We start from the raw sequence: 224,554 nt of genomic DNA on the forward strand, positions 1-224,554 counted from the left end.
TCATCGTCCTTGAGGTCGGCCGCAGCCGACAGGTGCAACAGTGCTGCGTGGTGCGCGCGGGTGACCTCGCGCAGGGCTTCATTCCGCTCTCGGTACATGCGCCCGAAGTCGCGCACAAAACTCTCCATCTGAGCTGCAGCAGCCTCATCAAAGCAACGTGCATCGATGGGCTGCGCCAGCAGTTCGTGCCCGGGTCGAGGCACGGAGGTCACAGCGCTGCCTCCATGCGGTAGATGGTTTCCAGAACCTGCAGAGTGCTGAAGGGCTTCATCAGGTAGTCGTCGGCTCCCGCCGCGAAGCCTGCCGCCCTGTCGTCCGACTGCACCCGGGCGGTCAACATGATCACCTTGGTGTGGCGCATGCCCGGGTCGGACTTGATGCGGCGGCAAACATCCAGGCCGTTAAGGGTGCCCGGCATCATGACATCCAGCAGCACGATGTCCGGCTGCAACTCACTGGCCAGCAGCCAGCCCGCATCGCCCGTAGCAGCTTCGTGGATCTCGAAGTCATCAAACTCCAGCGTCATCTTGAGCAGTTTGCGGATATCGATGTGGTCTTCGACGATCAGGATCTTTTTCATGGCGGTAGCTCTTGTGGGGGCCGGGAATCGGCTTGGAATACAAAAAAACACGATTTAAGGTGATTTTTTGCCATTGATTGAATCATATCAATCATTTTTATCAACTGCAAGTCGAGTAAAAATTAAAATTAGGAGAAAATGTGCGATCTATGCAATCTGACAATTCCCTCGCGGAGCACGCCATGGCCGACCACTACACCACGCTGGAAGTCGCCAAGATGCTGGGCATGGCCGTGCGGTCGGTCCAGCTGATGGTGGACCGCAACGAACTTGAGGCCTGGAAGACCCCTGGCGGGCACCGCCGCATCTCGCGTGCATCGGTGGAACGCTGGATGACCGCCCATGGCGCCGGTGGCGCTGCCCAGGCACCCGCCGTCGGCGCTCCGGTCGCCGGCCGCGCGCCCCTGGCCGCACCGGTGGGACCAGCCAAAGGGCGTGCACCACAAATCCTGCTGATCGAGGACTCCATCCATTTCCAGAACCTCGTGGGCCTCATCGTGCAGCAGCACCTGCCAGGAGTGCAGCTGCAGGTGGCGAACGATGGCATCACCGGCCTTGCGTTATACGGGCAGATTCAGCCCGAGGTGCTGATCGTGGACATCCTGCTGCCAGGCATCGACGGCGCCACCCTGATCACCACGCTGCGCTCGCACCCCCAATTTGCGCGCAGCCACCTCATCGTGGTCACCTCGCTCGACGAGCAACAGCGCGAGCCGTATGCATTTGCCTTGCAGGGTGTGAAGGTGATCCACAAGCCCCGGCTGGTGGCCGAGTTACCTAGCGCTCTGGCCGCGTGCATTCCACAGGCCCAGGTATCCGCATGAGCGCGCCCAAGGTCCTGCTCGTGGAAGACGACAGCTCCATCGCACGCTTTGTGCAGATGGCGCTCGAGGAACTTCCCATCGAGCTGGTGACCTGCGCCAACGTGCCTGACGCCATGCAGGCGCTGCATGCGGGAGGCGTGGAACTCATCATCACGGACCTTATGCTGCCGGGCGAGTCCGGCATTGACCTGGTACAGCGGCTGCTGCAAGAGCCTGTGCACGAACGCCGAATTCCGGTGGCGGTATTCAGCGCGGGCCTGACGCCGCCAGTGCGCGAGCAACTCCAGGCCATGAAGGTGTGGCGCATGCTGTCCAAACCTGCATCGGTGGCAGAGCTGGAGGCCTGTGTAACCGATGCGCTGGCGCTGGTGGCGGATACCCCTGCCAATGCGCCAGCCACAACAGCCACGCCTGCCGATGAAGCGGCCGACGATGAGGCTAAGGCCATTGCCACCCACTTTGCGGGCGACGAGTTTCTGTTCAAGGCCTACTGCGCGAGTTGCCTGCAGCAGTTCCCTACCGACGTGCGGCAAGGTGACGCGGCCTGCGCAGCGCAAGACTGGCCGGCGCTGCGGCGCCTGGCACACAGCCTGGCCACCGTGCTGCTCACCCTGGGCCATCCGACGCAGAGCGTGCGCGCCCGCCAGCTGGAAAACGCAGCCGCCCAGTCTGCCGCAGAGGCATGCCAGGAACATTGGCGCATGCTGCGCGCTTTCCTGCTGCAACTCTGATCCCACGCCAGCAGCCCGGCTGGCCACCAACCGCCCTGGCCTTGAAGAGGCCCGATGACGGGCGATTCACCCACCCCATCGCCGTCTCCGGAAGGCGAACGTGAAGACCCATGAGCAAGCCGGGGTGGACCCTTTTTTCTGAAAAATAACCATTCAGAGCAAAAAATAACCAATTGGTCTAATATTTAAACAATTGGTTTCAATCGCCTCAAATGCGGTGTGAAGCTCTCCTCCCCCCCGTCTCAGGCAGCGCTCCATGGACCCCACCGTCGTTTCCGAATACCGCCCCCACCTTGTCGCCATCTCGTTCGCATTGGCGTTCATTGGTTCACTGATCGCGCTGATGGTCACGCGCCGCATCCGCCACAAGGACGGCTCGCTCAACCGCGCAGCCACGTTGACGGCCGGTGTGGCGCTGGGCGGCATCGGGGTGTGGTCCATGCACTTTGTGGGTATGGTGGCTCTGCGGCTGGACGTGGCCAGCAGCTACGGCATCGTTGAAAGCGCGGTGTCTCTGCTGGCGGCCGTGGCCTGCACCTCGGCTGCACTCATCGTGGTGTCCAAGGCACCCCGGGAACTGACACGGATTCTGGGCGCAGGACTGCTGCTGGGCCTGGGTGTGGCGGGCATGCACTACCTGGGCATGTACGGCATGAAGATTGGCGGCTACATCCACTGGGACCTGCGCACCGTCGCGCTGTCGGTGCTGATTGCGGTGGCAGCAGGCACGGCTGCCCTGTGGCTGGCCTTCAACACCCGCCGCCTGGGCAGCCGCGTGGGGGCCGCCCTGCTAATGGCCGCCGCCGTGTGCGCCATGCACTACACCGGCATGGGTGCTGCCGAATTCGTCTGCACCACCCCCAACCGCTTTGCCACCGTGCAGGGCGTCGGGCTGGTCAGCTCGCTGGGCCTCGGCCCCATCGTGGCCGCCTGCGCATTTGCCATGGCCGTGCTGATTTCGGTGGATCTGTATGTGCAATGGATGCAACGCTCCATCGGCCAGCAGCGCGGCCGTGCGGCCTGAACCAGACAGCAACCGCAAAACAAGGGCTGCACCAGGGTGCATTCGGCCCACTCTTCAATAAGATGGCGACCATGATCACCCTGCACCACCTCGAAACCTCGCGCTCGCAACGCATTCTCTGGCTGCTGGAAGAGCTGGGTGTGCCCTACGAGCTCAAGATCTACCCACGCGACAAGGCCACCAAGCTGGCCCCGCCTGCGCTCAAGGCCATTCACCCCCTGGGCAAGTCGCCAGTCATCACCGATGGTGAGGAAGTGATTGCCGAGTCGGGCGCCATCATCGAATACCTGGTGGACACCTATGGCGAACAGGCCCGTGGCGACCTGGCCCACCTGCAGCCAGCAGCCCGCACCGCCGAGCACCGCCAGTGCCGCTTCTGGATGCACTACGCCGAGGGCTCGCTGATGAACTGGCTGGTGATGAAGCTGGTGTTCAAGACCATCCCCACGCAGCCCATGCCGTTCTTTGTGAAGCCCATTGCGCGCGCCCTGTGCGGCACGGTGCAGCAAAAGCTCATCGACCCCAACGTGGACACGGCGCTGGCGTTCATTGAAGAGCACCTGGGCACCCACCGCTGGTTTGCGGGGGAGCACCTGACCATGGCGGACTTTCAGATGAGCTTTGCGGTGGAGGCGCTGATGTCACGCGCCAACGACGCAAGCCGCTGCCCGCACCTGCAGGCCTACCTGGAGCGCATGCACGCACGCCCGGCCTACCAACGGGGCATCGCCAAGGGCGGCCCGGTGGTGATCGAGGCCTGAACGCACACGACCATCACCATGTCCCGCTACGCCATCCTGTTTGTGTGCATGGGCAACATCTGCCGCAGCCCCACAGCCCACGGTGTGTTCCGCCACAAGATCACCCACAGCGGCCTGGCGCGCAGCGTGGTGGTGGACTCGGCAGGCACGCACAACTACCACCCCGGCGAGCCTCCCGACACCCGCACCCAGCGCCACGCGGCGCAGCGCGGTTATGACCTGTCAGACCTGCGGGCCCGGCAACTCATTGATGCGGACTTTGCCCGCTACGACCTGATCCTGGCCATGGACTGGGACAACCTGGCCCTGGCGCAGGACCTGTGCCCGCCGGTACACGCACACAAGTTGCGGCGCATGACGGAGTTCTGCCTGCAATTCGACAGCCCGGTGGTGCCTGACCCGTACTACGGCGGCAGCCAGGGGTTTGAGGAGGTGCTGGACCTGGTGGAAGACGCCTGCGAAGGGCTGCTCAGGCACGTGCAGCGGCAACTGCAGGCGCAGGCGCAGGAACCCAAAGCCCGGCACTGACCTGACAGCGTGGCTACCGCACTCCGCACACCAGAGCGCCGGGGTCGTTGTGCGCCTGCTCGCGGTCGTTCTTGGCCTGGGCCACTTCCATGTCGCGCGGCAGGGTCACGCCGTTCTTGACGGCCAGGATCTCGGCCATCACGCTCACTGCAATCTCGGGCGGTGTCTTGCTGCCGATGTAGATGCCAATGGGCCCGCGCAGGCGCTGCAGGCTGGCTTCGGTCTGGTCAAAGTGCTCGATCATGCGGGCGCGCCGCGCCTCGTTGTTGCGGCGCGAGCCGATACCGCCCACGTAGAACGCCTCGGTGCTCAAAGCCTCCAGCAGCGCCAGGTCGTCCAGCTTGGGGTCGTGCGTGAGGGCCACCACGCAGGTGCGGCGGTCGGGCTTGAAGGCCAGCACCACATCGTCGGGCATGTCGCTCACCACCGTGGCACCCGGCACGCTCCAGCTGCCCCGATACTCCTCGCGCGGGTCGCACACCGTCACGGCAAAGCCGTTGAACAAGGCCATGGTGGCCAGGTACTCGGTGAGCTGCCCCGCCCCGATCAGCAGCATGCGGTACTCAGGCCCGAAGGTGTTGGTGAGCTGCTGTGCATCCACCTTCAGATCCTCGGGTGCCTGCGTGTGCGCCAGGGTCACGGCGCCATCGGACAGGCGCACGGTGCGCTGCACCAGGCGCCCGGCGGCCAGCTGGGCAATCAAATCGGCCAGCCGCGCGGGATCAGGGTCGTACTCCAGCAGCAGCTCCAGCGTGCCGCCACAGGGCAGGCCAAAGCGGTGGGCCTCGTCGGCGCTGATACCGTATTTGACAAACGATGGCGGCCCGCTGGGGATGCGGTGCTCGGCACCGTCTACCGCAGCGCCCGCCTGGGCATAGGCGCGGGTGTGGCGGTCGATCAGGTCGTCCTCAATGCACCCGCCCGACACCGAACCCACCACCGCGCCGTCTTCGCACAGCGCCATGATCGAGCCCACCGGCCGGGGCGACGAGCCCCAGGTGCGCACCACCGTGGCCAGCAGCGCACGGCGCCCTGCGGCACGCCAGCCCTGCAGCGTGCGCAGCACGACGACGTCCAAATTTTCCATGACTCACTTCCTTCCGGTACCCATAGCACTCAGCCCCGATTGAACCACCAGGCCAGCAGTACGAGGGCCGCCACGCCAACACCCCACATCCACGCAGGGATACCGCCGCCCTGGGTGGTACTCCCCCCTTCCACGGTGCCTGGCTGAGTGACGGCATCGGCACTGGCTGCTGCATCTTCCGGGGGGGCTTCAGCACGCGGAAAGCGGCGCTGCATCTCGTCGTCAAACCGCTTGAAGAAGTCTTCGGCCATGCTCTTGGCGGCGCCGTCGATGAGGCGCTGGCCCAGCTGCGCGATCTTGCCGCCCACCGAGGCATGCACGGTGTAATGCAGCTCGCAGCTGGCCTGCCCCGCCGCATCGGCGGGCAACGGCACCAACTTGACCTGGGCATTGCCCTTGCCAAAGCCCGCCACGCCGCCAGAGCCGTCGAAGGCGATGTTGTAGCTCTCGGGCGGCACGATGTCGGACAGCGTGATCTTGCCGGCGAACTTGGCCGACACGGGCCCGATCTTGAGCGCCATGGCCACCGAATACTGGTTCTCGGCCGTGGGCTCGACCTTGTCGCAGCCGGGAATGCACAGCTTGAGCACCTCAGGGTCGTTGAGCGCCTCCCAAGCCTGTTGCTGGCTGACGGCAAGGGTTCGGCTGGCTTGCATTTCCATGGTGGGTCCTCTCGGTCTTCAATGGGTGTGGATGTTGTGGGAATTCAATCGGTCCGCTGCATGGCTGGGCTCGATGCGGTGCGGTGCCGCGCCCTCATTGCCGCAACACGCTTGCCAGGCTGGCGGCCAGGTCCTTCAGGTGGCTCAGGTTGTGCACGGCCACCATGCCGTGGGCCTGGCGGTGCAGGGCCGACGCACCGCGCGCCGTGGGGGCATACCCCTCGTAGCGCAGCAACGGGTTGAGCCACAGCAGGCGGCCACAGTGGCGACGCAGCCAGGCCAGCTCGCGCTCCAGCACCTCGGGGGCGCCCGTGTCCAGCCCATCGCTGATCAGCAGCACCAGCGTGCGCCGCCCCACCAGGCGCCGCGCATGCTGCAGGCGCAATTGGCCCAGGCTGTCGCCCATGCGGGTGCCGCCCGCAAAGTCGGTGATGGCATGGCTGGACGTCTCCAGCATGGCGTCGGTGTCGGCGAGGCGGAAGGCGGGCGTGAGGTCGGTCAAGCCAGTGCCAAAGGCAAACACGTCCCGGCGCACGGTGGCACCGGTGTGGCGCGGCGCGGTGGCGGCGTGCAAGAAGGCTAGCAACAAACGCGCGTAGCGCTCCATCGAGCCCGACACGTCCACCAGCACCAGCAGCGGCAGCGGTTGCTGGCGGCGCTGCAGTAAGGGGATGTGCAGCACCTCGCCCCCACTGCGCGCCGCATGGTGCATGGCGCCGGGCCAGTGCGGGCGGCTGCCGCGCACACCCGGCCGGGTGCGGCGGGCCGCAAAGCGCGGCAAAGGCAAAGGCACGTCGCGTGCCAGGCGCTCCACCAGGATGTATTCGCTGGCCGAGAGCTGGTTGAAGTCCGCCTGCCGCAGGCGCTGCAGGTCACTGGCCGTCATGGCGGCATCGAATTCGATCTTGTCCTCTTCGCGTGCGGGCGGTGCGTTGCGCGCGGCACGCACGGGCGCCAGTGCCTCGCTCACGCGCGGGCGGCGTTTGACGGGCTCGGCCTTGGATTCTGCGCTGGGCAGCATCTGCGCCAGCAGCTTTTGTGCGACGTTGGGATTGCGAAAGTAGGCATCGAACAGCTCGCGGAACACCATGCGGTCTTGCTCGCGGCTGACCAGCACGGCCTCCAGCGCAGCACCGAAGTCCTCGCGCTGCAGACCCACCAGCATCACCGCCTGCTGGGCCAGCGCCATGCGGGCCGCATCCACCCGCACGCCAGCGCGGCGCAGCGTGCGGCCAAAGCCGCTCAGGTTGTCGGCCAGCTTGCCGGTGCGGGCATCGCCGAGTTGGGAGAACATCGCGCCCTCGGCCATCGGGCGGTTCTCATGCATCGGCATCGGCGGGCTGCAGCAACTGCACCGCCATGTCGCGGGTGAGCGCCGCCACATCCTCGCGCTGCTTGAACAGGATGCCTGCGGTATCGGACACCACCTCGGGGTCCACCACGATGGTGTCGAGCGCCACCAGCGCCTTGGCCCATTCCACGCTCTCGGCAATGCCTGGTGCGCGCTGGAAGGCGTTGGCAAACGGCTGGCCGCGCAGCCGCCCCACAAACTCTGCCACCTGCACGGCCAGCGCCTCGCTGGCACCGGGCACCTGCGCGCGGACGATGGCCAGCTCGCGCTCGCGCTCGGGATAGTCCAGCCAGTGGTACAGGCAGCGGCGCTTGACGGCGTCGTGCAGATCGCGCGTGCGGTTGCTGGTGAGGAGCGTGACCGGTGTGGCCGTGGCGCGCACCGTGCCGATCTCGGGGATGCTGACCTGGTACTCGCCCAGGTACTCCAGCAAGAAGGCCTCGAACGGTTCGTCGGCGCGGTCCACCTCGTCGATCAGCAGCACTGCGCCGGGCGCTGGCGCCTGCAGTGCCTGCAGCAAGGGGCGGCGGATGAGATAGCGGTCTTGGTAGACCTCCGCTTCGATATCGCGCGCGGCAGTGGCCATGGGCGCTACCGAGCCGCCGCCGGGCCGCCCCAAGGCGGCGAGCGCCCCCTCGGGGGGCAGCGACGACACGTCAGTGCGGAGCGTGGGGGTCAACATTTCCGCTGCGCGCATGTGCAGCAGCTGGGCCGCGTAGTTCCACTCATACAACGCCTCGCGCTGCTCCAGGCCGTCGTAACACTGCAGGCGAATGAGGCTGCGCGACAGCACTTCCGAGAGGGCTTTGGCCAGCGCCGTCTTGCCCACGCCGGGCTCGCCCTCCAGCAGCAAAGGCCGCTGCAGCTTGAGCGCCAGAAACACCGCCGTGGCCAGACGACGGTCGGCAAAATAGCCCACGCTCTGCAGGGCCTGCACCAGGGCGTCGATGGAAGCCGGAACCGGCGCGGCGTTCAACGAGTTCATTGCTATCCAATTCATAGCCGCCAGCGCATATTCCTCTAGCGCTTGCAGCCAATTTCAATCAAAAACCCGCCACCGGGTGCCGTACCACGGTGGCGGGTTTGCCTTCGCGTCATCCCAGCATCTGCTGCACAGCGCGCTGCGTTTGCACGCTGATGAGGTTGGCGCGGTAGGCGGCACTGGCGTGGATGTCAGCGTTCAGATCGCTCGCGTCGATCTTCACGCTGGCAGCCGACTGCGGGGTGAAGCTCTGGTTGAGCGCCGCCTCCAGCCCCGCATGGCGGAACACGCTGCTGGCCGCACCGGTCACCGCAACACGCACGCCGCTGTCGGTCTGCGCCACAAACACCCCCACCAGCGAGAAGCGCGAAGCCGCCTGCTTGAACTTCATGTACGCAGCGCGTTTCGGGATCGGGAAGCGGATGGCGGTGATGATCTCGCCCTCATCCAGCGCCGTGGTGTACATGCCCACAAAGAAATCGTCGGCCTGGATCTCGCGGCGGTTGGTGATGACCGTGGCGCCCAGGCCCAGCACCGCACTGGGGTAGCAGGCGGCAGGGTCGTTGTTGGCCACCGAGCCGCCCAGCGTGCCGCGTGCACGCACCTGGCGGTCGCCAATGTGGGCGGCCAGGTCGGCCAGCGCAGGGATGGCGGATTTCACATCCGCACTGGCTGCGACGTCGGCATGGCGCGTCATGGCGCCGATGACCAGCGCGTTGCCCTCGCGGCGGATGCCCGCCAGTTCGGCAATGCTGTTCAGGTCCACGATCTTTTCAGGGTTGGCAAGGCGCAGCCGCATGGACGGCAGCAGGCTTTGCCCGCCCGCGAGCAGTTTGCCGCCCTGGGCGATGAGCTGCGCGGCAGCGGCGGTGGAGGAAGGCGCTTCAAAAGTGAATGCGTACATGGTGGATCTCCTTATGCCTTGGCGTGTTGAATCGCTTCCCAGACGCGGTGCGGCGACGCGGGCATGTCGAAGTCCTTCACACCCAGGTGTCGCAGCGCATCCAGCACGGCGTTGATCACCGCCGGTGGCGAGCCAATGGCACCGGCCTCGCCGCAGCCCTTGGTGCCCAGCGGGTTATGCGTGCAGGGGGTGCACACATGGCCCAGTTTGAACTCGGGGAAGTCATCGGCACGCGGCATGGCGTAGTCCATGAAACTGCCGGTGAGCAGCTGGCCCGTTTCGCGGTCGTACACGCAGTTCTCCAGCAGCGCCTGGCCAATGCCCTGCACCAGTCCGCCATGCACCTGCCCTTCCACGATCATGGGGTTGATGATGGTGCCGAAGTCGTCCACCGCCGTGAACTTGTCCACCCGTGTGTGGCCGGTGGCGGGGTCCACCTCGACCTCGCAGATGTAAGTGCCTGCCGGGAAGGTGAAGTTGGTCGGGTCGTAGAACGCGGTTTCGTTCAGGCCCGGCTCCAGCACGTCCAGCGGGTAGTTGTGCGGCACATAGGCTGCCAGCGACACCTGGCCGAACGGGATCTTCTTGTCGGTGCCACGCACCGTGAATTCGCCATTCGCAAAGTCGATGTCGGCATCGCTCGCTTCCATCAGGTGCGCAGCAATCTTTTTGGCCTTGGCCTCGATCTTGTCCAGCGCCTTCATGATGGCCGCGCCGCCCACGCTGATGGAGCGTGAGCCATACGTGCCCATGCCGAACGGCACGCGGCCCGTATCGCCGTGCACGATGTCCACGTTCTCCACCGGGATGCCCAGGCGCGCGGCCACCACCTGCGCAAAGGTGGTCTCATGCCCCTGACCGTGGCTGTGCGAGCCGGTGAACACCGTCACGCTGCCGGTGGGGTGCACACGCACCTCGCCGCATTCGAACAGCCCTGCGCGTGCGCCCAGGGCGCCGGCGATGTTGGACGGCGCGATGCCGCAGGCCTCGATGTACGACGAATACCCAATGCCCCGCAGCAGCCCCTTGGCCGCGCTGGCGGCCTTGCGCTGCTCGAAGCCCGCCACGTCGGCCAGCTTGTTCGCCCCATCCATGCAGGCCTGGAAGTCGCCGGTGTCGTACTGCAGCGCCACCGGCGTCTGGTACGGAAAGGCCTTGATGAAGTTGCGGCGGCGGATCTCGTCCTGCGGCAGTCCCATCTCCCACGCGCAGCGGGTGACCAGGCGCTCCAGCAGGTAGGTGGCCTCAGGGCGGCCTGCGCCCCGGTAGGCGTCCACCGGTGCGGTGTTGGTGAACCACGAGTCCACCTCCACATACACCTGCGGCGTGCTGTACTGCCCCGCCAGCAGCGTGGCGTACAGGATGGTGGGCACCGCGCTGGCAAAGGTGCTGAGGTAGGCGCCCAGGTTGGCGTGGGTGTGCACACGCAGCGCCAGGAACTTGCCGTCCTTGTCCAACGCCATCTCGGCGTGGCTCACGTGGTCGCGACCGTGGGCGTCGCTCAAGAACGCCTCGCTGCGGTCGGCCACCCACTTGATGTTGCGGTTGAGCTTTTTGGACGCCCAGGTCAGGCACACGTCTTCGGCGTACAGATAGATCTTGGAGCCAAAGCCGCCACCCACATCGGGCGCAATCACGCGCACCTTGTGCTCGGGCAGGCCCATCACAAAGGCCGTCATCAGCAAGCGCTCGACGTGCGGGTTCTGGTTGCTGACGTACAGCGTGTATTCGTCGCTCGCCCGGTTGTAGCTACCGATGGCCGCACGGGGCTCCATGGCGTTGGGGATCAGGCGGTTGTTGATCAGATCGAGCTGGGTGACATGCGCTGCGTTGGCAAACGCGGCGTCCACGGCGCCCTTGTCGCCGATGGCCCACTTGAAGCAGTGGTTGTCAGGCGCGATGTCGTGCAGCGCCGCACCGGCCACGGCGCCCGATGCGGCGTCGGCCACATTCACCACGGCGGGCAGCACGTCGTAGTCCACCTCCACCAGCTCGGCCGCATCGCGTGCCTGCTGCTGGGTCAGCGCCACCACCATGGCCACGTGGTCGCCCACATAGCGCACCTTGCCCTGCGCCAGGATGGGGTGTGGCGGCTCCTTCATGGGCTGGCCGTCAGTGCTGGTGATGAGCCAGCCGCAGGGCAGGCCGTTGATGTTGTCGGCGGCCACGTCGGCACCGGTGAACACGCCCAGCACGCCGGGCGCGGCCTTGGCGGCAGTCACGTTGATGCTGTTGATCTTGGCGTGGGCGTGCGGTGAGCGCACGAACACCGCATGGCTCTGCGCGGCCAGCACCACGTCGTCGGTGTACTGGCCCGCGCCGGTCAGGAAGCGGTAGTCTTCCTTGCGCTTGAGCGATTCGCCGATGTGCGGCAGCTTGGAAAAGTCGGATGCACCCATGGTCTTGTCTCCTTGGATTGTTCTGGCGTGGGGACGGCGGGCGCGCTCAGGCGCCGGCCATGGCCTTCTGGCCGACCTGCACCGCGCGCACGATGTTCTGGTAGCCGGTGCAGCGGCAGATATTGCCTTCGAGCAGTTCGCGGATCTCGCCTTCGCTGGCGTTGGGGTGGTTCTTGCACAGGTCCACCGCACTCATCACCATGCCGGGTGTGCAAAAGCCGCACTGCAGGCCATGGCACTCCTTGAACGCAGCCTGCATGGGGTGCATGGTGCCGTCAGGGGTGGCCATGCCTTCAATGGTGGTCACCTCGGCCCCCTGGGCCTGGACCGCCAGCATCGCGCAGGATTTGACGGCCCGGCCATTCACGTGCACCGTACACGCCCCGCACTGGCTGGTGTCGCAACCCACGTGGGTGCCAGTGAGCAGCAGGTGCTCTCGCAGCGCATGGACAAGCAGGGTATTGGGGGGGACGTCAACACTGGCAGCGCGCCCGTTGACCGTGAACTGGACTTGCATCTGGCTGTCTCCTGGAGTGGTTTTGGCTGGATAGGAGCGCGCTCACGATCTCGCGGAGGGGATCAGGATCACGCTCATCGCTCGCGCATCTTCTGCCGCGCCCCACGCCCCATCCCTAGGGACAACCCTAGATTTCCGGGGCCCCTGGCTGGATATTCTCAAAATGAAACATGCTGCAATGCACACTAGTCCACTGAATCCGGGAAATCGGGGGTGCGCCAGGGTGAGGGTCTGGCAAGGCCGCACTCGTTGTTGCCGTGCTCGCCGGGTGTACAACACGGCTGCGCCCGGCGCCTAGATTGCGGCCTTGCCAGACCCTCACGCACCCCCGATTTCCCGGATTCAGTGGACTACCGCATCATGCGGACCTCCAGGAGCCTGTTCACCATGCTGATCTCCGCGCCCCACCCCGCTGCTGACCGCCACGCGCTGATTGCGCAGGCGCGCCAGAGCCTGCTGTCCGACGGTGCAGCGCCCGTGCGCGCCGAGGTGGAGCCGTGGATTGCACGGTCCTGGCAACGCTGCCTGGCGCGGGGCCTGGAGCCCACACGGCGCGTGGCGTTTGACGCCGTCAGCGCGACGGCGCTGCGCCACAGCCAGGAGCAGCACCACCACCTGCTGCGCGCGGCCCGGCCGGTGCTGGAGCAGTTGACCCGGGCCATTGCGGGCATGCGCTACTTCGCCATGCTGACCGACGCACGCGGCATCGTGGTCGATGTGCAAGGCCATTGCGACCGGAGCGACCCGCGCGCCAGCGCCATTGGCCGCGTGGGCATTGATTTATCGGAAGCAGCCGTGGGCACCACCGCCATCGGCGCCGCGCTGGAAGAGCTGCAGCCTGTGTGGCTGCACCGGGGCGAGCATTTTTTTGACGACAACGCCAGCTACAGCTGCGCCGGAGCGCCGCTGTTCGACCCCCAGGGCCGCTGCATGGGCATGCTGGACCTGACGGGTGTGGATGTGCCCGAACGGCCCGAGCTGCGCCACCTGGTGGCCCGGTCGGCCCGCGCCATGGAAGACGCACTGCTGCTGCAACTGCCCCATGCCCTGCTGCTGCGTGTGAACTGGCCAGGCTGCCCGCTGGGCGGCGAAGGCGACGGCCTGCTGACGCTGGACGCCGATGGCTGCGTGGTGGGTGCCAACAGCATGGCCCGCCAGCTGGTGCCGCAGCCCCTGCGCGCCCCCGGCCTGCCCGGTGCCCGCACCCACTGCAGCGACCTGCTGGCCATGCCCTGGACCATGCTGTTCGACGCGGCCCGCCAAAAGCGTAGGGAGCCGCTGGATTTGCCGCTGTGGTCGGGCCTGCGGCTGCACGCGCTGGCGCAGCTGCCCGCACACGCCCGCACCGTGGGCGACACCCACACGGCGGCGGTGCCAGGCATTGCATCCGCGCCCGCCCCGCTGCGCGAGGCCGAAGTGGCCATGATCCGCCGCGCGGTGCAGGAAGCGCGCGGCAACGTGGCCGAGGCAGCGCGCGCGCTGGGCATCAGCCGCGCCACGGTGTACCGCAAGCTGGGCGCCCCCAAAGGCGGGTGACGGGCCCGCGCCGCCGCCCACACCGCCGTGTAGGCGTCCGGTGACTTCACTTCAAGCCTTCTGAGCCGATAGCGCTAGTGCAATATTCCTGATTAGCTATCAAATAGGTAGCAACTCAATCACCCAATCAACTGAGGCGCCTCGGGCAGCTCAGGCACGCGGCCGGTGCAGCCCCACCACCGACTGCGCGCTGCGCCGCTGCTGACGCTCCAACGCTCCGTCAGCGGCGGCTTTCAGCAGCCGCTGGAAGGACGGGCACTGGGCATGGCTCTCGGCCGGGCAGGCGGCTGCGTGCCGCAGGCCGTTGCTCATGGCCTTGAGGCGCTTGACCATGGTGTCGAGTTCGTCGGCCTTGGCTGATAGCAGCTGCCGGTCGATGTTCGGCTCGCCGCTAGGCAAAAACATCGACCGGATGTCGTCCAGCGAGAACCCGGCCGATTGCCCCAGCGCAATCAGCGCCAGCTGGTCCATCACGCCGGGCGCAAACCGGCGGCGCTCGCCGGGTTGCCCCACCGACTGGATCAAGCCCTTCTCTTCGTAATACCGCAGCGTGGACGCCCGCAGACCGGAGCGTTTGGCCACTTCAGCAATGTCCATGAAAAAACCTCTTGACCTCAAGTTGACTTGAACTTCTATATTCCGTTCAAAACCTTCTCCCGTCAACTTTCCGAGGTGTTTTGATGACTCTCTCACTGCAAGACATTCCCCTCGCCATGCTTCTGGGCATCGGCGCCACCGCCGTCATGGATGCCTGGCTGTTGCTGCTCAAAAGGCTGGGGGTGCCCACGCTCAACTTCGCTTTCATCGGCCGCTGGGTAGGCCACCTGGTGCGCGGCCAGATCGCCCACGCCGCAATCGCCAAGGCGGCCCCGGTCCGGGGCGAACTGGCCTGGGGCTGGCTCACGCACTACGCCGTGGGCGTGGCCTTTGCCGGGGTGCTGCTGTCCCTGCAGGGCGCTGCCTGGGTCCACAGCCCCACCCTGTGGCCCGCGCTGGCCGTGGGCATGGGCACCGTGGTGGCACCGCTGCTGGTGATGCAGCCCGCCATGGGCTCGGGCTTTGCGGCATCGCGCACGCCCACCCCTCTCAAGAACTGCCTGCGCAGCCTCGCCAACCACACCGTGTTTGGCCTGGGTCTGTATCTCTCCGCGCTGGTCATCGCACTGATTTCACGCTGACCTGCCCCGCGCCTTCTCCCCCGAAATCACTCCCAAGGAACCCACACCATGCAACACATTGCCATCGTTTATCACAGCGCCCACGGCCACACCGCACACATTGCCCACCACGTGCTGGACGGCGCGCGCGCCGTGCCGGGCGTCCTCGCTGAACTGGTCCGGGCCGAAGACCTGGCGCAGGCACCCGACCGCCTGCTGCGCTACGACGGCGTCATCCTGGGTTCGCCCACCTACCTGGGCGGGGTGTCCGGGCCGTTCAAGACCTTCATGGATGCCACGGGCCGCCTGTGGAAAACGCAGCAGCTCAAGAACAGGCTGGCGGCGGGCTTTACCGTGTCGTCGCTGCCGGCGGGCGACAAGCAGTCCACGCTGATGTCGATGTGGGTGTTTGCCATGCAGCACGGCATGGTGTGGGTGGGCAACCCCATCCTGCCCGAGCAACACGCCGGGGTGCCGTACGACGAGGCGGCCAACCGCCTCGGCTCCTGGTCGGGCCTGATGGCGCAGGCGGGCCACGGGGCGGCCGCCGATGCGTTTGTCCCCGGCGACACCAAGACCGCCCGCATGTTCGGCCAGCATTTCGCAGAGACACTGCAGCGCCTGGGCGGTGCGGGCGGTGCAGACGCACGCCAGACTGGCGAAGAGGTGGCGGCATGATCCCCGCGCGCTACGGCCCGGTGCTGTTCAGCCTGATCTTGTCGGGTGCGATGTCGCTGCTGGTGTCGGGCATCTCCACCTTTCGCGCGCTGCAGCCGCAGCAGGACTTTGTGAGCCTCTGGGCGGGCGCGTGGCTGACCGGGTGGCTGTTCGCCTTCCCGGCGGTGATGCTGGCAGCGCCGCTGGCCCGCAAGGCGGTGGCGTTGCTCACCACCGCCAAGGGCTGAGCACCTGCGAGCGGCTGACAAAACTCAGCGAAGCGGCTCTGGCTAGGCGTTTCGCCGCAGGCAGTACAAGCAGTACGACAAGGTGAGACAACGACGCCAGGGGAGTTTTGTCAGTCGCTCACGCCCGCTCGTACCAGCCCTTGCTGCGGTTGACGATGTGCACCACCAGCAGCATCACCGGCACCTCGATCAGCACGCCCACCACGGTGGCCAGCGCGGCACCGGAGTGAAAGCCGAACAGGCTGATGGCGGCGGCCACCGCCAGCTCGAAAAAGTTGGAGGCGCCGATCAGTGCCGATGGGCAGGCCACGCTGTGCTTCTCCCCCACCGCGCGGTTGAGCCAGTAGGCCAGCCCCGCGTTGAAAAACACCTGGATCAGGATGGGCACGGCCAGCAGCGCAATCACCAGTGGCTGCTGCAGGATGGCTTGGCCCTGGAACGCAAACAGCAGCACCAGCGTGGCCAGCAATGCGGCGATGGACCAGGGCCCCATGCGCGCCATGAAGGCATCGAACACCGCCTGCCCCTTGGCCAGCAGCGACCGGCGCAGCCACTGGGCCAGCACCACCGGGATCACGATGTAGAGCAACACCGAGGTCAGCAAGGTGTCCCACGGCACAGTGATGGCCGAGATGCCCAGCAAGAACGCCACCAGCGGCGCAAACGCAACCACCATGATGCTGTCGTTCAGCGCCACCTGCGACAGCGTGAACAGCGGGTCGCCGCCCGTGAGGCGGCTCCACACGAACACCATGGCCGTGCAAGGCGCAGCCGCCAGCAGGATGAGGCCAGCAATGTAGCTGTCCAGCTGGTCCGCAGGCAGATAGGGCGCAAACCAGTGGCGAATGAACAGCCAGCCCAGCAACGCCATCGAAAACGGCTTGACCAGCCAGTTCACCACCAGCGTCACGCCAATGCCCCGGGCGTGCTTGCGCACTTCGCCCAGCGCACCGAAGTCCACCTTCACCAGCATGGGGATGACCATCACCCAGATCAGCAGGCCCACGGGCAGGTTGACCTTGGCGATCTCCATGCGGCCCACCGCCTGAAACACTGAGGGGAAGAATTGCCCGAGCGCAATGCCCACCACGATGCACAACAGCACCCACACGGAGAGGTAGCGCTCGAACACGCTCATGGGGGCCGGGAAGGCGGCTCCGGCCGGGTTGCACTGCACCGTCATGGCGTGGCGGCGGCACGCGACAGCTCGCGCGCGGTGTGCTGCAGCAGGGTCTTTTCGAGCTTGTCAGCAGGCAGGTTGATGAGCAGCTCCAGCCGCTGGTGGATGGCGTGCAAGGTCTTGCGGAAAGCCTCGCGCTTTTCATCGTCCGTGCCTCCCCCTGCGGACGGGTCGGCGTAGCCCCAGTGCGCAGTGGCGGGGTGGCCGGGCCAGATGGGGCAGACTTCGCCGGCCGCGTTGTCGCAGACGGTGATGATGAGGTCCATCACGGGTGCTCCCTGGGCGGCAAACTCGTCCCAGCTTTTGCTGCGCAGGCCTTCGGTCGAGATGCCCGCGGCACGCAGCACCTCCAGGCCCAGCGGGTTGGGTTGCTGGTTGTCGCGCGGGCTGCTGCCCGCCGAGTACGCGTGGAACCGGCCCGGTGCCATGTCGTTGAGCAAGGCCTCGGCCAGGATGCTGCGGGCCGAGTTGTGGGTGCAAAGAAAAAGAACGTTCAAAGCGGTCATGCGGCGCTCTCAGCAGCAGCTGGTTTTGGCGGTTGTGGCCGTGGTCGGGCCGCAGCACGCCGCCCGAGGGGCCGCAGGTGCAGGGGCTGCCACCGCCGCTGGCGCGCAGCAGGCGCCCGCAGATGAAGACGGTGTGGCTTCGTTGAAGACGGGGATGTCGCCCAGGGTGTGAAAGTGCTCCCAGGCAATGCCCTGCGGGTCGGTCACCCAGTGCTTTTCGCTGCGGGCGTAGCAGCAGGTGGTGTTGCCCTCGTCGAGCAAGGCCATGTCGGCGGCCTCGGCGCGCGCCTTCAGTTCGGCCAGCTCCTGAGCGTCGTCGGTCTGCATGCCAAAGTGGTCCAGACCTGGCTTGGCGCCGCGCGTGGAGATGGCGAAATTGACGCGCGGGTCCTCCAGCATCCATTTGGCATAGTCCGCCTCCACCCGCGCGGGGGCGGCAGCAAACAGCTTGGAATAGAAGGCGATGCTTTGGGCCAGATCATCGACATGCACATGGGCGTGGAAGCGTTTCATGGGGTTCTCCTTGGGGCAACGGTGAGGAACGGTCAGCAATGGCAGGAAGCAGCCGCGCCGCCAGGGGTACAGGCCTGGCCTTCGCAGCAGTTTTCGGTGAGGTAGGCCAGCAGCGCGTTCATGGTGTCGAACGCGGCGCGGTAGATGAGGTTGCGGCCCTGCCGCTCCTGGCTGATGAGCCCTGCGTGCGACAGCTCCTTGAGGTGAAAGGACAAGGTGTTGGGCGCCACCTCCAGCTGGGCGGCCAGATCACCGGGGGTCAGCCCCGCAGGGCCCGCCACCACCAGCGCACGAAAGACCCGCAGGCGGACCTCCTGGGCCAGGGCTGCGAGGGCACGGACAACATCGGTTTCTTGCATGAATCGATAATACAACGATTGTTGAATTATTGTAAATGACATCTAAAAAATCACTGGAAACCCACGCCCTTCCCGGATGGCAGCCAATCGCCCGGGAGCACGCACCCGCCACAGGCTGTTACGCGTTGGCCCCGCCCCACGGTCGTATGATGACCCGCATACAAAAAAGGGCGGGAGCACGTGGACGATTTGGTTTCAATCTGGCAGGGCGCCATGCAGGTGTTTGTGGTGGGGTTTCCGCCACTGCTGCAGAGCCTGCTGTTCTGGGTGTTTGCGGCACTCGTCGTGCACGTGTGCCAGCAGTTGGTGGAGCACACCGCGTATTCCGTGGACCCGTCCAGCCGCCGCATCAGTGCATCGCACGCAGCCCTGTGCATTGGCTCCATCGTGTGGGCGCTGGATGTGGTGGGCCTGTTCCTGTACAACGAGCTGTCGCACCATGTGCTGGAGCTGGTGCCCGCGCTCAGCGGCCTGGTCATCATGGTGGTGAGTGCGCGGCTCACCATCCCCACCCTCAGCACCGGCGCCAGTAAGCGCCGCATTGCGCTGGCCAGCTTGTGGCTGGCGATGGGCACGCTGGCAGGGCACTTCACTATCACCAGCAGCCACGTGCAGAGTTTCGGGCAGATCAACCTGCCAGCCACTGTGCTGTCGCTGGGCATCGCCACCGGCATTTCTTGCTACTGCGCCATCCGCCACCGCGCCGCCAAGCTCAGTGTGCTCACCCCCCGCTACCGGGCCCAGAACTGGGCGGACAAGCTGCTGTGCGGCGGCGCGATCCTGGTGCTGCACTGGCTGTTGGTCAACACCTTTGCCATGCACCTGGGCGACCCTGAGGGTGCGTCCGATGGCGCCGCGCTGCTCTTCGTGATGCTGGTGTTTGCGATGGCGGTGGCCATGGAGCATCTGAGCAACCTGCGCTCGGACGCGGGACGCCAGCAGTTGCTGCGGCGGGGGTTGTCGATGATGCGCACCTCGGCATTGGCCCACAACGCCCACAGCGATATTCAGCAGTCGCTGATTGCCGACCACCTGGACCGCCTGCTGCATCCCGACAACCTGGCCCTGCATTTCCAGCCCATCATCCACACCCAGCGCAGCGGGGTACAGCTGGAGGCGCTGCTGCGCCTGACCGATACCACCCTGGGCCGCATCAACCCCGAAACCTTCTTGCTGGTGTGCGAGCTGCAGGGCAAGACGGCGGAGGTGGATCGCATGATTGTGTGCAACGCACTCGACCATCTGTGCCACTGGCGAGCGCAGGGGATGGACGCAGTGTCCATCAGCGTCAATGTGGCGCCAGTCACGCTGATGCACGAAAGCTTCGCGCCGTGGCTGGGCCTGCAGTTGGCCCAGCGCGCCCTGCCCCCGCGCACCCTGAAGCTCGAAATGACCGAGCATGCCGTGATTGCGCTGGGCCCCCAGATGGTGGCGGCCATCAGCGCGCTGAGCGCCCTGGGTGTGGCCGTTTTGATGGACGACTTTGGCGCCGGGTATTCATCGCTGGGCATGCTGGCCGAGCTGCCGATTGCGGGCATCAAATGCGACCGCCTGTTCGTACGCCAGCTGCCGCAGGACCGCCGCCGCCAGAAGCTGCTGCGGCACATCAGCTCCCTGGCGCGGGACCTTGGCCTGTCGGTGGTGGTTGAAGGCGTGGAGACGCCCGAAGAGCTGCGGGCCCTCGCCGCCGCCGGGCTGCACCACATCCAGGGCTACCTGTTCAGCCGCCCCATTGCAGCGCCTGACGTACCCAATTGGCACCGAACGCAACTGCAGTCGCAGCGTGCCGCATTGCAAGCACTGCTGCACGCGCCGGGCAGTGGCCGGGACAGCGATACCTCTTTTGTGCCCACGCAACCCAGCACGCCCTGGGCCCCGGGGGCATGACCCCCATGGCTGCACTGAAAACCCTGGTCCTGGGCGGCTACGGCAATTTTGGGGCGCGCATCTGTCGCGCCCTGGTGGGCGATGAGGCCACACGCCACCACATGGCCCTGCTGGTGGCGGGCCGGGATGCCTCGCAAGCGAGCGCCCTGGCCGCCACGCTGGGCCACGGTGCACAGGGCGTGGCGCTGGACCACCAGGCGCCAGGCCTGGCCGCCACATTGCGCGAGTGGGGCGTGGGTCTGGTGATCCACACGGCAGGCCCTTTTCAGGCACAGGCCTACAACGTGGCCCAGGCGGCAGCCGAGGCGGGGGCGCACTACATCGACCTGGCCGACGGTCGCCGGTTTGTGTGCGACTTTCCGGCCGCGATGCAGGCTGCATTCACTGCCGCCGGGCGCACGGCCATCGCTGGCGCCAGCACGGTGCCCGCGCTGTCCTCGGCCGTCATCGACCACCTGTGCGCGGGGTGGCAACACATCCACAGCATCGACATCTGCATTGCCCCTGCGCAACGGGCGCCCCGGGGCCAGGCCACGCTGGCGGCCGTGCTGAGCTACTGCGGCCTTCCCATCGACGTGTGGGACGGTGGCCGGTGGCAGCCGCACAGCGGCTGGGCTCGGCCCAGCCCCGTCCAGTTCCAGCGGCTGCGCCCTCGCCTCGGGGCGGTCTGCGACATCCCTGATCTGGAGATCTTTCCCGCCCATTACCAGGCCCGCGACCGTGTCACCTTTCGCGCGGCCCTGGAGGTCGGCCTGGCGCAAAGAGCCTTCGCCACCCTGGCAACGTTGCGCCGTTGGGGCGTGCTGCCCCACCCCGAAAAGCTGGCCTGGCTGATGCACCATGCGGGCGGTGCGCTGGACTTTCTGGGCACGCCGCTGGGCGGCATGGTGGTGTGTGTGGCGGGTGCGGATGCGCAAGGCCAGCCCCGGCGCCGCGCATGGCACATTGCGGCAGACCACGACCATGGCCCAGAGATCCCCTGCATGGCCGCCATTCTGCTGGCCCGCCAGCTGGCTGTTGGTCAACCCTTGCCCGCAGGCGCACACACCAGCACCAGTCTGCTGCCCCTGGAGGCCTTTGCCCCCGAGTTTGAGAAGTGGGGCATGGTGACGGATGTGGTGGAGGAATGAGCCCATGGCCCACCGGAAATTGACCTTCCCCATGCCAGCGCGGGCCGATGTTGTGTTCGATGCCTTCCACTATCACGAGTGGCGGTGTCAGTGGGACTCGCTGGTGCGCCGCACCAGCGTGGAAAGCGGTGCGCCCTGCCCCAGTGTGGGCGCCACCACCGAGAACCTGGGCGCCGGTGCATTGCGGGCGCTGTCCATGCGCACGCAGTTCGTCAGCTATGACCGCCCTGTGGTCGCGGCTGCGGCCATGGTGGGCCGGTCGTTTCCCTTCACCCAGTGGGCCGCCTCCATGCGCCACCAGGAGCAAGGCCCCCACCAGTCCCTGCTGATCTACACCTACACCTTTCAAGTCGGCCCTGCAGCCTTGCGGACGGTGATGGAGCCTGTGGTGGACTGGGTCTTTGTCCGCAAGACGCGCCAGCGGTTCCAGCGCCTGGCGCAGTTCCTGGCGATCCGTGCTGCGGACATTGCAGACTGGCAACAGACGCAGAGCGTCGCGAAATCCGCAGCGCAGAAGGTCACCCCATGAACCGCGCGTCGGTTCAGCTGCTGCGCGCCAGCCTCGTGGTCGTCTGGTTGGCCACCGCCGTGGTCAGCGTGTGGGAGCTGCACGGCCAAAGCCGCGAGTTGCTGGCAGGGCTGCCCACAGCCTGGGCCGGGGGCCACGCCCCCTGGCTGCCCACCGCCATCATCCTGGCCGGGGCGGCTGCCGATGCGGTGCTGGGGCTGTGGCTGGCGCTCCGCCCCGGCCGCAAGGCGTATGGAGCGGCCCTGATGGTGATGCTGGCCATGACACTGCTGGCCACAGCCATACACCCTGCATGGTGGCTGCACCCCTTCGGACCTCTGACCAAAAACCTGCCGATTGCCGCCATCCTGTGGGTGCTGCTGCAAGACGAGGCCACTTCATTGCAAAAGCCATGAGCCTGTACCTCACCCTCAAATGGCTGCACATCATCTCCAGCGTGCTGCTGGTGGGCACCGGGCTGGGCTCGGCGTTCTACATGTTCTTTACCAACCGCAGCGGCAATGTGCAGGCGCAGGCGGTGGTCACCCGCCTGGTGGTGCGGGCGGACTGGTGGTTCACCACGCCCACGGTGTTCCTCCAGCCCGCCACGGGGCTCGCCATGGCTGCGATGGCAGGCCTGCCCTGGAGCACACCGTGGCTCGCGGTGTCTATGGCGCTGTACCTGGTGGCCGGTGCCTGCTGGCTGCCCGTGGTGTGGCTGCAGTTGCGCATGCGCGACATGGCGATAAAGGCGGCAGATGCGGCGCAGTCCGCACAAGGCGATGGCGTGCTGCCGCCCTTGTACTGGCGCTACGCCCGGTGGTGGGAGGCGCTGGGCTACCCGGCCTTTGTGGCCATGGCCGTGGTGTTCTACCTGATGGTGAACAAACCCGCCCTGAACTTCTGAACCTATCATCGCCCCATGCTGATCGAGACGCTGGACACCGCCCGCGACCTGGGGCGCCTGAAGGAAATTCTGGGCGTGATGGTGCGCCACGGGTTTGGCGACACCGTGCGCCGCCTGGGCCTGGCCGACCGGCTGGAGCGCGCGGGCCAGGCGCTGAACTGGACCCACGCCGCCGACCTGGCCCGCGTGGAGCCCCCCGTGCAGGTGCGGCTGGCACTCGAAGAGCTGGGCCCCGCGTTCGTCAAGTTTGGTCAGATCCTTGCGGGCCGGGCTGACCTGTTTGGCCCGGAGTGGATTGCAGAATTCGAGAAGCTGCACAGCCAGGTGCCCGCCGTGCCCATCGATGCCTTGCGCCCGCAACTGCGCGAAGACCTGGGCGCCGATCCCGAAGCCGTCTTTGCCTGGTTTGACACGACACCGCTGGCAGCCGCATCGATTGCGCAAGTGCACCGCGCGCGTCTGCAGGACGGCAGCGAAGTCATCGTCAAGATCCGCCGCCCCGGCATTGCGGACACCATCCAGGCCGACCTGCGCCTGCTGCAGCGCCTGGCCGCGCTGGCCGAGGCAGAGCTGCCCGCGCTCAAGCCCTACCGGCCCCAGCAACTGGTGCGCGAGTTCGCGCGCTCATTGCGCCGCGAGCTGGACCTGGCCGGCGAATGCCGCCAGGCCGAACGCATTGCCACCAACATGGCCGCACTACCCCACATCGTGATCCCGCGCGTGCACTGGGCCTACACCCGCGAGCGCATCAACGTGCAGGACTTCATCGACGGCACACCCGGCGGCGCGCTGGCCGCGCTGACGCCCGAGGCAGGCTTTGACCGCACGGTGCTGGCGCAGCGCGGCGCGCAGGCGGTGCTGCAGATGATCGTCAAGGACGGCGTTTTCCACGCCGACCCGCACCCGGGCAACGTGTTCTACCTGCCGGGCAACCGCATTGCCTTCATCGACTTTGGCATGGTGGGCCGCCTGTCGCAGCGCCGGCGCGACGAGCTGCTGCAGCTGCTGCTGGGCCTGGTGGAGCACCAGCCCCAGGCCGTGGCCGATGTGCTGCTGGACTGGACGGGCGACGCGCAGGGCCTGAACCTGGGCCAGCTCGAAACCGAGATCGAGGCCTTTGTGGACCAGTACCACGGCGTGCCCCTGGCGCAGCTGAGCCTGGGACAGATGCTGGCCGACGTGACGGCCATCCTGCGTGAACACCACCTGGGCCTGCCGTCCGATCTGGCGCTGCTGATCAAGGCCTTCATCTCGCTCGAAGGCATGGGCCGCAACCTCGACCCGGACTTCCACATGGCGACCGAAGCCTTGCCGCTGCTCAAGCAGGTGGTGCGAGCACGCTACGAGCCCAAGGTGCTGGCCGGGCGGGCCTGGAGCACCCTGCGGCGCGCGCTGGCCACGGTGGAGCAGCTACCGGACGACATCGGGCGACTGCTGCGCAACGCGCGGCGTGGGCACCTGCAGGTGGGCATCGAGCTGGCCCACCTCAAGCGTGTGGGCGACCAGATCGACCGGTCGGCCAACCGGCTGGCGATGGCGCTGGTGATTGCCGCGCTGATCATTGGCTCGTCCATCGTGATGACCGTGAAGGGTGGCCCCACGCTGTTCGGGTTGCCTGCGTTTGGCTTCCTGGGGTTCTTTGGCGCCGTGGTGTGTGGCCTGTGGCTGGTGCGCGCCATCTGGCGCAGCAGCCACCACCGCGATGATGACTGAGCGCTGCATACAACTGGTTTAAAAAGCACACGCCGCGCTACCCCACCAGGCAGACAGACGCGGCGTGTGCACACACTCGCAGCCAGACGGCCGCCCGCGTTCAGGGCAGCCCAAACCCCAAGCGTTGCAACACCGCCTGGGCAGGCGGTTGGCGCAGCGCACTGGCAAACGCCTGCGCCGCAGCGGGCACATCGGCCCGCACGGTCACGCCATACCCAGCGCCCACCTGCAGCGCGGCCGGCAGCTGCACCACATGCAGGCGCGGCACCTCGGCCTGGGCGGCCACTGCGTTGGTGCAGTAGGTCAGAAACACGTCGGCCTGGCGCTGGTCCATCACCCAGGCATAGGTGCCCCGGCCCGCAGGCGGCTTGGGCGAATCCGCACCGCCGGTGAGCTTCAGGGCCTTGGCGTCCAGCTGGGCATACGCACCCGGCTGAACCTTGTCGGCCTGGCGGAACAGAGCCCACGCGTAGTCGCCCGACGGGTCGGCCTTGGGTGTGGAGGTGCCCATACGCACGTCACTGCGCAGCAAGGTGGCCAGCAAGGTGTCGGGGGTGGCGCTGATCTGTTCGCTGGTCAGCGCACACAGCGCGTTGCGCGTGAACACCACGGGCGCCTGCCAGCCGCCCCGGGCCGCCAGGTGCTGCGGGTGGTCGGTGTCGGCCGAGGCAAAGACCTGTGCGGGCTCGCCCTTTTCGATACGCTCGCGCAGCAGGCCCGAGGCGCCAAAGGTCAGCGCCACCTTCTGGCCGGTGCTGGCCTCGTGGTCGCGCGCGATCTCGGTGAACGCTTCGCGCAGGCTGCCAGCGGCATACACCTGCACGGAGGCAACGTCAGCCATGGGCGCCTGGGCGGGCGCGGTCGCACAACCGGCCAGGGCCCAGGCCAGCCCGGTGGCTGCAGCGGCCACCGCTGCGGGTGAACGGTTTGCCATGGGGAGTGCTCACTGCGCCGCGTTCGGGAAGAACAGCTGCTCGCCACCAATCTTGTAGCCCGCAATCGCCTGCTGGCCGGCGGGAGACACCACCCAGTCCACAAACTTCTGCGCGTCCTGCGACTTCACATGCGGGTGCTTGGCGGGGTTCACGACCATCACGCCGTACTGGTTGAAGAGCTTGGTGTCGCCCTCGACCAGAACGGCCAGGTCCGCGCGGTTCTTGAAGTTGAGCCAGGTGCCACGGTCGGCCAGCACATAGGCGCCGCTCGATGCTGCGATGTTCAGCGCGGGCCCCATGCCGCAGCCGCATTCCTTGTAGCCGCTGCCCTTGGCGGCCTCGGCACCGGCCAGCTTCCAGTAGCGCAGCTCGGCCGCGTGGGTGCCGCTCTTGTCGCCGCGCGAGATGAAGTTGCCGTGGGTGGCCGCCAACTTCTGCAGCGCCTGCACGATGTCCTTGCCTTTGGTGCCGGCCGGGTCGTTCTTGGGGCCGATGAGGATGAAGTCGTTGTACATCACGGGGTAGCGCTTCACGCCCCAGCCATCGGCCACAAACTTTTCTTCGGCCACCTGGTCGTGCACGAACAGCACGTCCGCGTCGCCCCGGCGTGCCATATCGAGCGCCTGCCCCGTGCCCAGCGCCACCACCTTGATGTCCAGGCTGCTGGCCTTCTTGAACTCGGGCAGCAGGTAGCCAAACAGGCCCGACTGCTCAGTGGAGGTAGTAGAGGCCATGGTGATGCTCTGCGCAAACGCAGAACCCGACGCTACTAAAACAATAGCTGCCAGCGCTTTGGACACTAGCGCCCCCGCGCGAAAAGGCTTGAAATTTTTCATCGCCGGGCCGCCCCAAGATGAAAAGCCCCCCTTAGGGGGCAGCGACCACACGAAGTGGGAAGCGTGGGGGTCAATTCGCGTCATACCAGCTCTCCTTTGACAAACAATCGGGCGGCCTCCGGCAAGGGGCCATTGAAAAAGTCATGCACCGGCAAGTCCGCCACCAGACGGCCGTGCTCCATGTAGATCACGCGGCTGGCCAGGCGCTTGACCTGGCCCAGGTTGTGGCTGCTGAACACCATGGTCACGGGGTGCGCCGGACCGGCAGCGCCATGGCTGGCCGCAAAGTCGGCCATCAGGGCCTCGACCTCGCGCTTGGCATGGGGGTCGAGGCTGGCGGTGGGCTCATCGAGCAGCAGCACGTCGGGCCGCAGAGCCCACGCGCGGGCCAGCGCCACCCGCTGCTGCTGGCCGCCCGACAGGGTGCGCGCGTTCTGCGCTGCAATGCCCTGCAGGCCCACCCGCTGCAAGGCCGTCAGGGCCAGCGGGCGCGCATCGCGCCAGCGGGTGCCGCGCAGCCAAAGGGCCAGGGCCACGTTGTTCTGGGCACTGGTGCGCAGCATGTGCGGGCGCTGGAACAGCATGGCCTGGCGCAGCGACGCATCGCATTGCAGGCCGCCCCCATGCGTGTCGGCCAGGCCATGCAGCACGCGCAGCAAGGTGCTCTTGCCACTGCCGTTGGCGCCCACCAGCGCCACGCGCTCGCCGGGTGCGATGCGCAGCGTGACCTGGTCCAGCGCCTGCACGCGGCCGTAGCGCACAGTCACCTGCCGCAGGTCCACCCAGGGGGTTGGCAAAGGCCCGCTCATGCAGCCACTCCCACCGGCGTGCTGGAGGCCGAGCCATCCACCCGCTCGCGCCAGCGCCTCAGCAACGCAATCAGCACATTGAGCGCCAGCACCACGGCCAGCAGGATCATGCCCAGCGCCAGTGCCAGCGGCAGGTCGCCCTTGCTGGTCTCCAGCGCGATGGCGGTGGTCATCACGCGCGTGAAGCCGTCGATGTTGCCACCCACGATCATCACGGCGCCGACCTCGGAGATCGCGCGGCCAAACGATGCCAGCAGCACGGTGAGCAGCGCATACCGCTCGTCCCACGCCAGCAGCAGGCTGCGCAGCAGCGGGCCGGCGCCCATGGAGCGCAGCTGCTCGCCATGCGCGCGCTCGGCGTCTTCCACCGTCTGGCGCGTGAGCGCGGTGACCACCGGCAGCACCAAGATAGCCTGCGCCAGCACCATGGCCTTGAAGCTGAACAGCCAGCCCAGCGACCCCAGCGGCCCGCTGCGCGAGAGCACCAGGTACACCACCAGCCCCACCACCACCGAAGGCACGGCCAGCAAGGTGTTGAGCACCGCCAGTACGGCGCCACGGCCAGTGAAGCGGGCCACGCCTAGCCAGGCGCCCAGCACCAGGCCCACCCCGCAGGCCATCAGACAGGCGGTGGCGCTGACAGACAAGGAGCGGCCCACGATGGTCCAGAGGACAGGGTCGGACGAGAGGGTGAGTTCAAGCGCTGTGCTCGCGCTTTCGGTGAGGGTGGACATGGGCCAGGGGATCGGTTTGGGCTATCGTAGGCACCCATCCAATATCCAGCGATATGAACTCCCGTGCATAGGGTCCAACTTCACTACACACTCAGCCGCGACGCGGGCACTGCGCTCATCCGCAATCCGTTGCCCGAGCTGTTGCAGGCCGTGGCCGAGCGTGGCTCCATCTCGGGCGCTGCGCGCGCGCTGGACCTGTCCTACCGCCATGTCTGGGGCGCCCTCAAACGCTGGGAAGACCAGCTGGGCGGCGAATTGATCATCTGGGGCAAGGGCCAGTCAGCGCAACTCAGCGAGTTTGGCAGCAAGCTGCTATGGGCCGAACGCCAAGCCCAGGCCCGCCTGGCGCCCCAGATTGCCGCGCTGCACGCCGACCTGGAGCGCGCGTTTGCCGTGGCCTTCGACCCCAACGCCCATGTGCTCACCCTCTACGCCAGCCATGACGATGCATTGGCGGCGCTGCGTGCCCATGCCGCAACGCAAACCGATGCAGGCGCGCTGCACCTCGACATCCGGTTCACCGGCAGCGTGGACGCCATCCGTGCGCTGAACGAGGGGCGTTGCACCCTGGCGGGCTTTCACACCGTGGCTGACGCAGCCGCACAGTCGCTCACCGCGCGCACCTACCAGCCACTGCTACAGCCCGGGCTGCACAAGATCATTGGATTCGCACAGCGCACCCAAGGGCTCATCGTGGCCCCCGGCAATCCGCTGGGTCTGCACAGCCTGGCCGATGTGGCCCGCACCGGCGCCCGCTTCGTCAACCGGCCGCTGGGCTCGGGCACGCGGGTGCTGCTGGACGACCTGCTGGCCCAGGCCAGCATGGACCCAGAGAGCATCGTGGGCTACGCGCTCAACGAACCCTCCCACACCGCCATCGCCCAGGCCGTGGCTGCAGGGGCTGCCGATGTGGGCATGGGCATCGAGCTGGCGGCCCGCGCGCGCGGGCTGGAGTTTGTCCCCCTGGTGCACGAGCGCTACCACCTGGCATGCCTGAAAGCCAGCCTGGATCAGCCCGCCACGCTGGCACTGCGCACCCTCTTGCAAACACCTGAATGGCTGGCACACATGACCACGCTGCCGGGTTACACCGCCTGGCACTGCGGCGAGGTGCAGGCCATGAGCACGGTGTTGCCGTGGTGGCAATTTGCGCGGAAAAAGCGTGCTTCCACGCCTAGGAAGAAACCCTAATTGCTGCAGTTTTGATAGCTGAAGAATGAGCAGCTGCTGCGGGATAACACCGTCACGCTGCTGTCAGACTCCGCCTACAGTGCTCCGTAGAATCGCGCCGTCGTCAAAGTGTGCCCTGCCTCAGCGCCTACCCGCGCGGGGCCCGGGCATCTCGCACACACAGCCTTTTTATTGGAGACACCATGCAGGCTCTATTGAAGTTATCAAGAGGGATCGACTGGATTAACACCCAGGTCGGCAAGTACGTGGTCTGGCTGATCCTGGCCTCCACGGTCATCAGCGGCGTGAACGCCGTGGTGCGCAAGGCGTTCAACATCAGCTCCAACGCATTCCTGGAAGTGCAGTGGTACCTGTTTGCTGCATCGTTCCTGCTGGCAGCTGGCTACACGCTGCTGCAGGGCGAGCACGTGAAGGTCGATGTGATCTCGAGCCGCTTTTCCAAGCGCACGCAGATCTGGATCGACGTGTTCGGCTACATCGTCTTTCTCACCCCCATGTGCCTGGCCGTGCTCTGGTATGGGGTTCCGTTCTTCACGCGCGCACTGGCATCGGGCGAAATGTCCAACAACGCAGGTGGCCTGATCCGCTGGCCCGTGTACCTGATGATGCCCCTGGGCTTCACGCTGCTGTGGCTGCAAGGCATTTCTGAACTCATCAAGCGCCTGGGCTTCCTGCAAGGCCTGATCGAAGATCCGACGGTCAAGAAGGTCGAAAAGACGGCCGAGGAAGAACTGGCTGAATCCATCCGCAACCTGGCCGAAGCCGCCAAGGGCAACGGCAAGAACAAGGCCGAGGCTCACTGAGCGGCCCTACCAAGCGGAGCACACACCATGGAATTTTTGACCCATAACCTCGCCCCCATCATGTTCGCGGGGCTCATCTGCTTCTTGCTGGTGGGCTTCCCGGTCGCATTCAGTCTGGGCGCCTGTGGACTTTTCTTCGCCTTCATCGGCATTGAATTGAACGTACTTCCCGAAGCGCTGCTGCAAGCCGTGCCGCTGCGCATCTTCGGCATCATGCAGAACGACACCCTGCTGGCCATTCCGTTCTTCACGCTCATGGGGCTCATATTGGAGCGAAGCGGGATGGCGGAAGACCTGCTGGACACCATTGGCCAGCTGTTTGGCCCCATCCGGGGTGGCTTGGCGCTGGCCGTGATCTTTGTTGGAGCGCTGCTGGCAGCCACCACGGGCGTGGTGGCCGCGTCGGTGATCTCGATGGGCCTGATCTCGCTGCCCATCATGCTGCGCTATGGCTATGACCGCCGACTGGCTGCGGGCGTGATTGCCGCGTCCGGAACCCTGGCACAGATCATTCCGCCGTCGCTGGTGCTGATCATCATTGCCGACCAGATGGGCCGCAGCGTGGGCGACATGTACAAGGGCGCCTTCCTGCCCGGCCTGATGCTCACCGGCTTCTATGCGCTGTACGTCATCCTGCTGGCAATCTTCAAGCCCCAATGGGTGCCTGCGATCCCGCCCGAAGCCCGTACGCTGCGCGACGACAACGGCAAGAGCGGTGTGACCTCCCTGCTGGTGCTGACCGGCATCTGCGTGGCAGCCTCGATGTATGTGGCCAAGAACATGGCCGCCCTGCACACCTGGTGGTCAGGCGAGGCTGTGGAACGCGTGGCGCTGGACGAAACCATCGTGGTGGCCATGTGCTTTGGCGTGGCCCTGGCCTTCGTGGTTGCCAGCGTCAACAAGATCACCCGCCTGGGCCTGCTGTCCAAGGCTGCGGAACGCGTGACGTTCGTGCTGATTCCCCCGCTGTTGCTGATCTTCCTGGTGCTGGGCACCATCTTCCTGGGTGTTGCAACCCCCACCGAAGGCGGCGCCATGGGCGCGCTGGGCGCAGGCATCATGGCCATCATCCGTGGTCGCCTGAGCCTTTCGCTGCTCAAGCAGGCCGTGACCACCACCACCAAGCTGTCGTGTTTTGTGGTGTTCATCCTGGTGGGCGCGACCATGTTCGGCCTGACCTTCCAGGGCGTGGACGGCCCGCTGTGGGTGGAACACCTGCTGACCGGCCTGCCCGGTGGCCAGCTGGGCTTCCTGATCGTCGTGAACATCATGGTGTTCTTCCTGGCGTTCTTCCTGGACTTCTTCGAGCTGTCCTTCATCGTGGTGCCCCTGCTGGCCCCGGTGGCCAACAAGCTGGGCATTGACCTGATCTGGTTCGGGGTGCTGCTGGCCGTGAACATGCAGACCTCGTTCATGCACCCACCGTTCGGCTTCGCGCTGTTCTACCTGCGCAGCGTGGCCCCGGCGAAGGAGTACCTTGACAAGGTCACCAAGAAGATGATTGCGCCGGTGACCACGCCGCAGATCTACTGGGGTGCCATCCCATTCCTGATCATCCAGTTGATGATGGTGGGCCTGATCATCGCCTTCCCAGGCATCGTCTCCAGCGGCCTGGACAAGGCCGAGGTGTATGACCTGGACAAGGTCCGTATGGAAATGGAAGCCACCATGCCCGACGCTGCCGGAGCCCCCGAGGCAACCGACCCCACGGCTGGCATGGAAGGCGCTGGAGCTGCCCCTGGCGATACTGCGGCCCCCGCTGCAGACGACCCACTCAAGGCCCTGCAGGATTCGCTGGCCAACGAGAAGAAGTGATCCGAACCGCACAGGGCTGTTGACCAGCCCCTGAAGCAACCAGAGCCCCGGCAGATGTCATCTGCCGGGGCTTTTTTCATGGGCCTATGGCGTGCAGAGCGTGCTCAAAGACAGGACCGTCAACGAACGGCTCGATGTCGCCATCCCCAAAACCTAAGGACCTACAGCAAAACGACCGCCACGCGTTGAGACGTTGGCTTCTTCGCGCCACTTAACCCGCTGGCAAGCGTCTGCCTGTGGCGCTAAACGGACTTTGCACACCACGGGAAGCGATGGCCTCAACCACCCCTGGTATCCCATCAGAAACGTTTGCGCCGAGGGATCACGTAGACCTGCCGATCACAGCAACAAGGGCGACACCTTGCGCGCCAGCCGACCGAACATCGCCGGGCATCCCGGCGGCATCATCTACCCCGCAGTACGGCGGGACCGAGCACCCCACCCCATACCCCCCACCAGACGCAAAAAAACCCGCCAGGCGAACCAGGCGGGTTTTCTGATCGACATGCCCTGCGGCTTGCACCGCAGCCGGGCTATCAGATCTTCTGTGCGGACATGAAGGTGTCGTAGCGAGCTTCGGCAAAGCGGAACCAGAGGATCTGGTCGCGCTGGAAGGCACGCATGTCGGCGTAAATCTTCTTCCACTCGGGGCTCTTGGCGTCGTTCTCGGCGAACACTTCCATCGAAGCCTTGAACGAAGCGTCCATCACAGCTTGCGAGAAAGGCAGCACCTTGGTCTTGGCAGCCACGAGTTGCTTCAGGGCCGTGGGGTTCAGCGCGTCGTACTTGGCCAGCATGTCCACGTGGGCCACGTTGGTTGCGGCTTCGATGATGGCCTTGTTCTCAGCCGACAGGCCGTCGAACGCCTTCTGGTTGACGAAGAAGTCCACTTCAGGACCGCCTTCCCACCAGCCGGGGTAGTAGTAGAACGGAGCGACCTTGTTGAAGCCCAGCTTCTGGTCGTCGTACGGACCCACCCACTCGGCGGCATCCAGCGTGCCCTTTTCGAGGGCTTGGTAAATTTCGCCGCCAGGGATGCTCTGAGGCACAGCACCCAGCTTCTGCATCACTTCACCGATCAGGCCGCCACCCAGGCGCATCTTCATGCCCTTGAAGTCGGCAGGCGACTTGATTTCCTTGCGGAACCAGCCACCCATCTGCGTGCCAGTGTTGCCGCCTGCAAAGCTGATCATGTTGAAGCCGCCGTAGAACTCGTTCATGAGCTTGCGGCCATTGCCATGCAACATCCAGGCGTTCATCTGGCGGGCATTGAAGCCGAAAGGCACTGCCGAGCCCAGCGCGAAGGCGGGGTTCTTGCCATAGAAGTAGTAAGGCACGGTGTGTGCCATTTCCACGGTGCCTTGTTGCACGCCATCCACCACGCCAAAGGGAGGCATCAGCTCGCCACCAGCGTGCACGGAGATTTCAAACTTGCCGCCCGACATGGCCTTGACGGCCTTGGAGAACACATCAGCGCCGCCATAGATGGTGTCCAGCGACTTGGGGAAGCTGGAGGCCAGACGCCAGCGAATGGCAGCCTGGGCGTGGACGGCGGGCGCAGCGCCTGCAGCCAGCACACCGGCAATGCCAGCATGCTTGATGATTGAACGACGATCCATGAGGTTCTCTCCGATATATTGATTGCAAAACTTGGTGCGCACGCGTTGTGCACGGCCGACCAAGGACATGTTTCAGCCGGGACCATTGTAGGAACATGCCCCCCAGGACTTTTGCGGGTTTTCCCGCGAAATTCCGGCGCCAACACACACCTTCAGGGTTCTGCAAGCATCTGCGCGACAGCGGTGCAAAGCCCCTCCCAGCAACCAAGAGCCAACGCGCTGCGCTGACCGCAGCCCTCCGCCTTTTTAGCCCGCGCTGCCTGGCAAAAACCGCGCTGCAATCGATGCGCGAATGCCGGCTGCATCCAGTCCCTGCAACGCCAGCAACTTGGCCGGGTCACCATGCTCAATGAAGACATCGGCCAGCCCGAGCTGCAACACGGGGCGCACGATGCCCATGGCGTTGAGTGCCTCGGTCACTGCGCTGCCCGCCCCACCCATGATGGCGCCCTCTTCGACCGTCACGAGGGCGTCGTGCCGCTCGGCCACCTCGCGCAGCAAGGCCTCATCGATGGGCTTGGCCCAGCGCATGTTGACCACGGTGGCATCGATCGCCTCGCCCACTTCGAGCGCGGGATACAGCAAGTTGCCAAACGCCAGGATGGCAATGCGGGGTGCCTTGCCGTCCGCATCACCCTTGCGCTCGCGGCGGATCTCGCCTTTGCCGAACGGCAGGCCATCGAGCGCAGCCAGCGGCGCCACACCCGCGCCGCTACCACGCGGGTAACGCACGGCCACGGGGTGGTCCTGTTCAAACGCACTGCTGAGCAACTGGCGGCATTCGCGCTCGTCGGCGGGGCAGGCCATGCTCATGTTCGGAATGCAGCGCACGAACGGGATGTCATAGGCGCCTGCATGCGTGGCACCGTCGGCGCCCACCAGGCCCGCACGGTCCAGGGCAAACACCACGGGCAGGTTCTGCAAGGCCACGTCGTGGATCAACTGGTCGTAGCCACGCTGCAAAAACGTGGAGTAGATGGCCACCACGGGCTTCACACCCTCGCAGGCCATGCCCGCAGCGAACGTGACAGCGTGCTGTTCAGCAATGCCCACGTCGTAGTAGCGGTCCGGAAAGCGCTTTTCGAACTCGACCATGCCCGAGCCCTCGCGCATGGCGGGCGTGATGCCCACCAGGCGGGGGTCCTGCGCCGCCATGTCACACAGCCACTGGCCGAACACCTGGGTGAAGGTCTGCTTGGGTGGCGTGGCAGGCTTGGTCAGGCCCACGGAGGGATCGAACTTTCCGGGGCCGTGGTAGGCCACGGGGTCGGCCTCGGCCAGCTTGTAGCCCTGGCCCTTTTTGGTGACCACGTGCAGGAACTGCGGGCCCTTGAGGCTCTTGATGTTCTCCAGGGTGGGGATCAGCGAATCGAGGTCGTGCCCGTCGATGGGGCCGATGTAGTTGAAGCCGAATTTCTCGAACAGCGTGGCGGGCACCACCATGCCCTTGGCCTGTTGCTCAAAGCGCTTGGCAAATTCGAGCAGGGGCGGCACGGGGCGCAAAACGGTCTTGCCCACGTTCTTGGCGGCGGCGTAGAACTGCCCGCTCATCAGCTGAGCGAGATAGCGGTTGAGCGCGCCCACCGGCGGGCTGATGCTCATGTCGTTGTCGTTCAGCACCACCAGCAGGTTGCAGTCGGCCACACCCGCGTTGTTGAGCGCCTCGAACGCCATGCCGGCACTCATCGCGCCATCTCCAATGATGGCCACGGCATGGCGGTTGTCGCCCTTGCGCTTGGCAGCCAGTGCCATGCCCAAGGCTGCCGAGATGCTGGTGCTGGAATGCGCTGTGCCAAACGTGTCGTAAATGCTCTCCGCCCGTTGCGGAAAGCCCGAGATACCGCCCATCTGGCGCAGCGTGTGCATGCGGTCGCGGCGGCCGGTCAGGATCTTGTGCGGGTAGGTCTGGTGGCCCACATCCCACACCAGGCGGTCTTCCGGGGTGTTGAAGACATGGTGCAAAGCCACGGTCAGCTCCACCGTGCCCAGGTTGGAGCTGAGGTGGCCACCGGTCTGCGACACGCTCTGCAGCACGAACTCGCGCAACTCGGTCGCCAGCACCTTGAGGTCCGCGCGCGAGAGCCGGCGCAGGTCTGCCGGGTCATTGATGGTCTGCAGCAAGGGGAAGGGTGTCGTGGACATTGACTATTCTTTTGATAGCTACGAGCGCAAGAGATTCAAGCACCAGAAGGCATTTGGACATTGAGAGAGTCGCCAGGGACCAGGGCCGGGCTCAGTGGGAGCGGCGCACGACCATGTCCGCCAGGGCTGCCAGGGCACGGGTGTCGGGCAAGCCACTGCGACCCAGGGCCGCATGGGCCTCGGCCAGCAGCTCCTGCGCGTAGGCCTGCGCACGCTCCAGACCGAGCAACGATACGTAGGTGGGTTTGTCTGCGGCCGCGTCCTTGCCCGCCGTTTTCCCCAGGGTGGCCGAGTCCGCCACCACATCCAGGATGTCGTCCACCACCTGGAACGCCAGCCCCATGGCAGCGCCATAGTCTGACAGGGCCTGGTAGGCGGTGGGCGCCGCGTGGCCACACAGGGCCCCCATGAGCACGCTGCCCTGGAGCAAGGCGCCCGTCTTGAGGCGGTGCATCTGGCGCAGTTGCGCTTCGGTCAGCGCCACGCCGACGCTGGCCAGGTCAATCGCCTGACCGCCCGCCATGCCGGCCGAGCCCGCAGCCCGCGCCAGCAGCCGGCACAAAGCCGCCTGCGTGGCAGCGGGGATCAGGGTGTTGTCGGGGGTCAGCAGTTCAAACGCAAAGGCCTGCAGCGCGTCTCCCGCCAGCAGGGCCTGGGCTTCGCCAAACTGCACATGCACCGTGGGTTTGCCACGGCGCAGCACGTCGTTGTCCATGCAGGGCATGTCGTCGTGGACCAGTGAATACGCGTGGATCAGCTCCACCGCGCACGCGGCCCGCAGGGCAGCTTCGTTCAGAGCTGCCTGAACCGCCGCGCCCTCGGGTGCCACGGAGTCCGAAGTGCCGCTGCGCGCCGCCTCGTAGGCAGCCAACACCAGCAAGGGTCGCAGGCGCTTTCCGCCGTCCAGGACGGCGTAACGCATGGCGTCGCCCAGCCCTGCCGGAGCGCCGTCGCCCACCCACAAGGACAGCGCCTGCTCCACACGAGCGAGGTGATTCTGGCTCCAGAGATTCGTATCCAGGGGCGGGGTCAACGCCGTCGAGGAAGTCATCGGCAATGCGCTCATTCCTGGTTCCATGGTTGCAGTTGGCCGTCGTCCAGCACCTTGATCTGGTCCTGCACGGCATCGAGCCGGTGGCGGCAAAAAGCCAGCAAGGCGGCGCCGCGCTGGTAGCCAGCCAGCATCTGGTCCAGCGGCAACTGGCCCGATTCAATGCGGGCCACGAGTTGCTCCAGCTCCTCCAGGGCCGCCTCGTAGCTGGCAGGTTCGGCGGGAGGAGCAGGGGTTACGGGGGCCTTGGGCATGGAGGGGGCGGCAGTGCGCGGGTGAAAAACCAGTGATTTTAGGCGCAGCGCTGTGGCGCCCGTGTCAGACAGTGGCCGATCCGTGGGAGGTCTCTATTTTTCCGGAAACGGTGTTTTCTATTCACGTAGCGGGGGTGCGGGAATAACCCCACCGCCTATAATCCCATTCCCGTCGAGCCGGCTACCCACCCTAGCCGGTTTTCTTTTTCCAGATGCGCCTTCACGGGCGCACCTCCCGCACTCTCTCTGTGGGGAGTCTTTAGGTCAGGTCACCCATGTCTGATTTAAGTCTTCAACTGCAGCAGGCCGCAAGCCAACTACCAGTTTCGAGCTACTTTGATGATGCGCTGTTCCAGCGCGAGCTGGAGACCATCTTCCAGCGCGGGCCCCGCTATGTGGGGCATCAATTGGCTGTGCCCAACGCGGGCGACTACTACGCACTGCCCCAGGAGGGCGAGGGCCGCGCGCTGGTGCGTAACGCCCAGGGCGGTATCGAGCTGGTCTCCAACGTCTGCCGCCACCGGCAGGCGGTCATGCTCAAGGGCAAAGGCTCGCTGAACACCCAGCAAAAGGGCAGCGCGGGCGGCAACATCGTGTGCCCATTGCACCGCTGGACGTACAACCCCCAGGGCGAACTGCTGGGCGCACCTCACTTTGCGCATGACCCGTGCCTGAACCTCAACAACTACAAGCTGCGCGAGTGGAACGGCCTGCTGTTTGAAGACAACGGCTACGACGTGGCCGCCGACCTGGCCCAGATGGGCCCGCGTGCCGACCTGGACTTTGACGGCTACGTGCTCGACCATGTGGAGCTGCACGAGTGCAACTACAACTGGAAGACCTTCATCGAGGTCTATCTGGAGGACTACCACGTGGGCCCATTCCACCCGGGCCTGGGCAGTTTTGTCACCTGCGACGACCTGCGCTGGGAGTTCGGCAAGAACTACTCGGTGCAGACCGTGGGTGTAGCCAACCGCCTTGGCAAGGCCGGCAGCCCCGTGTACGAACGCTGGCACGAAGCCTTGCTCGCCTACCGCGAGGGCAAGCCGCCCAAGCATGGTGCCATCTGGCTCACGCTGTACCCGCACATCATGGTGGAGTGGTATCCGCATGTGCTCACCGTGTCCACGCTGCACCCCATCAGCCCGACCAAGACGCTGAACATGGTGGAGTTCTACTACCCCGAAGAAATCGCTGCGTTCGAGCGCGAGTTTGTCGAGGCGCAGAAGGCCGCCTACATGGAGACCTGCATCGAGGACGACGAAATCGGCGAGCGCATGGACGCGGGCCGCAAGGCCCTGATGGCACGCGGCGACAACGAGGTGGGCCCCTACCAAAGCCCCATGGAAGATGGCATGCAGCACTTCCACGAGTGGTACCGAGAGGCGATGGGCTCGGACACCATCGACCCGGCCACGCCAAAACGCTGAATACGGCGGCAAAACCCTGCCAATCTGCAGGCCCGCCGTGGTCTGCTCTCATTACAATAGCTGCCAGTGCTTAAAAAATAAGCGCTGACAGCTATTTTCATTTTTGCGCCCCACGGCGCGCTTCAAGAGATCACAACCCGATGCAAGCCCTCTGGATGGTGTTGGCCGCGTTCCTGTTTGCCAGCATGGGCGTGTGCGTCAAGATCGCCTCGGACTTCTTCAACTCCGCCGAGCTGGTGTGTTACCGGGGCCTCATCGGCATGTTGATTCTCTGGCTGCTGTCACGCTCGCAAAAAGTGACGCTGTCCACGCGGTACCCCGGCATGCACGCCTGGCGCAGCCTCGTGGGGGTGGCGTCGCTGGGCGCATGGTTCTACGCCATTGCGCACCTGCCGCTGGCCACCGCCATGACGCTCAACTACATGAGCAGCGTGTGGATCGCGGCCTTCCTGGTCGGCGGCACGCTGCTGGCCTGGCGACCCTCCGCCGCCACGCCCCGGCCTGCCCTGCAAGGCCCGCTGGTGCTGACGGTGCTCACCGGGTTCGTGGGCGTGGTGCTGATGCTGCGCCCCAGCCTGGACCAGAACCAGGCGTTCGCCGGGATGATTGGCCTCATGTCCGGCTTGTCAGCCGCATTTGCCTACATGCAGGTGGTGGCGCTGTCGCGCCTGGGCGAGCCTGAGTCGCGCACCGTCTTCTACTTTGCGGTGGGCTCCGCGGTGGCGGGCGGCTTTGCCATGCTGTTCACCGGCATGTCGGACTGGCCGGGCTGGCAAGCGCTGTGGCTGCTGCCCATCGGGGTGCTGGCGGCTGGCGGGCAACTGTGCATGACCAAGGCTTACGCCAGCGCCAAGACCCAGCGCGGCACGCTGGTGGTGGCCAATCTGCAGTATTCGGGCATCGTGTTTGCCGCCGTCTACAGCGTGCTGTTGTTTGGCGACAAGATCCCGCCCATCGGCTGGATCGGCATGGCCCTCATCGTGGGCAGCGGCATTGTGGCCACCATCTTGCGGGCCCGGGCCGCGCCCGGCGCACCGGCCGAAGAACACTGACCGATACAAAAACCAATGCGCGCAGGCGAGGACAGTCCCCATCGGGATGGCCACAATGGAGGCCTCCCCGCCCAACCGGTTGCTTTGCACCTGATCTGCCGATGACCACCTACACCACGCTCATCTCCGCCCCCGACCTGCAAGCCCTCATCGCCAGCGGTGCGCCGCTGATGGTGTTTGATTGCAGCTTCGAACTCATGCAACCGACGGCCGGCGCGCAGCAATATGCGCAAGCCCATATCCCCGGCGCCGTGTATGCCAACCTGGACAACGACCTGAGCGCCAAGCACGGCGCGCCCGGCGCCACCGGCACTGTGACGGCGCAGGAGGCTGACCAGCCCGCATCCGGCGGCCGCCACCCGCTGCCCAGCCGCGAACGTTTTGCCATGTGGCTGTCCAGCGTGGGTTTTGCCAACAACATGCAGGCCGTGGTGTACGACCGCCAGGGCGCCAACTACTGCGGCCGCCTGTGGTGGATGCTCAAATGGGCGGGCCATGACGCCGTGGCCGTGCTCGACGGCGGGCTGCAGGCCTGGCAGGCCGCAGGGGGTGCGGTGAACAGCGGTGAAGAGCCCTCGCACTTCCAGTCCCACTTTGCACTGAACGAGCCCTTACGCCAACTGGCCACGGCCAGAGATGTCCTGGCACGCCTGCAACGCCCCAATGACCAGACCGTGATCGATGCCCGCGCCGGCGCCCGCTACCGGGGCGAGGTGGAGCCGCTGGACCCGGTGGCCGGCCACATTCCGGGCGCACTCAACCGACCGTTTGCCGAAAACATCGGCGCCGACGGCCGCTTCAAACCCGCAGCCACACTGCGCGTAGAGTTCGACGCCTTGTTGGCAGGCCGCAATCCTGCAACCGTGGTGCACCAGTGCGGCAGCGGCGTGAGCGCCGTGCCCAATCTGCTGGCCATGGAGATTGCCGGCCTGGGGCACACCGCACTGTTTGCGGGCAGCTGGAGCGAATGGTGTTCAGACCCAACTCGCCCCGTCGAAAAAGGCTGAACAGCGCTGACTGCGGCGCCTAACGAACGCCGCCGGTTGCAAAAGCGCAAAAAAGATGGTTTTGCAGGCGCTATCAAAACCATGAGCAGAATTCGGGGACCGGTGCCTGCCAACGCAGCAGATGCACCCCTCTTGAAAGCCAGCAGACGCCTGATCTGCTTGTAGGGCAAATTCCTACACAGCCCACCGCGAAACCAGACACGCGGCACAGCCAAACCCCGACTTAATTTCTGATTGGGGCGGTTTCACAATCCATTTCAACGGATCACGCAAAACCTGCAGTCAGCAGGCCACGCAAGACCCGGTACTGGAAAAAAGGAAGCCGCCATGACCAACGAACAAATCCTCGCTGAAATCCGCGAAGCCAACCTCACCTACCTGATGCTGGCCCAAACCCTGATCCGTCAGGACAAGGCCGAAGCGGTTTTCCGTCTGGGCATGAACGAAGAGTCTGCCGATATTCTCGCTTCGCTGTCGGCTGCGCAAGTGATGAAACTGGCCTCCCGCAACACGCTACTTTGCAGCTTCCGCGTGGACGACAACCTGGTGTGGAGCTTGCTGACCAACCACTCGGCCAAGAAGGTGGGCAACGACGCCACCAACACCCTGCACGCCAACATCCTGATGGCCAGCCGCGTGTCGGAAGTGCTCTGAAGCACTAGCCCGCAGCGTTGTCCAGTTCTCACCGAAAGCCCGCCATGTCCTCCACCACCACCGCCGCCGCCAAAGCCCCTGTCAAAAGCGTTCTGAATGAATCCAAGCAGATCGAACGCGCAGCCATGCTGATCCAGATGGGCGCCCGCATGCAGGTGCTGGAGTCCGAGACCACGCTGTCGTATGAACGCCTGATCCGCCTGTACAAGGAGATCGCGGGCAAGTCGCCCTCCAAAGGCCAGCTGCCCTTCTCCACCGACTGGTTCCTGACCTGGCAAGAGAACATCCACAGCTCGCTGTTTTTGAACATCTACGAGTACCTGTCCAAGGGCGTGGACCTGGATTCGGTGGAGCTGCTGACCAAGGCCTACCGCCTGTACAACGAACAAGTCGCCACAGCCGAGATCGAACCCCTGCTGTCCTTCACCCGCGCCTGGCGCCTGGTGAAATTCGTGGACGCCGGCATGTTGACCCGCACCAAGTGCAGCCAGTGCAGCGGCCAGTTCGTGACCGAGCTGTACGAAAACCGCCATTTCACCTGCGGCCTGTGCAACCCACCCGCCCGTGCCGGCAAGAGCAAGACCGCCGGTGCGCTGATGTTGCATTGACACGTTGGCGTGTTTTTTGAGCCAAAAGCGCCCGATGCGCTAGTGCATGTTGCCGCTCTAGCTATTGATTAGATAGCAAACAAATAAGGCCCTATTCGGGGCCTTTTTGCTGTCTGCTGTCTGCCGATGGAATGTGGTGCAAGGCAGAACGCCGATCCACCCATCAACGCCCCGCAAGCAAGGTGCGCACGTTCTCGTCCACGGGCACCGCGTAGTTGTGCGCCGCAATCACATGGTTGCCCACCGGGTTCACCAGCTTAAGGCTGATGTACACCACCGAGGCCGACACCGCGTACGTGCCCACGACCACGGCCTGCGCGTTCTGCGCCTGGCTGACCTCCCGCACCTCGCGCGACAGCAGCAACTCGCCCTGTTCGCGGTGCAAAACCAGGTTGTCGCGCAGCTTCACCTCCGTCACGCGCAGCCCGCGCTGCACCATGCGCCCCGCGATCTGCTCCGAAAAGATGCGCCCCAGCCGCGACGACTCGTTGAGCCGGTCCACATTGACCAGGGTGGCCACCAACAGCGGCTGGCTCGCGTCCAGCGGCGCGTTGAGCAGCAAGGCATCCGTTGCCCGGTCGTTCACCTCGATCAGGTCGGTGCGCGACACGCCACCCGCACTATTGCCGTAGTAGTAGCTGTGGACCGGGTTGGTCGAGCAGCCCTGCAGCGCCAGGGCCGACACCACCACCATGCCCAAGCACCACGCGGACCTGAGCTTGCCGGGATGGAAACGGCGCATCATGGTGCCACCACCCGCCAAGTTTTAACGGGGGTGGGTGGGGGGGGCGGTGGTGGCGGAGGCGGTGGTAACTGCGTTTTGTACAGCGGCGAATCATCGGGCTCAACGTAGTACACGTCTGCCGTGCTCGCCAGATAGCGGTCACCGCTTTCGAGTGACGTCGTGATGAGCACCTCTGTGCGCGTCGGCCCGCCTGCGGCAGATCCGTCGATGGCGTATTGCGTGAGGTCCGTCACCGCGCCAAGGGTGGCAACGCCCGCCAGCATCGACCCGACCCCCTGGCGGAACAGATACCAGTCTCGCGCCACGCCCACGCCCAGCGCCAGACGCGTCCACGGCATGGGTCCCCAGGTTTGCACGCGCGCGTTGTGCTGGACCACCTGAGTTTCGAATGTGAGCGTGACTGCCGTGGGTTGCGTGGACAACACCACGCCACGATCCAGCAGGCGCGTGATCAGCAGCTTGCGAAAGCCGTTGTTGAAACTAGTGTCGCCAGGGCTCGGCGCCAGGTAGATAGGGTACTCGCCGGCTGGCCAGGCACCGATCTTGCCCGCGATGCGGCCCGCCACGTCGTCGGCCAACACATCCCAGTGGTGCACGGCGCGCGCTTTCTTCTGGTCGGTGGCTGGATAGTTGTCGGCACGCGGAACATCCAGCGACGAGCATCCGCCCAGCAACACCGCCAGTGCTGCCATCGCGAACACGCGCCCACGGAGGGAGTGTTGAGGATTCATGCGCACACGCCCCTTGTCATGTTGTGATGCCGTCCAATTGCATCGCATCATCCTAATGGCCTCAGCAAAGCACCATCGCGGGAACAAACCCCGTTTTCCGTCGCACTTTGCCAACGCCGCCGGCGTTGGGATGGCCACCTACAAAGCCCGTACCCGGCCTGCCGCACAATCCGCGCATGACCGCGCCCTCTGCTGCTCCTTCCGCACCCACCAGCCCAACGACAGCCGCCGTTGACGATGGCAGCCCCGACCAAGCGGTGACCAGCCAGGTCGCAGCAGATGCCAGCCACACTCCAATCGCCGACGCGCACGCGGACGCACCCACAGTCCCTGCGCCTCCGGTTTCAGCACCAGCGCCTCACGCGCCCCTCATGCTCCACATGCCTGTGGACGTGCGCAACCTCTCCCTCGCGTTGCTGGCACTGTTCGCCAGCGTCGCGCTGCTGCACTGGGCCAGTGCGGTGTTCATCCCGATCATGCTGAGCCTGCTGCTGACCATTGCGCTGCGGCCAGCGGTGGAGATGATGGCCCGGTGGCATGTGCCGCGGGCGCTGGGGGCGGGCTTGTTGCTGGTGGCCATCGTTGCCGGGCTGGCCAGCACGGCCTGGTCGCTGAGTGACGGGGCGGCCCAACTGGTGGACTCGGTCCCTGTCGCCGCCAAGAAGGTCCGCGACAACCTCAAGGCACGCGCGGGTGGCAGCAGTCCGCTGGACACCGTGCAGAAGGCGGCCACCCAGATCGAGCAGGCCGCCAACGAAAACAGCGCCAGCAGCGCAGCGCCCCGCCGGGGCGTGCAGCGGGTGATCGTGGAGCGCCCGCCCTTCAACATCCGCGACTACCTCTGGAGCGGCACCATGGGCCTGATGTCGGCGCTGGGGCAGCTGATGGTGGTGGTGTTCCTGACCTACTTCGCTCTCGCCTCGGGCAACCTGTTCCGAGACAAGCTGCTGCGCATTGCGGGCACCAGCCTGGAGCGGCGCAAGGTCACCATCCATGTGCTGCAGGACATCACCCAGCAGATACAGCGTTATCTGCTGCTGCAGGTGTTCACCAGCGTGCTGGTCGGCCTGGCCACCGGCGCGGCCTATTGGGCTTTGGGGCTCGAAAACGCCGCCGTATGGGGCGTGGTGGCCGCCGTGCTCAACCTCGCGCCGTACATCGGCTCGGCGCTGGTCACAGGGGCCTCGGCCCTGGTGGCTTTCTTGCAGTTTGGCACGCTCGACATGGCCATGGCCATTGGCGGTGCCTCGCTGGTCATCCACACGCTGATCGGCAACCTGCTGACCCCCTGGCTCACCAGCCGCACCAGCAGCATGAGCCCCGTGGCCGTGTTCATCAGCGTGCTGGCCTGGGGCTGGCTGTGGGGCCTGTGGGGACTGCTGCTGGGCATCCCGGTGATGATGGCCGTGAAGGCCGTGTGCGACCGGGTGGAAGACCTGAAGGCCGTGGGCGAGTTGCTGGGCGACTGAGCGACTTGGCCACCGAGCGACGCGGCGTCTGCCACTGACGCCGTCACTGCGGCTCGGGCGGTCCGGATCTCTGCACCTGTTCCACACGTGGACTCTGGCATCGCACCAGAGATGCAGCTCCCCGAATTACCGAACACCAGGGCGCAACTGCGCCACCCAACTGTCGTTGGTGATTGTTTCCAATACTGGAACAGTTAGTTTGCGACTGGGTGGTTTTTCCCTGAACACCATCGGCGTACAGTTCAACCCATCGATGAGCCGAACCCGCAAGGCGACTCACCGAACCCGGTTCAGGAATGATTTTTGACCCGGCTTTTTTGAGACGCTTTTTAACTTTCAAGGATTTTCATCATGAACAAGACCGCCCGTTTCCTCTCCGTCGCTGCTGTTGCTGCTTTCGCCGCTTTTGGTGCCCATGCAGATGAAGCCGATGGCTCGCAATTTGCCCTGAAGTTCGACACGAACCGCACCCGCGCTGAAGTGGCTACCGAAGCTGCCACCGTGGCTCAAACACGCAGCATCGAGCCAGCAGGTTCGCGTGTGGTGACCTATAAATCCACCGCTGACCGTGCTGCCGTGCGTGCCCAGGCTGCCGAAGCTCTGCGCACCGGCCAGATCCCTTCGGGCGAATTCAGCGCCATGTAATCGCATGACCGATTGACGCAGTTGCGGGACTTCCCATGGTGGCGGCACTTCGCGCGGTGCGGATGCTGCTGCCATGGGAGGTGTTTTAGACACACAGTTCCACACTGGCCAAACAAACTGGGCTCCCATTGGGAGCCCTTTTTGTTGTGGGTGCCCGCGATAGCAGCAGGCTGGAAAGTGCGTTTTCGGACCGCTGTGCCCGCAGATCAACCCGTATTGCGCAGCCCCGCTGCAATCCCGTTGATGGAGATGTGGATCCCGGTCTGCACCCGCTCGTCGCCCTGCCCTGCGCGCCAGCGGCGCACCAGCTCGACCTGCAAGTGGTGCAGCGGATCGATGTACGGGAAGCGGTGCTTGATGGACCGCGCCAGCGCCGTGTTGTGCGTCAGGCGCTGCTTGTCGCCCGTGATGCGGGTGAGTGCATCGGCCGTGCGGTGCCACTCGGCCTCGATGCTGGTGAACACCTTTTTGCGTAGACGCGCGTCGGTCACGAGTTCGCTGTAGCGCGACGCCAGGGCCAGGTCGCTCTTGGCCAGCACCATGTCCATGTTGGACAGCAGCGTGCGGAAGAACGGCCACTGGCGGTACATCTTCTGCAGCAGCGCCAGCTGGGCCTTGGGGTCCTTGCCTTCGGTGTTGATGAAGGCTTCCACCGCCGAGCCAAAACCGAACCAGCCGGGCAGCGTGAGGCGGCACTGGCCCCAGCTGAAGCCCCAGGGGATGGCGCGCAAGTCTTCGATCTTCTGGCTGGCCTTGCGGCTGGCAGGGCGCGAGCCAATGTTCAGCTCGGCGATCTCGCGGATGGGCGTGGAGTTGAAGAAGTAGTCGGTAAAGCCCGGGGTCTCGTACACCAGCGCACGGTAGCTGCCCATGCTGGCCAGCGAGAGCTGCGCAGCAGCATCCAGAAACGCCTTGGTGGCGGGCTTGGTGGGCTGCAGCAGGGTGGCTTCGAGCGTGGCGGCGACCAGAGTTTCCAGGTTGCGGCGGCCGATTTCGGGGTTGGCGTATTTGGAGGCAATGACCTCGCCCTGCTCCGTCAGACGGATCTGGCCGCGCACGGTGCCAGGGGGCTGCGCCAGAATGGCCTGGTAGCTCGGGCCGCCGCCCCGGCCCACGGTGCCGCCCCGGCCATGGAACATGCGCAGCTGGATGCCGTGGGTGGTGGCGAGTTCATCGAAGAGTTCGACGAGAGCGATCTCGGCGCGGTACAGCTCCCAGTTGCTGGTGAAGATACCGCCATCCTTGTTGCTGTCGCTGTAGCCGAGCATGATGTCTTGCTCGCCGCCGCTGCGTTGCACCAGGGCTGCCACGCCGGGCAGGCTGTAGAACTCGCGCATGATGGGCGCGGCGTTGCGCAGGTCTTCGATGGTCTCGAACAGGGGCACCACGATGAGGTGGTTCTTCGACTCGGCATCCAGCGTGCCGTTCATCAGGCCCACTTCCTTTTGCAGCAGCAGCACTTCGAGCAGGTCGCTCACCGTTTCGGTGTGGCTGATGATGTAGTGGCGGATGGCTTCGTGGCCGAAGCGCTCGCGCATGACGCGGGCGGTTTCAAAGATGGCCAGCTCGCCCTGGGTGTGGGCCGAGTATTCGGCGCCCACCACGCGCAGGGGGCGGGCGTCGTTGAGCAGCTTGATGAGCAGGGCGCGCTTGGCGGCCTCTTGCAGGCTGGCGTATTTGGGCTCGATACGGGCCTTGGCCAGCAGCTCGGCCACCACTTCTTCATGTTTGTCGGAGCTTTGGCGCAGGTCTACCGTGGCCAGGTGAAAGCCGAACACCTGCACGGCGCGGATCAGCGGATGCAGCCGCTCTGCGGCCAGGGCTTCGCCATGGTGCGACTTGAGGGACGCTTCGATCACCCGCAGGTCGGCCAGGAACTCTTCGGCGCTGGCGTAGGCGTTTTGCGGGGCCACGGCATGGCGCGCGGCTTCGCCACCAGTCAGGTCCTTGAGCGATGCGGCAAGGCGCGCATAGATGCCAGTCAGCGCACGGCGGTAGGGTTCGTCCTGCCGGTGCTCATTGGTATCGGGCGAACGTTGGGCCAGCGCCTCCATCTCGGCGGACACCTGCACCAGGCGGGCCGACAGCGACAGCTCGCCGCCCAGGTAGTGCACTTCCGTAAGGTAGTGGCGCAACGCCACCTCGGCCTGGCGGCCCAGGGCGTATTGCAAGGTCTGCGCGGTCACATTGGGGTTGCCATCGCGGTCGCCGCCAATCCACTGGCCCATGCGCAAGAAGCTGTGCACGGGGTACTGACCGAGTTCGCTTTCGAGGTCGGCGTAGATCTTGGGGATCTCGCGCAGGAAGGTCGCTTCGTAATACGACAGCGCGTTCTCGATCTCGTCGGCCACGGTGAGCTTGCTGTAGCGCAGCAGGCGCGTCTGCCACAACTGCGCCACACGGGCCCGCAGCAGGGCTTCGTTGGCAGCCAGCTCGCGCGGGGTGAGCGCGTCCTTGGCACTGTTGTAGAGCTGGGCGCGCACCTGGATGTCGTCGCGCGTGGCCAGCAACTGGGCGATGTCTCGCTCGGCGTCCAGAATGCTCTTGCGCTGCACCTCGGTGGGATGGGCCGTGAGCACGGGGGCCACGTAGCTGCCCGCCAGCGTCTGCGAAATCGTCTTGGGCGCAATGCCAGCCCAGCGCAGGCGCGACAGGGCGACCTCGATGCTACCCTCTTGCGTGTCGCCTGCGCGCTCGTGCACAGCGCGGCGGCGGATGTGGTGGCGGTCTTCGGCCAGGTTGGCCAGGTGGCTGAAATAGGTGAAGGCGCGGATCACGCTCACCGTCTGGTCGCCCGACAGGGACTTGAGCAGCTTCTTGAGCGCGCGGTCGGCCTCCTGGTCGGCGTCGCGGCGGAAGGCCACGGAGAGCTTGCGGACCTGCTCGACCAGCTCATAAGCCTCCACCCCCTCCTGCTCCCGGATCACGTCGCCCAGAATGCGGCCCAGCAGGCGGATGTCATCAATCAGGGGCTGGTCCTTGTCGGATCGTTTCATGCAGGAGTCTCCGGGATGGGTGGGATGGCCTGGCGCGTTGAGCTGAGCCCGCATGGCCGCAGGCCGCACCAGCCCCAGTGCGGGCGCATGCTAGCATCCTGCGCCGCTGAATAATTACAAACAGGTTACGAACTTGAGCCCCTCGCCAACGCCCCCCATCGTCATCGCCACCCGCGAAAGTCGCCTTGCGCTGTGGCAGGCCGAGCATGTCAAAGCGCTGCTCGAAGCCCGTGGCCACAGCGTGCAACTGCTGGGCATGACCACCAAGGGCGACCAGATTCTGGACAAGTCCCTCAGCAAGGTGGGCGGCAAGGGCCTGTTTGTGAAAGAGCTGGAAGTGGCGCTGGAAGAAGGCCGCGCCCACATTGCCGTGCATTCGCTCAAGGACGTGCCCATGGAGCTGCCCGAGGGCTTTGCCCTGGCCTGCGTGATGGAGCGCGAAGACCCGCGCGATGCCTTTGTCTCCCCCCGCTACGAGAACCTGGACGCCCTGCCGCAGGGTGCCGTGGTGGGCACGTCGAGCCTGCGCCGCCAGGTGCTGCTGCAGGCTCTGCGGCCTGACCTGAAGATCGAGCCCCTGCGCGGCAACCTCGACACCCGCCTGCGCAAACTGGACGAAGGCCAGTACGACGCCATCGTGCTGGCCGCCGCAGGCCTCAAGCGCCTGGGGCTGGAAGCCCGCATCCGCACCACGTTCGAGCCCAGCGCCATGCTGCCTGCTGCAGGCCAGGGCGCGCTGGGCATCGAGGTGCGCAGCGACCGGCAAGACCTGATCGACGCGCTGGCACCGCTGGCCCACCAGACCACCTGGCTGACCGTGGCCGCCGAGCGCGCCGTGAGCCGCGCCATGGGGGGCAGCTGCTCGATGCCCTTGGCAGCGCACGGCACTTTCACCCAGGGCGTACTGCAGCTGGACGCCGCCTGGGGCGACCCCGAGGACAAAGCCCCGCTGGTGCGCGCTCAGGCCTCTGCCCCGGTCACCACACTGGCGCAGGCGGAAGCACTGGGCGACGCGATCGCGCAGCGCCTGCGTGCTGAGGGTGCGCGCGGCGTCACCCCGGCCTAAGAGCCTGAGATGGGCACCTCAGCGCCCCGGGTCATCGTCACACGCCCTGCCCGCGAAGCGGCGCATTGGGTAACGCAACTGGGCGCACACGGCATACAGGCTGTGGCGCTGCCCCTGATTGCGATTGGCCCCTGCACGGACGCTGCACTGCGACAGGCGCTGGACGCGGCCCGCGCCAACGTCGGCAACTACCGCGCCCTGATGTTTGTCAGCGGCAACGCCGTGGCGCACTTCTTTGAGTCAAATCACCCTGTAGCGCTAGATATTCATGCCCTGGCAGCTACAAAAACAAGAGCATGGGCACCTGGCCCAGGTACCGCTCGCGCGCTGGAGCAGGCGGGCGTGCCGCGCAGCGCCATCGACGGGCCCGCGCCCGACGCGCCGCAGTTCGACTCGGAAGCGCTGTGGCGCCAGGTGGCCCCCCAGGTGCGGCCTGGCGACCGCGTGCTGATCGTTCGCGGTCGCTCGGCCACGCAGCAGGGCGCACACGAATCGCCCCAGGGCAATGGCCGCGAGTGGCTGGCCCAGCAGATCGAGGCGCGGGACGGTCAGGTGGAGTTTGTGGTGGCCTACCAACGCGGCGCGCCCCGCTTCACGGCCCAGGAGGTGGCGCTGGCGCGACAGGCGGCGCACGATGGCTCCGTCTGGCTGCTGAGCAGTTCCGAGGCGGTGGCCCACCTGGCCGAGGCCCTGCCCGGCCAATACTGGGGCGCTGCACAGGCGCTGGCCACCCACCCGCGCATCGCCGAAGCGGCCCGCGCAGCGGGCTTTGGCACCCTGCGGGAATGCCGTCCGGCGCTGGAAGATGTGGTGGCCTCGATAGAATCGGCCGCATGAGTTCTGCGCCCCCCGACGATCTGCCCTCCACGCCCCCTGCAGCCCCTGTGGCCGCCGCTGTGGGCGCGCCAGCAGTGAGCCCGGCCTCCTCGGCCGCTGCGCCAGCCGCTGCCACCGGCCGCAGTGGCGCCATGACCTTGCTGTTGGGCACCGTGGCGGTGGCCGCATTGGTGAGCAGCGGCCTGCTGTGGCAAAAGCTCAGCGCCATCCAGGAACAACTGGCCCGGCAGTCCGCCGACTCGGGCGCCCTGGCCATCGAGGCCCGCACCATGGCCCGCCAGGCCGAAGAGCTGGTGCGCGACACGGCGGCACGCCTGTCGGTGGCGGAAGCCCGCGTGAGCGAGGTCGCCCTGCAGCGCAGCCAGCTCGAAGAACTCATGCAAAGCCTGTCGCGTTCGCGCGATGAAAACCTGGTGGTGGACATTGAGTCGGCCATCCGCCTGGCGCAGCAACAGGCCCAGCTCACCGGCAGCCTGGAGCCGCTTGTGGCAGCGCTCAAAAGCGCAAACCAACGCATCGAGCGCTCTGCCCAGCCCCGCCTGGCCCCCGTGCAGCGCGCCATCGGCCGCGACCTGGACCGCCTGACCCGCGCCACCGTGACCGACACCGCCGGCCTGCTGGCCCGCCTGGACGACCTGGTGCGCCAGGTGGACGACCTGCCCGTGCTCAATGCCGTGGCCCAGGCCGCCTCGACCAAGCGCCTGTCCGCCGGCCCCGCAGCCCCTGGCAGTGCCCCCGCCCCCACCGAGGGCCTGGCCTGGTGGCAAGCGGCCCTGCAGCGCAGCTGGGAGGTGGTGCGCGACGAGGCCCGCAGCCTGGTGCGCGTGAGCCGCATCGACCAGCCCGAAGCCATCTTGCTGGCACCGGAGCAGACCTTCTTTTTGCGCGAGAACCTCAAGTTCAAGCTGCTCAATGCACGCCTGGGCATCCTGGCACGCCAGTTCGAGTCGGCCCGTGCCGACCTGACCGCGGCCACCGCAGCGCTCAATAAGTATTTCGACCCCGCATCGCGCCGCACCCAGAACGTGGCCTCCACCCTGCAGCAGGCCCAGGCCAGCATGAAGGCGGCCGAGCTGCCGCGCCTGGACGAAACCCTGTCGGCCCTGGCCACCGCCGCGGCGGGACGTTGACGATATGCGTGCTGCACTTTGGCTTTTGGCGTTGTTTGGCGTGGCGGTGGCGGCCGCGCTGTTTGCGGGCAACAACCAGGGCACCGTCACCCTGTACTGGCCGCCTTATCGCATCGACCTGTCGCTCAACATGGTGGTGTTGCTGCTGGTGGGCGGCTTTGTCACCGTTTATGCGGCGCTGCGGGCCCTGGCGGCGCTGCTGGCGCTGCCACACCAGGCACGCCGCTGGCGCGTGCAGCAAAAAGAGCGTGCCATGCACGGCGCACTGCTCGACGCCTTGACCCACATGCTGGGCGGCCGGTTCATCCGCTCGCGCAAGGCCGCTGTGGCCGCGCTGTCGCAAGAACACGCGCTGGAGGCCAGCGGCGAGGCCGTGCCCCACGGCAAGCAGCTGCGTGCCCTGGCCCACATGATTGCGGCAGAAGCGTCTCACGCACTGCAAGACCGCGCCACGCGCGAAAGCCACTTGCAGGATGCACTGCAGGAAGCCCCCATGCGCGGCTCCATCAACGAGCAGGAAATGCACGAAGGCGCCCAGATGCGCGCCGCCCGCTGGTCGCTGGACGACCGCGATGCCAACGCGGCGCTCGACCGCCTGGCAGCGCTGCCCCAGGGAGCCGCGCGGCGCACCCTGGCGCTGCGCATCAAGCTCAAGGCCACCCGTCTGGCGCGCCAGACGCAAGAAGCACTGGACACCGCACGCCTGCTGGGCAAGCACCGTGCGTTCTCACCCAATGCCGCACAGAGCATCGTGCGCGGCCTGGCCACCGAACTCATCAACAGCGCGCACGATGTCGCTCAGTTGCAGCAGATCTGGCTGTCTCTGGAGACCAGCGAGCGCAGCATGCCCGAGCTGGCCATCCATGCCGCGCAGCGGCTGGCCGCACTGGGTGGCGATGCCACGCAGGTGCGTGCCTGGTTGCTGCCCGTTTGGGAACGCATGGTGGAGCTGCCCGATGCCTTGGCCGAGCAACACGCCCTCAAACTGGTGCGTGCGCTGGAGGCGGGGCTGGATGCGCTCGACGGGCCCTGGCTGGCCCGCATCGAGTCCGCCCTGCAAGCCAACCCACGCGACGCCCGCCTGCAATACCTGGCGGGCATGGCCTGCCTCAAGCGCCAGCTGTGGGGCAAAGCCCAGCAGTTGCTGACCCAGGCAGCCCAACAGCTCAACGACGCGCCAATGCGCGCCAGTGCCTGGCGCCACGTGGCGGAACTGGCCGAGCAACGCGGCGACGACAGCGCCGCCGTCAGCGCCTGGAAACAGGCCGCGCTGGCCCGATAACCGGGGCATTGCGGGGTGCTCTGGCGCCCCGCCCCCGTACCGCCCGCCATCGCTGCACTTGATGCGGCCACCTCCCCCATTCGCCAAGGTGTCTCCACAGGGGCACCGGCGCACCAGCAAGGTTCAGGCAGGCGCCACGCCGGTGCCCTGCGGATGCCAGCAAACAGCCGCTCCGCAGAAATTGCACAGCATTGGGGAACTTTGAGCGCTCAAGGCATATCGATTCAATAAATTTGAATCAAGGCATCAATCTGCCTGAAGCTGATCACAGCCAGCGCTTCCTACACTGCGCCATCGCCCAGCGCGTTGTGCCGCCAAGTCCGGCGGCCCTTGCAGCCTTCGCTCACCTCCTTTGTGCACCGACCTCCAGATTCGCTGATGACAGCCACTTACACGACGACCCCCGACACCCCGCGCCGGTACACGCGCACTGCCATGCTGTTGCACTGGGTGCTGGGCCTGGCGCTGATCGCTCTGTTTGGCGTCGGCGTCTACATGGCCGACCTGCCCTTTTCGCCCCAACGGCTGAAGCTGTACAACTGGCACAAATGGGCCGGTGTGACCATCCTGGTGCTATCGGCGCTGCGCCTGCTGTGGCGCGCCACGCACCGCCCACCGGCGCTGCCCAAGGCGGTCGAGAAGACCATGCCCGGCTGGCAGAAGCTGGCACACCACGGCACCCAACACCTGCTGTACGTGCTCTTCTTTGCCGTGCCCCTGATTGGCTGGGCCTACAGCTCGGCGGCGGGGTTCCCCATCGTGTTCCTGGGCTTGTGGCAGCTGCCCGACTTTGTGCCGGTGAGCAAGGACCTGGCCGAGGCCATCAAGCCCTGGCACCAGTACACCGCGTTTGCATTGGCCGCGCTGGCGCTGCTGCACATCGCCGCAGCGCTCAAGCACCAGCTGGTCGACCGTGATGGCCTGCTGAACCGCATGCTCCCCGGGAAATAACCAGCCTCCACCTGCGGGGCGCCATGGCAACCCCTGGTGGGTGCCTTGCCCACCTCAAAGGTCGCTCGCCCCCCTGCGACCACCGCGTCCACCTTTTGTGAATTGAACGGAGTTTCTGCATGCATCTGTCTTCTACCTTGTCCCGCATCGTGATCGGCGCTGCCCTCGTTGCGGGCGCGCAAGCCGCCCTGGCCCAGCAGCAGCTGGTGCCCGCGCAGAGCGAGGTGCAGTTCATCGCCCGCCAGATGGGCGTGCCACTGGAAGGCCAGTTCAAGAAGTTCAGCGCCCAGGTAGCGTTTGACCCGGCCAAACTGGCCACCAGCAAGATCGCCTTCACGGTGGACACTGGCAGCGCCACGCTGGGTTCGCGCGAGACCGATGCAGAGCTGCCCAAGCCCGCGTGGTTCAACGTGCCCAAGTTCCCACAGGCCCAATTCGTGTCGTCCAGCATCAAGGCCCTGGGCGGCGGCAAGTTTGAAGTGGCGGGCGCGCTCACCATCAAGGGCAACAGCCAGAACGTGGTGGTGCCCGTGACGCTGACCCAAAGCGGCCCCACCACCACAGCCACAGGCGCGCTGCCCATCAAGCGGCTGGCCTTCAAGATCGGCGAAAACGAGTGGGCCGACACCTCCATGGTGGCCGACGACGTCCAGGTCAAGTTCAAGCTCGCGCTGACCGGCGTCGGCAAGCTCTGAGCGTCACCCCTCTGCCCGGGCCCTACCGGCCTCAGCCTGCCGTCCGGGCACAGACCCGGCGGGTGGCGCCTTCCCCTTTTCCCTTGTCCTTTCCTTTTTGATCTATCAGGAGTTTCCATGCGCAAGTCCCTCTTCGCCCTGGCCGCCGCTGCCACCCTGTTCGCCGGTGCTGCCCAAGCCCAATCGGCCAACTACGCCATCGACCCGACGCACACCTTTGCCTCGTTCGAGATCAGCCACTTTGGCGCCGCCGTGAACCGCGGGCGCTTCGACAAGAAGGAAGGCACCGTCCAGCTCGACAAGGCTGGCAAGTCGGGCAAGGCCGAGATCACGTTCGACGTGACCTCGGTGAACACGGGCACCCCCGCGTTTGACAAGCACCTGCAAAGCGCCGACCTGTTCGACGCTGCCAAGCACCCCACGATGAAGTTTGTCTCCAGCAAGTTCGTCTTCAACGGCGACAAGGTCGCCAGCGTCGAAGGCCAGCTCACACTGCTGGGCAAGACCGCCCCCTTGACCCTCAAGGCCAACCAGTTCAACTGCTACGACAGCCCCATGCTCAAGCGCGAAGTGTGCGGCGGCGACTTTGAAGCCACCATCGACCGCACCCAGTGGGGCATGAACTACGGCGTGGAATGGGGCTTCCCCAAGAACGTGCGCCTGGTGGTGCAGATTGAAGCCGTGAAGCAGTAAACCAGGCCGAGCGGACCTGGGGTGCAGCGGGCTGACTTGCTCCGCCCCGCCTCCGGCTGCTTGCGACCAGCCACCCGTGCGCCTTGCGCCGGGTGGCTTTTTTTTGGGGCAAGCCCGTCCTCATCTGCCAGCCCTCTGGGTATAAAAATTAACTTAACGTAAATCAATTACGAATAGTAGAATTGCGTTCACCGATTTGAGGAGACTCTGCATGAACGCCGTTCTGAACCCGACCGACCTGGCCAACCTGCCGGCCCCCGCCGCCATCCAGCAGTTGCACCACTACGCCTACAAGGCCCGCGACGCCGAGGAAACGCGCCAGTTCTATGAAGACATCCTGGGCTTGCCGCTGTACCACATCATCCAGAGCGACTATGTGCCCAGCACCGGCGAGTACTGCCCCTACACCCACTTCTTCTTCCGCCTGCAGGACGGCTCGTTCATCGCCTTTTTCGACCTGGGCGACGACGTGAAGGCCGAGCCCTCGCCCAACACGCCCCTGTGGGTCAACCACATCGCGTTCCGCGTGAACACCGTGCAGGAGCTGGAGAACACCAAGCAGCGCCTGGAGGCGCATGGTGTGGAAGTGTTGGGCGTGACGGACCACCACATCTTCAAGAGCATCTATTTCTTCGACCCCAACGGCATTCGCCTGGAGCTGTCGGCCCAGCTGGCCAATGACGAGCAGATGGAAAAAGACAGCACCGTGGCCCACGCCCGCCTGCGCGAGTGGACGGCGCGCAAGGAGCAATGGCGCAAGGAACGCGCCGAAGGCAAGGTGGATGCGCCGCTCAAGCCCCAGCAAAACGACCGGCCGGAGTTTGTGCGCAAGTAAGCCGGCCTGACCACACGCCCCCACGCACCGCCCCACGGTCCACGGGGCTGGCTGCGCTGGATGGGGTGCGCAGCCCCGTCCAACGGCCCTCCCCCCGCTTTGCGATGGGATTTTTAGCCCTACAGCGCTGAAGCGCTACATCCTATTGCCTCAGTAGCTATACAAAATATAGCAATCATCCCGCTGCCTGTTGCTGCGCACGCATGATCTGGTGGCGCTGCCAGTAGTGGCTGACCACGGCGTTGAACTGGTCCTTGTCCTTCTTGAGACCGGGCAGCTTGATCTTGCTGGTCTTGGCGCCCAGGCCCAGGGCGTTCTTTTCGGGGTGGGTCACGATCAGCGCGTTGCCAAAGCTGCTTTCCTTGAATTCCAGCCCCTTGATGGCGTCCCAGAACACCGTGGTCTCATCGGCCGAGGTACGGATACCGTCAATGCTCACCTCCACCGTCGCGTCGCCCTTGAGGGCAAACACCACGGGCGGGAAGTACTGCAGCACCAGGGCCCGCTCCTCGTCGTTCGCAGGCTCGTAGCGGTAGGCCAGGCTGCGCTCGTGGTCTTGCGCAAACTGCTGCTCGTAGGCGCTCCACAGCCGCTGCTCGATCGCCTCGGCGGTCAATATCTCCTGCACCCAGGTGGTGGCGGGCACCCGCAGGGCAATCGCGCCGTAGTCGCGCTCTTTCAGGGCCATGCCCACGTTGCGCAGGCGCTCGGGCATGGCGGGGTGCGAGTCGAACGGGTGCGGCACATTGGCCGTCTTCATTGCATCCACAAAGTCGGGCGACGCCGCGTAGGGCGCCAGCCCCTGGGCCACAAAACTGGCGATGCCGAGCGTGCTGTTGTCGTGCCGCTCGTTGCGGCCAAACAGTTCATCCTCGATGCGGTAGCGGTACTGGGCGTAGGCCGCGATCTTGACCAGCGACTGCGCAATCGCTGCAGGGCTCACCAGTTTGGCAGCCAGGCGGTCGGCCTTGAACTCGCGCTCCCGGCTGTCACTGGCCAGGGCGATCTCGAAGATGGTGCGGTACAGGTCCAGCAGCGGCGACGCTATGGCCGACAGCCCGCCCGTGCGGACGGCATGGCGGTAGTGGTCAAACTGCACCAGCTTGGGCCCCAGCTGCGCGCTGCGCCGCGTGTCGCCCCCGCGCAGGTGGGCCAGTTCATGGCCCAGCACGGCATCGGCCTCGGTCTGGTCCAGGATGCGCAGCAGCGGCAGGCTCACAAACAGCGTGCGGCCCGTGAGGGTCTGTTGGCCCACGGTGATCGGGGCCTCCGTCACGAAGAAGTTGGCATCAATGCCCGCCACGATGTGCCGGGGCGGCTCTGTCTTCAGGCGCTGCGCCAGGTGGCGGATGCGCTGCCACAGCAGCGGCGCATCGGCCTCGGCCACCAGCTCGCCCACCACCTGGTTGCTGGACTGCACCCGCTTGAAGATGCCCGCCACCGCCACCAGCACCCCCGCCGCCACGGCAAACCCCACAAACAGCACCAGCTTGGGCGAGTACTTGTGGAAGAAAAACGCCGTGACCCAGAACGACAGCCACACGGCCATCGCCCCTTGCACCACCAGCGCCGTGGCGCTGGCCCAGGAGGTCAGGCGCCAGCCCGCCACAAAGCTCGCGTACTGCAGCGTACGGTCGGCAAACGCCAGCGCCCCCAGCCCCAGCACCGCCAGCAGCAGCGCCGCACTGGCCACCAGCGTCCACAGCGACAGCTTGCGCGCCATGTGGAACTGCCAGACATCGGAGAAGGTGTCGCACAGCGCCTCGCGGTATTCGCGGGCCTCAGGGTCTGCATTGCTGCAGATGGTGGACGGCGGGTTGCTGCGGTAGTAGTCCTTGCGCGCCTGTTTCTCGTCGGCGGGCAGGCCCTTTTCGGCATCGATGCGCTGGCTGATGCCTGCCACAAAACGGGTGTCCTGGTCGGTCTGGACATGGCGGGTGAACACGTAGGTCACCGCAGGCACCAGAAGCAGCGCCAGCAGCGCATAGGCAAAGACCTTGACCAGGCCCAGGCGCCAGGCAGATTGAAACGTCATAGGTTCGGATGGTTGTGACGGCCCGGCACCGTGGCACCGGAAGGCTGAACGCCCCCCGCAAGCCACCGCACCAGTCCTTGTTGTAAATCGTGATCCGTAGAACTTGGTCCGCGTTGCCGCGCCCTCCTCGCTCTATCGGGCGGGATTATCAGGACGCATTCACCCGCGCACCCAGGCTCAAGGTAACCATTGGAAAGAATCGGCCGACAGACGGCGCGCGATTGCCAAACGGCCCAAGCCCCCGCGGGGCCAGCGCCGGGGTGGCGGTCCCTTAAAATGTGCGGTTCACCCTCTTGTTCGTCGGAGCGCTCCCTGCGGCCGCTCCGTCCCACTGCCCCCACTGCGACACCCCATGAGCACGCCCCAACCACAACCCGGCCTCGAAAGCCTGTCCAAGTCGTTTGAACCTGCCGCGCTGGAAGCCCACTGGGGCCCCGAATGGGAAAAGCGCGGGTATGGCACCGCAGGCCACCGTGGCACGGGCCAGCCCCAGGCGGGCGAACCCGCCTTTTCCATCCAGCTGCCGCCCCCCAACGTGACGGGCACGCTGCACATGGGCCATGCGTTCAACCAGACGATCATGGACAGCCTCACGCGCTACCACCGCATGCGCGGCTTCAACACGGTGTGGGTGCCGGGCACCGACCACGCGGGCATCGCCACGCAGATCGTGGTGGAGCGCCAGCTGCAGGAGCAAGGCATCAGCCGCTACGACATGGGCCCCACCCCGCCCGAGGCGCGCAAGAATTTTGTGAGCAAGGTGTGGGAGTGGAAGGAAAAGTCCGGCAACACCATCACCACGCAGATGCGCCGCATGGGCGACAGCGTGGACTGGAGCCGTGAATACTTCACCATGGACGACAAGCTCTCCAAGGTGGTCACCGACACCTTCGTGAAGCTCTACGAACAGGGCCTGATCTACCGCGGCAAGCGCCTGGTGAACTGGGACCCGAAGCTGCAGTCCGCCGTGTCCGACCTGGAAGTCGAGAGCGAAGAAAAAGACGGCTCGCTGTGGCACATCGCTTACCCGCTGGCCGATGGATCGGGCAGCCTGACGGTGGCCACCACCCGGCCTGAAACCATGCTGGGCGACGCGGCGCTGATGGTGCACCCCGAGGATGCCCGCTACACGCACCTCATCGGCAAGATGGTCAACCTGCCGCTGTGCGACCGCCAGATCCCGGTGATCGCCGACGAGTACGTCGACAAGGAATTTGGCACGGGCGTGGTGAAGGTGACGCCAGCGCACGACCAAAACGACTACGCCGTGGGCCAGCGCCACAAGCTGCCCATGATCGTGGTGCTGACCCTGCAGGCCACCATCAACGAGAACGCCCCCGCCAAGTACCAGGGCATGGACCGCTTCGTGGCCCGCAAGGCCGTGGTGGCCGACCTCGAAGCCATCGGTGCGCTGGTCGAGGTGAAGAAGCACAAGCTCATGGTGCCGATCTGCACCCGCACCGGCCAAGTGATCGAGCCCATGCTGACCGACCAATGGTTCGTGGCCATGAGCAAGGTGAGCGACCAGGACCCCACGGGCAAGAGCATCGCGCAAAAGGCCATCGACGCCGTGGCCAGCGGCGAGGTGACGTTTGTGCCCGAGAACTGGGTGAACACCTACAACCAGTGGATGAACAACATCCAGGACTGGTGCATCAGCCGCCAGCTGTGGTGGGGCCACCAGATTCCGGCCTGGTACGACGAAGACGGCAACGTGATCGTGGCACGCGACGAAGCCGAGGCCCAGGCCAAGGCGCCCGGCAAAAAGCTGCGTCGCGACGAGGATGTGCTGGACACCTGGTACTCGTCCGCCCTCGTGCCCTTCAGCACCATGGGCTGGCCCAACCAGGGCGACAGCGCCACCGACGACTTCAACCTGTACCTGCCCAGCACCGTGCTGGTCACGGGCTACGACATCATCTTCTTCTGGGTCGCCCGGATGATCATGATGACCACGCACTTCACGGGCCGCGTGCCGTTCAAGCATGTGTACATCCACGGCCTGGTGCGCGACGCGCAGGGCAAGAAGATGAGCAAGTCCGAAGGCAACGTGCTCGACCCGGTGGACCTGATCGACGGCATCGCGCTGGAGCCCCTGCTGGACAAGCGCACCACCGGCCTGCGCAAGCCCGAGACCGCGCCCACGGTGCGCAAGAACACGCAAAAGGAATTCCCCGAGGGCATTCCCGCCTACGGCGCCGATGCGCTGCGCTTCACGTTTGCCGCATTGGCATCGCTGGGCCGCAGCATCAACTTCGACAGCAAGCGCTGCGAGGGCTACCGCAACTTCTGCAACAAGCTCTGGAACGCCAGCCGCTTCGTGCTGATGAACTGCGAGGGCCAGGACTGTGGCCTGAAGGAGCACACCAAGGAAGAGTGCCAGCCCGGCGGCCCGGCCCACGGCTACATGCAGTTCAGCCAGGCCGACCGCTGGATCAGCTCGCTGCTGCAAAAGACCGAGGCCGAAGTCGCCAAGGGCTTTGAGGAATACCGCCTGGACAACGTGGCCAACACGATCTACGACTTCGTCTGGAACGAGTACTGCGACTGGTACCTGGAGATCGCCAAGGTGCAGATCCAGAACGGTACCGAAGCGCAGCAACGCGCCACGCGCCGCACGCTGATCCGCACGCTGGAAGCCATCCTGCGCCTGGCCCACCCCATCATCCCGTTCATCACCGAGGCCCTGTGGCAGGTGGTGGCACCTGTGGCCGGCATCCCGGGCGAATCGGTCAGCATTGCGCGCTACCCCCAGGCCCAGCCCGAGAAGATCGACGAGGCCGCGATTGCCCACATGGGCCGCGTGAAGGGCCTGGTGGACGCATGCCGCGCGCTGCGGGGCGAGATGAACGTGTCTCCCTCCACCCGCCTGCCCCTGTACGTGGTGGGCGACACCGAGTTCATGCGTGGCGTGGGCCCGGTGCTGCAAGCGCTGGCCAAGCTCAGCGAGGTGAAGGTGTTTGACGACGAGTCCGCCTGGGCCGCCGCCGCACAGGCCGCGCCTGTGGCCGTGGTGGGTGACGCCCGCATGTGCCTGTACATGGAGATCGACGTGGCGGCCGAGAAGGCGCGCCTGTCCAAGGAAATCGCCCGCATCGACGGCGAGATCACCAAGGCGAACAACAAGCTGTCCAAAGAAGCCTTTGTGGCCAAGGCCCCTGCGGCAGTGATCGAGCAGGAGAAAAAGCGCATTGCCGACTTCGGCGCCACGCTGGGCAGATTGCGCGATCAGCTGACACGGCTGGGCTAAAACCCGGGCCATACTGCGCCATGGCAGCCCGTCCCGTAGGGGCTGCCCGCCCCGTTTTCATGTTTTGCCGGTGTGGGTTGCGGGCTGCAGTGCAGCCCGTGCACACCGCCACCCATCCGTCCAGAGGAGCCCCATGACTGTTGCCACGACCGTTCGCAAAGCCGTTTTCCCCGTTGCCGGACTGGGCACGCGTTTTCTGCCCGCCACCAAGGCCAGCCCCAAGGAGATGCTGCCCGTGGTGGACAAGCCACTGATCCAGTACGCAGTGGAAGAGGCCTACGCCGCCGGCATCCGCCACATGATTTTTGTGACTGGCCGCAGCAAGCGCGCCATTGAAGACCACTTCGACACCGCCTACGAGCTGGAGGCCGAGCTGGAGGCAGCCGGCAAGAAGGAACTGCTGGAGCTGGTGCGCTCCATCCAGCCCAGCGACATGGACTGCGCCTTTGTGCGCCAGCCGCGCTCGCTGGGCCTGGGCCACGCGGTGTTGTGCGCGGAGCCCCTGGTGGGCAAGGAGCCCTTTGCCGTGCTGCTGGCCGACGATTTGATGGTGGGCCCCCAGGGTGGTCAGCCCGTGCTGGCGCAGATGGCGACCGCGTTCCGCCAGCAAGGCCGCTCGGTGATCGCCGTGCAAGAGGTGCCCGAGGACCAGGTGCACAAGTACGGCATTGTGGCGGGCGAGCCTGCCGGTGGCCCGTTGATCCGCATCCAGCGCATTGTCGAAAAGCCCAAGGCGGCCGATGCCCCCTCGCGCATGGGCGTGGCGGGCCGCTACATCCTCACGCCCGGCGTGTTTGACGAGATCCGCAACCAGCCGCGCGGCGTGGGCGGCGAGATCCAACTCACCGACGGCATTGCGCGCCTGATGAACAATGAAGCCGTCTACGCCTTCCAGTACGAAGGCAAACGCTACGACTGCGGCAGCAAGGAAGGGTTTCTGGAAGCGACGGTGGAACTGGCCCTGCAGCACCCGCAGGTGGGGGCGCACTTCCGAGACTACTTAAAGAACCTGGCGCTGTAAACGCAGCCAGCCAAGTCCTCTGAAACTTCATAATCGATAGCTGCCCGTGCTTATTGGATAAGCGCTGGCAGCTATTTTCACGTTCAACGGCGGCGCAGGATGTGGATGAACTCCTCGCCCACGGTCTGTTGCTCCACCAGTTCGTTGCCAGTCTGCTTGGCAAACGCCTGAAAGTCGCGCAGCGATCCGTTGTCGGTGGCCACCACCTTGAGCAACTGGCCGCTAGCCATGTCCGACAGCGCCTTCTTGGCCTTGAGGATGGGCAGGGGGCAGTTCAGGCCCCGGGTGTCGATTTCTTTGTGAATGTCCATGGTCATCAATCCTTTGGCGGCGTCGCGGCCGGGGCTTGTTCGTCCAGCCCACGGCGGCGTTCTGCATTTTCTTCGGCCGTGAAAAACACGGGCTCGTGGCCCCGTGTGCGCAGCCAGTCGGCCAGCGCGTAGCCCGTGCCCGCAGGCCAGCATTTGAGGTCTGGCAGATCGTACAACCGGTAGTCCACCAGCTCCGGCGACAGTTGCACCTGCCCGGTGGCCACCACGTGGTAGGCAATGATGACCTGGTTCATGCGCAAAAACTCGTAGGCACCCACCAGGGTGGTGGACTGCACATCGAGGTTGGTCTCCTCCTTGACCTCGCGCGCAATGCCCTCCTGGGGCGACTCGCCCGCCTCCATGAAGCCGGTGATCAGCGCAAACATCTTGCCCGGCCATGCCGCATTGCGCGCCAGCAGCACCTTGCCGTCGATCTCCACAATGGCAGCCAGCACGGGCGTGGGGTTGTTCCAGTGCGTCCAGCCGCAGGCGGGGCAGCGCAGCCGCTCCTTGTCGCCGCCGTCTTCGGCCAGCGTGATGGGCTGCAACTCGGTGGCACAGTGGGGGCAAAAACGGACTTCGTAGGGCATATGCTATCTTTTATGTAGCTGCTGAGGCATGTTCAACTAGCACAAGCAGCCATTCTGATTCAAAAACCTGCGAAGAGGCACCCGGCAATGCCCCTGGAGCCCACTGCGCAGGCCGTTTCACAGGTCACGCAGGAAACACCCCGGTCGACAAATACCGGTCGCCCCGATCGCACACGATGAAGACGATGGTGGCATTGCTGTCGCGCGCAGCGATCTGCTGCGCCACCCAGCACGCGCCTGCAGCCGAGATGCCGGCAAAAATGCCCTCTTCGCGCGCGAGGCGGCGGCACATGTCTTCGGCGCTGTCCTGGCTCACATACACCAGCTCATCGACCGTGCTGGCGTCATAAATCTTGGGCAGGTACTCCTGCGGCCACTTGCGGATGCCCGGGATGCGCGAGCCTTCTTCGGGCTGTGCACCGATGATCTGGATGGCAGGGTTCTTCTCCTTGAGGAACCGCGACACGCCCGTGATGGTGCCCGTGGTGCCCATCGCGCTCACAAAGTGGGTGATGCGCCCGCCGGTCTGCTCCCAGATCTCGGGGCCCGTGGTTTCGTAGTGAATGCGGGGGTTGTCGGGGTTGCCAAACTGGTCCAGCACCTTGCCCTCACCACGCTTTTGCATGGCCTCGGCCAGGTCGCGGGCGTGCTCCATACCGCCGCTCTTGGGTGTGAGCACCAGCTCGGCACCAAAGGCCTTCATGGTCTGCGCACGCTCGATGGACAAATCCTCGGGCATCACCAGCACCATGCGGTAGCCCTTGATGGCCGCGGCCATCGCCAAAGCGATGCCGGTATTGCCCGACGTGGCCTCGATCAGCGTGTCGCCAGGGCGGATATCGCCACGCTCTTCGGCGCGGCGGATCATCGACAGTGCAGGCCGGTCCTTGACGGACCCCGCCGGGTTGTTGCCTTCCAGCTTGCCGAGCACCACATTGCCCCGCGCGGCGTTGTCCTGGGCCCCAATGCGCTGCAGCGCCACCAGCGGCGTGTTGCCTACCGCGTCTTCAATCGTCGGATATTTCATACGCCCTACTGTGCCATAATTCAGGGCTTCACATATTCCGCCCGGGTGGTGAAATTGGTAGACGCAGGGGACTCAAAATCCCCCGCCGCAAGGCGTGCCGGTTCGATTCCGGCCCCGGGCACCACAGTCAACAAGGCCGGTAGCTTCCACGAGCTATCGGCCTTTTTGCTGGGCCAGCCGCTGTGGCGGCGGCATGTGATTTCTGCACACCTCCACACCCAGCCACCGCCATGACCGCCCAGGATCTGATCGCGCACGCCACCGTGCTGGCCTACCGGCTGGCGGGTTATGCCCTGCAGAACATGGCCGAGGATGCGGCCCTGCTGGCGATGATGTTCTGCTGACCTTCGCGTCGCGGCAGCAGCCTTTGCGCTTCGCCCCACCCTCGCGCTGCACCTCAGCGCGCAGCCAGCAACAGGAAGTCCTGCTCATAACCCTTGAGCGATTGCGCCGCACGCAGCCGGTGCGCAGGCGTCATGGCGTTGTGCAGGCGCGCAAACCCCTCGCAGCCCTCGGCCACCAGCGCTTGTGCGTAGCGCTGGTAGGCGACGTCCGGTGACGTCACCACGCGGTCCAGAAAGCCGAGCATCAGCGTGCGGGCCTGGGCGGTGTTGCCACGGTCGGCCTGGATGTTGCGCAGCACCTGCACCAGGTCTTTTTGCCGGCGTACACGCTCAGCATAGGTGCGCTGCGGGTCAAAAGCCGACTGGGCGATAAAGGCGCGCAGCACGGCCTTCTGGGGCTCGTCCAGCGCGCCGTAAAAGGTTTCGAGCCGCGACGAGAGGTCCTTGAAGCGGCGCTCGCGCATCTTGTCGGGCGATGGGTCCAGCCATTCGGATTTCCAGTCAGCGTTGCTGTCGGCCTGCTTGCGCTCCAGATTGCGGATCTGCGCCTCGGTCAGCTGCGAGGCCAGCCACACCACCTTGGGCTCGGCCTGGGCCAGCACCTTGTCCAGCTGTGTACGTGCCTCATCATAGATGCGGCAGGCCTGCTCGGGGGTGATGGTGGCTGGCAACTGCTGCTGCACCTTTTGCAACAGCTCGGCATGCTGGGGCAGCATGGTGTCGCGGTGCCAGCGGTGCAGGTCGCCCAGGTCGCCCCGCACACGCTCCGTCTGCGCGTCCGACAGGTCAAGGTAACGGTTCAGCTGCCAGTACGCCAGGTGGGGCACCTGGTTGTACGCCAGCCGCACTGTGCTGCAACCCGCCAGCAGCACACCGGCAACGGCCAGCGCGGCGATGCACAGGGTGGTGCGCAAACGGGACAAAGCGGGCACGGCGGCTCCAGACAAAGGGAATTGCACAGGATAGGCCCAACGCTGCACATGGCGGGCACAGGGCCCGGATACCCCAGCCCGCGCACCAGGATTTAGCCAAAGGCACCCACCCGCACGGAGGTCCCACGCCACACCCTGCGACGGATGCGCACAAGGGGCCGGCTGACGCGCGGGGTCAGTTGTCCTGTCGCCGGATCAACTGGCGGCCACTGGCAGTGATGGCCAGTTCACCCCCCGTCCCCTTGGTGATGAAGCCCCATTCGAGCAGTCGCCCCGACACATGGTCCTTTAGCGCGTGGGGCAGCGTGATGACTTCGCCCATCTCCAGTTGCTTGAGGGTCTCGATCTCGTCCACGGTGGGGTCGAAATGCGGAGCGTGGTAAGTGGTCATGGTGGTCGCTCTCCAACAAGGTTGCTGAATGAAAGACAGACTTCCGCGCGGCCAGATTAGTTCACAGCCCCCGTGGGCGCAAGCGCGTCATCCCGCAACCGGCGGGCTACCCACCTCGGCCATGTGCTGGAGCCAGCGCGCAAACGTGGCCAGCACCGGGGGCTGGGCCTGTGCGGGGCTGATAAGGTAGTACGCCCGCTCGCCGCGCAGCGGGCGGTTGCAGGCCACCACCAGCTCGCCGCTGGCGAGTTCGGCCTCGATGAGCAGCGGCGGGATCAGCGCCACGCCCATGCCATGCGTGGCGGCCACGGCCAGCATGGAGAACAGCTCGTAGCGCGGGCCATCCAGCGCGTGCGGAGCCTCCACCCCCATGGCATCGAACCACTGGCGCCAGCCGTAGGGGCGTGTGCTTTGCTGCAGCAGCGGCAGCTCGGCCAGCGCCTCGGCGGCCACGGGCTGGTGGGCGCGGCCCCGGCCCCGGGGCGCGGCGGATTCGAGCAGGCGCGGGCTGCACACGGGCACCACGTCTTCGTGCATCAGCAGTTGCGCCTGTACGCCGGGCCAGTTGGCCACCTGCTCGGGCGTGCCGGCATACAAGGCGGCATCGAAGGTGGTGTCGGCAAACAAGAAGGGGCGTGTCTGCGTGTCGATGTGCACCACGATGTCGGGATGCGCCTGCGCCAGTTGCGGCAGGCGGGGGATGAGCCACCGCGTGGCAAAGGTGGGCACTGCCGCCAGCGTGAGGGTGCCGCCCTCGCCCTGGTGGGCCATCACGTCCAGCGTATCGCGCTCCAGCCCCTGCAGCCAGCGAGCCACCTGGCGGCCATAGTGCGCACCCGCAGGCGTCAGCACCACGCCGTGGCGCGTGCGGCGAAACAGTGCCACGCCCAAAAACTCTTCCAGCGCCTGGATCTGGCGCGAGACGGCGCTTTGGGTGAGCGACAACTCCTGCGCGGCGCGGGTGTAGCTCTCGTGGCGGGCGGCCACTTCAAAACAAGCCAGGGCCTGGGTCGATGGAATGTTGCGGCGCATGATGAAGAGGAATTTTTAAGTGACCAGCCACGCCTTGGCTTAGCTGGCCGCCAGTATTCCATACATTCCATAAACGCATGTCTGGATGAAAAGAACTCGCTTGCGGGCCACCACCCCAAGGCCTACGATGCGTCCCATATTCGTTTTTTTCTTCCCCCACTTTCCGACCTGGAGACACACATGGCCCACGCCGCTTTTCAATGGGATGACCCTTTCCTCCTGAGCCAGCAACTGACCGACGACGAGCGTGCCATCCGCGACGCCGCTGCAGCGTATTGCCAGGACAAGCTGGCACCCCGCGTGCTGGACGCCTTCCGCCACGAAAAGATGGACGTGAGCATCTTCCGCGAGATGGGCGAAGTGGGCCTCTTGGGCCCCACCATCCCCGAGCAATACGGTGGCCCCGGCCTGAGCTATGTGGCCTACGGCCTGATCGCCCGCGAAGTGGAGCGTGTGGACTCGGGCTACCGCTCGATGGCCAGCGTGCAGTCGTCGCTGGTGATGGTGCCCATTTATGAATTCGGCAGCGAAGCCCAGCGCCAGAAGTACCTGCCCAAGCTCGCCAGCGGCGAGTGGATCGGCTGCTTTGGCCTGACGGAACCCGACCACGGCTCCGACCCCGGCAGCATGGCCACACGTGCCTACAAGGTGGCGGGCGGCTACAAGCTCAAGGGCAGCAAGATGTGGATCACCAACAGCCCCGTGGCGGATGTGTTCGTGGTGTGGGCCAAGGAAGTGAGCGAAGGCGGCGCCGTGGGTCCCATCCGCGGCTTTGTGCTGGAAAAGGGCATGAAGGGCCTGACAGCCCCCGCCATCCACGGCAAGGTGGGCCTGCGCGCCTCCATCACCGGCGAGATCGTGATGGACGACGTGTTCGTGCCCGAAGAAAACGCGTTCCCTGAAGTGCAAGGCCTCAAGGGCCCCTTCACCTGCCTGAACAGCGCGCGCTACGGCATCGCCTGGGGCGCCCTGGGTGCGGCCGAGTTCTGCTGGCACACCGCGCGCCAGTACACGCTGGACCGCAAGCAGTTTGGCCGCCCCCTGGCCGCCAACCAGCTCATCCAGAAGAAGCTGGCCGACATGCAGACCGAAATCGCCATCGGCCTGCAGGCCTGCCTGCAGTTCGGCCGCATGAAGGACGCGGGTACGGCCAGCGTGGAAGGCACCTCCATCATCAAGCGCAACAGCTGCGGCAAGGCGCTGGACATTGCCCGCCTGGCGCGCGACATGATGGGCGGCAACGGCATCAGCGACGAGTTTGGCGTGGCCCGCCACCTGGTGAACCTGGAAGTGGTGAACACCTACGAAGGCACGCACGATGTGCACGCGCTGATCCTGGGCCGCGCCCAGACGGGCATCGCCGCGTTCGCCAACTGATCGGCCTGCGCCCCGAGAACCGGCAAAAACACCGCCTTTGCGGTGTTTTTGCCTTGTAGCGCTAGTCAATCATGCGCTGACAGCTATCAATTTCATAGTACACCACACCATGACCTCCCCCTCTACCTCCCCCGGCGCCCTCGCAGGCATCAAGGTGCTCGACCTCTCCCGCGTGCTGGCCGGGCCGTGGTGCACGCAGGTTCTGGCCGACCTGGGCGCGGACGTGGTCAAGGTGGAGCGCCCCGGCGTGGGCGACGACACGCGCCAGTGGGGCCCGCCCTTCTTGAAGGACGCAGACGGCAACGACACCAACCAGGCCAGCTACTACACCGCCTGCAACCGCAACAAGCGCTCCGTCACCATCGACATGGCCTCGCCCGAGGGCCAGGCGCTCATCAAGCAGATGGCGCAAGAGGCGGACATCGTGGTGGAGAACTTCAAGGTCGGCGGCCTCAAGCAATACGGCCTGGACCGCGAGAGCCTGCGCGCGCTCAACCCCCGCCTCATCTACTGCTCCGTCACCGGCTTTGGGCAAGACGGCCCGTATGCCGAGCGCGCAGGCTACGACCTGATGGTGCAGGCCATGACGGGCCTGATGAGCATCACCGGCCAGGCCGACAGCCAGCCCGGCGGCGGCCCCATGCGCGTGGGCGTGGCCGTGATCGACCTGTTCACCGGCCTGTATGCCAGCAACGCCATCCTGGCCGCGCTGCACGTGCGCGACAACGCCACCAATGGCACCGGCCAGGGCCAGCACATCGACATGGCGCTGCTGGACGTGGGCATGGCCGTGCTGGCCAACCAGGCCTCGGGGTTCCTGGCCACTGGCAAGGCGCCTGGCCGCATGGGCAACAGCCACCCCAGCCTCGCGCCCTACCAGGACTTCCCCACGCAGGACGGCAACATGCTGCTGGCCATTGGCAACGACGGCCAGTTCCAGCGCTTTTGCGCCGCCTCCGAGCAGCCCCAGTGGGCCAGCGACCCGCGCTTTGCGACCAACACCCTGCGCGTGCAAAACCGCACCGCGCTGATCCCCGCCATGGAGGCCGTGACCCGCACGCGCACCACGGCCGACTGGATCGCGCTGCTGGAAGACAAAGCCGTACCCTGCGGCCCCATCAACACCATCGCCCAGGCGTTTGACGACGCGCAGGTGCAGGCCCGTGGCCTGGCCGTGACGCTGCCGCGCTGGAAGGACGGCGAGGCCGCCACCGACAACGTGTTGCAGATCACCGGCGTGGCCAGCCCGCTGCGCCTGTCGGCCACCCCACCCGTGCTGCGCAATGCGCCGCCGTCACTGGGCCAGCACACCGACGAGGTGTTGCGCGAGATGGGGCTGGACCCAGCGCGCATCGCGGCACTGCGGGCCAGCGGGGTTTTGTAGCCAGACCCTCGCGGCATCGGCCTGCGCCATGCCCTGACCACTGCACGGCCTTGCCCTCACCGGCAAGGCCGTTTTGTTTGTGCTGTCTGCATTGCGCCGGCCCCTGGCGCTTATCTGGCTCGCGCTATCCGCTATCCGCTATCCATCGGATGACAAAGCGAGGGACTGAAGGAGCCTGCTTGCCTCGGCCCCACGGCAAAAAAGACATGTACAAAAAATTACATCCGTCTCCATAATCCCAGAGACATCCTGTCTGCGGCCCCGCGCACGGCGCGCCGCTGGATCAGGGTGCTGGGCCCATGGCCCAGCACTGCGGCGTTTCTGGACCCTCAAGGAGTTCCTCATGAAGCTCAGCCTCAAGCTCCCCCTGGCCTTCACCGTGTCGCTGCTCTTGCTGTTTGCAGCGGCCCTGTTTGGCATCAGCCGCCTGAACCAGGCGCTCGACACCTACCAGACCACCGTGGCCCAGAGCTTCGAGCACGAGCGCATGGCGGCGGGCATGCTCAACAACTTCAAGGTGCAGGTGCAGGAGTGGAAAAACGTGCTGCTGCGTGGCAAGGACCCGGCCCAGCTCACGCGCTACTGGGCCGCGTTTGAAAAGCAGGAACAGGCCATCAAGGACGAGGCGCAAAAGCTCGTGGCCGCACTGCCCCCGGGGGAGGGTCGCGAACGCGTGTTGCAGTTTGCCCAGGCCCACGAACGCATGGGCACCGCCTACCGCAAGGGGTTTGAAGCCTTCAAGGCGGCCGACCACGACCCGCAAGCGGGCGACAAGGCCGTGGCGGGCATGGACCGCGAGCCCTCGCAGCTGCTGGACCAGGCGGGCGACCTGATCGCCAAGGCCAGCAGCGCCGTGGCCGAACGTGCCGCCGCCACTGCGCAGCGGGCCACCACCATCAGCCTGGTGGTGATGCTGGTGGTGTGCGCGCTGGGCATAGCAGGCGCCATTGCCTTCAGCCGCACCGTGGTGAACCCGCTGGACAACGCGGTGCGCGTGTCGCAGGCCGTGGCCAGCGGCGACCTGACGGTGGCGCGGCACGTGCAGGGCAAGGACGAGATCGCACTGCTGCTCAATGCCTTGCACGACATGCAGATCAGCCTGTCGCACGTGGTGAGCAATGTGCGCAACAACGCCGACAGCGTGGCCGCCGCCAGCACCGAGATCGCGCAGGGCAACAACGACCTGAGCGCCCGCACCGAACAGCAGGCCAGCGCGCTGGAGCAAACATCGGCATCCATGGAAGAACTCAGCTCCACCGTGCAGGCCAACGCCGAAAACGCGCGCACCGCCAACCAGCTGGCCGTGAGCGCCAGCACCGTGGCCGTGCAGGGCGGTGATGTGGTGGCCGAGGTGGTGACGACCATGAAGGGCATCAACGACAGCAGCCGCAAGATCGCCGACATCATCAGCGTGATCGATGGCATCGCCTTCCAGACCAACATCCTGGCGCTGAACGCCGCCGTGGAAGCGGCCCGTGCCGGTGAACAAGGCCGGGGCTTTGCGGTAGTGGCCGGTGAGGTGCGCAGCCTCGCGCAGCGCAGTGCCGAGGCCGCCAAGGAGATCAAGACCCTGATCCACGCCAGCGTGGAGCGCGTGGAACTGGGCACCACGCTGGTGGACAAGGCGGGCGCCACGATGAACCAGGTGGTGAGCGCCATCCGCCGCGTGACCGACATCGTGGGCGAGATCAGCGCCGCGAGCAGCGAGCAAAGCGCAGGTGTCGCCCAGGTAGGGGACGCCATCACCGAAATGGACCAGGCCACGCAGCAGAACGCAGCGCTGGTCGAACAGAGCGCCGCCGCCGCTGACAGCCTCAAGGTGCAGGCGCAGCAGCTGGTGCAGGCAGTGGCGGTGTTCCGGCTGGCAGACACCGACGCCAACACCCCCAGGCAGGCCAGCATGCCCGCGCCGGGCCACCACCAGCCCCGGTTGGCCGCAGGCTGAAGCGGCGCAGCCATTTCAAGCCTAATCGGCTTGAAGCGCTAGTGCATCATGTGCCAACAGCTACATAAATAGTAGCAAACGGCGCCTTCTCAGGCTTCAGCCAGCGCAGGGGTTGCCTGCTGCACGGTGGCCAGCGTGGGCGAGGCCAGCTTGCGCAGGTAGGCCATGGTCTGCAGGCAGGCTTGGGCCACCTCGGTGCCCTTCTTCACAAAATGCTCGCGGAAGAAGCGCACATGGTCCTCGTGGTCGTGGAAATCGCGCGGCGTGAGCACGGCCGACATCACAGGCACCTCGGTGTCGAGCTGCACGCGCATCAGCCCGTCGATGACGGCGGTGGTGACGAACTCGTGGCGGTAGATGCCGCCGTTGACCACCAGCGCACAGGCCACGATGGCGTCGTAGCGCCCGCTGCGCGCGAGCTTGCGTGCCAGCAGCGGAATCTCGAACGCGCCGGGCACATCGAACAGCGCCACCTGCGCGGGGGGCAGGCCGTGGCGGTCAAACTCGGCCAGGGCCGCGTCACGCGCCTGGTGCACGATGTCCTGGTGCCAGCTGGCACTGATGATGGCCACGCGGGCGCCACGGTGGGCGGCGACGGGAGCCAGGGGGGAAACGGAAGGTGAAGAAGACTGATTCATGGGTTCCTCAGAACAGGGTTGGCCAGAATCAGGGCGCGCGCGAACACGGCACCTGCACAGGGCGGCGCAGGCCCTGCGCCATCCCAGCGCGCAACAAAGCACGCAGGCAAACGCCGAGGGCCCAGCCACCCATGGCGGGAGCTGTGGGTTTCGCGATCTCTTTCATCCGGACTGTGACCGTCGGCTCTGGTTTCGCACCAGATCTGCTGACCCTGCAGGCCGATCCGAAGAACGGCACCGCAGGCGCTCGCGGGCTCTTGCGGGCATTTCAGCCAACAAATACCGCCGGTGGGGAATTCCGCCCCGCCCTGAGAACGCTGTCGGCCCCGAAGGTCATCCGGGGCCGACGGGTGGGATTTTAGGCGGCGGGCACGCAGTACGCCGTCGCGCAGGCGATTGCCTGCACTGGCAGTGCCGGTTTCTGCGGCTGTGGGCTGTATTGAATGCCGAAGTCTGCTCAGCGCACGCGCTGAAACCCATCTTCGGCCCAGGCCGCTGCGCTGGCGGGCGTGAGCTTGAAGGTGGGCGGCGCGGACGCACGGGCTACCTCTTCACCCAGCTCGTCCTGCGCGCTCAGCGTGGCCGTGGCGCCTTCCTCATCGGGCACGATGGCCAGCGCCACGCGCAGGCGCTGGCCGTCTGCGGTGGTGATGTGCACGCTCTTGTTCAGCTGCGCGTGCAGTTGCTGCTCATGGCGGCGCACCACTTCGCTGGCGGTCTTGACCAGGGTGTGGAAGGCCGACACATCGAGCGGCTTGGGGTTCTTCTTGTCGCGGCCCATGGTCCAGGGGCCCACCAGCGCGGGTTCGGCCTCGCCCTTCAGCGTCATGGACACGGCCCAGCCATCGTCGTCTTCGTTATTGATGACCTGCGCCGTCCAGCGCCCATCGCTCCAGCAGCGGGGTTCCTGGATGGTGTCGGGCGTGTCGGGTGCGTCGGTCATGGAGAAAAAGGCCTGGGTTGCGGGAAAGGGCGCAGAGCATAACGGCAGGGCCTGGCCGCCCCAATTTCCAATAACCATTGGTTATCGAAAGAGGCTATGCATAGCGCGGGCCTTGCTACTCCCCCAAAGCGTCCGGCGCCACATCCGCCGCGTCGCGCAGCACGTCGATAAAGGCCTGTGCCGAGGGTGTGGGCGGCTCGCCCAGGCGGGTGATGAGGCCATAGCTGGGCATGCGGTTGGGCAGCTCGACGGGGATGCGCGAGAGCAGGCCCCGGTCCACATATTTCTGGATCAGCGCGGCGGGCTGCAGCGACATCATGTGGGTGGTGTTCATCAGCTCCAGCGCAAACAAGAAGGACGGCGTCTCCACCACCCCCGCCGTGAGCGCCAGGCCCGCGCCGCCGAACAAGTCGTCCGACACCTTGCGCACCGCCGTGGAGGCGGGGTACAGAATCCAAGGCCAGTGCGCCAGCTCGGTCAGCGACAGGTCGGTGGCGCCGCGCAGCGGGTGGTGCTGTCCGCCCACCACATGCAGCGGCTCGGCGGACAGGTGCTCGTAGTGGAATTGGCTGCGCTGGTCCTCGGTGGTGAAGCGGCCGATCATCAGATCGATCTTGCGCTCGGCCAGCCAGGCGATGAGCTGGTCGCTGCTCTGCTCCAAGATCTTGATGACCAAGAGGGGCCGCAGGCGCTGGATCTCCACCACCGAGGCCACCAGCACATGCGCGGCCGAGCCGGTGATGGCGCCCACCGTCACATGGCCATGGCCGCCCTGCTTGAGGGCGTTGAACTCGTCCACAAACTTGCGCTGCCCATCGAGCGCCGCGCTGGCGTAGCGCAGCGTAAAAAGCCCCAGCTCGTTGGGCCGCATGCCGCGCGAAAGGCGGTCGAACAAGCGCGCCTCCAGGATCTCCTCGATGTCCATGAGGATCTTGGTGGCCGCAGGCTGCGTGACATGCATCTGCTCGGCCGTGAGCCGCAGGTTGCGCGTGCGGCCCAGGATGTCCAGAAACTGCAAATGCCGAAAGCGCAGCCGCGCGCAGGCCTGCGCCAAAGACAAGGGTTTACCCGGAAATTCGTCTGGACTCATAAGCGTTTGGAATGGATTGTCGCAAAACATTCAGTGGACCCGGCAGGGCGCGAAACCTAACCTTCGCCTTGCGTTCATGACGGCTTGCCCAAAAAAGCTGCACACGCCGACGGCCTCGCCAGCGGGGTCCCGCCATTCCAACGGAGACAAGACACCATGCAATTCCATTCCCTCGCCAAATCCTTGGCACTTGCCACCACGCTGCTGGCCGCCTTCGCCGCCCCCGTCTCGGCCCAAGTCAAGGAACACACCTTCAAGGTCGGCATTGGCCTGAGCGACGACCACCCACAGGCCCAGGCCGTGCGCCACTTTGCCGAGCGCCTGCAGGCCAAGAGCGGCGGCAAGATGAACGCCAAGCTGTTCGCCAGCGGCGCCCTGGGCAACGACGTGAGCATGACCTCGGCCCTGCGCGGCGGCACGCTGGAGATGACGATTCCCGATTCGTCCACGCTGATGTCGCTGATCAAGCCCTTTGGCGTGCTGAACCTGCCGCTCACCTTCAACACCGAGGCAGAAGCCGACGCCTTGCTCGACGGCCCCTTCGGCCAGAAGCTGCTGGCCATGCTGCCCGACAAGGGCCTGATCGGCCTGGGCTTCTGGGAAAACGGCTTCCGCCATGTGACCAACTCGCGCCGACCCATCAACACGGCCGACGATCTGGCGGGCCTGAAGCTGCGCGTGATCCAGAGCCCCCTGTTCCTGGACACCTTCAACGCGCTGGGCACCAACGCCACGCCCATGCCGTTCACCGAGCTGTACACGGCCATGGAACAAAAGGCCGTGGACGGCCAGGAAAACCCACCCGCCACCATCCTGGCCAGCAAGTTCTATGAAGTGCAAAAGCACCTGGTGCTGTCGCGCCACATGTACAGCGCCTGGGTGCTGCTCATTTCCAAGAAAACCTGGGACGGCCTCTCGGCCGACGAAAGGAAGATCGTGCAGGAGGCCGCCCGCGAGGCCACGCTGTTCGAGCGCAAGACCATCCGCGCCTTCAGCGAAACCGCCCTGGGCGAGCTGAAGAAGGCCGGCATGCAGATCACCGAGCTGCCCGCCGCCGAGCAGGCCAAGCTGCGCACCAAGCTGCAGCCCGTGCTGGCCAAGTACGGCAAGGAGTTTGGTGAAGAGACCACCAGCGAAATGATGGGCGAGCTGGCGAAGGCGCGGGGCAGCAAGTAAGCGCTTGGTTCGTTCCTCAGGGCGCAGCTTCTGGCTGCGCCCAGCCCCTCTTTTGCGACGCCCCGACCCCATGACCCAAACACCCCGCCGCCCCTTCCGCTCCCGCGAATGGTTTGCCGCACCCGAGCGCTCGGACATGACCGCGCTGTATCTGGAGCGGTTCATGAACTACGGGCTCACGCCCGAAGAGCTGCGCTCGGGCCGGCCCATCATCGGCATTGCGCAGACGGGCAGTGACCTGTCGCCCTGCAACCGCATCCACCTGGACCTGGCGCGCCGCGTGCGCGACGGCATCCGCGATGCGGGTGGAATTCCGATGGAGTTCCCCGTGCACCCCATCTTTGAAAACTGCCGGCGCCCCACGGCCGCTCTGGACCGCAACCTGGCCTATCTGGGGCTAGTGGAGATCCTGTACGGCTACCCCATCGATGCCGTGGTGCTGACCACGGGCTGCGACAAGACAACGCCCGCGGGCATCATGGCGGCATCCACGGTGGACATCCCGGCCATCGTGCTCTCGGGCGGGCCGATGCTGGACGGCTGGCACGAAGGGCAGCTGGTGGGCTCGGGCACCGTGATCTGGCGCAGCCGCCGCCAGCTCGCGGCGGGCGAGATTGACGAGGAAGAATTCTTGCAGCGCGCCTGCAACAGCGCGCCCTCGGCCGGGCACTGCAACACCATGGGCACGGCATCGACCATGAACGCCGTGGCAGAGGCGCTGGGCCTGTCGCTGCCGGGCTGCGCGGCCATTCCAGCACCCTACCGCGAGCGCGGCCAGATGGCCTACGAGACCGGGCGTCGCATCGTGGAAATGGCGTATGAAGACCTGCGCCCATCGCGAATCCTGACGCGGGAAAGTTTCTTGAACGCGCTGTCAGTGGTGAGCGTGGCGGGCGGCAGCAGCAACGCGCAGGTGCACATCATGGCGATGGCGCGCCACGCGGGCGTGCAGCTGGAAGCGCAAGACTGGACCGACCACGCCTACGACCTGCCCCTGCTGCTGAACATGCAGCCTGCGGGGCAGTTTCTGGGTGAACGCTTCTTCCGCGCAGGCGGCGTGCCCGCGCTGATGTGGGAGCTGCAGCAGGCCGGCAAACTGCATGCCGACTGCGCCAGCGTGACCGGCAAGACGGTGGGCGAGAACCTGCAAGGCCGCGAGACCCACGACCGTGAGGTGATCCGCCCCTTCAGCAACCCGCTCATGCACAAGGCGGGGTTAATGGTGCTCAGCGGCAACCTGTTCGACTTCGGGATCATGAAGACCTCGGTGATCTCCGAAGCCTTTCGCCAGCGCTACCTCAGCCAGCCGGGCGCGGAAGGCATCTTTGAAGCCCGCGCCGTGGTGTTTGAAGGTGCGGACGACTACCACGCGCGCATCAACGACCCGGCACTGAACATCGACGAAGGCTGCATCCTGGTGATGCGCGGCGCGGGCCCCATCGGCTGGCCGGGCTCGGCCGAAGTGGTGAACATGCAGCCGCCCGATGCGCTGATCCGGCGCGGCATCAACACGTTGCCCACGCTGGGCGACGGACGCCAGTCGGGCACGGCAGACAGCCCTTCCATCCTCAACGCATCGCCCGAGAGCGCCGTGGGCGGGGGCCTGTCCTGGCTGCAAAGCGGCGACACCATCCGCATCGACCTGAACACCGGTCGCTGCGATGCGCTGGTCGCCCCCGAGGAAATCGCGCGCCGACAACGCGACCTGCCCGCCCCACCCGTGCCCGCGAGCCAGTCGCCCTGGGAGGCGCTGTACCGCGAGAAAACAGGGCAATTGGCCGATGGCGCCACGCTGGACTTTGCGCTGGAATTTCAGCGCATCTCCGAAAAGACGCCACGCCACAACCACTGACAACGAACGGGTAGGCCTCTGGCGCCTTCCCGGACTTTTTCGAAGGACTCTCCATGAACAACATGACGGCAGCGGCAGTTGCCGAACGGGCCCGTGCGCCCCAGGCCGCATTGCAAGTGCTTCCCGACGACGGCCTGCAAGGCAAGCTGGTGGGCCGGGTGTGGGTGCCCAATGGTGTCGTGCCCGGCCCGGCCGTGGTGGCACTGCGGCCCGACGGTGTGTTTGACCTCAGCGCGCACTACCCCACCATGAGCACGCTGCTCGACACCCTGGCACCGGCAGAGGCTGCGCGCAGCGCCACCGGCCAGTACCTGTGCAGCGTGGAAGACCTGCTGGCCAACAGCCTGCCCGGCGCACGTGACACCAGCCGCCCCTGGCTGCTGGCCCCGTGCGACTTGCAGGTGGTGAAGGCCGCAGGCGTGACATTTGCGGCCAGCCTCATCGAGCGCGTGATCGAAGAGCAGGCGCGCGGCGACGCCATCCGCGCGCAGGGCCTGCGCAGCCAGGTCATCGGCCTCATCGGCCAGAACCTGGCGGACATCCGCCCGGGCTCGCCCGAGGCCATGCGCCTGAAGGCGCTGTTGCAAGACAAAGGCCTGTGGTCGCAGTACCTGGAGGTGGGCATTGGCCCCGATGCCGAGGTGTTCACCAAGGCGCCGGTGCTGGCCTCCGTGGGCTGTGGCGACGACATCGGGATCCGCTCCGATTCGGCCTGGAACAACCCCGAGCCCGAGGTGGTACTGGCCGTGAACAGCCGGGGCCAGATCGTGGGCGCCACGCTGGGCAACGATGTGAACCTGCGTGACATCGAGGGCCGCAGCGCCCTCCTGCTGGGCAAGGCCAAGGACAACAACGCGTCGTGCGCCCTGGGCCCGTTCCTCCGCCTGTTTGACGGCAGCTTCGGGCTGGAGCAGGTGCGCAATGAAACCGTGCACCTGCGTGTGGCTGGCGCGGACGGCTTTGAGCTGCGCGGCATCAACACCATGGCCAGCATCAGCCGCGACCCCACCGACCTGGTGGCGCAGACGCTGGCCGCGCACCAGTACCCGGACGGGTTCATGCTGTTCCTGGGCACGCTGTTTGCCCCCATCGAAGACCGCGGCCAGCCAGGCGGCGGCTTCACCCACCACCTGGGCGATCTGGTGTCCATCCAGAGCGCCTGGCTGGGCGGACTGCACAACCGCGTGGCGCACAGCGAGGCCGCGCCGCCCTGGCGCTTTGGCCTGCGCGCCTTCATGGCCAACCTGGCGCAGCGCGGGCTGCTGCAGGGCACAGCGCTTTGAGTCAAAAGAAAACAGGAGACAACCCCATGCTCAATGCCTTCATCGACCGCTGCTGCCGCTGGATCAACCTGCTCATTGCCCTGGCGCTGGCCGTGATGGTGGTGATGGTGTTTGGCAACGTGGTGCTGCGCTACGCGTTCAACTCCGGCATCGCCATCAGCGAGGAGGTCTCGCGCTGGCTGTTCGTGTGGATCACCTTCCTGGGCGCCATCGTGGCGGTGCGCGAGCGGGGCCACCTGGGCACGGACTTTCTGCTGGCGCGCCTGCCGCCGCTGGGCCAGCGCATCTGCCTCGCCATCAGCTACGCGCTGATGATCTGGTGCACCTGGCTGCTCTTCAGCGGCGCGCTGGCGCAGGCGCGCATCAACTGGGATGTGGATGCGCCTGTCACCGGTGCATCCATGGCCATCTTCTATGCGTCGGGCGTGGTGTTTGCCGTGGCGGCGGGGCTGCTGCTGGCGCTGGATCTGTGGCGCATCGTGTCGGGGCAGATGCCCGACAACGAGCTGCTGCACATCGCCGAATCCGAAGAACTGGCCGCCGTGGGCAGCCAGTTGCCGCACACAGCCCCAGCGCTCACGGCCTCACGCCAGTGAGCCCCACACCGCAATGACCTGGAGCGCTCTCCCATGACCGTTTTTATCTTCCTCGGCTCCCTGCTGGCCGCCATGGCCATCGGCGTGCCGATTGCGTACGCGCTGCTCGTGTCCGGCGCGGCCCTGATGTGGCACCTGGACCTGTTTGACGCGCAGATCCTGGCGCAGAACGTGATCAACGGGGCCGACAGCTTTCCGCTGCTGGCCGTGCCCTTCTTCATGCTGGCGGGCGAGATCATGAACGTGGGTGGGCTGTCGCAGCGCATCGTCAAGCTCGCGCTCACGCTGGTGGGGCACAAGCGGGGCGGGCTGGGGTTCGTGGCCATCCTGGCGGCCTGCATGCTGGCGGCGCTGTCGGGCTCGGCCGTGGCCGACACGGCGGCACTGGCGGCCCTGCTGCTGCCCATGATGGTGAAGGCCGGGCACGACAAGGCACGAGCGGGCGGGCTCATCGCTTCAGCGGGCATCATCGCGCCGGTCATTCCGCCCTCCATCGGCTTCGTGGTGTTTGGCGTGGCGGCCAACGTGTCGATCAGCAAGCTGTTCCTGGCCGGCATCGTGCCGGGGCTGCTGATGGGAGTGGCGATTGCCATCACCTGGTACTGGGTCTCCCAGCGCGAAAACGTCACGCCACCGCCCAAGGCATCCACCGCCGAAAAGCTGCAGGCGCTCAGGGAATCGACCTGGGCACTGTTCCTGCCGGTGATCGTGATCGTGGGCTTGAAGATGGGCGTGTTCACCCCCACCGAGGCGGCGGCCGTCGCTGCCGTGTACGCCCTGCTGGTGGCCACGCTGGTCTACCGCGAGCTGCACTGGCGCCAGCTGACCGATGTATTCATCAGTGCCGCCAAGACCACCGCCGTGATCATGTTCCTGGTGGCGGCCGCCATGGTCAGCGCCTGGCTCATCACCGTGGCGGATATCCCGCGTCAGCTGGTGAGCCTGCTCAAGCCCTTGATGGAACACCCCACGCTGCTGCTCATCGCCATCATGGTGCTGGTGATGGCCGTGGGCACCGCCATGGACATGACGCCCACCATCCTCATCCTCACGCCCGTGCTGATGCCGGTGGTGAAGGCCGCAGGCATCGACCCGGTCTACTTCGGCGTGCTGTTCATCATCAACAACGCCATCGGGCTCATCACCCCGCCCGTGGGGACGGTGCTGAACGTGGTGGCGGGCGTGGGCAAGATGCGCATGGACGACGTCACGCGGGGCGTGATCCCGTTCATGGTGGCGCAGTTTGCGGTGATGTTCCTGATGGTGCTGTTCCCGTCCCTCGTGCTGGTGCCGATGCGGTGGTTTACGGGATGAACCAGCGGTTTTAAAACAAAAAGTGCCGCAAGCGCTAGTGGATATTGCGCTTGCAGCTATCAAATCAGGAGTTACTCACCCCTAAGCGCTGTTCAGTTGGCCACCGTGAAACGCTTTTGCACGTGGCGTGGTGTTTCCAGTTCGTCGGCCATTGCCACCGCCAGGTCGGCCACGCTGATGCTGCCAGGCTGGTCGCCGTTCATCAGCGGGGCCTCGTCGCCCAGGCGGTACTGGCCGGTGCGCTCGCCGGGCTGCAGCAGGATGGGGGGCGAGAGGAAGGTCCAGTCTAGCGTGTTTTCGGTGCGGATCCAGTTCAGCGCCTCTCGGGCTGCCAGGGCGCCCTGCTTCCATTCGGCGGGGAACTGGGGCGTGTCCACCAGCTGCAGGCCGGGCGCCACGAACAGGCTGCCTGCGCCGCCCACCACCAGCAGTCGGCGCACACCGGCGGCCTTGGTGCCGTCGATGATGGCGCGCGTGCCTTTCAGGAACTGGTCGTGGATGTCTGGCACCGTCCAGCCGGGGTTGTAGGCGCTCACCACCGCGTCGTGGCCCGCAACAGCCTGGGCCACCTGGGTGGCGTCCTGCGCGTCTGCGGCGACCACCGTCAGCGCCTCGCGGGCAGCGAGTTTGCCCGGGTTGCGGGCCAGCACGGTCACACGGTGGCCGCGTTGCAGCAGTTCGTTCAGCACGGCCGAGCCGACAAAACCGGTGGCGCCAATCAGGGCGATGTTCATATCGATGTCCTTGGGGTCAAAGTTGTGATGTAGTGAGAATAGGAGCTTGTCAAAACAGGCGGTAGATGGCTAAAACTGCCTTATCTTTGAAGCTGTGCTTCACAATCAAACACATGGAAGACCTCAAACGCATGGCTGTTTTTGCCTCGGTGGTGCAGCACGGCTCGATGAGCGGCGCCGCGCGCGCACTGGGCATGAGCACTTCGGCGGTGAGCCAGCAGGTGCGCAAGCTCGAAAGCGACGGCGGCGTGACGCTGCTGCACCGCTCCACGCGCAAGTTGGCGCTCACCGAGGCGGGCCAGCGTTACCACGCGCGCTGCGCTGCCATGTGGGCGGCGGCGGAGCAAGCGCGCGCCGAGCTGGCAGCCTCCCGCGATGCGCCCAGTGGCGAATTGCGGATGTCGGCCACCGTGGGGTTTGCGCGGCACATCGCACCAGCCCTGGGTGAACTGCTGGCCGCGCACCCGGCGCTGCGACTGCGGCTGCTGGTGGACGACTCCACCATCGACCTCATCAACGCCCGCATCGACCTGGCCGTGCGCTACGGGCGCCTGGCGGATTCGACCTGGGCGGCCCGGCGCCTGGGGGGCATGAGTTGGTACCTGTGCGCATCACCCGAATGGGTGGCCGCACACGGCGTGCCCCAGCACCCGGATGCGCTGCTGTCCCATAGCTGGCTGGGCTTCGCACGAGAGGGGGGCGGGTTGCTCATCGACCTGCGCAGTCCCAGCGGCGAGCCGCGCGCACTGCGGGTGGAGCCGCGCATTGCCAGCAACAACCAGCTCTCGATCCAGCAGATGTGCGAGGCCGGGCTGGGCCTGGCGCTGGTGGGCAGCATGGATTCGCACGAAGCACTGCAGGCCGGGCGGCTGGTGCGACTGCTGCCCGACTGGTCGTTTGGCACGCTGGACATCTGGGCCGTCACGCCCCAACGCGATGCCCAGCCCGCCAAGGTGCGCCAGTCGATTGCGGCACTGCATGCCTACCTGCGGCAGGTGCCCGGGATTTCGGACTGAGAGCGGCCAACAAAACTCTTCTGGCGTCGTTGCCGCGTCTTGTCGTACTGCTCGCACTGCCCGCGACGCAGTGCCTAGCCAGAACCGCTACGCTGGGTTTTGTGAGCCGCTCCGAGCCTTGCTCGTCGGCACCCATCGATTTTTTATCGCACGGACCCACAAATTCCATCGTTGTGTGGGCGCCGTGCTCTGCCTACAGTTGCGGCTCCCTGGCCAGGGTTTGTTTGATGGATTGCCCCCACCACCCACCGGAGACCCGACATGACGACCAACCCGCCACTGACCTTCCCCATCGACCGCGTGCTGACCGCCTTCGAGCAGCAGGACGTGCCCACACTGCTGGCCACGATTGCCGACGATGTGGACTTCCGCATTGACCACTACCGCGACGATGCCGACACCAGCTGGCAAATCGCCCGCAACAAGGCCGAGGCGATGGCCGTGGTGCAGCGCCTGGGGGTGGAGGTGTTCCCGCGCGGCACGAAGATCCTGCACACCCACAGCCAGCCGCTGGGCAATGACTGGGTGCTCACGCACTTTCACCAGCGCTTCTTTTATGCGGTACAACAGCGCGAAGTGGAATCCGTGACCTGGATCACCAGCCATTCGCAGAACGGCCAGGTGGACTATTTCCGCGAGACCGTCACCACCATCACCCCGGTCTGACAACCTGATCCAAGAAAGGCCCTGCCACCATGCTGTTTGACCTGCGCGCACTGGGCTACTTTGTAGCGGCCTATGAAGAGCGCTCGGTCACGGCCGCCTCGCGCCGCTGCTTTGTGGCGCAGCCGTCCATCAGCATGGCCGTCAAGGGGCTGGAGGATGCGCTCGAAACCACCCTGTTCGAGCGCAGCCGCCAGGGCCTGGCGCCTACGCCCGCCGCGCACCGGCTGTACCCCCGCGCCTGCAGCCTGCTGGCCCAGTCCAGCGCCATGGTGCGCGACTTTCGCGATGCACCACGTGAAACGCTGGGCATCTTCCTGCAGGACGACCTGATGGTGCAGCAGGCCACGCCCCTGTTCGCACACATCGCGCAGGAGCTGCCCCACACCATGGTGCGGCTCACCGCCAGCGCGCAAGAGGCGCGGCTGCGCATGGTGGCCGAGCACTGCAAGCCGCCCGGCGACACCTTTGTGCCGCTGTGGCACGAGCCCTATGTGATGCTGGTGCCCGAGCTGCACCCGCTGCGCTTCAAGAAGCGCTTTGGCCTGGCAGACATTGAAAACCTGCCCCTCATCGAGTGGCCCTATTGCCCGCTGCACCAGTCCTTCATCCGCCTGCTAGCCGAGCGGGGGATTGCGCTGCAGGTGCAGGCCAGCGCCGCGCGCGAGGAGCTGCTGCTGCACATGGTGGACGCGGGCATGGGCCTGGCCGTGGTGCCGCAGTCGCATGCAGCCCAGGCGCGCCGCGCGCTCACCCGCCCGCTGGACGGGCCCTTGGCCTTTTCGCGCCACATTGGCCTGGCCTGCGATGCGTCGGACGCGCCCCTGCTCGGGCTGCTGCACCGCCTGGCGGACGGCATGAAGGCCACCGCAGCCCAGCCCGAGCCCACGCAGCGCAGCAATGTGGTCTGATCCCCTGCCCCATCCACCCCTCAGGCCACCCCCCATGATTCTGGAAATTGCCCACCTCACCATCCGCCCCGGCCAGAACAGCGCGTTTGAACAGGCGTTTGCCCAGGCGCAGCGCATAATTGCCTCCATGCCCGGCTACCTGTCCCATGAGCTGGGGCATTGCATGGAGCGGCCACAGGACTATGTGCTGCTGGTGCGCTGGGCCACCCTGGCCGACCACGAGGTGGGTTTCCGCCAGTCCACCCAGTACCAGGAGTGGAAAGGGCTGCTGCACCATTTTTACGATCCGTTCCCCACCGTTGTGCACTTTGAGCCGGTCACGCCGGACAGGGTGTGACGGCGCCGCCACGCACGGATGCTGCAGCGCACTATTCGGGTATTGCCTGAAGATTTAGCGCACTGCGCGTGCCGTTTGGGTCCTAGAATTTGTAAAAGCGCGTATCTTCGTATCTTCATTACCGCGCGAAGGATCCAACATGAAAGCCATCCAGCAGGACATCGACGAGCGGACCAACCTCACCAGCACCAACAAGTTCGAGCTGCTGCTGTTTCGCCTGGGCATCGACAGCGCCTTGGGCAAGTCCGAGCTGTTCGGCATCAATGTCTTCAAGATCCGCGAGATCGTGGCCATGCCCAGCATCACGCCGATTGCGGGCACCACGGCCCATTCGCTTGGGGTGGTCAACCTGCGCGGACAGGTGATTCCGGTGCTGGACCTGCCCTCCATCGTGGGTTGCAAGCCACAGACGGGCCTGAACATCATGCTGGTGACAGAGTACGCACGCACCACCCAGGCGTTTGCGGTCGAGTCGGTGGAAGACATCGTGCGCCTGGACTGGAAACAGGTGCTGTCGGCGGAAACCAGCGGCGCTGCTGGCAAGCTGGTGACCAGCATTGCCCGTCTGGACGGCAACACCGACGAGTCCCGCCTCGCGCAGGTGCTGGACGTGGAAGCCATCCTGCAGATGATCTCGCCCTCTGACGGTCACGAGGTCACAGAGGAAAAGGTGGGCGCCAAGCTCAAACTCAAGCCTGGTTGCATCATCCTGGCGGCGGACGACTCGTTCGTGGCCCGTTCGCTCATCGAGCAAGAGCTCAAGGTGCTCAACGCGCCATATGAAATGGTGAAATCCGGCAAGGAGGCCTGGGACCGGCTCAATGCCATCGCCAAAAGTGCCGAGGCCGAGGGCAAGACGGTGCTTGACCGCGTGGCCATGGTGCTGACCGACCTGGAAATGCCGGAGATGGACGGCTTCACGCTGACGCGCAACATCAAGCAGGACGCCCGCTTTCATGGGCTGCCGGTGGTCATCCATTCCTCGCTGTCGGGCTCGGCCAACGAAGACCATGTGCGCAGCGTTGGGGCCGATGGCTATGTGGCCAAGTTTGTGGCGGAAGACCTGGCGGAGACCATCCGCCGCGTACTGCCCAAGTAAACCGGCGCCCTATCCGCTGGAACACAACGGCCTTGCGGGGCCGTTTGTTTTTTGCGGGTCCGATTTTTTGGTTGAATCAGTTGATTGCGTCCGTAAAACGTACTCTGATAGCTATCATTTTTGACGATATCAAGCAGCAGGCGTGCCCCATATTCACGGGTTATTACAGCCTCCATCGGCACCTGTGCATGCGCCGAGTCAACCAAAAGCCGTCCCCACGCGCTAAAGTGATTGGCCCCCTGTGCCAGACCCCTGAAATTTGTAACGCTCCACCGGAGCGCTTTTCATGGGCTTTACGGACAAGGCGGAACGCGCCCACCCGGCCGGAGTCTGATCACCATGACCTACACCATCACCCGCATTCTTTCCGCCACGGTCCTGGGGGCCCTGGTGACAGGGTGTGCCACCGTGCCGGGCGACCCTTATTACGACTCTCCGCGCTACCCGGTGTACGAACAGCCAGGCTACATCTACAGTGCCCCGCCGCCGGTGTACCAAGCGCCGCCTGTGTACCGTGCGCCTGGCGTGATCTATTCGGCCCCCCCGCCACCGCCCGCCGTCTACTACGGCGGACGTGACCGCGACGACAACCGGTGGGACAACGACCGTAACCGCAATGACTGGCGCGAAAGAGAGCGTGACCGTGACCGCGCTGAGCGCGACCGGGCAGCCCGCGAACGCGAACGCCGCGACCAGCAGGCCCGTGAACTGGATCGCCGAGCCCGAGAACAGGATCAGGCCCGCCGGGAGCAGGCCGAACGGGATCGCCGCGCTGCCGAAGACCGCCGCAACCGCGAAAACCGCCCCGGCCGCCTGGCACCCGACAGCTACACCCCGAGTCCGTACGACTGGCGCTCGCGCCAGCAGTCCAACAGCCCGGACAAGCCGTGATGGCCTGGCGCTGACCCCGCTACCCCCACAACTCTCCAGCCACCATGAAGCCACGTACCCACTCCCTCATCGCCGGCCTGTGCGTGGTCTTTCTGGGCGCACTACCTCCATTGAGTGCCCAGGCGCAGGTGGTGCGCTGCACCGACGCTGCCACGGGCAAGGTCACCTACACCGACGGCAAATGCGCCAGCGGCACCACCGTGCGTGAGGTGGAGGCCCGCAAAACTCCGCAGGAGATCCAGCAGGAGCGCGAAGAAGCCGCCGAGGCGCTGGCGCGCAAACAGCAGCGCTTGCAGGCCGAGGCGACCGCCGCCGAGACCGAATCACGGCGTAATACACAACGCGACCAGACCGCTCCTGCCAAAAACACAGACTACGCACGCTCCCCGGAGTGCGCCCGTTCACGGCGCAACCTGGATGTGGTGTTGAGCAGCGTCACCGGCGGCGGCTACGAACAAAACCTGCGGGTGGAGGCAGCGCAGCGGCAGGTCGACCTGGACTGCCTGGGCCCTCAGGGCTATGCAGAGGTGGAGAAGTCCCGCCCCCGGTCAACTAACACCACGACGCCGGTAGTCGTCGTGCCCCCACCGCATTACCCGGTGCGGCCTACGCCGGTGCAACCGCCGGCGCCCACCCCCAAAAAATTCACGCAGTGCAACGTGTTCCGCTGCTACGACGCCCAGGGCAATAGCTCCCCCCGCTGATCGGTCGCCCATGTGGGCAAGGTGAGGAGAGTGCGGATTTCTCCAGCCTCTCAGGCTCGCAACCCCTCGGCCACACTGGGGTAGCGCAACCGCAGACCCAGCTCGCGCAGCATGCGCTGGTTGTCCAGCCGGCGCGATTCGCTCATGAAACTCAGCAGCATCAGCGACAGCTGCTCTTGCGCCGTGCTGCGAGGCACGCGCGGCGGGCGAGGCAGGTCATACAGATCAGCCGCCAGATCAAAGTAGTCGCCCATCTTCATGTGGGTGGAGTCGCTCACGTTGTAGGCGCGCTGCGGACGCCCCTTCCACACAGCCGCCATGCAGGCGCGCGCCAGGTCTTCGGCATGGATGTGGTTGGTGAACACATCGTCCTCGGCCACCAGCACAGGCGTGCCCCGGCGCAAGCGGGCCTCAGGCGTACCGCCCTCGCGGTCGGGGGCGTAGATGCCCGGAATGCGCAACACGGTGGCCCGCACGCCGGCACGGCCCAAGTGGCGCACGGCGCGCTCGGCATTCACACGGCGCTGGGCGCGAGGTGTGCCGGGGGCCACGGCCCGAGTCTCTGACACCATGGCCCCCTGGCAGTCGCCATACACACCGCTGGTGGACGCGTAGGCCAACGACATTGGCAAAGTGCGCAGCCGCAGCGCGCGGGTCAGCGCCACGGTACGGGGGTCACGCCACCAGGCATCGCCCCCTGCGCCCTCCCCCGGCGGGGGCGCCAGATGCAGCACCCGCGTCGCCAGGCCGGACAGCCTGCGCAAAGTGCCCGCATCGTCCAGATTGCCCACCAGAGGCCGGGCCCCTTGTGCCCGCAGCTCCGCCACCCGCCCAGCGCTGGAGGTCAGTGCCAGCACCTGCATGCGCCCGGCCCCGGGGCCCGCCTGCAGATGGCGCAGCACCCGTTGACCTACATCACCACAGCCCACGATGAGCAGGCGTTCGCGACGAAAGCGCGCTGGCAGCGCGCCGAGGGGGTTCTGGTTTGAGGGCAAAATCGGGTCCGTTTGCTTAGCTAGAGACGACTCCAAGGATACCCACACATGACCAGCGCCGAGGCTGCCACCACCGCAGCGTTTCAGATCACCGTGCAGCCCAGTGGCCGCGCTTTCAGTGCCAATGCGGGCGAAGCCATCCTGGCCGCCGCCATCCGCAGTGGCGTGGGCCTGCCCTACGGCTGCAAGGACGGCGCCTGTGGCTCGTGCAAGTGCAAAAAACTCAGCGGCACCGTGCAGCACGGCGCCCACCAATCCAAGGCCCTCACGGCCGATGAAGAGGCCGCAGGCCTGGTGCTGACCTGCTGCGCACAGCCACTGTCCGACGTGGTGCTCGAATCGCGCCAGGTCACCGACGAAAGCGCCTACCCCGTCAAGAAGATGCCAGTGCGCGTGGCCTCGCTCGAAAAGAAATCAGACGATGTGATGCAGGTGCGCCTGCAGCTGCCTGCCGCAGACACCTTCCGATACCACGCGGGCCAGTACATTGAGTTCATCCTGCGTGACGGCGCCCGACGCGCTTACTCGATGGCCAACGCGCCGCACACCCAGGCAGAGGCACCGGGTGTGGAGCTACACATTCGACACATGGCCGGCGGCAAGTTCACCGACCATGTGTTTGGGGCGATGAAGGAGAAGGAAATCCTGCGTGTCGAAGGTCCGTTTGGCAGTTTTTTCCTGCGCGAAGACTCCGACAAGCCCATCGTGCTGTTGGCATCCGGCACCGGCTTTGCCCCCATCAAAGCGCTGATCGAGCACCTGCAGTTCAAGGGCATCAGCCGCCCCACCGTGTTGTACTGGGGCGGCCGTCGCCCTGGCGATCTGTACCTGGCCGACTGGGTGCAGGCCCGCGTGGCCGAATTGCCGTGGTTGCGCTACGTTCCGGTCATTTCCAACGCGCTGCCCGAGGACGGCTGGACCGGCCGCACAGGCTTTGTGCATCAGGCGGTGCTGGACGACTTTGCGGATCTCTCAGGTCACCAGGTCTATGCCTGCGGCGCGCCCATCGTGGTCGAGTCCGCCCGTGACGCCTACAGCGCCCAGCGCGGCCTGCCGCCGGAAGAGTTTTTTGCCGACGCATTCACGTCGGAAGCCGACAAACACGGCGGCTGACACGCCCCCGCAAGGCCGATAAAGACACCTGGACCACGACCCATGGTGCGTGCAGCGCCCGCCCCGCCAGCCCCGCAGGGCGCGCCCCGCCGCTGGCATCAAGTCCGGCGCGGAGGCTTCATTGCCACGCTGCTGTGCCTGGCGGCCCTGCTGGTGTGGGGCGCGGGCGAATGGGCAGAACAGAGCGAACGCGACGCCCAGTGGGACAACCTGCGCCGCCTGGGCGAGGTGCAAGCCCTGGCGCTGCGTGGCGTGGCCACGCGCTACAACTACCTGCCCTTCACCACCGCGCAGCACCCGCTGGTGCGCCAGTTATTGCAGCAACCTTCATCGCAGGCCGTACGCGACGCAGCCAATGTCTACCTGCAGGCGGTGAACCAGCATGCGGGCTCCGACATGCTGTACGTGATGGACCCGCAGGGCCTCACCCTCGCGTCCAGCAACTGGGACACCCCCAACAGCTTTGTGCACCAGAACTACGGCAACCGGCCGTACTTTCGCGATGCCCTGGCGGGCCAGACGGGCCGCTTTTATGGCGTGGGCAAGACCACGGGCGAACCCGGCCTGTTTGTCTCGGCCCCCGTGGTCGATGCGGGCCGCGTGATCGGCGTGGTGGCGGTCAAGGTGCGCATGGAACCCATCTCGGACCCATGGGCCCAGCTGCGCGATCCAGTGTTCGTGACGGACGAGCGGGGCATCGTCTTTCTCGGCTCCGTGCCCGGCTGGCTCTACCGCACCAGCCGGCCCTTGCCCACCCCACTCGTGCAGCAGCTGCAGCACAACGAACAGTACGGCACAGGATGGACCCCGCGCGCCGTGCCCTGGACCCTGCGCCCCCAAGACGACCCGCCCGGTGCCGAACTGCGCCTGGACGGCACGGGCGGCAAAAGCTACCTGGCGTTCGAAGAGAAGCTGCCCGACCTGGGCTGGACCCTCACCGTCACTGCCGACAGCCGCGTGGTGGCCCTGGCGCGGCAACAGGCCTGGGCGCTGGCCACGCTGGCGTCGGGCCTACTGGTGCTGGGTGCGCTGTACTGGCAGTTGCGCGAGCGGCGCCTCGCCGAAAACCGGCTGGCCCGCATCGAACTGGAGCAGCGCGTACAAGAGCGTACCCACGCGCTGCAGCAGGCACAGGCGTTCCGCCAGTCCATGGAGGACTCGCTGCTGGTGGGCATGCGCGCCCGCGACCTCGAAGGGCGCATCGTCTATGTCAACGCGGCCATGTGCGATATGGTGGGCTACCGGGCCGACGAACTCATCGGCCAGCTGCCGCCCTACCCGTACTGGCACCCTGACGAGCTGGACCGACACTGGAACGACAGCGACACCGTGCTGGCTGGCAACGCGTTTCCGCAGGGGCGGGAGAACCGGCTGAGGCACCGTGACGGGTCGGACGTGTACACGATGTTCTACACCACACGCCTGATCGACGGCAGCGGCCAGCACATCGGCTGGATGAGTTCGGTGGTCAACATCACCGCGCAGAAGCGGGCCGAAGAGCAGCAGCAGCAGCGCGAGACCCAGCTGCAGCGGGTACAGCGCGTGATCACTGTCGGCGAGATGGCATCCACCCTGGCCCACGAGCTGAACCAGCCGCTGGCCGCCCTGGTCAACTATGCGGCTGCCGCACGGGCGCTGGCCGCCCAGGGCAAGACCGGCCCCCTCCACGACAGCCTGGAGGCCCTGTCGGCCCAGGCGCTGCGGGCCGCCGACATCGTGGGTCGTATCCGCCGCTGGGTGCGCCAGCACCCTGAAAGCCGCGAGCCTTGCGATCTGTCTGCCATCGTGGAGCAGTCGCTGGAGCTGCTCTTGCGCGCCGAGGCTCGCCGCCAGGGGATCCCTGTGCGTGTGGAACAGGCCGGCGCCCCTTTGCCGGTGAACGCAGACCGCGTGCTGCTGGAGCAGGTGGTGATCAACCTGGGCCTGAACGCCCTGCAGGCCATGCAGACCCACCAGCCCCCGCCCGGCGGGCACGAATTGCGGCTGCGCATGGCCGCAGACGATGGCCAAGCGCTGGTGCAAGTGCTGGACCGGGGCCCAGGCCTGCCGCCCGGCATCGCCGAGCGCCTGTTCGAGCCTTTCTTCACCACACGTTCCGACGGTCTCGGCCTGGGTCTCAACATCTGCCGCTCCATCATTGAAAGCATGGGGGGCCAATTACAGGCCCGCAATCGCGAGGGCGGCGGCGCGGTCTTCGAGATCCGCCTGCCCTGCCCCCCCGCCACCGAGAATGCCACCGCGCCATGACCTACGACACTGCCCCCATCGCCGCTGACTCGCTGGACCCCACTGTGGTCTACATCGTGGACGACGACGAAGGCGTGCGCCAATCGCTGGCCGCACTGCTGCTCGCACGCGGGTACACGGTGCGTGCCTTTGACGGCGGCGAGGCCTTTCTGGCGCAGGCTGCACTGGACCACCCCGGCTGCGTGCTGCTGGACCTGCGCATGGAAGGCTTGAGCGGGCTGCAGGTATTCCACGAACTCGGCCAGCGCCACAGCGCGCTCAAGACCGTGTTCCTATCGGCCCACGGTGAGCTGTCCTCCGCCGTGGCAGCCGTCAAACAAGGGGCGGTGGACTGGCTCGAAAAACCGTGCAACGAAGCCACCTTGCTGGCCGCTGTCGAAAAGGCCTCCACGCTGTCGCAAACGCAGGCACGGCAGACACAACGGCAGCACCAGCTGCGCGAGCGCTGGAACGCCCTGAGTCCACGCCAGCAAGAGGTGGCCCAGCTGCTGGGCACGGGCCTCAGCAGCAAGGAAGTGGCCCGTGCACTGGCGCAGCGTGACCCGGAGCGCCCCATCGACCCGCGCACCGTGGACACACACCGGTCCGCCATCTTCCTGAAGCTGGACATCCGCTCGTCGCACGAACTGGGCATGCTGGTGGAAGACCTGGGCGTGGCGCTCAGCGCGCCTCGTACGACATGAACGTCCCCGCCTGACCATCACCCCCTCAGGGCTTCATAAGCTTTCTTACGATTTTTTTGCACAATGGCGCCCATGAACCGCAGAAACCTCATCCTCCTCGCCACCGCCGCTGCCACCGCAACGGCTTTTTCGTCCCCCGCCGTCTGGGCTCAGGATGCCGGCCAGCCCATCCGCCTGATCGTGCCGTATGCCCCGGGCGGCCCCATCGACGTCACGGCCCGCGCACTGGCCGAGCGCGTGCGCGAATCGCTGGGCACGGTCATCATCGACAACAAGGGCGGCGCGGGCGGCAACATCGGCGCCGACGCGATTGCCAAGGCTGCACCCGATGGCCTGACCATTGGCATCGCGGCCACCGCCACCCATGCAGTCAACCCCTGGCTGTATGCCCGCATGCCCTATGACGCAGGCAAGGACTTTGCCGGCATCACGCAGATGGTGCGCGTGCCCAATGTGCTGGTCATGAACGCCGCCAAGGCCGAGCAGCTCAAGATCCATACCGTGACCGACCTCATCGCCTACGCCAAGGCCAACCCCGCCAAGCTCAACTACGGCAGTGGCGGCAACGGCAGCGCAGGCCACCTGGCGGGTGAGATGTTCAAGCAACGTGCCGGCATCTACGCGCTGCACATCCCCTACCGGGGCGCCAACCCGGCCCAGCTGGCACTGCTGGCGGGCGAGGTGGACTTCAACATCGACAATCTGGCCGCCGCAGCGCCCAACATCCGCGCAGGCAAGCTCAAGGCGCTGGCCGTGACCTCGCTCGACGCCTCGGCCTCGCTGCCCGGCGTGCCGCCACTGTCCGCGACTTTCAAGGGTTTTTCCATCGACACCTGGTGGGGCCTGGTGGCGCCGGCCGCGACGCCCAAGCCCATCATCGACAAGCTGAACAAGGCTTTTGTGGCGGCACTGAACGCGCCCGAAACGAAGACCCGCTTTGCCGCATTGCTAGCGGAGCCCGTGGCCACCACGCCGCAGCAGTTCGACAGCTTCATGGCCAGCGAGCGTGCCAAGTACCAGCAGGTGGTGAAGGCGTCCGGGGCAAAAGTCGATTGACGCCCTGAGACACAATCCGCTCGGTGCTGCCGCCTGAGGCGGCACCTCTTCGATGCCGTCCACGCCTGCGCGGGCAGGCTTGGGGCTGCGGCCTCCCAGCCCCCGAGAGAGACGCCACCCGAGGCCCGGCGGAGCCGGTTCCACGGTGGCACTGGCGTTGGACCACGTCAGTTTCATCTGTCGCACACACAGCCAATGCAGACGGGATTATTCTTAAGCCTTTTCAGGCCCTAGCGCTTACCTATAAAGCGCAAAAAGCTCCCAATTTAGGAGCAAATTATTCACCCACCAAAGTGCCCACCCAAGCCGGGCCTTCCAGCTGGTGGATGTCCTGAGTCGCTACGGCCTGCAACGCCGACGCATCCACCCGCCCAGGCACCAGATCGGCCAGGGGGCGCAGCACGAACGCGCGCTCGGCCATGCGGGGGTGGGGCACGGTGAGTGTGGGGGTGTCGATCACCTGGTCGCCAAACCACAGAATGTCGAGGTCCAGCGTGCGCGGCGCGTTGCGGTAGGGGCGCTCGCGGCCGGCAGATAGCTCGATGGCTTGCAGGGCACCCAGCAGGGCGTCAGGTGCCAGGGTCGTTGTCAGCTCGGCCACGGCGTTGAGGTAGTCCGGGCCACCGGCATCGACCGGTGCGCTGCCATAGAGCGGCGACACGCGCAGGACCCGCGTGCCGGGCAATTGACCCATGGCCGCCAAAGCCTTGCGCAAGGCGGCTTGCCGCTCTCCCAGATTGGCCCCCAGGCCCACATAGACCCGAGAGGGCCGCTCAGCCTGCTCCCCCACGTCCGGCCAACTCACTCGCCAGCGGCAGCAGGTGCTGCACCTTCGCCGCCACCACCACCGGGCTTGCGGCGACGACGGCGGCGCTTCTTGGGCGCGCCACTTTCGGCGGCCCATTCGGTCTCGCCGCCCGCATGGTCAGTGTCTTGGACGGTGCCCGGGGCACGTGGTGCCGCAGCAGGTGCACTGCGAGGCACACGCTTGACCACAGGCTGCGCTTTCTGGCGGGCCTTCTGCTCTTCCTTGGCCTGGTCCATCAGGTCGTCGCGGCGCTCATCGTCCGCCGCCTGGAAGTCTTGCCACCACTCGGCCAGGGCCTCCTCGACTTCGCCCACATCGGCGCGCAGGCGCATGAAGTCGAACCCGGCGCGAAAGCGCGGCTGCATGACCATGCCGAACGGCGTGTTGCCCACGCGCTTTTCAAAACGCGGCTGCATCACCCAGATCTCACGCATGTCGGCGGCCAGCTTGCCGCGGCCCGACACGTCGCCAATGCGTTTGTCGAACACCTCGTCGATGGCCTCTTGCAGCGCGGGCAGCGGGTGTTGGCGCTGGTTCAGGCGCTCCTGCCAGCCATTGCGCACGTCTTCCCACAGCACGCAGGCCAGCAAGAAGCTGGGGGCCACAGGCTTGCCTTCGTTCACGCGGCGGTCGGTGTCCACCAGGGCCGCCTTCACAAACGGCGTGTCGGCGCGCTCCACGGCCACGTCCAGCAGCGGGTAGATGCCCTTGGACATGCCCAGCTTGCGCAGCTGCTCGATGGTGGCGATGGCGTGCCCGGTCTGCAGCAGCTTGAGCATTTCGTCAAACATGCGGCTTTGAGGCACCTCGGCCAGCAGGGCCTGCGACTGCACCAGCGGCGCGGCCGACTTGGCATCGATGCTGAAGCCCAGCGGGCTGAGCTTGGCCGCAAAACGCACGGCGCGGATGATGCGCACCGGGTCTTCGCGGTAGCGCGTGGCGGGGTCGCCAATCATGCGCAGCGTCTTCTTCTTCGCGTCCTGCAAACCCTTGTGGTAGTCGACCACGATCTGGCTGACCGGGTCGTAGTACATGGCGTTCACGGTGAAGTCGCGGCGCGTCGCGTCTTCGTCCTGCGGGCCCCAGACGTTGTCGCGCAGCACGCGGCCGCTGGCGTCCACGGCATGCTGCATGCCCGACAGCTGCGCCTTGCTGGTCTTTTCGTTGCCAGCCACCTGACCCGCTGCGGCATTGTCGAGGTAGGCGCGGAAGGTGGAGACCTCGATCACCTCGTGCTCGCGGCCCCGGCCGTGCACCACATGCACGATGCGAAAGCGCTTGCCGATGATGAACGCGCGGCGAAACAGGCCCTTGACCTGCTCGGGCGTGGCGTTGGTGGCCACGTCAAAGTCCTTGGGACGCAGGCCCAGCAACAGGTCGCGCACAGCGCCACCCACGATGTAGGCCTCGAAGCCGGCGTCCTTGAGCGTCTGCACCACCTCGGCGGCGCGGCGGTCCACCAGCTCGGGGTTGATGCCGTGCACGCTGGCGGGCACCTCTTCGCGCTTGCCGAAATGGGGCTTGCCGCCGGAGGTCCCGGGCGTCGATTTGCCCAGCAGTTTGTCGATGAACTTCTTGATCATGGGTAGGGAGATATCAGGGGACTGCGAGCGCAGGGGGTCAGGAGGCCGTCTGGCTGGCAGGCTCGGCAAACAGGTCCAGTATGCGCCAGCCGCGCTCCTGGGCCAGGGCGCGCAGGCGCGGGTCGGGGTTGGTGGCGACCGGGTGGTTCACCTTCTCCAGCAGGGGCACGTCGTTCATGGAGTCGCTGTAGAAGGTGCTCTCCACGTCGGCCCAGCTGAGCTGCCGCTCGGCCAGCCATTGTTCCATGCGGCGCACCTTGCCTTCGCGCATGGTCGGGATACCGTCAATCTCGCCGGTGTACCAGCCGCTGGCGTCGCGCACCAGCTGCACGGCCAGCAGCTGCGGCACCCCCAGCGCCTGGGCGATGGGGGTGGTCACGAACTCGTTGGTGGCAGTGACGATCACCACCTCGTCGCCCGCTGCCTGATGCTGGCGGATCAGGTCGAGCGCCTGGGGCTGGATGGCGGGGGTGATGACCTCGCGCATGAACTGCTGGTGCGCCGCCGCTGCGGCCTCGGGCCCGCGCAGGCGCACGGCCTCGGTCGCAAAACGCACGTAGTCGTGCACATCGAGCGTTCCCGCCTGGTAGTGGGCATAGAACTCGTCGTTGCGGCGCGCGAACTCCACCGGGTCGTTCCAGCCGATGCGGATGGTGAACTCGCCCCACTCGTAGTCAGAGTCGAGCGGCAGCAGCGTGTGGTCCAGGTCAAACAGCGCCAAGCGAAGGCGGCTTCTTTGCATTTCAATCATTCAATAAGTTGCGCTGCGCGAGCGGTTGCAAAAACTGTCGCTGCCCAAACCCAGCGGCCGCCGCGCAAGGGCCGCCCCGCCGCGCTGGCGGCGTCCTCCTTCCCGCGGTGCGCAGCACAGCGAGAGAAGGGGGAAGCGGCGCAGCCGCTCAGGGGGTTGTCCCTCATTTTTTATTCCGACTCGAGCATTGTCTTGAGCAGCGGAATCGTGATGGCACGCTGGGTGCGCAAGGCAAAGGCGTCGAGCTGGTCCAGCAGCTGCATCAGGCTGCCCAGGTCGCGCGAAAAGCGGTTGAGCATGTAGTCCATGACTTCGTCGCCCAGGAACACGCCGCGCGCATCGGCCTCCTGGCGCAGCACGGCGCGGCGCTCGGCCTCGCCCAGCAGTTGCAGCTGGAACACATGGCCCCAGCCCAAACGGCTGCGCAGGTCGTCGCGCAGCGGCAAGTCGGCGGGGGGCAGATCGCCAGCAGCCAGCACCCAGCGCTGGCTACCGCTGGCGGGGCTGATGGCATTGACGAACCAGTTGAAGGCCGTGGCCTGCTGGGCGGTGCTGTACAGGTGCACGTCGTCCATGACCACGGCGGCCCAGCGCTCGTCAAAGTCTGGCGGCTCACCCACCGAGGGGTCGAGCCAGCCCACGCTGGAGCCCTGCTCGCGCAGGGCCTGGCGCACGGCCTGGAGCAAATGGGTCTTGCCGCTGCCCGGCTCGCCCCAGAGGTAGGTGGGCACCGGGGAGCGGGTGGCTTCGCTGCTGCCCGCCCCGGCGGCCAGGCGCAGGTGCTGCAGCGCGGCCTCGTTGGGCCCGGCAAAAAAACGCTCCAGAGTGGGCCCGGTGGCCAGGCCGATGTCCAGCGCCAGTTGCTTCATCGTCATGCGCGGCGCCCGCACAGTACAGGCTGAACCGTGGCGGAAGGTGCGAAAGCGGCGGTCAGGAAGAGGGTCAGCAGCGGCATCACAAGTGGGTGGGAAGGCACCGGGCCGTCGATGACTGCGGCCAGGCGCGGCGACAAGGTGGCATACGGCGCGTGGTCACCGACCGGCTCCCTCGCAGGGGCTGGGCGACAATGGCCGCGATTTTAGTCTGCTGCCAGCCCCCTGGGCCGCCGCCCGGCACCACCGTCCCCTGCCTTGCACCATGCCACCTCCCGCCGCCCCCGCCAAGCGCCTGCCCGCCAGCATCTGGGCGCTGGGCTTCGTCAGCCTGCTGATGGACGTGTCGTCCGAGATGATCCACAGCCTGCTGCCGGTGTTTCTGGTCACCACGCTGGGCGTGAGCATGCTCACGGTGGGCCTGATCGAGGGCGCGGCCGAGGCCACGGCGCTGGTACTCAAGGTGTTTTCGGGGGTGTTGAGCGACTGGTGGGGGCGGCGCAAGCCACTGGCGGTGCTGGGCTATGGGCTCGGTGCACTGTCCAAACCCCTGTTTGCCATCGCTCCCACCGTGGGCCTGGTGGTCACGGCGCGCCTGCTGGACCGGGTGGGCAAGGGCATACGCGGCGCGCCGCGCGACGCGCTGGTGGCCGACCTTGCGCCGCCCGGCATGCGGGGCGCGGCATTCGGGCTGCGGCAGTCCCTGGACACCGTGGGCGCCTTTCTGGGCCCACTGCTGGCCATGGGGCTGATGCTGCTGTGGGCCAATGACTTCCGCGCCGTGTTCTGGATGGCCGTGATTCCGGCCGCCCTGTGCGTGGCACTGCTCCTGGTGGGCGTGCGCGAGCCCGAGCGCGCCTCCAGCGCCGTGCGCACCAACCCCATCCGCCGCGAGAACCTGCGCCGCCTGGGTGGCGCCTACTGGTGGGTGGTGGCGCTGGGCGCCGTGTTCACGCTGGCACGCTTCAGCGAGGCGTTTCTGGTGCTGCGCGTGCAACAGGGTGGCCTGCCGCTGGCGTGGACGCCCCTGGTGCTGGTGCTGATGAACGTGGTGTTTGCACTGGGCGCCTACCCGCTGGGCAAACTGGCAGACAGCACCCGCCACACCACGCTGCTGGCCTGGGGGCTGGTGGCGCTGATCGCTGCCGATGCGCTGCTGGCCCTCAGCGACCGGGGCGCCGCCGCCTGGCTGGGGATTGCGCTGTGGGGCCTGCACATGGCCATGACGCAAGGGCTGCTGGCCACCATGGTGGCCGACACCGCACCAGCCGACCTGCGGGGCACGGCGTTTGGCATGTTCAACCTGGTCAGCGGCGTGGCGCTGCTGGTGGCCAGCGGCCTGGCAGGCCTGCTGTGGGACCGGCTGGGCGCCAGCGCCACGTTTGGCGCCGGAATCCTGTTTGCCACGCTCGCGCTGGCGGGTGTGCTGGTGCAATCTGCCCGGCACGGCCGCGCCCCAAAGCCCCCTGCCACACAGGGCTGAGAAAGTGCGTCAGGGCGTGCCCCTTAAAATCCCCGGATTCCAGCCCGCCCGGCGGGCCTACCAGCACCACACCACCCATGAGCTCTTCTGCCCCCTCCACCCCCATCTCCTACAAAGACGCCGGCGTTGACATCGACGCGGGCGACGCCCTGGTCGAGCGCATCAAGCCGCTGGCCAAGAAGACCATGCGCGAAGGCGTGCTGGCGGGCATCGGCGGCTTTGGCGCGCTGTTTGAAGTGCCCAAGCGCTACAAGGAGCCCGTGCTGGTCTCTGGCACCGATGGCGTGGGCACCAAGCTCAAGCTGGCGTTTGAATGGAACATGCACGACACCGTGGGCATCGACCTGGTGGCCATGAGCGTGAACGACGTGCTGGTGCAAGGCGCCGAGCCCCTGTTCTTCCTGGACTACTTTGCCTGCGGCAAGCTCGACGTGGACACGGCTGCGGCCGTGGTCGGCGGCATCGCCAAGGGCTGCGAACTCTCCGGTTGTGCGCTGATCGGCGGCGAAACGGCCGAAATGCCCGGCATGTACCCTGCGGGCGAATACGACCTGGCCGGCTTTGCCGTGGGCGCGGTCGAAAAGTCCAAGATCCTGACCGGCAAGGACGTGGCCCCCGGCGACGTGGTGCTGGGCCTGGCCAGCCACGGCGTGCACTCCAACGGCTTCTCCCTGGTGCGCAAGTGCATTGACCGCGCTGAAAGCCAGGGCACCGTGCCCGCCACGCTGGACGGCAAGCCCTTCAAGCAGGCCATCATGGAGCCCACCCGCCTGTACGTGAAGAACGTGCTGGCCGCGCTGGCCGCTCACCCCATCAAGGCCCTGGCCCACATCACCGGCGGTGGTTTGCTGGAGAACATCCCCCGCGTGCTGCCCGACGGCACCGCTGCGCACCTGAAGAAGGGCAGCTGGCCCCAGACCGAGCTGTTCGCCTGGCTGCAGAAGACGGCAGGCATCGACGACATCGAGATGAACCGCACCTTCAACAACGGCATCGGCATGGTGGTGGTAGTGGATGCGGCCAACGCCGAAGCCACGGCTGCCACGCTGCGAGCTGCCGGTGAACAGGTCTACGCGATTGGCACGATCGCAGCGCGTGGCGAAGGCGCTGCCGTGGTGGTGGCCTGATACCCGGCCAGCAACACCGCCCCCTCAACGCGCATGGCGCAGCGCCCCGCTCCACCCCCCTCAGCGCAACCTGAGCCCACGCCCACCACCCTGCCCCCGCGCGCCCTGAACCAGGGCATCGTGGTGGCCAGCTATCTGCTGGTGGCCGCTGCGCTGCTGCTGGTGATGTGGCGTGGCCTGCTGCCCGGCCTGCTGTGTGTGTGCCTGGGCTTTTTGCTCACCCGGGCGCTCACGGGCTGGTTTGCAGCGGGGCTGGGCCGGATCCAGCGCCAAGCCGCCCCATCCCCCACCAGCCTGCGCGTGGCCCAGGTCACGGCCGCTGGTCTGGTGATGCTGCTGCCCCTGGCGCTGCTGGCGCTGGGCCTGACCCATTCGCGTGGCTACCTGGTCAGCGCACCGCAGCAGTACCAGGAACTGCTCACCTACATGGCCCGCACGGTGCTGGAGCTGCGCCTGAAGCTGCCCGCCGACATGGCCTCCCACCTGCCCGAGGGCGTGGCCGACATCCAGCGCATCATTGCCAGCTATCTGGGCGCCAAGGCCGGTGCGCTGGCCATGGCGGGGCGGGCCTGGCTCGCCGGTGTGCTGTTTGCCTATGTGGGCCTGCTCATCGGCGCGCTCGCCGCCGTGCGCCCGCCAGTGCTGGCGCGCGGCCCGCTGGCCCAGCAGCTCAAGCTGCGCATCACGCTGTTTGGCGAGGCGTTCCGCCAGATCGTGGCGGCGCAGTTCTGGATCGCGGCGTTCAACACCCTGCTCACCGCCCTGTTCCTGCTGTTCGTGCTGCCGGTGTGGGGGCTGCAGCTGCCTTACACGCCGGTGCTGATCACCTTCACCTTCGTGGCCGGGCTGGTGCCCATCGTGGGCAACCTGGTGTGCAACGTGGTGATCACCATCGTGGGGCTGTCGGTGTCGCCGCTGGCGGCCGCCGCCTGCCTGGGGTTTTTGATCCTGATCCACAAGGCCGAATATGTGATCAACGCCAAGGTGGTGGGCCGCCGCACCCAGATGGGCGTGTGGGAGCTTCTGAGCGTGATGTTCGTGGCCGAGGCTGTGTTTGGCCCTGCGGGGCTGGTGGCGGCGCCGCTGTTCTACGCCTACCTCAAGAAGGAACTGGTGGCCGCTCGGCTGGTGTGACCGCAGCCGGGCAGTGGCCTGCGGGCACCCTGAAGCCACCCGCAAGAGTCACTTTTTGATAGCAGCAAGCACAATCAGCACTGGCGCTTGCGGCCATTTTCTCGATTATTTTGCGAATTGACGGGCCACAAAGGCCCAGATGAGCGCCGACGCATCGGGCCCGGCCGGGTCGCTGTAGGGCAACTGCGCGGCGCCGCCGCTCCATGCATGGGCCAGCCCGACCACCTCACGCAGCGCCACCACGGTACGGCCCCGGGCCTTGAACTCGGTCACCCGCATGGGGTAGCGCTGGCCCCTCTGCAAGGTGCGGATGGCACCCGCCCGCGCCCCCAACGCACCGGCCCACAACAAGGCGGTCGCCGCCGCGTTGCGCACCGACACCACACCATCGGCATCGCCATGCACGATCAGCAGCGGCGGCAAAGCCGTAGGGGCGCTGGCGGGCAGCACGGTAGCGTCCGTCAGTGCGACCGCAGCGGCAACCGCAGGAGGGTCCGGCAGATGGGCCTCGCGGCGGCCATGCATGGCCGCCAGGGCCGTGGCGGCGGATTCGGCTGTGCCGGGCGCCACACCGGAATGCATGGCCACCGCGCAGAACCGGTGGGGGTAAAGCGCCGCCATCAGCACCGCCATGCTGGCGCCTGCCGACAACCCGGCCACCGCCACCCGCGCCAGGTCCACCGGCAGGCGGCGCGCCACCTTGTCCACGGCGGCCAGCAGCGTGGCGGCTTCGGCCTCGGCCCGGCCATTGCGGCGTTCAAACCAGTTCCAGCAGCCGTGGGCGTTGGCCATGCGCTCCTGCTCGGGGTACAGCACCACAAACCGATGGCGCGCCGCCAGCCGGTTCATGCGCGACACGGCGGCAATGTCCCGCCCCGTCTGGCCGCAGCCGTGCAGCATGACCAGCAGCGGCAGCTTTTCGCCCGGGCGCAGGGCCAGCCCGGCAGGCACATAGGCATGAAACCGCCGCGCCCCCGCCGGGCCGGGGGCCACGCCAGACATCCACTCGCCCCGCGACGGCACCGGCTTGCCTGCGGGGCGCGGTGTGCGGGCCGTGGAGGGCATCTTGGCAACCGCCGCCTTGCGCGGCGCTGTCCGCAGTTTGGACGCTGCCTTGGCCCGCACCGGCCGGGTGCTGGCCCGCGCAGCCCGCGCGAAGGCCTTGAGATTGCGCTGGTAGGCCCGCGTCAGGGACGACAGCGAGAACAGGCGGGAGCGGCGGGGCATAGGCGGGCAGGGGGTCTGGCGGTCGATGTTCAAAAATCAGGGAAAACCCTAGCCACCTTAACAGCTTCCCGCATGGCTCGGATAGCGCTATGTCTTTGATAGCTTGAAAGGCAATATGTACCGGCGCATAACGCTGATATGGCTCAAAAACCCGCTTCACAGGGCCAGCGCAGCACCTGAAATGGCCTGGGGCGTCAGCCAGGCCCGTCATTCGCCACAGAATGATGGCTGAAATTGATCGAATCCTGTCTCCGTCAGTTCGGACCGTCGGCCGCTGGGCAGCGAAGATAAGCACATCCAAACCACTGCCTCTGTGAGCACACCATGAAAACCTGTCTGATAGTGATTGATGTCCAGGAATCGTTCCGCCACCGCCCCTTTTTCACCGAACACGACCTGCCTGCCTACCTGCAAGCGCAGAACGCGCTGATCGACGGGTGTGTCGCCCAGGGTATCCCGGTGCTGCGTGTGTTCCACAGCGACGGCCCCGAAGTCGCCGAGAACCCGTTTTCGCAGGCCTCGGGCCAGGTGCGGCCGCTGAAAGGCTTGGCCACCTTCGACGCAGCAGCCACCTTCACCAAGTCGCGCCACAGCGCGCTGGTGGGCACGGGCCTCGATGTGTGGCTGACACGCCATGGCATCCAGCGCCTGATCGTGAGCGGCATCCGCACCGAACAATGCTGCGAAACCACCACCCGCCACGCGTCCGACCTGGGCTGGGACGTGGACTACGTGACCGATGCCACGCTGACCTGGGACATGGTGCAGCCCGACGGCCAGGTGCTGGCGGCGGCCGACATCAAGACCCGCACCGCCACCGTGCTGCAAGGCCGCTTTGCGACCCTGTGCACCGTGCAACAGGCGCTGGACCGGGCGGCCGCATGAGCAGCGCCCAGCCATTGCAGGTCGCCATCCTGGTGTTCGACGACGTGGAGGCCCTGGACCTGGGCGGGCCCTATGAGGTCTTCACCACCGCCAGCCGCATGCACCAGCGGCAACATCCCGGCGCGCCTGCACCGTTTGTGGTGCAGTGCGTGGCCCGCAGCCTGGACCCGGTGCGCGCACGGGCGGGTTTGCGCGTGTTGCCCGATGCGGACTTTGCCAGCGCCACCGCGCCCGATGTGCTGATCGTGCCCGGCGGTGTGGTCGATGCCGCTGCGGCCTGCCCTGCCACCCGCGCCTGGGTCGCCCAGGCGGCAGGCCGTGCGCAGATCACGGCCTCGGTGTGCACAGGGGCCTTCATCCTGGCCGCAGCCGGTGTGCTGACCGAAGGCCCGGCCACCACCCACTGGGAGGACACCGCCGACCTGCGCACGCAGTACCCCGCGCTCGACGTGCGGGAGAATGTGCGATGGGTGGACCGGGGCGCGCTGGTGACCTCGGCCGGCATCAGCGCCGGCATCGACATGAGCCTGCACCTGGTCACCCGGCTGCTGGGCGCGGCGCTGTCCGAGCGCACGGCCCGCCAGATGGACACGCCCTGGAACCCTGAGCCATGAAACGCTTTTAGCCACTCAACGCCATCAATGCAGAACCCGACCCCCTCTCCCATCCACGTCTATTTCGCCCTGCTGCCGGGCAGCCTGGTGCTGGACTGGGCCGGCCCGGCCGAGGCGCTCCGCATCGCCAACCAGACCCTGGCCAAGCAAGGCCAGCCCGAGCGGTTTGTGCAGCACTTTGTGAGCCCCACGCCCGAGTCTGTCTCGTCGGTCGGCGCCGTGCTGACCCAGCTGGAGCCGCTGCCCGCCACCCTGCCCAGCCCCGCCTGGGTGGTGCTGGTCGGCCTGGCCGGGCAGCACATCGCGGTGGACGGTGACGAGGCCCGCGCACTGCTGCACTGGCTGCGCGGGCTGCGCCCCGTGGCGGGACAGCTGGAGCTGATCACCGTGTGCGCGGGCTCGGTGCTGGCCGCCCACGCCGGCCTGCTGACGGGGCGCCGCGCCACCACGCACCACCAGCACCTTCATGAACTGGCCGCCGTGGACCCGCGCTGCGACGTGGTGGCCAACCGCGTGTTTGTGGCCGATGGCGCGGTGTACAGCAGCGCGGGCGTGACCACGGGCATCGACCTGCTGCTGCACCGCATCTCGGACACCTGCGGCCCCGCGCTGGCCGCGCAGGTGGCACAGGCCATGGTGGTGGCGCTGCGCCGGGGGCCCAACGACCCCGAGTTTTCGCCCTTTCTGCACCACCGCAACCACCTGCACCCGGCCCTGCACCGCGTGCAGGACGCCGTGGGGCAACAACCCCAGGCCGACTGGAGCGTGCCGCAGATGGCCGAGGTGGCGCACACCTCGCCACGCCATCTGACACGGCTGTTTCTGGAGCATGCGGGCATTGCCCCGCTGCAGTACCTGCGCCGCATCCGCCTGGCCACGGCCGAGGCCGCGCTGCGCTCGGGCCAAAACGTGACACAGGCCGCGCTGATGGCGGGCTTCAGCTCTGACACGCAGCTGCGCCGGGCCTGGCACCAGTTCGGGCGGGGCGGCACGCCGTCACAGGGCAGTGCGCGCAACCACTGAGGTGCCCGTCCGCTGTGATGCCGCGCGATGCACGCAAGCCAGCACCCGCCGATAATCAAGCCCTTTGCCGCACCACCCGCCGGGTCGCCACCATGCAAGAACCACCCCGCCCCGCCAACGAGCCTGACCGACTGCAGGCCCTGCGCCAGCTGCTGATTCTGGACACGCCCCCCGAGGAGCGGTTTGACCGCCTGACAGCCTTCGCCGCGCAGGAGTTCGACGTGCCCACGGCGCTGCTTTCGCTCATCGACGACGACCGCCAGTGGTTCAAGTCCCGCGTGGGCATGGACCAGTGCGAGACCTCGCGGGGTATCTCGTTCTGCGGCCACGCCATCCTGCAGGACGACATCATGGTGGTGCCCGATGTGAACCAGGACGAGCGCTTCATTGGCAACCCGCTGGTCACACGGGAGCCCCACATCCAGTTCTATGCCGGCGCCCCGCTCAAGCTGCCGGGCGGGCAGAACGTGGGCACGCTGTGCCTGATCGATAACAAACCGCGCACCCTGGACGACATCGATCTGGCCATCCTGGGCTCGCTGCGCGACCTGGCAGTGGAAGAGCTGGTCCGGCGCCAGCAGGGAGCCTCGGCCCCATGAGCGACCACAGCCCCCAGGACATCCTGCTGATCGAACCCAGCTCGCTGACCGGCAGCATCATCGTGGCCACGGCGCGTCAACTGAACCTGCCCGCCGTGCGGCAGGTGAACAGCGTGCGCATGGCCCATCAGCGGTTGACACACCAGGACTTTGCGGGTGTGATCGTCTCAATTGACGAGCAAGAACAAGAGGCTATCGCGCTGCTGGAACAGGTCCGCAACGACACGCTGGCCGTCAATGCCAATGTGCCGGTGGCGGTGACGACCACGCAAGTCGATGCCTCCACCGCCGTGAAGATGAAGGCCCTGCAGGTGCGGCGGGTGCTGATCAAGCCCTTCAAGGTGCGGGATGTGATCGCCACCATTGCACTGCTGAAGGACGTGTAGCCAAGCCCGCGAGCGCAGGGATCCAGCGGCCTCAGTAAACGTCTGGCACGTACATGCTGGCAGGCACGGGCTGGCGCAGGTATTCGGGGTTGCGCACGCGGTCGGGCAGCACCACGGGCGGGTGTGGCACCTCCTGGTAGGGCAGCTGAGACAGCAGGTGCGCAATGCAGTTCAGGCGCGCCTTTTTCTTGTCCACCGCCTGCACCACCCACCAGGGGGCTTCAGGGATGTGGGTGCGCTCCAGCATCGTTTCCTTGGCCTTGGTGTAGGCCTCCCAGCGCACGCGGCTTTCCAGATCCATGGGGCTGAGCTTCCACTGCTTGAGCGGGTCATGAATACGGCCCAGAAAGCGCAGATGCTGCTCTTCATCGGTGATGGAGAACCAGTATTTGACCAGCGTGATACCCGAACGCACCAGCATCTTTTCAAACTCGGGCACGGTGCGGAAGAACTCTTCGTATTCGTCGTCGGTGCAAAAGCCCATCACCCGCTCAACGCCCGCGCGGTTGTACCAGCTGCGGTCAAACAGCACCATCTCGCCCGCCGCAGGCAGGTGCGCTACATAGCGCTGAAAGTACCACTGCGTGCGCTCTCGGTCGTTGGGTGCGGGCAGTGCCGCCACCCTGGCCACACGGGGGTTCAGGCGCTGCGTGATGCGCTTGATGACGCCCCCCTTGCCCGCCGCATCGCGCCCCTCGAACAGGATCACCACCTTCTGGCGGCTGTGCTGCACCCAGTCCTGCAGCTTGACCAGCTCGCCCTGCAGGCGGAACAGGTCCTTGAAGTATTGCTGGCGCGCCAGCTTGTCGCCAGGGCTGGGGGCGCCGATGTCATCGACCTCGCGGTCTTCGATCTCCAGTTCCAGCTCTTCGTCGTAGCTGTCGATGAGGTCGTTGGCGATGCGTTGCATCAGCTCCTGCGTGTCAAGGGCGTTGTTGTAGAACATGGGCAAGCATCCGGCGGTAGTGCAAATCAGATGCGCGATGGTGGACCGCTGCAGTGACAGCGCCATGACACGGGTGTGATCTGTCACAACGCTGTCATGCCCAGAGGCCAGCATGCGAGGCCGTGCCGCCCGCAGACCACCCCGCCGCTTTGTCCCATCCCCTCGCCCCCAACGCCAGCCTGAACTACGGCGGAGATGCCGCCGGGCTGATCTGCGGTTACCTGCTGGGTACCGACACCGCGCCGCAGGAGGTGGATTCGGCCCAGGCCGCGCAATGGCTGGCCGACCTGCAGGCAGGCGCCGCGCCGTTAGGGCAGTTTCTGTGGCTGCACTTCAACCTGAGCCACGCGCAGGCGGTGCGCTGGATGGACCGGCACGCCCATCTGCCGGAAGCCTTTTTTGATGCGCTCAAGGACCGCTCGGTCTCGACACGCATCGAGCGCGACGACGACACGCTGATTGCCGTGCTCAACGACGCACACTTTGATTTTGCGTTCGAGCCTTCGGACATTGCGACCCTGTGGACCAGCGTGGCGCCACACCTGATGGTGACCGGCCGCACGCGCCCGCTGCGGTCGGTGGACGTGCTGCGCACTGCCGTGCGCACCGGCAATGCCCCCTGCTCCAGCGTGGCGCTGCTGGCCGAACTGATGCGCACCCAGGCCTCGGGCCTGGTGGACATCGTGCGGGGCGTGACACAACGCATCGACGATGTAGAAGACGCACTGCTGGCCGGGCGCCTGGACCACAAGCGCGCGCGGCTGGGTGTGTTGCGACGCTTGCTGGTGCGCCTGCAGCGGCTGCTGGCGCCCGAGCCGGCAGCGCTGTTTCGCCTGCTGCAGCACCCGCCCACGTGGATGGGCGCCGACGATGCACAGGAGCTGCGCGATTCGACCGAGGAGTTTTCGGTGGTGCTGCGCGACATGCAGGGCCTGCAGGAGCGCATCAAGCTGCTGCAGGAAGAAATCGCCGCCAGCGTGCAGGAGGCCAACAGCCGCAGCCTGTTTGTGCTGACGGTGGTGACCGTGCTGGCCTTGCCCATCAACATTCTGGCCGGCCTGTTTGGTATGAATGTAGGCGGCGTGCCGCTGGCCGACAACGGCCACGGCTTCTGGATCATCGTGGCCGTGGTGGCGGCTTTCACGGCGGTTGCGGGCTGGCTGGCCCTGCGAGGCACGCGCGATCAGTAGGTGGGACCGTGCGGCAGGTTCGATCGCCCGACAGGCCCGGTGGCAAGCCCCACTACAATGCCGCCCCTTGCCCAGCTCCCCGGACCCCCTGCCACCATGAACATCGTCGTCAACGAAGAACTCAAAGCCTACATCGAACCCCTGACCCCCGACGAACACGACGCGCTGGAACGCAGCATCCTCACCGAAGGCTGCCGCGACGCACTGGTGCTGTGGGGCGATGTGCTGGTGGACGGGCACAACCGCTACGGCATCTGCCAAAAACATGGCCTGCCGTTCCAGACCGTGCAGAACCCGCGCTTTCAGTCGATGGAAGACGTGCACCTGTGGATGATCGACCAGCACCTGGGCCGCCGTAGCGTGTCGGATTTCCAGCGCGGCGTGCTCGCCCTGCGCAAGCGCGAGATCATGGCCGAGCGCAAGGCGCGCGCAGCCACCTCCACAGAGACCGCCGAAGCCACCCCCACGGCTGACGTGCCCGAGGCAGCCGCCACCCTGCCCGCCCCCGACCCTTTGAGCAGCCGCGAGGCCATTGCCAAGGCTGCGCGGCTGAGCAGCAGCCAGGTGGTGATGATCGAAAAGATCCAGAAACAGGCGGCCCCCGAGCTGGTGGCCGCTGTGAAGTCCGGCACCATCTCCATCAACGCCGCAGCCGCTGTGGCTACTCTGCCCGCCGAGGAACAGGTGGCAGCGGCCGTGGCCGGCAAGGACGAACTCAAGCAGGCGGCCAAACGCGTGCGCGAACTCAACAAGCGCAAGCCGCGCGAGGAGGCTCCGGCAGAAGGTAGCCCGGCAGACACCCCCACGGACTCCGCTCCAGCCAGCGACGAGTTGCACACACTGCGCATCCGTGTGGCGGAACTGACGGCGGAGAACACCGAGCTGCGCCGCCAGGTGGCGCAGCTGCAGGCAGCGCTGCCTGCAGACAGCACGCCGTTCTAGAACTATTTTTGAGTCAGGCGCCGGACATCAGCCGTTGGCGTTGCGCAGCGCGCTCAGCCGGTCGGCGATGAGGTCGAGATCCAGCCCGTCTTCGCTGTGGGCCAGATAGGCCTCCAGGTCGGCCACGGCCTCGGCTGTGTTGCCACGCTCGGCGTGCGCCAGCCCCCGGTCGCGGCGCTCGCCCCAGGCCTCGGGCAACAACACGATCAACCGGTCCAGCACGGCGACCAGCCGTTGCCAGTCCTGCTGGGTGCGGTGCACCTCCTTGAGGTTGCGCAGCATGCGCGCAATGATGTCGCGCGGTGTGGCGGCCTGCAGATACAGGCCGAGCGGTACGTCGTAGTCGTCCACCAGACCATTGCGGCGCTTGTAGGGCTCCAGCCGCTCGGCCAGCTCCTCGCGGCTGAGCGACTGGCCCGAGATCGGGTCCAGCACCACCTGGCCCTTGGGCAGCAGCACCTTGACCATGAAGTGCCCCGGGAACGCAATGCCCCGCGCATGCAAGCCCAGACCTTGGGCCAGCTCCATCCACAGCACAGCCAGGCTGATGGGAATGCCCCGGCGCGTGCGCAGCACGGCGTTGAGGTAGCTGTTCTCTGGGTCGTAGTAGTTGTTGATGTTGCCGCCAAAACCCAGGTCGGCAAAAAAGAACTGGTTGAGCGTGCGCAGCCGCTGAAGCGCCGGCGCATCGGCAGGCAGGCGGCGCTTGATACGGGCCTGCAGCTGGTCCACATCGCCCAGCAGTTGCTGCACGTCGAACTCGGGGTATTCATCCTGCGCGAGGCTGGCGGCGGCTTCGAGCAGCGGAAAGTGGTCGTCGCTCTGCACCAGCGATGCAAAGTACTCCAGCGAGGTGGGCACGGAAAGGCTCAAGGACATGGCAGCTTTGTACGGGGCCGTCGCCATGGCGTCAAGCCACAGAAGAGCGGGCTTTGCGGGGTATTTCGGGGTCCAGGCCTGCCGCAGATATTCAGCGGCGCAGCAGCTGGCGCAGCTTCAGGCCGGCCGCCCACAGGGCGCCAAAGTACAGCACTGCGGCTGCAGCCATCATCGCGGCCAGCAGGCCGATGCGCTGCAGGCGCTGCGCCTTCATTTCCACCCAGTCGAAATGCTGGGCACCCCACGCCAGCAGCACTGCCAGCAAGGCGCTGGCCGCCACCACCTGCAAGGCAAACCGCCCCCATCCGGGCAAGGGCCGGTAGCTGCCGCGCCGCAGCAGCCCCACCAGCAGCCAGGTAGCGTTGATGACCGCCCCCACGCCAATCGACAGCGTCAGCGCCGCATGCTGCAAATAGGGCACCAGCACAAAGTTCATCACCTGTGTGAGCACCAGCACCGCCACGGCAATCAGCATGGGTGTGCGCATGTCGTGCTTGGCAAAGTAGCCCGGCGCCAGCACCTTGATGGCCACGATGCCCACAATGCCAACCCCGTAGCCCGCCAGGGCCAGCGTGGTCTGCTGCACGTCCCGGTCGGCAAAGGCGCCGTAGTGGTAGAGCACGGCCACCAGGGGCTTGGCAAACACCAGCAGCGCCACCATGCAGGGTACCGACAGCACCACCACCAGCCGCAGCCCCCAGTCGAGCATGGCCGAATAGCGTTCGTCGTCCTGCTTGGCGCGGGCACTGGCCAGCTGCGGCATCAGCACCACGCCCAGCGCCACGCCCAGCAAGGCGGTGGGCAGCTCCATCAGGCGGTCGGCATAGGTGATCCAGCTCACGCTGCCAGTGGCCAGGTGCGAGGCAATCTGCGTATTGATGAGCAGCGAAACCTGCGCCACGCTCACCCCCAGCAAGGCGGGCAGCATCAGGCGCGCCACCTTGCGGGTGGTCGGGTCCGCCCACGCCGCGCGGATGGCGGACCAGCGCACGCCAATGCGGGGCAGCAGCCCCAGGCGCAGCAGCGCAGGCACCTGGATGCCCAGTTGCAGCAGGCCACCCAGCATCACGCCCGCCGCCTGGGCATAGATGGGCTCGATGCCATAGCGCGCAAACAAGGGCGCGCCCAGCGTGATGGACAGGATGAGCGCGATGTTGAGCAGCACCGGCGAGGCGGCAGGCACCGCAAACTTTTTCCAGGTGTTGAGAATGCCCCCCGCCAGCGCCACCAGCGACATGAAGCCGATGTACGGGAACATCCAGCGGGTCATCGTGACGGCGGCGTCAAACCCCTGGGGCTGGAGCCCACTGGCCATGGCCCACACCATCCAGGGCGCACCCAGCACGCCCGCGATGCACAGCAGCACCAGCGTCCAGGCCAGCAAGGTGCCCACGTGGTCGATCAGCGCCTTGGCGCCCTCGTCGCCGTCCTCGGCCCGGGTGGCAGCCAGCACCGGCACAAAAGCCTGGCTGAAAGCGCCCTCGCCCAGCACCCGGCGGAACAGGTTGGGAATGCGGAACGCCACATTGAAGGCGTCGGTCATGGCACTGACCCCGAACACGGAGGCCATGAGCAACTCGCGCACCAGCCCGGTGATGCGGGAGACGAGGGTCAAGAGGGAGACGGTGGAGGCGGCTTTGAACAGTGACACCGCGAGGAGTGTATTCCCCCTGCGCCGCTTCGCGCCTCGGTACAGCTGCCACAGGCGGCAGCTTTTCAGACCGTCCAAGCCTGCGCAGGCAGGCTCAAAGTCGTGCCCCTCAGCCGTCAAGGGCGATGCACATGTTGCACTGACAGAGCTAGGCGCCACCGGCGCGCTGGCGATGGCATTCCGCCGGTTCGGGCACAGGGGTGGATACAGGCGCTGCTCTGGGCTATAATCGCTGGCTTTGCTGGCATCATCCACAGACCCAAGGAACTAAACAATGGCATCCGCAAAACCCAAGAAGAAGAACCCACGCCTGGCGTCGGGCCGCAAGCGCGTCCGTCAGGACGTCAAGATCAACGCTGCTAACACCTCGCTGCGTTCCAAATACCGTACCGCTGTCAAGAACGTCGAAAAGGCTGTTCTGGCTGGCGACAAGACCAAGGCGACCGAACTGTTCGCCAAGATGCAAGCCGTGGTGGACACCGTGGCTGACAAGGGCATCTTCCACAAGAACAAGGCTGCTCGCGACAAGAGCCGTCTGTCTGCCAAGGTGAAAGCCCTGGCAACGGCCGCCTGACCCACTTCAGGCAAACAGCCCGAACGGCACCTGCCGTTCGCCGTTTGTAACGGGTGCGCTGCCAGCAAAAAAACGAACAAACCGCCTTCGGGCGGTTTTTTCGTTGGGGGTTCAGAACTGCGCCAGGCAGCCTGAAGCGCATCAAAGGGTAGATGGGGAGTGCCCGCTGGCTGCCGGGCGGGCATGCCCCTGCGCAGTGAGGCCTCGGGCCCGACACGGCAGGCAGCGCCGGAAGCCAGACTGTGGCCGGTCAGGGCTTGGCGGGAGGAGGCGGGTCGGGCAGCAGGCAGGCCTCGGCCACCTGCAGGTTGTTGTCGCGGGCGAAATTGATCACGAAGTCCCAGGCCATGGGCTCGTGCCCCTGCAGGTCGCGGTGTACGACCACACATTTCACGCCATTGAGCGTGGTGGGAATGCACCAGGGCGAATAGCTCAGATGGCTGCCTGGCCGGGCTCCACCGGGTCGAAAGCTGCTCATCACCCCGGCCAGCCGCTCGGCCCAGTCGCTGGGACGAAAGGTTTTCCCGTCATGGGTGATGCCCTGGATGAAGACTTCTTTGGAGGAGGGGGAAACCATCGGGGATTGGAGTGGTAGTGAGGGCACAGACGCAGGATCACTGCATGTTGCACCGCAACGCGACATTCTAACTCTTATATAAGAGCTAGCTCCCTAATCCCTCCGGCGCGCTACACATAGGCACCCCGAAGAGGGTAAGAGCCCGGCATTGCAGTGATGCGCAATCGTCAACAGACCGCACCCCTGCTCCCCCTAGAATCGTGACTCGCTTTTTCGCCACCGTACCGTCTGGAGATTTCCGCATGACCGCTTCCATCCCGGCAGCTTCGCCCCACGTGATGAACACCTATGGCCGCGTACCCATCGCGCTGGCCCGTGGGCAAGGCAGCCGCGTGTGGGACGTGAACGGCAAGGAATACCTGGACGGCCTGGGCGGCATTGCCGTGAACACACTGGGCCACAACCATGCCAAGCTGGTGCCCGCGCTGCAGGACCAGATCACCAAGCTGATCCACACCTCCAACTACTACCACTCGCCCCTGCAGGAGCAGCTGGCCGCCAAGCTGGTGGAGCTGTCGGGCATGACCAACGTGTTCTTCTGCAACTCGGGCCTGGAGGCCAACGAGGCGGCCCTGAAGATTGCACGCAAGTTCGGCGTGGACAAGGGCATCGCCAAGCCCGAGATCGTGGTTTACGAAAAGGCCTTCCACGGCCGTTCGATTGCCACCATGTCGGCCACCGGCAACCCCAAGATCTACAGCGGCTTCGGCCCGCTGGTCGAGGGTTTTGTGCGCGTGCCGCTCAACGACATCGAAGCCATCAAGCAAGCCACCGAAGGCAACCCCAACGTGGTGGCCGTGTTCTTCGAGACCATCCAGGGCGAGGGCGGCATCAACCCCATGCGCGTGGAATACCTGCAGCAGCTGCGCAAGCTGTGCGACGAGCGCGGCTGGCTGATGATGATTGACGAAGTGCAGTGCGGCATGGGCCGCACCGGCAAGTGGTTTGCCCACCAGTTGGCCGGCATCGTGCCCGACGTGATGCCCCTGGCCAAGGGCCTGGGCTCGGGCGTGCCGATTGGCGCGGTGGTGGCCGGCCCCAAGGCCGCCAACGTGCTGCAGCCCGGCAACCACGGCACCACCTTTGGCGGCAACCCGCTGGCCATGCGCGCCGGGGTCGAAACCATTCGCATCATGGAAGAAGACGGCCTGCTGCAAAATGCCACCACGGTGGGTGAGCACCTCAAGGCGGCACTGCAGCGCGAGCTGGGCGGCCTGCCCGGTGTGAAGGAGATCCGGGGCCAGGGCCTGATGCTGGGCATCGAGCTGAACAAGCCCTGCGGCGCCCTGATCGGCCGTGCGGCCGAGGCAGGCCTCTTGCTGTCGGTGACGGCCGACAGCGTGATCCGCCTGGTGCCGCCGCTGATCCTCACCACCGCCGAAGCCGACGAAATCGTCGCCAAGCTGACCCCGCTGGTCAAAGCCATCCTGGCTGAATGAAGAATAGCCCCACTGCCATGACGACGCTGAAACATTACCTGCAGTTCACCGACCTCTCCGCCGACGAATACGCCTACCTGTTCGAGCGCGCCGCGCTCATCAAGAAGAAGTTCAAGGCCTACGAAAAGCACCACCCGCTGGTGGACCGCACGCTGGCCATGATCTTCGAGAAGGCCAGCACCCGCACGCGCGTGAGCTTTGAGGCGGGCATGTACCAGCTCGGCGGCAGTGTGGTGCACCTGACCACGGGCGACAGCCAGCTGGGCCGCGCCGAACCCATCGAGGACAGCGCCAAGGTCATCAGCCGCATGACCGACCTGGTGATGATTCGCACGTATGAGCAGGCCAAGATCGAGCGTTTTGCCGCCAACTCGCGCGTGCCCGTCATCAACGGCCTGACCAACGAATACCACCCCTGCCAGATCCTGGCGGACATCTTTACCTACATCGAGCACCGGGGCTCCATCCAGGGCAAGACGGTGGCCTGGGTGGGCGACGGCAACAACATGGCCAACACCTGGCTGCAGGCGGCGTCGCTGCTGGGCTTCAAGGTGCATGTGAGCACCCCGCGCGGCTACGAAGTGGACGAGAAATTGGCCGCTGGCGCCGGTGGAATTAGCGCTGACAGCTATCAATTCTTCAGCAACCCCATGGAAGCCTGCCGGGGCGCCGACCTGGTCACCACCGATGTGTGGACCAGCATGGGCTACGAAGCCGAGAACGAAGCGCGCAAGAAGGCCTTTGCCGACTGGTGCGTGGACACCGAAATGATGGCTGCGGCCCAGCCCGACGCCCTCTTCATGCACTGCCTGCCCGCGCACCGGGGCGAGGAGGTCGAGGCGGATGTGATCGACGGGCCGCAGTCGGTGGTGTGGGATGAGGCAGAGAACAGGATGCACGTGCAGAAGGCACTGATGGAGTACCTGCTGCTGGGCAAACTGGCCTAAAAGCCCCCATGCCCTGGCGCCGCCAGCCCGCTCACAGCGCCGAATTGCTGGCGCACTGGCAGGCCCTGGGCCAAACGCTGGGGCGCGACACGCCCGCTTGGCGGGCCGAGGGCAGGCGCCTGCTGCGCAGCTGGGCCCGCTGGCCCCGCGCCTACCACGACACCACGCATCTGCGGGCCTGCCTGCGGCACCTCCAGGCAGTGCAGGACCAGCAGCCCGGAGCGCTTCACAACCCCCATGCTGCGGCCCTCGCCCTGTGGTACCACGACGCCATCTACTGGCCGTGGAGCGGACACAACGAGGCGCGCAGCGCCGACTGGGCGCGACAGTTCCTGCTGGGCCAAGGGCTGCCCACCACGCTGGCCGAAACCGTGCACCAGCATGTGATGGACACCCGCCACACCCCGGGCCCGCTCACCGGCGATGCGCTGTGGGTGGTGGACATCGACCTCGCCATCCTGGGCCAGAGTGACGCGGTGTACCGACAGTTCGAACGCAACGTGCGGCGTGAATACATTTTTGTGCGCTGGCCGCGCTATGTGGCGGGGCGCAGCGCAGTGCTGCGAGGCTTTCTGAACCGCCCGCACATCTATGGCACAGCCTACTTTGCGCAGCGCTACGAGACCCAGGCGCGCGTCAACCTGCAACAGGCGTTGAGCGCGCTGGGCCAAGGCCAGCTGTACCAGTAGACAATTTGAGTCAAAACGGCTTGTAGCGCCAGTGAATCATGCGCTAGCAGCTATATAAAATATAGCAACTACTGAGAAGCAGACCCGCGACGGACGGGCATGGCCACGGGTTTTTCAGCGGCCGCCGCGGACGGCGCCGCGCAACTGCCGCAGCTACTGCACCCACCATCGCCTCCCCCACAGCCCGGCGACTGGACGAGCCCCGGGTGGACCTTGCCCAACCCTTGGCGCCAGCGCCCGGGCAAATAACGCCAGAGCACATAGAGCGCTGCGGCAAGGACGATCAGACCGACCATGAGTTGCTGGACCATCACAACGTTTCCCTTCAGCCGCCGCCCAGCGCCAACGCCACGCGGTAGGTCACAAAGCTGGCGGCATACGCCATGGCAAACAGGTACCCCACCATGAGCAGCGGGTAGCGCCAGCCATTGGTCTCACGCCGCACGGCGGCGATGGTGGAGATGCACTGGGGCGCAAACACATACCAGGCCATCAGCGACAGCGCAGTGGCCAGCGACCACGAGCCCGCAATCAGCGACCCCAGCTGGCTGGCCACCTCGTCGCCTGTGGCGGACAGCGCGTACACCGTGCCCAGTGCGCTCACCGCCACCTCGCGCGCCGCCATGCCGGGCACCAGAGCGATGGCAATCTGCCAGTTGAAGCCAATGGGCGCGACGATGACCTCGAGCAGGCGGCCCAGCTGGCCGGCCAGGCTGTAGGTGATGGCAGGCTGTGTGGCGCCTTCCGGCGCACCGGGGTAGGTGGACAGGAACCACAACAACACCGTGACGGCCAGGATGATGCCGCCCACCCGCTTGATGAAAATCACCGCCCGCTCGTACAGGCCGTAGGCCAGGCCCCGCACGCTGGGCCAGCGGTACGCGGGCAGCTCCATCATCAGCGGCGTAGCCCGCGTGTCGCTGCGGGCCAGCTTGGCCACCGCCGCCACGGCCATGGCGCTGACGATGCCCGCCACATACAGGGCGAACAGCACCACACCCTGCAGGTTGAACACCCCCGCCACCGTGCGCTCGGGGATGAAGGCTGCAATCAGCAGCGCATACACAGGCAGGCGCGCCGAGCAAGTCATGAGCGGCGCGATCATGATGGTCACCAGCCGGTCACGCCAGTGGGTGATGGAGCGCGTGGCCATCACGCCCGGCACGGCACACGCAAAGCTCGACAGCAGCGGGATGAACGAGCGGCCCGACAGGCCCACCGTGCCCATCACGCGGTCCAGCAAAAACGCCGCGCGCGGCAGGTAGCCCGAGTCCTCCAGCGCCAGGATGAACAGGAACAAGAACAGGATCTGCGGCAAAAACACCAGCACCCCGCCCGCACCTGCCAGCACCCCGTCGGTCAGCAGGCTGCGCAAGGGGCCGTCGGCCATGTGGCTGTTGACCAGGGCTGCCAGCCAGCCCACGCCATCTTCAATCCACGACTTGGGCAGCTCAGCCCAGCTGAACACCGCCTGGAACATCAGGAACAGAGTGGCGGCCAGGATCACCAGGCCCCACACCGGGTGCAGCACCACCGCATCGATGCGGTCGTCAGTCCGCAGGCTGACCACCGGCACGCGCACGGCCCGGTCCAGAATGCGCCGCACTTCCTGGTGCGTGCGGATCACGTCGTTCTGCGCCTCCAGGTCGCTCGCATCCAGGCGCGCCGCCGCATCGGGCGCCACCACCGGGCGCTGCAGCTGCTGCAGGTTGGCGCCATCCAGCCACTGCACCAGCTCCTGGGCGCCGTTGCCGCGCACGCCCACGGTGGCCAGTACGGGCATGCCCAGCTCGCGCGACAACGCCTCGCGGTCGATGGCGATGCCCTGGCGCTCGGCCACGTCCATCATGTTGAGCACCAGCACCATGGGCAGGCCCAGGGCGCGTGCCTCCAGCACCAGGCGCAGGTTCAGGCGCAGGTGGGTGGCATCGGTCACGCACACCAGCACATCGGGCACAGGCTCGCCCGCGCGGCGCCCGCGCACGATGTCGCGGGTAATGGCCTCGTCCACGCTGTGTGCGTGCAGGCTGTAGGCGCCCGGCAGGTCCAGCACGCGCACGCGGCGGCCGGCGGCGGTCTGCAGCAGGCCTTCCTTGCGCTCCACCGTCACGCCCGCGTAGTTGGCCACCTTCTGGCGCGCGCCGGTGAGCAGGTTGAACAGCGCGGTCTTGCCGCAGTTGGGGTTACCCAGCAGCGCCACGCGCAGGGGCGCATCGGCGGCGGTGGGCTGCACAGTAGCCTGGGCGTTCATGCCAGCTCCTTGGCAGACAGGCTGGTGTCATCCAGCGGCTGCACCTGCACCATGGAGGCCTCCTGGCGGCGCAGCGCAAACGTGGCCTGCCCCACCCGCACCGCGATGGGATCGCCGCCCCAGCCGCCGCGTGCGACCACCTGCACGGTTTCACCGGGCAGGAAGCCAATCTCCAGCAAGCGCAGCAGCATGCTGTGTTCTTGCGCGTCCTGTGCGGGCAACAGGCCCGTGACCCGGCCCGAGGCACGGCGCGGCAATTGGTGCAGCCGCGGGGACAGGTTCTGCTGCGTAGGAAGATGCAACCGCGCCGCAGCGCCATCGTCCATGGTTTTCATGGTGACTGGCCTCGATACAAATAATAGTGATTCTCATTCTACCAATATCTGCATCGTGCTGGTTGCCGTCTCACTCTCTCCTTGACGCAGCGCAAGCCGCAGTCCCCGCTGCCCTGCCCGGGTGGTCAGTCACATCGCTCAAACCGCTTGCACTCCACAGTAGCCCGGATGGATGTGAGCGTGTTTTCGCCGTCGATGTGCCGGGCGGTGAACTGCACCCATGCCCCCTGCGAAATGCCGTGCAGCAAGGCAGGGTTGACCACCCGGAAGGTCTGTGTGGTGAACGGCAGCTTGGCGCGGGGCAGCAGCTTGAGCCGCACAAGTGTGGCGTTGCCGCCCGCATCCGCCTCCACAGACACCAGCCGCGCCCGGGTGTAGACCGGAGCCGCAGCATCCTCTGCGGCCACCGAGGCCGCACCCGCAGGGACGACTGGCTGGGCACCTACCGCACCACACACGGCGGCCAAGGCCAGTGCGGTGGCAAACCCGCAGCCGCACTGCCCCCATCGGGCAAGCAACCAAGTGACAGCCTGCCCCATCAGAACGCCCACGCGCCTAGCTGGTAGTAGTCAAACCCGCTGGTCCGCCCACCCAGGCATTGGGCGAGGAAGTCCTCGGTCTTGCGGTACATGGTGAGGTTGTTGGGCCAGCGCTGGTTGCCATGGCCGTCCCCTTTGAAGGTGACGTAATCGACCTCTTTGCCCGCCTTGCGCAGGGCCGCCACCATCCATTCGGACTGCTCCAGCTTCACGCGCGGGTCGTTCACGCCGTGCATGATGAGGATGGGTTTTTGCGCGTGCTCAGCCCGGTACAGGGGCGACTTCGCGTCCATGCGCGCACGGTCTTCCGGCGCGGCCGGGTTGCCCACATAGCGGTGCCACCACGGCAGGCCCAGCTCCCAATAGGGCGGAGCAGCTTCCAGCAGGCGTGCGATGTCCGTCACGCCCACCACATCCACGGCGCAGGCAAAGACTTCGGGCGTGAAGGTGGCGCCCACCAGGGCCGAATAGCCGCCGTAGCTGGCGCCATAGATTGCCACGCGCTGCGGGTCGGCCACGCCGCGCTCCACCGCCCAGCGCACGCCGTCCACCAGGTCGTCGTGCATGCGGCCTGCGAACTCGCCACGGGCCTTTTCCATGTGGTTGCGGCCATAGCCGCTGGAGCCCCGGTAGTTGACCTGCAGCACCGCATAGCCCCGGTTGGCCAGAAACTGCTGCATGGCGCGGCTGGTGGCGCCATCGCCCCAGCGGTCACGCGCCCAGGGGCCGCCATGCACCAGCAGCACGGTGGGCAGCCGCTGCGGCGCTGCGCCTACGGGCAGCGTGAGGTAGCCGTGAATGGTGAGACCATCGCGCGCGGTGTAGGTGATGGGCGCGGTGGGGGCCAGGTCCTTGGCAATCAGGCTCAGCCGGTTCTCGCCCAGAAAGCGGGGTTCGTGCCCATCGCGCAGCAGGTAGTTGCGGGTGCCACGGTCGGTGGCCACCGCCACGGTGAGCACCTTGTCCGTCTGGTCCAGGCTGGTCACCAGCACCTCTGCGGGCTTGTCACCGGCCAGCGCGGACAGCCGGGCATCGAGCGCGGGGTCGAACACCTTGCGCGCCGGGTAGCCCGGCATGAAGTGCGCCAGCAGCGGCTCGCGGGTGCGGCGGCTCAGCGTCACGCTGTCCAGGTCCACGTCGGGCGAGGCAAACCACTCTTCCTCGGAGCCCGTGGTCAGGTCCAGCCGCACCAGCGCCAGCTTGTCGCGCCCCCGGTTCGACAGGGCCCAGGCCTTGCGCCCCTCATCGTGCAGGCCAAAGATGTTCAGCGTGTCCCACCGGCTGCGCTCTGCCACCGTCACCCAGCTGCCCGGCTCGGCGCCAGGTCGCTCCAGCAGCACCTGGTCGCCCTGGATCTGTGCCCGGGCGCGCAGCTGGCCCGTGGTGTCCACGCCCCACCAGCCCACGTTGCCGGGGTTGGTGGCCATCAGCACCGGCGGCCCGCCCGCAGGGTTCACGCGGTACAGGTCAAACACTTTTTTGTCGCGCTGGTTGGAGGTGACGATGAAGTCGGACGAAGCATCCACCGCCTCTGCAAAATGCGCCACCGAACGCGGTGCAGGCATCAGCTCACGCAAGTCGGTCCCGGGGCCCTCGACCGGGCCCGCATAGATGCGGGTGTTTTCATCGCCCGTGGGGTCGGCCGTGATGCCGAGCCAGCGGCTGTCGGCACTGAAGCGGATGGCGCGCGCACGGATGCGAAACGCCTTGGCGTCGCCACCATCGATGGACTGCACCCAGATTGCGGGCACCACGCCGTCGGTGCCAAACCAGGCGATGCGCTTTCCATCCGGCGACACGCGATAACCCCCGGTGGACTGCCGGCTGGCCACAAAGTCGCGCACGGGCACCAGGTCGGGCAATTGCGCCCCAGCCAGCGAAGGGTGCGTAGGCCCGGAAGCACAGCCCACCAAGGCCAGAGCAGCAGCAAGCGCTGCGCTGCCCCACCATCGCCGCACCATCGCCTGTTTGGTTGTCGATGCCATCGTTTTCTCCCCCATGTGTTGAGCCATTGAATGCGCCCATTGTGCAAAGTCCCGCCTTAAGGCCAGCCAAAGGTGGCGGCTGCGGCACTGCGCAACGGCCACCACTCCCGCCACAATCGCCCCATGCACATCCTGCTCATCGAAGACGACCTGGACCTGGGCCGCGCGCTGCAGTCCGCGCTGAAGGTGGAGGGGCTGACCAGCGAGTGGCTGCGCCGCGCGGTGGATGCGCCCGCCACGGTGGACGCCACAACGGTGGACTGTGTGCTGCTGGACCTCACACTGCCCGACGGCAGTGGCTTTGACCTGCTGGCGCGCTGGCGCAACCAGAGCGGACACAGCGGGCAGGTGCCCGTCATCGTGATCACGGCGCGCTCGGCCGTGGAGGACCGGCTGGCGGGCCTGGACGGAGGGGCGGACGACTTTGTGATCAAGCCCTTTGCCACGGCCGAACTGATGTCGCGCATCCGCGCCGTGCTGCGCCGCAGCGCGCGCCAGGCCAGCGAGCGCTGGGTGCTGGGCGAGCTGGTGGTCGAGCCCCGGCGTCATGCCGTGCAGCGCGCCGGGCTTCCGCTGGAGCTGTCCCCGCGCGAGTTTCAGCTGCTGCTGGAGCTGGCGCGCGAGCCCGGCGTGGTGGTGTCCAAAAGCGTGTTGTCGCAGCGGCTGGACCCGCTGGGCGAGCCCATGGACTTTGCCGCCATCGAAGTGCATGTGTCCAACCTGCGGCGCAAGATCGGGGCAGAGCTGATCCGAACCGTGCGTGGCGTGGGCTATCTGTTGCAAGCATGACCACGATGAAGCACGCGTTGCGCAGCGCATGGGCCTGGCTGGCCGAACCCACGCTGATGCGCCGCAGCGTGGCCTCGGTGCTGGTGGCGTTTGTGGTGGTGTGGGCGGTGCTGCTGGGCTACAACTTCGTCAACTACAAACACACCATCACCCGGGACCCGGGCCTGATGAAGTACGGCGACGCGGTGTTGGACTCGCTGGCCCAGGTTACCGATCCTGCACACGCCGCCGCGGCTGTGGCGGCCACCGACCACTGGACCAACGTCCGCCGCCGCCAGATCGGGCTGCTGCCCGGAGTGCAGATGCACGAGCTGCTCGATGCGGCATCGGGCCAGCGTGTGTTTGCCTCGCCGGGGCTGCAGAACGTGGCCTTGCCGCCCGCCACGCCCCGCGCAGAGCCATTCATAGAGGAAGCCGCCCTGCAGGGCCGGTCGTTCCGCATCTACACCGGTCGCAATGCGCGCTGGGTACTGCGGGTGTTCGAGACCAAGCGCACGGACTCCAACTTCCTGCAGTCCAACGGCCGCGCCCTGCTGCCCTACCTGCTGCTGGCGTCACCCTTTGTGCTGCTGGCGGTGTGGCTCTCGGTACGTCACGGCCTGCGGCCGCTGCAGCAACTGGCCAGCCGCATTGCGCAGCGCGGACAGGACGACCTCCAATCGGTGGGTTTCAACGCCCGCCACGGCGAACTCAAGCCCCTGGAGCAGTCGCTGGACCACCTCTTCGCCCAGCTGCAGCACAAGGTGGAGCGCGAGCGCGCCTTTGTGCAGGACGCCGCGCACGAGATCCGCACGCCGCTGGCCGTCATCACTGCACAGGCCCACGTGATGGCCCGCTCGCCCAGCGAGGAGGAACGCACGCAGGCCCAGGCCCACCTGGAGCAGGCCATCGCCCGCACCTCGCACTTGGCGCAGCAACTGCTGGACCTGGCCGCGCTGGACGACGCACAGCGCCCCGCACCGCGCGACCTGGACGTGGCGCAATGGCTGCGCGGCGCGCTAGCGCAGGCTGCGCCGCAGGCCATCGCGCGTCAGATCGAGCTGTCGCTGGACGCGCCCGACACCTTGCCCGCGCGGCTCGACCAGCCTGCGTTCGAATCCATCGCCCACAACCTCATCGACAACGCGCTGCGCTACACGCCCGATGGCGGCAACGTGGCGGTGACGCTGCGGCGCGGGGGTGCGGCGCTGCAACTGTCGGTGCAGGACGACGGGCCCGGCATCCCGGCCACAGAGCAGCAGCGGGTGTTCGAGCGCTTCTACCGGGGCACGGGCCATGCCGCCAACGGCTCAGGTCTGGGCCTGGCCATCGTGCGGCAGGCGGTGCTGCGCATGGGCGGGCAGGTGCAGATGGGCGCAGGCCTGAACGGCCGGGGCGTGGGCTTTTTCGTTAGCATTGCCCTCCCGCACAGCGCCTGACGGCCCCGCCGCAGGCCCACCGCCCGCCCCGCATGTCCGACGACGCGACCACGATGACCACCGCCGATTCCACCCACCCGTGCCTGAGCTGCGGCGCCTGCTGCGCCAGCTTTCGGTTGGACTTTGCCGTGTACGAGATGCAGGCAATGGGCGGCACGGTGCCCGACGGTCTGGCCCTGGATGTGAACGGCAGCACCTGCCGCATGCGGGGCACGGAGCAGGTGCCCATCCGCTGCGTTGCGCTCACCGGCCAGGTGGGCCAGCAGGTGGCCTGCAGCATCTACGAACTGCGCCCCGCGCCCTGCCGCGAGTTCTCGGCGGGCGACTACGCCTGCCACAAGGCGCGTGCGCGGCACGGGCTGGCGCCACTCGGCGACGGGCCCATGGACTGAGCCCCACAGCGGGCATCCTCTTTTTTCCACGCCTCCACGTTGCCGTATCTCAGCGCAGCCCCCTGTTGCGCCGACTCCGCTTTCACGGTCAAGGAGATATGTGCTTGCAGAAAATCCTATAGAGGACTAAAGTTATAGATATGCAAACCACATCCACCATCGTTCCGCTCCACACCACACCGGGCGTGAGCCGCTATGCGTCGCTGGCCGCCGCCCTGCGTGCACGTGTGGTGTCGGGTGAATGGCCTCCCGGTACGGCGCTGCCTGCAGAAAGCCTGTTGGCCAGCGAGCACCAGGTAGCGTTGGGCACGATGCGGCGGGCGCTGGAGCTGCTGGTCGCTGAAGGCCTGGTGGAGCGCCTGCAAGGCCGGGGGACGTTTGTGCGGCAAGGCATCGCCGGGGCTTCGATGCTGCGGTTCTTTCGCTTTGACACCGGCAGCAACGAGATTCCCCGTTCGCGCATCGTGTCGCGCCAGCGCATGGCTGCGCCAGCGGGTGTAGCGCGGCGCCTGGGCCTGGCCACGGGCGAGGCCGTGCTACGCCTGCTGCGCGTGCGCCTGCTGGCCGACCGCCCCTGTCTGCTGGAAGAAATCTGGCTGCCGCTGGACTTGTTCGCCCCCCTGGTGGAGGGCAACACCTCGGAGTGGGACGACCTGCTCTACCCCATGTTTGCGCGGCGCTGCGGGGTGCATGTGCACCGCGCAGTGGACGAAATCGGCTTTGGTGTGTTGACCGCGGCCCAGGCTACTCATCTGGAACTCGCCGCTGGCCACCCCTGCGTGCAGGTGCAGCGCGCCGCCCACGACCTGAGTGGGCGCTGCGTGGAGTGGCGCACCACCCGGGGCGACGCCAACGCCTTTCACTACACCGTGACGATCACCTGAGCCACGCCCCCAAGAACAACACCCCCACACCCGAAGGAGACACCATGAACCGCCCCCAGGAATCCGCCCCCACATCTGCCCAGCTGTTGGGAGGCAAACGCAGCTCCAGCACCCTCACACGCCGCACGACGCTGGCAGCCTTGGGCACCACGCTGGCAGCCCCGTGGATCGGCGCGCGCGCCAATGGCCTGGCGGGCGGGCGCCCCATTTCGCTGGTGGTGTCGTATCCGGCGGGCGGTGGCGCCGACCTGATGGCGCGCATCCTGGCGCCCCGCCTGTCAGAGGCCCTGGGGCAATCGGTGGTGGTCGAGAACAAACCGGGCGCCAGCGGCCAGCTGGCCGCTGCAGCCGTGGCCCGCGCGACGCCAGATGGCACATCGCTGCTGCTGGACGCGTCGTCGTTTGCAGTGAACCCCTCGCTCTACCCCAAGCTGCCGTACGACAGCAACGCGGCCTTTACGCCGCTGGCCATCCTGGCCACGTTTCCGAATGTGCTGGTGTGCCATCCTGGCTTTGAAGCCAAGACCGTGCAGGACGTCATCGCCAAGGCCAAGGCCCAGCCGGATTCGGTGGCGTACGCGTCTTCAGGCAACGGCTCTGCACAGCACCTGGCAGGTGCGTTGTTCGAACAGCGCACGGGCATCAAGCTGTCGCACATCCCCTATCGGGGTGGTGGTCCGGCCATGAACGATGTGATGGGCGGGCAGGTGCCACTGTTCTTTGCCAACGTAGCGTCGTCCCTGGGGCACATCCAGGCGGGCAAGCTGCGGCCCCTGGCCGTGACCAGCACGCTGCGCGCGCGTTCATTGCCCAACATTCCCACCATGGGAGAGGTCGGTGTGACCGACTACGAAGTGCTGGAATGGAACCCCTTGCTGGCGCCTGCAGGCATCTCTGCCGATACCCGCAAGCAGCTGGTGGCCGCCGTCCGCAAGGCCTTGGCCGACCCCGAAGTGTTGGGCCGTATCCGGGCATTGGGTGGTGACAGTTTTCAGGACGCCACCCAGGCCAGCGCGGGCAAGTTCATCCAGGCTCAGCAAGCCCTGTGGGGCAAGCTGGTGCGCGATCGAAAGATCGTGGCGGGCTGATCGATGACCACCGCTGCGATCAGCGCCCCGCCCCCACGCCTGGACGGGTGGGACGCCCATGTCCATATCTTTGACGGCACAGTTGCCACACAGCCGGGCCACTACCAGCCCGCCCACCACCCCATCGAGCACATCGAGGCCGAGGCGGCCCGGCTGGGCGTGGGCCACCTGGTGCTGGTGCAGCCCAGCGTGTATGGCACGAACAACCGCCTGATACTGGACGCGCTGCAAGCCCGCCCGGGTCGCCACCGCGCGGTGGTGGTGGTCGATGAAACCACCTCGCCTGCTGCCCTGCAGGCCATGCACCAGCTGGGCGTGCGCGGCATACGGTTTAACCTCGTGTCACCGGTGGGCAACGGGCTGCATGCGCTGGAGTCCCTGGCCGGGCCGCTGCGCGAAATGGGCTGGCACATCCAGTGGTACGCCCACCCGCACCACCTGGCGCAGATTGCCCATGTGCACCACCAAACGCGGTTGCCCTGTGTGCTGGACCATCTGGCGGGCATGCACGCGGCCTTGCCGGCCACAGACGCGGCCTGGCTGGCCCTGCAGCAGCTGGCCGAACTGGGCGCGTGGGTGAAGTTATCAGGCTGGTACCGGCTGCGCGACCAGGCACCGTATGCGGGGCTGACCAGCAACATCCAGCGTGTTGCTGCGCTGGCGAAGGATCGCCTCGTCTGGGGGTCAGACTGGCCCCACACTGCTTTTGAAGCGACCGCCATGCCAACTTATCGCAGCGTGTGGACGCCCGTGGTGGATGCGCTGGGCGAGGCGCGTGCGCAGGCAGCGCTTGCGGCAGGTAGCCAGCTCTACGCCTGACGCCGGCAGCAACGCCTAGATAGTTTAGGCTTCAACAAAAAATCTGAGTGGTGTTGGAAATAACCGACACCACGGGTTTTTCGGGACATGCAAACTTTGTCCCATGTCAATGCCCTCCTCCCCCACCGCCCGCCAGCTTTGGGACATCTCGCCGCCCGTGTTTGCGGGCAGCCCCGTGTTCCCCGGCGACACGGCCTACAGCCAGCAGTGGTGCGCCACCATCGGCCCCGGCTGCCCGGTCAACGTGAGCGCGATCACGATGTCGCCCCATGTTGGCGCCCACGCCGATGCGCCGCTGCACTATGACGCGCAGGGCGCCACCATCGGTGACGTGTCGCTCGACGCGTTTCTGGGCCCCTGCCGCGTGATCCACGCCATCGGCTGCGGCCCACTGATCAACTGGGAACACATTGCCCACGCGGTGAACGCCTCCCTGCCCCAGCGCGTGCTGGTGCGCACCTACGAACACATGCCCGTGGACCGCTGGGACGGCCAGCTGGCCGCCTATGCGCCCGGCACCATCGAGCGCCTGGCCGACCTGGGCGTGCTGCTGGTGGGCATCGACACCGCCAGCATCGACCCGGCCGACAGCAAGACGCTGGACAGCCACCAGGTCATCCGCCGCCGGGGTTTGCGCGTGCTGGAAAACCTGGTGCTCGACGCCGTGCCCGAGGGCGACTACGAACTGATCGCCCTGCCGCTCAAGCTGACTACGGCCGACGCATCCCCCGTGCGGGCCGTGCTGCGGGCGCTGGACTAGCGCGATACACAGAATTTCAAGCATTTCTGGCTGGAAGCGCTAGTACAACATGCGCCAGCAGCTATCAATAACATAGCAACCATCTCCCCAACTCCCATGTCCATCACCCTTCAAGACTGCCGCACCCGCGACGCCCAAGACCCGCTGCGCGCCCTGCGCGACCACTTTGCCCTGCCACCCGGCGTGATCTACCTCGACGGCAATTCACTGGGCGTGGCCCCCAAGGCCGCTGCAGCGCGCGTGGCCGATGTGGTCACCCGCGAATGGGGCACAGACCTCATCAAATCGTGGAACACCGCCAGCTGGTTTGACCTGCCCCAGCGCCTGGGCAACCAGCTCGCCCCACTGATCGGCGCGGGCAAAGATGAAGTGGTGTGCACCGACAGCACCTCCATCAACCTCTACAAGGTGCTGAGCGCGGCGCTGAACATTGCGCGGGAAGACAGCCCCGCGCGCAAGCGCATCGTGAGCGAGCGCAGCAACTTCCCCACCGACCTCTACATTGCCGAAGGCCTGTGCAAGGAGCGCGGCCTGGAGCTGGTGCTGGTAGAGCCCGAAGAGATCACCGCAGCACTCACCAACGACGTGGCTGTGCTGATGCTCACGCACGTGAACTACCGCACCGGCGCCATGCACGACATGGCCACCATCACCGCCGCCGCGCACGCCCAGGGCATTCTGTGCGTCTGGGACCTGGCGCACAGCGCGGGCGCGGTGCCGGTCGATCTGAACGGCGCAGGCGCGGATTTCTCGATTGGCTGCGGCTATAAGTATTTGAACGGCGGCCCCGGCGCACCGGCCTTTGCCTGGGTGCACCCACGCCATGCTGACCGCTTCTGGCAGCCGCTGTCCGGCTGGTGGGGCCACGCTGCACCGTTTGCCTTCACACCCGACTACCAACCCGCCCCGGGCATCACGCGCTACCTGTGTGGCACGCAGCCCATCATCAGTCTGTCGGCACTGCAATGCGGGCTGGATGTGTTCACCGCCGCGCAAAGCCTGGGCGGCATGGCCGCGCTGCGCGCCAAGTCGCTGGCGCTCACTGATCTGTTCATCCAGCTGGTGGAAGAGCGCTGCGCAGGCCACGGCCTGGGCCTGGCTACGCCGCGTGACCATGCCCAGCGCGGCTCGCAGGTGTGCCTGACCCGCGACGAAGGCGCGGGCGTGAACGGCCAGGGCAGCGGGGCCTACGCCATCGTGCAGGCGCTGATTGCGCGCGGCGTGATTGGCGACTTCCGCAAGGGCGATGGCGGCACGGGCCGCCACAAGGACATCCTGCGGTTTGGCTTCACGCCGCTGTACCTGGGCTTTGAAGACGTGTGGAATGCCGTGGAGCACCTGCGCCAGGTGCTGGAGAGCGGCGAGTGGCAGAAGGCCGAGTTCAATCAGACGCACGCCGTCACCTGATCGGAAAGGCAAACCACCATGTGCCCTTTCTCGCAAACCCCTGCCGATGGCAACAACCCGGCGTCTGCCGCCCTGCCCGAATCCATAGTGCACGAGGAGCGCGCCCAGCTCGACTTCAGCAAGTCCATGAGCTACGGCGACTACCTGCAGCTCGACGCCATCCTCACCGCGCAAAAGCCGCTGTCGCCCGCGCACGACGAGATGCTGTTCATCGTGCAGCACCAGACCAGCGAGCTGTGGATGAAGCTCATGCTGCACGAGCTGCGCGCGGCCATCGGCCACATTGCGCGCGACGAGCTGCCGCCCGCGTTCAAGATGCTGGCGCGCGTGAGCAAGATCATGGAGCAGCTGGTGCACGCCTGGGACGTGCTGGCCACCATGACACCGCCCGAGTACAGCGCCATGCGGCCGTACCTTGGCCAGTCCAGCGGCTTCCAGAGTTACCAGTACCGCTGCATCGAGTTTTCGATGGGCAACAAGAACCGCGCCATGCTCAAGCCCCACGAGCACCGCGCCGACCTGCTGGCCCTGGTGCAGGCGGCGTACGAGGCACCGTCGCTGTACGACGAGGCCCTGCGGCTGCTGGCGCGGCGCGGCCTGGCCGTGCCACCCAGCCACACCGAGCGCAACTGGACACAGCCCTATGTGGAAAACGACGCGGTAGAGCAGGCCTGGCTCACCGTATACCGCAACCCCGAAAAACATTGGGACCTGTACCAACTGGGCGAGGAACTGACCGACCTGGAAGACGCCTTCCGCCTCTGGCGCTTCCGCCACGTGACCACGGTGGAGCGCGTGATCGGCTTCAAGCGCGGCACGGGTGGCACGGGCGGTGTGAGCTACCTGCGCAAGATGCTCGACGTGGTGCTGTTCCCCGAGATCTGGAAGCTGCGCACGGATCTGTAAGCAATTCAAGCTGCCCTAAAAACAGGCCTGTTCACCGCCCTGGTGAACAGGCCTTCTAACTGCTGCCTGCGCCCAACGATAAAGCGCTAGCGGCTATCGTTTTTATAGTTCTCTCCCTGATTCGCAACCGGAGCGTTTCAGTCTCCGGCCCTGGCGAATACCTGGCCGCCCGAGAGCTGGTAGGCCACGTTGTCCACCTGCAAGCTGCGCTCGTTGGCAATGTCAAAGCGGCTGTACAGCCCGGGCGTGTCGCCGTTCAGGATGGCGGTGGACACCACCATGGAGCGCTGGGCCAGCGCGCCGGTGGTGGTGTTCACCTCCAGCCGCAAGGCACCCTGGTAGCCACGCACGGGCGGGGGCGTGCCTACGCCCGTGGGCGCTTGGTAAAGGCGTGCAGGGAACGCTATGCGCACCTTGCCCTCCACCGCCTGCAGGTTGAGCACGGGGCGGGTGCTGTCGAGCGTGGTGATACTGCCCCGGCCGCCCGCCGTCTGCGCGGCCAGCCGCTTGCCCTGCGCTGCATTGCGCACATCGAACACCGCGAGCTGAATGCCATCGGCAACGCCGCCCAGGGCGCTGTCCTTGCCCACGCCCAGCAGCAGTCCGTTCGGAAGCGGAACCAGGTGGTCGGCATAGCCGCCCGCAGCCAGCTCGCCTGCCACCGTAGGGTTCGCAGGGTTGGCAAGGTCCAGCACCCACACGGGTTCGGTGTTGGTAAAGGGTGTGGCATAGGCCCGGGCGCCTGCAAAGAACAGGTTGTCGATCTGCTGGTCGCCCCGCGCCGTGCGCAGCCGAATGGGCAGCTTGGCCTGCGGGCCCAGATAGCTGTCCCGACCGCTGTCGCGCAGCACGGTCAGCAGCGCGGGGGAGGCCTGCTGGGCCTGGATGGTCACCGGCGGCATGCCGCTCTGGCCCGTCTTGCCGGTGAAGGTCAGCACGCGCAGATCGTTCTGGTACTCGTTCAGGCGCGATGGCAGGCGGCGCAGGTCCCAGCCCAGGTGGCCGTCCACGCTGCCCGATGCGTCGTAGTCCACCTGCGCGCCCCGGAAGCTGAACTTGTGGATGTCGGTGCGGCTGTCGGCGGGGAACACAGCGTTGGCCACATCGCCGCCATAGCGGTACTGGCGCGAGCTGGCGACATACACGCTGCGCGCGCCCAGGTGCACCGCTTCGCTGCCGCCCGCAAAGCAGCGGCTGGTGCGCGCCAGACTGGACGAGGTGAGGTCGATGGCCGTGATGGACGTGAGCTGCAGCGACAGCGAGGCATTGCCCGTCTGCACCAGGCAGTCCGCCTCGTTGACCAGCGGTTGCGGCTGGCCGCCATCCACGCGCAGGGTGGGGATCAGCGCGGCGGTGTTGAGGTCCTTAAGTGCCGCGTCCACCGCCGATGCCGTGGCCCCTGCCGGCACGGTGAAGCGCGTGAGGTCGGGCGACCAGGTGGTGACCAGGTACAGCATGTTGCCAATCAGGCGGCTGCCGACCAGCAGGCCATCGATGCGCATCTGCTTGAGCTGCGCGGGCGCCATGTCCTTGTGGATGGCAAACAGGTCCAGCGACAGCGTGCGGCTGTACTCCGGCAACACGGTGATGCTGGCGTCGGCCGCAGCCACCACGGGCTGGCGGTCGGCATACGGGTCTTGCTGCGACAGCACGGCAGCGCGCGTACCACCGCCCGCCACATAAAAGCCCTGGGGGATGTACTTGGCGTCCAGCGTGGCGCTGCCCACGCTGGACAGGCTGCCATCGGCCGCTCGGGCCATGGCGGCCAGGCGCGGCGGCTCGCGGCCGGTGTCGGTGGCGTAGGCGCGGTGCACGCCATACAGCATGTTGCCCTCGGACTTGATGAGGGCGTCTTCCTCCACCACCGCGCCCGCCAGTGGCGCGCCGGTGTGGGTGACCACGCTGCCCGCGCTGCTCAAGCCCCCCACGGTGGGCACAGTGATGGCCGTGCCCGGATAGCCCAACGCCACCCGCTGCGCAATCTTGGCCTTGAAGTAGGCCACCAGATCGCCGGAGCGCGCCACCTGCAGCCGCGCCTCGTTGGGGGTCTGCGGGTTGCCGCCCTCCCCGCCACCGCAGCCGGCCACGAATGCAGCGGTGGCTACGGCCAGCCATGCGGGCGACGCATGGGATATGCCCGCCAGTGTGTTCATCAACCCTCGGTTCTTCATCTGATTGTTCTCCCTGTGAATGCGTATACCCACGGCGCGGCGTCGGCTTCGGCCCACACCACACCGCAAATAAGTGGGATAATATCCCACATAATTTCAAACCGTCAACCAGATGACAATCACAGCCTGACCCTGACACCCGCCGCGCCTCGGCCTTCTTTCATGCCCTCCCGCTCCGCCATCGTTCTGGCCTCTGCCCTGCACGTGCTGCGCCCTCTGGCGCGCCTGCTGCTGCGCAATGGCGTGGCCTACCCCGCGTTTGCCGCGGCCATGAAGAAGGTGTTTCTGGACGCTGCGCACGACGAGCTGCAGCGCACAGGCAAGAAGACGACCGACAGCGCGGTGAGCCTGATGTCGGGCGTGCACCGGCGCGATGTGCGCAACCTCGGCCGTCTGGCCGAGCCCGCTGCTGAGGAAGAAGCGGGCGAAACCCCGTTGAACATGGCCAGCCAGGTGGCCGCGCGCTGGCTGAGCCAGACGGATTGCCTGGACGACGAGGGCCAGCCCCGCCCCCTGCCCCGCAGCGGCGAGCCTCCGCACTTCGATGGCCTGGTGGCCAGCATCAGCAGCGATGTGCGGCCCCGCGCGGTGCTCGACGAACTGGTCCGCCTGGGCATGGCCGAGGAAGGTGAGGATGGACTCATCCGCCTGCTGGCCGCCGGCTTTGTGCCGCGCCAGGGCTTTGCCGAGATGGCACAGCTGATGCAGGACAACCTGCACGACCATTTGGCGGCGGCCAGTCTCAACCTGGAGGGCGAGCACAACTACCTGGAGCAGGCCGTGTTTGTGGACCAGCTCAGCGAAGAATCAGCCCACCGCCTGCACGTCGTGGCCGCCAAGGCCTGGCGCCAGGCCTTCAAGACCGTGATGACCGAGGCCCAGGCCCGCTACGACCACGACCAGCAAAACACCCCGCCCGGCGAGCGCAACCGGCGCGCCCGCTTTGGCAGCTACTTCTATGCCGCAGACCAAGATGAACGTCCTTCCTGAACTCTGGGCCCGGGTGGGCCGGATGGCCCTGCTCACGGCCCGACGGCTGGTGGCTGTCACCACCCTGCTGGTGCTGGCCGCCTGCGGTCCCGGCACCGGTGGCACGGGCACCGGCCCGATCAACGGAGCGGTTTATTTTTCGGGCGCGGGCTTCACAGTGGGAGCCCCCTGCGCTCTGCATTGCGGTGGCACGGACCTGCTGTTGGAAAACGAGCGGGTGGAACTCAACATCACCTGCCAGCGCTTTGTGTTCACCGGCCCGTGGGAGATCGATGCACAGGGCATGGCACTCCTGAAGGGCACCCTGGAAACCACGGAATTTCCCAACGGGGGCGAAGCCCAAACCCGCACTGTGGCCGCCGAGATGCAACTGCAGTTCAGCGACACCCGCGCCGACAGCAGCCGCGAGGTGGTCGTTACCGTGCGGGACGCACAGGGCAACCTGCTGGTCGCCCCCCGCACGCTGGAGCAGCGCCCTGCTTCTGCAGCAGCCGCCCCCGGGTCCTGCACTCCCGAGGAGCGCTGAAACGACACAGGGCCTGTGCAGACAGGCTGCACAGGCCCTGAAAAAACCAGAAATCCGAACCAGCCCCGAACAGGCCGGTGACAAAGAGGGGTGAGGTTACTGGACGCCCGCCACCATCATGCCGCGGTTGCTGCGGCACCAGATCGGTGCCAGGTGTCCAATCTGGATCGTCAGCTCATTGCCCTTGCCCAGCACCGTGGTGGGGCCGTTGCTGTAGGCGTAGCCGCTGTCGGCAGCCTGCTTGGGCAGCTCCACCGTCCAGCCGCTGCGGCGCATCACGCTGCGGCCTTGATCGGGGTAAAACTGCATCTCCACTTTTTCACCGTTGCCGCAGGCGTATTGCATGCTGCTGCCATCGGTCGGTGCGCTGAACGCCTGCATCGCGGGGGGCTGGCTTGCGCAGCCCGACAACAAGAGGGTAGCCAACGCACCCGAACCCAGCAAAACCATCGTCTTCATCGGTCACTCCTGACATCGCGGCGCCATCTGACGACGCCCGACAACTTCCATCCAACGGCTTGTGGCCACCGGCCACCGGGACCCATTCAAAGCCCCATGGTGATCACCCAAGCACAAACCTTGCCACTCACCACTGCCTGCACCATCCTGATTGCGAGAGACCGAAACTTGCGATTCCAGAGCCGTGACCAACACCCGGTGCAGCGCATGGGCACAAGAGTGCCCCAGGCCCCCGGCACCGTCATTGGGGTGATCCCCACATCGAGAGCCTCCTCTAAAGTCTGCCCGCGCCCTGTGGCGCCCTCATGACGGCCCCAGCCACCTGCAGACGGGGCAGGATTGGAAGCACCGAGGAGTCCAATCCGCGGTAGAAACATCTGATTACAAGCACCCACACCCCAAAATCCGCAGCATCCGACGCGTTTGGTCGGTTATGGACGGGAGGGACTGGGACATACCCTATGAGCCTGCCTGTACGGCTGCTCCGCCCACCGGGCCGGCTCCCCGCCGTCCATGGGTGACAGCAGCGCCCGTGCTCAGCGGATAACCTCGCGGGGCCCAGTCGCCGGCAGAGAACCCCTCTCGACCGCGACGGGCATCCGCTCTGGAGACCTGCCCCCGTGCCCAACCCCTTGCCAGCCCCCCCTCTCCTCGCCCCCCGCACTGCCTGGGCCATGCTGCTGGCGCTGGTGGCGGGCTTTGCGCTGAGCCAGGCGTTTCGCACCATCACGGCCATCATGGCGACGGGCTTGCGGGCCGAGTTCGGTCTGTCGGCGCAGGCGCTGGGGGTGTTTGCCGGGGCGTTTGCGTTTGCCTTTGGCACCATGCAGCTGTTCATGGGCATTGGCATCGACCTGTATGGCGTGCGGCGCACGCTGCTGGTGGCGTTTCCGCTCACCATTGCGGGCGCGGTGTTGTCGGCATTGGCGCCGGGCTATGGCACGGTGCTGCTGGGGCAGGTGCTGATCGGCGTGGGCTGCGCGCCCGCGTTTTTGGTGTGCACCGTGTTCATCGCGCGCTACTTCCCCGCGTCGCGGTTTGCCATGGTGTCGGGCGTGGCCATGGGGGTGGGTGGGCTGGGCATGCTGTTTACCGGCACGCCCCTGGCCTGGCTGGTGCAGCAGTCGTCCTGGCGCATGGGGTTTGGCGTGCTGGCGGGCTTGGCGGCGCTGGCCTGGCTGCTGATCTTCTGGAAGGTGCATGAGCCCGCACAACCCCTCGACGATGCAGCCCCGCGCGAATCGGTGCTGGAGGCAGTGCGTGGCTTTGGCGCGCTGTTCCTGCTGCCGCACACCGCCGGCATCATGCTGCTGGCGCTGATGACCTATGCCTCGTTCCTCACGCTGCGCGGGCTGTGGCTGGGGCCACTGTTGATCGAGCGGCACGGCTATTCGCTGGTGGCCAGCGGCAATGTGGCCATGCTGTCGTCGCTGGTGTCACTGTTCAGTCCAGCCCTTTTTGGTCGGCTGGACCCTGGCCCCACACGGCGCAGGCGCTGGCTGCTGGGCTTTACCGCCCTGCTGGCGGCCTTGTTTGCGGCCATGGGCTTTCTGCATGCCGAATGGCTGGACGTGGGCGGCTCCGTGGCCGTGGGCCTGCTGTCCGGCTACATGGTGCTGCAGTATTCGGACGTGCGCTCGGCCTACGCCCCTGCGGTCACGGGGCGGGCCATGGCGGTGTTCACCATGGCGCTGTTCCTGGGCGTGGCGCTGATGCAGTGGGTGACGGGCGTGGCGGCCTCCATCGCCGCCGCACAGGGTGCAGACCCGTACGTGGCGGTGATGCTGACCATTGCGGCCATGCTGGTGGTGGGTGCACTGGCCTTCAGGCTGCTGCCCGCGCCCGCCCATTGACCAGCTCATTCACCCGCGCGGGGTCAGGCGGGCACAGCGCCGCACTGGCACCTGCTACACGCCACCATTGCAGCACGCCAAACAACAACTCGAAGGCGGTGAAACCCAGCACGATGGCATTGGCGCCGTTTGCCACCGCGTAGATCTGCCAGGCCGCAAACAGAAACCGCGCCACGCCATCCAGCCGCCCCAGCAGCACCGTGGGCGCCACGATGCGCGCCACCGACCACACCACCACCACCGAGCCCAGCAGGTTGGCCAGTAGCATGTGCGTGGTGTCCAAGGGGTGCAAGGTGCCGGGCGATGCGAGCGCCTGGGCCAACAGGTTCAGCTGGGCATAGAGCCAGGCAAAGGTCCAGGGCAAGGCAAAAGGCCAGGTGACGAGCAGGTCGTACCAGCCGCTGGCGCGCACGATGCGCAGATAACGGCCGGAAGCGAAAGCGGGGATGTGCATGACAGGAAACCTCTGTGAATGGATCAATGAGGCCCCGAGCTTCCACCTTGAAGTACGCTTCAGGGTCAAGCACTTTGTGAGGGGAGCGTGATCATGCTGATCGGTGAACTGGCCACGGCCTCGGGCCTGAGCCGCGAGGCGCTGCGCTTTTATGAACAGCAGGGCCTGATTCGCGCGCGGCGCCTGGACAACGGTTACCGGGACTACCCGCCCGAAGTGGTGACGCTGGTGCAGTACATCCGCACTGCGCAGCAGCTGGGCTTTACCCTGGCGGAGATCGGCGACCGGCTGCCCGCCATCTGGGACGCCGCCGAGCCCGGCCCCGCATTGGCGCAGGTGCTGGCCGCCAAGCTGCAGGAGATTGATGACCGCATTGCCGCACTGCAGGCCCTGCGCCAGACGTTGGCCGAGCGTGTGGCCACCGACTGCCCGCTGCAGGCCCGGGCGCCACGGGCCAAGGCCTCTTCGCCCACTTTTTGAGCCAAATCGGGCGGTAGCGCTAGTACATCATGCGCTGGCAGCTATCAAAAACAGAGCGATCTTCCCTCAATCGCCGCGCAGGTGCCAGCGCAGCCCGGTCAGGTGGCTGAGGCGGGCACCTGGTGCAGCAGCACCGGGTGGTTGCCATCGGCGTCCGCACTCTCGACCTGCACCCCAAAGCCCCACAGCCGCGCCACGTGCTTGAGCACCTCCTGGGTGTCGTCGGCCAGCGGGCGGCCCTGGTACTGGGTGTGGCGCAGGGTCAGGCTGCGGTCGCCGCGCAGGTTCACGTTCCACACCTGGATGTTGGGCTCGCGCGTGCCCAGGTCGTACTGCTGCGACAGCATCTGGCGCAGGCTGCGGTAGCCGTTTTCGTCGTGGATCTCGCTGACCACCAGATCGCGCTCGCCAGCGTCGTCATGCAGCGCAAACAGGCGCATCTCGCGCATCAGGTGCGGGCTGAGGTACTGGCCGATGAAGCTCTCGTCCTTGAAGTTGCGCATGGCATGGTCGAGCGCAGGCAGCCAGGGGGTGCCAGCAATATCGGGGAACCAGTGCCGGTCCTCCTCGGTGGGGTGCTGGCAGATGCGCTGAATGTCGCGGTACATGGCAAACCCCAGCGCGTAGGGGTTGATGCCGCTATAGGCACGGTGCCCCACGGGTGGCTGGTAGACCACGTTGGTGTGCGAGCCCAGCCATTCGATCATCACGCCGTCGCTCAGATACCCCTCGTCGTACAGCGTGTTGAGCAGCGTGTAGTGCCAGAACGTGGCCCAGCCCTCGTTCATGACCTGGGTCTGGCGCTGGGGGTAGAAATATTGGGCGATCTTGCGCACGATGCGCACTATTTCGCGCTGCCAGGGCTCCAGCAGGGGCGCGTTTTTTTCGATGAAGTACAGGATGTTCTCTTGCGGCTCCCTGGGGAAGCGGTCGGCCTCTTGCGCCGCACCTTCCTTGCCGGGGCGCGTGGGCAGGGTGCGCCACAGCTCGTTCACCTGCTGCTGGGCGTAGGCCTCGCGCTGCGCGCGTTCAAGCCGCTCGCGCGCCAGGTTCTTCTTGGACGGGCGGCGATAGCGGTCCACGCCAAAGTTGGCCAAGGCATGGCAGGAGTCGAGCAGGCGCTCCACTTCGCCCGTGCCGTAGCGCTCCTCACACTGGGCCACATAGTCCTTGGCATACACCAGGTAGTCGATGATGCTGGACGCATCGGTCCACATGCGAAACAGGTAGTTGCCCTTGAAGAAGCTGTTGTGACCATAGGCGGCATGCGCAATCACCAGCGCCTGCATGGCGGTAGTGTTCTCCTCCATCAGGTAGCTGATGCAGGGGTTGGAGTTGATGACGATCTCGTACGCCAGGCCCATGTGCCCGCGCCGGTAGCGCCGTTCCGTGGCCAGAAACTCCTTGCCGTAGCTCCAGTGCCGGTAGTTCACCGGCATGCCCACGCTGGAGTAGGCGTCCATCATCTGTTCGGCGGTGATGATCTCCAGCTGGTTGGGGTAGGTGTCGAGACCAAAGCGCTCGGCCGTGGCGGCAATGGCCGCGTGGTAGCGCTCGATCAGCTCGAACGTCCAGTCGCTCGGGTCGGGCAACGGCTCGGCCGGCCGCGCGCCTGCAGGCAGCGGCTGGCCGGGCACGGCACGGTGGCGGCGCTCGCCCACGGCAGCGGCCTTCCAGGGGTTGTCGCTGAGGCGGCGCTCCAGCACAGGGTACTGCACAACGTTGCTCATGCGGCCACCCCCTCTTTCTTGAAGAGATCGCGGAATACCGGGTAGATGTCACCGGGTGCGGAGACCTTGCGCATCGCAAAGTGGGAGTACAGCGGCGCGAGCTGGCTGTACTCGTCCCACAGGTTCTGTTCTTCCTCGGCCACCTGCACATAGGCAAAGTAGCGCACCAGCGGCAGGATCTTGTCCACCAGCAGGTTGCGGCAGACGCCGCTGTCGTTGGTGAAGTTGTCACCATCGCTGGCCTGGGCCACGTAAATGTTCCAGTCGCCCTGCGGGTAGCGTGCACGGATGATCTGGTCCAGCAGCACCAGCGCGCTGCTCACCACCGTGCCGCCGCTTTCGGTGGAATGAAAGAACTGCTCCTCGCTCACCTCGGCCGCCTGGGTGTGGTGGCGGATGAACACGATGTCGATGGTCTCGTAGTGCCGCGTGAGGAACAGGTACAGCAGGATGAAGAACCGCTTGGCCAGCTCCTTGCGCGTCTCGTCCATGGAGCCCGACACATCCATCACGCAGAACATCACCGCCTGGCTGCTGGGCACGGGCACCGGCGTGCGCGCACGAAAGCGCAGGTCGATGGGGTCGAGGTACGGAATCTTGCCGATGCGCGCCGTGAGCACATCGATGCGGCGCTGCAACTCAGCCACCGCCTCGCTGGTGCCGTCGTCCTGCGCCAGCAGGGCGTCCAGTTCGGCCTGCAGCGCCAGCAGCTCGCGGTGCGCCGACTTGCCCAGTGCAATGCGCCGACCCAAAGCGCCGCGCATGGTGCGCAGCACGGCCAGGTTGTTGGGGATGCCGTCCTGGCTGTAGCCTGCGCGGCGCGACTTCCACTGCGGGTTCTCGCCAATGTGGGTGCGCAGCAGGTGCGGCAGTGCGAGGTCTTCAAAAAAGAGCTGCATGAACTCTTCCTTGGTCAGCGTGAAGGTGAAGTCGTCTTCGCCCTCGCCGCTGTCGCTGGCCTGCGATCCGCGCCCACCCGCACCGCCCTGGGGCCGCTCGATGCGGTCGCCACGCACATGCTCTGCATTGCCGGGGTGCACGGTGTCGCGGATGCCGCCCTGACCGTGGTGGAAGACGGGCTCGCTGATGTCCTTGCGCGGGATGGTGATGCTCTCGGCCTGCTCCATGTCGCGGATGCCGCGTTGCGAGACGGCGCGGCGCACCGCATCCGCGATCTGTTCCTTGTAGCGGCGAACAAATCGCTCGCGGTTGCCCACCGACTTGTTCTTGCCAGCGAGCCTGCGGTCGATGATTTGCAATGCCATCCGTTGCTCCCGTTCCCCATGCAGGGCCTGTGGCCCAGGCACCGACCCTAGCTACTCTTGCGCACGCGCAGGTACCACTCGCACAGCAGCCGCACCTGCTTGGGCGTGTAGCCCTTGTTCACCATGCGGGTGACGAAGTCCTCGTGCTTGCGGGCCTCTTCGGCGCTGGCCTTGGCGTTGAAGCTGATCACCGGCAGCAGCTCTTCGGTGTTGGAGAACATCTTCTTCTCGATCACCAGCCGCAGTTTTTCGTAGCTCGTCCAGCTGGGGTTCTTGCCCTGGTTGTTGGCGCGCGCGCGCAGCACAAAGTTGACGATCTCGTTGCGGAAGTCCTTGGGGTTGGCGATGCCTGCGGGCTTCTCGATCTTCTCCAGCTCGGCGTTGAGCGCGCTGCGGTCGAACACCTCGCCGGTGTCGGTGTCGCGGTACTCGTTGTCCTGGATCCAGTAGTCGGCGTAGGTGACGTAGCGGTCGAAGATGTTCTGACCGTATTCGCTGTAGCTTTCCAGGTAGGCCGTCTGGATCTCCTTGCCAATGAACTCGGCATAGCGCGGCGACAGGAACTCCTTGATGTGGCCGGTGTACTTGGTCTCCAGATCGGTGGCGAACTGCTCGCGCTCGATCTGCTGCTCCAGCACATACATCAGGTGCACCGGGTTGGCGGCCACCTCGGCGCTGTCGAAGTTGAACACCTTGGACAAAATCTTGAACGCAAAGCGGGTGGAGATGCCCGTCATGCCCTCGTCCACGCCCGCGTAGTCGCGGTACTCCTGGTAGCTCTTGGCGCGCGGGTCGGTGTCCTTGAGGCTCTCGCCGTCGTACACCTGCATCTTGCTGAAGATGCTGGAGTTCTCGGGCTCTTTCAGGCGCGTGAGGATGGCGAACTGGGCCATCATCTTGAGCGTACCGGGCGCACACACGGCGTTGCCCAGCGACGATTCGCGGATGAGCTTTTCGTAGATGCGGATCTCCTCGCTCACGCGCAGGCAGTACGGCACCTTGACGATGTAGATGCGGTCGAGAAACGCCTCGTTGTTCTTGTTGTTGCGAAACGCCTTCCACTCGCTTTCGTTGCTGTGGGCCAGCACCACGCCATCAAACGGAATCGCCCCAAAACCTTCGGTGCCCTTGTAGTTGCCCTCCTGCGTGGCCGTGAGCAACGGATGCAGCACCTTGATGGGCGCCTTGAACATTTCCACGAATTCGAGCAGCCCCTGGTTGGCCAGACACAAGCCGCCGCTGTAGCTGTAGGCGTCGGTATCGTCCTGTGCAAAGGTTTCGAGCTTGCGGATGTCCACCTTGCCCACCAGGCTGGAGATGTCCTGGTTGTTCTCGTCGCCCGGCTCGGTCTTGGCAATGCCCACCTGCTTGAGCACGCTGGGGTAGCGCTTGACCACCCGGAACTGGCGGATGTCACCGCCGTACTCTTCCAGCCGCTTCACCGCCCAAGGCGACAGCACGCGCTGCAGGTAGCGGCGCGGAATGCCGAACTGCTCCTCCAGCACCGGGCCGTCTTCTGCGGCGTCGAACAGACCCAGCGGTGATTCGTTGACCGGCGAGCCCTTGAGCGCATAGAACGGCACCTTCTGCATCAGCGCCTTGAGGCGCTCTGCAATGGAGCTTTTGCCACCGCCCACAGGGCCCAGCAGGTAGAGGATCTGCTTGCGCTCCTCCAGCCCCTGCGCGGCATGGCGGAAGAAGCTCACCACCTGCTCGATGGACTCCTCCATGCCGTAGAACTCGGTGAAAGCGGGGTAGCGCTTGATGACCTTGTTGGCAAAGAGCCGCGACAGGCGCGGGTCGTTGCGCGTGTCCACCATCTCGGGCTCGCCAATCGCTGCCAGCATGCGCTGGGCCGATGTGGCATAGGCCATGGGGTCACGCTTGCACTCGGCGAGGTACTCGTCGATCGACATTTCCTCTTCGCGGCTACGGGCATAGCGCGCGGCGAAGTTGCTGATGGCATCCATACGACCTCCTGTAGCGGCACCCCTGGCGGGCTCAGGTGGTACCACGGTGTTGCATTGGCAATCGCTACCGGCTTGGCTCTTTGTAGCACCACGACCTGCGCTTGAACAGCAAATTCGCGGGCGTGTGGCCGGCCTTTTTGTGGCATTGCACACACAGGGATAGAGCGTGGCACACTGCGCAAAGTTCACCCTGCAAAACGTGCTCGCGGGTTGCAACGGATAGGGAATGTCCTGACAACTGGAATGTCCGGTTGATAACGCATGCATGGGCCATGCGCCTAAGGCTTATCCGCAGTGCGCCTCCCGCACGCCAACCGTCACAACGAACTGGCGCTGGAGCCGTCGCCCCGGTACAACCAGGGAACATCCAGCAGGCGCTCGCCCAGCAGGCGCAGCGACAGGTCGCGCCCCCAGCGCACCGGCCCCGTGGCGTGGAAGATGCGGCCATTGCGTGTCGACCGTGCCTGCACTCGCGCGTTGCGCTGCCAGCGGTTGAGCGCATAGCGGCGCAGACGCAGCGGCACATCGAGGTCGTGCATGGCCAAAGCACGCTGCAACTCGGCCGCGTCTTCAATCGCCATGCCCGCGCCCTGGGCCAGGTACGGCCGCATGGGGTGCGCGGCATCGCCCAGCAGGCCCACCAGGCCTTGTGCCATCTCGTCGGCGCTGCGCACCGGCGGGCGGTCACACAAGGGCCACAGGCGCCAGCCCGCCCCACCTGCGGCACTCACACTGCGCACCACGTCCTGCAGCGCGGTGCAGGTGCCTTGCAGTGCGTGCTCCAGGCCTGCGGCATTGGCGGCGTGGTCCCAGTTCTCCAGGTCTTGCGGTGCGGGCCCTTGCACAATGACCACCAGGTTTTGCAGCTCGCCCCGACGCACGGGGTACTGCACCGCGTGCAGGCGCGGGCCCAGCCAGGCGGTGACCTGCGCCGTGCGCAAGGCGTCGGGCAGCACATGCTGCGGCACCAGCGCGCGGTAGGCCAGGTGCCCCGTCACGCGTGGCGGTACCGCGCCCAGAAGCTGGGTGCGCGTGCGGCTCCACAGGCCATCGGCACCGATCAGGGCATCGCCCTCAACCTGCTTGCCCCGGCTGGTGCGCACGGTGACCACGCCGTCGGCATCGGCAAAGCTGTCGATCGCATGCTCCAGATGCCATTGCGTGTCGGTGTACTTGGTCACGGCGGACAGCAACAAGCCATGCAGGTCCGCTCGGTGAATGGTGGCGTAGGCCGCGCCATAGCGCTCCACCGCCGTGGGCCCCAGGGGCAACACGGCCAGCTCTTGGCCGCTGACGGCGTTGCGCACCTGCAACCGGCTGGGGAAGGCAGCCACCGCCTGCAGCGGCTGCTGCAGACCCCAGGCCTGCAAGCGGCGCACCACGTTGGGCCCGATCTGCACGCCCGCACCCACTTCGCTGAACGCAGCAGCGCGCTCGTACAGCCGCACCTCCCACCCGGCCCGGGATGCGCCCAACGCAGCAGCCAAGCCGCCAATGCCGCCACCGGCGACCAACACCTGTTTTTTCATGGCGCGATTGTGAACTGCGCGCGCTGGGTAGCCTTTGCCTTAGCGCAGGTCATAGCGCAGGCCGTAGCGCACGCTCCAGCACTTCGGCGGGCATGGGCCGGCCAAACAGGTAGCCCTGAAAGGCCTTGCAGCCGTAGCGCTGCAAGAACTCCAGCTGGCCCGTGGTCTCCACGCCCTCAGCCACCACCGCCAGGTCCAGGCTGTCGGCCAAGGCCAGGATGGTGCGCACGATGGCGGCGTCGTTGGGGTCGGTCTGCAGGTCACGCACAAAACCCTGGTCGATCTTGAGCTGGTCGAGCGGCAAGCGCTTGAGGTAGCTCAGGCTGGAATAGCCGGTGCCAAAGTCGTCCAGCGAGAAGCCTACGCCGTAGCGGCGCAGATGCTCCATGCGCGCAATCACATCTTCGACATCGGCCATCAAGAGGCTCTCGGTGAGTTCGAGCTTGAGGCGCTCCGGGTTGGCGCCCGTGGCATCGAGCACGCCCAGCACTTGCTCCACAAAGTCGGGCTGGCGGAACTGCCGCACGCTCACGTTCACCGACAGGAAGAACTGTCGCGTGAGCGAGCTGCGCTGCCAAGCCACCAGCTGTGCACAGGCCGTCTCCATCACCCATTGCCCCAACGGCAGGATGAGCCCGGTCTGCTCCGCCAGCGGTATGAATTCGGCGGGTGAGACCATGCCCCGTCGTGGGTGGCGCCAGCGCACCAGGGCCTCGGCGCCCTGCAGGCGGCCCTTGCCGTCCACCACCGGCTGGTAGTACAGCACCAGCTCCTTGTCTTGCAGGCCGCGGCGCAGGTCGGCCTCCAGGGCCGAGCGGTTGCTCACGGCCGCTTGCATGTCGGGGTCGAAGAAGCGCTGGGTGTTGCGCCCCGCCGCCTTGGCCTGGTACATGGCCAGGTCGGCATGTTTGAGCAGCTCATCCACGCTCACGGTCTGCTGGCCAAACAGCGCGATGCCTATGCTGGGTGTGCTGTGGTGGCTGGCATCGCCCAGCGCATAGGGCTTGCCCAGCGTGGTGATGATGTGGCTGGCCACCAGCGCAGCCTCGGCGCTTGCGTGGGCGGGGTCGGGGCTGAGGCCCTCCACCAGCACCACGAACTCGTCGCCACCAAAACGGGCCACGGTGTCGGACTCCCGAACGCAGCCCTTCAGGCGCTGCGCCACCTGCAGCAGCAATTGGTCGCCGGTGTCATGGCCCAGCGTGTCGTTGAGGTCCTTGAAGTTGTCGAGGTCAATGAACAGCAGCGCGCCCTGGGTGTCAGAGCGCGCAACCGCCAGCGTGGCGTGTTGCAGCCGGTCCACCAGCAAGCGGCGGTTGGGCAGACCGGTCAGCGAGTCATAGAACGCCAGGCGTTCGATCTGGCTCTCGACCTGCTTGCGTTCGGTGATGTCGCGGCCCACGCCCCGGTAGCCACGCAGCGCGCCATTGGCATCAAACACCGGCACGCCGCTGACCGAGATCCAGTGCATGCTGCCGTCCGCGCGCCGGCGTTGCAGCTCCAGGTCGCGGAACGGCTGGTGCGCGGCCAGCACCGCGCGGTGCGCAGCCCAGTCGGCATCGGTCATGTTCAGGGCGCCGATCTCCCAGCGCGTGCGCCCCATCACGTCCGACAGCGGAATGCCGTTCACGCTCAGGTCGCCCGCCAGTTGCACAAAGCGGCCCTCGGCATCGTGCTCCCAGTACCAGTCGGACGACAGGTCGCTCAGGGACCGGAAGCGCGCCTCGCTCTCGCGCAGCTCGTTCTCCACACGCACGTAGTCGCTCACATCGGCAAACGTACGCACCAGGCTGCCATCGGCCAGCGTGGTGGTGCGGACCTCGAACGTACGGCCATCGCGTGTGGTACGCCAGTACAGCGCCGGGGCAGCAGCGACAGCCCCCTGTGCCACGTAGTCGTGTCCGCGGCGGTCCACCAGGCTATAGCCCTCGCCAAAGTCACCGCGCTCGGCCTGCACGCGCGTCAGGTCAGCAAGAGTGGGGCGGGTGGCCATCAGCGACTCGGGCAAGTTCAGCAGCTCCAGCACGCGCTCGTTGTAGACGGTGATGCGGCCATCGGGCCCGGTCTTGAAGATGCCCTGGCTCATGCTGGCCAGCGTGGCCTGCAGGGCTGAGCGCTGCTCCTGCAGCATGGTCAGAGCCTCTTGCCAGATGCGGGCATCCACCATGCGCACGGGCTGGCCCTGCCCCTTGGCGCCTTGCACCAGCGCCACCAGGCGGTTGAGCAGCTCGCTCAGGTGCGCTACGCCATCGGCCTCGCGCAGCACATAGTCGCCCAGCCCGCAGCGAAAGGCGCGCGCAGCCAGGGCCTCTTGCGCTGCATCGATGCACATCAGCACCGGGCGGCCAGCGCACAGCTCCAGCAGGCCGGGCAGTTCCTGGTCGGTGGGCTTGAGGCACAGCACCACGGCATCCCAGGCCTGGCTGGCGAGGGGAGCCTTGGCGGTTTCTGGCGTGGGGCTGTTGACCACCCGCCAGTCGGGGTAACGCGTTGCCATGAGCCGCCGCGCAGCCGCCGCATGCTGGGTGTCAATGTCCACCCACAGGATGCCCACACCGTTCATGGCTGCGGCTCCTGCGATGCGGGCAGAGCGGTCGGCAGCGAGGGGGCTGAATGGCCCGGCAGATGCTCACGCTCGAACAGTTCGACGGGCCCAGGCCTTCCAAACAGATACCCCTGGAACCCCTCGCACCCGTGCAGCCTCAGGAACGACAGCTGCCCCGTCGTCTCCACCCCCTCCGCCACCACCTCCAAATCCAGGCTCTTGGCCAGCGCCAGGATCGTCCGCACGATCGCCGCGTCGTTCGGGTCCGTCAGCACGTCCCGCACGAAGCTCTGGTCGATCTTCACTTGGTCCAGCGGCAGGCGCTTGAGGTAGGACAGGGACGAGTAGCCGGTGCCGAAGTCATCCAGCGCAAACCCCACGCCTTCGCTTTTGAGCTGCACCATGCGCGCGATGGTGTCTTCGATGTCTCCCAGCAGCAGGCTTTCGGTGAGTTCGAGTTTGAGTTGCCGGGGGTCTGCGTTGTGGTTCTTCAGGGTTTGCAGCACTTCGGCCACGAAGCCGGGTTGCCGGAATTGGCGGGCGCTGACGTTGACGGAGATGGACAGGTGGGCGGTGTCCGGGTGCTGGCTCCAGCGCTGCAGTTGTTCGCAGGCGGTCTGGAGCACGTATTGGCCCAGGGGGAGGATGAGGCCGGTCTGTTCTGCCAGGGGGATGAAGTCGCCGGGGCTGATCATGCCGCGCTGGGGGTGGCGCCAGCGCACCAGGGCTTCTGCGCCCAGCAGGCGGGCGTGGTGGTCCACGACGGGCTGGTAGTGCACGAGCAATTCGCCCCGGGCCAGGCCCTGGCGCAGGTCGGCTTCGAGGTTGGAGCGGGCGTTGACGGCCGCCTGCATGTCGGGGTCGAAGAAGCGCTGGGTGTTGCGTCCTGCGGCTTTGGCCTGGTACATGGCCAGGTCGGCGCGCTTGAGGAGTTCGTCCACGGTGAGGCGTTCGTCGCCAAAGAGGGTGATGCCGATGCTGGGGGTGCTGTAGTGCTGGGCGCCGTCCAGGTCAAAGGGCTGGTTCAGGCTGGCCAGGAGTTTTTCGGCGACGGTTTCTGCCTGGGTGGCGGCGTTTTGCAGGTCAGGGGCCAGGGCTTCGAGCATGACGACGAATTCGTCGCCGCCGAAGCGGGCCACGGTGTCGGCTTCGCGCACGCTGCCCACCAGGCGGGCGGCGACCTGGGCCAGGAGCTGGTCGCCCATGTCGTGGCCCAGGGTGTCGTTGAGGTCTTTGAAGTTATCGAGGTCGATGAACAGCAGGGCCCCGAGGTTCCTGGTGCGCTGGCAGGCGGCGATGGAGCGTTGCAGGCGGTCCAGCAGCAGGCGGCGGTTGGGCAGACCCGTGAGCGCGTCGTAGAACGCCAGGCGTTCGATCTCTTGTTCGGCGCGTTTGCGGTCTGTGATGTCGCGGCACACGCCCAGGATGCCCGTCACGCGGCCATGCAGATCGCGGATGGGCGTCTTGATGGTCTCGAACTGGCCCTGGTAGCCGTCTTCGGCGAAGGTGAGCGTTTCCTCATACACCAGCGGCTGCCAGGCCTGCATGGCGCGCTGGTCGTACTTGCGAAAACGCTCGGCCTCGGCCGCGTTGGTCAGGTCGTAGTCGTTTCGGCCCACCACATCGCGTTCGGGCCGGCCCGCAAAACGCTCGAATACCGGGTTGACTGACAGGTACACCCCGTTGGTGTCCTTCATGAACACCATGTCCGGCATGGCATTGACCACGCTGGCCAGATGCGCCTTCTGCTGGGCCAATTCTTGTTCGATGCGCTTGAGCGCCGTCAAGTCGTAGGCAAACAGCACCACGGCTGCCACCCCTTGCGCCGTCACGCTCTCGGGGGCAATGGTGGTGTGGCGAAACTGTGTGCCGTCAGGGCCGTCAATGCGGTTTTCGAACACCGCGGTCTCGCCCGCAAAGGCTTTTTCTAGATGCGGGTGGATGCGCGCGAACACTTCGGGCGGGATCACATCCTGCAGCCGCTGCCCTTCCAGCGCCTGGGGCGTGGTGTAGAGCCAGCGGGCCTGCTGTTCATTGACGTACAGCACGCGCAAGTCCCGATCAATCCGCGACACACCACCCGGCACATGGCGCAGCGTGTTGGCCATGAGCGCCTGCTGGGCGTGCGCGGCCTCTTCGGCCTGGTGGTGGGCGGTGATGTCGGTCTGCACGCCATCCCACAGCACCCGGCCATCCTGCAGCCGGCGCGGCGACGAACTCAGGTGCATCCAGCGCACCTGACCGTCGGTGCGGCGCACCCGAAACACCGCCTCCAGACTGGTCATGGACAGGTAGGACTGGCGCTCTGCCTGCCGCAGGCGATCTATGTCTTCCGGGAGGATCTGCCTGTAAAGCACGCGTGGGTCCTGCAACACGTCTTCGACGCGTACCCCGTTCAGCCGTTCGATGGCGTCGCCCATGTGCACAAAATGCACCCGGCCATCCAGCTCGCGCACGATCTGGAACAACACGCTGTGCGGCAGGTTGCGCCCCAGCAATGACAGACGCCCCTCGCTCTCGCGCAACCGGCTCTCGGCCTCCTGGATGCGCGCGAACGGGCGGCGGATGCCTGCATCAAACACCGCTTGGTACAGCAGCGCATACGCCACCACCCGAAAGCCATGGGACAGCACTCCACCCAGCATCGAATGCCCCCCCAGCGCGCCCACCGTGACCTCACCGCACACGAACGCTCCGGCCGCCCAGGCAAACAAGCGTTCACGCGGTGCCTCTTCACTGCGGCTGCGGCGATGCAGCACCACCGCGCTGGCGGCCAGGGCCAGGGCGAGCCCCACGGCCACCACCTGGCGCAAGGCACCGTCTGCAGCATGGGCAAACCACTGGGGCAGCGGCCCCAGCGACGACCCTGCCAGCACCAGCGTGACACCCCCCACCGCTGCCAGCCAGGCGCGGGCCGGCCCGGGGGCCGACAAGCGCGTGGCGGTGAGCCCCAAGGTCAGGGCCTCGGCCACACGCGCCCAACTGCTCAGCCACAACGACATATCGGCACTGCCCGGCGGCATGTGCACAGGGCCGGAGTGCACCAGCACCCCGTGCAGAAAATTGCAGGCCGCCGCTACGCCAAAACCCACCACCAGTACATTGGCGCGCTCCTGCTCCTGCGCCTCCAGGGCGTGCAGGGACACCGACACCACCAGCAGTCCCAGCAGCACCGCCACCAGCTCCAGCAACGGTTCCAGCCCGTGCTGGGCGCCCGCCCCATCCCCCAGCATCTGCGCCAGCGGCACCACGACCAGCGCCAACACTGCCACCACCAGCACCACGGTGATGGCGGGCGCATCCGACCAGGGCATGCGCGCTGTCGGAGAGCTGTTGGGAGGTGGCATGGACGAAGGGGTGAATGGCAGTGCCAGCGAAATGGCCGCACAACGTCACAAGTGTATCTACGCGTAAGGAAATGACCAGAGCGCTCGCACCATGAAAAACGGGGCCAAAGCCCCGTCCAAGACAACCCTGGACGGCGCTGCGCCCAGGCGTTGCGCGCACGCATCAGCGCGGGGCGCGATGCGGCAAGGAAGAAGGACGCAGCGGGCCTTCAACCCTCCAGCAGCTGGCGCAGCACAAACGGCAAGATGCCGCCGGCCTGGTAGTAGTCCACCTCGATGGGGGTGTCGATGCGCAGGGTCACCGTCACTTCCTGGCGCGTGCCGTCGGCACGGTGGATGACCAGCCTCGCATCGCTCTGTGGCGTGAGTGCGGCATCAGGCACCACATCAATCACCTCATTGCCCGTCAGGCCCAGCGTTTCCCAAGAATCGCCCGCCTTGAACTGCAGCGGCAACACGCCCATGCCAACGAGGTTGGAGCGGTGAATGCGCTCAAAGCTGCGCGCCACCACCGCCTTGATGCCGAGCAGTTGCGTGCCCTTGGCGGCCCAGTCGCGGCTGGAGCCGGTGCCGTACTCTTCGCCCGCAAAAATCACGGTGGGCGTGCCCTGCGCCATGTACTGCATGGCGGCATCGAAGATGAACATCTTCTCGCCCTGCAGCGGACCATCGTTCTGGAACAACGTGACGCCGCCCTCTTCGCGCGAGCCATCGGCGGTGTGCGGAATCATCAGGTTCTTGATGCGCACGTTGGCAAAGGTGCCGCGCATCATCACGTCATGGTTGCCCCGGCGGGCGCCGTAGCTGTTGAAGTCTGCCTTTTGCACGCCGTGCTGCAACAGCCACTGGCCTGCGGGTGAGCTTTCCTTGATGGAGCCTGCGGGCGAGATGTGGTCGGTGGTGATGGAGTCGCCGAACAGCGCCATGATGCGCGCGCTGTGCACCGCCGACGCGGCCGCAGCGCCTTTGTCGAGCGCAAACTGGGCAAAAAACGGCGGCTGGGCAATGTATGTGCTGGCGGGCCAGGTGTAGGCCGTGCCGCTCACGCCCTTGATCTTCTCCCACAGCTTGCCGGGGTCGGAGGCCACCTTGGAATAGTTCTCGCGGAAGGCCTTGCCGTTCATCGCGAACTTCAGCAGTGCGTGGACTTCGTCGCTGGTGGGCCAGATGTCGCCCAGGTAGATGTCCTTGCCGCCCTTGCCCTTGCCCACGGGTTCGGTCATCAGGTCTTTGAGCACCGTGCCCGCGATGGCGTACGCCACCACCAGCGGCGGACTGGCCAGAAAGTTCGCCTTGAGGTTGGGATGGATGCGCGCCTCGAAATTGCGGTTGCCCGACAGCACGGCTGCGCAGACCAGATCGTTGCTGGTGATGACCTCGTTCAATTCCGGGGTGAGGTCGCCCGCGTTGCCGATGCAGGTGGTGCAGCCATAGCCCGCCAGCGCAAAGCCCAGCTTTTCCAGGTACGGCAGCAGCCCGGTCTGCGTGAGGTATTCGGTGACGATGCGCGAGCCGGGGGCCAGCGAGGTCTTGATGTGCGGCTGCACCTTGAGGCCTGCCTCCACCGCTTTCTTGGCCAAGAGGCCTGCAGCCAGCAGCACGCTGGGGTTGCTGGTGTTGGTGCAGCTGGTGATGGCGGCAATCAGCACGTCGCCATTGCCCACTGTGGGGTCAGCCCCCTTGGCGGGCAGCGTGGCTGCGCGGGCCTCGCCGTGCGCAGTGGCCAGTGCAGGTTTGTTGGCCTCCATCTCGACCACCGAGCGCGGTGCGCCGGCCGGCGTGGGCTTGCCGTCTGGCGTAGCCTCTTCGGCGACAGCTTCGCCATGGCGGTGGATGTGATGGCGCGTGTGCAGCAGCTCTGCCGGGCGGTTGAAGCCGTTTTGCGCGTTGGGCTTGCTGAACAGCTCAGCGAACTGGCTGCTGACCTTGCCCAGCTCGATGCGGTCTTGCGGACGCTTGGGGCCCGCCAGGCTGGGGGTGACGCTGCCAAGGTCGAGCTTGACGACCTGCGAGTAGTCGACCTCGCCGGCCAGCGGCACACCAAACAGCCCCTGGGCCTTGAAGTAGGCCTCGAAGGCTTCGATCTCGCCCTTGGTACGGCCCGTGCCCTTGAAGTAGTCGATGGTCTTTTCGTCCACCGGGAAGAAGCCCATGGTGGCGCCGTACTCCGGCGCCATGTTGCCGATGGTGGCGCGGTCGGGCAGCGCCAGGGTGCGCGTGCCTTCGCCAAAAAACTCCACGAACTTGCCCACCACCTTGTGCTGGCGCAGCAGCTCGGTCACGGTGAGCACCAGGTCGGTGGCGGTCACGCCCTCGCGCAGCTGGCCGGTCATCTCAAAGCCCACCACATCGGGCGTGAGGAAGTACACCGGCTGGCCCAGCATGGCGGCCTCGGCCTCGATGCCGCCCACGCCCCAGCCCACCACGCCGATGCCGTTGATCATGGTGGTGTGGCTGTCGGTGCCCACCAGGGTGTCGGGGTAGTACACGCCATCCTTGCGCTTGTGCACGCCGCGCGCCAGGTATTCGAGGTTGACCTGGTGCACGATGCCAAAGCCCGGGGGCACCACACCAAAGGTGTCAAAGGCCTGCATGCCCCACTTCATGAACTCGTAGCGCTCTTTGTTGCGCTGGAATTCGAGCTTCATGTTCAGGTCGAGCGAATTCTTCTTGCCGTAGTGGTCGACCATGATCGAGTGGTCCACCACCAGGTCCACCGGCACCAGGGGCTCGATCTTCTTGGGGTTCTTGCCCAGCTTGGCGGCCACGCTGCGCATGGCGGCCAGATCGGCCAGCAAAGGCACACCGGTGAAGTCCTGCAGCACCACGCGCGAGACGACAAAAGGGATCTCGTCGGTGCGCGCGGCATTGGGCGCCCAGTGCGCAAGCTGTTGCACATGCTCGGCCGTCACCTTGCGGCCGTCGCAATTGCGCAGCACCGATTCGAGCACGACGCGGATCGACACCGGCAGACGCTGGATCTGCGGAAACTGCTTGGCAAGCGCGGGCAGAGAGTAGAACTTGCCCTCCTTGCCCGACGCTGTTTTGAAGCCCTTGAGCGTGTTGGCAAAGACGTGGCGTGCGGGTCGGGACGACGGTTTGGCTAGCGGCTTGGACGATGAGGCCATGGCGAACTCCTTGATAAGGCAACAGCGTCTATTCTGGCAGTCCCCCATGACGGCGCAATCGTTGGGGGTATGCCGCTGTGCCCCGCCGCCCTGGCGCAGAGGCTCATACGACGCTCTTTTCACCATTTTTGCGGAGAAACCCGCCCAAGCGCTACATCCTTATGCCTCAATAGCTATCAAATATATAGCGCAAAAAACTAAGCAGCAGCCCATGCAGGCAGGCGGCGCACACCCATCCACTGCAGCTCAGCAATGAGCGCCACCGAGACCACGTGCACCACCAGGTACGCCTGGCCCAGCGACGTGGGTGCCACGGCGTTACCGAGCAGCAGCACCAGGCTGGCCAACGCCCATCCAAAGTTGGCAGCGATCAGCGCCCACAGCCCTCCGCGCGGCATGGTGCGCGCGCGGGCAATGCGGGTGGCCAGTGCTGCGTAGCCCAGCAGCAAGACGCCGGACACCACCAGCAGTCCGTGCGGCAGCCCCAGCCATTCGGCCAGCGACGCCGTCAGCAGCAGATGCAAGGCGCCCAACAGCAGCCCGGTGGACGCATCGAACCAGACCACAGCACGCAAAAGGGAGGGGGAAGACAACAGGTTCAACATGGCAAGCTCCTTGGGGGTTGAAGAAGGCTGCATCGTTGCTGCTGCGGCGCATGGCGTCGATGACATGGCAGGTAATGGCCTGCGGCCTGGTTGGGCCTAGGATGCGAGGCATGACGTCCGCACCCTCCACCCCTTCTCGCCGCACCCCGCGCCATCCGCTGCCGCACCGCAGCGCAGCGGCGGGGCCTGCCAGTTTTGGCGACCACCTGCGCACCTGGCGCCAGCAGCGGCACCTGAGTCAGCTGGAGCTGGCCGACGAGGCAGACATCTCCACGCGGCACGTGAGCTTCATGGAAACCGGCCGCACCAATCCCAGCCGTGACATGGTGCTGCGCCTGTGCGAGCGCCTGGCCATCCCACTGCGCGAACGCAACGCACTGCTGGTGGCAGCCGGCTACGCCCCCATGTACCGAGAACGCGCGCTGGACGACCCGGCACTGACCGCAGCGCGCCAAGCCGTCGAGCTGGTGCTCAAGGGCCATGAGCCCTGCCCCGCCATCGCACTCGACCGCTGCTGGAACGTGGTGGCTGCCAACCGCGCAGCGCAGGCCTTGCTGGCCGCGCACATGAGCCCTGAACTGCTCGCGCCCCCCATCAACGTGTTCCGCCTGAGCCTGCACCCCAACGGCCTGGCGTCACGCATCGCCAATCTGGCGCAATGGCGCCACCACCTCTTTGAGCGCCTGCGCCAGCAGATTCATGCCACGGGGGACCCGGCATTGCTGGCCCTGCAGGCCGAACTGCTGGAATACCCCGCGCCCGATGAATCCACACCACTCGTCATGGCGGGAGAAATGCTGGGTGTGGTGATGCCGTTTTGTTTCAATAGCATGCATGGCATGCTGTCGCTCATCAGCACCACGACGATATTCGGCACTCCAGTGGATGTGACGCTGCAGGAGCTGGCGGTGGAATCGTTTTTCCCGGCCGACGCATTTACCGCCCAGGTACTGCGGGAGATGGCGCAGCAATATGCTGCGGATTGACTGCCCGGGGTGCGTTGAACAACAACACGCGGACCGAATTTTTGGGTTCCGTGGGCAATGGCTGGTCGGGATAGCGGTTTTTGCGGTATCCACCCAGTGAATGCAGGGCGCAGATTTTGTGTCGCCAGCGAGGTATGAAGGCTCCAGATGCTGGGCCAGGCTCGGTAGTTCTACGCCCCATGCCAGGCCACCCCAAAAAAAATAGCCCGCAGTTGCGGGCTATTTTTTTGAGTGCAGCGAATGCCGGTTCTCAGATGGCGAACTTTTCGCGGTTTTCGTTCTGAATCCACTTGGGCGCCTTGCCACGGCCGGTCCATGTCTGGCCAGTCGCCGGGTCGCGGTATTTGGGGGCCACTTTGGTACCTGCGGTAGAGCTGCGGCCGGTTTTCCCTGCGGTCTTGCCTGCGGGGAACACATCCTGGGCGGTCAGACCATATTCGGCCACCAAGGCGCGCACTTGGGAAACAGCGTCCGACAATTCTCGGCGACGGGCTTCGCTGATTTGTTGCTCAAGCGCTTCACGCTGCTTCAAAAGTTCTTTGTAGCTGGTCATGGTGTCTGAATAAGAAAATGGGGTTGGTGACAAGGCGATTATATGGATAACCGCTGCGAGCACACGCCGGGATAAAGATTGTGCATTAAGAAACCACAAAAATACTACCTGGCATATTGAGCATCTGGACAGCCGGTGGTCCAAGAAGCCACAAAGGCTTCAAAGTACGCTGTCGGGCTGTGCCAATACGCGGTCAATGCGTTTGCCCTCCAGGGCCAGCACCTCGAATATCCAGCCCACGCACACAATCTGTTCGCCTACGGCAGGTAAATGCCCCGTTTCTGCCATCAAAAACCCCGCCAGGGTGTTATACCGCCCACGGTCTTCCTGCGGCAGATCTCGAATATCCAGGCGCGCCTTGAGTTCGGACACAGGCATCAGCCCATCCAGCAGCCATGCGCCATCATCACGCGGGGTGGCCCAGGCATCGGCGGCAGCGCCGGGCTGCAATTCACCGGTAATGGCTTCGAGCAGATCGTGCGGGGTCATGATGCCCTGCACCACGCCATATTCGTCCACCACAAACACCATGCGCCCCGAGCGCGCTCGAAACTGCTCCAGCAGCTCCATGCCGCTCAAGGTCTCGGGCAAAAAGGCGGCGGGCTTCACATACTGTTCCAGCGTGCCGGGCGCATCAGGCCCCAGCTCCAGCAACCGGGCCACGCTCACAATACCCACCACCTCGTCCAGAGAGTTGCGGCACACGGGGTACCACGAATGCGCGGCATGCTCACCGCCACGGCCCGCCTGCTGCAAGCCCTGCAACACCGACCACCCTGCATCGAGCCAGCCCACATCACTGCGCGGCACCATCAGCGAGGTCAATGGCCGATCATCCAGGCGAAAGACGTTTTGCACCATCTGGTGCTCATGGTGCTCGATCACACCGGCCTCGCGCCCTTCTTCCAGGCTGGCAACGATTTCTTCTTCCGTGACCGAACGCCCTGCTGTGTTGTCCACCTGCATCAGGCGCAGCACCCCTTGGGTTGAGAGCGACAACAGGCGCACAAAAGGCTTGGCCACCCGGGCCACCCAAGCCATGGGTCGCGCCACCACGCGGGACACCGCCTCGGGATAGAGCTGTCCCATGCGTTTGGGCACCAGTTCGCCAAACACGATGGTGACGAAGGTGATGACGGTTACCACCAGCGCGGTGGCGGTGATGCTGGCGGCCCGCACAGGCATCCCGAGCTGCTGCAGCCACAGCCCCAGGTCATCGCTGAAAGCAGCCTCTCCGAGGATCCCGTTGAGCATGCCAATGGAGGTGATGCCCACTTGCACCGAGGACAAAAACTGCGTGGGGTTCTCAAGCAGCGCCAGAGCGGCCTGTGCGCCCTTGTCACCCGCCTCGGCCATGGCGGTCAGCCGCGACCTGCGACTTGACGCCAGCGCCAGCTCGGACATCGCGAACACGCCGTTGAGCAGGGTCAGCAGCGCGATCAGCAGAAAATCCATGCTTCACTCAATCAGGTTTGCAACCGACGACCATCATGGCACTTTACTGTATCGGCGACATTCAGGGCTGCGACGACGCCCTGGGGCGCCTGCTGGACACCATCGGCTTTTCTGCCAGCCGTGACACGGTGTACCTGCTGGGGGACCTCGTCAACCGCGGCCCCGACTCCGCCGCCGTGCTACGCCGCTGCATGCAGCAGGGCGACGCCATCCGCTGCCTGCTGGGCAACCACGACCTGCACTTGCTCGCTGCCGCACACGGCGCGCGCAAACCCTCGCGCCGCGACACCCTGGCCTCGGTGCTCGACGCCCCGGACCGCAGCGCTTTGCTCGAGTGGCTGCGCCACCAGCCATTGGCGCGGGCCCACGAGCATGCCGGCCAGACCCTGCTGATGGTGCATGCGGGCGTGGTCCCCGCCTGGACCCCTACGGACACCCTGGAACGCGCGCAGGAGGTCCATGCCGTGCTGGGTAGTCCGGACCTGCCCGCCTTCTTGCACAGCATGTATGGCAACACGCCGGACCACTGGAGCGATACCCTCACAGGCACCGACCGGCTGCGTGTGATCGTGAACGCGCTGACGCGCATGCGCTTTTGCTCATCCGACGGTGTGATGGATTTTGAAAGCACCGAAAGCGCCAGCGCTGCCCCAGAGGGCCTGATGCCCTGGTTTGATGTGCCAGGCCGACGCACCACTGGCACGCTGATGGCCTTTGGCCACTGGTCCACCCTGGGGTGGCTCAACCGCAGCGACCTGCTGGGCCTGGACACTGGCTGTGTATGGGGGGGGTGCCTGAGCGCCGTGCGTTTCGGCGCGACACTGGCTGACCGCGAGCTGCTGCAGGTGCATTGCGAACAGGCGCAGCAGCCGGGCTAAAGAGCTGGGAAACTGGAGATTAACCCGGGCAGTCAACGCGCCCGGGACGGACACCACGGCAACCAGCGCAACGAGCGCAACGAGCGCCAGCTGTTACTGCGTGGAGGTCTCAGGTTGAACCGCTTTGAACAAGGCTGCCACCTTGCGCTTGGGCTTGATGTTGGCCGAAATGCTGCTGCGCGCAGGCGATTTGGCGGCAGCCTCCCAGGCGGGGGCGGTATCCGCACTGCTGGGTTCGTAAGGCTTTTCGAAGAAGGGATCGCGCGAGGCCACGGCAGGGCGGAAACCCCGGTGGTGTTCACGCGGCTCGCGGGGTTCGCGGCGCTCGTTGCGCTCACGCACGGCAGCCGGAATGACATCGCGCGGATCACCGGTCTCGCCCGCTTCGCGCCATGCCCGGCGGCCGTCATTGATGCGACCGCGGGGGCGGTCTTCTTCGTATTCGATGGCTTCGAGATCGATCTTTTTCTTGATCAGCTTCTCAATGTCGGCCACCAGGCGGGCATCGCTGCCCGACACCAGCGTGACGGCCAGGCCGGACGCGCCCGCACGGCCTGTGCGGCCAATGCGGTGCACATAGTCTTCCGCATTGAAAGGCACGTCGAAGTTGAACACCGCTGGCACGTCCTTGATGTCCAGGCCGCGCGCAGCCACATCGGTACACACCAGCAGATCAACCTCGCCGCTCTTGAAGGCTTCCAGCGCCTTCAGTCGCTCGTCCTGGCTCTTGTCGCCGTGCAAGGCTGCGGTCTTGAGGCCCTCACGCTCCAGGCTACGCGCCAAACGGGCGCATCCGAGCTTGCTGTTCACGAAGATGAAAGCCTGCTTGATGCCGCGCGTTTTGAGCACCTGGTGGATGGCTCGGCGCTTGTCGTCATCATTGGCGCTGTAAAAGCGCTGCTCCACCGTGGAGGCCGTTTCGTTCGGGCGGGCCACCTCAATGGTGATGGGGTTTTGCAGATAGCTGCTGGCCAGGCGCTTGATCTCGGGCGAGAAGGTGGCGCTGAACAGAAGCGTGGTGCGCTGCTTGGGCAGGTAGCTCAGGATGCGCTGCAGGTCGGGCAGAAAACCGATGTCCAGCATGCGGTCGGCCTCGTCGAGCACCACGTACTCCACCTGGTTGAGCACCGCATTCTTGGCCTCGATATGGTCGAGCAGGCGGCCCGGCGTAGCCACCAGCACTTCCACGCCTTTTTTCAGCTCGATGGTCTGGGGCTTCATGTCCATGCCGCCAAACACCACGGTGCTGCGCAGTTTGGTGTACTTGGCGTACAGCGCAATCTGCTGGGCCACCTGGTCGGCCAGCTCACGGGTGGGCAACAGCACCAGAGCGCGCACAGGGTGGCGAGCGGGGGATGTGGAACTGCTCTCGTGCTTGAGCAGGCGCTGCAGCAAAGGCAGCGAGAACGCGGCGGTTTTGCCGGTGCCGGTCTGGGCCGCGCCCATCACGTCCTGGCCGGTGAGCACCACCGGGATGGCCTGCGCCTGGATGGGCGTCATGGACTCGTAGCCCATTTCGGCTACGGCGCGCGCCAGCGGCTCAGCCAGCGATAGATTGGAAAAGGAACTTGTCATTTAGCCCTCTATTGTCGCACCGGTGGCCCAAAAAGCGATTTTTCGGGCCCGGAGCAGCAAAAATGCAGTAGGCGCAGCCAGCGCATTGGCGAGTATTCGCTATCTATTTGAGAGCTATCAGCGCATATGAATTCTTCGCTATCGTCTGTTTTTATTCAAACTCTGGGCCGGCGAGGCCAATGGCCGCAACACCTTGCGCCGCGTGCGGTCGTTGCATCGCGGGGCGAGCAATGTCCCGCAGCTGCCACGACAACCCCCCTTCGGAAAGCGCTCGGCACCGGCCAAAGGCAGGGGGCGCTCGTGCGGACTCTCACCCTTTCCGGACGCAGTGCAGTGCGCCTGCTGCTGTCCAGTTACTCGGCAGACCGCCTGAGCGTGTCCACCACCGGGCGCAGCAGCACCTCGCGCAGACCCCACCAGCCTGCGGCCAGCGCCAGCACCGCGCCCGCGAGCGCACCGGCCAGCGGCACCCAGGGGGCGGCGGTCCAGGTGAAGTCAAACACATAACGCGCCAATGCCCAGCCCACGCCCACTGCCACCGCGCTGGCCAGAAAGCCCGCCAGCAGACCCACACCCACCAGCTCGGCCCGTTGCACCTGACGCAGCAGGCTGGCACGGGCCCCCACGGCACGCATGATGGCGTACTCGCGTGCGCGCTCCTCGCGCGTGGCCGTGACGGCGGCAAACAGCACCACCAGCCCAGCTGCGAGCGTGAAGGCAAACAAGAACTCCACCGCCCGGATCACCTGCTCCAGCACCCGCTGCACCTGGGCAATGGTGGCGCCCATGTCCACGTTGGTGATGTTGGGAAACTGGCGCACCAGCGCGTTGTCGAAACCGTGGGTTTCTGGAGCGCGGTAGGCGGCCAGGTAGGTGACCGGGACATCCTTGACCTCGGCCACCGGGTACATCACAAAGAAGTTGGCGCGCATGGAGCCCCAGTCCACCTTGCGCAGGCTGGTGATGCGGGCCTCGTCCTGCACGCCGCCCATATCGAACTGCAAACGGTCACCCAGCTGCAGGCCCAGCGTCTGGGCAATACCTTCTTCCACGCTGATGGCGCCCTCCTCGCCGGGCGTCCAGCGCCCGGCCACCACCTGGTTGTGGGGCGGTGCCTCCACAGCGTTGGACAGGTTGAATTCTCGGTCCACCAGGCGCTTGGCGCGGTCGTCGGTATAGTTGTCGGGGCCCACTGGCTTGCCGTTCACGGCCACCAGCCGGCCCCGGATCATGGGGTACCAGTCGTAGCGACCCACTCCGCTGTCCTTGAGCGTCTGCTGAAAGGCCTCCGACTGGTCAGGCATCACGTTGATGACAAAACGGTTGGGGGCATCGGGCGGGGTCGCCTTGCGCCAGCTGCTGATGAGGTCGGTGCGCAGCAGCACCAGCAGCACCAGGGCCAGCAGACCCACCGCCAGACTGCTGACCTGCACCACGGCATAGGCCGGGCGCGCAGAAATCTGCCGCGTGGCCAGTACAAGCCAGCGCGGTGCCGTGCTTTCGTTCACGCTCTTGCGCAGAAGCTTGACCGCGACCCATGACAGGCCTGCAAACAGCGCCACGGCGCCGGCAAAACCGCCCACCGCAATCAGACCCAGCTTGATGTCGCTGCTGACAGCCAGCAACAGCGCGGCGAAGCCCGCAATGCCGATACCCAGCACTGCCAGCGAGGCGGGCTTGAGCCCCCCCACATCACGCCGTATCACCCGCAATGGCGGCACCTGCGCCAGCTGCAGCACCGGCGGCAAGCCAAACGCAAACAGCAGCGTGAGCCCCATGCCCAGGCCAAACACCACCGGCCACAGGCTGGGCGAAGGCAAGGCCGATTCCACCAATCCCGCCAGCAGCAGCACAAACGCGTAATGCACCACATAGCCCAGCGCCACACCCAAGGAGCTGGCAAACAGGCCGATCAGCGCGAACTCCGTGGTATAGGCCCCAGCAATGGTGCGCTGGCTTTGCCCCAGCACACGCAGCATGGCCGAAGCGTCGAGGTGCTCCGCCGCAAACCCGCGCGCCGCCAGCGCCACGGCCACGGCAGACAACAGTGCAGCCAGCAGCGCTACCAGGCTCAGGAATTTCTGCGCGCGGTCCAGCGTCTGGCGCATCTCGGGGCGGCCGCTTTCCAGCGACTCCACGCGCACGCCATGCACTTCGGGCTTCTTGGCCTCGACCACCGCCCAATCGTTGAACGCCTTGATGGCCGACGCCGGGCCGACCACGGCAAAGCGGTAGGTCAGGCGGCTGGCAGGCTGCACGAGCCCCGTGGCGGGCAGGTCGCGTTCGTTCACCATCACACGTGGTGCAAAGCTCATGAAGCCCGCCCCCCGGTCAGGCTCGATGACGATGATGCGCGCGATGCGCAGTCGCGCATCGCCCAGCAACAGCTTGTCGCCCATGGCGAGGTTGAGCGATTCGAGCAGTGGCGCGTCCACCCACACCTCGCCGGGCGCCGGGATGTCACGCGTCGGCTGCTCTAGCGCACCAGGGGCATCTGCCACCGTGAGGCTGCCGCGCAGCGGGTAACCCTGCTGCACGCTCTTGAGTGCCACCAGCTTGCTGGCGCCGCCCTGCGCATCGCTCGCGCGGCCCATGGTCGGAAAGCCCAGCGTGGTCACCGATTGCAACCCCAGCGCCTTGGCGCGCTCCACGAATGCAGCGGGCGTTGGGTTGTCGCTGGCCACGACTGCATCTCCCCCCAGCAGTTGCAGGGCATCGCGCTGCAGTCCGCCTTGCAGGCGATCGGCAAAAAAACCCACAGATGTGAGCGCGGCCACAGCCAGGGTGACCGCCACAATCAACAGGCGCAACTCGCCCGCGCGCAGGTCCCGGGCCAGGGTGCGCCAGCCAAGGCGCAGGAAAGACAGGTTCATGGGCAGACCTTAGCGCAAAGCGAACGGGCTGGCGGGCCGTGGGGTGTTAGAACGTGTTCAACCCATCAGGGCCGCGGGGGTGGCGCTGTGGCGGGGTCGGTCGCCGCAGCTGTCGCCGGCACCGGGCTCGGAGCGTCAGCTGCCGGCGCCGGGGCTGCGCTGGAGGCATTTGGTGCCTCCGTCTGCAGCCGCTGTTCCAGCGCCTGCAACACCGGGGCGATCTGTTTGCCCACGCGGATCTGCGGGTTCGAAAAGCCATCGGCCTTGCCGGCCTCGACCTCACGCTGCTGAATCAGCGGCACAGCCTTGGCAAAGGCCTCGGTGAAGGAATGGGTCTGGCGCAGTTGTTCATGAAACACCGCGCGGCCAAAGAAGGTCAGCTCAGACAGCCTGCCGCAGCCATACGAGGTGTGGGTGGCGTCGGCCGCCGTCATGATCAGGGTGCTGTCGGTGGCCAGCGGTTCGATCCAGCCTCCCGAAAAACAGGCAGACACTGCGATCACGCGGTTGCGGATATCCGATTCGTCCAGCGCTGCGCGCAGCATCTCCGGCGTCACCGGGGGCACCTGCAGCGGCCAGTGTGCGGCGGCCAGTTCATGGTTGCGTGCGCCATGCGAGGTCATGTAAATCACCAGCACATCATGCTCGCGATCCATGCGCGCGGCCAGCGCGGCAATGGCGCGTTGCAGATTCTCGGGCGTCGCCCAGGGGTGGGTCTCGGCAGTTTCAGCATGGTTGAGCAGGTGCAGAACCCGGCCCTGGGCGTCAAACCGCTCCTGCAGCAGGGTGTTGACCATCGTGCTTTCGCGGCGGAACACGTTTTCATCCGCATAGGGCGCGAACACCAACCCATAGACATCCACAACGCCGGGACGCTGAGGCAACAAAGCATCCACCTGCTGTTGCCACAGCAGCTGCTGGTTCTCAAAAAGGCCTTGCGATAGCGCCAGTTGCGCAGGCTCTGGAGGCTGTGCTCCGTCGGCGGACGCGGCCGACGCATCGGCCACCGCCAGGGCGTCTTTCTCCCAGGGCTGGTCCTGAAACTGCCACATGCCCACCCCGACCACCACAGCCATCGCTACGCCAAAGACCGCAGTGCGCACCCGCGATCGGATGAAGCGGGCACTCACCACCACCAACGTGGCCAGCACCCATACCGTGAGCACGCCGTATGCCACCCAGAAAAGGATGCTCGCCACCGGCCCATTCCACAGTGCAGGTTGGTGAACCGCCAATCCCATCAGGACATAGAGCACCAGCAAGGGGGCCAAGGGCGCCCACGCCGACAGCACATACCAAGCGGCCAGCCCGCCCGAGGGGCCGGGCACACCCAGCTCGGGCGCAGGGGTAGGAGCACGCTGTGCTGGCGCCATGGCCCACCAAGCCAGCCACAGCAGCACCAGGCTGCTCCACATGGGGGTGAGCCAGCCACGCATGCTGAACTGGGCCGGGCCCACGACCTGTAACCGTGCAGCGCCCAACAGCAACGCGCCGCTGATCAACGACAACACCAGCAACTGCCAGGGCGTGGGTGCCGCAGCCCCTGTACGCGGTGCCAGAAACAGTGCAGCGCGCAGTCCTTCGCGCATCCAGCCCCACAGTGAAAGGCGCTCCGTGGCGGAAACGGCCCTGATGGCAGACGATGTGGACAGGTCTTGCGGCGACCGGCTCAAAGGAACTTCAATTTCTGTGTGGGCCAGTTCTGGTCCCCACTGGCTGGGCAACGTGTCGGCCCAGGTGCTGCTGCTGGCGTTCAGGTCTTTCATGCGCGCATCATGCCATCGTGGGGTGACGCCTTCTGAGGCCATGGAATCCTTCGAAGGTAGGACGCAAGAGGCTGCGGGAACGGGCCAAAAGACGATGGAGAGCGATGGTCGAGCTCCCCATTGCGCCAGCGCCCATCGGCCTTCGCAGGAGGAAATCGAGGCACGGGCGCCGTCTTTTTAAAACCAAAAATGATATTAAATAAAAATTAAATAACAAATCGCATATACTTCACTTCGTTGCAGTCACGGCTCTTGACGCCAGCAGTCACCGCAACGCCTGCCTCCCAGCGGTCTAACGCGCCGCGGCAGGCCGCCTTTTGCGACCTTGTCGCCCAGTGGGTCTGAAGAGCTGCAGCCCACCGAGTCCCTCGATGCTCACGCAGGTCGATGACGGCCTGCGGTCCCGAATGCACCAGATTTCAAATAACGCCATTTCCATGGGCCAGTACGTCGTTTCGCCCGCGACACACCCGACCGACTGCGGCCGCTTCCGCGCCTCCTTCTCGGTCCATCGTTCAAGTGGCAACGGCAGCTACTGCCGAGTGTTCCGTTTTGACAAAGCCTTTGCCTCGCGCGAAGCTGCCAGGCTGTTTGCCGTCACCCAGGGCTGGCTCCAAGCGTGCATGTCCCATCCCCCTGTGTGCTGAAGCTCTGCTGACCGCAGGCTCCATGTCCTCATCCCAGTTGCCGTGGGCTCCCGCCCACAGTGCTGTACCCCAACGGTGCGCCCTTCGTTGCGTGCCATCCTTCAGAAAGGCTCTTCCATGAGCACCAAGATCTACGTGGGCAACCTGCCCTATTCCGTGACCGATTCCAGCCTGCAAAGCAACTTTGCCGAGTTCGGCAATGTGTCCTCCGCCAAGGTCATGATGGACCGCGAAACCGGTCGCTCCAAGGGCTTCGGCTTTGTCGAAATGGCGTCGGCCGAAGTGGCCCAAGCCGCCATCAGCGCGCTGCACGGCATGTCCGTCGATGGGCGCTCGATTGTGGTGAATCTGGCCCGCCCCCGTGAAGAAGGTGGCGGCGCAGGGGGCTACAGCGCCAATGGCTACAGTGCGAGCAAACGCTCGGACGTTGGCTATGGCACGGGCGGCTACGGCGGCGGCCGCTATTGAGCCCTGTGGCTCATGAAAAAAGCCGGCTTGCTGTAGCCGGCTTTTTTTTCGTCTCGCTCCATGCCCTTGCATGGGCCGCAGGCCAAGGCGGGCCGATGGTGCTCGACGCCGCTGCGGTGGCCGACTCAAAGACTATTGAGCGGCAACGGCCCCAGCACCACCCCGTCTGCGCGGGCGCTAACCATTGAGCGCTGCCGCCTCACACTTCACCTGCAGCCCGGGCGGGGGGTACCACCGGTGCCTGGGCCAGTTCTGGCTGCAGCAATAGGCGGTGCGTAGCGCTGTAGCACACAAACCGGCGGTTGGTGGCGCGCCCGATGGCGCACAGGCCCAGCTGCTGAGCCACGGCGTGGCCCATTTGGGTCATGCCGCTGCGAGACACCACAATGGGCACCCCCATCTGCGCCGACTTGATGACCATCTCGCTGGTGAGGCGGCCGGTGGTGTAGAACACCTTGTCTGCCCCTGACATGGGAGAGGTTGCGGGGTCTCCTGCACAGTCGCTGGATGAGCACATCTCAGGATTCATCCACATCCAGCCGGCGATGGTGTCGATCGCATTGTGGCGGCCGACGTCTTCTACAAAAATCAGCAAGTCCTCCCCCTTGAACAGGGCACAGCCGTGCACCGAACCGGACGACTTGTAGGTGGTCTCCTTGAGGCGAATCGCGTTGACGATGCCGTACAGCTGGCCCTGGGTCAGGCGGGCGTCGGGCAACTGGATGCGGTCCACCTCGTCCATGAGCCCGCCAAACACGCTGCCCTGTCCGCAGCCCGTGGTGACAACCTTGCTGGCCGTGCGCTCTTCGATCCGTGCAATGCCATGGCGCGTGCGCACAGCGGCGGCGTGGACCTCCCAATCGACCGTGATCGATTCGATGTCGAGCACCGATTCGACCAGCCGCTGGTTGCGCAGATAACCCAGCACCAGCAGCTCTGGTTGTGCGCCCAGTGTCATCAGCGTGACGAGCTCGCGCTTGTCCACATAAATCGTGAGCGGACGCTCGGCGGGGATCTGTACCTGCTCCCGTGCGCCCAGTTCGTTGACGACCTCCACTGCATGGGTCAGCGGGGCGTGGGCCTGCGTCAGGCGCGGCAGAGAGGGCGAGGACAAAACGGAAGGAGTGGACAAAGAACTGGAACTCATGGGGCAAATATACGCAGTGTGGTGCTACAGCGGTTGGCGCACGGGAATGAACCGCTGCGTGGCCCGGTCCACTGCACCAAGGGGGCAGGCTGGTGCCGTATCGCCATGCGAGTGCTGGCTCGGCGATGCACCTGGCACATCGCTCCCAGAAAAAAAGCCGCGCCCCACCAGGGAACGCGGCTTCGAGCCCAGCGCTGCAGGGCGCGTGTCAGGACTTGGAGGCCGGTGCAGCTGCAGCGGCAGGTACCTGCGTGCTGGGAGGGCTGCTGGCTGTGCCAGGTGGCGAGTGTGCACCAGCAGCCTCTGCAGGCTTGGCCGCTGGCGGCGTGTAGGCGAAGGGACCAGGGTCCGTGCATGCAGCACCAGTGGCAGCCGCGGGCTTGGCCGAGGGCGTGGTCTTGCGGTAGTGCGCGGCCACCTTGTCTTGCGACAGGCACAACTTGTAGTTGTCCACCTTGCCGGCCCATGCAGCCTTGGCTGCCGCTTCGGCGGCCTTGGCGGCCGCCTCGGGGGACGGGGCCGGCAGCTTGGCCGACGCCAGCGTACAGACACCAGTGACGCACAGCGCCAACACGGTTTTGCGGGTGAAGGATTGCATTGTCGTCATGGAGAGCCTCATGCCTGAACGGGCTTACCTGCAGCGGCTTCCCCGGCTGGGGCGGTAGCGCTGCGCTGTTTGGGGATCTTGCCAGCCTGGATATCGTCGTACCAGAGCTCGTGATGCTCCTTGGCCCAGGTCTCATCGACATAGCCTGTGCGCATGGCCTTGTAGGCGCCCTGCATGCCCACGGTGCCCATGTAGATGTGGCCCATGAACATCACCATCATCACCACGGTCGCCACGCCGTGCACCATGTGCGCGATCTGCATGGTGCCGCGCTCGTAGATCAGGCCGGGGATCAGCTTGTCGAGTACCAACCCCGAGGCGACCACGATGAAGCCCAGACCGAGCACGCCGGCCCAAAACACCACCTTCTCACCCGCATTGAAGCGGTGCGAAGGCACTTCGTGGCCCGACATCAGACCACCGCCCTTCACGATCCACGTGATGTCTTCCTTGGTCGGCAGGTTGTCCTTGAGGAAAGTGAAGAACACGATGATCAACGAGACTGCGAACAAGGGACCCGCAAAGTTGTGCACGTTCTTGAGCGCATAGGTCAGCCAGCCAAACAGCGTGCTGCCCATCACCGGAAGCAGGAAGAACTTGCCGAACGCCATCACCAAACCGGACAAGGCCAGTGCCACGAAAGCGATGGCGTTGGCCCAGTGTGCCGACCGCTCAAAGGGCGTGAAGCGCTCGATCTTGCGGCCCGTCTCGGCGCCGTGCAGCATGATCATGCCCTTGCGCCAGTAAAACAGCGCAATCGCACCCGCCACGATCAACAACAACGAACCGCCGTAGGGGATGATCCAGTTGTTGCGCACCTGCCGCCAGGCTTCGCCCGCATTGGTGACCCTCGAGCCGGGGTACTGCACAAAGCGCTGGATCAGGTTGCCCGCCTCGGGCGCCTGGGTCACAGGCAAGCTGCTGTAGCCTGTCACGCCCTGCCCCACCTGGCGCCACATGGGCGCGTTGTTGCCGGGCTGCACCTTCATGCGCTCGCCATTGGTCTGTTCCGAGTATTTGGGATCAGCGCTGGCGTCGGGTTTGACTTGAAAGATATTCTGGCTTTGTACGCCCCCCACAGCAGCCGGTGCAGCCGTGGCTGCAGGAGCTGCCGCAGATGCGTCGGGCGCAGCAGGCGGCGTCTGGGCGCCAGCCAGCCCACAGGCCAGGCTGGCCGCCAAGGCCATGGACCACACGATGTATTTCATGGTGGACCTCACTTCGCCTGGGTGCGGGTGTATTCGTTCTGGCCGTACTGCTGGCGCGCTTTCAACTGCGCTTCCCAGCTGGTTTTGTCGCCGGCTTTCCAGCCAGGCTGCGTGAAGTTGCTGCCGGTGCCGACGTAAGACGGAGCATCGCTGCGGATGCCCGCACCGGTCTGCGGTTTCTCGCCGCAGCCCGTCAATGCCAGGGCGGCCACCGCAGCGGCCAAGGTCATGTGTATGGTGCGCTGCATCATGACTTGCCTCCTGCAGGCTGACCTGCCTGTTGTGAGCCGTAGGCCGTGCCCCAACCCCACACTTCGGCTCCCTTGCCACGCTGCACCACGCGGTTGCGGAAGATATCCGCCACCACATCGCCGTCACCGGCCAGCAGGGCTTTGGTAGAACACATTTCTGCGCAGGCGGGCAGCTTGCCTTCGGCCAGGCGATTGCGGCCGTATTTTTCAAACTCGGCCTGGCTGCCATGGGTTTCAGGACCACCGGCGCAGAAGGTGCACTTGTCCATCTTGCCGCGCACACCAAAGGTGCCGGACGATGGGAACTGCGGCGCGCCAAACGGGCAGGCATAACTGCAGTAGCCGCAGCCAATGCACACGTCCTTGTCGTGCAACACCACACCCTCTTCGGTGCGGTAGAAGCAGTTGACGGGGCAGACCGCCATGCAGGGTGCGTCGCTGCAGTGCATGCAGGCCACCGAGATGGACTTTTCGCCCGGCACACCGTCGTTGAGGGTGACCACGCGGCGGCGGTTCACGCCCCAGGGTACTTCGTGTTCGTTCTTGCAGGCGGTCACGCAGCCGTTGCATTCGATGCAGCGCTCTGCGTCACAGATGAATTTCATTCGTGCCATGTGTGTCTCCTTGCGTGGCGCGATCAGGCGCGTTCCACGTTGCAGATCGTGGTCTTGGTTTCTTGCATCATGGTCACGCTGTCGTAGCCATAGGTGGTGGCCGTGTTCACGGCTTCACCGCGCACCACAGGTGCCGCACCCTTGGGGTAGTACGCCAGCATGTCCGCCCCTTGCCAGCGGCCCGAGAAGTGGAACGGCATCCACACGGTATCGGGTGCCACGCGCTCGGTGACGAGTGCTTGCACATTGATGCGGGCACCGGTGGGAGAACTAAGCCATACACGCTCGCCGTTGCGGATGCCCCGGTCGGCCGCTGTCTTGGGGTTGATCTCGACGAACGACTCCTGCTGCAGTTCCGCCAGCCAGGGGTTGGAGCGGGTTTCCTCGCCGCCGCCTTCGTACTCCACGAGTCGGCCCGAGCTCATGATGAGCGGGAATTTCTCGTGCACCTTGTCGGCCACGTTTTTCTCCTGCACGCTCTTGTACAGCGTGGGCAGGCGCCAGAAGGCCTTCTTGTCGTCGTGGGTCGGGTACTTGGCCATGAGGTCAGGACGCGTGCCATACAGAGGCTCACGGTGCTGCGGAATGGCGTCCGGGAAGTTCCACACCACAGCGCGCGCCTTGGCATTGCCGAATGGATGGCAACCGTGCTTGAGGGCCACCCGGATGATCGCGCCCGTGGGGTCGGTCTTCCAGTTCTTGCCCTCGGCCTTGGCCTTTTCGGCATCGCTCAGATCGTCCCACCAGCCCAGCTTCTTGAGCAGCACGTGGTCGAACTCGGGGTAGCCCGTGGTGATCTCGCTGCCCACCGAATGGGAGCCGTCCTCTGCCAGCAGGTTGACGCCATCCTTTTCCACGCCGAAGTTGGCGCGGAAGTTGCCGCCGCCTTCCATCACATGCTTGGAGGTGTCGTACAGATTGGGCGAGCCTGGGTGCTTGAGCTCCGGCGTGCCATAGCAGGGCCATGGCAGGCCAAAATAGTCACCGCCAAAGTCGTAACCAGTCTCCTTGTCCTTGCCGCCCTTGGCCTTCAGGGTCTTCACATCGAACAGGTGCATGTTCTTCATGTGGGCCTTCAGGCGCTCAGGGCTCTGGCCGGTGTAGCCAATGGTCCAGACCGACTTGTTGATCTCGCGCAGGATGTCCTCGGGCACGGGCTCGTCCATGCCCTTGACCTTCTGCATCTTGTAGTTCTTGGAGAGCTCGGCGGCAAAGCCCAACTTTTCGGCGAACTGGTGCATGATCATGTGATCGGAGCGGCTCTCCCACAGCGGCTCGATCACTTTTTCGCGCCACTGCAGCGACCGGTTGGATGCCGTGCACGAACCACTGGTCTCGAACTGCGTGGCGGCGGGCAGCAGATACACCGCACGGTTGGGATTCAAATCTTCGGCCTTGCCTGGCATGGCAGCCATCGCGGCGGTGGCGGACGGATAAGGGTCCACCACCACCAGCAGGTCCAGCTTGTCCATGGCGCGCTTCATCTCCAGACCACGGGTCTGCGAGTTGGGCGCATGGCCCCAGAAGAACACGCCGCGCAGATTGGAGTCCTGGTCGATCAGCTCGTTGTTCTCCAGCACACCGTCGATCCAGCGCGACACGGTGATGCCGTTCTTGGTCATCATCGCGGGCGACGCATACTGCTTCTTGATCCACTCGAAGTCCACTCCCCACACAGCGGCAAAGTGCTTCCACGAGCCTTCGGCCAGGCCGTAGTAGCCAGGCAGCGAGTCTGGGTTGGGACCCACGTCGGTTGCGCCCTGCACGTTGTCGTGGCCGCGGAAGATGTTGGTGCCGCCACCGCTCTTGCCCACGTTGCCCAAAGCCAGCTGCAAGATGCACGATGCACGCACGATGGCATTGCCGATGGTGTGCTGCGTCTGGCCCATGCACCACACGATGGTGCCAGGGTTGTTCTCGTGCAGCATCTTGGCGACCTTGAAAACCTGGTCTTCCTTGACGCCACAAGCCTCTTCCACCTTGTCAGGCGTCCACTTGGCCAGCACTTCGTCGCGCACCTTGTCCATGCCATAGACACGGTCGTTGATGTACTTCTTGTCTTCCCAGCCGTTCTTGAAGATGTGGTACAGCACACCAAACAGGAAGGGAATGTCGGTACCGGAGCGGATGCGCACGTACTCGTCCGCCTTGGCGGCCGTGCGGGTGAAGCGCGGGTCCACCACGATCATCTTGCAGCCGGTTTCCTTGGCGTGCAGCATGTGCAGCATGGACACCGGATGCGCTTCGGCCGCGTTGGAGCCGATGTACAGAGCGACCTTGCTGTTTTGCATGTCGTTGTACGAATTGGTCATGGCGCCGTAGCCCCATGTATTGGCTACACCCGCCACCGTGGTGGAGTGGCAGATACGCGCCTGGTGGTCGCAGTTGTTGGTACCCCAGAAGCTCACGAACTTGCGCAGCAGATAGGCCTGCTCGTTGTTGTGCTTGGACGAACCCACAAAGTACACGCTGTCAGGACCGCTGGCCTTGCGCAGCTCCTGCATCTTGGCCGTGATTTCGTTCAGGGCCGTGTCCCAGCTGATACGCTCGTATTTGCCGTTGACCAGCTTCATGGGATAACGCAGGCGGTACTCGCCATGACCGTGCTCGCGCAGCGCTGCGCCCTTGGCGCAGTGGGCACCCAGGTTGATGGGCGAGTCGAACACCGCCTCCTGGCGCACCCACACGCCGTTTTCGACCACCGCATCGACCGCGCAGCCCACCGAGCAGTGGGTGCACACCGTGCGGCGCACTTCGATCTTGCTGTCGCCGATGCCGACCTTGGCCCCTTCGGCAGCGTTGGATTTCTTGACCAGCGTGAGCTGCGAGGCCGCGATGCCCGCGCCCACTCCCAGGCCAGAGCGGCGCAGGAACGAGCGACGGTCCATGGTGGGCAGGGCCTGCGACAGGCCACGGCGCAGGCTGTGCACAAAAGGCGATGCAGAGCCGTTGCCCTGCACAGAATGGGAAGACTTCTTGGTTAGCAACATGGCGTGCCCCGATGTCAAAGTTGGGTGGTCTTGTAGTACTGCTTCACGCGGGCAGACAGGTGGTAGCCACCGCCCTTTTCGGGTGCGACGCGCGCGGGCTCGGATACCACGGCATCGGACGGCGCGACATGGGGGAGTGCCACAACGGCTGCTGCAGCAGCCCCTACGGTGGCGGCGCCGGAAAAGAAGCTCCGGCGGGAGGAATTTGGCTGGCTGTTCTGCATGCTTGTCTCCAGAAAGGCTGGCAGCTATGAAACGGAATTCATACAGTCTATGTCAGTGTGTAAAAACCCGCCATCGGGCTTTACAACTCCCAGTAACACACTCATCTTTTGTAGCGGCATATCGAGGGTTTACGAGCATCTGGAGGGATCAATCCAACATGTCGAAGCCCTGGGTCTCCACCGACACAAAGGCCCGCGTGAAGTGCGCCACAGCCGCATAAAACCGTGCTTGCGGCGGTGCGGCCAAGGCATCGCAGAGCTGAAGAACCCAGGGCTGCAGATGCGTTGAAAAAAATTCACGCTGCGATGTCAGGTTGCAGACAGCTACATCGTCTCCAGCGATCAGGTAGCGCATGACCTCCAGCAGGTAGGCCACATGGTCCTCGGTCTCGGGCATGGTCTCGTCCCGCGCCAAGCCCAGCTGTTGCAAATCGGTACGCAGACGCGCCAGCGGCTTCTCGTTGAGAAACCCGCTGAGGTAGTGCGAGCCATACAAAAACACCTCGGGCTTGCCCACACCACCAAAGAGCCGGTCAAACTCCTGCGCAATGGCAGCATCGCTGAGCGCACGCGACGCCGCCACCAGTTGCTGCCAGGGCTCCTGCAAAAAGCCGCCATCGGCAGGCGCCTCCGTCACTGCCACCCGCAAGGCCGACAGCAGCTCCGGGCCGGGCGCTGCGTAGTACAGCTGCGACAACAAGCCATACAGCTCGGCGCGGGCGGTTTCTTCATCGAGCGCAGAGCTGCCGCCCAGGGGGGTCAAGGTGGATGGAGCGCTCACAGGTCGGTCACTTTCGTCTCGTTTTGTGCTGAATACAGGTCAATCACGCGGCAGTCACTGCACATCTTCAGTCGCTCCAGCGCCTCGCCCTGGAACATGGGGTGGCCCGACAGTTTGCCCAGCATGGCCTCGATGGCTTTCACCGTGCCAAAGGGTTTGCTGCAGCGCACGCAGGCCCAGGGCTTGGCCTCGTTGAGCACACGCAGCTGTGCACGCTCGGGCGTGAGCAGCAGGCGCGGCTGCAGGGTGATGGCGTCTTCGGGGCAGGTGGTGGCGCACAGGCCACACTGCACGCAGTTCTTTTCGATGAAGCGCAGCTGCGGCATCTGCGGGTTGTCCTGCAGCGCACTGGCGGGGCAGGCGCTCACGCAGCTCAGGCACAGGGTGCAGCGATCTTTGTTGACTTCAATCGTGCCCAGCGGCGACCCCACGGCAGGCAGAGCAATGGCCGCAGGCCGCTCGTCTACGGGCATCGGGGCCTGCTCGATCAGGTGGTCGAGTGCCATCTCCAGCGTGCTGCGCTTCTCTTGGGCCACCGCAAAGCGTGCAGCCACGGCCGGGGTCTTCTGGCGCGTCTGGCCCAGAGTCTGCAGTGCAGCATCCAGCGCGGTGGGGTGGTTGGCACGCAGCAACTGCACATGGGTGCCGGTGTAGCCCAGGCCGCGCAGGATGGCCTGCGCCACGTCCATTTGCGCCTGCAGGCCTTCAAGGTACTGCGGCGCTTCTTCATCGGTACTCAACACCACCACCTGCGACGCACCATAGGCCATGGCGCTGAGCCACAGGTCCACCCCCGTGCTCGCCGTGTGCCACAGCGCCACCGGGATCACGTTGGCAGGCACGCCGTGCGCCAGCTTCAGCTGAGCAGCACGGCCCAGTTCTTCCACCAGCGCCTGGCCGCGCTCCTGGCTGTGCAGCAGCAATACCGCATCCTTGCCGCCGGCGGCGGTGTAGGTGGACAGCAGCGTCTTGAGCTTGGTGCCCTGCTCCGTCGCACTGGGGTAGGCATAGGTCAGTGCGCCCGTGGGGCACACGGTGGTGCAGGCGCCACAGCCCACACACAGGTTGGGGTTCACCTTGATTTGCTGGCGGCCCTTGTCGCTGCTGATGGCCTCGGCCGAGCAGATGTCCACGCAGGCATTGCAGCCCACGGTTTCGTTGCGGCTGTGAGCGCAGAGCTTTTGTTTGTAGACAAAAAACTTGGGTTTCTCGAACTCGCCCACCAGCTCGCGCAGCTTGAGCAGCGTGCCCAGGTCCCGCCCGTCCCAGCGCAGGTAACCCTGCGGCAGCGCGTGCTGCAAGAAGGTGGGTGTGGCAGTGGATGAACGCAGGTCCAGCACCAGGTCGAAACGCTCGGTCTGCGCCGTGGCATCGCGGGTGAAGTCGATGGCGCCCGCCACCTGGCACACCTTCACGCAGGCGCGGTGCGACTGGCAGGCGGCCAGGTCGATCTGGTAATCCAGGCCAATGGCGTTTTCGGGACAGGCCGCCACGCAGGCGTTGCAGCGCGTGCACAGGTCCAGGTCGATGGGGTTGTCGGCCGCCCATTGCAGCTCAAACGCACCCAGCCAGCCGGTGAGGCCCGTGATGCGGCCACCCAGCACCGGATAGCGCCGTGCCTGCGCGCCACCGGCATTGCCAGGGCCTTGGGTGAACAGCGTCACATCCAGCACATCCGACACCAGGGCAGCCGCCTGCTCGGCCTTGTCGAGCGGTCCGATGATCAGCAAGCGGCCCGTGCTTTTGTAGGTGACCGTGGGTACGGGCGGAGGGTCGGGCAGCCGGGCGGCCGCCAGCAGCGCGGCGATCTTGGGGCTGGCCTTGGCGGCATCGCGGCTCCAGCCCCCGGTTTCGCGGATGTTCACAAACCGGATGGGCGACACCGCGCCTTCGGTCTGCTGGCCCAGGTCGCCAAACAGGCGCTGCTCCTGGGTGCAGGCCACCACCACGTCCTGGCCGGACTGGATGGCCTTCTGGAACGCCCCCGCGTCGCGCCGGCACAGGGTGGAGTGAAGGGTCAGGTCTTCATGCAGCGCCTCGCCCAACGCCTTGGCGTTGAGGGGCATCGTCTGGTTGCAGTCGCAGATGAGCGTCGTGGTCATTGTGGGTATGGCTGGCTGGCGTGACCACCGCATCCTGGGCAGAGCGTGGGGCCACCTCAGGCTCGCTAGAGGGAACGCTAGGAACAGCGTTGCATACCTGGGACTGTGCCACGTCTGCGGGGCTTTGCGCCTCCGCATCATCCCGAGGCTGACTGCCCGGCGGGGATATTGCGGCCGCAGGGGCCGCGTCCGGCGCAGCATCACCTGGCAAACCCTGCGCAGGGGTCGCGGCCTTTTTCTCGTGGTCAAAAAAGCCCAGTGCATGCGCACTGGCCATCTTGCGCAGCATGCTTGCAGGCAGCGGGTCGGGCTGGGTGTAGTCGCCGATGTAGATGTCCAGGCCATCCATCACATTGAAGTGCGGGTCGGCAAACAGCTTTTTCATGGCCAGATTGCGCACCTCAGGCGACACGGCACGGGCCACAAACGGTTTGAAGTCGGACGCGGGCGTGAGCGCCTCAGCATCCGCCAATGTGGGCGGCGGTGGCACCTCCGGGGCAGGGACAGCAGGGGCTGCAGGCGCGACGGGCGCAGCCACAGCGGCCACCGGCGCGGGGGTTGCCACCTGGGGGGCGGGCGGCGGCGGGTCCTGCACGGGCTTGCCCGCCAGCACATCCTGCTTGCGCCGCGACCAGCGGCCGAGGAATCCGTCAGCCATGGTCGCCACCTCCTCGCGCGCCACCCGCATGGCCACCGCCACCACCGCCGCCACGCGGCTTGTCGGTGGACACGGACGCGGGGTTGCCAAAGCGGTCCTGCAGCGCGCGAAAGCTCTCGGGGCGCTTGCGGCGCTTGGGCTCGGGCTGGTAATGCTCGGCCACAAAGGCGCGCAGTACCTCCACCACCTCGGCATCGGCGGGCACTTGCTCCACGGTTTCCTGTGCGTCCAGCCAGCGGCCAGCGTCGTGGTAGCTCAGGCTCACCGCCACCGGGCGGGCCATGGGGACCTCGCCCGCGCCAGTGTCTTCATCCTGGCGCCACATCACAAACCAGCAGGGCGCGGGCGAAGTGAGGTTCAGGTGATAACCCTCGGCGTCGTCGCGGAACAACTCCACGCGAAAGCCCGGGAAAAGCCAGCGCTGCTCGCGCTCGTCCTGGATCAGCGGGCGGGGTTCGGTTCCAAAGGCGGGCTCGTGGATCACCACCTCGGCCAGCGACCACCGCCAAGGCTGCCAGCGGTTGTCGATGTGCTCGCGCCGCATGATCACGGCAACGTCGGTATAGGGGCGCTCTGTCATGGGCTGCGACTGTACCCCGGAGTAACCCCTTGCCCGCAGCGCGCGGCGCAAAGCCCCACAGCCAGCGTACGGATCGCACGGTGTCAACCCGGCACGCCAGTGGCCTGCATGACCTCCACCGCCACTGCGCAATATTTGAATTCGGGGATCTTGCCGAACGGGTCCAGCGCCGCGTTGGTGAGCAGATTGGCCGCCGCCTCCACATAGGCAAATGGCATGAACACCGTGCCGCGCGGCGTGCCGTCGTCGCGGCGCACGCGCACCTGCACCATGCCGCGCCGCGAGCGGATGCCCACCAGCGCACCGGGCGCCACGCCAAGCCGGTCAAGTTCGTCGCCATGCAGCGATGCGGTGGCCATAGGCTCGATGGCGTCGAGCACAGTGCTGCGCCGCGTCATGCTGCCCGTGTGCCAGTGCTCCAGCTGGCGGCCCGTGATGAGCACCAGGGGGTAGTCGGCATCGGGCTTTTCGGCGGCCGGGATCACGCTGGCGGGCACCAGTTGCAGGCGACCCGTGGGGGTGGGGAATTTCTCGGTGAACACGATGGGCTGGCCGGGGTCGTCGGGCGTGAGGCAGGGGTAGGTCACGCTGGAGTCCCGCTCCAGGCGGCCCCAGGTGATGCCCTCAATGCTGGCGTGCATGGCCTGGCGCATTTCGTCGTAGACAGCGGCCACGCCGGACTCTTCGCCTTCGTAGTTCCAGCCAAGCCCCATGCGCGCGGCGATCTGCTGGATGATCCACAGGTCCGGCTGCGCATCGCCCGGCGGATTGAGCGCGCGGCGGCCCATCTGCACCATGCGGTCGGTGTTGCTGGCGGTGCCGGTCTTTTCGGGCCAGGCGCTGGCGGGCAGCACCACGTCGGCCAGCCAGGCGGTCTCGGTCAGGAAGATGTCCTGCACCACCAGGTGCGAGAGGCTGGCCAGTGCGTGGCGCGCGTGGTTCAGGTCGGGGTCGCTCATGGCCGGGTTCTCGCCCATGATGTACATGCCGCGCACCTTGTGCGGGTCGCTGTCAGGCGCCAGGGCCTTGTGCATGATCTCGACCACGGTGTAGCCGGGGGTCTCGTCCAGCGGAGTGCCCCAGAACTGTTCAAACCACGCATGCGCCCCGGCGTTGTCCACCCGCTGGTAGTTGGGGAACATCATGGGGATGAGCCCCGCGTCGCTCGCGCCCTGCACGTTGTTCTGGCCGCGCAGCGGGTGCAGGCCGGAGCCGGGCTTGCCGATCTGGCCGGTGACGGCGCACAGCGCAATCAGGCAGCGCGCGTTGTCGGTGCCGTGCACGTGCTGGCTCACGCCCATGCCCCAGAGGATCATCGATGCCTTGGTGCTAGCAAAAGCCCGCGCCACCTCACGCAGCGTCTCGGCCGGGATGCCGCACACCGGGGCCATGGCCTCGGGGCTGCAACCCATCACGTTGGCCTTCAAGGCCTCGAAGTTGTTGGCGCGGTCGCGGATGAAGGCCTCATCCACCAGGCCTTCGTCGATCACCGTGTGGATCAGCGCGTTGAGCATGGCCACGTCGGTGTCGGCCTTGAACTGCAGCGTGCGCCAGGCATGGCGGCCAATGTCGGTGATGCGCGGGTCGGCCAGCACAATTTTGGCGCCACGCTTCGCCGCGTTCTTCATCCACGTGGCCGCCACCGGGTGGTTGGCCGTGGGGTTGGAGCCGATCACGAAGATCAGCTCGGCATGCTCCACGTCGTGCACCGGGTTGCTCACCGCGCCGGAGCCCACGCCTTCGAGCAGCGCGGCCACGCTGGACGCGTGGCACAGCCGGGTGCAGTGGTCCACGTTGTTGCTGCCAAAACCGGTGCGCACCAGCTTCTGGAACAGGTAGGCCTCTTCATTGCTGCCCTTGGCCGAGCCGAAGCCCGCCAGCGCCTTGGGGCCGTGCGTGTCGCGCAGCGACCTGAGCGTGCCGGCGGCCAGGCCCAGCGCCTCGTCCCAGGTCGCTTCGCGGAAGGTGTCGCGCCAGTCGGCACCGTAGGGGCGCACCTCCTTGGGCACACCGGGTTTGCGGATCAGCGGCACCGTGAGGCGGTCGGGGTGGTGGGCGTAGTCGAAACCGAAGCGCCCCTTCACGCACAGGCGGCCGTGGTTGGCCGGGCCGTCGCGGCCTTCGACGCTGATGATCTTTTCATCGCGCACGTTGTAGGTGATGAGGCAGCCCACGCCGCAGAACGGGCAGACCGAGTCGACCTTGCGGTCCACCTTTTGCGAGCCGACGTGCGTCTTGGGGCTGAGCGCGCCCGTGGGGCAGGCCTGCACACATTCGCCGCAGGCCACGCAGGTGCTCTCGGCCATGGGGTCATCCAGGTCGAAGACGATCTTGCTGTCGGCACCGCGCAGCGCGTAGCCGATCACATCGTTCACCTGTTCCTCGCGGCAGGCGCGCACGCAGCGGTTGCACTGGATGCAGGCATCCAGATTCACGGCCATGGCCGGATGGCTCAGATCGGGCGCGGGTTGCTCGCGGCGCAGGGCTTGGAGCGCGGGGCGCACGGTGACGCCCAGGCGGCTGGCCCAGCGGCTCAGCTCGCCGTGCTGGCCTACCGCTGGGGCAGTTTTTGAATCCAATGGGCCTGTAGCGCTAGATGGATATGCACTAACAGCTATCAATTCAGGAGCATATTCAACCCCATCGTTCCATTGGTAGCCCACGTCCGGCATGTCGGACAGCAGCATCTCCACCACCATCTGCTGGCTCTTGCGGGCGCGGGGGCTGGCGGCCTTCACCTTCATGCCCTCGGTCGGCGCGCGGCAGCAGCTGGGGGCCAGCGTGCGCTCGCCCGCGATCTCCACCACACAGGCGCGGCAGTTGCCGTCGGGGCGCAGGCCGTCGCTGTAGCACAGGTGCGGGATCTCCACGCCGTGGCGCTGCGCAGCCTTCAGGATGGTTTCGCCAGGATGGGCGGTGACGGGCTGTCCGTCCAGCTCGAAAGCCACGCCGGGCTGCGCTGCGGCAGAAGTCAACACGGCGCTCATGGCTTCACCCCGGTAGGCAGTTGTTCGGTCAGCGGGCTGTTACGCGGCTTGGGCAAATCGCCCGGCCAGGGCTCCTCGCCCACTTCGTGCGCAAAGTATTTGTGGATGCAGCGGATGGGGTTGGGCGCAGCCTGGCCCAGGCCGCAGATAGAGGCGTCGGCCATTACCTGTGCCAGATCGTCGAGCAGTTCTTCATCCCACTTCGGCGCTTGCATCAGCGTGGCCGCCTTGGCCGTGCCCACACGGCAGGGCGTGCACTGGCCGCAGCTTTCGTGTTCAAAAAAGCGCATCACGTTCAGCGCCGCGTCGCGCGCGCGGTCGTGCTGGCTGAGCACGATGACGGCGGCCGAGCCGATAAAGCAGCCGTACGGCTGCAACGTGTCGAAGTCCAGAGGAATCTGGTTCAGGCTGGCAGGCAGGATGCCGCCCGAGGCGCCGCCGGGCAGGTACGCATAGAGCTGGTGGCCGTCCCGCATGCCGCCGCAGTATTCGTCGATGAGTTCCTGCACCGTGATGCCCGCAGGCGCGAGCTTGACGCCAGGGTGCTTCACCCGGCCGCTCACGCTGAAACTGCGCAGGCCCTTGCGGCCGTGGCGGCCAAAGCTGGCAAACCACTGCGGGCCGCGCTCCACGATGTCGCGCACCCAGTACAGCGTCTCGAAGTTGTGCTCCAACGTGGGCCTGCCGAACAGCCCCACCTGCGCGATGTAGGGCGGGCGCATGCGGGGTTCGCCACGCTTGCCTTCGATGCTCTCGATCATGGCCGACTCTTCGCCGCAGATGTAGGCACCCGCGCCGCGCCGCAGATCGATGTGGGGCAGCGGGCATGGCGGATCGGCGCGCAGGTCGTCCAGGGCGCGCTGCAGCAGCGCACGGCAGCCGTGGTATTCGTCGCGCAGGTAGATATAGATGGCCTCGGTGCCCACCACCTGGGCGGCGATGAGCACGCCTTCCAGAAATCGGTGCGGGTCGCGCTCCAGGTAGGTACGGTCCTTGAAGGTGCCGGGCTCGCCCTCGTCGATGTTGACGGCCATCACGGCCGTGCCCCCACGCTCCCCCGCTTCGCGTGGTCCGCTGCCCCCCGAGGGGGCCGTCGCCTCGCTTGGGGCGGCCCGGCGCTCGGCGAGCGCAGCCTGCTCGCGCACGATGCGCCACTTGCGCCCGGCCGGAAAGCCTGCGCCCCCCAATCCGCGCAGGCCGGAGTCCTCCATGGCGGCCAGCACGGCCTCGGCGTCCATCTCGCCATTGACCAGCGCAGCGGCGGTCTGGTACCCACCGTGGGCGCGGTAGGTGGCCAGGTCGGTGTGCCCGGGGCTGATTCCATCTGGCTGCGCAGGCACGCTCGCCTCCACACACTCAGCAATATCAAAATTGATAGCACCTTGAGCATATGGATTTAGCGCTACCGCCCGATTGGGCTTTAAATCAACGGCTTCCAGCACCCCACCGACGGTGGCGTGGGGCACCGGGCACTGGTGCACCACCGCCACGGGAGCCTGCTCACACCGGCCCACGCAGGGCACAGCCAACACCTGCACATCGCCTTGCCCGGCCGGGCGCAGGCGCTCGGGCAGCGCGGCCAGCAGGTCGCGGGCGCCCGCCATGCTGCAGCTCAGGCTGTCGCACACCCGCACCACCAGGCGGGGCGCCTGGGCCTCTTCACCACGCACGATCTCGAAGTGGTGGTAGAAGCTCGCCACCTCGTATACCTCGGCCATCGGCAGGTTCATCTGCTTGGCGAGTGCCACCAGGTGCCGGTCGTGCAGCACGCCAAAGTGGTCGTTCAGGCAGTGCAGGTATTCGATGAGCAGGTCACGCCGAAAGCCGGTGGCCGGGCGCGGGCCCAGCAGTTGCGCCACCTCGGCCATGGCCGCTTCTTCGGGCTGGCGGCCCTTGAGGCGGCTTTTGCGGCGGATGCGTTCGCGCATGTCGTTGACGGACACGGCGGCGACGGTGGGGGCTTCGGGGGCAAGGTGCATGGACCGGGGGCGTGGGGCGTTGATCTGGTTGTATGCAGGCACCTGCATAGGGTGCCCGGGCCGCCGCAGTGTCGACCACGGGCGCCTGCGGCGTCAAATTGCCGATGCACATGGGTCGATCACAAAAACAAATGAAACGGCCGTTTTTGCAGCTGCCCATGAATCACCCGCCGCAACCCGTGCGGTCAGTGCTCAATCGGCGACCAGAAGCCCACTGTGTGCTGCGGCGTGCTGCAGCCAGTCGGGGTCCTGCGCCAGTGCCAGCGCTGCATCGAGGGCGCGGGTGGGCTGCACCTGCCGGTGCGACATGAATCCGATAGGGGTGGTCAGCACCGGGCCCTTGAGCGGCAGGGCCTCCAGCCCCTCATGGCCGCGCACGGCATCGACCAGCGCCCCGGGCAGGACGCTGCACAACTGGCCCGCCACCACGCTCAGCGCCAGGGTCAGCACCGAATCGGTTTCCATGGCGGGCATGACCGTGGCGCCTGCCGCGCGGAAGGCCCCATCGACCAGGCTGCGGTTGTGCATCTCCGGGGTGAGCAGGCACAGCGGCAAGGCCGCTGCATCGGCCCAGGCCATGGGCGGACCGATCTGCAGCCCACGCGCCGGGCCCTGGGGCGGGCGCGCTGCGCGGCGCAGCAGAAAGTAGTGCTCCACGTACTGCGGCCAGGCCCGCAGCGGGCCGCCGCGTGCGGGCATGCGCTCGGTGTAGCCCAGCGCCAGGTCCAGCGAAATGTTTTCCAGCCCGGCCTCGAGCGCCTGCGAGCTCATCGACAGCGCCACCGGCACGATGCCCGGGTGCCGCGCCTGCAACTGCGCCGCAAACCGCGCGAGGATGGGCATGGCCGTGGGCACCGCGCCCAGGCGCAGCGTGCCGCGCGGGTGGGCGGCGTCGCTGGAGAGGTCCTGCTGCAGCACCTGGTGCTCGTGCAGCATGCGCTGGGCGGATGCCAGTACACGCTCACCCTCGGGCGTGAAGCCCTCGAAGCTGCGCCCCCGGCGCACCACCACCACACCAAACTCCTTTTCCAGCGCACGCAGCGCGTTGGAAAGCGCCGGCTGCGTGATGTGGCAGGCCTGCGCCGCCCGGCCAAAGTGCCGGTGCTCGTGCAGCGCCACCAGGTAGCGCAGGGACGCGAGCAGGTTCATGGCGCGGTGGGGCGACTCGGGAGGATCAGGTGTTCTTGCTGATCGAGATGGTGGGGAACTTGTTCGAGAAGTCCTTGGCCTGCTGGGCGATCTTCACCGCCACATCGCGCGCCACCTTCTTGTAGATCTTGGCCACGTCCCCGTCCGGGTCGGCCACCACGGTGGGCTTGCCGCTGTCGGCCTGCAGGCGGATGCTCATGTCCAGGGGCAGCGCGCCCAGGTAGTCCATGTGGTATTCGGCCGCCATCTTCTTGCCGCCGTCGGCGCCAAAGATGTGCTCCACATGGCCGCAGTTGCTGCACACGTGGGCTGCCATGTTCTCGACGATGCCCAGGATGGGCACACCCACCTTCTCGAACATCTTGATGCCCTTCTTGGCGTCCAGCAGTGCGATGTCCTGCGGTGTGGTCACGATCACGGCGCCGGTCATGGGCACGCGCTGGCTCAGCGTGAGCTGGATGTCGCCAGTGCCGGGCGGCATGTCGATGATGAGGTAGTCGAGGTCTTTCCAGTTGGTCTGGCGCAAGAGCTGCTCCAGCGCCTGGGTGGCCATGGGGCCGCGCCAGATCATGGCTTCGTCCTGGTCCACCAGGAAGCCGATGGACATGACCTGCACGCCGTAGTTTTCGAGCGGCTCCATGGTCTTGCCGTCGTCGCTTTCGGGGCGGCGGTTGATGCCCAGCATCATGGGCTGGCTGGGGCCGTAGATGTCGGCGTCGAGCACGCCAACACTGGCGCCTTCTGCAGCGAGGGCCAGGGCCAGGTTGGCGGCCGTGGTGCTCTTGCCCACGCCGCCCTTGCCCGAGGCCACGGCGATGATGTTCTTGACCTGGGGCAAGAGCTGCACGCCGCGCTGCACGGCATGGGCGATGACCTTGGTGGTGATGTTGACCGACACGTTGTCCACGCCCGCCACGCCCTTGGCGGCGGCCACCAGGCTGCGGCGCAGCTCGGGCACCAGGCTCTTAGCGGGGTAGCCCAGTTCCACGTCAAACGCCACGTCGCCACCGGTGATCTGCAGGTTGCGCAGGGCGCGGCTGCTGACAAAATCCTTGCCCGTATGGGGGTCCAGCACGCTGGAAAGTGCGGCCAAAAGGCCCTGTTCGGTGACTGCCATTCAAATAACTCCTGTGGGGCCGATAGTCTATTCCCAAGCTCCCGCCCCCTGCCGCTGAAGGACAATGCGCACCGCATTGCATCGTCGCTCTCTCCAAAAAGGCCTCCCGTGAAATTCAAGATGTCCGAAAACTCCCTGTTTGCCGTCCTGCTGCGCTCGCCGTGGTGGATCAGCTTTGTGGTGGTGGGCCTCATCACGCTGGCGGCCGGGGCGTTGTTGCCCAAGGAGTACTTTGTCGTGGGCGCGCTGGCAGGGTTCCCCATCTTTGTGGTGGGCTGCATCGCAGCCTGGAAGCAACTGCGCGCGCCCAACCCCGCCAAGGTGGTGGAGATGCTGGAGGCCGTGGGCAGCATGCCCTGGCGCAGCTTCGCCGACACCCTGGCCACCGCCTGGGAACGCGCGGGCTACAGCGTGGAGCGCCTGACCGGCAGCAACGCCACCGGGGCCGACATGCGCCTGAGCCAGGGCGGCAAGACCACGCTGGTCAGCGCCAAGCGCTGGAAGGCCGCTACCCACGGGGTGGAGCCCCTGCGGGAGCTGCACACGGCCATGACCGCTGCCGATGCGTCGGCGGGCGTTTACGTGGCCGCCCTGGGCCAGGTCAGCGAGAACGCCCAGGCGTTTGCCCGGGAGCACGGCATCGTGGTGCTGCAAGGTGACGCGGTGGCGCAACTGCTGCTCAAGCAGCGTTAAGAACTTGTTCACAGTCTTTTTGGAGTTGCACAAGTACCTTGCCGGGATGAGATGCAAGGCGCGGTGCGCAGCCAATAGCCCGTGCTATTGGCAAGCGCCGCAACGCCGCAGACCGCCCGGCAAGGCACTTGCCCGAAGGGTTGGAGTGGAATCGGGCGATTGGACGCCCCGGCTGCTTGCATGGGCATGAGCCCATGCGGCGCATCCGAAGCATCCACTCATCCCGATTGCACTCCAATGTAATCTCCAAAAAGACTGTGAACAGGTTCTAAGACCACCCCTCTGTGGGGTGGCCCGCACATGCGGGTTTTCCCACATGAGCTGCGCCCGGGCGCCCCTCCACACTGGGAGCCTTACACTGCCCCGCCGTCCATGCTCCCCACAACCCCTACCGCAGCCCCTGGCAACGTACCCGCCACACCCGCCACGGGCCTGCTGCTGACCGGCGGCGGTGCCCGTGCTGCCTACCAGGTGGGCGTGCTGGAAGCCATTGCCGACCTGCGCCAGGCCTGTGGCGAAGGCGGCGGCCCCAACCCCTTTCCCATCATCACCGGCACCTCGGCGGGGGCCATCAACGCAGCCGCCCTGGCCTGCGGAGCCGACCACTTTGACCGTGCGGTACGCCGCATTGCACGCGTGTGGCGGCAGTTCCATGCCAGCCAGGTGTATGGCGCCGACTCGCTCAGCGTGATGCGCAGCGGCGCGCGCTGGCTCACGCTGGTGTCGCTGGGCTGGGCGCTGGCACGCTGGCGGCGCATGCGGCCGCGCTCGCTGCTGGACAACTCGCCACTGGAGAAGCTGCTGGTCAAGATGGTGCCCTTGGTGCGCCTGCCCCGGCTGATCCGCAAGGGGCATCTCACCGCGCTCGCCGTGACGGCGTCCAGCTACAGCTCGGGCGAGCACGTCACCTTTTTTGAAGCGGCCACGCCCGTCAAGCCCTGGGTGCGCTCCCAGCGCAAGGCGGCCAGCGACCGCATCACGCACGAGCATCTGCTCGCGTCGTCGGCCATTCCCTTCATCTTTCCAGCCAAGGGCATCGAGGTGGATGACCACATCGAATACTTCGGCGATGGCTCCATGCGCCAGTCGGCGCCTATTGCCCCGGCCATCCATCTGGGGGCCGAGCGCATCCTGGTGATCGGCGCGGGCCGCATGCACGAGCCCAAGGGCGATGCCGCCGCCAACCCCACGGCCACCTACCCCACGCTGGCGCAGATCGCGGGGCATGCGCTGTCCAACATCTTTCTGGATGCGCTGGCGGTGGACGTGGAGCGCGTGCAGCGCATCAACCAGACCCTGTCGCTGATCCCCGAAGAAAAGCGCCTGCACAGCGCGCTGCGCCCCATAGAGCTGCTGGTGATCGCCCCCTCGCAGCGGCTGGACGCCGTGGCCGCGCGCCACGTGGGCGATCTGCCGGGCCCCGTGCGCACCATGCTGGGCGCCCTGGGGGTCACGTCCAACATGGCCGATGTGCGCGGCGCGGCGCTGGCCAGCTACCTGCTGTTCGAGTCCGGCTACACGCAGGAGCTGATGGCCCTGGGCCGGGCCGACACCCTGGCCATGCGGGCCGAGGTGTGCCAATTTTTTGGATGGACGGATACCGGTGCCGAGGTGCGGACGAAGCACCACGGAGCGGAGGACTGAACCGCTGACCCCCTACGGTTTGGGCAACCAGCCCAGGCCGTGTGCGTGCAGGCTTTGCACATACAGCCGGTCGGCCGTCTCGGTGATGGCCGTGGTCTCGGGGTAGGCGCCGCTCGGGTCCTGCAAGTCGGCCACCACCTTGCCATCGTCGGTGAACGCGATCACGTGGCCGTAGGGCTGGGGAATGGGCCAGAGCGCGCGCGGCAGGCGCAGGGTCAGGCTGCGCAGCCAGGGCTTGCCCGCCATGTTGTCGATGGCGGCCCCGCGCGGCTTGGCAAAGCCCAGCCACACCTTGCCGTCCTGCCCGCGCATCAGGTTGTCGGGGTAACCGGGCAGGTTGTCGAGCAGCACGCGGGCCTGGGGGCTGACCTGACCAATGTCGAGGTCATTCGCATCCACCGCAATCTTCCACACCCGGTATTTGCCGGTTTCGTTGACGAACAGGCTTTTCTCGTCCTGGCTCAGCGCCACGCCGTTGGCAAAGCTGATGCCCCGGGCGACCACGCGTGCGGTGCGGGTGGCGGGGTCGTATTCGATCACCCGGCCCGTACTGGCCTGCTCCAGGATGTCGAGCACACTGGCCTCAAACGTACCGCCCCAGTCCTTGGGGGCAAACCGGGTGGAGGCATCGCTCAGGTACATCTTTCCGCTTTGGGCCACCACCACGGCGTCGGCATAGCGGATAGGGTCGTTGCCCACCTTGTCGGCCAGCACGGTGACCTTGCCATCGGGCGCAATGGACAGCAGGCCCTTGATGGCATCGGCCGCGATCAGGTGGCCCGCCGCATCGAAGTCGAATCCCAGCACCCGCCCGCCGGTGTTGGCAAACACCTCCTGACCCGAGCCGTCGGGGTTCATGCGCAAAATGTTGCCGCTGAGCACGGTGGTGTAGAGCTTGCCGTCCTTGCCAAAGGCGATGTGCTCGGGGCCCACCTCGCCTTTGAGATCAATGATGTTCAGCTGGGCCAGGCGCTGGTTGGGGGCGTGCACGCCCTGGTAGCCAGGGGCGGCAGGTGCAGTCCAGGCCACCGGCTGAATGGGCACAGGCCACGCCGCCAGATAGGCAGCCACCACCAATATCGCGCCACCCACGCCCCACCCCACCCGTTTTGCCCATGTTCTGGCCATGTGTTGTCTCCTCATGATTATTTGACTGCGGGGCATTGTGGCGCCGTCAGAGGCTGGCGCACAGGCCACGGCTGGCACCTGCGCGACCGGGCCTATCCGGTGCAGCGCCTGCAGCGGTCAAGGACACTGCCGACCGCCTAAAATCACGGGTTCCGCCTGAGAAAGCCGCATTCCATGACGACCTCCGCCCGCAAACTCTTCGTTACCACCGCCCTGCCCTATGCCAACGGCAACTTCCACATCGGCCACATCATGGAATACATCCAGGCCGACATCTGGGTGCGGTACCAGCGCATGCAGGGCCACGCGGTGAACTTTGTGGGGGCCGACGACACCCACGGCGCGCCCATCATGATTGCCGCCGAAAAGGCCGGCAAGACGCCCCAGCAGTTCGTGGCCGACATTGCTGCCGGCCGCAAGCAGTACCTGGACGGCTTTCACATCAGCTTTGACAACTGGCACAGCACCGACGCGCCCGAAAACCACGAGCTGGCCCGCCAGATCTACCGCGACCTGCGCGACCGCGCCGACGGTGGTCTGATCGAGGTGCGCACCATCGAGCAGTTCTTCGACCCCGAGAAGAACATGTTCCTGCCCGACCGCTACATCAAGGGCGAATGCCCCAAGTGCCACGCCAAGGACCAGTACGGCGACAACTGCGAGGTGTGCGGTACGGTGTACGCGCCCACCGACCTCATCAACCCCTTCTCGGCCCTGTCGGGTGCCAAGCCCGAGCTGAAGAATTCAGAGCACTTCTTCTTCAAGCTGTCGGACCCACGCTGCGTGGAGTTTCTGGAAAACTGGACGCAGGACGGCAAGCTGCAGCCCGAGGTGGCCAACAAGATCAAGGAGTGGTTCACCGTCCGCACCAACCCCGACGGCACCACCAGCGAAGGCCTGGGCGACTGGGACATCAGCCGCGACGCGCCCTACTTCGGCATCGAGATCCCCGATGCGCCGGGCAAATACTTCTACGTATGGCTGGACGCGCCTGTGGGCTACCTCGCGTCGCTGAAGAACCTGCTCGAAAAGCGCGGAGAAAGCTACGACGCCTACATGGCCGACCCAGCCATGGAGCAGTACCACTTCATTGGCAAGGACATCGTCACCTTCCATACGCTGTTCTGGCCCGCCATGCTGCACTTCAGCGGCCGCAAGACGCCGAACAACGTGTTCGTGCACGGCTTTTTGACGGTGAACAACGGCGAGAAGATGAGCAAGAGCCGCGGCACGGGTCTGGACCCGCTCAAGTACCTGAGCCTGAACATGAATGCCGAATGGCTGCGCTACTACCTGGCGGCCAAACTGAGCGCACGCAACGAAGACATCGACTTCAATGCCGAAGACTTCATGCTGCGGGTGAACAGCGACCTGATCGGCAAGTACGTGAACATTGCCAGCCGGGCGGCGGGCTTCTTGACCAAGCGCTTCGACGGCAAGCTGACCGACCAATTTGGCACCACGGGCGCGGCCCTGCTGGCCGAGGTGCGCGGCGCGGGCGACGCCATCGCGCAGATGTACGAAACGCGGGAATACAGCAAGGCCACGCGCGAGATCATGGTGCTGGCCGACAAGGTCAACGCCTATGTGGACCAGAACAAGCCCTGGGATCTGGCCAAGGACGCTGCCAACAACGAGGCGCTGCACCAGGTGTGCTCGGTGCTGGTCAACGCCTTTGCCACGCTCACCCGCTACCTGGCCCCCGTGCTGCCGGGCCTGGCCCAGGCGGTGCAAGGCTTTGTGGGCGTGAACATGCAGCAGTGGAACGTGGCAGGCGACGTGCAGGCCATCCAGCCCTACCAGCACCTGATGCAGCGCGTCACCCCCGAACAGCTTGAAGCCTTGTTTGAGCCACCGGCGCAGACAGAACAAGCGCCAGCAGCTACTGAAACCGTAGCAGCCAACTCCCTTCCTGGTGGCGAGGAACTGGCCCCCACCATCACCATCGACGACTTCACCAAGATCGACTTGCGCATTGCGCTGATCGTGAACTGTGAGCCGGTCGAGGGCTCCACCAAGCTGCTGCGCCTGACGCTGGACGTGGGCGAAGGCCGTACGCGCAACGTGTTCAGCGGCATTGCCAGCGCTTACAAGCCCGAAGATCTGGTGGGCAAGCACACCGTGATGGTGGCCAACCTGGCGCCGCGCAAGATGAAGTTTGGCGTGAGCGAAGGCATGGTGCTGGCCGCCAGCCATGGCGACGAAAAGGCCAACCCCGGCATCTACGTGCTCAACCCCTGGCCGGGCGCCACGCCCGGCATGCGGGTGCGGTAAGACGTGCAACGCCCATAGACAAAGCAACCGTCAAGGATCAAGGGGTGCTGAGCCCCTCGCCATTCGCTGATAGCGGAAGGAGCGGCATGTTGACGGCCGCCCTTCATCCAGTTTTCAGTACAGGTACACCGCGCCAGCGTTGGTGCTGCTTTCGTCGGCCTGGTTGCCCCCAACGCCAGTCGATCCACTGTCTTCAGTGGATGCCCCCACGGCCAGGGTAGTGCCGTCACCCGATATCGCCACACGGCCACCAAACCGGTCCCCAGCGCCCGTATTGGGTGCCTTCAGGTAGGCTTGTTGCGCCCAGGTGCCCGCGCTGCGGCGGAACACCAGCACAGCGCCCGCATCCGCAGCGGCGGTGTTGGCCTGGTCGCCATTGAATCCGCGCGCATTGCTGTCGTCCCGGTACGACGGCACCACCAGCGTGTTGCCGTCGCTGGACATCGCCAAGTTGTTGCCAAACCGGTGGGGGGTACGGGTGTTGGAGGCTTTCAAGTACGCCTGTGACTGCCAGACGCCACCTGCGCGAATGAACACAAACACCGCGCCAGAGTTGAGTGCCAGGGTGTTGCGCGGTGGAGGCACGACGAAGGTGCCTGTATAGTTGCTGCTGTCTCCATCCATGCCAACCGCCAGCGTGTTGCCGTCGCCTGACAGGATGACCGACACACCGAAGCGGTCCTGCGCTTGGGGACTGGGGGCCTTCAGATAGGCCTGCTGCGACCATGCCCCCGCATTGCGCTGGAACACATATGCCGCACCGGCATTGGTCAAGGTGTCGTCCGCAGGATCACTCGCCAAAGCGCTGCGCTCAAAGAACGCACCCACCGCCAGGGTGTCGCCCGCGCCAGACAGGCTGAGGTAGATGCCGAAGAAATCTCCCGCACCGGCGTTGGCGGCCTTGAGGTAGCTTTGCTGTGCCCAGCTGGTGCCCGTGCGGGCAAAGACGTAGGCGGCCCCGGACGCAGCATAAGCTGCATTGCCGTGTGTTCCGGTCAGGTCACCATCCTCGTTATAGGCCCCCACCGCCAGGGTGTTGCCGTCGTTCGAGAGGGCTACGAATGAACCGAAAAGATCGTCGGCATCCGCGTTGTTCGCCTTGATGAATGCCTGCTGCGACCAGACGGCGCCCGTGCGGGAATACACATAGACGGCGCCGGAGTTGCTGGCCAGGTTGTTGGTGGCGGGCATCGTCGCAAACGTGCCCTTCTGGTCGCCGCTCTCGCCATCCGCGCCGATGGCCAGCGTGTTACCGTCGGCAGACAGCGCCACGGCATTGCCAAAATAATCGTTGGCCTCGCCGTTGGGGGTGGCAATGCGCGCCTGCTGCGACCACGTGGCGCCGCTCTTCGTGAAGACGTACACCGCGCCGGTGTTGCCACCCTCGCCATAGGCCCCCACGGCCAGGGTGGAGCCGTTGCTGGACAAGGCCACACGGTTGCCAAAGCGGCCTTCGGCGGTGGTCGCCGACGCCTTGAAGTACCCAATGGCGCGCACCATGTCGGCCGCCACAGACGCCGACGGGGCGCTGCATCCACCCGCATTGCAGGCCTGCACGGTGTAGGTGGCATTCAGCCGCAGGTGCAGCAGCACCGGTACTGCATAGGTCAGCCCTGTGGTGGCGGTGGACCCGATCTGCACGGGTGTCAGCGGGCCTGCGCCATCCGGGTCCTCATACACCGTGTAGCTGGTTGCACCCGGCGCCGAAGTCCACGAAAAGATCAGCGCCTTCGTCCCGTAGCCAATGCCCAGGCCACTCGGCGCCGGAGGAGCTGGCGGCGGAGGGGGCGGTGGCGGAGGCGGCGTATAGATCGTGCTGCAAAGCACCCTCACCTGAGTGACCGGCGCCGCAGCGACTCCGGTGCCAGCTTCGACCGTACAGGCCTGATCCACAGGCTGCGCATACACCGTGACCGCATAGGCGCTGCCGTGAGACACCGGCGATGAAAACCGGAAAGCGCCGTTCTCAGTCAACAGCAAATCTGCAGCGCCGTTCAGCCGCAGCCTCAGCCCCCCCACCAGGCCCGTGACGGCCCCACCCACCACATAGGTGTTGGTGGTACAGGTCACCAGGATGTTGGTGACCGGGCCCGTCACCACGCCCGAGCCGTTTTCCACCACGCAGGTCTGCCCCACCGGCTGGGTGCGCACGACAATGTTGTAAGCCTGCCCCTGCGCAACATTGGTGACGTAACTGCCGCTGGCCGTGATGCTCACTTCCGCGCCTGTTCCGTTGGCGAGTACCAGGGTGCCCGTCAGCCCCGTCACAGTGCCCCCCACCGGATGCTGCACCACGGAGGGCGGTGGTGGGGGAGGCGGTGGCTCGGCAGAGTCCCCACCACCGCCGCCGCAAGCTGCCAGGGCGCCTGCCATGACCAGAGGCAACGCCCATGCCGCACCGGCAAGCCTCGCACGCAGGGCCTCAGCCATGGCAGAAAAATTTCGATACATCAAGGGTTCTCCGGGTCTGTGAACTGCATGGACACTTCAACCCCTCGGGAGGCACGAACAGGTCCGGCTCCCTCGCGCGGGTGCAGGCGGGGTGCCTGGAACTCTATGGCGGGAGAACGCGCAAGCGCACCCCACTGAAGCAGGGTTGACGCAGAGAATGGAATGGCCCCTTAGCGTTTGGCGGGACTCAGAACCCCGGGGTCTTGTTCAACCGACGAGACTGTCAGCCACCGCGCTGGCGGCTGTCTCGATCAATGGCCTACGTAGCGCCCTGGCCGGTGGCTGATCCACAAAAACCCGCTCATCACCAGCACCGCCAGCACCGAATACGCCACACGGTCTACCGGCACCACCCACAGTGCGAGCAGCACGACGGTGCCATCGATCATCATCTGCACCTTGCCCGCACGCATGCCGTAGCGGCCTTGCAGGTACAGCGACACCACGGTGGCCCCGCCCAGGCTGGAGCGGTGGCGTGCCAGGAACAGGCAGCCCGTGCCCAGCAGCAGCCCGCCCAGCAACGAGGCGAACAGCGGGTTCAGGTAGTCCACATGCATCACGTGCGGGAACAGCTCGGTCAGCAGCGACAGCAGGCCCACGCAGACAAAGGTCTTGATCGTGAACTCGCGCCCCATGCGCGTCCAGGCAAACCAGTAGAACGGCAGGTTGACCACAAAGAACAGCTTGCCGAACGAAATGCCGGTGACGTAGTGCAGCAAGAACGCCGCGCCCGCCGTGCCGCCCACCAGCAGCCCCGCCTGGTTGAACAGCATGAGCGCCATGGCCACGAACAGGGTGCCCGCAAACAGGGCCTGGGCGTCTTCAAAGGTGCCATGGCGCAGGGCGGATAGCGGCGGTGCGGCGTCGTGGGCAGGGGGCTGGGTATCGGGCATGGGCGTTCAGCGTTGGGGTGCGTGGCAAAGGCGCGGGGGCTTTCCGCCGGTGGAGTGCTGGGCACTTGGGGACAGCCCGGCGCGCGTCCAGCGTTCAGCCTGCAAGATGAGAAGCAAGCAACGCGCCAGTGTGCGCAGGTACTGCTACTTGCCGCCCTTGAACTCGGGCGCGTCCGTGTCCGCACCCGTCTGCGTGCGCAGCACAAACTGGTCGGGCCCATAGACCACCGTGAAGACCTTGGACTGGTTGGGTGCCTCCAGGTAGCGCCAGTCGGCCCAGGTCTCCTTTTTCAGCTCGTAGGGCGTGACCTTGGCGGGCTTGCCCAGCAGGCGGCGCACCTCGTCCATGCGCATGCCGGGCGACACACGCGCAAAGGTCTCGGGCGTGAGCACCTGGCGCAGCGCAGTCATGCGGCCGTCGGGGCCGATGGTGATCATGTAGTTTACCTGGCCGGCAGGCTGGCGGTTGTACTCGAAGGTACGCGCGCCACCGGGCTCGTCCCACACGTTCTCGGGGGCGCCGAAGCGGTCGCGCACGTCGGCTTCGGTCGAAACGCCCTCCTTGAGTTCGCTGATGCGTTGCGGGTCGCAGGCGGCAAGCACCAGCAGGGAAAGGGTGGCGGCCGCCAGGGCAGCGGAGCGATATATCAAGCGCATAAATTCGTCCCGGTAAAATCTTGGACCTTCGGTGCATCACTGTGCCTGACGCGTTCCAAGAAAGAGTTCACAGTCCATGTCTATTTTCCGCCGCCCCGACTACCAATCCGACGCCACCCAGTTCATCAACCAGCTCAAGGCGAGCCGTCCCGAACTGGACCAGCAGCAACAAGCCGGCCGTGCCCTGCTGTGGGACAAGCAGGTGGACCGCAAGATCTGGGGCGAGTACCGCGACGCCCAGGTGGCCCAGAAGCCCTACGTGTACCAGACCAACGCCGATTGAGCATCTTTTGAGCCGCAAGCGCAGGTATTTATTGCGCTGATAGCTCCTGATTCAATAGCAAACCATGACCACTGCGAACGCAGCCGAAGCGGCAGACTCGCCCGGCGCGCCCTCGCTGGACGCGGCGGGCATGCCCGTGGTGGTGGACCAGGTGGCCTTGGCCCGCCTGTACGGCGAACCGCTGTTTGCGCTGCCGCAGGACCTGTACATCCCGCCCGACGCGCTCGAAGTCTTCCTCGAAGCCTTTGAAGGCCCACTGGATTTGCTGCTGTACCTGATCCGCAAGCAGAATTTCAACATCCTCGACATCCCCATGGTGGGGGTGACCAAGCAGTACCTGGCGTATGTGGACGAGATCCGCAGCCGCAACCTGGAACTGGCGGCCGAGTATTTGCTGATGGCCGCCATGCTGATCGAGATCAAGTCACGCATGCTGCTGCCGCCCAAGAAGCAGGCAGAAGGCGAAGAACCCGAAGACCCACGCGCAGAGCTGGTGCGCCGCCTGCTCGAATACGAGCAGATGAAGATGGCTGCCGCCCGCCTGGGGCAGATGCCGCAATATGGCCGCGACTTCCTCAAAGCCCAGGTCTACATCGAGCAAAGCCTGCAGCCGCGTTTTCCCGACGTGCATGTGGTGGAGCTGCAGGAGGCCTGGCGCGACATCCTGAAGCGCGCCAAGCTGGTACAGCACCACCGCATCACGCGCGAGGAACTGAGCGTGCGCGAATACATGAGCATGGTGCTCAAGACCCTGCAGGGCCGCCGTTTTGTGGAGTTTGAAGAACTCTTCGAGCCCGAAAAAGGCAGCACCGTGCTGGTGGTGACCTTCATTGCGCTGCTGGAGCTGGCCAAAGAGACGCTGATCGAGATCACGCAGGCCGAAGCGTTTGCGCCCATCTACGTGCGCCTGGCCTACACGCCGGCCTAGGGCCGCCTTCCACTGTTCACCGCCCTGGCCGGTGGCCGTGGCACTACCCCCTTCACACGCAAGCCATGGCATCCCACGACTTCGACGTTCTCATCGTAGGCAGCGGCCTCGCCGGCCTCTCGGCCGCCCTGCACCTGGCGCCCACGCACCGCGTGGCCGTCATCACCAAGCGCACGCTGCAAGATGGATCGAGCGGCTGGGCCCAGGGCGGCATTGCCGCCGTGCTGGCCGACGACGACAGCTTTGCCGCGCACATCGAAGACACGCTGGTCGCCGGCGCAGGCCTGTGCGACCTGGCCACCACGCGCTTTGTGGTGGAGAACGCGCCCGCATCGATCGCCTGGCTTCGCCAGCTGGGCGTGCCCTTCACGCTCGAAGGCGACCAGCTGCACCTGACGCGCGAAGGCGGCCACAGCGCGCGCCGCATTGCCCATGTGACCGATGCCACCGGCGCGGCCGTGCAGCGCACACTGATCGACGTGGTGCGCGCCACCCCCGGCATCACGCTGTTTGAGCAGCACACGCTGGTGGACCTGATCACTACGCGCAAGCTGGGCTTGCCCGGCAACCGTTGCCTGGGTCTGTACGCGCTCGACAGCGACACCGACGAGGTCGTCACCTTCCGCGCACCACAAACCATCCTGGCCACGGGCGGCGCGGGCAAGGTGTACCTGTACACCACCAACCCCGATACCGCCACGGGCGACGGCATTGCCGCCGCCTGGCGTGCGGGCTGCCGCGTGGCGAACATGGAATTCATCCAGTTCCACCCCACGGGCCTGTACCACCCGCACGAAAAATCCTTCCTCATCAGCGAGGCGGTGCGCGGTGAGGGTGGACAACTCAAGCTGCCCCCCTCTGCCGGCGGCACGCGCTTCATGCTCGACCACGACCCGCGCGCCGAACTGGCCCCGCGCGACGTGGTGGCCCGCGCCATCGACTTCGAGATGAAGAAACACGGCCTGGACTGCGTGCACCTCGACATCTCGCACCAGAGCCCCGCGTTTTTGCAGGAGCATTTCCCCAACATCCTGGCCCACTGCGCGTCGCTGGGCATCGACATCACGAAAGAGCCGATCCCCGTGGTGCCCACCGCCCACTTCACCTGTGGCGGCGTGCTGACCGACCTGGCGGGCCGCACCGACCTGCCCGGCCTGTACGCCGTGGGCGAAGTGGCCTGCACCGGCCTGCACGGCGCCAACCGCCTGGCCAGCAACTCGCTGCTGGAATGCATGGTGTTCGCCCGCGCGGCCGCACAGGCCATTGCCGCAGCCCCGGCCACCGAACTGCCCACCGTGCCCGCCTGGGACGACAGCCGCGTGACCGATGCGGATGAATCCGTCGTCATCTCCCACAACTGGGACGAGCTGCGCCGCTTCATGTGGGACTATGTGGGCATCGTGCGCACCAACAAGCGCCTGGAGCGCGCCGCGCACCGCATTGCGATGCTGCAGGGCGAGATCCAGGAGTTCTACGCACACTTCCACGTCACGCGCGACCTGCTGGAGCTGCGCAACCTGGTGCAGGTGGCCGACCTGATCGTGAAAAGCGCCCAGCTGCGCCGCGAAAGCCGGGGCCTGCATTTCAGCCGCGACTACCCCGAGGTGGCAGCGCCTGCCGCCCCTACCATCCTCGTCCCACCGGTGCCCCGATGACCTACAGCGTCAAAGAAATTTTCTACACCCTGCAAGGCGAAGGCGGCCAGGCAGGCACGCCCGCCGTGTTCTGCCGCTTTGCAGGCTGCAACCTCTGGACGGGCCGCGAGCAGGACCGCGCGCAGGCCATCTGCCAGTTCTGCGACACCGACTTTGTGGGCACCGACGGCACGCTGGGCGGCAAGTTCGAAACGGCCACGGCACTCGCAGAGCTGATCGCCGCCCAATGGCCTGCAGGCGCGGGCCACCGCCTGGTGGTGCTGACCGGTGGCGAGCCCCTGCTGCAGGTCGATGCGGCGCTGATCGACGCGCTGCACGCCCAGCAGTTCCGCATCGCCGTCGAAAGCAACGGCACCGTGGCCGCGCCCGAAGGCATCGACTGGCTGTGCATCAGCCCCAAGGCGGGTGCACCGTGGGTGCAGCGCAGCGGGCAGGAGTTGAAACTGGTCTGGCCCCAGCCCGGCTTTAACCTGCAGGCGCTGGAGCAAGACACGCAGTTCACCCTCCGCTTTCTGCAGCCCATGGACGGCCTGCTGCAGCGCCAGAACACTGCCGCCTGCATTGACGCCTGCCTGGCCCACCCTGCATGGCGATTGAGCCTGCAAACCCACAAGCTCACCGGCATCCGGTGACGCGGTTTTCTTTTCTGGTTCCCGTATGTTGTTCACCATCTCCCAGCGCTTTTTCTTCGACGCCGCCCACACCCTGCGCCGCGAGATCGAGGCCGAAGGCAGCCGTCGCGTACACGGCCACACCTACCACGCCGAAGTGTTCCTGACCGGCCCGCGCGACCCCGCCACAGGCATGGTGCTGGACCTGGGCCTGCTGCGCCAGGGCCTGGCCGTGGTGCGCGAGCAGCTGGACCACCACATGCTCGACGAAGTGCCCGGCCTGGGCACACCCACGCTGGAGAACCTGTGCCTGTTCATCGCCCAGGCGCTGCCCGCCGACCTGCGCGCCAGCCTGAGCCGCGTGCGCGTGTGGCGCGAGGCGCTGGGCGACAGCTGCGCGCTGGACTTTCCACAGCCCTGACCGGCCACGGCCCTGCCACCGGCAGGCCACCCTCCACAAGTTCACAGACTTCACCCAAGGAAGCCCGATGTTCCGCACCCTGCTCAAATCCAAGATCCACCGCGTGGCCGTGACCCAGTGCGAGCTGCACTACGAAGGCTCCTGCGCCATCGACGAAGACCTGCTGGATGCCGCCAACATCGCAGAGAACGAGCAGATCCACATCTGGAACATCAACAACGGCGAGCGCTTTGTCACCTATGCCATCAAGGGCCAGCGCGGCAGCGGCATGATCTCGGTGAACGGCTCGGCCGCACGCCGTGCTGCAGTGGGCGATCTCATCATCATTGCGGCCTTCGCCCAGGTGCACGAAGACCAGGTGGCCGCGCACCAGCCGCAACTGGTGTTTGTGGACGACCACAACCGCCAGACGGAACTGCGCCACGCAGTGCCCACGCAGGCCCTGTAACGATGGCACCGACCCATGACGCTCTGGTGGCCCGCAGCCTGGCTGCCGTCTGGCACCCGTGCACCCAGATGAAGCGGCACGAGGCCCAGCCCCCCGTGGCGATTGCCCGCGCGCGGGGCCCGTGGCTCTACGGCACCGATGGGAAGCGCTACCTGGACGGCATCAGCTCCTGGTGGGTCAACCTGTTCGGCCACAGCCACCCACACATCCAGGCCGCGCTGGTGGACCAGCTGGGCCAGCTGGACCACGTGATGCTGGCGGGCTTTACCCACGCGCCCGTGGTGGAGCTGTCCGAGCGCCTGGCCGCCCTCACCGGTCTGGGCCATGCGTTCTACGGCAGCGACGGCGCAGCCGCCACCGAGATCGCCCTGAAGATGAGCGCGCACTACTGGCGCAACACCGGTCGCCCCGCCAAGAGCCGCTTTGTGGGTCTGGCCGGTGGCTACCACGGCGAAACCGTGGGCGCGCTGGCCGTGACCGACATTGCGATCTTTCGCGAAGCCTATGCCCCGCTGGTGCGCCTGGCCGACACCGTGCCCAGCCCTGACGCACGCGGTGCGGCACCGGGGGAGACCGCCCAGGACGTGGCCCGACGCGCCGCTGCCGCGCTGGAAGCATGGCTGCAGGAGCACCACACAACCACCGCCGCCTTCATCGTCGAGCCCCTGGTGCAATGCGCGGCCGGCATGGCGATGCACGACCCCGAATACCTGCGCCTGGCACGTGCGCTGTGCAGCCGCTACGAGGTGCACCTGGTGGTAGACGAAATCGCCGTGGGCTTTGGCCGCACGGGCACCATGTTCGCCCACCAGCAGGCCGGAATCCGGCCGGATTTCATTTGCCTGTCCAAAGGCCTCACGGGCGGCACACTGCCGCTGTCGGCCGTGCTCACCACCGATGCGGTGTACGCCGCGTTCTACGACGACGATGTGGCGCGGGGCTTTCTGCATTCGCACTCCTACACCGGCAACCCGCTGGCCTGCCGCGCGGCGCTGGCCACGCTGGAACTGTTTGAGCAACTGGATGCACTGAAAACCAACAAGGCACTGGCGCAGCGCATCGATGTGGCCTGTGCACCCCTCACGCAGCACCCGCGTGTGCGGTATACACGGCGGCTGGGAATGATCTGGGCCTGGGATGTAGACACTACCCTGCCCGACTTTGCGCGCCGTTACCACCAGCACGCCATGGCACGCGGATTGGTACTGCGACCCATTGGCAAAACGCTGTACGCCATGCCGCCCTATGCGCTCGACGACGAGGCCGTCCCGTGCCTCGCCAGCGGCGCGCTTGATGCGCTGAACGCCACCCTGCAGGAGGAAAGTTGATGATGGGATGTTTTGTGACCGGCACCGACACCGGTGTCGGCAAGACGCTGGTGTCCGCCGGGCTGCTACACGCTCTGGCGCGCCACCACCGCCGCGTGGTGGGCATGAAGCCCGTGGCGGCTGGCCTGGTGCCCTGGGGGGACGACTGGGCCAGTGAAGACGCGATTGCGCTGCGCTCGGCCTCTACCCTGGCCGTGCCGCCATCGCTGGACAACCCCGTGCTACTGCCCGACCCGCTCTCGCCCCACATCGCCGCGGCGCGGGCGGGTGTGCAGATCGACATCGCTGCCATCGTCGCCAGCTACCAAACGCTCGCCGCACAGGCCGACGCCGTGGTGGTGGAGGGGGCAGGCGGCTTTCATGTGCCGCTCACCGATACGCTGACTGGCGCAGACCTTGCCCAGGCCCTGGCCTTGCCGGTGGTGCTGGTGGTGGGTTTGCGGCTGGGCTGCCTGAACCATGCGTTGCTGACCGCCGAGGCCATCCGTGCGCGGGGCCTCACGCTGGCGGGCTGGGTGGCCAACCGCGTGGACCCCGACATGGAGGCGGTGGAGGACAACATTGCCTACCTGCGCACCCGGCTGGGTGCACCGCTGCTGGCCGATGTGCCGCACCAGGAGCTACCCGAACCCGGCAGCCTGGTGTTTGATTTGCCCAAGGACTGGCGATGACAAGCGCCACGGCACCACAAACGTCGTGGCTCGACGAGATCCCCGCGCGCCTGGCCGACATCGAACGCGCCCACCTGCTGCGCCGCCGCCGTGTGGTGCAGCCCGCCGGCGGTGCCCGCCTGCTGGTGGACGGCCGGCCCATGCTGGCCTTTTGCAGCAACGACTACCTGGGCCTGGCCGGCCACCCTGCGCTGGCCGAAGCCGCGCGCGAGGCCACACACCACTATGGCGTGGGCTCGGGCGGCTCGCCGCTGGTCAGCGGCCACAGCGCTGCCAACGATGCGCTGGAGCACGATCTGGCGGCCTATGTACAACTGCCCCGGGCCCTGTACTTCTACGCGGGCTATGCCACCAACACCGGCATCATCCCCGCGCTGGTGGGTGACGGCGATGCGCTGTTCTCCGATGCACTCAACCACGCCTGCCTGATCGACGGTGCCCGACTGTCGCGCGCCACCATCCACCGCTATCCCCACGCCGACCTGGCAGCGCTGGAAGCGCAGCTTGCCGCCAGCCCCGCTCGGCGCAAGCTGGTGATCAGCGATGCGGTGTTCAGCATGGACGGCGATCTCATCGACATCCCAGCCCTGCTCGCGCTGTGTGAGCGCTACGACGCGCTGTTGTTGCTGGACGATGCCCACGGCTTTGGCGTGCTGGGCCCCCAGGGGCGCGGCAGCCTGGCACAGGCGGGGCTGACGAGCCCCCACGCCTCGCACCGCGTGCTGTACATGGCCACGCTGGGCAAGGCAGCGGGCGTGGCGGGCGCTTTTGTGGCCGGCGATGCAGCCCTCATCGAATGGCTGCTGCAAAAAACGCGCACCTACATCTTTGCCACCGCCGCGCCACCGCTGCTGGCGAGCGCACTGCGCCAAAGCCTGCGGATCATGGAGGCGGCCGACGACCGGCGTGCACATCTGGACGGACTCATCGCGCAACTGCGCCAAGGCCTGTCCACATTGCCTGCATCGCTGGGCTGGCACCTGCTGCCGTCGCACACCCCCGTGCAGGCCCTGATCATCGGCAGCAACGAAGCGGCGCTGGCGGTGATGGAAGGCCTGCGCGCCAAAGGACTGTGGGTGCCTGCCATCCGCCCGCCCACCGTGCCAGCGGGCACGGCGCGGCTGCGCATTGCGCTGTCCGCCGCGCACACCACCGACGATGTGGCGCAACTGCTGGCCGCGCTGCATGCGCTGGCGACACCGTTGATGAGTCGCTGACAAGCCGCAGTACCATGCACAGCCCAGGCGCCCTGCCAATGCAGGCCCTCCCCTATCCTTCCAGCGAGACGATTCCATGCCCCACCTGACCATCGAATACTCGGCCAACCTGCCCCACTACCCCGAAGCCGAAACCTTGACGGCCCTGAACTCCGCCCTGTGCGCACATCCCCAGGTGCAGGACGAGGCCGACCTGAAGACGCGCTTCATCGTGGCCGACAGCTTCGAGATCGGCATCGCGCCCGCCAACCGCGCCTTTGTGCACGCACAGCTGCGCCTGCTGTCAGGCCGCACGCCCGAGGCCAAGAAGGAGCTGTCCGACCTCATTGCCGCGGTACTGCGCGAGCGCACCCCCAAGCCCCAGGGCGTGATGGTGCAATTGAGCGTGGAGATCGTCGATATGGACCGGGGCTCGTACGCCAAAGAGCGGCTCTGACGCTGCGCTCCTGCCCCCCGCCTCAGGCCCCGTCGCCTGCGTTGCCGGTGATCGGCTGCAGGATGCCCGTGATGTAGCTGGAGCAACACGGGGCCGCCAGGAACACGCCGGCGGGCGAAATCTCCTCGGGTTGCATCGGGCAGTCCAGACGTGTTGTGACGCCAACCTTTTCCACCTCTTTGGCCGGGCGCTCCGCCGGGATCCGCGGTGCCCACACCGGCCCAGGCGCCACCGCTTTCACGCGGATTCCCCGGTCGGCAAGTTATGCGCCAGCCCCTGGGTAAAGGCATGGATCGCACCCTTGGTGGCCGGGAGCGAAGGGGACGGAGGCGGTCATGGCGGAATGTCTTTCTGCCGACAGGGGCTCCAGGTCAACCGGAGCCAAAAAAAGGGGCGCCTGGGCTTCAAGGCCAGTGCGCCCACGGTGGTACGGACGGCGAGTTCAACGACCGGGCCGGGGCAGCACACACTGCCCCGGCCCGGCCGCGTCAGTCGCAGCAACGGTCAGCTGGCATCCTTGGACTTGCCGGTATTGCCCTGGTTGCCGCCAGACGCAGTGCTGGATGCGCTCTGGGAGCCCGCACCTTTCTGGTTCTGCTGACCAGGCTGCTGGCCCGAACTGCCGCTGGTGCGTGTGGATCGCCACTGGCTGAAGTCATCCGAGAACTTCTGGTAGCGCTCCTTGCGCCAGCTGTCGTAGTCGTCATCCAGCATGCGCAGTTGCTCGTCGCGCCACTGCTGGTAGTCGGGATCGCGGTGGCCGCGGCTCTGCTGGGCGGGCGGTGCATTGCGGGTGAAGCCATAGGCGTTGCCGTAGCCACCCTGGCCGCGTTCATCGTCGCGATAGGGCGAGGCAAAGCGCCCTTCGTCATCGCGAAAGCCCTGGCTCTCGTACGGGGCGCCCCATGCCTGGTGCTGACGGCCGGGGCCGTTGTCGTAGCCTGAGCGGCCCTGAGGCCCATACGCGCCAAAACCTTCGCGCCCCGAGCGCGGGTAGCCCTGCGATTCGCCACGGCTGCGGTTCAGGCCGTACTGGCCATAGCGTTCGTGGCCATTGCGTTCTTGCTCATAGCGGTCGCTGCGGTCATTGCGGTTCTCGAACTCCTGGCGGTAACCGCCAGGGCTGCTGCCGCGATGGTCTTCGCTGCCGTAGCCCTGGTGGTCACCGCGCTCGGTAAAGCGCATGTCGTCGGCATCGCGGCCCATGCCATGGCGGGAAAAGTTGCTGTCGTCGCTGTCTCTGTAGCCCATGGTGCTCTCCTTGCGGTCAATGGGAATATCAAAAGTTGAAAGTGAATAGGAATGGAAGGGTGCGGCTGGCCACATGCTGTTGTGGCCTGCCTGGTCTCAGGGCTGGCTCTTGTGCGAATCGCGACTGCCTTGCTGCTTCTGGTCGCGGCCCTGCGCGTGTGTGTCGGCGTCGTTGCGGGCACCTTGCTGGCGGTGGGTGTTGCCGCCCGTGCTCTGCTCGGCCTGCTGCTGCCCGGCGGGCGACTGGCGCTGAGACGAAGGAGTGTTGGGCTGGTTCTGCGGGTTGTTTTGAGACATGGTGGCTCCTGTCGAAGTGGTTGAACAAAGGTGGCACACAAAGCCTGCAAAGGCGTCTTGTGTGGGTTCATGTTCGAGGGGCACCGCAGCGCTTTTTGTAGGCCGTGTCCTATAGGCCTGTGGGCCAGGTGCGATGCGGTGTAAGCAAGCGCACAGCAGGTAGCGGGATGCAAAAGGGGGCATTTGCCAGACCGCAGCAACCGGCCTTGCCAGGCCGGTGCGGTCAGGCTGGGTGGGCGCCATGCAAGCGCCTACAGCCCGGGCAAGCAGCGTCACATCCTGATGCACAGGATGCGCGTTGGAACGCTCGGCCCGCTGACTGAACGACCACCGAAGGCAACACACCCACGGCCTGATCCACTGCGCTGAACGGCCCCTGCGGCGGCCGCCAAACACCTGGGGGCGGGACGCCAACAGGGAGGTTGCGAAAAAAGGACTGGCTACGCGTCCAGCGTGGCGTCCAGCCAGCCGCGCAGGCTGTTGATGAACGCCCAGCCTTGCACGCGGGGGATGTCGGCCACGCGCAGCACGGCCTCCACCACGTGGCCGTCCTGCAGTGCCACGGCGCGGCCCACGCCGGGCAGCAGGCCGCAGGACAGGGGCGGCGTCACCCAGCGCCCATCGACGAGCGCGGCGATGTTGCCGAAGGTGCCTTCGGTGATCTCGCCCGCCTCGTTCCACAGCACCGTGTCGAACACGCCGGGGGTGGTGGGTGCAAACGCCGCGTAGTGCGCGCGCCGCGTGGTCTTGTAGCGCACAAACTCGCTGTGTGCGGCTGCAAAGGAGCGCAGCGCCAGTTGCAGGCGCACAGGCACTGCCGTGGTCTGCAGCGCAAAGGCCTCGGCGCGTGCGCTGCCGTCCGCCGCCAGCAGCAGGCGCACCCGCCAGTCGCCATCGCGGTGTTGCAGGGCGGCAATCTGCAGCTCCTGGCGCACCGCATGGGCGTTGAACACAAAGCCGAAATGCGCAGCCGCCTCGCCCATGCGGCGCACATGCTGGTCGGCGTGCACGAATTTTCCGTGGTGCAGGCCCAGGGTTTCGAGCACCTCGAACGGAGCGCTGGCCCGCTCGACAAAGGCGCGCTTGTGGTGCCACTCGGCCCATTCGGCGCCCGCCCCGGCACCCGAGGTGATGCCGCTGCCAATGCCGCAGGTGGCTTTGGCAACGCCGGGGGAGGTATCCGCACCCGTACCCACGCCACGCAGCACCACGGTGCGGATGGGCACATTGAACGTGGCCGCCACCGGGTGCAGGCCGTCCGGCCCCGCCGCCCCGCCAGGCCGCACCACACCCACCGCGCCGCAATACACACCGCGCGGCGCGGGCTCCAGCGCGCGGATCATCTGCATGGCGCGCACCTTGGGCGCCCCCGTGACGGAGCCACAAGGGAACAGCGCCGCAAACACATCCGTCAGCGTGGTTCCGGGCCGCGTGCGCGCCGTCACGTCCGAGGTCATCTGCCACACCGTGGGCAAGGCCTGCGTGGCAAACAGCGCAGGCACCTGCACGCTGTGCGGCAGCGCAATGCGCGACATGTCGTTGCGCAGCAGGTCCACGATCATCACGTTCTCGGCACGCTCCTTGGGCGCCGTGCGCAGGTGCTCGGCCTGCTGCGCGTCCTGCTCGGGGGTGGCGCCGCGCGGGGCCGTGCCCTTCATCGGGCGGGCCAGCAGGGTGCCGCCTTCCGGCGCGTCCAGCCAGTCAAAAAACAGCTCGGGCGACACCGACAGCACTTGCTCGTCACCCGCCTGCAGGTAAGCGGCATAGCCCCCGGGCTGCGCGCGCAACAGTGCAGCAAACAGGGCCTGCGGCGAGCCCTGAAGCGTGCCGCGAAAGGGCGCGGTGTAGTTGACCTGGTACAGCTCGCCCGCCGCGATGGCCTGCTGGATCTGCGCCAGTGCGGCGTCAAATTCCTCGCGCTCGGGGCTGTCGTCCCACACCACCTGCGCAGGGGTTGCTGCTGCCGCCGCATCCGCCGCGTCGTCGGTCCCGGGTTGGGGCGCGTCGTACACGGCAAACCAGGCCAGCGGGCCGTCGGCCGCATGGGTCTGCAATGCGGCATCGAAGGCCGGGGCGGCCTCGTAGCGCACATGGCCCACGCACCAGCGTCCTTGCTGTGCGGCGGCAAACACGGCGTCGAGCACACCGCGCACCTCGTGCAGTGCCTGGGCCACCAGCACCTCGCGCGGGGCCTCGAAACGGTGGCGCAGGCGCGCGGCGCCTGCGCTCAGCGGCTGGGTGAAGTCAATGTGGCAACTAGAAGTCAAAGCAGGCGGAGGCGCCAGTGGATCATGCGCCTGTAGCTATCAAAACATGAGCAAACTTCAACGCGTCGTGCGCACTCAGGCAGCGCCCAGGTGGGGCAACAGTGCGCCGGTGGGCTGACCGTTCTTGAGCGCCGCTGTGAAGGCCAGCATGCGGTCAATCGGCTGACGCGCACGCGGAATCAGTGCGGGGTCCACGTGAACAGCGTTCGCACCGGTCTCCAGCACCCGGGCCACATCGGCCAGGCCGTTCATCGCCATCCAGGGGCAGTGCGCACAGCTCTTGCAGGTGGCGCTGTTGCCCGCCGTGGGCGCTTCGTAAAACGTCTTGCCGGGGTTGAGCGTGCGCAGCTTGTGCATCATGCCGTTGTCGGTGGCCACGATGAATTCGGTGGCGTCCATCTCGCGCGCGGCCTTGAGGATGGCGCTGGTGGAGCCCACGGCGTCGGCCAGGGCCACCACGTCGGCGGGGCTCTCGGGGTGGACCAGCACCTTGGCATGCGGGTGCTGCTGCTTGAGCAGCTCCAGCTCCAGCGCCTTGAACTCGTCGTGCACGATGCAGGCACCGTTCCAGAACACCATGTCGGCGCCCGTCTCACGCTGGATGTAGGCGCCCAGGTGGCGGTCGGGCGCCCACAGGATCTTCTGGCCTGCGGCCTTGAGGGCGCTCACGATGTCGAGCGCGCAGCTCGATGTGACGAGCCAGTCCGCGCGCGCCTTCACGGCCGCGCTGGTGTTGGCGTAGACGACCACAGTGCGGTCGGGGTGCTGGTCGCAGAACGCGCTGAATTCGTCGATGGGGCAGCCCAGGTCCAGCGAGCAGGTGGCGTCCAGATCGGGCATGAGCACGGTCTTTTCCGGGCTCAGGATCTTGGCCGTCTCGCCCATGAAACGCACGCCGCTCACCACCAGGGTCTGCGCCGCGTGGTCCCGGCCAAAGCGGGCCATCTCCAGCGAATCGCTCACCAGGCCGCCGGTTTCCTCGGCCAGGTCCTGCAGGTCCGGGTGCACGTAGTAGTGCGAGACCATCACCGCGTTCTTTTCCTTGAGCAGGCGCCGGATCTTGTCCTTGAGCGCGACACGCTCAGCCTGGGTGGGCTCAGGTGGCACGCGCGCCCAGGCGTGTTTGGTGGAGCAGACAGAGCCCGCAGCGGCTTCGTCAGGCTGCTCGTATTCCACATCAATGCGGTTAAGGATCGTGGTGGTCATGCCAGCTCCTGCAGGCGCATCGAAAAGTCCGTGGCCTTCACGTCCTTGGTCAGCGTGCCGATGGAGATGCGGTCCACGCCGGTCTCGGCCAGTTCGCGCAGGCCGTCGAGCGTGACGCCGCCCGAGATTTCCAGAATCGCCCGGCCCGCGTTGATGCGCACGGCCTCGCGCAGCATGGTCAGGGGCATGTTGTCCAGCAGCACCATCTTGGCGCCCACATTCAGCGCCTCGGCCAGTTGCTCCAGGGTTTCCACTTCGATCTCGATGAACTTTGCCTGAGACGCCACCTTGTCGGCAGCGCGCAGCACGGCGGTCACACCTCCCGCAGCGGCAATGTGGTTCTCTTTGATCAGCACCGCATCGTGCAGGCCAATGCGGTGGTTGGTGCCGCCGCCCACGCGCACGGCGTACTTTTGCGCCAGGCGCAGGCCGGGCAGGGTCTTACGCGTGTCCACGATGTGCGCGCGGGTCCCAGCCACCACATCCACATAGGTGCGGGTTTTGGTGGCCACGGCCGACAGCAGTTGCAGGAAGTTGAGTGCCGTGCGCTCGGCGCTCAGCAGCGCGCGGGCATTGCCTTCAAGCTCCAGCACCACCTGGTCGGGGGCGCAGCGCTGGCCCTCGGCCACATGCCAGGTGATCTGCACCGTGGGGTCGAGGGCGCGCAGCGCGGCTTCGGCCCAGGGGGCGCCGCAGATCACGGCAGCTTCGCGCGCCAGGATTCGCGCACGGGCGCGGCGGGCGGGGTCGATCAGGCCGGCGGTGAGGTCGCCGGTGCCCACGTCTTCGGCCAGGGCGCGGGCCACATCGGCCTGGGCCAGGGCCTTCACTTCGGTATCGCTCATGGGGGTCTTTGCGGGGGAATGTGCGGAATATGTCGCAGCTGTCATGGGCCGCGAGCATACCGGGAACGCAAAGGCCACTGTGCCAGCGCAGGCCCCTGGGGCCCGCGCTGAAAACCAATAAGTACACCCAGTATTGGTCGCATAGACTCGCGGCAATTTTTTGGCTCCACCGCTCTACATGACCGCCACCAGCCCTGTTTCCGCCACGCCCTACGGCACGCTGCCGCCTGCATCGCCCCTGCCCCAGCGCCGCCCCGTGAGCCTGCCGCGCCTGGCGCAGATGCGCGCGGCGGGCGAGAAGATCACCATGCTCACCGCCTACGACGCCACCTTTGCGGCCGTGGCCGATGCGGCGGGGGTGGAATGCATTCTGGTGGGCGACTCGCTGGGCATGGTGTGCCAGGGCCTGCCCAGCACGGTGGGAGTGACGCTGGACACCATGGCCTACCACACGGCCAGCGTGGCGCGCGGCCTGCACCGCGTGCAGGGCACGGCCTGGCTGGTGGCCGACCTGCCCTATGGCACCTATGCCGAAAGCCGCGAACAAGCGCTGCGCAGCGCCTGCGTGCTGATGCAGGCGGGTGCACACATGGTCAAGCTCGAAGGTGGTGGCTGGACGGCGGCCACAGTGGATTTCCTGGTGCAGCGCGGCGTGCCGGTGTGCGCCCACCTGGGCCTGACGCCACAAACGGTGCACGCGCTGGGTGGCTACCGCGTGCAGGGCAAAACCGACGACGCGGCCCGCACGCTGCGCAAGGAGGCCCATGAGCTGCAGGACGCAGGCGCCGCCATGCTGGTGCTGGAGATGGTGCCCGCAGCGCTGGCCGCAGACATCACGGCCGAGCTGCCGCACTGCCACACCATCGGCATTGGCGCGGGCAACGGCACGGCCGGCCAGGTGCTGGTGTTGCACGACATGCTGGGCATGAACCTCGGGAAGATGCCGAAGTTCGTGCACAACTTCATGCAGGACGCGGGCAACGTGCGCGGCGCCATGGAGGCGTATGTGCAGGCCGTGAAGCAAGGGCGCTTCCCGGACAACGCTGTACACGCCTGGTGAGCCCTTTTCCTCTCTCCTTCTGACCCCTCCGACCCCATGCTGATTGCCCGCTCCGTTGCCGACCTGCGCCAGGCCCTGGCCCCCTACCGCCGCCCTGCCTTTGTGCCCACCATGGGCAACCTGCACGACGGGCACATCGCCCTGGTGCGCCAGGCCAAGCCCCTGGGCGATGTGACCGTGGCCAGCATCTTTGTGAACCGCCTGCAGTTTCTGCCGCACGAGGACTTTGACAGCTACCCCCGCACCTGGGAGGCCGACTGCGCGCAGCTGCAGGCCGCCGGTTGCGATGTGCTGTTTGCCCCGCGCGAGACGGACCTGTACCCCGAGCCCCAGACCTTCAAGGTGCACCCTGACCCGGTGCTGGCCGACATGCTGGAAGGGCACTTTCGCCCCGGCTTTTTTGTGGGCGTGAGCACGGTGGTGATGAAGCTGTTTGCCTGCGTGCTGGGCCAGACCGGCGGCACGGCCGTGTTTGGCAAGAAGGACTACCAACAGCTCATGGTGATCCGCCACATGGTGCGGCAGTTTGCGCTGCCCATTGACGTCGTAGCGGGCGAAACCTGCCGCGCAGCGGACGGGCTGGCGCTGAGCTCGCGCAATGGCTACCTGAGCCTCGAAGAACGGCAGGAGGCCGTGGCCCTGTCGCAGGCCCTGAAGCGACTGGCGCAGCAGTGGCTGGACGCCAGCGACCGCAGCACGCTGGAGGCCCAGGCGCAAGACGCGCTGCGCGCCCGGGGCTGGGCGCCCGACTACCTCACGGTGCGTCGCCGTGCCGACCTGCTGCCCGCCACGGCCGACGATGCCGCGGGCACGCTGGTGGCGCTGGGTGCAGCGCGGCTGGGCAGCACGCGGTTGATCGACAACCTGGAGTTCTGATTAGCTACTATTTTCATAGCTGCTCAGGCATTTTCCACTAGCGCTTGCAGCCAAAAACTCTTCAATTTATTCAAATCCATCCGTTGCGGGCCAGCCACTGCACCAGCAAGCGGGTCACCACCTCGGGCTGCTCCATGGTCAGCATGTGGCCGCTCTCGGGCAGCAGGTGGTGTTCGGCGCCGGGCACCAGCGCCACGATCTCTGCAGAACATTCGGGCGGCGTGAGCTGGTCGGCCGCACCACACACCACCAGCACGGGGCAGGCCACCTGCGGCAGATGCACCCGCGCATCGGGCCGATGGATCACGGCGCGGTTCTGGCGCACCAGGTGGTCGGGGCCCGCATCCAGCACAAAGTCCAGGTAGGCCTGCACCAGGTCCACCTTGGCGGCGTTCACGGGGTGAAAGGCCAGGGCCACGTTGGGCTCGATGACCTCGCGCATGCGGCCCTGTTCAAACAGCGCGATGGCGCCTTCGCGCAGGGCGCGCATGTCGGGCGTCTCGGGCCGCGCGGTGGTACCCAGCAGCGCCAGCCCTGCCACACGCTGCGGCGCCTGGCGCGCGGCCTCCATGGCGATCATGCCGCCCATCGATGCACCGGCCAGCACCAGTGGCCCCGCGTGTTGTGCCAGCAGGCGTGCGGCAAAGTCTTCGATGCGGTGCAGGTTCACATCCTGGTGGGCCGTGGCGACAGCGGGGCGCAGCGCGGCGGGCAGCAGCGGCAGCACGCCGCGCCACATGCGTTCATCGGCGGCCAGGCCCGGCAGGAGCAGTAGTTGGGGGGAATGGGACATGGGTGAATCAGGGCATCACCAAGTTGGTGCGCGATAAGCGAAAGAGAGACAGCCCCAGCAGCGGGGCACAGACCGCACATTGTGAACAGCCGATGACCGCTTGTCACCGCCCCCGGAATAGTTGCCCGCGATGGCTCGGGACTTGCTAGCATGGCCTGCATATGCCCATCCACGCCGCGCTCCACCACGTCACGCATTACCAATACGACCGGCTGGTAGGCCTCGGGCCGCAGACCATCCGATTGCGGCCCGCGCCCCACTGCCGCAGTAACGTCATTTCGTATTCGCTCAAGGTCGAGCCTGCGCAGCACTTCATCAACTGGCAGCAGGACCCGTTTGCCAACTACCAGGCGCGGCTGGTCTTCCCCGAGAAGACGCGCGAGTTCAAGGTCACGGTGGACCTGGTGGTGGAAATGGCGGTGTACAACCCCTTCGACTTCTTCCTGGAGCCCGAGGCCGAGAACATCCCGTTCAAGTACAGCAGCGATGTGCAGCAGGAGCTGGCGCCCTACCTGGCCACCGACCCGATGACACCGCTGGTGCAGGCCTATCTGGACAAGGTGGACCGCAGCAAGCAGCGCACCATCGATTTCCTGGTCAAGCTCAACCAGCAGGTCTCGCAAGACATCCGCTACCTGATCCGCCTGGAGCCCGGCGTGCAGACACCCGAGGAGACGCTGCAAAAAGCCAGCGGCTCGTGCCGCGACTCTGGCTGGCTGCTGGTGCAGCTGCTGCGCCACCTGGGGCTGGCGGCGCGGTTTGTGTCGGGCTACCTGATCCAGCTCACGCCCGATGTGAAGGCGCTCGATGGCCCCAGCGGCACCGACCACGACTTCACCGACCTGCACGCCTGGTGCGAGGTCTACCTGCCCGGCGCAGGCTGGATCGGCCTGGATGCCACCAGCGGGCTGATGGCGGGCGAGGGCCACATCCCGCTCGCTTGCACACCCCAGCCCTCGGGCGCCGCGCCGATTGAAGGCGGCGTGGACAAAGCCGAGGTGGAGTTCAGCCATGAGATGCGCGTCACGCGCATCTACGAATCGCCCCGCGTGACCAAGCCCTACACCGAAGACCAGTGGCAGGCTGTGCTGGCGCTGGGCGAGCAGGTGGACGCCGACCTGGTGGCGGGCGACGTGCGGCTGACGATGGGCGGCGAGCCCACCTTTGTGGCCGTGGGCGACCGCGACGCGCCCGAGTGGAACACCGATGCCCTGGGCCCCACCAAACGCGGCTTTGCCACCGAACTCACGCACAAGCTGCGTGCCGAATATGGACAGGGCGGCTTCCTGCACTTTGGCCAGGGCAAGTGGTACCCGGGCGAGCAGCTGCCGCGCTGGGCGCTGTCGATCTGCTGGCGCGCCGACGGCCAGCCCGCGTGGCAGAACCCCGCGCTGTTTGCCGACGAACGCGACCCATCCCACTACACCAGCGCCGACGCCGAGCGTTTTGTGCGCCACCTCACGCGCAAGCTGGGCGTGACGGACCGCTACATCCAGCCCGGTTATGAGGACACCTTCTACTACCTGTGGCGCGAGCGGCGCCTGCCGGTCAACGTGGACCCGTTTGACGCACGTCTGGACGATGAGCTGGAGCGCGCTCGCCTGCGCCGCGTGTTCGAGCAAAAGCTCGACAGCGTGATCGGCTATGTGCTGCCGCTGCAGGCGGGTGAAGGGTCGGGCAAGCTGGTGGGCAGCGTATGGAGCACCGGCCCCTGGTTCTTCCGCGACGACCGCATGTTGCTCATCCCCGGCGATTCGCCCATGGGCTACCGGCTGCCCCTGGACGCCCTGCCCTGGGTGAAGGCGGCCGACACCGACCACCTGATCCCGCCAGACCCGACCGCCCCCCAGGGCCCGCTGGCCGCCGCCGCCACGCTGCGCGCACGCTATGCCACGCCATCAGGCCCCGTCACCGGCGACCGCGACCTGCCCTACCTGGCAGGTGCCACCGCCCCCGGCGAGGCACGCCGGGTGGCCCAAGGCGTTGCAGGCACCGCAGGCGGCGACCACGCACGCCAGGCGGGCCAGCCCGATCCCCATGCGGGCATGCAGCCCCCAGGCAAGTTCCAGTCGGCCGCCGGGCTGTCGCGCACTGCGATGTGCGTCGAGGTGCGCGACCCGCGCCGGTCCAGCGGCCCCAAGGCGGAAGCGGTGGGTGAAAAGTATGGCGTGTTGTATGTCTTCATGCCGCCGCTGGCGCGCCTGGACGACTACCTGGACCTGCTGGCCGCCATCGAAGCCACGGCCGAAGAGCTGGGCATGAAGATCGTGCTGGAAGGCTACCCGCCTCCGCGCGACGCACGCCTGAAGGTGCTGGCAGTCACGCCCGACCCGGGCGTGATCGAGGTGAACATCCACCCCGCCAGCCATTGGAAGGAGCTGGTGCAGCACACCGAGTTTCTGTACCAGGCCGCGTGGGAGACGCGCCTGTCGGCCGAGAAGTTCATGACCGATGGCCGCCACACCGGCACCGGTGGTGGCAACCACTTCGTGATGGGTGGCGCCACACCGGCCGACTCGCCGTTCTTGCGCAAGCCCGAGCTGCTGGCCAGCCTGCTGCTGTATTGGCACAACCACCCCAGCCTGAGCTATTTGTTCAGCGGCCTGTTCATCGGCCCCACCAGCCAGTCGCCGCGGGTGGACGAGGCGCGCAACGACCAACTGTACGAGCTGGAGATCGCGCTGCGCGAGATTGAGTCCAACCGCGCCCTGTACGGCCAGGACATGCCGCCCTGGCTGGTGGACCGCACGCTGCGCAACATCCTGGTGGACGTGACGGGCAACACCCACCGCAGCGAGTTTTCCATCGACAAGATGTTCTCGCCCGACAGCAGCACCGGCCGCCTGGGCCTCTTGGAGCTGCGCGCTTTCGAGATGCCGCCCCACGCCCACATGAGCGTGGTGCAGCAGTTGCTGCTGCGCGCCCTGATTGCACGCTTCTGGAAGACGCCCTACCGTGCCCCCGCCGCCCGCTGGGGCACCGAGCTGCACGACCGCTGGATGCTGCCCACCTTCATCCAGCAGGACATGCACGATGTGGTGGCCGACATGGTCGCAGCGGGCTATGCGTTTGATGCGGCCTGGTTTGCGCCGCAGTTCGAGTTCCGCTTCCCCATGGTCGGCACGGTACAGTCCATGGGTGTGGAGCTGACCCTGCGCAACGCGCTGGAGCCCTGGCATGTGATGGGCGAAGAAGGCTCCGCCGGTGGCACCGTGCGCTATGTGGACTCGTCGCTGGAGCGCATCGAGGTGCGGGTGACGGGCATGAACGAAAGCCGCCATGTGGTCACCGTCAACGGCCAGCCGCTGCCGCTGCAGACGACGGGCACCACCGGCGAGTTTGTGGCCGGTGTGCGCTACAAGGCCTGGAACCCGCCCTCGGCCCTGCACCCCACCATCGGCGCCCATGCGCCGCTCACGTTCGACATCGTGGACACCTGGATGAACCGCTCGCTCGGCGGCTGCCAGTACCACGTGGCGCACCCGGGCGGGCGCAACTACGACACCTTCCCGGTCAACGCCTACGAGGCCGAAAGCCGCCGCCTCGCGCGGTTCTCGCGCATGGGCCACACGCCGGGCAGGCTGGCGGTGCCGCCTGCGACGATTGAGCTGCCGGGCAGCCGGGAGTTTCCGTTCACACTGGATCTGCGGCGCAAGATGCGGAGGTAGGAAAGCCACCCCCTGAGTCGCTGCGCGCCTTCCCCCCAGGGGGACGATGCCCTTGCTGCGGGGCGGCCCTTGCTTGGCGTCCCTGGTAGGGATCGCGCCGGTTTTGAAGGCTGTGGGTTACCCGCAGAGTGTTGTCGACCAAATGCCCGAAAATCGAGCGCAGTGAACCACCTCAACGACAGCCTCCCCACCCCCGACCCTTCTGACAGCGCGGCCCAGTTGGCGGCTGCACTGGCGCCTGCTGCGGCGGCCGGGCATTTTGACGAGTTGCGGGGTGCCAGCGTGGCGGACGCCCCCGGCGCTGCCACTGCATCGGCCACTCCCAAATCAATAGCAAACAAGCCAGATATCACAAGCGCCTGGGCCCAATTCTTTGATCAATTGGGGCCCGAGGGCTTCCAGGACCTGGACCGGCGCATGCAGAGCCTGCAGCGCCAGGTGCGCGACAACGGCATCACCTACAACGTCTATGCCGACGCCGACGGCCCGCAGCGGCCCTGGTCGGTGGACCTGTTCCCGCTGATCCTTTCGCAAGGCGACTGGGCGCACATCGAGCGCGGCGTGCTGCAACGCGCGCGCCTGCTCAACCGCGTGATGGCCGACGTGTATGGCCCGCAGGAGCTGCTGCGCAAAGGCCTGCTGCCCAGCGCGCTGGTGCAGGGCCACCCGGGCTACCTGCGCGCCATGCATGGCGTGCAGCCCGTGGGCGGCACCCATTTGCACATCGCGGCGTTCGACATGGCGCGCGATGCGCAGGGCGACTGGTGGGTCGTCACGCAGCGCACGCAGGCGCCCTCAGGCCTGGGGTATTTGCTGGAGAACCGGCTGCTCATCTCGCGCCTGTTCCCCGAGGCGTTCAGCCAGATGCATGTGCAGCGCCTGGCCGCCACCTACCGCGCACTGCTCGACGGGCTGCGGCAGATGAGCCCGGCGGGGGCGGATGCGCGCATCGTGCTGCTCACGCCCGGCCCCTACAACGAGACCTACTTTGAGCACGCGTACCTGGCGCGCTACCTGGGTCTGACGCTGGTGGAGGGCAACGACCTCACGGTGCGCGACGCACGCCTGTACCTCAAGACGCTGCACGGCCTGCAGCCGGTGCACGGCATCCTCAAGCGCCTGGACGACGAGTTTCTGGACCCACTGGAGCTGCGCAGCGACTCGCGCCTGGGCGTGCCAGGCCTGCTGCAGGCCATCCGCGCGGGCAATGTGCTCGTGGCCAATGCGCCGGGCTCGGCGTTCCTCGAATCGTCGGCGCTGCTGGGCTTCATGCCCGCGCTGTCGCGCCACCTGCTGGGCGAAGAGCTGGCCCTGCCGTCGCTGCCCACCTGGTGGTGTGGCGAGCGCTCGGCCATGCAGGCGGTGCTGCCGCAGCTCGCGCACAGCGTAATCCGCCCCACCTGGCCCATGGCGCAGCGCGTGCCCGTGCTGGGCGGTGCGCTGTCGGCGCAAGACCTGGCGCAGTGGTCCGCACGCATCGAAGCCCAGGGCGACGAATACACCGTGCAGGCCCACCTGCCGCTGTCGCAAATGCCCACCTGGCGCAGTGACGCCGCAGAGGGTGCGGGCCAGGACGGTGGCCCCATCGCCCCCCGCTCGGTGATGCTGCGCGTGTTTGCGGTGTGCGACGGCCCCGGCTCGTGGCGCGTGCTGCCGGGCGGGCTGGCACGCCTGGCCCAGGGCGACAGCGGCATCACATCCATGCAGCGCGGCGGCAGCAGTGCCGATGTGTGGGTGCAGACCGATGGCCCCGTGGACACCACCACGCTGCTGGCCCACAACCAGGCCGCGCCCGCGGTGGTGCACCGCAGCCGCCAGGTGACCAGCCGCGCGGCCGAAAACCTGTTCTGGCTGGGTCGCTACACCGAACGCACCGAGAACGTCACGCGCCTGGCGCGCATCACGCTGCAATGCCTCAATGGGGAGGACCAGACCTCGCAGCCGCTGCTGACCTGGCTGAGCGCCATGGGCGTGAGCCAGGGGCTGGTGCTGCCGACCGTGCCTGCGGCCGGGCAGGCACGGCGCGTGTTCGAGCGCTCGCTGATCGCCGGTCTGACGCAGCCCGCGCAGGTAACCAGCGTGGGCTACAACCTGCGCGGCATCCTGGGTGCGGCCTCGGCCGTGCGCGACCGTTTGTCGCAGGAACACTGGAACCTCATCGTGCGCGCCGAGGCGGAGTTTTTTGCGCCCCGCACAGGAGCCGAAGACGACGGCGACTATTCGCCGCTGGACGCGCTGCGCCAGCTGGAAGGCCTGAGCGGCCACACCGCCGCCATGACGGGCCAGCAGACCGACCGCATGACCCGCGACGACGGCTGGCGCCTGCTGTCCATCGGGCGCCATCTGGAGCGCCTGGGCTTTCTGGCATCGGCGCTGGAAAGCGGCCTGCAGACCGGCGCCGTGCACGATGAAGGCGGCTTCGAGGCCATGGTGGCGCTGTTCGACAGCACCATCACCTTCCACGCGCAGTACCAGCAGCGGCGCGACATGCCCGCCCTGCTGGACCTGCTGGTGATCGACCGCGACAACCCCCGGTCGCTGGCCTGGGTCGCACAGACGTTGCGCGGGCGCATTGCCAAGATCGAAGCGGCCGCCGGTACGCCCTGCGAATCCGCCGCCACGGGCATCCCTGAGGCGTCCGACCTGTCGCTGGTGGCCCTGTGCGCACAGGACGCCGAAGGCCGCCATGCCACTCTGGAGGAATATCTGGGCCGGTGTGTGCGGGGCGTGATGGGCTTGTCGGATGTGCTGGCCACGCGCTACTTCACGCATTCGGCGGATGCACTTCGGCACAGCGTAGGAGCTTGACCATGAAGCTGCGCGTCATCCACGAAACGGTGTACCACTACAGCCCGGCGGTGCAGAACGCCCAGCACATGGCCCATCTGCGTCCGCGCACCGGTGTGGTGCAGCGTGTGCTGACCCACAGCCTGCAAGTGGACCCCGCCCCAACACAGTGCAACATGGTGCAGGACGTGTTTGGCAACACCCGCGCTTTCTTCAGCCTGCCGTTCACCCACGAGCAACTGCGGGTGCGCGCCGAAAGCCTGCTGGAGACCCTGCCCGTGCCCGCCGCACCGCCCGGCGAACCTTGGGAGGTCGTGCGCGAGCGCCTGGGTTATCGGCGCGGCCAGCCCTACCACGCGGCCACCGAGTTCAGCTTTGCGTCGCCCTACATTCCCCGGCATGCCGACTTTGTGGCCTATGCCGCCGAGAGCTTTGCACCCGGCCACCCGCTGATGCAGGCCGCCCGCCACCTGATGTCGCGCATCCATGCCGACTTTGCCTACACATCCAACGCCACCGACGCGGGCACGCCCGCGCTCGAATCGCTGCGGCTGCGCCGGGGCGTGTGCCAAGACTTTGCCCACGTGATGATCGGCTGCCTGCGCAGCCTGGGCCTGGCGGCGCGGTATGTGAGCGGCTACCTGCTGACCGAGCCCCCGCCCGGGCAACCCCGGCTGGTGGGGGCCGATGCATCGCACGCCTGGGTGTCGGTGTGGTCACCGGCAGCCGACGAAAGTGATGGCGCATCAGACGACAACACCTGGTTTGACCTGGACCCCACCAACGACCGCGCGGCGGGCGAGGACTACGTGACCCTGGCCATCGGCCGCGATTTTTCGGATGTGTCGCCGCTGCGTGGCGTGATCCACGGCGGCGACCACCATGTGCTGCAAGTGGGCGTGACGGTGGAGCCGGTGCCCGCCGCTACGGCCGCTACGGCCGCTACGGCCGCTGCGCCAGACGCGCCAGATGCGCCCCTCACACCGCCGCAGGCACCAGAAAATCCCGGCTGATCCGCGCGCCCAGGTCGTTCACCCGCTCCAGGAACTGCGTGAGGTAGGCATGCAGTCCATGGGTCAGGATTTCATCGATGCGTGCGAACTTCAGGTGCGCCAGCAGCCGCCCCGCGTGCCGCTGGGTCTCGGCCGACTGGCCGCTGCCCAGCATGTCGAGGTTACCCAGCACCTCTTTCATGCAAGCGTGCAGTGAGCGGGGCATGTCGGCCCGCAGGATCAGCAACTCGGCCACACGTTCGGGCGTGATCACGTCGCGGTACACCTTGCGGTAGGTCTCAAAGCCCGACACGCTGAGCAGGATGGCGCTCCAGTGGTAGAAGTCGTAGTCTTGGTCCTGCGCCGTGGCCGCGCCCATGAAGTCGCTTTGCACCGCGTGAAACTTCACATCCAGCAGCCGCGCCGTGTTGTCGGCCCGCTCCAGAAAGGTGCCCAGGCGCATGAAGTGCAGCGCCTCGTCCTGCAGCAGGGTGCCCACCGTCACACCCCGCGAGAGGTGCGAGCGGAACTTCACCCATTCGAAGAATCGCGCCGGGTCCTGCTCCAGTGCACCGCTGGCGATCAGGCGGTTCACTTCGAGCCAGGTCTGGTTCTGGATCTCCCAGGCCTCGGTGTTGAGCGCACCGCGCACCGCCCGCGCGTTCTCGCGTGCAGCCTGCAGGCAGGCCACGATGGACGACGGGTTGGACGGGTCCTTGACCATGAAGTCGAGCACCTTGGCGGGCGTCACCTCGCCATGCTGGGCGGTGTAGCCAGGCAGCAGCTCGCTGATGGACAGCAAGCCCTGCCAGCCCAGGGTGGCCACCTCGGTCGATTGGGGTAGCAACGCACTCTGGTAGTTGACGTCGAGCATGCGTGCGGTGTTCTCTGCCCTTTCGGTGTACCGGGCCATCCAGAACAAATGATCGGCGGTGCGGCTCAGCATGTGATCTCCTTCTTGGACGAGGGCAGAGAACCCCGAGCGTGTTGCACACGCTTGCGGTATTTTTTCGAAAGCCCCGCTGCGCAGGGCTTTTCTGCCCGTTCGGTGTAACGGGCCATCCAGAACAAATGATCGGCGGTACGGCTCAGCATGGTCATTCCCTCCCTTGGCGTTGTGTTTGCATTGGTGGTGACGGTATGTGTGCTGTAGCGGGCTGATCGCCCAGCACCCAGGTGTCCTTGGTGCCCCCGCCCTGCGACGAATTGACCACCAGCGATCCCTCCTTGAGCGCCACGCGCGTGAGGCCGCCCGCCACCATCTGCACCTTCTGGCCGCTGAGCACAAAGGGCCGCAGGTCGATGTGGCGGGGCGCAATGCCGCTGTCCACATAAGTGGGGCAGCTGGAGAGGCTCAGCGTGGGCTGGGCGATGTAGCCGTCGGGCTTGGCGATGACTGCGGCGCGGAAGGCCTCGATCTCGGCCCGGGTGGCCGCGGGGCCAATCAGCATGCCGTAGCCGCCCGCGCCATGCACCTCCTTCACCACCAGTTCATGCAGGTGGTCCAGCACGTACCGCAAGTCGTCCGGCTTGCGGCACATCCAGGTGGGCACGTTCTGCAGGATGGGCTCCTCACCGAGGTAGAAGCGGATCATGTCCGGCACATAGGGGTAGATCGACTTGTCGTCCGCCACGCCTGTGCCCACGGCGTTGCAGATGGCGACATTGCCGGCCCGGTAGGCGGACATGAGCCCCGCACAACCCAGGGTGGAGGTGGGGCGGAAGACATCGGGATCGAGGAAGTCGTCATCCACCCGGCGGTAAATCACGTCCACCCGCTGCAGCCCGCGCGTGGTGCGCATGTACACAAACTGGTCCTTGACCACGAGGTCCTGCCCCTCGACCAGCTCCACGCCCATCTGCTGCGCGAGGAAGGCGTGCTCGAAATAGGCGCTGTTGTACATGCCGGGGGTCAGCACCACCACGGTCGGGTCGGCCGCGCCAGCCGGGGCGCTGGCGCGCAGGGTGTCCAGCAGCAAGTCCGGGTAATGAGCCACCGGTGCCACCTGGTGCTGAGCGAACAGTTCGGGGAACAGCCGCATCATCATCTTGCGGTCTTCGAGCATGTAGCTCACGCCGCTGGGCACGCGCAGGTTGTCTTCCAGCACGTAGTACACGCCCTCGCCTGCCGCATCCGGTGCCCGCACGATGTCGATGCCGCTGATGTGGGAGTAGATATCGAGCGGCACATGAACGCCGACCATCTCCGGCCGGAACTGGGCGTTGCGCAGGATCTGCTCGGCAGGCACGATGCCTGCGCGCAGGATGTCCTGGCCGTGGTACACGTCATGGATGAAGCGATTGAGCGCCGTGATCCGCTGCACCAGGCCCCGCTGCATGTGCGCCCATTCCTGCTGCGGAATGATGCGGGGGATCAGGTCGAAGGGGATGAGCCGCTCGGTGCCCGCGCCGTCCTCGTCCTTGGCGCCGTAGACGGCGAAGGTGATGCCCACGCGCCGGAAGATGACCTCGGCCTCGGCGCGCCGCGCCTGCATGGATTCGGCACTCTGGCGCGCCAGCCACTGGGCAAACCGCGCATAGTGGGGCCGTACATCACTGCCCGCCCAGCCTGCCGCACCGCCCAGGCCGGCCAGGGGCAGCCGGGTAACCATCTCGTCGAACTTCTGCATGAGAGCCAATCTCCTGCAAGCCCTCAAGCAAGTTCCAGGCCGTTTTCATGCTTGGCTGGCAGCCACCGTCAATATTTCGGCCGAATCGCTCTCTAGCGCCGGTCTTTATTGGCTGCTTTGCTATTTTTTTTGACACCTTGATTCGCAGCCGGCGAGGGTGGCGGCATGGGTGCCATGGTGGCCACAGGGGCAGGACGCGCGGCCGCTGCACGCACCATGTCGTGCACAAAGCGCAGCTTGGCCAGCACCTCACCCGCCAGCGCGAACGGGTAGGCGTCAGGTTGACCCAGGCTGCGCGTAAGGCTGTTGAGCAGCAGCGTCAGCGGCACCAGGTGTTGCACCATGGACTGAAAGTCGGGCGCCGGGCTGGCAAAGGGATCGATGGCGCTGCTGCGCTGCGCCCCATAGATACCGGGAATGGTGACCTCGGTGGCATAGCTGGCCGAGGTTTCCAGCAGGTCGATCATGTGCAGGTAATGGGCCCAGGTTTCAGCCCAGTCTTCCCAGGGGTGGGCGGCGGCATAGGCACTCACATGGTGGTTGGCCCAGTCACTACCCTCGTTGCCCTTGGCGTAGTGCGCCTCCAGCGCCGCTGCGTAGTCCTGGCGCTCGTCACCAAACATCTGTCTGAAGTCGTCCAGCCGCCCGCCGTCGCGCACCAGCTGGTCCCAATAGAAGTGGCCGGACTCATGGCGCAGGTGACCGATCAGAGTGCGGTAGGGCTCACCCAGCGCGATGCGGCGACGCGCGCGTTCGTCGTCGTCCGCCTCGGCCACGTTGAGCGTGATGGTCCCACTGTGGTGGCCCGTCAGCACGGGCGGTCCGCCCGGCACCTCGGCCAAAAACTCGAACACCGGACCGGTACGCCCGGGCGCCGGCTCCAGGCCCAGGCGAGCCAGGCTGTAGAACAGCCGCCGCTTGGCCGCTTCGATCTGCATCCAGCGCCCCATGTTGGCGGGCTCGGACAGGTCGGGCATCACCCGGGTCTGGCGGCACGATACACACAGCTCCGCAAAGTCGTTGGCGGGTATCGCGAAGTTGCAGGCTTGGTGGTCCGTGTGGTTGCGGCACATGCGGTACAGGCGCCCGCTGTAGTGCGCACTGCCCTGCCCCCCTTGGCGGCGCCACAGGTCGGCACCGTCCTGCGGTGCAGGGGCCAGGGCAGCCATGGTCAGCACATCGGGCAAGAAGGCCAGCGCACTGCCGCAATGCAGGCACTGCACGCTATCGAAAAACACCAGATGACCGCAATGGTCGCAATTGAATACCCGCATGGCGTGGAGCTTATACCCCGTGGACCGGAGCAGTGAGGAGGAACAACGCACGGACCCCCTTTTGCAGCGCCAGGATGGGTCCATGAAAAAAGCAGGCCCCGGGACATGCCCGGAGCCTGCTTCAGGATCGAAGCCACTGCGCCAGGGGCGTGGGGCCCCGGGTGCAGGGCGTGAGCCCTACCGGTCAGGGCCGCACAACGATGCTGTTGCGCACTTCGCGCACATGCTTGGTGTTGCGCGCAATGTTTTCGGCCTGGTTCTTTTCAGCCTGCGACTTGGCAAAGCCCGACAGCTGCACCGTGCCATTGAGCGTTTCCACGCTGATGGAGGTGGCAGACACGTTCTTGTCTTCGGCCATCTTGGCCTTCACGGCGGTGGTGATGCCGGCGTCATCCACATAGGACCCAACTGTTTGCTGTTCGCGGGCCACCGAGCAACCGGTGGCTGTGACGATGGTGATACCGGCAACTGCGGCAAAAGCGAGGGCACGTGCGTATTTCATGGTGTTTTCCTTGTTCAAGAATGGTTGGGAACGCGGGTGCTGGGACATGTTCAGTCCACCGGTCTGTTGCACCCTCCGCGACCGGCGGACTGTGGGAAAAAGGACAGCGCTGGCGCATAGCCAGGCGCTGTGGGCAAGGCACCAGCGTGTAAACACCGGTGTGCTAGCCCTCAGTATGCATTGCGCCGGCGGGACATCCACATCGCCACGGTGGCCAGCAAAGCCCCCGAGGCAGCGGCGATGACCAGCGACTTGCCCGGCTGCTCGGCCACATACTTGCCGGTGACTTCGGCTGCCTGCTGGATCTGACGGCGTGCACGCGCGCTGGTCTCGGCGCAGTAGTCGATGCTGCGAGCAGCCAGGTCCTGTGCACGGGCGGCCAAGTCATCAATCGCCGGGTCGGTCTGGCGGCGCAGGGCGCGCACGCTTTCTTCGGCCTTGTCCAGCGACTGGTCGGCGGCAGCCCGAGTGGTCTGCACTGCGTCCTGCGCGCTTTGCAGCACGTCGTCGGCCAGGTTGCGAACACCGTGGGTCACTTTGTCGGTAGCGGTCTGAAGGCTCATGGGGAAACTCCTTGGGGTATGGGGTACAGGGGATGCGGGAGGGGGTGAAGGGCAGCAGTCCAGGCGTTGCGGCCTGACTCACCCCTTTTTCAGGAGCCCCAGCACAAAGGTGACGACAGCCATGATCACGAACACAAAGAACAGAATCTTCGCAATGCCCACGGCACCGGCAGCAATGCCGCCAAAACCGAAGAGGGCTGCAATCAGCGCGATCACCAGAAAAACTACTGCGTAGTGCAACATTTCCATCTCCTTATGGGTGGCCGGCTTGCCGGCAGATCGGGTGGCGCCAAAACCTCAACGCCTGGGACCAACTGTAGGTATCTACTTGTGCCCTGGATGCCGGTGCGCGGCGCGCGCCCATGTCGGCGGCGCAGTGGGGGTCATGTAGGACGGCGCGCACTGGCCGGACCGGGCGCACGGTAGCGCGCACAAGCGGCTGCAGCGCAGGCACGCCACAACGGAACGCTGGCCCCGGGCATGGCGTGCCCACAGCCCGCAGGTGCCGCACGTGGGCCTGCATGCGCTGCGCCACGCAATGCAGGGAATGAGGGAGACGCGGGAAGAAGGCGGCGTATGCCTCAGGCGTCGTGCGCAGCGGCGTTGCGGCGCGGCTCCGACGAGGTGCGCGGCAGCGGCAGCACGGCCGACAACAAGGTGCCATTGCCAGGCCGCGAAGTGAGCGTGAGACGCCCGCCCGCTGCCTCGACCCGGTGGCGCATGCCAGCCAAGCCGTGCGAAGTGGGGCGCACGGTGCCAGGGTCGAAACCCACACCATCGTCGCGCACCTGCACCGCCACATGCGTGGGGTAGCCGTGCACCGACACCAGCACCTTGCTGGCCTTGGCGTACTTGCCGATGTTGGTCAGCGCCTCTTGCACCATGCGATACACCGTGAGCTGCGCTGCGTCGGGCAGTTGAACGGCCTCCAGACTGGTCTCAACCTCAATGCCTGCGCGCTCGGCGTATTCGCGTGTCAGGATCTCCAGTGCGGCCGTAAGCCCCAGGTTCGACAGCGACGACGGTCGCAGGTCTTCGATGATGCGACGCTTGAGCGCAATGCCGCTGTTGAGCGTTTCGGTGAGGTGCTTGAGGCGCTCGGCAATGTCGGGCGCAGTGGCGTCGATCTTGGATTTGAGGCGCGCCACATCCAGCTTGGCAGCCGTCAGCAGCGCGCCCAGCTCGTCGTGCAGTTCCCGCGCCAGATGGCCCCGTTCTTCTTCGCGCACCTGCTGCAAGTGGTTGGCCAATTCGGACAGCGTGGCCGTGCGGTCGCGCACCAGTCCTTCCAGGCGGTCGCGCTCACGCTCCAGCACCTCTTGCTCGCGCAGGTTGACGGTCTGAACCGCCTGCGTCTGGCGCAGGTACATGTAGAACGCCAGCAGGCCAATGGCAGTGACCGTGGCAATGCCGATGCGCGACAGCATCAGCGACTGCTCGATCTGCTCGCGCCCCTGTTGCAAGCGCTGGTCGCTGCGGGCAATCAGCTCTTGCGCGTGCTGGCGGATCGCCTCCATGTGCTCCTTGCCCACATCCGTGTTCAGAATGAATTTCCATGCATCTTCGTTGCCCTGACGGCGCAGGCGCAGGCTCAGCTCCATCTCAGCCAGCTTGCGCGAGATCTGCCGCGACAGCAACGCGAACTCCTGCATGTCCTCGGGCGATGCCATGAACTGGTTGCGCAGGCGATCCAGGTTGGTCTGCACGGTCGCTACGGCCTTGTCATACGGTTCCAGGTAGGTCTCGTTGCCCGTGAGCAGATAACCCCGCTGGCCGGTTTCCGCATCCAGCATGCTTTGCAGCAGCTTGTTCACATCGGCCCGCGTGGTCAGCCCCTGGGCCAGTTGTTCCACCGCGTCCTGCGAACGCATGTGCCCCGTTTCATTGATGCCCACCAGCACCATGGCCGCCAACAGCGCCATGGGCAGACTCAGGGCCATCTGTCGGACTTTTGGTAACCAACGCCGGGTGTTTTCTTGGAGATTCATACGCTTATTCTGGATAATGACCCGTTACCTGCCAGGTGCGCCAGCCATGCAACCACATGCCGAGCGCCTGGACTTCAATACACACCGGCAGCACCTTTGCTGCCGCCTCGAAAGAAGCATCAATGATCAAGATTGGCATTGTGGATGACCACGCGATTGTTCGTTCCGGGCTGCGGCAGTTCTTGTCCGAGCACGTGGACTTGCGGGTGGAAGGCGAGGCCGCCAACGGCCGCGAGGCCATCGACCTGGTGCGCAACAAGGAAATCGATGTGCTGCTGATGGACCTGTCGATGCCTGGCCAAAGCGGGCTGGACGCGCTGGCCATGCTGCGCGCCAAGGCGCCCGACATGGGCATCCTGATCCTGAGTGGCTACCCTGAAGAACACTACGCGATCAACCTGATCCGCCAGGGTGCCAGTGGTTACCTGAACAAGGAGTGCGAACCATCGGAGATCGTGGAAGCCATTCGCACCATTGCTCTGGGCCGCCGCTACCTGACGCCTGCCGTGGCCGAACTGCTGGCACAGCAACTCAACCGCAAGGACGATGCGCCACCGCATGAGCAGCTGTCGGAGCGAGAGTTCCAGGTGTTCCTGAAGCTGGCCAAGGGAGAGACGGCGGGCGATATCGCCAAGTCGTTGTCGCTGAGCGTGAAAACGGTGAGCACGTACCGCACCCGCCTGATGGAAAAGATGAGCCTCTCGTCCAACAGCGACCTGACCTACTACGCGCTCAAAAATCGCCTGATCGACTGACATCCAAGACCTGGCCAGAGCCCGGCGCTGGCGGGCGTGGGCAGGTCTTGCTTTTGCGCTGAAAAAGAAGGAAAAAGAAGCACCCCGACTGCCGCATGCACCCACGCACGCGGCGGCGGGTTGTGTCACTGGGATGCGCCCGATGATGCGGCAGACACACCGCCGCCGCTACCGGCCTCCAGCCCGTGGGCCGGGCTGCTGTGCTGTACGCAGTAGTCCACCAACGCGTCGATCTCGTTGGATTTGTCAAACACGGCATCCACACCCAGCTGCGCACAGCGCATGCGCACATCCGGCGTGGCGTAATTGCTGAGCACCACCATTTTCTGGCCGGGCCGCCGCGTGCGGCAGGCAGCCAGCACACCCAATCCGCTGCCCTGGCGCAAGAACAGATCCACGATGGCCAAGTCCCACTCCTCAGGGTGCGAGGACAACCAGTTCGTACCGTCGTCTTCGGTTTCTGCCACGCCCACCGCTTCTACAGACGCCAACTCCTCCAGAGTTCCGATCAGGTTCTCGCGGATGGTCGCGTTGTCTTCAACAATGTAGGTGCGCAGTTTCACGGGCGGGTCCATGTGTACGGACAGTGCGGGTCACGCTGTCCTAGCCTTGAATTTAAGGCTTCCATGCGCCGGATTCTGCCAGCCACAACACGCTGGCCATGTAGGAAAAATCCTACCGTGCAACACACACCTTGCAATGGGCGTGGCGCTGAACGCGCATGGTGCTCCACTCCATGGCCCGGCCATCGAGCATCAGCAGCCGCCCCGCCAGCGACTGCCCCACGCCCGCTATGAGCTTGAGCGCCTCGGCTGCCTGCATCGCACCCACCACACCCACCAGCGGAGCAAATACACCCATCGTGGAGCAGCGGACCTCTTCAAACTCCGCATCTGGCGGGAAGATGCAGGCATAACAAGGCGACTGCGCATCGCGCGGGTCCACCACCGTGATCTGCCCATCGAACTGGATCACAGCCCCCGCCACCAAGGGCTTGTTGTGACGCACACAGGCGGCATTGACCGCCTGGCGGGTCGCATAGTTGTCGCTGCAGTCGAGTACCACTGTGGCATCGCACACCAGACTGTCGAGAGCCGCCGCATCCACCCGGGCCTGCAGTGCGGTGACCTGCACCTCGGGGTTGATGTCGGCCATGGCCTGCGCCGCCGACTGGACCTTGGGACTGCCCACGCGCGCGGTGGTGTGCGCAATCTGGCGCTGCAGGTTGGTCAGGTCCACCACATCGTCATCGACGAGTGTGATGTGGCCCACACCGGCGGACGCCAAGTACAGCGCAGCGGGCGACCCCAACCCGCCAGCGCCAATGATGAGAGCATGGGCTTCCAACACCCGCTCCTGCCCCTCGATGCCCACCTCGTCGAGCAGGATGTGGCGGGAATAGCGCAGGAGCTGGTCATCGGTCATGGGAAGGCGGGCCTGCAGCGGCCAAAAAATCAACGGTGAAACAGGCGGACATGAAAAAGGCTGGATTCCTCGCGAAATCCAGCCCGGGGTCGGAGCGCGAAAGGCTCAATTCTCTTTCTTTTCTTCCTTGCGCTCTGTCAGCGTCTTGCTGACCAGCACAGGGCGACCCTTGAGCTGGTTGAGGGCCTGCACCAGCTGGAAGTCCTTGTCCGAACCGAATTCGGGCACCTTGCGGTCGGCCGCAGGCTTCTTGGCTTCTTCTTCCATGCGCTTGCGGGCTTCCTCACGGGCCTTTTCACGGGCTTCGTCCTTCTTCTCTTCACCCTGGCCGCTGTTCAAGTGCTTGTCCAGATCTGCCTCGCGCATGCGCAAGGCGGCAAAGATGTTGCCCTCTTCCGACTCGTCAATCATCACGTCGGGCACGATACCCTTGGCCTGGATTGAC

General features: G+C 66.2%; 207 protein-coding genes, 1 tRNA gene, 1 pseudogene and 1 riboswitch (2 of these 210 running past the window's edge). Of the genes and pseudogenes, 105 read left to right on the forward strand and 104 right to left on the reverse strand.

What is annotated here, in order from left to right; all coding sequences use genetic code 11:
• Together CLU87_RS14430 and CLU87_RS14435 are read right to left on the reverse strand one after the other, a co-directional pair.
• On the reverse strand, positions 1-128 hold the beginning of the coding sequence (locus tag CLU87_RS14430) for an HD-GYP domain-containing protein (RefSeq protein ID WP_233193875.1). The gene continues 568 nt to the left of window position 1, outside the view; the window shows 128 of its 696 coding nt (coding positions 1-128); its start codon is at positions 126-128; its stop codon lies beyond the left edge, outside the window.
• An 80-nt stretch (positions 129-208) separates the two neighbouring features.
• Entirely contained in the window at positions 209-580 is a 372-nt protein-coding gene (locus CLU87_RS14435; protein ID WP_099730891.1) for a response regulator transcription factor, read from the reverse strand.
• Between the two features lie 149 nt (positions 581-729).
• Between CLU87_RS14435 and CLU87_RS14440 the strand changes: the two genes are divergently transcribed.
• The 5 genes from CLU87_RS14440 (at position 730) to CLU87_RS14460 (ending at position 4,448) form a co-directional block, all read left to right on the forward strand.
• Positions 730-1,404 carry an excisionase family DNA-binding protein gene (locus tag CLU87_RS14440; RefSeq protein WP_199170832.1) on the forward strand — a complete coding sequence of 225 codons (675 nt, stop codon included), beginning with the start codon at positions 730-732 and terminating at the stop codon, positions 1,402-1,404.
• Positions 1,401-2,135: a response regulator gene (locus CLU87_RS14445; RefSeq protein WP_056748160.1), complete on the forward strand. Its 735-nt coding sequence runs from the start codon at positions 1,401-1,403 to the stop codon at positions 2,133-2,135. The genes CLU87_RS14440 and CLU87_RS14445 overlap by 4 nt, the downstream gene beginning before the upstream one ends.
• A gap of 256 nt (positions 2,136-2,391) precedes the next feature.
• Complete coding sequence (locus CLU87_RS14450) at positions 2,392-3,159, forward strand: MHYT domain-containing protein (protein WP_099730893.1); 768 nt, start codon at positions 2,392-2,394, stop codon at positions 3,157-3,159.
• Between the two features lie 71 nt (positions 3,160-3,230).
• Positions 3,231-3,920, forward strand: a complete 690-nt coding sequence (locus tag CLU87_RS14455) for a glutathione S-transferase family protein (protein ID WP_199170833.1) — start codon at positions 3,231-3,233, stop codon at positions 3,918-3,920.
• Positions 3,921-3,938: 18 nt separating this feature from the next.
• Positions 3,939-4,448: a low molecular weight protein-tyrosine-phosphatase gene (locus tag CLU87_RS14460; protein ID WP_099730894.1), complete on the forward strand. Its 510-nt coding sequence runs from the start codon at positions 3,939-3,941 to the stop codon at positions 4,446-4,448.
• Positions 4,449-4,461: 13 nt separating this feature from the next.
• Here the strand turns inward: CLU87_RS14460 and CLU87_RS14465 are convergent, their stop codons facing one another.
• The 7 genes from CLU87_RS14465 to CLU87_RS14495 form a co-directional block, all read right to left on the reverse strand.
• The gene (locus CLU87_RS14465) at positions 4,462-5,535 is read right to left on the reverse strand and encodes an XdhC family protein (RefSeq protein WP_099730895.1); all 1,074 of its coding nucleotides are present in this window, start codon (positions 5,533-5,535) and stop codon (positions 4,462-4,464) included.
• Positions 5,536-5,564: 29 nt separating this feature from the next.
• The gene (locus tag CLU87_RS14470) at positions 5,565-6,197 is read right to left on the reverse strand and encodes a CoxG family protein (protein ID WP_099730896.1); all 633 of its coding nucleotides are present in this window, start codon (positions 6,195-6,197) and stop codon (positions 5,565-5,567) included.
• Between the two features lie 94 nt (positions 6,198-6,291).
• Complete coding sequence (locus CLU87_RS14475) at positions 6,292-7,506, reverse strand: VWA domain-containing protein (protein WP_099730897.1); 1,215 nt, start codon at positions 7,504-7,506, stop codon at positions 6,292-6,294.
• Positions 7,507-7,516: 10 nt separating this feature from the next.
• On the reverse strand, positions 7,517-8,533 hold the full coding sequence (locus CLU87_RS14480; RefSeq protein ID WP_099730898.1) for a MoxR family ATPase: 1,017 nt from the start codon (positions 8,531-8,533) through the stop codon (positions 7,517-7,519).
• Positions 8,534-8,642: 109 nt separating this feature from the next.
• Complete coding sequence (locus tag CLU87_RS14485; RefSeq protein ID WP_099730899.1) at positions 8,643-9,434, reverse strand: xanthine dehydrogenase family protein subunit M; 792 nt, start codon at positions 9,432-9,434, stop codon at positions 8,643-8,645.
• Positions 9,435-9,445: 11 nt separating this feature from the next.
• On the reverse strand, positions 9,446-11,833 hold the full coding sequence (locus CLU87_RS14490; protein WP_056066937.1) for a xanthine dehydrogenase family protein molybdopterin-binding subunit: 2,388 nt from the start codon (positions 11,831-11,833) through the stop codon (positions 9,446-9,448).
• 46 nt (positions 11,834-11,879) lie between these two features.
• Positions 11,880-12,350 carry a (2Fe-2S)-binding protein gene (locus CLU87_RS14495; protein WP_056748178.1) on the reverse strand — a complete coding sequence of 157 codons (471 nt, stop codon included), beginning with the start codon at positions 12,348-12,350 and terminating at the stop codon, positions 11,880-11,882.
• Between the two features lie 387 nt (positions 12,351-12,737).
• Between CLU87_RS14495 and CLU87_RS14500 the strand changes: the two genes are divergently transcribed.
• Positions 12,738-13,886, forward strand: coding sequence for a helix-turn-helix domain-containing protein (locus CLU87_RS14500; RefSeq protein WP_099732187.1), 1,149 nt, complete (start codon positions 12,738-12,740; stop codon positions 13,884-13,886).
• A 150-nt stretch (positions 13,887-14,036) separates the two neighbouring features.
• Here CLU87_RS14500 and CLU87_RS14505 read toward each other — a convergent pair whose 3' ends face one another.
• Positions 14,037-14,483 carry a helix-turn-helix domain-containing protein gene (locus CLU87_RS14505; RefSeq protein ID WP_099730900.1) on the reverse strand — a complete coding sequence of 149 codons (447 nt, stop codon included), beginning with the start codon at positions 14,481-14,483 and terminating at the stop codon, positions 14,037-14,039.
• A gap of 116 nt (positions 14,484-14,599) precedes the next feature.
• Here CLU87_RS14505 and CLU87_RS14510 point away from each other — a divergent pair, with 116 nt between their 5' ends.
• The 3 genes from CLU87_RS14510 to CLU87_RS14520 are packed head-to-tail and all read left to right on the forward strand — an operon-like array spanning position 14,600 to position 15,948.
• Positions 14,600-15,064, forward strand: coding sequence for a DUF2938 domain-containing protein (locus CLU87_RS14510; RefSeq protein WP_099732188.1), 465 nt, complete (start codon positions 14,600-14,602; stop codon positions 15,062-15,064).
• Positions 15,065-15,112: 48 nt separating this feature from the next.
• A complete protein-coding gene (locus tag CLU87_RS14515) occupies positions 15,113-15,721 on the forward strand; it encodes a flavodoxin family protein (protein WP_099730901.1) in 609 nt (202 codons plus the stop codon).
• Complete coding sequence (locus tag CLU87_RS14520; protein WP_099730902.1) at positions 15,718-15,948, forward strand: DUF2798 domain-containing protein; 231 nt, start codon at positions 15,718-15,720, stop codon at positions 15,946-15,948. The genes CLU87_RS14515 and CLU87_RS14520 overlap by 4 nt, the downstream gene beginning before the upstream one ends.
• Positions 15,949-16,066: 118 nt before the next feature.
• On the opposite strand, the gene arsB is transcribed toward CLU87_RS14520, so the two are convergent.
• The 4 genes from arsB to CLU87_RS14540 are packed head-to-tail and all read right to left on the reverse strand — an operon-like array spanning position 16,067 to position 18,506.
• Positions 16,067-17,131 carry an ACR3 family arsenite efflux transporter gene (gene arsB / locus CLU87_RS14525; protein WP_099730903.1) on the reverse strand — a complete coding sequence of 355 codons (1,065 nt, stop codon included), beginning with the start codon at positions 17,129-17,131 and terminating at the stop codon, positions 16,067-16,069.
• Positions 17,128-17,634 carry an arsenate reductase ArsC gene (locus CLU87_RS14530; RefSeq protein ID WP_099730904.1) on the reverse strand — a complete coding sequence of 169 codons (507 nt, stop codon included), beginning with the start codon at positions 17,632-17,634 and terminating at the stop codon, positions 17,128-17,130. The genes arsB and CLU87_RS14530 overlap by 4 nt, the downstream gene beginning before the upstream one ends.
• Before the next feature lie 9 nt (positions 17,635-17,643).
• Entirely contained in the window at positions 17,644-18,147 is a 504-nt protein-coding gene (locus tag CLU87_RS14535) for an ArsI/CadI family heavy metal resistance metalloenzyme (protein WP_099730905.1), read from the reverse strand.
• Between the two features lie 32 nt (positions 18,148-18,179).
• The gene (locus CLU87_RS14540) at positions 18,180-18,506 is read right to left on the reverse strand and encodes a helix-turn-helix transcriptional regulator (protein ID WP_099730906.1); all 327 of its coding nucleotides are present in this window, start codon (positions 18,504-18,506) and stop codon (positions 18,180-18,182) included.
• A gap of 180 nt (positions 18,507-18,686) precedes the next feature.
• Here CLU87_RS14540 and CLU87_RS14545 point away from each other — a divergent pair, with 180 nt between their 5' ends.
• Genes CLU87_RS14545 through CLU87_RS14570 form a run of 6 tightly spaced genes read left to right on the forward strand, consistent with a single transcriptional unit; the run spans position 18,687 to position 24,651 of the window.
• On the forward strand, positions 18,687-20,393 hold the full coding sequence (locus tag CLU87_RS14545; protein WP_099730907.1) for an EAL domain-containing protein: 1,707 nt from the start codon (positions 18,687-18,689) through the stop codon (positions 20,391-20,393).
• Between the two features lie 5 nt (positions 20,394-20,398).
• Positions 20,399-21,523, forward strand: a complete 1,125-nt coding sequence (locus CLU87_RS14550; RefSeq protein ID WP_099730908.1) for a saccharopine dehydrogenase NADP-binding domain-containing protein — start codon at positions 20,399-20,401, stop codon at positions 21,521-21,523.
• Positions 21,524-21,527: 4 nt separating this feature from the next.
• Positions 21,528-22,052 carry an SRPBCC family protein gene (locus CLU87_RS14555; protein WP_056066905.1) on the forward strand — a complete coding sequence of 175 codons (525 nt, stop codon included), beginning with the start codon at positions 21,528-21,530 and terminating at the stop codon, positions 22,050-22,052.
• Positions 22,049-22,447 (forward strand): DoxX-like family protein, encoded by a 399-nt coding sequence (locus tag CLU87_RS14560; protein ID WP_056066902.1) that lies wholly within the window; start codon positions 22,049-22,051, stop codon positions 22,445-22,447. The genes CLU87_RS14555 and CLU87_RS14560 overlap by 4 nt, the downstream gene beginning before the upstream one ends.
• The gene (locus CLU87_RS14565) at positions 22,444-22,938 is read left to right on the forward strand and encodes a DUF2269 domain-containing protein (protein ID WP_099730909.1); all 495 of its coding nucleotides are present in this window, start codon (positions 22,444-22,446) and stop codon (positions 22,936-22,938) included. Before CLU87_RS14560 ends, CLU87_RS14565 begins: the two co-directional genes overlap by 4 nt.
• A gap of 15 nt (positions 22,939-22,953) precedes the next feature.
• Positions 22,954-24,651, forward strand: coding sequence for an AarF/ABC1/UbiB kinase family protein (locus tag CLU87_RS14570; RefSeq protein ID WP_099730910.1), 1,698 nt, complete (start codon positions 22,954-22,956; stop codon positions 24,649-24,651).
• A 100-nt stretch (positions 24,652-24,751) separates the two neighbouring features.
• On the opposite strand, the gene CLU87_RS14575 is transcribed toward CLU87_RS14570, so the two are convergent.
• From CLU87_RS14575 to CLU87_RS14590, 4 genes are all read right to left on the reverse strand, one after another.
• On the reverse strand, positions 24,752-25,585 hold the full coding sequence (locus tag CLU87_RS14575) for a molybdate ABC transporter substrate-binding protein (protein ID WP_099730911.1): 834 nt from the start codon (positions 25,583-25,585) through the stop codon (positions 24,752-24,754).
• 9 nt (positions 25,586-25,594) lie between these two features.
• Positions 25,595-26,422: a substrate-binding domain-containing protein gene (locus CLU87_RS14580; RefSeq protein ID WP_099730912.1), complete on the reverse strand. Its 828-nt coding sequence runs from the start codon at positions 26,420-26,422 to the stop codon at positions 25,595-25,597.
• Between the two features lie 80 nt (positions 26,423-26,502).
• Entirely contained in the window at positions 26,503-27,231 is a 729-nt protein-coding gene (locus CLU87_RS14585; protein WP_056066886.1) for a phosphate ABC transporter ATP-binding protein, read from the reverse strand.
• Complete coding sequence (locus CLU87_RS14590; protein WP_099730913.1) at positions 27,228-27,965, reverse strand: ABC transporter permease; 738 nt, start codon at positions 27,963-27,965, stop codon at positions 27,228-27,230. The genes CLU87_RS14585 and CLU87_RS14590 overlap by 4 nt, the downstream gene beginning before the upstream one ends.
• Positions 27,966-28,028: 63 nt before the next feature.
• Here CLU87_RS14590 and CLU87_RS14595 point away from each other — a divergent pair, with 63 nt between their 5' ends.
• The 3 genes from CLU87_RS14595 (at position 28,029) to CLU87_RS14605 (ending at position 31,774) form a co-directional block, all read left to right on the forward strand.
• A complete protein-coding gene (locus CLU87_RS14595) occupies positions 28,029-29,156 on the forward strand; it encodes a substrate-binding domain-containing protein (RefSeq protein ID WP_099730914.1) in 1,128 nt (375 codons plus the stop codon).
• A 182-nt stretch (positions 29,157-29,338) separates the two neighbouring features.
• A complete protein-coding gene (locus CLU87_RS14600) occupies positions 29,339-29,959 on the forward strand; it encodes a TRAP transporter small permease subunit (RefSeq protein WP_056748212.1) in 621 nt (206 codons plus the stop codon).
• Positions 29,960-29,986: 27 nt separating this feature from the next.
• The gene (locus tag CLU87_RS14605) at positions 29,987-31,774 is read left to right on the forward strand and encodes a TRAP transporter large permease subunit (RefSeq protein WP_099730915.1); all 1,788 of its coding nucleotides are present in this window, start codon (positions 29,987-29,989) and stop codon (positions 31,772-31,774) included.
• Between the two features lie 536 nt (positions 31,775-32,310).
• Here CLU87_RS14605 and CLU87_RS14610 read toward each other — a convergent pair.
• The 4 genes from CLU87_RS14610 to xseB all read right to left on the reverse strand — a co-directional run bounded on the left by CLU87_RS14610 (position 32,311) and on the right by xseB (position 36,840).
• Positions 32,311-33,393 (reverse strand): TRAP transporter substrate-binding protein, encoded by a 1,083-nt coding sequence (locus tag CLU87_RS14610; protein WP_015015263.1) that lies wholly within the window; start codon positions 33,391-33,393, stop codon positions 32,311-32,313.
• Positions 33,394-33,639: 246 nt separating this feature from the next.
• Positions 33,640-35,535, reverse strand: coding sequence for a 1-deoxy-D-xylulose-5-phosphate synthase (gene dxs, locus CLU87_RS14615; RefSeq protein ID WP_099730916.1), 1,896 nt, complete (start codon positions 35,533-35,535; stop codon positions 33,640-33,642).
• Between the two features lie 91 nt (positions 35,536-35,626).
• Complete coding sequence (locus tag CLU87_RS14620; RefSeq protein WP_099730917.1) at positions 35,627-36,601, reverse strand: polyprenyl synthetase family protein; 975 nt, start codon at positions 36,599-36,601, stop codon at positions 35,627-35,629.
• Complete coding sequence (xseB, locus tag CLU87_RS14625; protein WP_099730918.1) at positions 36,598-36,840, reverse strand: exodeoxyribonuclease VII small subunit; 243 nt, start codon at positions 36,838-36,840, stop codon at positions 36,598-36,600. Before xseB ends, CLU87_RS14620 begins: the two co-directional genes overlap by 4 nt.
• Before the next feature lie 275 nt (positions 36,841-37,115).
• Between xseB and CLU87_RS14630 the strand changes: the two genes are divergently transcribed.
• The 5 genes from CLU87_RS14630 (at position 37,116) to flhC (ending at position 41,591) form a co-directional block, all read left to right on the forward strand.
• Positions 37,116-38,270: an aromatic ring-hydroxylating dioxygenase subunit alpha gene (locus CLU87_RS14630; RefSeq protein WP_099730919.1), complete on the forward strand. Its 1,155-nt coding sequence runs from the start codon at positions 37,116-37,118 to the stop codon at positions 38,268-38,270.
• Between the two features lie 140 nt (positions 38,271-38,410).
• Entirely contained in the window at positions 38,411-39,322 is a 912-nt protein-coding gene (locus CLU87_RS14635) for a DMT family transporter (protein WP_099730920.1), read from the forward strand.
• Between the two features lie 101 nt (positions 39,323-39,423).
• Positions 39,424-40,329, forward strand: coding sequence for a sulfurtransferase (locus tag CLU87_RS14640; RefSeq protein WP_099730921.1), 906 nt, complete (start codon positions 39,424-39,426; stop codon positions 40,327-40,329).
• A gap of 327 nt (positions 40,330-40,656) precedes the next feature.
• Positions 40,657-40,983, forward strand: a complete 327-nt coding sequence (gene flhD, locus CLU87_RS14645) for a flagellar transcriptional regulator FlhD (protein ID WP_015015270.1) — start codon at positions 40,657-40,659, stop codon at positions 40,981-40,983.
• A gap of 44 nt (positions 40,984-41,027) precedes the next feature.
• Complete coding sequence (gene flhC / locus CLU87_RS14650; RefSeq protein WP_015015271.1) at positions 41,028-41,591, forward strand: flagellar transcriptional regulator FlhC; 564 nt, start codon at positions 41,028-41,030, stop codon at positions 41,589-41,591.
• Positions 41,592-41,754: 163 nt separating this feature from the next.
• Here the strand turns inward: flhC and CLU87_RS14655 are convergent, their stop codons facing one another.
• Together CLU87_RS14655 and CLU87_RS14660 are read right to left on the reverse strand one after the other, a co-directional pair.
• Positions 41,755-42,336, reverse strand: coding sequence for a FlgO family outer membrane protein (locus tag CLU87_RS14655; RefSeq protein ID WP_056748227.1), 582 nt, complete (start codon positions 42,334-42,336; stop codon positions 41,755-41,757).
• Complete coding sequence (locus tag CLU87_RS14660; protein ID WP_199170834.1) at positions 42,333-43,067, reverse strand: hypothetical protein; 735 nt, start codon at positions 43,065-43,067, stop codon at positions 42,333-42,335. The genes CLU87_RS14655 and CLU87_RS14660 overlap by 4 nt, the downstream gene beginning before the upstream one ends.
• A 371-nt stretch (positions 43,068-43,438) precedes the next feature.
• Here CLU87_RS14660 and CLU87_RS14665 point away from each other — a divergent pair, with 371 nt between their 5' ends.
• Positions 43,439-44,536 carry an AI-2E family transporter gene (locus CLU87_RS14665; RefSeq protein WP_099730923.1) on the forward strand — a complete coding sequence of 366 codons (1,098 nt, stop codon included), beginning with the start codon at positions 43,439-43,441 and terminating at the stop codon, positions 44,534-44,536.
• Between the two features lie 351 nt (positions 44,537-44,887).
• On the forward strand, positions 44,888-45,181 hold the full coding sequence (locus tag CLU87_RS14670) for a DUF4148 domain-containing protein (protein ID WP_099730924.1): 294 nt from the start codon (positions 44,888-44,890) through the stop codon (positions 45,179-45,181).
• 206 nt (positions 45,182-45,387) lie between these two features.
• Here CLU87_RS14670 and ppc read toward each other — a convergent pair whose 3' ends face one another.
• The gene (ppc, locus tag CLU87_RS14675; RefSeq protein WP_099730925.1) at positions 45,388-48,177 is read right to left on the reverse strand and encodes a phosphoenolpyruvate carboxylase; all 2,790 of its coding nucleotides are present in this window, start codon (positions 48,175-48,177) and stop codon (positions 45,388-45,390) included.
• Positions 48,178-48,310: 133 nt separating this feature from the next.
• Between ppc and hemC the strand changes: the two genes are divergently transcribed.
• From hemC to CLU87_RS14715, 8 genes are all read left to right on the forward strand, one after another.
• Complete coding sequence (hemC, locus tag CLU87_RS14680) at positions 48,311-49,243, forward strand: hydroxymethylbilane synthase (protein WP_099730926.1); 933 nt, start codon at positions 48,311-48,313, stop codon at positions 49,241-49,243.
• A gap of 9 nt (positions 49,244-49,252) precedes the next feature.
• Positions 49,253-50,080, forward strand: coding sequence for a uroporphyrinogen-III synthase (locus CLU87_RS14685; protein ID WP_099730927.1), 828 nt, complete (start codon positions 49,253-49,255; stop codon positions 50,078-50,080).
• Positions 50,077-51,210, forward strand: coding sequence for a uroporphyrinogen-III C-methyltransferase (locus CLU87_RS14690; protein WP_099730928.1), 1,134 nt, complete (start codon positions 50,077-50,079; stop codon positions 51,208-51,210). Before CLU87_RS14685 ends, CLU87_RS14690 begins: the two co-directional genes overlap by 4 nt.
• A 4-nt stretch (positions 51,211-51,214) precedes the next feature.
• A complete protein-coding gene (locus CLU87_RS14695) occupies positions 51,215-52,492 on the forward strand; it encodes a heme biosynthesis protein HemY (RefSeq protein WP_099730929.1) in 1,278 nt (425 codons plus the stop codon).
• Positions 52,493-52,870: 378 nt separating this feature from the next.
• Entirely contained in the window at positions 52,871-53,443 is a 573-nt protein-coding gene (locus CLU87_RS14700) for a cytochrome b (RefSeq protein WP_099730930.1), read from the forward strand.
• Between the two features lie 119 nt (positions 53,444-53,562).
• Positions 53,563-54,138 (forward strand): YceI family protein, encoded by a 576-nt coding sequence (locus CLU87_RS14705; RefSeq protein ID WP_099730931.1) that lies wholly within the window; start codon positions 53,563-53,565, stop codon positions 54,136-54,138.
• A 117-nt stretch (positions 54,139-54,255) separates the two neighbouring features.
• Positions 54,256-54,831, forward strand: coding sequence for a YceI family protein (locus tag CLU87_RS14710; protein ID WP_099730932.1), 576 nt, complete (start codon positions 54,256-54,258; stop codon positions 54,829-54,831).
• 211 nt (positions 54,832-55,042) lie between these two features.
• Complete coding sequence (locus CLU87_RS14715) at positions 55,043-55,666, forward strand: VOC family protein (protein ID WP_099730933.1); 624 nt, start codon at positions 55,043-55,045, stop codon at positions 55,664-55,666.
• A 175-nt stretch (positions 55,667-55,841) separates the two neighbouring features.
• Here the strand turns inward: CLU87_RS14715 and CLU87_RS14720 are convergent, their stop codons facing one another.
• The gene (locus CLU87_RS14720; protein WP_099730934.1) at positions 55,842-57,701 is read right to left on the reverse strand and encodes a M48 family metallopeptidase; all 1,860 of its coding nucleotides are present in this window, start codon (positions 57,699-57,701) and stop codon (positions 55,842-55,844) included.
• Positions 57,702-58,053: 352 nt separating this feature from the next.
• On the opposite strand from CLU87_RS14720, the gene CLU87_RS14725 reads away from it, so the two are divergent.
• Both CLU87_RS14725 and galU read left to right on the forward strand, forming a co-directional pair.
• Entirely contained in the window at positions 58,054-60,951 is a 2,898-nt protein-coding gene (locus CLU87_RS14725; RefSeq protein WP_099730935.1) for a valine--tRNA ligase, read from the forward strand.
• A 133-nt stretch (positions 60,952-61,084) separates the two neighbouring features.
• A complete protein-coding gene (galU, locus tag CLU87_RS14730) occupies positions 61,085-61,972 on the forward strand; it encodes a UTP--glucose-1-phosphate uridylyltransferase GalU (RefSeq protein ID WP_056066808.1) in 888 nt (295 codons plus the stop codon).
• Positions 61,973-62,055: 83 nt separating this feature from the next.
• Here galU and CLU87_RS14735 read toward each other — a convergent pair whose 3' ends face one another.
• From CLU87_RS14735 to cysM, 3 genes are all read right to left on the reverse strand, one after another.
• Entirely contained in the window at positions 62,056-62,283 is a 228-nt protein-coding gene (locus CLU87_RS14735; RefSeq protein WP_056067086.1) for a sulfurtransferase TusA family protein, read from the reverse strand.
• Between the two features lie 5 nt (positions 62,284-62,288).
• Positions 62,289-62,873 (reverse strand): NUDIX domain-containing protein, encoded by a 585-nt coding sequence (locus tag CLU87_RS14740; RefSeq protein WP_056748250.1) that lies wholly within the window; start codon positions 62,871-62,873, stop codon positions 62,289-62,291.
• A gap of 124 nt (positions 62,874-62,997) precedes the next feature.
• Positions 62,998-63,900 (reverse strand): cysteine synthase CysM, encoded by a 903-nt coding sequence (gene cysM / locus CLU87_RS14745; protein WP_015015341.1) that lies wholly within the window; start codon positions 63,898-63,900, stop codon positions 62,998-63,000.
• A 39-nt stretch (positions 63,901-63,939) separates the two neighbouring features.
• Here cysM and CLU87_RS14750 point away from each other — a divergent pair.
• Positions 63,940-64,024: transfer RNA gene (locus tag CLU87_RS14750), tRNA-Leu, on the forward strand.
• A gap of 273 nt (positions 64,025-64,297) precedes the next feature.
• Here the strand turns inward: CLU87_RS14750 and CLU87_RS14755 are convergent.
• The 3 genes from CLU87_RS14755 to CLU87_RS14765 all read right to left on the reverse strand — a co-directional run bounded on the left by CLU87_RS14755 (position 64,298) and on the right by CLU87_RS14765 (position 66,599).
• Positions 64,298-65,176, reverse strand: a complete 879-nt coding sequence (locus tag CLU87_RS14755) for a DUF6279 family lipoprotein (RefSeq protein ID WP_099730936.1) — start codon at positions 65,174-65,176, stop codon at positions 64,298-64,300.
• Positions 65,177-65,351: 175 nt separating this feature from the next.
• Positions 65,352-65,567: a hypothetical protein gene (locus CLU87_RS14760; protein ID WP_015015343.1), complete on the reverse strand. Its 216-nt coding sequence runs from the start codon at positions 65,565-65,567 to the stop codon at positions 65,352-65,354.
• 87 nt (positions 65,568-65,654) lie between these two features.
• A complete protein-coding gene (locus CLU87_RS14765; protein WP_099730937.1) occupies positions 65,655-66,599 on the reverse strand; it encodes a LysR family transcriptional regulator in 945 nt (314 codons plus the stop codon).
• A gap of 180 nt (positions 66,600-66,779) precedes the next feature.
• On the opposite strand from CLU87_RS14765, the gene CLU87_RS14770 reads away from it, so the two are divergent.
• The 3 genes from CLU87_RS14770 to CLU87_RS14780 all read left to right on the forward strand — a co-directional run bounded on the left by CLU87_RS14770 (position 66,780) and on the right by CLU87_RS14780 (position 71,305).
• Entirely contained in the window at positions 66,780-67,976 is a 1,197-nt protein-coding gene (locus CLU87_RS14770; RefSeq protein ID WP_099730938.1) for an acyl-CoA dehydrogenase, read from the forward strand.
• A 109-nt stretch (positions 67,977-68,085) separates the two neighbouring features.
• Complete coding sequence (locus CLU87_RS14775) at positions 68,086-69,360, forward strand: CaiB/BaiF CoA-transferase family protein (RefSeq protein WP_099730939.1); 1,275 nt, start codon at positions 68,086-68,088, stop codon at positions 69,358-69,360.
• 343 nt (positions 69,361-69,703) lie between these two features.
• Complete coding sequence (locus tag CLU87_RS14780) at positions 69,704-71,305, forward strand: methyl-accepting chemotaxis protein (RefSeq protein ID WP_233193793.1); 1,602 nt, start codon at positions 69,704-69,706, stop codon at positions 71,303-71,305.
• 89 nt (positions 71,306-71,394) lie between these two features.
• Here CLU87_RS14780 and CLU87_RS14785 read toward each other — a convergent pair whose 3' ends face one another.
• The 3 genes from CLU87_RS14785 to CLU87_RS14795 all read right to left on the reverse strand — a co-directional run bounded on the left by CLU87_RS14785 (position 71,395) and on the right by CLU87_RS14795 (position 73,976).
• The gene (locus CLU87_RS14785; protein ID WP_056066768.1) at positions 71,395-71,943 is read right to left on the reverse strand and encodes a 6,7-dimethyl-8-ribityllumazine synthase; all 549 of its coding nucleotides are present in this window, start codon (positions 71,941-71,943) and stop codon (positions 71,395-71,397) included.
• A gap of 150 nt (positions 71,944-72,093) precedes the next feature.
• Positions 72,094-72,263, reverse strand: a riboswitch (FMN riboswitch).
• A 137-nt stretch (positions 72,264-72,400) separates the two neighbouring features.
• On the reverse strand, positions 72,401-72,886 hold the full coding sequence (locus CLU87_RS14790) for a hypothetical protein (protein WP_099730940.1): 486 nt from the start codon (positions 72,884-72,886) through the stop codon (positions 72,401-72,403).
• Between the two features lie 115 nt (positions 72,887-73,001).
• The gene (locus CLU87_RS14795; protein WP_099730941.1) at positions 73,002-73,976 is read right to left on the reverse strand and encodes a LysR family transcriptional regulator; all 975 of its coding nucleotides are present in this window, start codon (positions 73,974-73,976) and stop codon (positions 73,002-73,004) included.
• 156 nt (positions 73,977-74,132) lie between these two features.
• Between CLU87_RS14795 and CLU87_RS14800 the strand changes: the two genes are divergently transcribed.
• The 5 genes from CLU87_RS14800 (at position 74,133) to CLU87_RS14820 (ending at position 80,197) form a co-directional block, all read left to right on the forward strand.
• Positions 74,133-75,152, forward strand: coding sequence for a TRAP transporter substrate-binding protein (locus CLU87_RS14800; RefSeq protein WP_099730942.1), 1,020 nt, complete (start codon positions 74,133-74,135; stop codon positions 75,150-75,152).
• 70 nt (positions 75,153-75,222) lie between these two features.
• Entirely contained in the window at positions 75,223-77,004 is a 1,782-nt protein-coding gene (locus tag CLU87_RS14805; protein WP_099730943.1) for an IlvD/Edd family dehydratase, read from the forward strand.
• 53 nt (positions 77,005-77,057) lie between these two features.
• On the forward strand, positions 77,058-78,287 hold the full coding sequence (locus CLU87_RS14810) for a fumarylacetoacetate hydrolase family protein (RefSeq protein WP_199170835.1): 1,230 nt from the start codon (positions 77,058-77,060) through the stop codon (positions 78,285-78,287).
• Positions 78,288-78,313: 26 nt separating this feature from the next.
• The gene (locus tag CLU87_RS14815; protein ID WP_099730944.1) at positions 78,314-78,883 is read left to right on the forward strand and encodes a TRAP transporter small permease; all 570 of its coding nucleotides are present in this window, start codon (positions 78,314-78,316) and stop codon (positions 78,881-78,883) included.
• A 33-nt stretch (positions 78,884-78,916) separates the two neighbouring features.
• Positions 78,917-80,197: a TRAP transporter large permease subunit gene (locus tag CLU87_RS14820; RefSeq protein WP_099730945.1), complete on the forward strand. Its 1,281-nt coding sequence runs from the start codon at positions 78,917-78,919 to the stop codon at positions 80,195-80,197.
• Positions 80,198-80,289: 92 nt separating this feature from the next.
• Here CLU87_RS14820 and CLU87_RS14825 read toward each other — a convergent pair whose 3' ends face one another.
• Entirely contained in the window at positions 80,290-80,931 is a 642-nt protein-coding gene (locus CLU87_RS14825) for an NAD(P)-dependent oxidoreductase (RefSeq protein WP_099730946.1), read from the reverse strand.
• Between the two features lie 113 nt (positions 80,932-81,044).
• Between CLU87_RS14825 and CLU87_RS14830 the strand changes: the two genes are divergently transcribed.
• The 7 genes from CLU87_RS14830 to CLU87_RS14860 all read left to right on the forward strand — a co-directional run bounded on the left by CLU87_RS14830 (position 81,045) and on the right by CLU87_RS14860 (position 86,552).
• A complete protein-coding gene (locus CLU87_RS14830; RefSeq protein ID WP_056748276.1) occupies positions 81,045-81,947 on the forward strand; it encodes a LysR family transcriptional regulator in 903 nt (300 codons plus the stop codon).
• Positions 81,948-82,208: 261 nt separating this feature from the next.
• Positions 82,209-82,613 (forward strand): hypothetical protein, encoded by a 405-nt coding sequence (locus tag CLU87_RS14835; protein WP_099730947.1) that lies wholly within the window; start codon positions 82,209-82,211, stop codon positions 82,611-82,613.
• A gap of 29 nt (positions 82,614-82,642) precedes the next feature.
• Positions 82,643-83,521, forward strand: a complete 879-nt coding sequence (locus CLU87_RS14840) for a LysR family transcriptional regulator (RefSeq protein WP_099730948.1) — start codon at positions 82,643-82,645, stop codon at positions 83,519-83,521.
• A gap of 34 nt (positions 83,522-83,555) precedes the next feature.
• Positions 83,556-83,858, forward strand: a complete 303-nt coding sequence (locus tag CLU87_RS14845) for an antibiotic biosynthesis monooxygenase (RefSeq protein ID WP_099730949.1) — start codon at positions 83,556-83,558, stop codon at positions 83,856-83,858.
• A gap of 139 nt (positions 83,859-83,997) precedes the next feature.
• On the forward strand, positions 83,998-84,957 hold the full coding sequence (locus tag CLU87_RS14850; protein WP_015015359.1) for a chemotaxis protein: 960 nt from the start codon (positions 83,998-84,000) through the stop codon (positions 84,955-84,957).
• A gap of 339 nt (positions 84,958-85,296) precedes the next feature.
• Positions 85,297-85,848 carry a hypothetical protein gene (locus CLU87_RS14855; RefSeq protein ID WP_099730950.1) on the forward strand — a complete coding sequence of 184 codons (552 nt, stop codon included), beginning with the start codon at positions 85,297-85,299 and terminating at the stop codon, positions 85,846-85,848.
• Between the two features lie 44 nt (positions 85,849-85,892).
• Positions 85,893-86,552, forward strand: a complete 660-nt coding sequence (locus CLU87_RS14860; RefSeq protein ID WP_099730951.1) for a DUF4124 domain-containing protein — start codon at positions 85,893-85,895, stop codon at positions 86,550-86,552.
• Positions 86,553-86,602: 50 nt separating this feature from the next.
• Here the strand turns inward: CLU87_RS14860 and CLU87_RS14865 are convergent, their stop codons facing one another.
• Positions 86,603-87,547, reverse strand: a complete 945-nt coding sequence (locus CLU87_RS14865; RefSeq protein WP_099730952.1) for an SDR family oxidoreductase — start codon at positions 87,545-87,547, stop codon at positions 86,603-86,605.
• A 48-nt stretch (positions 87,548-87,595) separates the two neighbouring features.
• Between CLU87_RS14865 and CLU87_RS14870 the strand changes: the two genes are divergently transcribed.
• The 4 genes from CLU87_RS14870 (at position 87,596) to CLU87_RS14885 (ending at position 92,646) form a co-directional block, all read left to right on the forward strand.
• Positions 87,596-88,660: a CDP-6-deoxy-delta-3,4-glucoseen reductase gene (locus CLU87_RS14870; RefSeq protein WP_099730953.1), complete on the forward strand. Its 1,065-nt coding sequence runs from the start codon at positions 87,596-87,598 to the stop codon at positions 88,658-88,660.
• A gap of 42 nt (positions 88,661-88,702) precedes the next feature.
• Positions 88,703-90,907: an ATP-binding protein gene (locus CLU87_RS14875; protein WP_233193794.1), complete on the forward strand. Its 2,205-nt coding sequence runs from the start codon at positions 88,703-88,705 to the stop codon at positions 90,905-90,907.
• Positions 90,904-91,590, forward strand: coding sequence for a response regulator transcription factor (locus tag CLU87_RS14880; protein ID WP_099730954.1), 687 nt, complete (start codon positions 90,904-90,906; stop codon positions 91,588-91,590). Before CLU87_RS14875 ends, CLU87_RS14880 begins: the two co-directional genes overlap by 4 nt.
• 72 nt (positions 91,591-91,662) lie before the next feature.
• Entirely contained in the window at positions 91,663-92,646 is a 984-nt protein-coding gene (locus CLU87_RS14885; protein WP_056748292.1) for a tripartite tricarboxylate transporter substrate binding protein, read from the forward strand.
• A 277-nt stretch (positions 92,647-92,923) separates the two neighbouring features.
• Here the strand turns inward: CLU87_RS14885 and folK are convergent, their stop codons facing one another.
• The 4 genes from folK to hda form a co-directional block, all read right to left on the reverse strand.
• Positions 92,924-93,451 (reverse strand): 2-amino-4-hydroxy-6-hydroxymethyldihydropteridine diphosphokinase, encoded by a 528-nt coding sequence (gene folK / locus CLU87_RS14890; protein ID WP_233193795.1) that lies wholly within the window; start codon positions 93,449-93,451, stop codon positions 92,924-92,926.
• The gene (gene pcnB, locus CLU87_RS14895; RefSeq protein ID WP_056066705.1) at positions 93,448-95,037 is read right to left on the reverse strand and encodes a polynucleotide adenylyltransferase PcnB; all 1,590 of its coding nucleotides are present in this window, start codon (positions 95,035-95,037) and stop codon (positions 93,448-93,450) included. The genes folK and pcnB overlap by 4 nt, the downstream gene beginning before the upstream one ends.
• Before the next feature lie 37 nt (positions 95,038-95,074).
• Positions 95,075-95,779 (reverse strand): HAD family phosphatase, encoded by a 705-nt coding sequence (locus tag CLU87_RS14900; protein ID WP_225581034.1) that lies wholly within the window; start codon positions 95,777-95,779, stop codon positions 95,075-95,077.
• A 179-nt stretch (positions 95,780-95,958) separates the two neighbouring features.
• Positions 95,959-96,657 (reverse strand): DnaA regulatory inactivator Hda, encoded by a 699-nt coding sequence (hda, locus tag CLU87_RS14905; RefSeq protein ID WP_056066700.1) that lies wholly within the window; start codon positions 96,655-96,657, stop codon positions 95,959-95,961.
• 268 nt (positions 96,658-96,925) lie between these two features.
• Here hda and CLU87_RS14910 point away from each other — a divergent pair, with 268 nt between their 5' ends.
• From CLU87_RS14910 to CLU87_RS14920, 3 genes are all read left to right on the forward strand, one after another.
• Positions 96,926-98,143 (forward strand): MFS transporter, encoded by a 1,218-nt coding sequence (locus CLU87_RS14910; protein WP_099730956.1) that lies wholly within the window; start codon positions 96,926-96,928, stop codon positions 98,141-98,143.
• Positions 98,144-98,220: 77 nt separating this feature from the next.
• On the forward strand, positions 98,221-99,270 hold the full coding sequence (gene purM, locus CLU87_RS14915; RefSeq protein WP_056066695.1) for a phosphoribosylformylglycinamidine cyclo-ligase: 1,050 nt from the start codon (positions 98,221-98,223) through the stop codon (positions 99,268-99,270).
• A gap of 33 nt (positions 99,271-99,303) precedes the next feature.
• The gene (locus tag CLU87_RS14920; protein WP_056066692.1) at positions 99,304-100,404 is read left to right on the forward strand and encodes an AI-2E family transporter; all 1,101 of its coding nucleotides are present in this window, start codon (positions 99,304-99,306) and stop codon (positions 100,402-100,404) included.
• A gap of 105 nt (positions 100,405-100,509) precedes the next feature.
• On the opposite strand, the gene CLU87_RS14925 is transcribed toward CLU87_RS14920, so the two are convergent.
• The gene (locus CLU87_RS14925) at positions 100,510-101,631 is read right to left on the reverse strand and encodes a PHB depolymerase family esterase (protein WP_099730957.1); all 1,122 of its coding nucleotides are present in this window, start codon (positions 101,629-101,631) and stop codon (positions 100,510-100,512) included.
• A gap of 324 nt (positions 101,632-101,955) precedes the next feature.
• On the opposite strand from CLU87_RS14925, the gene CLU87_RS14930 reads away from it, so the two are divergent.
• The 5 genes from CLU87_RS14930 to CLU87_RS14950 all read left to right on the forward strand — a co-directional run bounded on the left by CLU87_RS14930 (position 101,956) and on the right by CLU87_RS14950 (position 105,138).
• Positions 101,956-102,516: a cysteine hydrolase family protein gene (locus CLU87_RS14930; protein ID WP_099730958.1), complete on the forward strand. Its 561-nt coding sequence runs from the start codon at positions 101,956-101,958 to the stop codon at positions 102,514-102,516.
• Positions 102,513-103,130, forward strand: a complete 618-nt coding sequence (locus CLU87_RS14935; protein WP_099730959.1) for a DJ-1/PfpI family protein — start codon at positions 102,513-102,515, stop codon at positions 103,128-103,130. The genes CLU87_RS14930 and CLU87_RS14935 overlap by 4 nt, the downstream gene beginning before the upstream one ends.
• 27 nt (positions 103,131-103,157) lie before the next feature.
• On the forward strand, positions 103,158-104,153 hold the full coding sequence (locus CLU87_RS14940) for a GlxA family transcriptional regulator (RefSeq protein WP_099730960.1): 996 nt from the start codon (positions 103,158-103,160) through the stop codon (positions 104,151-104,153).
• 92 nt (positions 104,154-104,245) lie between these two features.
• Positions 104,246-104,752, forward strand: a complete 507-nt coding sequence (locus tag CLU87_RS14945; protein WP_099730961.1) for a GAF domain-containing protein — start codon at positions 104,246-104,248, stop codon at positions 104,750-104,752.
• The gene (locus tag CLU87_RS14950; RefSeq protein WP_099730962.1) at positions 104,749-105,138 is read left to right on the forward strand and encodes a response regulator; all 390 of its coding nucleotides are present in this window, start codon (positions 104,749-104,751) and stop codon (positions 105,136-105,138) included. The genes CLU87_RS14945 and CLU87_RS14950 overlap by 4 nt, the downstream gene beginning before the upstream one ends.
• 31 nt (positions 105,139-105,169) lie before the next feature.
• Here the strand turns inward: CLU87_RS14950 and ppk2 are convergent, their stop codons facing one another.
• Entirely contained in the window at positions 105,170-106,084 is a 915-nt protein-coding gene (gene ppk2 / locus CLU87_RS14955; RefSeq protein ID WP_099732192.1) for a polyphosphate kinase 2, read from the reverse strand.
• 149 nt (positions 106,085-106,233) lie between these two features.
• Between ppk2 and CLU87_RS14960 the strand changes: the two genes are divergently transcribed.
• Positions 106,234-107,274, forward strand: coding sequence for a transporter (locus CLU87_RS14960; RefSeq protein ID WP_199170836.1), 1,041 nt, complete (start codon positions 106,234-106,236; stop codon positions 107,272-107,274).
• Between the two features lie 96 nt (positions 107,275-107,370).
• Positions 107,371-108,216: a plasmid replication/partition related protein gene (locus tag CLU87_RS14965; protein ID WP_099732194.1), complete on the forward strand. Its 846-nt coding sequence runs from the start codon at positions 107,371-107,373 to the stop codon at positions 108,214-108,216.
• Between the two features lie 27 nt (positions 108,217-108,243).
• Here CLU87_RS14965 and CLU87_RS14970 read toward each other — a convergent pair whose 3' ends face one another.
• Both CLU87_RS14970 and murJ read right to left on the reverse strand, forming a co-directional pair.
• Complete coding sequence (locus tag CLU87_RS14970; protein WP_056066673.1) at positions 108,244-109,095, reverse strand: SirB1 family protein; 852 nt, start codon at positions 109,093-109,095, stop codon at positions 108,244-108,246.
• 91 nt (positions 109,096-109,186) lie between these two features.
• Complete coding sequence (gene murJ, locus CLU87_RS14975; RefSeq protein ID WP_099730963.1) at positions 109,187-110,746, reverse strand: murein biosynthesis integral membrane protein MurJ; 1,560 nt, start codon at positions 110,744-110,746, stop codon at positions 109,187-109,189.
• Positions 110,747-111,020: 274 nt separating this feature from the next.
• Between murJ and rpsT the strand changes: the two genes are divergently transcribed.
• On the forward strand, positions 111,021-111,320 hold the full coding sequence (gene rpsT / locus CLU87_RS14980; protein WP_056066666.1) for a 30S ribosomal protein S20: 300 nt from the start codon (positions 111,021-111,023) through the stop codon (positions 111,318-111,320).
• A gap of 250 nt (positions 111,321-111,570) precedes the next feature.
• Here rpsT and CLU87_RS14985 read toward each other — a convergent pair whose 3' ends face one another.
• Complete coding sequence (locus CLU87_RS14985) at positions 111,571-111,897, reverse strand: DUF3579 domain-containing protein (protein ID WP_056066664.1); 327 nt, start codon at positions 111,895-111,897, stop codon at positions 111,571-111,573.
• A 242-nt stretch (positions 111,898-112,139) separates the two neighbouring features.
• Between CLU87_RS14985 and CLU87_RS14990 the strand changes: the two genes are divergently transcribed.
• From CLU87_RS14990 to CLU87_RS15000, 3 genes are read left to right on the forward strand one after another with little or no spacing between them, the layout of a single operon-like run.
• A complete protein-coding gene (locus CLU87_RS14990; RefSeq protein ID WP_099730964.1) occupies positions 112,140-113,336 on the forward strand; it encodes an aspartate aminotransferase family protein in 1,197 nt (398 codons plus the stop codon).
• Between the two features lie 17 nt (positions 113,337-113,353).
• Complete coding sequence (gene argF / locus CLU87_RS14995) at positions 113,354-114,283, forward strand: ornithine carbamoyltransferase (RefSeq protein WP_099730965.1); 930 nt, start codon at positions 113,354-113,356, stop codon at positions 114,281-114,283.
• Between the two features lie 8 nt (positions 114,284-114,291).
• Positions 114,292-114,972, forward strand: coding sequence for a hypothetical protein (locus tag CLU87_RS15000; protein ID WP_099730966.1), 681 nt, complete (start codon positions 114,292-114,294; stop codon positions 114,970-114,972).
• 325 nt (positions 114,973-115,297) lie between these two features.
• On the opposite strand, the gene CLU87_RS15010 is transcribed toward CLU87_RS15000, so the two are convergent.
• From CLU87_RS15010 to CLU87_RS15025, 4 genes are all read right to left on the reverse strand, one after another.
• Positions 115,298-117,223, reverse strand: a complete 1,926-nt coding sequence (locus CLU87_RS15010; RefSeq protein ID WP_099730968.1) for a ferrous iron transporter B — start codon at positions 117,221-117,223, stop codon at positions 115,298-115,300.
• Positions 117,220-117,549, reverse strand: coding sequence for a FeoA family protein (locus CLU87_RS15015; protein WP_099732195.1), 330 nt, complete (start codon positions 117,547-117,549; stop codon positions 117,220-117,222). The genes CLU87_RS15010 and CLU87_RS15015 overlap by 4 nt, the downstream gene beginning before the upstream one ends.
• Before the next feature lie 134 nt (positions 117,550-117,683).
• A complete protein-coding gene (locus CLU87_RS15020) occupies positions 117,684-118,076 on the reverse strand; it encodes a copper-binding protein (RefSeq protein WP_233193797.1) in 393 nt (130 codons plus the stop codon).
• Positions 118,077-118,096: 20 nt separating this feature from the next.
• On the reverse strand, positions 118,097-120,082 hold the full coding sequence (locus tag CLU87_RS15025) for a S9 family peptidase (protein ID WP_158236080.1): 1,986 nt from the start codon (positions 120,080-120,082) through the stop codon (positions 118,097-118,099).
• Between the two features lie 123 nt (positions 120,083-120,205).
• Here CLU87_RS15025 and CLU87_RS15030 point away from each other — a divergent pair, with 123 nt between their 5' ends.
• The 9 genes from CLU87_RS15030 to kynA all read left to right on the forward strand — a co-directional run bounded on the left by CLU87_RS15030 (position 120,206) and on the right by kynA (position 128,545).
• Positions 120,206-120,871, forward strand: coding sequence for a response regulator transcription factor (locus tag CLU87_RS15030; protein WP_099732196.1), 666 nt, complete (start codon positions 120,206-120,208; stop codon positions 120,869-120,871).
• 5 nt (positions 120,872-120,876) lie between these two features.
• Positions 120,877-122,289, forward strand: a complete 1,413-nt coding sequence (locus CLU87_RS15035; RefSeq protein ID WP_099732197.1) for a HAMP domain-containing sensor histidine kinase — start codon at positions 120,877-120,879, stop codon at positions 122,287-122,289.
• Between the two features lie 32 nt (positions 122,290-122,321).
• Positions 122,322-122,681, forward strand: coding sequence for a YkgJ family cysteine cluster protein (locus CLU87_RS15040; protein WP_233193798.1), 360 nt, complete (start codon positions 122,322-122,324; stop codon positions 122,679-122,681).
• Between the two features lie 140 nt (positions 122,682-122,821).
• Positions 122,822-123,565 (forward strand): GntR family transcriptional regulator, encoded by a 744-nt coding sequence (locus CLU87_RS15045; RefSeq protein WP_099730971.1) that lies wholly within the window; start codon positions 122,822-122,824, stop codon positions 123,563-123,565.
• 44 nt (positions 123,566-123,609) lie between these two features.
• Positions 123,610-124,653 (forward strand): tripartite tricarboxylate transporter substrate binding protein, encoded by a 1,044-nt coding sequence (locus CLU87_RS15050; RefSeq protein ID WP_099730972.1) that lies wholly within the window; start codon positions 123,610-123,612, stop codon positions 124,651-124,653.
• A 3-nt stretch (positions 124,654-124,656) separates the two neighbouring features.
• Positions 124,657-125,472, forward strand: coding sequence for an amidohydrolase (locus tag CLU87_RS15055; RefSeq protein ID WP_099730973.1), 816 nt, complete (start codon positions 124,657-124,659; stop codon positions 125,470-125,472).
• Between the two features lie 103 nt (positions 125,473-125,575).
• Positions 125,576-126,232 (forward strand): arylformamidase, encoded by a 657-nt coding sequence (gene kynB / locus CLU87_RS15060; protein WP_192420185.1) that lies wholly within the window; start codon positions 125,576-125,578, stop codon positions 126,230-126,232.
• Positions 126,233-126,328: 96 nt separating this feature from the next.
• A complete protein-coding gene (kynU, locus tag CLU87_RS15065; RefSeq protein ID WP_099730975.1) occupies positions 126,329-127,639 on the forward strand; it encodes a kynureninase in 1,311 nt (436 codons plus the stop codon).
• Between the two features lie 18 nt (positions 127,640-127,657).
• Entirely contained in the window at positions 127,658-128,545 is an 888-nt protein-coding gene (gene kynA / locus CLU87_RS15070; protein WP_056748325.1) for a tryptophan 2,3-dioxygenase, read from the forward strand.
• A 137-nt stretch (positions 128,546-128,682) separates the two neighbouring features.
• Here the strand turns inward: kynA and CLU87_RS15075 are convergent, their stop codons facing one another.
• Entirely contained in the window at positions 128,683-130,716 is a 2,034-nt protein-coding gene (locus CLU87_RS15075; protein ID WP_099730976.1) for a beta-propeller domain-containing protein, read from the reverse strand.
• Between the two features lie 162 nt (positions 130,717-130,878).
• Here CLU87_RS15075 and CLU87_RS15080 point away from each other — a divergent pair, with 162 nt between their 5' ends.
• Positions 130,879-131,706, forward strand: coding sequence for a DUF6502 family protein (locus tag CLU87_RS15080; protein ID WP_099730977.1), 828 nt, complete (start codon positions 130,879-130,881; stop codon positions 131,704-131,706).
• Entirely contained in the window at positions 131,690-132,232 is a 543-nt protein-coding gene (locus CLU87_RS15085) for a hypothetical protein (RefSeq protein ID WP_143227280.1), read from the forward strand. The genes CLU87_RS15080 and CLU87_RS15085 overlap by 17 nt, the downstream gene beginning before the upstream one ends.
• A gap of 96 nt (positions 132,233-132,328) precedes the next feature.
• Here the strand turns inward: CLU87_RS15085 and CLU87_RS15090 are convergent, their stop codons facing one another.
• Entirely contained in the window at positions 132,329-132,691 is a 363-nt protein-coding gene (locus CLU87_RS15090) for an MliC family protein (protein ID WP_099730979.1), read from the reverse strand.
• Positions 132,692-133,365: 674 nt separating this feature from the next.
• Here CLU87_RS15090 and CLU87_RS15095 point away from each other — a divergent pair.
• Positions 133,366-134,544: a nitrate/nitrite transporter gene (locus tag CLU87_RS15095; RefSeq protein WP_099730980.1), complete on the forward strand. Its 1,179-nt coding sequence runs from the start codon at positions 133,366-133,368 to the stop codon at positions 134,542-134,544.
• Here the strand turns inward: CLU87_RS15095 and CLU87_RS15100 are convergent.
• Positions 134,516-134,998, reverse strand: coding sequence for a hypothetical protein (locus CLU87_RS15100; RefSeq protein ID WP_099730981.1), 483 nt, complete (start codon positions 134,996-134,998; stop codon positions 134,516-134,518). The genes CLU87_RS15095 and CLU87_RS15100 overlap by 29 nt on opposite strands.
• A gap of 93 nt (positions 134,999-135,091) precedes the next feature.
• Between CLU87_RS15100 and CLU87_RS15105 the strand changes: the two genes are divergently transcribed.
• The gene (locus tag CLU87_RS15105; protein ID WP_099732199.1) at positions 135,092-135,478 is read left to right on the forward strand and encodes a MerR family transcriptional regulator; all 387 of its coding nucleotides are present in this window, start codon (positions 135,092-135,094) and stop codon (positions 135,476-135,478) included.
• Positions 135,479-135,576: 98 nt separating this feature from the next.
• Here the strand turns inward: CLU87_RS15105 and CLU87_RS15110 are convergent, their stop codons facing one another.
• From CLU87_RS15110 to CLU87_RS15145, 8 genes are all read right to left on the reverse strand, one after another.
• Complete coding sequence (locus tag CLU87_RS15110) at positions 135,577-137,208, reverse strand: SpoVR family protein (protein WP_099730982.1); 1,632 nt, start codon at positions 137,206-137,208, stop codon at positions 135,577-135,579.
• A complete protein-coding gene (locus tag CLU87_RS15115; RefSeq protein WP_099730983.1) occupies positions 137,205-138,473 on the reverse strand; it encodes a YeaH/YhbH family protein in 1,269 nt (422 codons plus the stop codon). Before CLU87_RS15115 ends, CLU87_RS15110 begins: the two co-directional genes overlap by 4 nt.
• A 47-nt stretch (positions 138,474-138,520) precedes the next feature.
• The gene (locus tag CLU87_RS15120) at positions 138,521-140,443 is read right to left on the reverse strand and encodes a PrkA family serine protein kinase (protein ID WP_099730984.1); all 1,923 of its coding nucleotides are present in this window, start codon (positions 140,441-140,443) and stop codon (positions 138,521-138,523) included.
• Between the two features lie 317 nt (positions 140,444-140,760).
• Positions 140,761-141,972, reverse strand: coding sequence for an FAD-dependent monooxygenase (locus tag CLU87_RS15125; RefSeq protein ID WP_099730985.1), 1,212 nt, complete (start codon positions 141,970-141,972; stop codon positions 140,761-140,763).
• 49 nt (positions 141,973-142,021) lie between these two features.
• Positions 142,022-144,535 carry a bifunctional diguanylate cyclase/phosphodiesterase gene (locus CLU87_RS15130; RefSeq protein WP_099730986.1) on the reverse strand — a complete coding sequence of 838 codons (2,514 nt, stop codon included), beginning with the start codon at positions 144,533-144,535 and terminating at the stop codon, positions 142,022-142,024.
• Positions 144,532-147,864 (reverse strand): EAL domain-containing protein, encoded by a 3,333-nt coding sequence (locus CLU87_RS15135; RefSeq protein WP_233193799.1) that lies wholly within the window; start codon positions 147,862-147,864, stop codon positions 144,532-144,534. The genes CLU87_RS15130 and CLU87_RS15135 overlap by 4 nt, the downstream gene beginning before the upstream one ends.
• Positions 147,865-148,073: 209 nt before the next feature.
• Entirely contained in the window at positions 148,074-150,992 is a 2,919-nt protein-coding gene (locus CLU87_RS15140) for an aconitate hydratase (RefSeq protein WP_099730988.1), read from the reverse strand.
• Between the two features lie 197 nt (positions 150,993-151,189).
• Positions 151,190-151,597 (reverse strand): hypothetical protein, encoded by a 408-nt coding sequence (locus tag CLU87_RS15145; RefSeq protein ID WP_099730989.1) that lies wholly within the window; start codon positions 151,595-151,597, stop codon positions 151,190-151,192.
• Between the two features lie 110 nt (positions 151,598-151,707).
• On the opposite strand from CLU87_RS15145, the gene CLU87_RS15150 reads away from it, so the two are divergent.
• The gene (locus CLU87_RS15150; RefSeq protein WP_099730990.1) at positions 151,708-152,583 is read left to right on the forward strand and encodes a helix-turn-helix domain-containing protein; all 876 of its coding nucleotides are present in this window, start codon (positions 151,708-151,710) and stop codon (positions 152,581-152,583) included.
• A gap of 250 nt (positions 152,584-152,833) precedes the next feature.
• Here CLU87_RS15150 and CLU87_RS15155 read toward each other — a convergent pair whose 3' ends face one another.
• Positions 152,834-153,136, reverse strand: a complete 303-nt coding sequence (locus CLU87_RS15155; protein ID WP_099730991.1) for an H-NS histone family protein — start codon at positions 153,134-153,136, stop codon at positions 152,834-152,836.
• A 159-nt stretch (positions 153,137-153,295) separates the two neighbouring features.
• Positions 153,296-154,591, reverse strand: coding sequence for a hemolysin family protein (locus CLU87_RS15160; protein ID WP_099730992.1), 1,296 nt, complete (start codon positions 154,589-154,591; stop codon positions 153,296-153,298).
• A gap of 35 nt (positions 154,592-154,626) precedes the next feature.
• Here CLU87_RS15160 and CLU87_RS15165 point away from each other — a divergent pair, with 35 nt between their 5' ends.
• Positions 154,627-155,469, forward strand: coding sequence for a symmetrical bis(5'-nucleosyl)-tetraphosphatase (locus CLU87_RS15165; RefSeq protein WP_056058647.1), 843 nt, complete (start codon positions 154,627-154,629; stop codon positions 155,467-155,469).
• 93 nt (positions 155,470-155,562) lie between these two features.
• Here CLU87_RS15165 and CLU87_RS15170 read toward each other — a convergent pair whose 3' ends face one another.
• From CLU87_RS15170 to CLU87_RS15180, 3 genes are all read right to left on the reverse strand, one after another.
• Complete coding sequence (locus CLU87_RS15170; protein WP_056058643.1) at positions 155,563-157,044, reverse strand: DEAD/DEAH box helicase; 1,482 nt, start codon at positions 157,042-157,044, stop codon at positions 155,563-155,565.
• Between the two features lie 353 nt (positions 157,045-157,397).
• Entirely contained in the window at positions 157,398-159,917 is a 2,520-nt protein-coding gene (locus CLU87_RS15175; RefSeq protein ID WP_099730993.1) for an ABC transporter permease, read from the reverse strand.
• 65 nt (positions 159,918-159,982) lie between these two features.
• On the reverse strand, positions 159,983-161,683 hold the full coding sequence (locus CLU87_RS15180) for a C13 family peptidase (protein ID WP_099730994.1): 1,701 nt from the start codon (positions 161,681-161,683) through the stop codon (positions 159,983-159,985).
• 407 nt (positions 161,684-162,090) lie between these two features.
• Here CLU87_RS15180 and CLU87_RS15185 point away from each other — a divergent pair, with 407 nt between their 5' ends.
• Positions 162,091-162,330, forward strand: coding sequence for a hypothetical protein (locus tag CLU87_RS15185; RefSeq protein ID WP_192420591.1), 240 nt, complete (start codon positions 162,091-162,093; stop codon positions 162,328-162,330).
• A gap of 117 nt (positions 162,331-162,447) precedes the next feature.
• Positions 162,448-162,798 (forward strand): RNA-binding protein, encoded by a 351-nt coding sequence (locus CLU87_RS15190; protein ID WP_056058635.1) that lies wholly within the window; start codon positions 162,448-162,450, stop codon positions 162,796-162,798.
• Positions 162,799-162,997: 199 nt separating this feature from the next.
• On the opposite strand, the gene CLU87_RS15195 is transcribed toward CLU87_RS15190, so the two are convergent.
• From CLU87_RS15195 to apbC, 15 genes are all read right to left on the reverse strand, one after another.
• Positions 162,998-163,945, reverse strand: coding sequence for a formate dehydrogenase accessory sulfurtransferase FdhD (locus CLU87_RS15195; protein ID WP_099730995.1), 948 nt, complete (start codon positions 163,943-163,945; stop codon positions 162,998-163,000).
• 208 nt (positions 163,946-164,153) lie between these two features.
• Complete coding sequence (locus CLU87_RS15200) at positions 164,154-164,543, reverse strand: hypothetical protein (protein WP_099730996.1); 390 nt, start codon at positions 164,541-164,543, stop codon at positions 164,154-164,156.
• Between the two features lie 17 nt (positions 164,544-164,560).
• Positions 164,561-165,760, reverse strand: a complete 1,200-nt coding sequence (locus CLU87_RS15205; protein WP_099730997.1) for a formate dehydrogenase subunit gamma — start codon at positions 165,758-165,760, stop codon at positions 164,561-164,563.
• An 8-nt stretch (positions 165,761-165,768) separates the two neighbouring features.
• Complete coding sequence (locus tag CLU87_RS15210; RefSeq protein WP_099730998.1) at positions 165,769-166,011, reverse strand: hypothetical protein; 243 nt, start codon at positions 166,009-166,011, stop codon at positions 165,769-165,771.
• Positions 166,008-166,625 carry a formate dehydrogenase FDH3 subunit beta gene (gene fdh3B / locus CLU87_RS15215; protein WP_055402827.1) on the reverse strand — a complete coding sequence of 206 codons (618 nt, stop codon included), beginning with the start codon at positions 166,623-166,625 and terminating at the stop codon, positions 166,008-166,010. Before fdh3B ends, CLU87_RS15210 begins: the two co-directional genes overlap by 4 nt.
• Positions 166,626-166,648: 23 nt before the next feature.
• The gene (locus CLU87_RS15220; protein ID WP_099730999.1) at positions 166,649-169,615 is read right to left on the reverse strand and encodes a formate dehydrogenase subunit alpha; all 2,967 of its coding nucleotides are present in this window, start codon (positions 169,613-169,615) and stop codon (positions 166,649-166,651) included.
• Between the two features lie 14 nt (positions 169,616-169,629).
• On the reverse strand, positions 169,630-169,839 hold the full coding sequence (locus tag CLU87_RS15225; protein ID WP_056058615.1) for a hypothetical protein: 210 nt from the start codon (positions 169,837-169,839) through the stop codon (positions 169,630-169,632).
• Between the two features lie 148 nt (positions 169,840-169,987).
• Positions 169,988-170,620: a molecular chaperone gene (locus tag CLU87_RS15230; protein ID WP_099731000.1), complete on the reverse strand. Its 633-nt coding sequence runs from the start codon at positions 170,618-170,620 to the stop codon at positions 169,988-169,990.
• Positions 170,617-172,686 (reverse strand): 4Fe-4S binding protein, encoded by a 2,070-nt coding sequence (locus CLU87_RS15235; protein ID WP_099731001.1) that lies wholly within the window; start codon positions 172,684-172,686, stop codon positions 170,617-170,619. Before CLU87_RS15235 ends, CLU87_RS15230 begins: the two co-directional genes overlap by 4 nt.
• Positions 172,646-173,380: a DUF3306 domain-containing protein gene (locus CLU87_RS15240; protein ID WP_099732200.1), complete on the reverse strand. Its 735-nt coding sequence runs from the start codon at positions 173,378-173,380 to the stop codon at positions 172,646-172,648. The genes CLU87_RS15235 and CLU87_RS15240 overlap by 41 nt, the downstream gene beginning before the upstream one ends.
• Positions 173,373-173,960, reverse strand: a complete 588-nt coding sequence (locus CLU87_RS15245) for a DUF3305 domain-containing protein (protein ID WP_099731002.1) — start codon at positions 173,958-173,960, stop codon at positions 173,373-173,375. Before CLU87_RS15245 ends, CLU87_RS15240 begins: the two co-directional genes overlap by 8 nt.
• 83 nt (positions 173,961-174,043) lie before the next feature.
• Positions 174,044-176,947: a formate dehydrogenase subunit alpha gene (gene fdhF, locus CLU87_RS15250; protein WP_099731003.1), complete on the reverse strand. Its 2,904-nt coding sequence runs from the start codon at positions 176,945-176,947 to the stop codon at positions 174,044-174,046.
• On the reverse strand, positions 176,944-178,926 hold the full coding sequence (locus tag CLU87_RS15255) for an NADH-ubiquinone oxidoreductase-F iron-sulfur binding region domain-containing protein (RefSeq protein ID WP_099732201.1): 1,983 nt from the start codon (positions 178,924-178,926) through the stop codon (positions 176,944-176,946). Before CLU87_RS15255 ends, fdhF begins: the two co-directional genes overlap by 4 nt.
• A 192-nt stretch (positions 178,927-179,118) precedes the next feature.
• The gene (locus tag CLU87_RS15260; protein WP_099731004.1) at positions 179,119-180,075 is read right to left on the reverse strand and encodes a LysR substrate-binding domain-containing protein; all 957 of its coding nucleotides are present in this window, start codon (positions 180,073-180,075) and stop codon (positions 179,119-179,121) included.
• Between the two features lie 25 nt (positions 180,076-180,100).
• Entirely contained in the window at positions 180,101-181,192 is a 1,092-nt protein-coding gene (apbC, locus tag CLU87_RS15265) for an iron-sulfur cluster carrier protein ApbC (protein ID WP_056746768.1), read from the reverse strand.
• 120 nt (positions 181,193-181,312) lie between these two features.
• Between apbC and CLU87_RS15270 the strand changes: the two genes are divergently transcribed.
• Positions 181,313-181,885, forward strand: coding sequence for a restriction endonuclease (locus tag CLU87_RS15270; RefSeq protein ID WP_056746975.1), 573 nt, complete (start codon positions 181,313-181,315; stop codon positions 181,883-181,885).
• Between the two features lie 372 nt (positions 181,886-182,257).
• Positions 182,258-183,529, forward strand: coding sequence for a patatin-like phospholipase family protein (locus CLU87_RS15280; RefSeq protein ID WP_099731005.1), 1,272 nt, complete (start codon positions 182,258-182,260; stop codon positions 183,527-183,529).
• A 12-nt stretch (positions 183,530-183,541) separates the two neighbouring features.
• On the opposite strand, the gene CLU87_RS15285 is transcribed toward CLU87_RS15280, so the two are convergent.
• Positions 183,542-184,657: an SMP-30/gluconolactonase/LRE family protein gene (locus CLU87_RS15285; protein WP_199170837.1), complete on the reverse strand. Its 1,116-nt coding sequence runs from the start codon at positions 184,655-184,657 to the stop codon at positions 183,542-183,544.
• A gap of 174 nt (positions 184,658-184,831) precedes the next feature.
• On the opposite strand from CLU87_RS15285, the gene metG reads away from it, so the two are divergent.
• Positions 184,832-186,931: a methionine--tRNA ligase gene (metG, locus tag CLU87_RS15290; protein ID WP_099731007.1), complete on the forward strand. Its 2,100-nt coding sequence runs from the start codon at positions 184,832-184,834 to the stop codon at positions 186,929-186,931.
• Positions 186,932-187,045: 114 nt separating this feature from the next.
• Here metG and CLU87_RS15295 read toward each other — a convergent pair whose 3' ends face one another.
• From CLU87_RS15295 to CLU87_RS15305, 3 genes are all read right to left on the reverse strand, one after another.
• Complete coding sequence (locus CLU87_RS15295) at positions 187,046-189,382, reverse strand: integrin (protein ID WP_099731008.1); 2,337 nt, start codon at positions 189,380-189,382, stop codon at positions 187,046-187,048.
• Between the two features lie 251 nt (positions 189,383-189,633).
• The gene (locus CLU87_RS15300; protein WP_056058586.1) at positions 189,634-190,275 is read right to left on the reverse strand and encodes a YitT family protein; all 642 of its coding nucleotides are present in this window, start codon (positions 190,273-190,275) and stop codon (positions 189,634-189,636) included.
• Positions 190,276-190,419: 144 nt separating this feature from the next.
• Positions 190,420-190,932, reverse strand: a complete 513-nt coding sequence (locus CLU87_RS15305; protein WP_056058583.1) for a hypothetical protein — start codon at positions 190,930-190,932, stop codon at positions 190,420-190,422.
• 76 nt (positions 190,933-191,008) lie between these two features.
• Here CLU87_RS15305 and CLU87_RS15310 point away from each other — a divergent pair, with 76 nt between their 5' ends.
• The 10 genes from CLU87_RS15310 to CLU87_RS15355 all read left to right on the forward strand — a co-directional run bounded on the left by CLU87_RS15310 (position 191,009) and on the right by CLU87_RS15355 (position 198,930).
• On the forward strand, positions 191,009-191,215 hold the full coding sequence (locus CLU87_RS15310) for a DUF3460 family protein (protein WP_056058580.1): 207 nt from the start codon (positions 191,009-191,011) through the stop codon (positions 191,213-191,215).
• Between the two features lie 64 nt (positions 191,216-191,279).
• Complete coding sequence (locus tag CLU87_RS15315) at positions 191,280-192,143, forward strand: ScpA family protein (protein ID WP_056058577.1); 864 nt, start codon at positions 191,280-191,282, stop codon at positions 192,141-192,143.
• 65 nt (positions 192,144-192,208) lie between these two features.
• Positions 192,209-193,798 (forward strand): L-aspartate oxidase, encoded by a 1,590-nt coding sequence (gene nadB / locus CLU87_RS15320; protein ID WP_099731009.1) that lies wholly within the window; start codon positions 192,209-192,211, stop codon positions 193,796-193,798.
• Complete coding sequence (queE, locus tag CLU87_RS15325; protein ID WP_099731010.1) at positions 193,795-194,430, forward strand: 7-carboxy-7-deazaguanine synthase; 636 nt, start codon at positions 193,795-193,797, stop codon at positions 194,428-194,430. Before nadB ends, queE begins: the two co-directional genes overlap by 4 nt.
• A gap of 25 nt (positions 194,431-194,455) precedes the next feature.
• Positions 194,456-194,830 carry a 6-carboxytetrahydropterin synthase gene (locus tag CLU87_RS15330; protein ID WP_056058569.1) on the forward strand — a complete coding sequence of 125 codons (375 nt, stop codon included), beginning with the start codon at positions 194,456-194,458 and terminating at the stop codon, positions 194,828-194,830.
• Between the two features lie 67 nt (positions 194,831-194,897).
• On the forward strand, positions 194,898-195,278 hold the full coding sequence (gene panD, locus CLU87_RS15335; RefSeq protein WP_056058565.1) for an aspartate 1-decarboxylase: 381 nt from the start codon (positions 194,898-194,900) through the stop codon (positions 195,276-195,278).
• Between the two features lie 2 nt (positions 195,279-195,280).
• Positions 195,281-196,606, forward strand: a complete 1,326-nt coding sequence (gene bioA / locus CLU87_RS15340; protein WP_099731011.1) for an adenosylmethionine--8-amino-7-oxononanoate transaminase — start codon at positions 195,281-195,283, stop codon at positions 196,604-196,606.
• On the forward strand, positions 196,606-197,277 hold the full coding sequence (gene bioD / locus CLU87_RS15345; RefSeq protein ID WP_056058559.1) for a dethiobiotin synthase: 672 nt from the start codon (positions 196,606-196,608) through the stop codon (positions 197,275-197,277). The genes bioA and bioD overlap by 1 nt, the downstream gene beginning before the upstream one ends.
• Complete coding sequence (bioF, locus tag CLU87_RS15350) at positions 197,274-198,494, forward strand: 8-amino-7-oxononanoate synthase (protein ID WP_056058556.1); 1,221 nt, start codon at positions 197,274-197,276, stop codon at positions 198,492-198,494. The genes bioD and bioF overlap by 4 nt, the downstream gene beginning before the upstream one ends.
• A gap of 76 nt (positions 198,495-198,570) precedes the next feature.
• The gene (locus tag CLU87_RS15355; RefSeq protein WP_056058553.1) at positions 198,571-198,930 is read left to right on the forward strand and encodes a 5-carboxymethyl-2-hydroxymuconate Delta-isomerase; all 360 of its coding nucleotides are present in this window, start codon (positions 198,571-198,573) and stop codon (positions 198,928-198,930) included.
• A 22-nt stretch (positions 198,931-198,952) separates the two neighbouring features.
• On the opposite strand, the pseudogene CLU87_RS15360 reads toward CLU87_RS15355, so the two are convergent.
• The 6 genes and pseudogenes from CLU87_RS15360 to nadC all read right to left on the reverse strand — a co-directional run.
• A pseudogene (locus tag CLU87_RS15360) lies at positions 198,953-199,239 on the reverse strand (SDR family oxidoreductase); the annotation flags it as partial.
• Between the two features lie 195 nt (positions 199,240-199,434).
• The gene (locus CLU87_RS15365) at positions 199,435-200,181 is read right to left on the reverse strand and encodes a hypothetical protein (RefSeq protein WP_099731012.1); all 747 of its coding nucleotides are present in this window, start codon (positions 200,179-200,181) and stop codon (positions 199,435-199,437) included.
• 96 nt (positions 200,182-200,277) lie between these two features.
• Positions 200,278-200,478, reverse strand: a complete 201-nt coding sequence (locus CLU87_RS15370; protein WP_056058943.1) for a hypothetical protein — start codon at positions 200,476-200,478, stop codon at positions 200,278-200,280.
• A gap of 440 nt (positions 200,479-200,918) precedes the next feature.
• Positions 200,919-202,745: a chorismate-binding protein gene (locus tag CLU87_RS15375; RefSeq protein WP_099731013.1), complete on the reverse strand. Its 1,827-nt coding sequence runs from the start codon at positions 202,743-202,745 to the stop codon at positions 200,919-200,921.
• A gap of 75 nt (positions 202,746-202,820) precedes the next feature.
• Positions 202,821-203,951 carry a quinolinate synthase NadA gene (gene nadA, locus CLU87_RS15380; protein ID WP_099731014.1) on the reverse strand — a complete coding sequence of 377 codons (1,131 nt, stop codon included), beginning with the start codon at positions 203,949-203,951 and terminating at the stop codon, positions 202,821-202,823.
• Entirely contained in the window at positions 203,948-204,796 is an 849-nt protein-coding gene (nadC, locus tag CLU87_RS15385; protein WP_099731015.1) for a carboxylating nicotinate-nucleotide diphosphorylase, read from the reverse strand. Before nadC ends, nadA begins: the two co-directional genes overlap by 4 nt.
• Positions 204,797-204,974: 178 nt before the next feature.
• Here nadC and panB point away from each other — a divergent pair, with 178 nt between their 5' ends.
• Both panB and panC read left to right on the forward strand, forming a co-directional pair.
• Positions 204,975-205,856, forward strand: a complete 882-nt coding sequence (gene panB, locus CLU87_RS15390; protein WP_099731016.1) for a 3-methyl-2-oxobutanoate hydroxymethyltransferase — start codon at positions 204,975-204,977, stop codon at positions 205,854-205,856.
• Between the two features lie 36 nt (positions 205,857-205,892).
• Positions 205,893-206,732 carry a pantoate--beta-alanine ligase gene (gene panC, locus CLU87_RS15395; protein WP_099731017.1) on the forward strand — a complete coding sequence of 280 codons (840 nt, stop codon included), beginning with the start codon at positions 205,893-205,895 and terminating at the stop codon, positions 206,730-206,732.
• A gap of 70 nt (positions 206,733-206,802) precedes the next feature.
• Here the strand turns inward: panC and CLU87_RS15400 are convergent, their stop codons facing one another.
• The gene (locus tag CLU87_RS15400) at positions 206,803-207,525 is read right to left on the reverse strand and encodes an alpha/beta fold hydrolase (RefSeq protein WP_099731018.1); all 723 of its coding nucleotides are present in this window, start codon (positions 207,523-207,525) and stop codon (positions 206,803-206,805) included.
• 161 nt (positions 207,526-207,686) lie between these two features.
• Here CLU87_RS15400 and CLU87_RS15405 point away from each other — a divergent pair, with 161 nt between their 5' ends.
• From CLU87_RS15405 to CLU87_RS15415, 3 genes are all read left to right on the forward strand, one after another.
• Positions 207,687-211,193 carry a DUF2126 domain-containing protein gene (locus tag CLU87_RS15405; protein WP_099731019.1) on the forward strand — a complete coding sequence of 1,169 codons (3,507 nt, stop codon included), beginning with the start codon at positions 207,687-207,689 and terminating at the stop codon, positions 211,191-211,193.
• A gap of 162 nt (positions 211,194-211,355) precedes the next feature.
• A complete protein-coding gene (locus tag CLU87_RS15410; protein WP_099731020.1) occupies positions 211,356-214,001 on the forward strand; it encodes a circularly permuted type 2 ATP-grasp protein in 2,646 nt (881 codons plus the stop codon).
• 2 nt (positions 214,002-214,003) lie between these two features.
• Positions 214,004-214,993 carry a transglutaminase family protein gene (locus CLU87_RS15415; protein ID WP_099731021.1) on the forward strand — a complete coding sequence of 330 codons (990 nt, stop codon included), beginning with the start codon at positions 214,004-214,006 and terminating at the stop codon, positions 214,991-214,993.
• Here CLU87_RS15415 and CLU87_RS15420 read toward each other — a convergent pair.
• From CLU87_RS15420 to CLU87_RS23610, 9 genes are all read right to left on the reverse strand, one after another.
• Positions 214,959-215,918 carry an alpha-E domain-containing protein gene (locus CLU87_RS15420; RefSeq protein WP_099731022.1) on the reverse strand — a complete coding sequence of 320 codons (960 nt, stop codon included), beginning with the start codon at positions 215,916-215,918 and terminating at the stop codon, positions 214,959-214,961. The two genes, CLU87_RS15415 and CLU87_RS15420, sit on opposite strands and share 35 nt — an antisense overlap.
• Complete coding sequence (locus CLU87_RS15425; RefSeq protein ID WP_082522527.1) at positions 215,912-216,067, reverse strand: alpha-E domain-containing protein; 156 nt, start codon at positions 216,065-216,067, stop codon at positions 215,912-215,914. Before CLU87_RS15425 ends, CLU87_RS15420 begins: the two co-directional genes overlap by 7 nt.
• Positions 216,068-216,069: 2 nt before the next feature.
• Positions 216,070-217,602 (reverse strand): circularly permuted type 2 ATP-grasp protein, encoded by a 1,533-nt coding sequence (locus tag CLU87_RS15430; protein ID WP_099731023.1) that lies wholly within the window; start codon positions 217,600-217,602, stop codon positions 216,070-216,072.
• Positions 217,603-217,694: 92 nt separating this feature from the next.
• On the reverse strand, positions 217,695-218,876 hold the full coding sequence (locus CLU87_RS15435; protein ID WP_056065914.1) for a putative zinc-binding metallopeptidase: 1,182 nt from the start codon (positions 218,874-218,876) through the stop codon (positions 217,695-217,697).
• A gap of 184 nt (positions 218,877-219,060) precedes the next feature.
• Positions 219,061-219,378 carry a BON domain-containing protein gene (locus CLU87_RS15440; RefSeq protein WP_056066545.1) on the reverse strand — a complete coding sequence of 106 codons (318 nt, stop codon included), beginning with the start codon at positions 219,376-219,378 and terminating at the stop codon, positions 219,061-219,063.
• A 170-nt stretch (positions 219,379-219,548) separates the two neighbouring features.
• Complete coding sequence (locus CLU87_RS15445; RefSeq protein WP_056065917.1) at positions 219,549-219,941, reverse strand: hypothetical protein; 393 nt, start codon at positions 219,939-219,941, stop codon at positions 219,549-219,551.
• Between the two features lie 78 nt (positions 219,942-220,019).
• Complete coding sequence (locus CLU87_RS15450; RefSeq protein ID WP_010463174.1) at positions 220,020-220,184, reverse strand: DUF1328 domain-containing protein; 165 nt, start codon at positions 220,182-220,184, stop codon at positions 220,020-220,022.
• Positions 220,185-220,522: 338 nt separating this feature from the next.
• Positions 220,523-221,929, reverse strand: a complete 1,407-nt coding sequence (locus CLU87_RS15455) for a CHASE3 domain-containing protein (protein ID WP_056065921.1) — start codon at positions 221,927-221,929, stop codon at positions 220,523-220,525.
• A 4-nt stretch (positions 221,930-221,933) separates the two neighbouring features.
• A complete protein-coding gene (locus tag CLU87_RS23610) occupies positions 221,934-222,059 on the reverse strand; it encodes a hypothetical protein (RefSeq protein ID WP_255356923.1) in 126 nt (41 codons plus the stop codon).
• On the opposite strand from CLU87_RS23610, the gene CLU87_RS15460 reads away from it, so the two are divergent.
• Entirely contained in the window at positions 222,052-222,684 is a 633-nt protein-coding gene (locus CLU87_RS15460; protein ID WP_056065924.1) for a response regulator transcription factor, read from the forward strand. The two genes, CLU87_RS23610 and CLU87_RS15460, sit on opposite strands and share 8 nt — an antisense overlap.
• Positions 222,685-222,809: 125 nt before the next feature.
• Here CLU87_RS15460 and CLU87_RS15465 read toward each other — a convergent pair whose 3' ends face one another.
• The 3 genes from CLU87_RS15465 to CLU87_RS15475 form a co-directional block, all read right to left on the reverse strand.
• Complete coding sequence (locus tag CLU87_RS15465) at positions 222,810-223,247, reverse strand: response regulator (protein WP_099732203.1); 438 nt, start codon at positions 223,245-223,247, stop codon at positions 222,810-222,812.
• A gap of 112 nt (positions 223,248-223,359) precedes the next feature.
• Positions 223,360-224,109, reverse strand: a complete 750-nt coding sequence (locus CLU87_RS15470) for a HesA/MoeB/ThiF family protein (RefSeq protein ID WP_099732204.1) — start codon at positions 224,107-224,109, stop codon at positions 223,360-223,362.
• Between the two features lie 105 nt (positions 224,110-224,214).
• Positions 224,215-224,554: the end of a S41 family peptidase gene (locus CLU87_RS15475; protein ID WP_056065928.1), read on the reverse strand. Its footprint extends 1,097 nt past the window's final position; 340 of the gene's 1,437 nt are visible here — the last part of the coding sequence; its start codon lies beyond the right edge, outside the window; the stop codon is at positions 224,215-224,217.

The organism is Acidovorax sp. 59, assembly GCF_002754175.1.
Lineage (GTDB): Bacteria > Pseudomonadota > Gammaproteobacteria > Burkholderiales > Burkholderiaceae_C > Acidovorax > Acidovorax delafieldii.

Excerpts from the sequence above, each read along its gene's own strand:
- CLU87_RS14435 (WP_099730891.1), bottom strand. The coding sequence starts at position 580 with ATGAAAAAGATCCTGATCGTCGAAGACCACATCGATATCCGCAAACTG.
- CLU87_RS14440 (WP_199170832.1), top strand. The coding sequence starts at position 730 with ATGCAATCTGACAATTCCCTCGCGGAGCACGCCATGGCCGACCACTAC.
- CLU87_RS14445 (WP_056748160.1), top strand. The coding sequence starts at position 1,401 with ATGAGCGCGCCCAAGGTCCTGCTCGTGGAAGACGACAGCTCCATCGCA.
- CLU87_RS14450 (WP_099730893.1), top strand. The coding sequence starts at position 2,392 with ATGGACCCCACCGTCGTTTCCGAATACCGCCCCCACCTTGTCGCCATC.
- CLU87_RS14455 (WP_199170833.1), top strand. The coding sequence starts at position 3,231 with ATGATCACCCTGCACCACCTCGAAACCTCGCGCTCGCAACGCATTCTC.
- CLU87_RS14460 (WP_099730894.1), top strand. The coding sequence starts at position 3,939 with ATGTCCCGCTACGCCATCCTGTTTGTGTGCATGGGCAACATCTGCCGC.
- CLU87_RS14465 (WP_099730895.1), bottom strand. The coding sequence starts at position 5,535 with ATGGAAAATTTGGACGTCGTCGTGCTGCGCACGCTGCAGGGCTGGCGT.
- CLU87_RS14470 (WP_099730896.1), bottom strand. The coding sequence starts at position 6,197 with ATGGAAATGCAAGCCAGCCGAACCCTTGCCGTCAGCCAGCAACAGGCT.
- CLU87_RS14475 (WP_099730897.1), bottom strand. The coding sequence starts at position 7,506 with ATGGCCGAGGGCGCGATGTTCTCCCAACTCGGCGATGCCCGCACCGGC.
- CLU87_RS14480 (WP_099730898.1), bottom strand. The coding sequence starts at position 8,533 with ATGAACTCGTTGAACGCCGCGCCGGTTCCGGCTTCCATCGACGCCCTG.
- CLU87_RS14485 (WP_099730899.1), bottom strand. The coding sequence starts at position 9,434 with ATGTACGCATTCACTTTTGAAGCGCCTTCCTCCACCGCCGCTGCCGCG.
- CLU87_RS14490 (WP_056066937.1), bottom strand. The coding sequence starts at position 11,833 with ATGGGTGCATCCGACTTTTCCAAGCTGCCGCACATCGGCGAATCGCTC.
- CLU87_RS14495 (WP_056748178.1), bottom strand. The coding sequence starts at position 12,350 with ATGCAAGTCCAGTTCACGGTCAACGGGCGCGCTGCCAGTGTTGACGTC.
- CLU87_RS14500 (WP_099732187.1), top strand. The coding sequence starts at position 12,738 with ATGCTGATCTCCGCGCCCCACCCCGCTGCTGACCGCCACGCGCTGATT.
- CLU87_RS14505 (WP_099730900.1), bottom strand. The coding sequence starts at position 14,483 with ATGGACATTGCTGAAGTGGCCAAACGCTCCGGTCTGCGGGCGTCCACG.
- CLU87_RS14510 (WP_099732188.1), top strand. The coding sequence starts at position 14,600 with ATGCTTCTGGGCATCGGCGCCACCGCCGTCATGGATGCCTGGCTGTTG.
- CLU87_RS14515 (WP_099730901.1), top strand. The coding sequence starts at position 15,113 with ATGCAACACATTGCCATCGTTTATCACAGCGCCCACGGCCACACCGCA.
- CLU87_RS14520 (WP_099730902.1), top strand. The coding sequence starts at position 15,718 with ATGATCCCCGCGCGCTACGGCCCGGTGCTGTTCAGCCTGATCTTGTCG.
- arsB (WP_099730903.1), bottom strand. The coding sequence starts at position 17,131 with ATGACGGTGCAGTGCAACCCGGCCGGAGCCGCCTTCCCGGCCCCCATG.
- CLU87_RS14530 (WP_099730904.1), bottom strand. The coding sequence starts at position 17,634 with ATGACCGCTTTGAACGTTCTTTTTCTTTGCACCCACAACTCGGCCCGC.
- CLU87_RS14535 (WP_099730905.1), bottom strand. The coding sequence starts at position 18,147 with ATGAAACGCTTCCACGCCCATGTGCATGTCGATGATCTGGCCCAAAGC.
- CLU87_RS14540 (WP_099730906.1), bottom strand. The coding sequence starts at position 18,506 with ATGCAAGAAACCGATGTTGTCCGTGCCCTCGCAGCCCTGGCCCAGGAG.
- CLU87_RS14550 (WP_099730908.1), top strand. The coding sequence starts at position 20,399 with ATGGCTGCACTGAAAACCCTGGTCCTGGGCGGCTACGGCAATTTTGGG.
- CLU87_RS14555 (WP_056066905.1), top strand. The coding sequence starts at position 21,528 with ATGGCCCACCGGAAATTGACCTTCCCCATGCCAGCGCGGGCCGATGTT.
- CLU87_RS14560 (WP_056066902.1), top strand. The coding sequence starts at position 22,049 with ATGAACCGCGCGTCGGTTCAGCTGCTGCGCGCCAGCCTCGTGGTCGTC.
- CLU87_RS14565 (WP_099730909.1), top strand. The coding sequence starts at position 22,444 with ATGAGCCTGTACCTCACCCTCAAATGGCTGCACATCATCTCCAGCGTG.
- CLU87_RS14570 (WP_099730910.1), top strand. The coding sequence starts at position 22,954 with ATGCTGATCGAGACGCTGGACACCGCCCGCGACCTGGGGCGCCTGAAG.
- CLU87_RS14575 (WP_099730911.1), bottom strand. The coding sequence starts at position 25,585 with ATGGCAAACCGTTCACCCGCAGCGGTGGCCGCTGCAGCCACCGGGCTG.
- CLU87_RS14580 (WP_099730912.1), bottom strand. The coding sequence starts at position 26,422 with ATGAAAAATTTCAAGCCTTTTCGCGCGGGGGCGCTAGTGTCCAAAGCG.
- CLU87_RS14585 (WP_056066886.1), bottom strand. The coding sequence starts at position 27,231 with ATGAGCGGGCCTTTGCCAACCCCCTGGGTGGACCTGCGGCAGGTGACT.
- CLU87_RS14590 (WP_099730913.1), bottom strand. The coding sequence starts at position 27,965 with ATGTCCACCCTCACCGAAAGCGCGAGCACAGCGCTTGAACTCACCCTC.
- CLU87_RS14600 (WP_056748212.1), top strand. The coding sequence starts at position 29,339 with ATGCAGGCTCTATTGAAGTTATCAAGAGGGATCGACTGGATTAACACC.
- CLU87_RS14605 (WP_099730915.1), top strand. The coding sequence starts at position 29,987 with ATGGAATTTTTGACCCATAACCTCGCCCCCATCATGTTCGCGGGGCTC.
- CLU87_RS14610 (WP_015015263.1), bottom strand. The coding sequence starts at position 33,393 with ATGGATCGTCGTTCAATCATCAAGCATGCTGGCATTGCCGGTGTGCTG.
- dxs (WP_099730916.1), bottom strand. The coding sequence starts at position 35,535 with ATGTCCACGACACCCTTCCCCTTGCTGCAGACCATCAATGACCCGGCA.
- CLU87_RS14620 (WP_099730917.1), bottom strand. The coding sequence starts at position 36,601 with ATGAGCGCATTGCCGATGACTTCCTCGACGGCGTTGACCCCGCCCCTG.
- xseB (WP_099730918.1), bottom strand. The coding sequence starts at position 36,840 with ATGCCCAAGGCCCCCGTAACCCCTGCTCCTCCCGCCGAACCTGCCAGC.
- CLU87_RS14630 (WP_099730919.1), top strand. The coding sequence starts at position 37,116 with ATGTCTGATTTAAGTCTTCAACTGCAGCAGGCCGCAAGCCAACTACCA.
- CLU87_RS14635 (WP_099730920.1), top strand. The coding sequence starts at position 38,411 with ATGCAAGCCCTCTGGATGGTGTTGGCCGCGTTCCTGTTTGCCAGCATG.
- CLU87_RS14640 (WP_099730921.1), top strand. The coding sequence starts at position 39,424 with ATGACCACCTACACCACGCTCATCTCCGCCCCCGACCTGCAAGCCCTC.
- flhD (WP_015015270.1), top strand. The coding sequence starts at position 40,657 with ATGACCAACGAACAAATCCTCGCTGAAATCCGCGAAGCCAACCTCACC.
- flhC (WP_015015271.1), top strand. The coding sequence starts at position 41,028 with ATGTCCTCCACCACCACCGCCGCCGCCAAAGCCCCTGTCAAAAGCGTT.
- CLU87_RS14655 (WP_056748227.1), bottom strand. The coding sequence starts at position 42,336 with ATGATGCGCCGTTTCCATCCCGGCAAGCTCAGGTCCGCGTGGTGCTTG.
- CLU87_RS14660 (WP_199170834.1), bottom strand. The coding sequence starts at position 43,067 with ATGAATCCTCAACACTCCCTCCGTGGGCGCGTGTTCGCGATGGCAGCA.
- CLU87_RS14665 (WP_099730923.1), top strand. The coding sequence starts at position 43,439 with ATGCTCCACATGCCTGTGGACGTGCGCAACCTCTCCCTCGCGTTGCTG.
- CLU87_RS14670 (WP_099730924.1), top strand. The coding sequence starts at position 44,888 with ATGAACAAGACCGCCCGTTTCCTCTCCGTCGCTGCTGTTGCTGCTTTC.
- ppc (WP_099730925.1), bottom strand. The coding sequence starts at position 48,177 with ATGAAACGATCCGACAAGGACCAGCCCCTGATTGATGACATCCGCCTG.
- CLU87_RS14685 (WP_099730927.1), top strand. The coding sequence starts at position 49,253 with ATGGGCACCTCAGCGCCCCGGGTCATCGTCACACGCCCTGCCCGCGAA.
- CLU87_RS14690 (WP_099730928.1), top strand. The coding sequence starts at position 50,077 with ATGAGTTCTGCGCCCCCCGACGATCTGCCCTCCACGCCCCCTGCAGCC.
- CLU87_RS14695 (WP_099730929.1), top strand. The coding sequence starts at position 51,215 with ATGCGTGCTGCACTTTGGCTTTTGGCGTTGTTTGGCGTGGCGGTGGCG.
- CLU87_RS14700 (WP_099730930.1), top strand. The coding sequence starts at position 52,871 with ATGACAGCCACTTACACGACGACCCCCGACACCCCGCGCCGGTACACG.
- CLU87_RS14705 (WP_099730931.1), top strand. The coding sequence starts at position 53,563 with ATGCATCTGTCTTCTACCTTGTCCCGCATCGTGATCGGCGCTGCCCTC.
- CLU87_RS14710 (WP_099730932.1), top strand. The coding sequence starts at position 54,256 with ATGCGCAAGTCCCTCTTCGCCCTGGCCGCCGCTGCCACCCTGTTCGCC.
- CLU87_RS14715 (WP_099730933.1), top strand. The coding sequence starts at position 55,043 with ATGAACGCCGTTCTGAACCCGACCGACCTGGCCAACCTGCCGGCCCCC.
- CLU87_RS14720 (WP_099730934.1), bottom strand. The coding sequence starts at position 57,701 with ATGACGTTTCAATCTGCCTGGCGCCTGGGCCTGGTCAAGGTCTTTGCC.
- CLU87_RS14725 (WP_099730935.1), top strand. The coding sequence starts at position 58,054 with ATGAGCACGCCCCAACCACAACCCGGCCTCGAAAGCCTGTCCAAGTCG.
- galU (WP_056066808.1), top strand. The coding sequence starts at position 61,085 with ATGACTGTTGCCACGACCGTTCGCAAAGCCGTTTTCCCCGTTGCCGGA.
- CLU87_RS14735 (WP_056067086.1), bottom strand. The coding sequence starts at position 62,283 with ATGGACATTCACAAAGAAATCGACACCCGGGGCCTGAACTGCCCCCTG.
- CLU87_RS14740 (WP_056748250.1), bottom strand. The coding sequence starts at position 62,873 with ATGCCCTACGAAGTCCGTTTTTGCCCCCACTGTGCCACCGAGTTGCAG.
- cysM (WP_015015341.1), bottom strand. The coding sequence starts at position 63,900 with ATGAAATATCCGACGATTGAAGACGCGGTAGGCAACACGCCGCTGGTG.
- CLU87_RS14760 (WP_015015343.1), bottom strand. The coding sequence starts at position 65,567 with ATGACCACTTACCACGCTCCGCATTTCGACCCCACCGTGGACGAGATC.
- CLU87_RS14765 (WP_099730937.1), bottom strand. The coding sequence starts at position 66,599 with ATGCGCCGCAACATTCCATCGACCCAGGCCCTGGCTTGTTTTGAAGTG.
- CLU87_RS14770 (WP_099730938.1), top strand. The coding sequence starts at position 66,780 with ATGGCCCACGCCGCTTTTCAATGGGATGACCCTTTCCTCCTGAGCCAG.
- CLU87_RS14775 (WP_099730939.1), top strand. The coding sequence starts at position 68,086 with ATGACCTCCCCCTCTACCTCCCCCGGCGCCCTCGCAGGCATCAAGGTG.
- CLU87_RS14780 (WP_233193793.1), top strand. The coding sequence starts at position 69,704 with ATGAAGCTCAGCCTCAAGCTCCCCCTGGCCTTCACCGTGTCGCTGCTC.
- CLU87_RS14785 (WP_056066768.1), bottom strand. The coding sequence starts at position 71,943 with ATGAATCAGTCTTCTTCACCTTCCGTTTCCCCCCTGGCTCCCGTCGCC.
- CLU87_RS14790 (WP_099730940.1), bottom strand. The coding sequence starts at position 72,886 with ATGACCGACGCACCCGACACGCCCGACACCATCCAGGAACCCCGCTGC.
- CLU87_RS14795 (WP_099730941.1), bottom strand. The coding sequence starts at position 73,976 with ATGAGTCCAGACGAATTTCCGGGTAAACCCTTGTCTTTGGCGCAGGCC.
- CLU87_RS14800 (WP_099730942.1), top strand. The coding sequence starts at position 74,133 with ATGCAATTCCATTCCCTCGCCAAATCCTTGGCACTTGCCACCACGCTG.
- CLU87_RS14805 (WP_099730943.1), top strand. The coding sequence starts at position 75,223 with ATGACCCAAACACCCCGCCGCCCCTTCCGCTCCCGCGAATGGTTTGCC.
- CLU87_RS14810 (WP_199170835.1), top strand. The coding sequence starts at position 77,058 with ATGAACAACATGACGGCAGCGGCAGTTGCCGAACGGGCCCGTGCGCCC.
- CLU87_RS14815 (WP_099730944.1), top strand. The coding sequence starts at position 78,314 with ATGCTCAATGCCTTCATCGACCGCTGCTGCCGCTGGATCAACCTGCTC.
- CLU87_RS14820 (WP_099730945.1), top strand. The coding sequence starts at position 78,917 with ATGACCGTTTTTATCTTCCTCGGCTCCCTGCTGGCCGCCATGGCCATC.
- CLU87_RS14825 (WP_099730946.1), bottom strand. The coding sequence starts at position 80,931 with ATGAACATCGCCCTGATTGGCGCCACCGGTTTTGTCGGCTCGGCCGTG.
- CLU87_RS14830 (WP_056748276.1), top strand. The coding sequence starts at position 81,045 with ATGGAAGACCTCAAACGCATGGCTGTTTTTGCCTCGGTGGTGCAGCAC.
- CLU87_RS14835 (WP_099730947.1), top strand. The coding sequence starts at position 82,209 with ATGACGACCAACCCGCCACTGACCTTCCCCATCGACCGCGTGCTGACC.
- CLU87_RS14840 (WP_099730948.1), top strand. The coding sequence starts at position 82,643 with ATGCTGTTTGACCTGCGCGCACTGGGCTACTTTGTAGCGGCCTATGAA.
- CLU87_RS14845 (WP_099730949.1), top strand. The coding sequence starts at position 83,556 with ATGATTCTGGAAATTGCCCACCTCACCATCCGCCCCGGCCAGAACAGC.
- CLU87_RS14850 (WP_015015359.1), top strand. The coding sequence starts at position 83,998 with ATGAAAGCCATCCAGCAGGACATCGACGAGCGGACCAACCTCACCAGC.
- CLU87_RS14855 (WP_099730950.1), top strand. The coding sequence starts at position 85,297 with ATGACCTACACCATCACCCGCATTCTTTCCGCCACGGTCCTGGGGGCC.
- CLU87_RS14860 (WP_099730951.1), top strand. The coding sequence starts at position 85,893 with ATGAAGCCACGTACCCACTCCCTCATCGCCGGCCTGTGCGTGGTCTTT.
- CLU87_RS14870 (WP_099730953.1), top strand. The coding sequence starts at position 87,596 with ATGACCAGCGCCGAGGCTGCCACCACCGCAGCGTTTCAGATCACCGTG.
- CLU87_RS14875 (WP_233193794.1), top strand. The coding sequence starts at position 88,703 with ATGGTGCGTGCAGCGCCCGCCCCGCCAGCCCCGCAGGGCGCGCCCCGC.
- CLU87_RS14880 (WP_099730954.1), top strand. The coding sequence starts at position 90,904 with ATGACCTACGACACTGCCCCCATCGCCGCTGACTCGCTGGACCCCACT.
- CLU87_RS14885 (WP_056748292.1), top strand. The coding sequence starts at position 91,663 with ATGAACCGCAGAAACCTCATCCTCCTCGCCACCGCCGCTGCCACCGCA.
- pcnB (WP_056066705.1), bottom strand. The coding sequence starts at position 95,037 with ATGATCAAGAAGTTCATCGACAAACTGCTGGGCAAATCGACGCCCGGG.
- CLU87_RS14900 (WP_225581034.1), bottom strand. The coding sequence starts at position 95,779 with ATGCAAAGAAGCCGCCTTCGCTTGGCGCTGTTTGACCTGGACCACACG.
- hda (WP_056066700.1), bottom strand. The coding sequence starts at position 96,657 with ATGAAGCAACTGGCGCTGGACATCGGCCTGGCCACCGGGCCCACTCTG.
- CLU87_RS14910 (WP_099730956.1), top strand. The coding sequence starts at position 96,926 with ATGCCACCTCCCGCCGCCCCCGCCAAGCGCCTGCCCGCCAGCATCTGG.
- purM (WP_056066695.1), top strand. The coding sequence starts at position 98,221 with ATGAGCTCTTCTGCCCCCTCCACCCCCATCTCCTACAAAGACGCCGGC.
- CLU87_RS14920 (WP_056066692.1), top strand. The coding sequence starts at position 99,304 with ATGGCGCAGCGCCCCGCTCCACCCCCCTCAGCGCAACCTGAGCCCACG.
- CLU87_RS14925 (WP_099730957.1), bottom strand. The coding sequence starts at position 101,631 with ATGCCCCGCCGCTCCCGCCTGTTCTCGCTGTCGTCCCTGACGCGGGCC.
- CLU87_RS14930 (WP_099730958.1), top strand. The coding sequence starts at position 101,956 with ATGAAAACCTGTCTGATAGTGATTGATGTCCAGGAATCGTTCCGCCAC.
- CLU87_RS14935 (WP_099730959.1), top strand. The coding sequence starts at position 102,513 with ATGAGCAGCGCCCAGCCATTGCAGGTCGCCATCCTGGTGTTCGACGAC.
- CLU87_RS14940 (WP_099730960.1), top strand. The coding sequence starts at position 103,158 with ATGCAGAACCCGACCCCCTCTCCCATCCACGTCTATTTCGCCCTGCTG.
- CLU87_RS14945 (WP_099730961.1), top strand. The coding sequence starts at position 104,246 with ATGCAAGAACCACCCCGCCCCGCCAACGAGCCTGACCGACTGCAGGCC.
- CLU87_RS14950 (WP_099730962.1), top strand. The coding sequence starts at position 104,749 with ATGAGCGACCACAGCCCCCAGGACATCCTGCTGATCGAACCCAGCTCG.
- ppk2 (WP_099732192.1), bottom strand. The coding sequence starts at position 106,084 with ATGTTCTACAACAACGCCCTTGACACGCAGGAGCTGATGCAACGCATC.
- CLU87_RS14965 (WP_099732194.1), top strand. The coding sequence starts at position 107,371 with ATGAACATCGTCGTCAACGAAGAACTCAAAGCCTACATCGAACCCCTG.
- CLU87_RS14970 (WP_056066673.1), bottom strand. The coding sequence starts at position 109,095 with ATGTCCTTGAGCCTTTCCGTGCCCACCTCGCTGGAGTACTTTGCATCG.
- rpsT (WP_056066666.1), top strand. The coding sequence starts at position 111,021 with ATGGCATCCGCAAAACCCAAGAAGAAGAACCCACGCCTGGCGTCGGGC.
- CLU87_RS14985 (WP_056066664.1), bottom strand. The coding sequence starts at position 111,897 with ATGGTTTCCCCCTCCTCCAAAGAAGTCTTCATCCAGGGCATCACCCAT.
- CLU87_RS14990 (WP_099730964.1), top strand. The coding sequence starts at position 112,140 with ATGACCGCTTCCATCCCGGCAGCTTCGCCCCACGTGATGAACACCTAT.
- argF (WP_099730965.1), top strand. The coding sequence starts at position 113,354 with ATGACGACGCTGAAACATTACCTGCAGTTCACCGACCTCTCCGCCGAC.
- CLU87_RS15000 (WP_099730966.1), top strand. The coding sequence starts at position 114,292 with ATGCCCTGGCGCCGCCAGCCCGCTCACAGCGCCGAATTGCTGGCGCAC.
- CLU87_RS15010 (WP_099730968.1), bottom strand. The coding sequence starts at position 117,223 with ATGAACGCCCAGGCTACTGTGCAGCCCACCGCCGCCGATGCGCCCCTG.
- CLU87_RS15015 (WP_099732195.1), bottom strand. The coding sequence starts at position 117,549 with ATGGACGATGGCGCTGCGGCGCGGTTGCATCTTCCTACGCAGCAGAAC.
- CLU87_RS15025 (WP_158236080.1), bottom strand. The coding sequence starts at position 120,082 with ATGGCATCGACAACCAAACAGGCGATGGTGCGGCGATGGTGGGGCAGC.
- CLU87_RS15030 (WP_099732196.1), top strand. The coding sequence starts at position 120,206 with ATGCACATCCTGCTCATCGAAGACGACCTGGACCTGGGCCGCGCGCTG.
- CLU87_RS15035 (WP_099732197.1), top strand. The coding sequence starts at position 120,877 with ATGAAGCACGCGTTGCGCAGCGCATGGGCCTGGCTGGCCGAACCCACG.
- CLU87_RS15040 (WP_233193798.1), top strand. The coding sequence starts at position 122,322 with ATGTCCGACGACGCGACCACGATGACCACCGCCGATTCCACCCACCCG.
- CLU87_RS15045 (WP_099730971.1), top strand. The coding sequence starts at position 122,822 with ATGCAAACCACATCCACCATCGTTCCGCTCCACACCACACCGGGCGTG.
- CLU87_RS15050 (WP_099730972.1), top strand. The coding sequence starts at position 123,610 with ATGAACCGCCCCCAGGAATCCGCCCCCACATCTGCCCAGCTGTTGGGA.
- CLU87_RS15055 (WP_099730973.1), top strand. The coding sequence starts at position 124,657 with ATGACCACCGCTGCGATCAGCGCCCCGCCCCCACGCCTGGACGGGTGG.
- kynB (WP_192420185.1), top strand. The coding sequence starts at position 125,576 with ATGTCAATGCCCTCCTCCCCCACCGCCCGCCAGCTTTGGGACATCTCG.
- kynU (WP_099730975.1), top strand. The coding sequence starts at position 126,329 with ATGTCCATCACCCTTCAAGACTGCCGCACCCGCGACGCCCAAGACCCG.
- kynA (WP_056748325.1), top strand. The coding sequence starts at position 127,658 with ATGTGCCCTTTCTCGCAAACCCCTGCCGATGGCAACAACCCGGCGTCT.
- CLU87_RS15075 (WP_099730976.1), bottom strand. The coding sequence starts at position 130,716 with ATGAAGAACCGAGGGTTGATGAACACACTGGCGGGCATATCCCATGCG.
- CLU87_RS15080 (WP_099730977.1), top strand. The coding sequence starts at position 130,879 with ATGCCCTCCCGCTCCGCCATCGTTCTGGCCTCTGCCCTGCACGTGCTG.
- CLU87_RS15085 (WP_143227280.1), top strand. The coding sequence starts at position 131,690 with ATGAACGTCCTTCCTGAACTCTGGGCCCGGGTGGGCCGGATGGCCCTG.
- CLU87_RS15090 (WP_099730979.1), bottom strand. The coding sequence starts at position 132,691 with ATGAAGACGATGGTTTTGCTGGGTTCGGGTGCGTTGGCTACCCTCTTG.
- CLU87_RS15095 (WP_099730980.1), top strand. The coding sequence starts at position 133,366 with ATGCTGCTGGCGCTGGTGGCGGGCTTTGCGCTGAGCCAGGCGTTTCGC.
- CLU87_RS15100 (WP_099730981.1), bottom strand. The coding sequence starts at position 134,998 with ATGCACATCCCCGCTTTCGCTTCCGGCCGTTATCTGCGCATCGTGCGC.
- CLU87_RS15105 (WP_099732199.1), top strand. The coding sequence starts at position 135,092 with ATGCTGATCGGTGAACTGGCCACGGCCTCGGGCCTGAGCCGCGAGGCG.
- CLU87_RS15110 (WP_099730982.1), bottom strand. The coding sequence starts at position 137,208 with ATGAGCAACGTTGTGCAGTACCCTGTGCTGGAGCGCCGCCTCAGCGAC.
- CLU87_RS15115 (WP_099730983.1), bottom strand. The coding sequence starts at position 138,473 with ATGGCATTGCAAATCATCGACCGCAGGCTCGCTGGCAAGAACAAGTCG.
- CLU87_RS15120 (WP_099730984.1), bottom strand. The coding sequence starts at position 140,443 with ATGGATGCCATCAGCAACTTCGCCGCGCGCTATGCCCGTAGCCGCGAA.
- CLU87_RS15125 (WP_099730985.1), bottom strand. The coding sequence starts at position 141,972 with ATGAAAAAACAGGTGTTGGTCGCCGGTGGCGGCATTGGCGGCTTGGCT.
- CLU87_RS15130 (WP_099730986.1), bottom strand. The coding sequence starts at position 144,535 with ATGAACGGTGTGGGCATCCTGTGGGTGGACATTGACACCCAGCATGCG.
- CLU87_RS15135 (WP_233193799.1), bottom strand. The coding sequence starts at position 147,864 with ATGCCACCTCCCAACAGCTCTCCGACAGCGCGCATGCCCTGGTCGGAT.
- CLU87_RS15140 (WP_099730988.1), bottom strand. The coding sequence starts at position 150,992 with ATGGCCTCATCGTCCAAGCCGCTAGCCAAACCGTCGTCCCGACCCGCA.
- CLU87_RS15145 (WP_099730989.1), bottom strand. The coding sequence starts at position 151,597 with ATGTTGAACCTGTTGTCTTCCCCCTCCCTTTTGCGTGCTGTGGTCTGG.
- CLU87_RS15150 (WP_099730990.1), top strand. The coding sequence starts at position 151,708 with ATGACGTCCGCACCCTCCACCCCTTCTCGCCGCACCCCGCGCCATCCG.
- CLU87_RS15155 (WP_099730991.1), bottom strand. The coding sequence starts at position 153,136 with ATGACCAGCTACAAAGAACTTTTGAAGCAGCGTGAAGCGCTTGAGCAA.
- CLU87_RS15160 (WP_099730992.1), bottom strand. The coding sequence starts at position 154,591 with ATGGATTTTCTGCTGATCGCGCTGCTGACCCTGCTCAACGGCGTGTTC.
- CLU87_RS15165 (WP_056058647.1), top strand. The coding sequence starts at position 154,627 with ATGGCACTTTACTGTATCGGCGACATTCAGGGCTGCGACGACGCCCTG.
- CLU87_RS15170 (WP_056058643.1), bottom strand. The coding sequence starts at position 157,044 with ATGACAAGTTCCTTTTCCAATCTATCGCTGGCTGAGCCGCTGGCGCGC.
- CLU87_RS15175 (WP_099730993.1), bottom strand. The coding sequence starts at position 159,917 with ATGAACCTGTCTTTCCTGCGCCTTGGCTGGCGCACCCTGGCCCGGGAC.
- CLU87_RS15180 (WP_099730994.1), bottom strand. The coding sequence starts at position 161,683 with ATGAAAGACCTGAACGCCAGCAGCAGCACCTGGGCCGACACGTTGCCC.
- CLU87_RS15185 (WP_192420591.1), top strand. The coding sequence starts at position 162,091 with ATGCACCAGATTTCAAATAACGCCATTTCCATGGGCCAGTACGTCGTT.
- CLU87_RS15190 (WP_056058635.1), top strand. The coding sequence starts at position 162,448 with ATGAGCACCAAGATCTACGTGGGCAACCTGCCCTATTCCGTGACCGAT.
- CLU87_RS15195 (WP_099730995.1), bottom strand. The coding sequence starts at position 163,945 with ATGAGTTCCAGTTCTTTGTCCACTCCTTCCGTTTTGTCCTCGCCCTCT.
- CLU87_RS15200 (WP_099730996.1), bottom strand. The coding sequence starts at position 164,543 with ATGCAATCCTTCACCCGCAAAACCGTGTTGGCGCTGTGCGTCACTGGT.
- CLU87_RS15205 (WP_099730997.1), bottom strand. The coding sequence starts at position 165,760 with ATGAAATACATCGTGTGGTCCATGGCCTTGGCGGCCAGCCTGGCCTGT.
- CLU87_RS15210 (WP_099730998.1), bottom strand. The coding sequence starts at position 166,011 with ATGATGCAGCGCACCATACACATGACCTTGGCCGCTGCGGTGGCCGCC.
- fdh3B (WP_055402827.1), bottom strand. The coding sequence starts at position 166,625 with ATGGCACGAATGAAATTCATCTGTGACGCAGAGCGCTGCATCGAATGC.
- CLU87_RS15220 (WP_099730999.1), bottom strand. The coding sequence starts at position 169,615 with ATGTTGCTAACCAAGAAGTCTTCCCATTCTGTGCAGGGCAACGGCTCT.
- CLU87_RS15225 (WP_056058615.1), bottom strand. The coding sequence starts at position 169,839 with ATGCAGAACAGCCAGCCAAATTCCTCCCGCCGGAGCTTCTTTTCCGGC.
- CLU87_RS15235 (WP_099731001.1), bottom strand. The coding sequence starts at position 172,686 with ATGCCCCTCAACGCCAAGGCGTTGGGCGAGGCGCTGCATGAAGACCTG.
- CLU87_RS15240 (WP_099732200.1), bottom strand. The coding sequence starts at position 173,380 with ATGGCTGACGGATTCCTCGGCCGCTGGTCGCGGCGCAAGCAGGATGTG.
- CLU87_RS15245 (WP_099731002.1), bottom strand. The coding sequence starts at position 173,960 with ATGACAGAGCGCCCCTATACCGACGTTGCCGTGATCATGCGGCGCGAG.
- fdhF (WP_099731003.1), bottom strand. The coding sequence starts at position 176,947 with ATGAGCGCCGTGTTGACTTCTGCCGCAGCGCAGCCCGGCGTGGCTTTC.
- CLU87_RS15255 (WP_099732201.1), bottom strand. The coding sequence starts at position 178,926 with ATGCACCTTGCCCCCGAAGCCCCCACCGTCGCCGCCGTGTCCGTCAAC.
- CLU87_RS15260 (WP_099731004.1), bottom strand. The coding sequence starts at position 180,075 with ATGAACCTGCTCGCGTCCCTGCGCTACCTGGTGGCGCTGCACGAGCAC.
- apbC (WP_056746768.1), bottom strand. The coding sequence starts at position 181,192 with ATGGCAGTCACCGAACAGGGCCTTTTGGCCGCACTTTCCAGCGTGCTG.
- CLU87_RS15270 (WP_056746975.1), top strand. The coding sequence starts at position 181,313 with ATGTCCGAAAACTCCCTGTTTGCCGTCCTGCTGCGCTCGCCGTGGTGG.
- CLU87_RS15280 (WP_099731005.1), top strand. The coding sequence starts at position 182,258 with ATGCTCCCCACAACCCCTACCGCAGCCCCTGGCAACGTACCCGCCACA.
- CLU87_RS15285 (WP_199170837.1), bottom strand. The coding sequence starts at position 184,657 with ATGGCCAGAACATGGGCAAAACGGGTGGGGTGGGGCGTGGGTGGCGCG.
- metG (WP_099731007.1), top strand. The coding sequence starts at position 184,832 with ATGACGACCTCCGCCCGCAAACTCTTCGTTACCACCGCCCTGCCCTAT.
- CLU87_RS15295 (WP_099731008.1), bottom strand. The coding sequence starts at position 189,382 with ATGTATCGAAATTTTTCTGCCATGGCTGAGGCCCTGCGTGCGAGGCTT.
- CLU87_RS15300 (WP_056058586.1), bottom strand. The coding sequence starts at position 190,275 with ATGCCCGATACCCAGCCCCCTGCCCACGACGCCGCACCGCCGCTATCC.
- CLU87_RS15305 (WP_056058583.1), bottom strand. The coding sequence starts at position 190,932 with ATGCGCTTGATATATCGCTCCGCTGCCCTGGCGGCCGCCACCCTTTCC.
- CLU87_RS15310 (WP_056058580.1), top strand. The coding sequence starts at position 191,009 with ATGTCTATTTTCCGCCGCCCCGACTACCAATCCGACGCCACCCAGTTC.
- CLU87_RS15315 (WP_056058577.1), top strand. The coding sequence starts at position 191,280 with ATGACCACTGCGAACGCAGCCGAAGCGGCAGACTCGCCCGGCGCGCCC.
- nadB (WP_099731009.1), top strand. The coding sequence starts at position 192,209 with ATGGCATCCCACGACTTCGACGTTCTCATCGTAGGCAGCGGCCTCGCC.
- queE (WP_099731010.1), top strand. The coding sequence starts at position 193,795 with ATGACCTACAGCGTCAAAGAAATTTTCTACACCCTGCAAGGCGAAGGC.
- CLU87_RS15330 (WP_056058569.1), top strand. The coding sequence starts at position 194,456 with ATGTTGTTCACCATCTCCCAGCGCTTTTTCTTCGACGCCGCCCACACC.
- panD (WP_056058565.1), top strand. The coding sequence starts at position 194,898 with ATGTTCCGCACCCTGCTCAAATCCAAGATCCACCGCGTGGCCGTGACC.
- bioA (WP_099731011.1), top strand. The coding sequence starts at position 195,281 with ATGGCACCGACCCATGACGCTCTGGTGGCCCGCAGCCTGGCTGCCGTC.
- bioD (WP_056058559.1), top strand. The coding sequence starts at position 196,606 with ATGATGGGATGTTTTGTGACCGGCACCGACACCGGTGTCGGCAAGACG.
- bioF (WP_056058556.1), top strand. The coding sequence starts at position 197,274 with ATGACAAGCGCCACGGCACCACAAACGTCGTGGCTCGACGAGATCCCC.
- CLU87_RS15355 (WP_056058553.1), top strand. The coding sequence starts at position 198,571 with ATGCCCCACCTGACCATCGAATACTCGGCCAACCTGCCCCACTACCCC.
- CLU87_RS15365 (WP_099731012.1), bottom strand. The coding sequence starts at position 200,181 with ATGGGCTACAGAGACAGCGACGACAGCAACTTTTCCCGCCATGGCATG.
- CLU87_RS15370 (WP_056058943.1), bottom strand. The coding sequence starts at position 200,478 with ATGTCTCAAAACAACCCGCAGAACCAGCCCAACACTCCTTCGTCTCAG.
- nadA (WP_099731014.1), bottom strand. The coding sequence starts at position 203,951 with ATGACCACCACGATCCTTAACCGCATTGATGTGGAATACGAGCAGCCT.
- nadC (WP_099731015.1), bottom strand. The coding sequence starts at position 204,796 with ATGAGCGATACCGAAGTGAAGGCCCTGGCCCAGGCCGATGTGGCCCGC.
- panB (WP_099731016.1), top strand. The coding sequence starts at position 204,975 with ATGACCGCCACCAGCCCTGTTTCCGCCACGCCCTACGGCACGCTGCCG.
- panC (WP_099731017.1), top strand. The coding sequence starts at position 205,893 with ATGCTGATTGCCCGCTCCGTTGCCGACCTGCGCCAGGCCCTGGCCCCC.
- CLU87_RS15400 (WP_099731018.1), bottom strand. The coding sequence starts at position 207,525 with ATGTCCCATTCCCCCCAACTACTGCTCCTGCCGGGCCTGGCCGCCGAT.
- CLU87_RS15405 (WP_099731019.1), top strand. The coding sequence starts at position 207,687 with ATGCCCATCCACGCCGCGCTCCACCACGTCACGCATTACCAATACGAC.
- CLU87_RS15415 (WP_099731021.1), top strand. The coding sequence starts at position 214,004 with ATGAAGCTGCGCGTCATCCACGAAACGGTGTACCACTACAGCCCGGCG.
- CLU87_RS15420 (WP_099731022.1), bottom strand. The coding sequence starts at position 215,918 with ATGCTGAGCCGCACCGCCGATCATTTGTTCTGGATGGCCCGGTACACC.
- CLU87_RS15425 (WP_082522527.1), bottom strand. The coding sequence starts at position 216,067 with ATGCTGAGCCGTACCGCCGATCATTTGTTCTGGATGGCCCGTTACACC.
- CLU87_RS15430 (WP_099731023.1), bottom strand. The coding sequence starts at position 217,602 with ATGCAGAAGTTCGACGAGATGGTTACCCGGCTGCCCCTGGCCGGCCTG.
- CLU87_RS15435 (WP_056065914.1), bottom strand. The coding sequence starts at position 218,876 with ATGCGGGTATTCAATTGCGACCATTGCGGTCATCTGGTGTTTTTCGAT.
- CLU87_RS15440 (WP_056066545.1), bottom strand. The coding sequence starts at position 219,378 with ATGAAATACGCACGTGCCCTCGCTTTTGCCGCAGTTGCCGGTATCACC.
- CLU87_RS15445 (WP_056065917.1), bottom strand. The coding sequence starts at position 219,941 with ATGAGCCTTCAGACCGCTACCGACAAAGTGACCCACGGTGTTCGCAAC.
- CLU87_RS15450 (WP_010463174.1), bottom strand. The coding sequence starts at position 220,184 with ATGTTGCACTACGCAGTAGTTTTTCTGGTGATCGCGCTGATTGCAGCC.
- CLU87_RS15455 (WP_056065921.1), bottom strand. The coding sequence starts at position 221,929 with ATGAATCTCCAAGAAAACACCCGGCGTTGGTTACCAAAAGTCCGACAG.
- CLU87_RS15460 (WP_056065924.1), top strand. The coding sequence starts at position 222,052 with ATGATCAAGATTGGCATTGTGGATGACCACGCGATTGTTCGTTCCGGG.
- CLU87_RS15470 (WP_099732204.1), bottom strand. The coding sequence starts at position 224,109 with ATGACCGATGACCAGCTCCTGCGCTATTCCCGCCACATCCTGCTCGAC.